The sequence below is a fragment of the Photobacterium sp. GSS17 genome (assembly GCF_028621875.1).
GTDB lineage: Bacteria > Pseudomonadota > Gammaproteobacteria > Enterobacterales > Vibrionaceae > Photobacterium > Photobacterium ganghwense.
In genome coordinates, this window is sequence record NZ_CP117518.1 from 749,455 (window position 1) to 980,140 (window position 230,686).

Annotated in this window: 226 protein-coding genes, 1 pseudogene and 1 riboswitch (2 of these 228 running past the window's edge); of the genes and pseudogenes, 136 read left to right on the top strand and 91 right to left on the bottom strand. The window is 47.5% G+C overall.

All coding sequences use genetic code 11. The annotated features are described in order from the left end of the window. Positions 1–718, bottom strand: the 5' portion of a protein-coding gene (gene rodA, locus PGW97_RS19770) for a rod shape-determining protein RodA (protein WP_047884294.1). 368 nt of this gene lie to the left of the window's left edge; the window shows 718 of its 1,086 coding nt (coding positions 1–718); its start codon is at positions 716–718; the stop codon falls past the left edge of the window. Positions 719–806: 88 nt separating this feature from the next. Beyond that, positions 807–1,283, bottom strand: coding sequence for a hypothetical protein (locus PGW97_RS19775; protein ID WP_273860522.1), 477 nt, complete (start codon positions 1,281–1,283; stop codon positions 807–809). Between the two features lie 408 nt (positions 1,284–1,691). On the opposite strand from PGW97_RS19775, the gene PGW97_RS19780 reads away from it, so the two are divergent. Both PGW97_RS19780 and PGW97_RS19785 read left to right on the top strand, forming a co-directional pair. After that, the gene (locus PGW97_RS19780) at positions 1,692–2,156 is read left to right on the top strand and encodes a glycine zipper 2TM domain-containing protein (RefSeq protein WP_107193922.1); all 465 of its coding nucleotides are present in this window, start codon (positions 1,692–1,694) and stop codon (positions 2,154–2,156) included. Positions 2,157–2,489: 333 nt separating this feature from the next. Next, a complete protein-coding gene (locus tag PGW97_RS19785; RefSeq protein WP_273860523.1) occupies positions 2,490–3,152 on the top strand; it encodes an alpha/beta hydrolase in 663 nt (220 codons plus the stop codon). A gap of 284 nt (positions 3,153–3,436) precedes the next feature. On the opposite strand, the gene PGW97_RS19790 is transcribed toward PGW97_RS19785, so the two are convergent. Together PGW97_RS19790 and PGW97_RS19795 are read right to left on the bottom strand one after the other, a co-directional pair. Next, a complete protein-coding gene (locus PGW97_RS19790; RefSeq protein ID WP_047884290.1) occupies positions 3,437–3,859 on the bottom strand; it encodes an Hsp20/alpha crystallin family protein in 423 nt (140 codons plus the stop codon). Positions 3,860–4,066: 207 nt separating this feature from the next. Next, complete coding sequence (locus PGW97_RS19795; RefSeq protein ID WP_157038308.1) at positions 4,067–4,225, bottom strand: hypothetical protein; 159 nt, start codon at positions 4,223–4,225, stop codon at positions 4,067–4,069. Between the two features lie 79 nt (positions 4,226–4,304). On the opposite strand from PGW97_RS19795, the gene PGW97_RS19800 reads away from it, so the two are divergent. After that, positions 4,305–4,757 (top strand): AraC family transcriptional regulator, encoded by a 453-nt coding sequence (locus PGW97_RS19800; RefSeq protein ID WP_273860524.1) that lies wholly within the window; start codon positions 4,305–4,307, stop codon positions 4,755–4,757. A gap of 318 nt (positions 4,758–5,075) precedes the next feature. Here the strand turns inward: PGW97_RS19800 and PGW97_RS19805 are convergent, their stop codons facing one another. Next, on the bottom strand, positions 5,076–6,461 hold the full coding sequence (locus PGW97_RS19805; RefSeq protein ID WP_273860525.1) for an MATE family efflux transporter: 1,386 nt from the start codon (positions 6,459–6,461) through the stop codon (positions 5,076–5,078). 78 nt (positions 6,462–6,539) lie between these two features. Here PGW97_RS19805 and PGW97_RS19810 point away from each other — a divergent pair, with 78 nt between their 5' ends. The 4 genes from PGW97_RS19810 to PGW97_RS19825 all read left to right on the top strand — a co-directional run bounded on the left by PGW97_RS19810 (position 6,540) and on the right by PGW97_RS19825 (position 9,600). Next, complete coding sequence (locus PGW97_RS19810; RefSeq protein WP_273860526.1) at positions 6,540–7,442, top strand: AraC family transcriptional regulator; 903 nt, start codon at positions 6,540–6,542, stop codon at positions 7,440–7,442. Between the two features lie 152 nt (positions 7,443–7,594). Next, positions 7,595–8,158 (top strand): GNAT family N-acetyltransferase, encoded by a 564-nt coding sequence (locus PGW97_RS19815; protein ID WP_273860527.1) that lies wholly within the window; start codon positions 7,595–7,597, stop codon positions 8,156–8,158. A 106-nt stretch (positions 8,159–8,264) separates the two neighbouring features. Further along, complete coding sequence (locus tag PGW97_RS19820; RefSeq protein WP_273860528.1) at positions 8,265–8,804, top strand: GNAT family N-acetyltransferase; 540 nt, start codon at positions 8,265–8,267, stop codon at positions 8,802–8,804. A 289-nt stretch (positions 8,805–9,093) separates the two neighbouring features. Further along, positions 9,094–9,600: a DinB family protein gene (locus PGW97_RS19825; RefSeq protein WP_273860529.1), complete on the top strand. Its 507-nt coding sequence runs from the start codon at positions 9,094–9,096 to the stop codon at positions 9,598–9,600. Between the two features lie 174 nt (positions 9,601–9,774). On the opposite strand, the gene PGW97_RS19830 is transcribed toward PGW97_RS19825, so the two are convergent. Both PGW97_RS19830 and PGW97_RS19835 read right to left on the bottom strand, forming a co-directional pair. Then, entirely contained in the window at positions 9,775–10,728 is a 954-nt protein-coding gene (locus tag PGW97_RS19830) for a DUF2860 family protein (protein WP_273860530.1), read from the bottom strand. Positions 10,729–10,852: 124 nt separating this feature from the next. Continuing rightward, the gene (locus PGW97_RS19835; RefSeq protein WP_273860531.1) at positions 10,853–11,785 is read right to left on the bottom strand and encodes a LysR family transcriptional regulator; all 933 of its coding nucleotides are present in this window, start codon (positions 11,783–11,785) and stop codon (positions 10,853–10,855) included. 398 nt (positions 11,786–12,183) lie between these two features. On the opposite strand from PGW97_RS19835, the gene PGW97_RS19840 reads away from it, so the two are divergent. Further along, entirely contained in the window at positions 12,184–13,245 is a 1,062-nt protein-coding gene (locus tag PGW97_RS19840) for an alpha/beta hydrolase fold domain-containing protein (RefSeq protein WP_273860532.1), read from the top strand. A gap of 285 nt (positions 13,246–13,530) precedes the next feature. Here the strand turns inward: PGW97_RS19840 and PGW97_RS19845 are convergent, their stop codons facing one another. Continuing rightward, the gene (locus PGW97_RS19845) at positions 13,531–13,881 is read right to left on the bottom strand and encodes a hypothetical protein (RefSeq protein WP_217392376.1); all 351 of its coding nucleotides are present in this window, start codon (positions 13,879–13,881) and stop codon (positions 13,531–13,533) included. 643 nt (positions 13,882–14,524) lie between these two features. Here PGW97_RS19845 and PGW97_RS19850 point away from each other — a divergent pair. The 16 genes from PGW97_RS19850 to PGW97_RS19925 all read left to right on the top strand — a co-directional run bounded on the left by PGW97_RS19850 (position 14,525) and on the right by PGW97_RS19925 (position 30,765). Next, a complete protein-coding gene (locus PGW97_RS19850; protein ID WP_273860626.1) occupies positions 14,525–16,573 on the top strand; it encodes an alpha-amylase family glycosyl hydrolase in 2,049 nt (682 codons plus the stop codon). A gap of 217 nt (positions 16,574–16,790) precedes the next feature. Continuing rightward, positions 16,791–17,120 carry a divalent-cation tolerance protein CutA gene (gene cutA, locus PGW97_RS19855; RefSeq protein WP_273860533.1) on the top strand — a complete coding sequence of 110 codons (330 nt, stop codon included), beginning with the start codon at positions 16,791–16,793 and terminating at the stop codon, positions 17,118–17,120. A 397-nt stretch (positions 17,121–17,517) separates the two neighbouring features. Further along, complete coding sequence (locus tag PGW97_RS19860) at positions 17,518–17,844, top strand: hypothetical protein (RefSeq protein ID WP_273860534.1); 327 nt, start codon at positions 17,518–17,520, stop codon at positions 17,842–17,844. Positions 17,845–18,194: 350 nt separating this feature from the next. Continuing rightward, entirely contained in the window at positions 18,195–18,992 is a 798-nt protein-coding gene (locus PGW97_RS19865) for a hypothetical protein (RefSeq protein WP_273860535.1), read from the top strand. 550 nt (positions 18,993–19,542) lie between these two features. Beyond that, positions 19,543–19,971, top strand: a complete 429-nt coding sequence (locus PGW97_RS19870; RefSeq protein ID WP_273860536.1) for a hypothetical protein — start codon at positions 19,543–19,545, stop codon at positions 19,969–19,971. 701 nt (positions 19,972–20,672) lie between these two features. After that, a complete protein-coding gene (locus PGW97_RS19875; RefSeq protein WP_217392374.1) occupies positions 20,673–21,620 on the top strand; it encodes a YbgA family protein in 948 nt (315 codons plus the stop codon). Positions 21,621–21,654: 34 nt separating this feature from the next. Further along, complete coding sequence (locus PGW97_RS19880) at positions 21,655–22,434, top strand: MerR family transcriptional regulator (protein ID WP_273860537.1); 780 nt, start codon at positions 21,655–21,657, stop codon at positions 22,432–22,434. After that, complete coding sequence (phrB, locus tag PGW97_RS19885) at positions 22,424–23,890, top strand: deoxyribodipyrimidine photo-lyase (RefSeq protein ID WP_273860538.1); 1,467 nt, start codon at positions 22,424–22,426, stop codon at positions 23,888–23,890. The genes PGW97_RS19880 and phrB overlap by 11 nt, the downstream gene beginning before the upstream one ends. A gap of 28 nt (positions 23,891–23,918) precedes the next feature. Then, on the top strand, positions 23,919–24,350 hold the full coding sequence (locus PGW97_RS19890; RefSeq protein ID WP_217392371.1) for a nuclear transport factor 2 family protein: 432 nt from the start codon (positions 23,919–23,921) through the stop codon (positions 24,348–24,350). Between the two features lie 188 nt (positions 24,351–24,538). Further along, on the top strand, positions 24,539–25,294 hold the full coding sequence (locus PGW97_RS19895) for an SDR family NAD(P)-dependent oxidoreductase (protein ID WP_273860627.1): 756 nt from the start codon (positions 24,539–24,541) through the stop codon (positions 25,292–25,294). Beyond that, the gene (locus tag PGW97_RS19900; RefSeq protein ID WP_273860539.1) at positions 25,291–26,706 is read left to right on the top strand and encodes an NAD(P)/FAD-dependent oxidoreductase; all 1,416 of its coding nucleotides are present in this window, start codon (positions 25,291–25,293) and stop codon (positions 26,704–26,706) included. Before PGW97_RS19895 ends, PGW97_RS19900 begins: the two co-directional genes overlap by 4 nt. Before the next feature lie 7 nt (positions 26,707–26,713). Beyond that, entirely contained in the window at positions 26,714–27,628 is a 915-nt protein-coding gene (locus PGW97_RS19905; RefSeq protein ID WP_273860540.1) for a DUF1365 domain-containing protein, read from the top strand. Further along, the gene (locus tag PGW97_RS19910) at positions 27,615–28,850 is read left to right on the top strand and encodes an SAM-dependent methyltransferase (RefSeq protein ID WP_273860541.1); all 1,236 of its coding nucleotides are present in this window, start codon (positions 27,615–27,617) and stop codon (positions 28,848–28,850) included. The genes PGW97_RS19905 and PGW97_RS19910 overlap by 14 nt, the downstream gene beginning before the upstream one ends. Positions 28,851–28,877: 27 nt before the next feature. Beyond that, complete coding sequence (locus PGW97_RS19915) at positions 28,878–29,447, top strand: DUF2878 domain-containing protein (protein ID WP_273860542.1); 570 nt, start codon at positions 28,878–28,880, stop codon at positions 29,445–29,447. After that, positions 29,425–30,006 carry a chalcone isomerase family protein gene (locus PGW97_RS19920; RefSeq protein WP_273860543.1) on the top strand — a complete coding sequence of 194 codons (582 nt, stop codon included), beginning with the start codon at positions 29,425–29,427 and terminating at the stop codon, positions 30,004–30,006. Before PGW97_RS19915 ends, PGW97_RS19920 begins: the two co-directional genes overlap by 23 nt. 96 nt (positions 30,007–30,102) lie before the next feature. After that, on the top strand, positions 30,103–30,765 hold the full coding sequence (locus PGW97_RS19925; RefSeq protein WP_273860544.1) for a DUF3833 domain-containing protein: 663 nt from the start codon (positions 30,103–30,105) through the stop codon (positions 30,763–30,765). A gap of 175 nt (positions 30,766–30,940) precedes the next feature. On the opposite strand, the gene PGW97_RS19930 is transcribed toward PGW97_RS19925, so the two are convergent. The 4 genes from PGW97_RS19930 to PGW97_RS19945 all read right to left on the bottom strand — a co-directional run bounded on the left by PGW97_RS19930 (position 30,941) and on the right by PGW97_RS19945 (position 34,782). Beyond that, positions 30,941–31,408: an ASCH domain-containing protein gene (locus PGW97_RS19930; protein ID WP_273860545.1), complete on the bottom strand. Its 468-nt coding sequence runs from the start codon at positions 31,406–31,408 to the stop codon at positions 30,941–30,943. Between the two features lie 70 nt (positions 31,409–31,478). Continuing rightward, entirely contained in the window at positions 31,479–32,054 is a 576-nt protein-coding gene (locus PGW97_RS19935) for an NADPH-dependent FMN reductase (RefSeq protein ID WP_217392363.1), read from the bottom strand. Between the two features lie 93 nt (positions 32,055–32,147). Next, the gene (locus PGW97_RS19940) at positions 32,148–32,729 is read right to left on the bottom strand and encodes an HD domain-containing protein (protein ID WP_273860546.1); all 582 of its coding nucleotides are present in this window, start codon (positions 32,727–32,729) and stop codon (positions 32,148–32,150) included. 367 nt (positions 32,730–33,096) lie between these two features. Continuing rightward, positions 33,097–34,782, bottom strand: a complete 1,686-nt coding sequence (locus PGW97_RS19945) for a DUF2813 domain-containing protein (RefSeq protein ID WP_217392361.1) — start codon at positions 34,780–34,782, stop codon at positions 33,097–33,099. Positions 34,783–35,045: 263 nt separating this feature from the next. Here PGW97_RS19945 and PGW97_RS19950 point away from each other — a divergent pair, with 263 nt between their 5' ends. After that, on the top strand, positions 35,046–35,438 hold the full coding sequence (locus PGW97_RS19950; RefSeq protein WP_047884268.1) for a VOC family protein: 393 nt from the start codon (positions 35,046–35,048) through the stop codon (positions 35,436–35,438). 511 nt (positions 35,439–35,949) lie between these two features. Next, the gene (locus PGW97_RS19955; protein WP_047884267.1) at positions 35,950–37,719 is read left to right on the top strand and encodes a bifunctional metallophosphatase/5'-nucleotidase; all 1,770 of its coding nucleotides are present in this window, start codon (positions 35,950–35,952) and stop codon (positions 37,717–37,719) included. Between the two features lie 447 nt (positions 37,720–38,166). On the opposite strand, the gene ribB is transcribed toward PGW97_RS19955, so the two are convergent. After that, positions 38,167–38,844 carry a 3,4-dihydroxy-2-butanone-4-phosphate synthase gene (ribB, locus tag PGW97_RS19960; RefSeq protein ID WP_273860547.1) on the bottom strand — a complete coding sequence of 226 codons (678 nt, stop codon included), beginning with the start codon at positions 38,842–38,844 and terminating at the stop codon, positions 38,167–38,169. Positions 38,845–39,014: 170 nt separating this feature from the next. Beyond that, positions 39,015–39,191: riboswitch (FMN riboswitch) on the bottom strand. A 339-nt stretch (positions 39,192–39,530) separates the two neighbouring features. Further along, on the bottom strand, positions 39,531–40,466 hold the full coding sequence (locus PGW97_RS19965) for a hypothetical protein (protein WP_273860548.1): 936 nt from the start codon (positions 40,464–40,466) through the stop codon (positions 39,531–39,533). Between the two features lie 269 nt (positions 40,467–40,735). Between PGW97_RS19965 and PGW97_RS19970 the strand changes: the two genes are divergently transcribed. The 10 genes from PGW97_RS19970 to PGW97_RS20015 all read left to right on the top strand — a co-directional run bounded on the left by PGW97_RS19970 (position 40,736) and on the right by PGW97_RS20015 (position 50,348). Next, entirely contained in the window at positions 40,736–40,927 is a 192-nt protein-coding gene (locus PGW97_RS19970; RefSeq protein ID WP_047884264.1) for a hypothetical protein, read from the top strand. A 230-nt stretch (positions 40,928–41,157) separates the two neighbouring features. Then, positions 41,158–41,439, top strand: coding sequence for an HlyU family transcriptional regulator (locus PGW97_RS19975; protein WP_047884263.1), 282 nt, complete (start codon positions 41,158–41,160; stop codon positions 41,437–41,439). 475 nt (positions 41,440–41,914) lie between these two features. After that, the gene (locus PGW97_RS19980; protein ID WP_273860549.1) at positions 41,915–43,474 is read left to right on the top strand and encodes a Re/Si-specific NAD(P)(+) transhydrogenase subunit alpha; all 1,560 of its coding nucleotides are present in this window, start codon (positions 41,915–41,917) and stop codon (positions 43,472–43,474) included. 10 nt (positions 43,475–43,484) lie between these two features. Then, entirely contained in the window at positions 43,485–44,864 is a 1,380-nt protein-coding gene (pntB, locus tag PGW97_RS19985) for a Re/Si-specific NAD(P)(+) transhydrogenase subunit beta (RefSeq protein WP_047884261.1), read from the top strand. Positions 44,865–45,068: 204 nt separating this feature from the next. Continuing rightward, the gene (gene vxrA / locus PGW97_RS19990) at positions 45,069–46,511 is read left to right on the top strand and encodes a sensor histidine kinase VxrA (protein ID WP_047884260.1); all 1,443 of its coding nucleotides are present in this window, start codon (positions 45,069–45,071) and stop codon (positions 46,509–46,511) included. After that, positions 46,486–47,148, top strand: coding sequence for a response regulator transcription factor (locus tag PGW97_RS19995; protein WP_047884259.1), 663 nt, complete (start codon positions 46,486–46,488; stop codon positions 47,146–47,148). Before vxrA ends, PGW97_RS19995 begins: the two co-directional genes overlap by 26 nt. A gap of 8 nt (positions 47,149–47,156) precedes the next feature. Next, entirely contained in the window at positions 47,157–48,023 is an 867-nt protein-coding gene (locus PGW97_RS20000; RefSeq protein WP_217392358.1) for a DUF2861 family protein, read from the top strand. A gap of 170 nt (positions 48,024–48,193) precedes the next feature. Beyond that, positions 48,194–49,399: an NnrS family protein gene (locus PGW97_RS20005; protein WP_273860550.1), complete on the top strand. Its 1,206-nt coding sequence runs from the start codon at positions 48,194–48,196 to the stop codon at positions 49,397–49,399. Between the two features lie 67 nt (positions 49,400–49,466). Then, positions 49,467–49,643 carry a YoaH family protein gene (locus PGW97_RS20010; protein ID WP_084712488.1) on the top strand — a complete coding sequence of 59 codons (177 nt, stop codon included), beginning with the start codon at positions 49,467–49,469 and terminating at the stop codon, positions 49,641–49,643. A gap of 186 nt (positions 49,644–49,829) precedes the next feature. Next, positions 49,830–50,348, top strand: coding sequence for an HD domain-containing protein (locus tag PGW97_RS20015; RefSeq protein ID WP_217392356.1), 519 nt, complete (start codon positions 49,830–49,832; stop codon positions 50,346–50,348). A 100-nt stretch (positions 50,349–50,448) separates the two neighbouring features. Here the strand turns inward: PGW97_RS20015 and nadE are convergent, their stop codons facing one another. Next, complete coding sequence (gene nadE, locus PGW97_RS20020) at positions 50,449–51,285, bottom strand: ammonia-dependent NAD(+) synthetase (protein WP_217392355.1); 837 nt, start codon at positions 51,283–51,285, stop codon at positions 50,449–50,451. A gap of 183 nt (positions 51,286–51,468) precedes the next feature. On the opposite strand from nadE, the gene PGW97_RS20025 reads away from it, so the two are divergent. Beyond that, the gene (locus tag PGW97_RS20025; RefSeq protein ID WP_273860551.1) at positions 51,469–51,993 is read left to right on the top strand and encodes a nicotinate-nicotinamide nucleotide adenylyltransferase; all 525 of its coding nucleotides are present in this window, start codon (positions 51,469–51,471) and stop codon (positions 51,991–51,993) included. 8 nt (positions 51,994–52,001) lie between these two features. Next, positions 52,002–52,586 carry a hypothetical protein gene (locus PGW97_RS20030; protein WP_273860552.1) on the top strand — a complete coding sequence of 195 codons (585 nt, stop codon included), beginning with the start codon at positions 52,002–52,004 and terminating at the stop codon, positions 52,584–52,586. Between the two features lie 125 nt (positions 52,587–52,711). Here the strand turns inward: PGW97_RS20030 and PGW97_RS20035 are convergent, their stop codons facing one another. Continuing rightward, positions 52,712–53,395, bottom strand: a complete 684-nt coding sequence (locus tag PGW97_RS20035) for a cupin domain-containing protein (protein WP_273860553.1) — start codon at positions 53,393–53,395, stop codon at positions 52,712–52,714. Between the two features lie 274 nt (positions 53,396–53,669). Between PGW97_RS20035 and PGW97_RS20040 the strand changes: the two genes are divergently transcribed. After that, on the top strand, positions 53,670–54,785 hold the full coding sequence (locus tag PGW97_RS20040) for a 1-acyl-sn-glycerol-3-phosphate acyltransferase (protein WP_047884254.1): 1,116 nt from the start codon (positions 53,670–53,672) through the stop codon (positions 54,783–54,785). Positions 54,786–54,985: 200 nt separating this feature from the next. On the opposite strand, the gene PGW97_RS20045 is transcribed toward PGW97_RS20040, so the two are convergent. Together PGW97_RS20045 and PGW97_RS20050 are read right to left on the bottom strand one after the other, a co-directional pair. Next, entirely contained in the window at positions 54,986–55,522 is a 537-nt protein-coding gene (locus PGW97_RS20045; protein WP_053061747.1) for an OmpA family protein, read from the bottom strand. A 177-nt stretch (positions 55,523–55,699) separates the two neighbouring features. Beyond that, entirely contained in the window at positions 55,700–56,635 is a 936-nt protein-coding gene (locus tag PGW97_RS20050) for a LysR family transcriptional regulator (protein WP_047884253.1), read from the bottom strand. A 259-nt stretch (positions 56,636–56,894) separates the two neighbouring features. On the opposite strand from PGW97_RS20050, the gene chrA reads away from it, so the two are divergent. Continuing rightward, complete coding sequence (gene chrA / locus PGW97_RS20055; protein ID WP_047884252.1) at positions 56,895–58,079, top strand: chromate efflux transporter; 1,185 nt, start codon at positions 56,895–56,897, stop codon at positions 58,077–58,079. 220 nt (positions 58,080–58,299) lie between these two features. Next, a complete protein-coding gene (locus PGW97_RS20060) occupies positions 58,300–58,599 on the top strand; it encodes a hypothetical protein (protein ID WP_047884251.1) in 300 nt (99 codons plus the stop codon). Between the two features lie 50 nt (positions 58,600–58,649). Here PGW97_RS20060 and PGW97_RS20065 read toward each other — a convergent pair whose 3' ends face one another. From PGW97_RS20065 to rpoS, 3 genes are all read right to left on the bottom strand, one after another. Then, positions 58,650–59,195 (bottom strand): DUF1439 domain-containing protein, encoded by a 546-nt coding sequence (locus PGW97_RS20065; RefSeq protein WP_242551975.1) that lies wholly within the window; start codon positions 59,193–59,195, stop codon positions 58,650–58,652. 92 nt (positions 59,196–59,287) lie between these two features. After that, positions 59,288–59,518 carry a hypothetical protein gene (locus PGW97_RS20070; protein WP_146149711.1) on the bottom strand — a complete coding sequence of 77 codons (231 nt, stop codon included), beginning with the start codon at positions 59,516–59,518 and terminating at the stop codon, positions 59,288–59,290. A gap of 215 nt (positions 59,519–59,733) precedes the next feature. Then, the gene (gene rpoS / locus PGW97_RS20075; RefSeq protein ID WP_053061746.1) at positions 59,734–60,609 is read right to left on the bottom strand and encodes an RNA polymerase sigma factor RpoS; all 876 of its coding nucleotides are present in this window, start codon (positions 60,607–60,609) and stop codon (positions 59,734–59,736) included. A 310-nt stretch (positions 60,610–60,919) separates the two neighbouring features. On the opposite strand from rpoS, the gene PGW97_RS20080 reads away from it, so the two are divergent. Next, positions 60,920–61,372, top strand: a complete 453-nt coding sequence (locus tag PGW97_RS20080; protein ID WP_047884248.1) for an NUDIX hydrolase — start codon at positions 60,920–60,922, stop codon at positions 61,370–61,372. Positions 61,373–62,743: 1,371 nt separating this feature from the next. Here PGW97_RS20080 and PGW97_RS20085 read toward each other — a convergent pair. Next, a complete protein-coding gene (locus PGW97_RS20085) occupies positions 62,744–63,007 on the bottom strand; it encodes a helix-turn-helix domain-containing protein (RefSeq protein ID WP_217392349.1) in 264 nt (87 codons plus the stop codon). Between the two features lie 145 nt (positions 63,008–63,152). Here PGW97_RS20085 and PGW97_RS20090 point away from each other — a divergent pair, with 145 nt between their 5' ends. The 24 genes from PGW97_RS20090 to PGW97_RS20205 all read left to right on the top strand — a co-directional run bounded on the left by PGW97_RS20090 (position 63,153) and on the right by PGW97_RS20205 (position 76,314). Further along, a complete protein-coding gene (locus PGW97_RS20090) occupies positions 63,153–63,332 on the top strand; it encodes a hypothetical protein (RefSeq protein WP_273860554.1) in 180 nt (59 codons plus the stop codon). Then, positions 63,329–63,607: a hypothetical protein gene (locus PGW97_RS20095; protein WP_273860555.1), complete on the top strand. Its 279-nt coding sequence runs from the start codon at positions 63,329–63,331 to the stop codon at positions 63,605–63,607. Before PGW97_RS20090 ends, PGW97_RS20095 begins: the two co-directional genes overlap by 4 nt. Continuing rightward, complete coding sequence (locus PGW97_RS20100; RefSeq protein WP_157038328.1) at positions 63,607–63,762, top strand: hypothetical protein; 156 nt, start codon at positions 63,607–63,609, stop codon at positions 63,760–63,762. The genes PGW97_RS20095 and PGW97_RS20100 overlap by 1 nt, the downstream gene beginning before the upstream one ends. Next, positions 63,759–63,986: a hypothetical protein gene (locus PGW97_RS20105; protein ID WP_273860556.1), complete on the top strand. Its 228-nt coding sequence runs from the start codon at positions 63,759–63,761 to the stop codon at positions 63,984–63,986. Before PGW97_RS20100 ends, PGW97_RS20105 begins: the two co-directional genes overlap by 4 nt. Further along, positions 63,973–66,042: a hypothetical protein gene (locus PGW97_RS20110; RefSeq protein ID WP_273860557.1), complete on the top strand. Its 2,070-nt coding sequence runs from the start codon at positions 63,973–63,975 to the stop codon at positions 66,040–66,042. Before PGW97_RS20105 ends, PGW97_RS20110 begins: the two co-directional genes overlap by 14 nt. Before the next feature lie 11 nt (positions 66,043–66,053). Further along, positions 66,054–66,221 carry a hypothetical protein gene (locus PGW97_RS20115; RefSeq protein ID WP_169776011.1) on the top strand — a complete coding sequence of 56 codons (168 nt, stop codon included), beginning with the start codon at positions 66,054–66,056 and terminating at the stop codon, positions 66,219–66,221. After that, positions 66,214–66,657 carry a hypothetical protein gene (locus PGW97_RS20120; protein WP_273860558.1) on the top strand — a complete coding sequence of 148 codons (444 nt, stop codon included), beginning with the start codon at positions 66,214–66,216 and terminating at the stop codon, positions 66,655–66,657. The genes PGW97_RS20115 and PGW97_RS20120 overlap by 8 nt, the downstream gene beginning before the upstream one ends. Before the next feature lie 15 nt (positions 66,658–66,672). Then, positions 66,673–67,161 (top strand): hypothetical protein, encoded by a 489-nt coding sequence (locus PGW97_RS20125; protein WP_273860559.1) that lies wholly within the window; start codon positions 66,673–66,675, stop codon positions 67,159–67,161. A gap of 59 nt (positions 67,162–67,220) precedes the next feature. Next, positions 67,221–67,823: an ATP-binding protein gene (locus PGW97_RS20130; protein WP_273860628.1), complete on the top strand. Its 603-nt coding sequence runs from the start codon at positions 67,221–67,223 to the stop codon at positions 67,821–67,823. A 234-nt stretch (positions 67,824–68,057) separates the two neighbouring features. Next, positions 68,058–68,627 carry an SLATT domain-containing protein gene (locus PGW97_RS20135; protein WP_273860560.1) on the top strand — a complete coding sequence of 190 codons (570 nt, stop codon included), beginning with the start codon at positions 68,058–68,060 and terminating at the stop codon, positions 68,625–68,627. After that, positions 68,599–69,987 (top strand): reverse transcriptase/maturase family protein, encoded by a 1,389-nt coding sequence (locus PGW97_RS20140; RefSeq protein WP_273860561.1) that lies wholly within the window; start codon positions 68,599–68,601, stop codon positions 69,985–69,987. Before PGW97_RS20135 ends, PGW97_RS20140 begins: the two co-directional genes overlap by 29 nt. Positions 69,988–70,258: 271 nt before the next feature. Then, positions 70,259–71,092 (top strand): major capsid protein P2, encoded by an 834-nt coding sequence (locus PGW97_RS20145; RefSeq protein ID WP_207104200.1) that lies wholly within the window; start codon positions 70,259–70,261, stop codon positions 71,090–71,092. Positions 71,093–71,101: 9 nt separating this feature from the next. After that, positions 71,102–71,386, top strand: a complete 285-nt coding sequence (locus PGW97_RS20150) for a hypothetical protein (protein ID WP_207104201.1) — start codon at positions 71,102–71,104, stop codon at positions 71,384–71,386. Positions 71,387–71,388: 2 nt separating this feature from the next. Beyond that, positions 71,389–71,610 carry a hypothetical protein gene (locus PGW97_RS20155; protein ID WP_217394164.1) on the top strand — a complete coding sequence of 74 codons (222 nt, stop codon included), beginning with the start codon at positions 71,389–71,391 and terminating at the stop codon, positions 71,608–71,610. A 9-nt stretch (positions 71,611–71,619) separates the two neighbouring features. Then, entirely contained in the window at positions 71,620–71,772 is a 153-nt protein-coding gene (locus PGW97_RS20160; protein WP_207104203.1) for a hypothetical protein, read from the top strand. Continuing rightward, positions 71,769–71,960 (top strand): hypothetical protein, encoded by a 192-nt coding sequence (locus PGW97_RS20165; RefSeq protein WP_273860562.1) that lies wholly within the window; start codon positions 71,769–71,771, stop codon positions 71,958–71,960. Before PGW97_RS20160 ends, PGW97_RS20165 begins: the two co-directional genes overlap by 4 nt. A gap of 4 nt (positions 71,961–71,964) precedes the next feature. Next, complete coding sequence (locus PGW97_RS20170; protein WP_273860563.1) at positions 71,965–72,381, top strand: hypothetical protein; 417 nt, start codon at positions 71,965–71,967, stop codon at positions 72,379–72,381. Beyond that, entirely contained in the window at positions 72,382–72,984 is a 603-nt protein-coding gene (locus tag PGW97_RS20175; protein ID WP_273860564.1) for a chemotaxis protein, read from the top strand. Further along, complete coding sequence (locus PGW97_RS20180; RefSeq protein WP_273860565.1) at positions 72,984–73,757, top strand: hypothetical protein; 774 nt, start codon at positions 72,984–72,986, stop codon at positions 73,755–73,757. The genes PGW97_RS20175 and PGW97_RS20180 overlap by 1 nt, the downstream gene beginning before the upstream one ends. Continuing rightward, positions 73,754–74,905 carry a hypothetical protein gene (locus PGW97_RS20185; protein WP_273860566.1) on the top strand — a complete coding sequence of 384 codons (1,152 nt, stop codon included), beginning with the start codon at positions 73,754–73,756 and terminating at the stop codon, positions 74,903–74,905. Before PGW97_RS20180 ends, PGW97_RS20185 begins: the two co-directional genes overlap by 4 nt. A gap of 8 nt (positions 74,906–74,913) precedes the next feature. Continuing rightward, positions 74,914–75,495: a virion protein gene (locus PGW97_RS20190; RefSeq protein WP_273860567.1), complete on the top strand. Its 582-nt coding sequence runs from the start codon at positions 74,914–74,916 to the stop codon at positions 75,493–75,495. Positions 75,496–75,589: 94 nt separating this feature from the next. Continuing rightward, positions 75,590–75,787: a hypothetical protein gene (locus tag PGW97_RS20195; protein ID WP_047886634.1), complete on the top strand. Its 198-nt coding sequence runs from the start codon at positions 75,590–75,592 to the stop codon at positions 75,785–75,787. A 10-nt stretch (positions 75,788–75,797) separates the two neighbouring features. Next, positions 75,798–75,959 (top strand): hypothetical protein, encoded by a 162-nt coding sequence (locus PGW97_RS20200; RefSeq protein ID WP_273860568.1) that lies wholly within the window; start codon positions 75,798–75,800, stop codon positions 75,957–75,959. A gap of 52 nt (positions 75,960–76,011) precedes the next feature. Beyond that, positions 76,012–76,314 carry a hypothetical protein gene (locus PGW97_RS20205; protein WP_273860569.1) on the top strand — a complete coding sequence of 101 codons (303 nt, stop codon included), beginning with the start codon at positions 76,012–76,014 and terminating at the stop codon, positions 76,312–76,314. A 91-nt stretch (positions 76,315–76,405) separates the two neighbouring features. Here the strand turns inward: PGW97_RS20205 and PGW97_RS20210 are convergent, their stop codons facing one another. Continuing rightward, complete coding sequence (locus PGW97_RS20210; RefSeq protein ID WP_337960373.1) at positions 76,406–76,795, bottom strand: phage protein; 390 nt, start codon at positions 76,793–76,795, stop codon at positions 76,406–76,408. Between the two features lie 593 nt (positions 76,796–77,388). Further along, positions 77,389–77,712, bottom strand: a complete 324-nt coding sequence (yciH, locus tag PGW97_RS20215; RefSeq protein WP_047885744.1) for a stress response translation initiation inhibitor YciH — start codon at positions 77,710–77,712, stop codon at positions 77,389–77,391. Positions 77,713–77,828: 116 nt separating this feature from the next. On the opposite strand from yciH, the gene PGW97_RS20220 reads away from it, so the two are divergent. Continuing rightward, the gene (locus PGW97_RS20220; protein ID WP_047885745.1) at positions 77,829–78,434 is read left to right on the top strand and encodes an HAD family hydrolase; all 606 of its coding nucleotides are present in this window, start codon (positions 77,829–77,831) and stop codon (positions 78,432–78,434) included. A gap of 88 nt (positions 78,435–78,522) precedes the next feature. Continuing rightward, on the top strand, positions 78,523–79,044 hold the full coding sequence (locus PGW97_RS20225; protein WP_053061858.1) for an ATP-dependent zinc protease family protein: 522 nt from the start codon (positions 78,523–78,525) through the stop codon (positions 79,042–79,044). Between the two features lie 63 nt (positions 79,045–79,107). On the opposite strand, the gene PGW97_RS20230 is transcribed toward PGW97_RS20225, so the two are convergent. Then, positions 79,108–79,485 (bottom strand): DUF3319 domain-containing protein, encoded by a 378-nt coding sequence (locus PGW97_RS20230; RefSeq protein WP_047885746.1) that lies wholly within the window; start codon positions 79,483–79,485, stop codon positions 79,108–79,110. Between the two features lie 213 nt (positions 79,486–79,698). Between PGW97_RS20230 and PGW97_RS20235 the strand changes: the two genes are divergently transcribed. Continuing rightward, entirely contained in the window at positions 79,699–80,670 is a 972-nt protein-coding gene (locus PGW97_RS20235) for a tyrosine-type recombinase/integrase (RefSeq protein ID WP_273860571.1), read from the top strand. 111 nt (positions 80,671–80,781) lie between these two features. Here PGW97_RS20235 and PGW97_RS20240 read toward each other — a convergent pair whose 3' ends face one another. From PGW97_RS20240 to PGW97_RS20260, 6 genes are all read right to left on the bottom strand, one after another. Then, positions 80,782–81,423 carry a putative adenosine monophosphate-protein transferase Fic gene (locus PGW97_RS20240; RefSeq protein WP_273860572.1) on the bottom strand — a complete coding sequence of 214 codons (642 nt, stop codon included), beginning with the start codon at positions 81,421–81,423 and terminating at the stop codon, positions 80,782–80,784. Further along, entirely contained in the window at positions 81,413–81,607 is a 195-nt protein-coding gene (locus PGW97_RS25215; protein WP_443147136.1) for a YhfG family protein, read from the bottom strand. The genes PGW97_RS20240 and PGW97_RS25215 overlap by 11 nt, the downstream gene beginning before the upstream one ends. A gap of 140 nt (positions 81,608–81,747) precedes the next feature. After that, on the bottom strand, positions 81,748–82,740 hold the full coding sequence (locus tag PGW97_RS20245) for a D-alanine--D-alanine ligase (RefSeq protein ID WP_273860573.1): 993 nt from the start codon (positions 82,738–82,740) through the stop codon (positions 81,748–81,750). A 392-nt stretch (positions 82,741–83,132) separates the two neighbouring features. Next, positions 83,133–84,146, bottom strand: coding sequence for an ACR3 family arsenite efflux transporter (gene arsB, locus PGW97_RS20250; RefSeq protein WP_217393886.1), 1,014 nt, complete (start codon positions 84,144–84,146; stop codon positions 83,133–83,135). 132 nt (positions 84,147–84,278) lie between these two features. Then, complete coding sequence (locus PGW97_RS20255) at positions 84,279–84,632, bottom strand: ArsR/SmtB family transcription factor (RefSeq protein ID WP_273860574.1); 354 nt, start codon at positions 84,630–84,632, stop codon at positions 84,279–84,281. Positions 84,633–84,839: 207 nt separating this feature from the next. Further along, positions 84,840–85,364, bottom strand: coding sequence for an SPOR domain-containing protein (locus PGW97_RS20260; protein ID WP_217393888.1), 525 nt, complete (start codon positions 85,362–85,364; stop codon positions 84,840–84,842). A gap of 167 nt (positions 85,365–85,531) precedes the next feature. On the opposite strand from PGW97_RS20260, the gene PGW97_RS20265 reads away from it, so the two are divergent. Both PGW97_RS20265 and PGW97_RS20270 read left to right on the top strand, forming a co-directional pair. Further along, positions 85,532–86,041, top strand: a complete 510-nt coding sequence (locus PGW97_RS20265; RefSeq protein ID WP_047885751.1) for a DUF2301 domain-containing membrane protein — start codon at positions 85,532–85,534, stop codon at positions 86,039–86,041. Positions 86,042–86,310: 269 nt separating this feature from the next. Further along, positions 86,311–89,001 carry a bifunctional acetate--CoA ligase family protein/GNAT family N-acetyltransferase gene (locus tag PGW97_RS20270; RefSeq protein ID WP_273860575.1) on the top strand — a complete coding sequence of 897 codons (2,691 nt, stop codon included), beginning with the start codon at positions 86,311–86,313 and terminating at the stop codon, positions 88,999–89,001. 191 nt (positions 89,002–89,192) lie between these two features. Here PGW97_RS20270 and PGW97_RS20275 read toward each other — a convergent pair whose 3' ends face one another. Together PGW97_RS20275 and PGW97_RS20280 are read right to left on the bottom strand one after the other, a co-directional pair. Next, positions 89,193–90,056 (bottom strand): LysR family transcriptional regulator, encoded by an 864-nt coding sequence (locus tag PGW97_RS20275; protein WP_047886304.1) that lies wholly within the window; start codon positions 90,054–90,056, stop codon positions 89,193–89,195. 939 nt (positions 90,057–90,995) lie between these two features. Next, positions 90,996–92,276, bottom strand: a complete 1,281-nt coding sequence (locus PGW97_RS20280) for an NRAMP family divalent metal transporter (protein ID WP_047885753.1) — start codon at positions 92,274–92,276, stop codon at positions 90,996–90,998. 499 nt (positions 92,277–92,775) lie between these two features. Between PGW97_RS20280 and PGW97_RS20285 the strand changes: the two genes are divergently transcribed. The 4 genes from PGW97_RS20285 (at position 92,776) to PGW97_RS20300 (ending at position 98,104) form a co-directional block, all read left to right on the top strand. Continuing rightward, complete coding sequence (locus PGW97_RS20285) at positions 92,776–96,342, top strand: intermembrane phospholipid transport protein YdbH family protein (protein ID WP_273860576.1); 3,567 nt, start codon at positions 92,776–92,778, stop codon at positions 96,340–96,342. Between the two features lie 104 nt (positions 96,343–96,446). Beyond that, positions 96,447–96,662, top strand: a complete 216-nt coding sequence (locus PGW97_RS20290) for a YnbE family lipoprotein (protein ID WP_047885755.1) — start codon at positions 96,447–96,449, stop codon at positions 96,660–96,662. 18 nt (positions 96,663–96,680) lie between these two features. Further along, on the top strand, positions 96,681–97,004 hold the full coding sequence (locus PGW97_RS20295; RefSeq protein ID WP_047885756.1) for a YdbL family protein: 324 nt from the start codon (positions 96,681–96,683) through the stop codon (positions 97,002–97,004). A gap of 149 nt (positions 97,005–97,153) precedes the next feature. Continuing rightward, positions 97,154–98,104, top strand: a complete 951-nt coding sequence (locus PGW97_RS20300) for a YeiH family protein (protein ID WP_047885757.1) — start codon at positions 97,154–97,156, stop codon at positions 98,102–98,104. Positions 98,105–98,910: 806 nt separating this feature from the next. On the opposite strand, the gene PGW97_RS20305 is transcribed toward PGW97_RS20300, so the two are convergent. From PGW97_RS20305 to PGW97_RS20315, 3 genes are all read right to left on the bottom strand, one after another. Continuing rightward, entirely contained in the window at positions 98,911–99,804 is an 894-nt protein-coding gene (locus tag PGW97_RS20305; RefSeq protein WP_273860577.1) for an alpha/beta hydrolase, read from the bottom strand. A 130-nt stretch (positions 99,805–99,934) separates the two neighbouring features. Further along, entirely contained in the window at positions 99,935–101,236 is a 1,302-nt protein-coding gene (locus PGW97_RS20310; protein ID WP_107193873.1) for a Y-family DNA polymerase, read from the bottom strand. Positions 101,237–101,241: 5 nt separating this feature from the next. Continuing rightward, positions 101,242–101,625 (bottom strand): LexA family protein, encoded by a 384-nt coding sequence (locus tag PGW97_RS20315; protein ID WP_047886305.1) that lies wholly within the window; start codon positions 101,623–101,625, stop codon positions 101,242–101,244. Between the two features lie 286 nt (positions 101,626–101,911). On the opposite strand from PGW97_RS20315, the gene PGW97_RS20320 reads away from it, so the two are divergent. Then, positions 101,912–102,322, top strand: a complete 411-nt coding sequence (locus PGW97_RS20320; protein ID WP_047885760.1) for an SPOR domain-containing protein — start codon at positions 101,912–101,914, stop codon at positions 102,320–102,322. A 93-nt stretch (positions 102,323–102,415) separates the two neighbouring features. Here PGW97_RS20320 and PGW97_RS20325 read toward each other — a convergent pair whose 3' ends face one another. The 3 genes from PGW97_RS20325 to PGW97_RS20335 form a co-directional block, all read right to left on the bottom strand. Then, positions 102,416–102,946 (bottom strand): GNAT family N-acetyltransferase, encoded by a 531-nt coding sequence (locus PGW97_RS20325; protein WP_047885761.1) that lies wholly within the window; start codon positions 102,944–102,946, stop codon positions 102,416–102,418. Continuing rightward, on the bottom strand, positions 102,943–103,212 hold the full coding sequence (locus PGW97_RS20330; RefSeq protein ID WP_047885762.1) for a type II toxin-antitoxin system TacA family antitoxin: 270 nt from the start codon (positions 103,210–103,212) through the stop codon (positions 102,943–102,945). Before PGW97_RS20330 ends, PGW97_RS20325 begins: the two co-directional genes overlap by 4 nt. Positions 103,213–103,343: 131 nt before the next feature. Continuing rightward, a complete protein-coding gene (locus PGW97_RS20335) occupies positions 103,344–104,795 on the bottom strand; it encodes an MATE family efflux transporter (protein WP_084712588.1) in 1,452 nt (483 codons plus the stop codon). 175 nt (positions 104,796–104,970) lie between these two features. Between PGW97_RS20335 and PGW97_RS20340 the strand changes: the two genes are divergently transcribed. Beyond that, positions 104,971–105,948: a LysR family transcriptional regulator gene (locus tag PGW97_RS20340; RefSeq protein WP_207103729.1), complete on the top strand. Its 978-nt coding sequence runs from the start codon at positions 104,971–104,973 to the stop codon at positions 105,946–105,948. A gap of 43 nt (positions 105,949–105,991) precedes the next feature. On the opposite strand, the gene PGW97_RS20345 is transcribed toward PGW97_RS20340, so the two are convergent. Beyond that, positions 105,992–106,924 carry an electron transfer flavoprotein subunit alpha/FixB family protein gene (locus PGW97_RS20345; protein WP_273860578.1) on the bottom strand — a complete coding sequence of 311 codons (933 nt, stop codon included), beginning with the start codon at positions 106,922–106,924 and terminating at the stop codon, positions 105,992–105,994. Continuing rightward, positions 106,924–107,673: an electron transfer flavoprotein subunit beta/FixA family protein gene (locus PGW97_RS20350; RefSeq protein WP_047885765.1), complete on the bottom strand. Its 750-nt coding sequence runs from the start codon at positions 107,671–107,673 to the stop codon at positions 106,924–106,926. Before PGW97_RS20350 ends, PGW97_RS20345 begins: the two co-directional genes overlap by 1 nt. 268 nt (positions 107,674–107,941) lie before the next feature. Here PGW97_RS20350 and PGW97_RS20355 point away from each other — a divergent pair, with 268 nt between their 5' ends. Continuing rightward, positions 107,942–109,573, top strand: a complete 1,632-nt coding sequence (locus PGW97_RS20355; protein ID WP_273860629.1) for an electron transfer flavoprotein-ubiquinone oxidoreductase — start codon at positions 107,942–107,944, stop codon at positions 109,571–109,573. Between the two features lie 194 nt (positions 109,574–109,767). On the opposite strand, the gene rlmF is transcribed toward PGW97_RS20355, so the two are convergent. From rlmF to PGW97_RS20370, 3 genes are all read right to left on the bottom strand, one after another. Further along, positions 109,768–110,856, bottom strand: a complete 1,089-nt coding sequence (gene rlmF, locus PGW97_RS20360; RefSeq protein ID WP_273860630.1) for a 23S rRNA (adenine(1618)-N(6))-methyltransferase RlmF — start codon at positions 110,854–110,856, stop codon at positions 109,768–109,770. A 705-nt stretch (positions 110,857–111,561) separates the two neighbouring features. Then, on the bottom strand, positions 111,562–112,380 hold the full coding sequence (locus PGW97_RS20365; protein WP_273860579.1) for a slipin family protein: 819 nt from the start codon (positions 112,378–112,380) through the stop codon (positions 111,562–111,564). Positions 112,381–112,386: 6 nt separating this feature from the next. Continuing rightward, positions 112,387–113,796 (bottom strand): NfeD family protein, encoded by a 1,410-nt coding sequence (locus PGW97_RS20370; protein WP_443147137.1) that lies wholly within the window; start codon positions 113,794–113,796, stop codon positions 112,387–112,389. A gap of 310 nt (positions 113,797–114,106) precedes the next feature. Here PGW97_RS20370 and PGW97_RS20375 point away from each other — a divergent pair, with 310 nt between their 5' ends. Further along, positions 114,107–115,303 carry a transporter substrate-binding domain-containing protein gene (locus PGW97_RS20375; protein ID WP_273860580.1) on the top strand — a complete coding sequence of 399 codons (1,197 nt, stop codon included), beginning with the start codon at positions 114,107–114,109 and terminating at the stop codon, positions 115,301–115,303. A 221-nt stretch (positions 115,304–115,524) separates the two neighbouring features. On the opposite strand, the gene viaA is transcribed toward PGW97_RS20375, so the two are convergent. Both viaA and PGW97_RS20385 read right to left on the bottom strand, forming a co-directional pair. Further along, positions 115,525–116,973, bottom strand: a complete 1,449-nt coding sequence (viaA, locus tag PGW97_RS20380) for an ATPase RavA stimulator ViaA (RefSeq protein ID WP_047885768.1) — start codon at positions 116,971–116,973, stop codon at positions 115,525–115,527. A gap of 14 nt (positions 116,974–116,987) precedes the next feature. Continuing rightward, positions 116,988–118,640 (bottom strand): ATPase RavA domain-containing protein, encoded by a 1,653-nt coding sequence (locus PGW97_RS20385; protein ID WP_047885769.1) that lies wholly within the window; start codon positions 118,638–118,640, stop codon positions 116,988–116,990. A gap of 449 nt (positions 118,641–119,089) precedes the next feature. Here PGW97_RS20385 and PGW97_RS20390 point away from each other — a divergent pair, with 449 nt between their 5' ends. Together PGW97_RS20390 and PGW97_RS20395 are read left to right on the top strand one after the other, a co-directional pair. Then, positions 119,090–119,953: a GGDEF domain-containing protein gene (locus PGW97_RS20390; protein ID WP_273860581.1), complete on the top strand. Its 864-nt coding sequence runs from the start codon at positions 119,090–119,092 to the stop codon at positions 119,951–119,953. 138 nt (positions 119,954–120,091) lie between these two features. Continuing rightward, positions 120,092–120,925, top strand: coding sequence for a phosphate ABC transporter substrate-binding protein (locus tag PGW97_RS20395; RefSeq protein WP_047885771.1), 834 nt, complete (start codon positions 120,092–120,094; stop codon positions 120,923–120,925). A gap of 118 nt (positions 120,926–121,043) precedes the next feature. Here PGW97_RS20395 and PGW97_RS20400 read toward each other — a convergent pair whose 3' ends face one another. The 4 genes from PGW97_RS20400 to PGW97_RS20415 all read right to left on the bottom strand — a co-directional run bounded on the left by PGW97_RS20400 (position 121,044) and on the right by PGW97_RS20415 (position 128,110). Further along, positions 121,044–121,895 carry a sulfurtransferase gene (locus tag PGW97_RS20400; protein WP_273860582.1) on the bottom strand — a complete coding sequence of 284 codons (852 nt, stop codon included), beginning with the start codon at positions 121,893–121,895 and terminating at the stop codon, positions 121,044–121,046. Between the two features lie 439 nt (positions 121,896–122,334). Beyond that, on the bottom strand, positions 122,335–123,444 hold the full coding sequence (locus tag PGW97_RS20405) for a S1 family peptidase (protein ID WP_273860583.1): 1,110 nt from the start codon (positions 123,442–123,444) through the stop codon (positions 122,335–122,337). A gap of 389 nt (positions 123,445–123,833) precedes the next feature. After that, positions 123,834–126,986, bottom strand: a complete 3,153-nt coding sequence (locus PGW97_RS20410; protein WP_273860584.1) for an efflux RND transporter permease subunit — start codon at positions 126,984–126,986, stop codon at positions 123,834–123,836. A gap of 2 nt (positions 126,987–126,988) precedes the next feature. After that, positions 126,989–128,110 carry an efflux RND transporter periplasmic adaptor subunit gene (locus PGW97_RS20415; RefSeq protein WP_273860585.1) on the bottom strand — a complete coding sequence of 374 codons (1,122 nt, stop codon included), beginning with the start codon at positions 128,108–128,110 and terminating at the stop codon, positions 126,989–126,991. A 298-nt stretch (positions 128,111–128,408) separates the two neighbouring features. Between PGW97_RS20415 and PGW97_RS20420 the strand changes: the two genes are divergently transcribed. Further along, the gene (locus tag PGW97_RS20420; protein WP_443147140.1) at positions 128,409–129,344 is read left to right on the top strand and encodes an NAD(P)-dependent oxidoreductase; all 936 of its coding nucleotides are present in this window, start codon (positions 128,409–128,411) and stop codon (positions 129,342–129,344) included. 128 nt (positions 129,345–129,472) lie between these two features. On the opposite strand, the gene PGW97_RS20425 is transcribed toward PGW97_RS20420, so the two are convergent. Beyond that, positions 129,473–129,955: a DUF1097 domain-containing protein gene (locus PGW97_RS20425; RefSeq protein WP_273860587.1), complete on the bottom strand. Its 483-nt coding sequence runs from the start codon at positions 129,953–129,955 to the stop codon at positions 129,473–129,475. Between the two features lie 231 nt (positions 129,956–130,186). Here PGW97_RS20425 and nagZ point away from each other — a divergent pair, with 231 nt between their 5' ends. Continuing rightward, positions 130,187–131,191 (top strand): beta-N-acetylhexosaminidase, encoded by a 1,005-nt coding sequence (nagZ, locus tag PGW97_RS20430; protein ID WP_273860588.1) that lies wholly within the window; start codon positions 130,187–130,189, stop codon positions 131,189–131,191. Positions 131,192–131,367: 176 nt separating this feature from the next. Here the strand turns inward: nagZ and PGW97_RS20435 are convergent, their stop codons facing one another. After that, positions 131,368–132,915 (bottom strand): EAL domain-containing protein, encoded by a 1,548-nt coding sequence (locus PGW97_RS20435; protein WP_273860589.1) that lies wholly within the window; start codon positions 132,913–132,915, stop codon positions 131,368–131,370. A gap of 1,213 nt (positions 132,916–134,128) precedes the next feature. Between PGW97_RS20435 and PGW97_RS20440 the strand changes: the two genes are divergently transcribed. Then, on the top strand, positions 134,129–134,404 hold the full coding sequence (locus PGW97_RS20440) for a nitrogenase-stabilizing/protective protein NifW (protein ID WP_047885778.1): 276 nt from the start codon (positions 134,129–134,131) through the stop codon (positions 134,402–134,404). Between the two features lie 177 nt (positions 134,405–134,581). Here the strand turns inward: PGW97_RS20440 and PGW97_RS20445 are convergent, their stop codons facing one another. From PGW97_RS20445 to PGW97_RS20455, 3 genes are all read right to left on the bottom strand, one after another. Continuing rightward, entirely contained in the window at positions 134,582–135,559 is a 978-nt protein-coding gene (locus PGW97_RS20445) for a cation diffusion facilitator family transporter (protein ID WP_242551900.1), read from the bottom strand. A gap of 71 nt (positions 135,560–135,630) precedes the next feature. Continuing rightward, the gene (gene trxC / locus PGW97_RS20450; protein WP_047885780.1) at positions 135,631–136,065 is read right to left on the bottom strand and encodes a thioredoxin TrxC; all 435 of its coding nucleotides are present in this window, start codon (positions 136,063–136,065) and stop codon (positions 135,631–135,633) included. Between the two features lie 384 nt (positions 136,066–136,449). Next, a complete protein-coding gene (locus PGW97_RS20455; RefSeq protein ID WP_273860590.1) occupies positions 136,450–136,908 on the bottom strand; it encodes a hypothetical protein in 459 nt (152 codons plus the stop codon). Positions 136,909–137,305: 397 nt separating this feature from the next. Here PGW97_RS20455 and pdhA point away from each other — a divergent pair, with 397 nt between their 5' ends. From pdhA to PGW97_RS20470, 3 genes are read left to right on the top strand one after another with little or no spacing between them, the layout of a single operon-like run. Then, positions 137,306–138,394: a pyruvate dehydrogenase (acetyl-transferring) E1 component subunit alpha gene (gene pdhA, locus PGW97_RS20460; protein WP_047885782.1), complete on the top strand. Its 1,089-nt coding sequence runs from the start codon at positions 137,306–137,308 to the stop codon at positions 138,392–138,394. Further along, complete coding sequence (locus PGW97_RS20465; RefSeq protein WP_273860591.1) at positions 138,387–139,370, top strand: alpha-ketoacid dehydrogenase subunit beta; 984 nt, start codon at positions 138,387–138,389, stop codon at positions 139,368–139,370. The genes pdhA and PGW97_RS20465 overlap by 8 nt, the downstream gene beginning before the upstream one ends. Beyond that, entirely contained in the window at positions 139,367–140,539 is a 1,173-nt protein-coding gene (locus tag PGW97_RS20470) for a dihydrolipoamide acetyltransferase family protein (RefSeq protein ID WP_273860592.1), read from the top strand. The genes PGW97_RS20465 and PGW97_RS20470 overlap by 4 nt, the downstream gene beginning before the upstream one ends. A gap of 82 nt (positions 140,540–140,621) precedes the next feature. On the opposite strand, the gene PGW97_RS20475 is transcribed toward PGW97_RS20470, so the two are convergent. Continuing rightward, entirely contained in the window at positions 140,622–141,968 is a 1,347-nt protein-coding gene (locus PGW97_RS20475) for a DEAD/DEAH box helicase (protein ID WP_273860593.1), read from the bottom strand. 474 nt (positions 141,969–142,442) lie between these two features. Here PGW97_RS20475 and PGW97_RS20480 point away from each other — a divergent pair, with 474 nt between their 5' ends. After that, complete coding sequence (locus PGW97_RS20480) at positions 142,443–143,054, top strand: DUF2238 domain-containing protein (RefSeq protein WP_443147138.1); 612 nt, start codon at positions 142,443–142,445, stop codon at positions 143,052–143,054. A 194-nt stretch (positions 143,055–143,248) separates the two neighbouring features. Here the strand turns inward: PGW97_RS20480 and galE are convergent, their stop codons facing one another. After that, a complete protein-coding gene (gene galE, locus PGW97_RS20485) occupies positions 143,249–144,265 on the bottom strand; it encodes a UDP-glucose 4-epimerase GalE (protein ID WP_217393456.1) in 1,017 nt (338 codons plus the stop codon). Positions 144,266–144,467: 202 nt separating this feature from the next. Here galE and PGW97_RS20490 point away from each other — a divergent pair, with 202 nt between their 5' ends. From PGW97_RS20490 to PGW97_RS20500, 3 genes are all read left to right on the top strand, one after another. Then, complete coding sequence (locus PGW97_RS20490) at positions 144,468–145,394, top strand: alpha/beta fold hydrolase (RefSeq protein ID WP_273860594.1); 927 nt, start codon at positions 144,468–144,470, stop codon at positions 145,392–145,394. Between the two features lie 57 nt (positions 145,395–145,451). After that, a complete protein-coding gene (locus PGW97_RS20495) occupies positions 145,452–145,967 on the top strand; it encodes an NUDIX hydrolase (protein ID WP_273860595.1) in 516 nt (171 codons plus the stop codon). A 302-nt stretch (positions 145,968–146,269) separates the two neighbouring features. Next, positions 146,270–146,377, top strand: a complete 108-nt coding sequence (locus PGW97_RS20500; RefSeq protein WP_047885789.1) for a hypothetical protein — start codon at positions 146,270–146,272, stop codon at positions 146,375–146,377. 26 nt (positions 146,378–146,403) lie between these two features. Here the strand turns inward: PGW97_RS20500 and PGW97_RS20505 are convergent, their stop codons facing one another. From PGW97_RS20505 to PGW97_RS20535, 7 genes are all read right to left on the bottom strand, one after another. Beyond that, positions 146,404–147,162: an SDR family oxidoreductase gene (locus PGW97_RS20505; RefSeq protein WP_273860596.1), complete on the bottom strand. Its 759-nt coding sequence runs from the start codon at positions 147,160–147,162 to the stop codon at positions 146,404–146,406. A gap of 32 nt (positions 147,163–147,194) precedes the next feature. Then, the gene (gene mmsB, locus PGW97_RS20510) at positions 147,195–148,097 is read right to left on the bottom strand and encodes a 3-hydroxyisobutyrate dehydrogenase (RefSeq protein WP_047885791.1); all 903 of its coding nucleotides are present in this window, start codon (positions 148,095–148,097) and stop codon (positions 147,195–147,197) included. 11 nt (positions 148,098–148,108) lie between these two features. Continuing rightward, on the bottom strand, positions 148,109–149,407 hold the full coding sequence (locus tag PGW97_RS20515; protein WP_273860597.1) for an enoyl-CoA hydratase/isomerase family protein: 1,299 nt from the start codon (positions 149,405–149,407) through the stop codon (positions 148,109–148,111). A gap of 33 nt (positions 149,408–149,440) precedes the next feature. Then, positions 149,441–150,223 carry an enoyl-CoA hydratase gene (locus PGW97_RS20520; RefSeq protein ID WP_273860598.1) on the bottom strand — a complete coding sequence of 261 codons (783 nt, stop codon included), beginning with the start codon at positions 150,221–150,223 and terminating at the stop codon, positions 149,441–149,443. Positions 150,224–150,373: 150 nt separating this feature from the next. Beyond that, entirely contained in the window at positions 150,374–151,534 is a 1,161-nt protein-coding gene (locus tag PGW97_RS20525; RefSeq protein ID WP_273860599.1) for an acyl-CoA dehydrogenase family protein, read from the bottom strand. A gap of 141 nt (positions 151,535–151,675) precedes the next feature. Beyond that, a complete protein-coding gene (locus PGW97_RS20530) occupies positions 151,676–153,178 on the bottom strand; it encodes a CoA-acylating methylmalonate-semialdehyde dehydrogenase (protein ID WP_273860600.1) in 1,503 nt (500 codons plus the stop codon). Positions 153,179–153,290: 112 nt separating this feature from the next. Next, positions 153,291–154,499 carry a thiolase family protein gene (locus tag PGW97_RS20535; RefSeq protein ID WP_047885796.1) on the bottom strand — a complete coding sequence of 403 codons (1,209 nt, stop codon included), beginning with the start codon at positions 154,497–154,499 and terminating at the stop codon, positions 153,291–153,293. A 272-nt stretch (positions 154,500–154,771) separates the two neighbouring features. Between PGW97_RS20535 and PGW97_RS20540 the strand changes: the two genes are divergently transcribed. From PGW97_RS20540 to PGW97_RS20560, 5 genes are all read left to right on the top strand, one after another. Next, the gene (locus PGW97_RS20540) at positions 154,772–155,158 is read left to right on the top strand and encodes a MerR family transcriptional regulator (protein ID WP_047885797.1); all 387 of its coding nucleotides are present in this window, start codon (positions 154,772–154,774) and stop codon (positions 155,156–155,158) included. Positions 155,159–155,289: 131 nt separating this feature from the next. Beyond that, positions 155,290–156,459: an isovaleryl-CoA dehydrogenase gene (locus PGW97_RS20545; RefSeq protein WP_273860601.1), complete on the top strand. Its 1,170-nt coding sequence runs from the start codon at positions 155,290–155,292 to the stop codon at positions 156,457–156,459. A gap of 72 nt (positions 156,460–156,531) precedes the next feature. Continuing rightward, positions 156,532–158,163 (top strand): carboxyl transferase domain-containing protein, encoded by a 1,632-nt coding sequence (locus PGW97_RS20550; protein WP_373689512.1) that lies wholly within the window; start codon positions 156,532–156,534, stop codon positions 158,161–158,163. 11 nt (positions 158,164–158,174) lie between these two features. Next, the gene (locus PGW97_RS20555; RefSeq protein WP_273860602.1) at positions 158,175–159,026 is read left to right on the top strand and encodes an enoyl-CoA hydratase-related protein; all 852 of its coding nucleotides are present in this window, start codon (positions 158,175–158,177) and stop codon (positions 159,024–159,026) included. A gap of 7 nt (positions 159,027–159,033) precedes the next feature. Continuing rightward, entirely contained in the window at positions 159,034–159,972 is a 939-nt protein-coding gene (locus PGW97_RS20560) for a hydroxymethylglutaryl-CoA lyase (RefSeq protein ID WP_273860633.1), read from the top strand. A gap of 144 nt (positions 159,973–160,116) precedes the next feature. Here the strand turns inward: PGW97_RS20560 and PGW97_RS20565 are convergent, their stop codons facing one another. Further along, positions 160,117–160,395: a hypothetical protein gene (locus tag PGW97_RS20565; protein WP_047885800.1), complete on the bottom strand. Its 279-nt coding sequence runs from the start codon at positions 160,393–160,395 to the stop codon at positions 160,117–160,119. 286 nt (positions 160,396–160,681) lie between these two features. Between PGW97_RS20565 and PGW97_RS20570 the strand changes: the two genes are divergently transcribed. Beyond that, positions 160,682–161,878: a hypothetical protein gene (locus PGW97_RS20570; RefSeq protein WP_273860634.1), complete on the top strand. Its 1,197-nt coding sequence runs from the start codon at positions 160,682–160,684 to the stop codon at positions 161,876–161,878. Positions 161,879–162,215: 337 nt separating this feature from the next. On the opposite strand, the gene PGW97_RS20575 is transcribed toward PGW97_RS20570, so the two are convergent. Both PGW97_RS20575 and PGW97_RS20580 read right to left on the bottom strand, forming a co-directional pair. Continuing rightward, positions 162,216–163,115: a VirK/YbjX family protein gene (locus PGW97_RS20575; protein ID WP_273860604.1), complete on the bottom strand. Its 900-nt coding sequence runs from the start codon at positions 163,113–163,115 to the stop codon at positions 162,216–162,218. 634 nt (positions 163,116–163,749) lie between these two features. Continuing rightward, positions 163,750–164,034 (bottom strand): hypothetical protein, encoded by a 285-nt coding sequence (locus PGW97_RS20580; protein WP_273860605.1) that lies wholly within the window; start codon positions 164,032–164,034, stop codon positions 163,750–163,752. Between the two features lie 346 nt (positions 164,035–164,380). On the opposite strand from PGW97_RS20580, the gene PGW97_RS20585 reads away from it, so the two are divergent. The 8 genes from PGW97_RS20585 (at position 164,381) to PGW97_RS20630 (ending at position 169,413) form a co-directional block, all read left to right on the top strand. Then, entirely contained in the window at positions 164,381–164,878 is a 498-nt protein-coding gene (locus PGW97_RS20585; protein ID WP_273860606.1) for a hypothetical protein, read from the top strand. A 206-nt stretch (positions 164,879–165,084) separates the two neighbouring features. Beyond that, entirely contained in the window at positions 165,085–165,519 is a 435-nt protein-coding gene (locus PGW97_RS20590; RefSeq protein ID WP_273860607.1) for a hypothetical protein, read from the top strand. 388 nt (positions 165,520–165,907) lie between these two features. Continuing rightward, positions 165,908–166,168 carry a hypothetical protein gene (locus PGW97_RS20600; protein ID WP_273860608.1) on the top strand — a complete coding sequence of 87 codons (261 nt, stop codon included), beginning with the start codon at positions 165,908–165,910 and terminating at the stop codon, positions 166,166–166,168. 165 nt (positions 166,169–166,333) lie between these two features. Next, on the top strand, positions 166,334–167,146 hold the full coding sequence (locus PGW97_RS25165) for a hypothetical protein (protein WP_337960374.1): 813 nt from the start codon (positions 166,334–166,336) through the stop codon (positions 167,144–167,146). A 153-nt stretch (positions 167,147–167,299) separates the two neighbouring features. Continuing rightward, entirely contained in the window at positions 167,300–167,530 is a 231-nt protein-coding gene (locus PGW97_RS20615) for a hypothetical protein (RefSeq protein WP_207104245.1), read from the top strand. Between the two features lie 159 nt (positions 167,531–167,689). Continuing rightward, positions 167,690–168,655: a phosphotransferase gene (locus PGW97_RS20620; RefSeq protein ID WP_273860609.1), complete on the top strand. Its 966-nt coding sequence runs from the start codon at positions 167,690–167,692 to the stop codon at positions 168,653–168,655. 60 nt (positions 168,656–168,715) lie between these two features. Continuing rightward, on the top strand, positions 168,716–169,078 hold the full coding sequence (locus PGW97_RS20625) for a MerR family transcriptional regulator (protein WP_047885806.1): 363 nt from the start codon (positions 168,716–168,718) through the stop codon (positions 169,076–169,078). A gap of 44 nt (positions 169,079–169,122) precedes the next feature. After that, complete coding sequence (locus PGW97_RS20630; protein WP_273860610.1) at positions 169,123–169,413, top strand: putative quinol monooxygenase; 291 nt, start codon at positions 169,123–169,125, stop codon at positions 169,411–169,413. Positions 169,414–169,728: 315 nt separating this feature from the next. On the opposite strand, the gene PGW97_RS20635 is transcribed toward PGW97_RS20630, so the two are convergent. Further along, a complete protein-coding gene (locus PGW97_RS20635; protein WP_273860611.1) occupies positions 169,729–170,763 on the bottom strand; it encodes an AbrB family transcriptional regulator in 1,035 nt (344 codons plus the stop codon). 304 nt (positions 170,764–171,067) lie between these two features. On the opposite strand from PGW97_RS20635, the gene PGW97_RS20640 reads away from it, so the two are divergent. Then, on the top strand, positions 171,068–171,994 hold the full coding sequence (locus tag PGW97_RS20640) for a GGDEF domain-containing protein (RefSeq protein WP_273860612.1): 927 nt from the start codon (positions 171,068–171,070) through the stop codon (positions 171,992–171,994). A 375-nt stretch (positions 171,995–172,369) separates the two neighbouring features. Here the strand turns inward: PGW97_RS20640 and PGW97_RS20645 are convergent, their stop codons facing one another. Further along, on the bottom strand, positions 172,370–173,125 hold the full coding sequence (locus PGW97_RS20645) for a metal-dependent hydrolase (RefSeq protein WP_047885808.1): 756 nt from the start codon (positions 173,123–173,125) through the stop codon (positions 172,370–172,372). Positions 173,126–173,355: 230 nt separating this feature from the next. After that, positions 173,356–173,850 carry a GNAT family N-acetyltransferase gene (locus PGW97_RS20650; RefSeq protein WP_273860636.1) on the bottom strand — a complete coding sequence of 165 codons (495 nt, stop codon included), beginning with the start codon at positions 173,848–173,850 and terminating at the stop codon, positions 173,356–173,358. 100 nt (positions 173,851–173,950) lie between these two features. Between PGW97_RS20650 and PGW97_RS20655 the strand changes: the two genes are divergently transcribed. Continuing rightward, positions 173,951–175,831: a DUF294 nucleotidyltransferase-like domain-containing protein gene (locus tag PGW97_RS20655; RefSeq protein WP_047885810.1), complete on the top strand. Its 1,881-nt coding sequence runs from the start codon at positions 173,951–173,953 to the stop codon at positions 175,829–175,831. Next, entirely contained in the window at positions 175,831–176,583 is a 753-nt protein-coding gene (locus PGW97_RS20660; protein WP_047885811.1) for a 3'-5' exonuclease, read from the top strand. Before PGW97_RS20655 ends, PGW97_RS20660 begins: the two co-directional genes overlap by 1 nt. Positions 176,584–176,673: 90 nt before the next feature. Here the strand turns inward: PGW97_RS20660 and PGW97_RS20665 are convergent, their stop codons facing one another. Beyond that, positions 176,674–178,251: a BCCT family transporter gene (locus PGW97_RS20665; protein WP_273860613.1), complete on the bottom strand. Its 1,578-nt coding sequence runs from the start codon at positions 178,249–178,251 to the stop codon at positions 176,674–176,676. Positions 178,252–178,929: 678 nt separating this feature from the next. Here PGW97_RS20665 and PGW97_RS20670 point away from each other — a divergent pair. Next, a complete protein-coding gene (locus tag PGW97_RS20670) occupies positions 178,930–180,801 on the top strand; it encodes a PhoX family protein (RefSeq protein WP_273860614.1) in 1,872 nt (623 codons plus the stop codon). 85 nt (positions 180,802–180,886) lie between these two features. Here PGW97_RS20670 and PGW97_RS20675 read toward each other — a convergent pair whose 3' ends face one another. From PGW97_RS20675 to PGW97_RS20685, 3 genes are all read right to left on the bottom strand, one after another. After that, positions 180,887–181,594, bottom strand: coding sequence for a peptide-methionine (S)-S-oxide reductase (locus tag PGW97_RS20675; RefSeq protein ID WP_047885814.1), 708 nt, complete (start codon positions 181,592–181,594; stop codon positions 180,887–180,889). A 132-nt stretch (positions 181,595–181,726) separates the two neighbouring features. Continuing rightward, a complete protein-coding gene (locus PGW97_RS20680; protein ID WP_047886320.1) occupies positions 181,727–182,575 on the bottom strand; it encodes a patatin-like phospholipase family protein in 849 nt (282 codons plus the stop codon). Positions 182,576–182,696: 121 nt separating this feature from the next. Further along, the gene (locus PGW97_RS20685; RefSeq protein ID WP_242551903.1) at positions 182,697–183,335 is read right to left on the bottom strand and encodes a hypothetical protein; all 639 of its coding nucleotides are present in this window, start codon (positions 183,333–183,335) and stop codon (positions 182,697–182,699) included. A 335-nt stretch (positions 183,336–183,670) separates the two neighbouring features. On the opposite strand from PGW97_RS20685, the gene msrP reads away from it, so the two are divergent. The 7 genes from msrP (at position 183,671) to PGW97_RS20720 (ending at position 190,676) form a co-directional block, all read left to right on the top strand. Beyond that, on the top strand, positions 183,671–184,684 hold the full coding sequence (gene msrP / locus PGW97_RS20690) for a protein-methionine-sulfoxide reductase catalytic subunit MsrP (RefSeq protein ID WP_047885815.1): 1,014 nt from the start codon (positions 183,671–183,673) through the stop codon (positions 184,682–184,684). After that, entirely contained in the window at positions 184,684–185,313 is a 630-nt protein-coding gene (gene msrQ, locus PGW97_RS20695; protein ID WP_273859680.1) for a protein-methionine-sulfoxide reductase heme-binding subunit MsrQ, read from the top strand. The genes msrP and msrQ overlap by 1 nt, the downstream gene beginning before the upstream one ends. 281 nt (positions 185,314–185,594) lie before the next feature. Continuing rightward, a complete protein-coding gene (locus tag PGW97_RS20700; RefSeq protein ID WP_273859681.1) occupies positions 185,595–186,323 on the top strand; it encodes a hypothetical protein in 729 nt (242 codons plus the stop codon). 8 nt (positions 186,324–186,331) lie between these two features. Next, positions 186,332–187,693 (top strand): MATE family efflux transporter, encoded by a 1,362-nt coding sequence (locus PGW97_RS20705; protein ID WP_047885817.1) that lies wholly within the window; start codon positions 186,332–186,334, stop codon positions 187,691–187,693. Positions 187,694–187,891: 198 nt separating this feature from the next. Continuing rightward, entirely contained in the window at positions 187,892–189,298 is a 1,407-nt protein-coding gene (locus PGW97_RS20710) for an amidohydrolase (RefSeq protein ID WP_047885818.1), read from the top strand. A 230-nt stretch (positions 189,299–189,528) separates the two neighbouring features. Continuing rightward, positions 189,529–190,143: a superoxide dismutase gene (locus tag PGW97_RS20715; RefSeq protein WP_047885819.1), complete on the top strand. Its 615-nt coding sequence runs from the start codon at positions 189,529–189,531 to the stop codon at positions 190,141–190,143. An 89-nt stretch (positions 190,144–190,232) separates the two neighbouring features. Then, entirely contained in the window at positions 190,233–190,676 is a 444-nt protein-coding gene (locus tag PGW97_RS20720) for a DUF2753 family protein (protein ID WP_047885820.1), read from the top strand. 236 nt (positions 190,677–190,912) lie between these two features. Here PGW97_RS20720 and PGW97_RS20725 read toward each other — a convergent pair. Together PGW97_RS20725 and PGW97_RS20730 are read right to left on the bottom strand one after the other, a co-directional pair. Continuing rightward, positions 190,913–191,083 (bottom strand): annotated as a pseudogene (locus tag PGW97_RS20725) (alternative ribosome-rescue factor A); the annotation flags it as partial. Between the two features lie 211 nt (positions 191,084–191,294). Then, positions 191,295–192,443, bottom strand: a complete 1,149-nt coding sequence (locus tag PGW97_RS20730; RefSeq protein ID WP_047885822.1) for a serine hydrolase domain-containing protein — start codon at positions 192,441–192,443, stop codon at positions 191,295–191,297. 748 nt (positions 192,444–193,191) lie between these two features. Between PGW97_RS20730 and PGW97_RS20735 the strand changes: the two genes are divergently transcribed. Next, the gene (locus tag PGW97_RS20735; RefSeq protein WP_273859682.1) at positions 193,192–193,941 is read left to right on the top strand and encodes a MaoC family dehydratase; all 750 of its coding nucleotides are present in this window, start codon (positions 193,192–193,194) and stop codon (positions 193,939–193,941) included. Between the two features lie 181 nt (positions 193,942–194,122). Here PGW97_RS20735 and PGW97_RS20740 read toward each other — a convergent pair whose 3' ends face one another. Further along, positions 194,123–195,685 carry a Mur ligase family protein gene (locus PGW97_RS20740; RefSeq protein ID WP_273859683.1) on the bottom strand — a complete coding sequence of 521 codons (1,563 nt, stop codon included), beginning with the start codon at positions 195,683–195,685 and terminating at the stop codon, positions 194,123–194,125. 111 nt (positions 195,686–195,796) lie between these two features. Here PGW97_RS20740 and PGW97_RS20745 point away from each other — a divergent pair, with 111 nt between their 5' ends. The 6 genes from PGW97_RS20745 (at position 195,797) to PGW97_RS20770 (ending at position 201,730) form a co-directional block, all read left to right on the top strand. Then, positions 195,797–196,273 carry a GNAT family N-acetyltransferase gene (locus PGW97_RS20745; RefSeq protein WP_217393843.1) on the top strand — a complete coding sequence of 159 codons (477 nt, stop codon included), beginning with the start codon at positions 195,797–195,799 and terminating at the stop codon, positions 196,271–196,273. A gap of 332 nt (positions 196,274–196,605) precedes the next feature. Continuing rightward, positions 196,606–198,576 carry a DUF3604 domain-containing protein gene (locus tag PGW97_RS20750; protein WP_273859684.1) on the top strand — a complete coding sequence of 657 codons (1,971 nt, stop codon included), beginning with the start codon at positions 196,606–196,608 and terminating at the stop codon, positions 198,574–198,576. Positions 198,577–198,637: 61 nt separating this feature from the next. Then, the gene (locus PGW97_RS20755; RefSeq protein WP_273859685.1) at positions 198,638–199,495 is read left to right on the top strand and encodes a peptidylprolyl isomerase; all 858 of its coding nucleotides are present in this window, start codon (positions 198,638–198,640) and stop codon (positions 199,493–199,495) included. Beyond that, complete coding sequence (locus PGW97_RS20760; protein ID WP_273859686.1) at positions 199,492–200,511, top strand: HupE/UreJ family protein; 1,020 nt, start codon at positions 199,492–199,494, stop codon at positions 200,509–200,511. The genes PGW97_RS20755 and PGW97_RS20760 overlap by 4 nt, the downstream gene beginning before the upstream one ends. Before the next feature lie 53 nt (positions 200,512–200,564). Continuing rightward, the gene (locus tag PGW97_RS20765) at positions 200,565–201,116 is read left to right on the top strand and encodes a HupE/UreJ family protein (protein WP_273859687.1); all 552 of its coding nucleotides are present in this window, start codon (positions 200,565–200,567) and stop codon (positions 201,114–201,116) included. Continuing rightward, a complete protein-coding gene (locus PGW97_RS20770) occupies positions 201,098–201,730 on the top strand; it encodes a HupE/UreJ family protein (protein ID WP_273859688.1) in 633 nt (210 codons plus the stop codon). Before PGW97_RS20765 ends, PGW97_RS20770 begins: the two co-directional genes overlap by 19 nt. 524 nt (positions 201,731–202,254) lie before the next feature. Here PGW97_RS20770 and PGW97_RS20775 read toward each other — a convergent pair. From PGW97_RS20775 to PGW97_RS20790, 4 genes are all read right to left on the bottom strand, one after another. After that, entirely contained in the window at positions 202,255–202,761 is a 507-nt protein-coding gene (locus PGW97_RS20775; protein WP_047885829.1) for a GNAT family N-acetyltransferase, read from the bottom strand. A 285-nt stretch (positions 202,762–203,046) separates the two neighbouring features. After that, positions 203,047–203,328: a peptidylprolyl isomerase PpiC gene (gene ppiC, locus PGW97_RS20780; RefSeq protein ID WP_047885830.1), complete on the bottom strand. Its 282-nt coding sequence runs from the start codon at positions 203,326–203,328 to the stop codon at positions 203,047–203,049. Between the two features lie 208 nt (positions 203,329–203,536). Beyond that, positions 203,537–203,953: an ester cyclase gene (locus PGW97_RS20785; protein ID WP_273859689.1), complete on the bottom strand. Its 417-nt coding sequence runs from the start codon at positions 203,951–203,953 to the stop codon at positions 203,537–203,539. 383 nt (positions 203,954–204,336) lie between these two features. Beyond that, on the bottom strand, positions 204,337–207,000 hold the full coding sequence (locus tag PGW97_RS20790; RefSeq protein ID WP_273859690.1) for a hybrid sensor histidine kinase/response regulator: 2,664 nt from the start codon (positions 206,998–207,000) through the stop codon (positions 204,337–204,339). 101 nt (positions 207,001–207,101) lie between these two features. Between PGW97_RS20790 and PGW97_RS20795 the strand changes: the two genes are divergently transcribed. Both PGW97_RS20795 and PGW97_RS20800 read left to right on the top strand, forming a co-directional pair. After that, complete coding sequence (locus PGW97_RS20795; protein WP_254463277.1) at positions 207,102–207,578, top strand: hypothetical protein; 477 nt, start codon at positions 207,102–207,104, stop codon at positions 207,576–207,578. Between the two features lie 4 nt (positions 207,579–207,582). Further along, on the top strand, positions 207,583–208,635 hold the full coding sequence (locus PGW97_RS20800) for a porin (protein ID WP_273859691.1): 1,053 nt from the start codon (positions 207,583–207,585) through the stop codon (positions 208,633–208,635). A 290-nt stretch (positions 208,636–208,925) separates the two neighbouring features. Here PGW97_RS20800 and PGW97_RS20805 read toward each other — a convergent pair whose 3' ends face one another. Together PGW97_RS20805 and PGW97_RS20810 are read right to left on the bottom strand one after the other, a co-directional pair. Further along, entirely contained in the window at positions 208,926–209,459 is a 534-nt protein-coding gene (locus PGW97_RS20805; protein WP_217393817.1) for a cytochrome P460 family protein, read from the bottom strand. A 212-nt stretch (positions 209,460–209,671) separates the two neighbouring features. Next, positions 209,672–210,586, bottom strand: a complete 915-nt coding sequence (locus PGW97_RS20810; RefSeq protein WP_273859692.1) for an ROK family protein — start codon at positions 210,584–210,586, stop codon at positions 209,672–209,674. A gap of 284 nt (positions 210,587–210,870) precedes the next feature. Here PGW97_RS20810 and PGW97_RS20815 point away from each other — a divergent pair, with 284 nt between their 5' ends. Continuing rightward, a complete protein-coding gene (locus PGW97_RS20815) occupies positions 210,871–211,086 on the top strand; it encodes a hypothetical protein (protein WP_047885837.1) in 216 nt (71 codons plus the stop codon). 345 nt (positions 211,087–211,431) lie between these two features. On the opposite strand, the gene PGW97_RS20820 is transcribed toward PGW97_RS20815, so the two are convergent. The 5 genes from PGW97_RS20820 to phhA all read right to left on the bottom strand — a co-directional run bounded on the left by PGW97_RS20820 (position 211,432) and on the right by phhA (position 216,439). Further along, positions 211,432–212,013: a PqiC family protein gene (locus PGW97_RS20820; RefSeq protein WP_273859694.1), complete on the bottom strand. Its 582-nt coding sequence runs from the start codon at positions 212,011–212,013 to the stop codon at positions 211,432–211,434. Further along, positions 212,013–213,662, bottom strand: a complete 1,650-nt coding sequence (pqiB, locus tag PGW97_RS20825; RefSeq protein WP_047885839.1) for an intermembrane transport protein PqiB — start codon at positions 213,660–213,662, stop codon at positions 212,013–212,015. The genes PGW97_RS20820 and pqiB overlap by 1 nt, the downstream gene beginning before the upstream one ends. Before the next feature lie 13 nt (positions 213,663–213,675). Beyond that, positions 213,676–214,986 carry a paraquat-inducible protein A gene (locus PGW97_RS20830; protein ID WP_273859695.1) on the bottom strand — a complete coding sequence of 437 codons (1,311 nt, stop codon included), beginning with the start codon at positions 214,984–214,986 and terminating at the stop codon, positions 213,676–213,678. 207 nt (positions 214,987–215,193) lie between these two features. Further along, entirely contained in the window at positions 215,194–215,535 is a 342-nt protein-coding gene (locus PGW97_RS20835; protein WP_047885841.1) for a 4a-hydroxytetrahydrobiopterin dehydratase, read from the bottom strand. Then, positions 215,528–216,439 carry a phenylalanine 4-monooxygenase gene (gene phhA, locus PGW97_RS20840; protein WP_273859696.1) on the bottom strand — a complete coding sequence of 304 codons (912 nt, stop codon included), beginning with the start codon at positions 216,437–216,439 and terminating at the stop codon, positions 215,528–215,530. The genes PGW97_RS20835 and phhA overlap by 8 nt, the downstream gene beginning before the upstream one ends. A 436-nt stretch (positions 216,440–216,875) precedes the next feature. On the opposite strand from phhA, the gene PGW97_RS20845 reads away from it, so the two are divergent. The 9 genes from PGW97_RS20845 (at position 216,876) to PGW97_RS20885 (ending at position 227,788) form a co-directional block, all read left to right on the top strand. Beyond that, positions 216,876–218,018: a homogentisate 1,2-dioxygenase gene (locus tag PGW97_RS20845; protein ID WP_217393809.1), complete on the top strand. Its 1,143-nt coding sequence runs from the start codon at positions 216,876–216,878 to the stop codon at positions 218,016–218,018. Positions 218,019–218,086: 68 nt separating this feature from the next. After that, positions 218,087–219,115, top strand: a complete 1,029-nt coding sequence (locus tag PGW97_RS20850) for a fumarylacetoacetate hydrolase family protein (protein ID WP_273859697.1) — start codon at positions 218,087–218,089, stop codon at positions 219,113–219,115. 96 nt (positions 219,116–219,211) lie between these two features. Continuing rightward, the gene (gene maiA / locus PGW97_RS20855; RefSeq protein ID WP_273859698.1) at positions 219,212–219,862 is read left to right on the top strand and encodes a maleylacetoacetate isomerase; all 651 of its coding nucleotides are present in this window, start codon (positions 219,212–219,214) and stop codon (positions 219,860–219,862) included. Between the two features lie 11 nt (positions 219,863–219,873). After that, on the top strand, positions 219,874–221,937 hold the full coding sequence (locus PGW97_RS20860) for an acetoacetate--CoA ligase (protein WP_443147126.1): 2,064 nt from the start codon (positions 219,874–219,876) through the stop codon (positions 221,935–221,937). A gap of 106 nt (positions 221,938–222,043) precedes the next feature. Continuing rightward, positions 222,044–223,027, top strand: a complete 984-nt coding sequence (locus tag PGW97_RS20865; protein ID WP_273859699.1) for a CobW family GTP-binding protein — start codon at positions 222,044–222,046, stop codon at positions 223,025–223,027. A 200-nt stretch (positions 223,028–223,227) separates the two neighbouring features. Then, positions 223,228–224,613, top strand: a complete 1,386-nt coding sequence (locus PGW97_RS20870) for a TldD/PmbA family protein (RefSeq protein WP_273859700.1) — start codon at positions 223,228–223,230, stop codon at positions 224,611–224,613. Then, positions 224,613–225,956, top strand: a complete 1,344-nt coding sequence (locus PGW97_RS20875; RefSeq protein ID WP_273859701.1) for a TldD/PmbA family protein — start codon at positions 224,613–224,615, stop codon at positions 225,954–225,956. The genes PGW97_RS20870 and PGW97_RS20875 overlap by 1 nt, the downstream gene beginning before the upstream one ends. A 213-nt stretch (positions 225,957–226,169) precedes the next feature. Continuing rightward, positions 226,170–227,138: a hypothetical protein gene (locus PGW97_RS20880; protein ID WP_273859702.1), complete on the top strand. Its 969-nt coding sequence runs from the start codon at positions 226,170–226,172 to the stop codon at positions 227,136–227,138. A 386-nt stretch (positions 227,139–227,524) separates the two neighbouring features. Further along, positions 227,525–227,788 carry an Lpp/OprI family alanine-zipper lipoprotein gene (locus PGW97_RS20885; protein ID WP_047885849.1) on the top strand — a complete coding sequence of 88 codons (264 nt, stop codon included), beginning with the start codon at positions 227,525–227,527 and terminating at the stop codon, positions 227,786–227,788. A 239-nt stretch (positions 227,789–228,027) separates the two neighbouring features. Here PGW97_RS20885 and PGW97_RS20890 read toward each other — a convergent pair whose 3' ends face one another. Both PGW97_RS20890 and PGW97_RS20895 read right to left on the bottom strand, forming a co-directional pair. Further along, complete coding sequence (locus PGW97_RS20890) at positions 228,028–228,276, bottom strand: hypothetical protein (RefSeq protein WP_047885850.1); 249 nt, start codon at positions 228,274–228,276, stop codon at positions 228,028–228,030. A gap of 172 nt (positions 228,277–228,448) precedes the next feature. Next, positions 228,449–228,895, bottom strand: coding sequence for an acyl-CoA thioesterase (locus PGW97_RS20895; protein ID WP_217393798.1), 447 nt, complete (start codon positions 228,893–228,895; stop codon positions 228,449–228,451). 353 nt (positions 228,896–229,248) lie between these two features. Here PGW97_RS20895 and PGW97_RS20900 point away from each other — a divergent pair, with 353 nt between their 5' ends. After that, entirely contained in the window at positions 229,249–230,322 is a 1,074-nt protein-coding gene (locus PGW97_RS20900) for a hypothetical protein (RefSeq protein WP_047885852.1), read from the top strand. Between the two features lie 234 nt (positions 230,323–230,556). On the opposite strand, the gene PGW97_RS20905 is transcribed toward PGW97_RS20900, so the two are convergent. Continuing rightward, a protein-coding gene (locus PGW97_RS20905) for a LysR family transcriptional regulator (RefSeq protein WP_047885853.1) crosses the window boundary here: on the bottom strand, positions 230,557–230,686 show its final stretch. The gene runs 764 nt beyond the window's last position; only the last 130 of its 894 coding nucleotides appear in the window; the start codon falls outside the window, past its right edge; its stop codon occupies positions 230,557–230,559.

A 230,686-nucleotide genomic window follows, 5' to 3' on the forward strand; every position in this document is an offset into this window, starting at 1 on the left:
CATGTGTCCACCCTTTACCGCGAACACCACCCGAGCCAATGGCTATCAGGGACTGGATAATCTGGTAACCGGCACCGAGTGGGTCAGATTCCGGGTCCAGAAACTGGGTGACCCGTTTTTTCTGGTAGGCTTCCATAACAAAAAACCACAGCAGCGGGACAGTCGTGGCGATAGCCCCCAGAAAACCACCGATGATTTTCCAGCTCATGCCTGCGAAATAGAGGACAAACAGGGCGTAAATCATGGTGAAAATAGCCCCGTCCAGATCCGGTTGAATGAAAATCAGCCCGGCTGGAATACCCGCAATGAGTAGGCAAGTGAGGATTTTACGGCTGTCCGGGCGACCGGCATCGACCACCAGCATCCAGGCAACCATCATCGGGATCGCAACTTTCACTAACTCGGAGGGCTGAAACCGGATAGGGCCTAGAGCCAGCCAGCGTTGCGAGCCGTTAGTACTGTCACCCATGACAATAACCCCCAGCAAGAGTACAACGGCAACGCCATACAGATAGGGTGCCGCATGCTGGTATTTACGTGGCGGGATTGATGACATCACGACCATGCAAATGATAGCGGTGAGGGCGCGCATTAAATGACGCTCCATCATGGGTTCACTGAAGCCGCTGGCACTCCAGACCGTCAGGCTGCCGAGCAGCATCACCAGTGAAACAGCAAAAAAAAGCGGATAGTCAATTCTTGGTTTATATCGCAACATAATGATTTTCAATAAAAAAGAGAAATAGTGCTGCTCTGTCAATGAAGTCAGCGCAGTGTTAACCGTATTGGTTGAGAAAAATGAATCGTTATGTTGTGGTGAAACGCCAGTCCCGGTGTCGGAACTGGAGGTTAGAGCTCTTCCAGCCGCCCAGGTGATGGTTATCTATCAAATGCGGATGCAGGATTTCAGGGATCAGGACCACTTTGCTTGCCGCCAGGCGCCATTGCATCGTACGAGTGCGTCGACACTCCAGCAGTGGTGCGCTTTCCGAATCAGAGAAAGAGGGGGCACGAAAATCACTGAAGACAGGCTGAGACGGTGGAGTAATTGGCTGAGAAAGCCAGCCAAAGTCTGCGTGCTGTTCAGAAAGCGCAGAAGTATCTTGTTGACGGCGTGACTCTTCCTGTCGGCGAAGTTCAGTCAGCTCTGAATCAATGGTCGGGTGATGGCCGACAAAATCATAACCGGGCAGTGCAAGGTGACTGATATAGGCTGACAGAGAAACCAGTGACAGACAAAACAGCATTGAAAGCCATTGTTGTTTTGAAAATAGTCTGTTCATGGTTTGCGGTCAGATCCCTGTTCCGGCTGATGAAAGTGTTATTGTTGAAACTGAACCTGCGTTCAGCTTGATGATATCGACGACGTAAAGTAACGACTCAACATAAAATTGCAATCATAAAACCGACAAAATCACACTTTTCTGAAAGAACTGGTCACAGACTGACCAATACTAATGAGTAGAAGTCTGGACGGTTTCGGACATGAGCTGAAACTTGCCAGTGTGTACATTAGGGTTCCATGCTGGATTCTTATGTAGGAACCTCATGCTGGATGCGAAGAAGGCAGTATCACCTCCGCTTTACCTGGTTTTGCATAAGTTGACTCAGCTTTACCTGCGTTGCGCCGTCTACCTGATTTCTGCACCTATAATTAAACCATCACAAAAGTTAATGATATGAGAGGCACTATGATGCGACACATTTTGCTTTGCATTTGTATAGCCTTAGTGGGGGTGATCGGTTGTTCAAGTAACCCTTACGGGGACTCATACGGCGTGGCAGATACCCGTACCATTCAGCAGGTACGATATGGCACAATTGTGAAGACAGAACCGGTTTCGATCGAAGGTGAAGGCCAACTGGTCGGTGCCCTGGCAGGTGCAGCAGTGGGTGGTATTCTGGGGTCCAAGATAGGTGGGGGCTCTGGCTCTGATATCGCGGCCATTGGTGGGGGTGTACTGGGTGGTTATGCCGGCTCTAAAGCCGCTGAAGGGGTCAGTCGTCGTAACGGTGTTAACCTGACCATTAAAATGGACGACAACGGTGAGACCATTGCTATCGTTCAGGAAGCAAACCCGAACATGATGTTTCGGGTTGGTCAAAAAGTGCGTGTGAACATTGATGGCCGGAATGCGCGGGTCGTGCCTATGTGATGCCTGCCCATGCCTGAGTCTTTGTACATGTAGTATTTGCTTGGGCTACTTTGTTTTAGGCAACTTTGCTTTGAGTTGCTTTGCTTTGAGTTACTTTGCTCAGATTAACGGGCTTGGATTTCTTTCTTCTGACAACTTTGTTGGATTTTGGCCGCCAGTAACAAGTGGCATTCGTCCATGCTGAGCAGGGATGTTTTAGCCCGGCCGTATCATTGAGTGCGAATCACAGGCTCTGCAATTTGACAGATTTAAATCAGAAATTTGGCCGTTACTGATGGTAACGGCCTTTTTAATTCGTTATGTTTAGCCAAAGGTACTAAGAAAGAAGGACTTATGACGCGATTATCCTCTGTGGTCGTTGAGCCCAAAGTGGCTGCAACCGCTTCTGTGATTTGGTTACACGGACTTGGCTCTAACGGACATGACTTTGAAGCGCTGTTGCCAGAGTTGGGCTTACCGGAATCAGCCCCCGTTCGATTTATTTTCCCGCATTCGCCGTCGATTCCGGTGACTATCAATGCCGGAATGGTGATGCCTGCATGGTACGACATCCTGGAAATGGGAGCAGGCAGAAAGCTGAATCGCGAGCAGTTGGTTCGTTCTGCTCAGGATATCGCTCGTATGGTTGATCATGAAATTGCGTGTGGTATTGCCAGTGAGCGGATCATCTTAGCCGGCTTCTCTCAGGGCGGGGCAGTGGCGTACCATACAGCGTTGACTTATCCTAAAACGTTGGGTGGGTTACTGACGTTATCCACCTATTTCCCGACCGCCGATGACATTGCTCTTAACCCGGCAAATCAGGCTTTGCCAGTAGAAGTGATGCACGGGGAATTTGACCCTGTGGTTTATCCTATGATGGGATACGATGCAGTCAAAGCATTGAAAAAACTCGGCTTAAGTCCAGAATGGCGAGTCTATCCAATGGAACATCAGGTTTGTTATGAACAGATAAAGGACATTGCCGCCTGGCTGCGTAAAAAATTGGATTTGTAAACGAACAAATTCACCGTGTTTCGGAATGATATTGGCGCAAGGATCTTTTCACTGAGACATTTAACACCAAGATCTTGGTGCCTGAATTTGGTTACGGACAGAAAAACAGCCTGCTGATGATGGCAGGCTGTGTGTCGCAGTTATTCTCGCGACGACTGACAGAAAGAGTAGCAGCTGAACAAAACAGATAATCTGGCTCTAATGACGCCTGGCTATCTGATTTTCTCGCTAAAACATTCCGTGTCAGATTTTTCCCTCTCAATTCGACACTAACTGTTTGACGACTATTTAATGTCTATCCGCTTTGAATCAGGCAGTGAAGCTTCCACTTTGGGTACCTGAATGGTCAATACGCCATCGGTAAAGCTGGCGTGAACATCATCTTCCTTAACGTTCTGCCCCAGATAGAAACTCCGCATGAATTTCCCTTCGTATCTCTCCTGACGGATCACTTTGCCATTTTTTTCTTGTTCTTCGTTTCGCTTGCTGGTGGCCTCAATCATTAATGAACCATTCGCGAGCTGAACATTAATATCGTCTTTTTTCACGCCGGGCAGATCCGCCGTAATCTCGAATCCATCCTCTTTTTCAATGAGATTGATTCTTGGTGAGCAGACATCATTGTCAAACCTATGCCTCAGAGTCGGAAAGGCATGATCAAACATTTGAGAAAAGTCGAACCAAGAATCACGTGGGACTAAGCTCATAGACGCCTCCCTCTGTTTGAACCATGACGCGGTATTTACTTGTTGAATGACCACTAAGGTCGGCCAATAAAAGTGTAGAGCCTGAATGAAGGCTGTGACTTTAAAACTCAGGGTCGATTGATGTAAATCAACTTCTGCATCATCAGCCTTTTGCTACTCAGCGGCAACACTGTCTTTAAGGAGTTTAAAAACGATTCGCAAGAGGGACTATTCATCCCCACCGTCGGAATCAGCATCGGCAGGACTGCCTTTCGCATACTTCTCTCCACGTTCACGAAGCTCATCAGGTGTGTCTGACTGTTCGTCGCGAAGAGTATCTGAATCGGAAGGTTTTGGATGGATGAGGTTCTTTAGCCAATCAAACATGGGCTAACCTTAGTGGCAGGGCCACAGTAATCAATGACATTACTTGATGAGTGTAGTTGAACGATTGACAGGTGGTGAGATGAAAACGGAAACGATATCCCGGAAAACGCTGGCCTTTATACGGGTAACAGGCCCTTACGGCGAAAATTATGATCAACCACTGGATCAGCTTTTTCAGTGGGCAGGCGAGCATGGCTTGCAAAATGGACAGTGTCTGTTTTTGTATCACGACGATCCGGACAAGATCCCGGCCGCTGAGTGTCGGACCGATTTGTGCCTGACAGTCCCTGTGGGGACGGAAGGAACCGCTGAAATTGGTATCCAAACTCTGCCGGAAGGGCGATATTGCCTGGTCAGAAAAATCATCAAGCACAAAGACGAATACCCGATAGAGTGGCACCGACTGGGTAAACAGGTAAAAGAGGCTGGCTTTCTTTCTGATGACAGGCCATGCTTCGAGCTTTACCACAGTTATGATCTGGAAACGCAGGTCGCAGATGTCGGTTTTTACTGGCCAGTAAAAGATCGATGAAGATCTGACACTCTGCCATGTTAGCCGTTGTTACGATGCAATGACGGATGAGAGGTAAACGGAGAATAAACGCAGTAAAGCGAGCCAGAATCCGACATTATGCGATGCGATATTCTGCCCCCGCTTTCGACTGGCGCTCTATGTTCGTTGTGGTCACGGTTGCAGATAACATAACCGCAACGATAACCACAATGATGACCAGAACGAGAACCTGGGCAGAGCGAAGTATCAACTCGTTTGTTTTGTTGTAAAACCGCCTGAGGCATTGCAAGACAGAGCTTCAGGCACATGTCGGGCTCAGTAGTCAGGTTTTCCTCGTTACACCGAAGCGGGCTGAGGCTGAACTGTCAGGTTGTTCATCCAGCGCTTTTTCAGATAACGGTTAAAACAGAGCCAGAGCTTAACGACTTCTTCGGATAGCATGGCCAGATACACCCAGCCAAAGTCCCATTGCCCGATAAACGCGCCGTAGGTGGTCACCGGAATACCGACCATCCACATGGCGATAAAATCCATCCGCAGACAAAACATATTTTCACCACCAGCTCGCAAAATGGCGTTGATAATGACCATGTTCATCATTTTGAGGCTGATACCAAGACTAATCACAATCATCGCTGGGGACGAATAGGCCAGCAGTTCGTCGTTGTCCAGGTTAAGCCAGTGAAGCACAAATTCCCGGTTGATAAACAGGCAAAAACCGATACCCATACCGAGGATTAATACGAACTTGATAAAGAATTTTGTCATCGCCTGTGCCTGATCAAATTCATTGCGGCCAAGGGAGTGCCCGATCAATACGGAGCAAGCGACGGATATTCCCATGAAGATGGAGAACAACAGTCCTTCAAATGGCCCCAGCATGCTGAATACCGCCAATTCTGTGGTACCCATATGACCAAAAACGATCTGATACGTCAGGGTTCCCACAGCCCATAACAGGCTGCCCAGAGCCTGAGGAATTGCCAGTTTGCGGTAGGTGTACCAGAGGGTCTGATGGCGAGGAATAGCCCGGCTGACCAATAGCCAGTGACGGCGGTAGGCCAAGACTCCCCAAATCATCAAAACCTGTGCAAATCTTGAAATGGTCGTTGCTAATGCAGCACCGGCAACGCCCATGGCAGGGATTCCCCAGCCACCCTTAATAAACAGAAAGTTCAGGCAAATATTCAGAGCAATCGTCACTGTAGCCAGTAGCAGTGGCATAAAGGCATCACCGCTGGCACGCATACTCGATTCAGCCGTAATAATGATATGCGTCAGAATTAATACTGGAAAGCTGTACCAAAGGTATTGCGCACCCTGAAAAATGACATCAGAATCATTGGTTTGAAGCTGCATGATCTGAAGCGCGAACACGGTGATTATGATCGTAACCGGTACCATGATCGCGCAGCCAAATTTCATGGCCTGCAAGGTCACTGTTTTCGCATGCACTTTGTCATTCTGGCCCCAGTATTGGGAAACCAGTACGCCGTTCGCGCCAGCGAGCCCAGCCATGATCATTATGGCCACAAAATGCCATTTCGAGGCGATGCCGACCGCCGCCGTAGCGGATTGGCCTAAATCACTCACCATCAGGACGTCGGCCAGTGCCAGAATAGCAACAAGGGCACTTTGAATGGCGACAGGGAAAGCCAGCCGGGTGATTTTGCCAAACAAACCCGGCGGCAGTACGGACTGTTTTGAGTCTGTTGTTGTCATTGTTTTTCTCCGGTCAAACAGCAGGGACATTACGGCTGTAAGTGGAGGCAACTATAGCGAATCAGGGGTATAAGCGACATGTTAGAAATGCCTGAAAAGCTGTGTGAATCTGTCACGCAGGGAAAACGTCTGGTAGAACCAAAACATGAGTGGGTAGAAGATGTCTTTCTTGCAGAAGCCTGTAAAGAGCGTTTTCTAACACAGGCAGAAATACCTGAGCTGGGCATTAATGGTTTTTTCATGGCCGGGCTGGCGGAACTGGCAGAGGGCTATCATGTCGAACGATCGGTCAAAACCTGCCATACGTTGTTATGTACACTGGAAGGGAAAGGAAAACTCACCACGACTGATTTTGAGTACGTGCTGGGGCCGCATACTGTCACCATTTTACCGGCTGGATTGCCATTTCGGTTTGAGCTCGATGAGCAGGTCAACCACTGGAAAATGGCGTGGATTCTGCTCGACATCAAGGATAAATGGTTACCGTTAACCGCTCATGGCCAGCGAGTGGAGCAGAGCGGACGGTGCGAACAGATTTGGTCGCTGATGCAATTGCTTCATAGCGAAATTGGCGGACGGGCAGGCTACCGAACATTATACGCCAGTGAATTGTCACGCTTGTTATTGGGGACGGCTACGCTTGCCCCGACCAGTACTGTGCTGCGGGTGCAAAGTGTTTTCAATGAGATTGAGTCTCAGCTTCATCTGAACTGGACGGTGAAAGGGATTGCGGAGCGTTGTTACCTCAGTACCGAACAATTGAACCGCGTCACCAAACAGCTATACGGCTGCTCAACTCAACAGCGCCTTATCGCCCTGAGGATGGAAAAAGCGTTAGCTTTACTGCGTTATAAAGAGTGGCCGATTGGTGTGATTTCTCAGCGTCTTGGCTATCAGGACCCGTTTAATTTCACACACCGCTTTCGGCAGTATCACGGATGCTCGCCGCGAGAATATCGAAAACGTATTTTCCAGCCGTAATATCATCGGCTAACGGAGTTGACCTGCTTCGACTCTTAAATCGCAATAGGTTATTGAGACACAAACAGCAACAAGTACTGTGAATCACGAAGACAAAGACAAAGATAAAGAAAACATCGAAACAAAAATCAGAGTCTACAAGGAAAGAAAATATGGAAATTGTTGAAGCTCAGCATACTGATTTTGAACTGTTTTTCAGTTATCTGAAGGATCAACTATCAGAAAATGGTGTCGGTGATGTACCACTGTTCCAGCCGCTCCCAAAGGGACAGTGTGATGTATCTCAGGATTTAAAGCTGCGATTCCTACAGGGTAATGAAGTTGATCAGAGTGATGCCGCATGGCGCAAACTCTGGCTGGCAAAAGATGAGAGCGGGCGCATTAAAGGCCATATCGATTTACGTCGGCATGGAGACGATAGCTGTTTGCATCGGGTCCTGCTGGGGATGGGCGTTCACCACAGTTGTCGTAAGCAGGGCGTCGGGTCAAAGCTGATTGAAGTCGTCAGCCAATTTTGCACTACAAGCCAGACGATTGACTGGATTGACCTCTGCGTATTGTCAGACAATCTTCCTGCACTGAATTTGTATCTTAAAAATGGATTTGTCGTTATCGGTGAGGTGACCGATCAGTACCGAATTGACGGCGAGTCGATCTCGGAAACCATGATGGCAAAGCCAATACATCAAATACATAAGAGCCAAGCTGTTACCTAATGTTCGTAAACGTCATCACATCAGATGGAAGTTAGAGGGAATGGATTGTTAAAGGCGATTTTGCAGTAGGAACAGTGTGATGAATACTGAGTGATTGGCTAGACGAATGCTGATTAAAGGTGATATTTCTATTTGGCTCAATGCAGACTATGAGTACATGATCATGCCAATACAACCCATAGTGGAAACAACATGGCCAGAAATCCTCAGCCTGCAAGAAAAAGCGTATCTCCTTGTTGAACCTGAAAGTCTGGATGTGCTGAAAGATAAATGGTCAAGGTCCCCGTCAAGCTGTTTTATTTATCGAGATGGTGAGCAATTAATGGGGTATTTGTTAGCGCATGCCTGGAATAAGGATCAGCCACCTAAATTATTTCAGAAACTGCCCGAGGCAACGAAATGCAATATTATGTTTCTTCATGACTTGGCTGTTGCTGATGCTGCACTTGGAAAAGGTATTGGCTCAAAACTAATAAACCATTTGGTCAAAGTCTCAGCGCTTTCAGGCTATAAAAAAATACGGTTAGTTGCGGTTCAGAATTCTCGCTTATTTTGGCAGAAGCATGGCTTTACACCTGTCGATATTAGTGTCTGCGAAAGCTATGGTGCTGATGCCCGGTTGATGCAACGAGAAGTTCTGGTATAACAAACGGCCCATGAGGACTGTCAGCGTATGATGTTGCCATTTTTGATGAGTAGAAATGATTCATGCGTTACTTTGTTTTTTGCTGAGTATCTGCTTATCCGAGTTGCCTTGTGATTGATTGTCGTGTGACTGATTGTCGTGTGCTGGCATTCAGGCTCGTCAGTATCCGATAAGTATCTATAAAATGAGTCTGTAAAATGAAGATTTACCACTAGGGACGATGAGATAGGGGATTATCTGGTGTTTATTTCACACATCGTCTTGAAATAATAAAAATGGAGAAGTAAAGGTGCAATTTTCGAAAGCGTTCCAATATAAAAAATGGGCCAATGATGAGTTATTAATGTTTGGCGAGCGTCAGTTTTCCCAGTTACCTGAAAAGGATGCCACTTTCTTTCTTCGAATTTTGAATCATACCACTGTTGTCGATAGTTTATTCATTAGCCGTATTTCAGGTGAGCCTGAAAAGTATCAATCGGATAATACCGTGGAAACACCTACGCTGGCTGAATTGCGCCAGGTTATCGAAGAAAACGACGCTTGGCTGGTTCAGTTTACGGAGTCAGTAACGCAGGAAGAGTTAAACCGTCTGATTACGTTTCGCTTTATTGACGGTGGTTTTGGTCAACTGACCGTAGAAGAAATCTTATTACATTTGTTGACGCACGGGAGTAACCACCGTGGGATGGCATCACGTGTACTCGCTGAAAACGACCTTGAACGCCCGGGAGACACTTTCACTCGTTACCTACACCAATCTGAACCCACTAGACGACAATTGACCAACGAACAATAAGCGTTTTATTTAATAGACTGGCACATATGATGTTGCCAGTCTTATTAACGAATAACGCTGCTTTTTGGGGAGAGCACGCGTTGTTTTCAGCGTTTCATTTTTCTGTTTTCTGTTTTCTGTTACCGCTTAACGATCTATTTGACTCATCATCGGCAATAGCTTGCGTTACCAAACTCAGAATTTGTAGTTCATACCAAGTGTTACGATGTAACTATCGCTGCTATAAAAATCAATATTGGATGAGGTGATAGTACTTCCAGCGAAAGAAGTTACGCTCCAGTTATCCCATCCAGGAAGGTTTTTATATTCATATGCAAGAAATACCCGGTATATATCATCACTTCGTCGTTTAGAAAAAATGGGGTTTATTGCATTATAATCACGCAGACCGTAACTGCCGGTTAATGACAATGAGTAATTTTGAGCCAAATAAAAGTAACTGAGGTCAGCTTTATACTCGTTAAATGAGGCCGCTTTTCCTTCAGCATTGTGATCTGTATGGCTTATCGCTGAGATGTAACCTGAGTTAGGCGTTAGCATTGAGCGGTACTGGCCTTTGAGGTAATAGGTATCACTCTTACGTAGCAGCGAAGAATCTGAAATCATCTCATTATCAATTTCTGAGGTTGCATACGCCATATCAAATGAGATACCGCTGTTCGCTAGGTTGGATAATTTTAGTCGGTAGACATTCCCACTACGATCTGTTGTCTCACGCTGTTCGCCGATCAGGTAAGGGTTTGACCAAACTTCATCGGATAATACGGTCGGCAAATAGCCAATATCCAATTTTGTCCCATTGCTGAAATCATACTGATAGCCGATTTCAAAGGCGAGTGTACCCACTGCCAAGTCATCACGAGATGTACCTAAATAGACGCGTTGGTTGTTTTGTTCATTCAGTGCGTAGTAGAGGGTGCCTAAAGGCGCAATAAAGGTATCGTTTGTTTGCGAGCCTTTATCCAAGCGAGATAGTGTGTTAGGGCCATTTGTATCGAGGTTGGAATTAGTGCTTGTATAACCGGTATGGAGAGAAACCTCACCTCTAAAGCGCGATAAGTCGACGGCTTGTGCTGTTGCCGTAGAAAGAGAGAGAAGGGTAAATAGGCAAGTCAGATTCTTGTTCATCAGTTTTTCTCATCAATAGGTTATAGCAATTATAAAGCGCCGGATCCTTAAGTTACTGAGAAGTTTATCGTGGATGAGGTGCCTCAACGATGAATTAGAGAAATGCATTATTGCTATATCTGAGTTAACCCTTGGGCTGCGTGACACGATCAAAGTAAGACTGGATAATTTGATGGAGCTTCTGGTTGAGTGGATAGCCCCGTTTAGTCTGCAGAAAGCCGCCGCAGATTCGTATATGTCTCATCTGTTTTGGTAGCTCGGGTAATGGATAGCTAGAAAGGCGTGAATCCATTGAACTCACAAAGTGACTACCAAACATAATCGCATCGGATTGGCAGAGTTTATTTATTAGCACGCGAATACTGTGTGTGGCCAACGTCACTCGCGGCTGATACCCTTTTGCTAAAAACACTTCCTCAACGGGTGAGCGCTTAGAGTTAATCCCATCGATAATTACTCGGGTTAATGGTAGCTGGTGGATGGCGTCCCACGCCGAAGTCTGGCTGAGAATGGGGTGGTTCTTTCTTGCAATAAGGCAAAGTTCAACATCTTCCAATGTATGACAATAGATCTCCTGAGGAAGCGGGTAGCCTTCAAAATGAATCAGGTAGTCGATATCACCATTGAGGACTTCTGCTAATGATCGTTCTTGCCAATAGACCAGCTTAAAATTGGCATTGGGAAATTCGCGACGTAGCACGTTAAAAATGCCATCTCCGTAGACTTCCAGAAAGAAAATATTCATCGCGATTTTTATCTCACCACTAAATTGAGCCGGTTCAAAATTCTGGTAAGACTCAATGACTTTAATCAGAGGGTTTAACATCTGCTCGCTTGCTTCCGCTAATTTTACAGCAAGTTCTGACGGTTCAACTCCGTGAGCCTTGCGAATGAAAAGTTGTTCGCCGAAAACATCCTTCAATTTTGCCAGGCCGCGACTCACGCTGGTTTGAGATATGCCTAACTGATTTGCTGCCGCATGAGTGTTGCGGGTGTCGACCACGGCTTTGAGTAGTTTCAACAGGTTTAAATCGAGGTCTTGGAGTGTATTTTTCATAAGTTTGCTTCTGAGTCCTTCTGAGGCATTAAGATCGGGTAAAAAGTGAGCATTAATAGAGGTTGTTGATAAATTGGGAACTTATATGTTCTGCTTTTTAGCCAGCGTTCGTAATAGCTTTAGGTGTAAAAAAACGTTTGTTGCAAAAACCTGTAGCTACAAAAAACTGTAGTTACAAAAACTGGGTGTAAGCCACTGTTCTAAATCTATAAAGCCTCATAGGTGGCATCTTTTTATCCTAGCAAATAACCCGCGATGTGACTGGGTTTCTCGATTTCAAGTCGCAGGCTTCAGTCAAATATGAATTTCTCTAATTCATATGCCTGGTGATTTGTGATGCGTACATTACGGCTATCCCAGCAAGGTGTGCTTTAACTGCAAACTGTAGAGGTGAAGCTATGAAAACACGTCACATCGTTATTTCTCTTATCACGGCAAGTATTGTCAGCACTGGTGCATTGGCAAAGGTGGACAAAAATAATTTGTCTCTATCTACGTATCCGGTTCCTCTTTCGTCGGCGGTAAGTGATGAGTTCTACGCATTTTCCAGCCGTGTCCCGGCCCCAGATGTAACAGCACTGCAGGAGAATATTCCATCTAATTCTGAGGAGTGGCGCGCATTCATTAAGTCTCGGGATAAAACAGCCATAAAAAGAGCCGAGTCGCTTGCTCAGCAGTTAGGCGTCACAATAGAGAAAGACTCGATTGCGGGCGTGGATGTGTATTGGGTAACCCCAAAAACAGTTGCCCCAGAGCTAAAAGATAAACTGCTGGTTGCCATTCAGGGAGGTGCTTACTTGTTAAATAGTGGCTTGGCTTCAACAATAGAAGCGTCAATGATCGCAACACACATGCAGATCCCTGCAATCGCAATTGACTATAGTAAAGCACCTGATTTTCCAGCTCCTGCTGCGCGCAACGATATCATCAAGGTGTGGAATGAATTGCTGAAAACGCGCTCAGCTGAAAATATGGTCATGGGTGGATCTTCAGCGGGCGGTTCATTGAGCCTGGTGGTGACTCAAGCATTAAATAAGCAGAAAATTCCAACACCCGCGGCATTGTATATTGGGACTCCAGGCATCGATATGACGATGACAGGAGATAGCCGATTCATCAATGAAGGTCTAGACCATATTTTGGGAAGTTGGCGTGGTTTATCTACGGCGATGGTCGATGTCTATGTAGGTGAGTTACATCATAGCGATCCTGTTGTGTCGCCAATCAACGGCAGCTTTGACAATTTCCCGCCCGTTTACCTGATCACGGGTACTCGGGATTTGTTATTGAGCGATACCGTTCGACTCCATCGAGCGCTTAAACGGGCCGGTTCAGTCGCAGAACTCAACGTGTATGAAGGACAGTCACATGCAGATTACGCTATCGCTCATAGCACGCCGGAATCACAAGAGCATTATCAAGCTCTGAGTGAGTTTTTTTACGGCTATCTCGTGAAGTAGATGAGTATGCAATGGGGGAGACCTAATTGGGGATAGCTAATAGGGGATAAGGGATAAGGGATAACTATCGGGACAGCCAACTTGGATATTGAATCATAGAGATGGAACTCCTCATTTCCGTGCTTGATTAACACTGAGGCGCCAGAAAAAACGCTATGGCCTGATATGTATTTACACCGGCCATAGCGTTTCTCGATTGAGACAACTGCCTGCTCCGCAGAGCATCAGATTTTGTTTTGGAAACCTGCGACCATTCCGGATATTGGAATGGCTCGCGGAGTCACATTACTGACGTTTTGGCTGCTGATAAGTGCGGCCGGCAGCCTGGTAAACATCCTTCTGCTTCATGTCGAACATGTCAAAGAAGAACCAGGCAACAAATTTGATCACGTCGTCACCAACGTTCATGATCCACTCAACGTATTCTTCTTCCTGACCTTCATCGTTTTCCTGCATTGACACATGGTAAATACGTTGCTCGCCCTCAATTTCAGCCAGTTTGAACTGACCGGTCAGGGATTGTGCCGCTTCAGCCACGTCTTCGTGCTCACAGTTCTTCAGAATATCCAGGGCTTCAGGCAGTGTGTTTGCTTCGCAAGCCGATTTAACCAACGTCACGAATTGATCGTGTTGCATGTTTCTTTCCTCAGTCGTCCTCAGGGGTAATGGCGCTATTGTAGCAGTGACGATGGGTGACACAGCTATTTTCTTCCAGAAGCGGCCTAGTAATCACTGCAACTGACGAATTGTTGCTCAGTCACGGTTCCCGAGATTAGCCAGAAGCCGATAACCGATTCAACCAACGACGGAAAATGTCAGATTCGTGCGTGTTTTCACAATGTTAGTGACTGATAAATTGAGGAAGGTACAGTTTGTGCAGGTTCTCAGTATGAGATGAGGGAATTTGCTAAACGGGTGCCAAAAAACTGGTCATGTCACGCTTCGTAGCCCTCCCTGTTTGGCTTAATCCGTAGAAAAAGGCAAAAAAGCACATTGCTTTCGAACATCTGAGTGTCGTTTCCACTACGCCCTTTGTCTCCGCCCCCTTTCTATGCCCCAGAAACCGCTTCAGGCTGGGCGGTAAGGAGGGTCACAGCACGCTAAAGGTATGCATAAATTAGGAGATAACAAAAACTGTTCAACACTCATATTCGAGCGCTTGTTAAAGAGTGGCTGAGGGATAGTCAGGGATAACCCGGTTGAGCGATGAGCGATAATGGAGAACACGGTTGTGAAACAAAACATTGTAAATAGAACAAAAGCGCCGACATTGCTCGCAATGACAATTGCTGCGACGTTGAGTACCTGTAGCGTGGCTGAAACGGCACCGTTGCCTGATTCATCTACTCAACAGACACAAACGGTGTCGTCGGCTTACGCCTGTCAGCCGGACATGATGACCCGTGCAGATGATCTTCGCATTTACCAAATCATGGTTGAGAGCTTTGTTGATGGTGACAAAGCGGTTGGTCATGGAACCGGTTACGGTACCAGCCACCATCATGGTGATCTTCAGGGCATTATCAATTCGCTGGACTATATACAGTCTTTAGGAATGAATGCGATCTGGCTGACGCCCGTGTTTGAGTCCATCCCAATGGAGGGGCAAGATCACTGGGCAGATCGTCTGGATGCAACCGGTTATTTTGCCAGTAACTATTTCGCGATTGCTCCCCGATTTGGAACGCTGGAGCAAGCGAAAACCTTAGTGGATCAAGCCCATGCCAAAGGAATGTATGTGTTTTTTGATGGCGTGTTTGGTCATCACAAAGGCAATGTGGTGCCATCACCAATCGGCAAGTTGCCGGTTGGCGAATCAAACCCCGTAAGCTATCCGGAAAGCCTGCCGTTTTATCAGGAAGTGGCTATGTACTGGATTAAAACATTAAAAATTGATGGCTGGCGTCTGGATCAGGCGTATCAGGTGACGCCCGAAGCCTGGCGAGAAATTCGTAAAAGTGTCGATGACGCTTCACAATCCGTGACCTATCAAAACCATGAAGGTAAGCAAGTGCATCCGCTGGGCTATATGGTTGCAGAAATCTGGAATAACGAGAACTATATTACTCAACATGGGTACGGAACGAATATGCAACCGGCACTGTGTTCTGCGTTTGACTTCCCCGTGCGATATCGGTTGGTCGAGACTTTTGCCGTCAATGAAAACGGAAATGGCGGCAAAGGCGGAGAGTGGCTTAACGAAGGGATGGCGCTGCACCGTTTATACCCTGAGCATGCCAAGCCGAATCTGATGTTGGGCAACCATGATCTCGTCCGGTTCGGTGATCTTTTGGAAAGAGGCTATCTAGCGACACCAGCCGATGAGCAGTACTGGGCCCGCCACAAAGCGGCGCTGTCATTTCTGGCCGCTTACACCGGACCGATCACCTTGTATTACGGTGAGGAGATTGGGGATGAAGTGGCCGACTATGCCGCGAAGGTTTATCAGGACTGTGCCGTGCAGGGATTGTGCGATGACCATGTCGCGCGCAGCAGCGCGAAGATTGACGGCCTGACAGCAACGTTGGAACAACGCCAGCAGGATCTGAAAGCGTATGTGTCAGCCCTGATGTCTGTACGGGCTAAACATCCGGCGTTGTCACAGGGTAAACGCACAAACCTGATAGCGACGGCAACAGCATACATCGACCATAAACAGGCCAATAATGATAAAGGTATAAATGAAGCTGTGTTGTACGCCGTTAGCACCACGGATGCGGCTTCTACCGTTGATCTGCCGGTTGTTGGCTCCGGTTCAGAAGGGGTACTGACAGATCTGATGAGCGGAAAGCAGTTTCAACCCAAAGAGGGTTACTACCACATTCCACTGAAAGGGTTTGAAGCGCGTTTTCTTCTCATTGAAAAGCCTGCTGCATCTGGTGTGAAAGTGACAACGCAGGCTGAAACGTCCCTGTCCGGGCAAGGATTTATGGCGCAATGCGATAACCCGACAGTCAGTGATGCCGGACCTATATCGGAAACCTTGTATGTGGTAGGAGACTTTACTGATTCTGGCTGGAAGCATAAAGATCATCGCCAGTATGCTTACAAGGGTAACGGTGTTTATCAGGCAGTGATTGAAGAGCAGGCCGGAGCCTATCGTATGCAGTATGCTGCAAAAGACTGGACACCACAGTTCACGGCTGATGGACTGACATTAAAGGCTGGCGAGGAAGGCACGCTGAAGCGGGGCGGTTACGGTAAAGATACTGCTGTTACGCTGCCGGAAAGCGGAAAATATGTCTGGAGTCTGAAATTTTCGGTAACCGGTGAACCTGAAACGGTCATGGTATCGAAATGCCCTGTGACATCAAATGATCGACACTAAGTGAAACGTTATTTAAATCACAGCTAACACATTGATAAAATAGGAGGGCCTGGTGTCCTCCTTAGTTCATTGGTTTGCCGTGGGCATATACATGCCCCAGTTTGTTTTTTACTGCTAATAGTGATTATCTGGAAGGGACTCAAAAGTGCAATCGGATCCCTAACGCTCTAATGCGCTTTTCAGCTCGTTCTTGTTCAAAATTTAGATGGAGAATGTTATGAGTGATTCCTCCCCATACTGTGTTGTCATGACGACCTTTGCTGATGAAGAAGTGGGTGAGTCCATCATTCACTCGTTGATTGAAAAGCGCCTTGCCGCCTGTGTGCAGGTGCAGTCGATTGAAAGTTACTATCACTGGCAGGGGAAAGTGAACAAAGACAAAGAAAAGTTGGTGATGATTAAAACGACCGAGGCACTGTATCCACAAGTGGAAGCGGATATTCTGGCTAATCACGATTACGATACGCCAGAGATAATACGGCTGCCGATTACCGCGGGATATGCTGATTATCTGGCATGGATACAGGCTGAATGCCGTTCTGCCTAATTGAGTATGTACGGTATGTACAAGCTTAAAAGTAGCGTGAGTTATTAGGGCTGGCAGTAGGCCAGCCATTGGTTACTGTAGTGTGGCTTAATCGTACAATTTGCATTTAATACCACGTATCTCATTTCTGGACAAAAGTGAGTCAATGACTTTTCTAAATTAGTAAAGTACGGATAACTTCACGTATTGTGTAGTGGCACACTAAGTTTGGCCACCTGATTAGAGGTGATATCATCGCCTCAGAAGCCAACAGGTGACAACATGACAAAACGTAGCAGAAGAAGATTTAGCCCCGAGTTTAAACTAGAAGCTGCGCAACTAGTTCTAGTACCAAGTGACCTGACACTGACTGTTTAAGGTTGTTCTAATATAAATTAAGTTGATAAGGATATAAATAATGAAGAAAGTGACTTGCTCTAAAGTTCAAACTTTAAGTGAATCAGATTTAAATCAAGTTGTAGGTGGCTTTGATCCCAGAAATCAAAATGACTATACAAATGAAATAAATCGAATTTTCGGTAGCGCATTAGGTGGTGGTCGGTATGGTGGTTCTGGTACGAATGCCGGAGACATTAAGAAAGGTAACAATATGAATCAAGGCACTCCAATTCAAACCGGAGGCTGTAATACCCGAGCTAGTGGCAGAGGTCGAAGTTCAGGTAGCAGCTCGGGTAGCGGCGCTGGTCTAAATGTAGTACGCGTTTTTGCTGCTAAAGCATCCTAGAAACATAAACACTAACTGCCAGACTTAAATGTAACAGCACCATAAATTTCAATATTTTTGACCAACTAAGATTATTTTATGTTCATTCTTTAGTCGAATTTGGGGCTTTACGTTAATATGTTTCGTTTCGCTAAAAAACATAAATCAAGTTTGGCTTATTAGATAGACGCTGTTTTTAGAATTTTATAAAATTAAAGGCTTATTCTCTGAAGGTTTAAGCTTTATTGCTCTTTAATCGATCAGTATTGAAACTAAAGAGTAGTTTGTTGATTATACGGATTAATTATTAGTTAACGAATAGCTAATGAGATTTAGCTGCGTCAAAGTGACAAATTTAAATGAATTTTAATATGAAAAAAAAATCACTCTTCCTCTTCGGATTTTTTGCTTTATTGTTAGTCTTATCATTGTTATTGTTGTATAACGCAAATACTTCTAGAGATAACGAGTTAGTAGTACATAAATGCAGTAAAAATGATACATTAACCACCACTTTAAGGTTTTTCGTCGATCGCTCAATTGATATGAGCGAAGAAGATATTGTAAGCCGGATTTCCGAATTGGTGTTGACCTCCAATCAAGTTTTACAACGTTCATGTATATCCATTGAACGTCTCTTAACTAGTGTTACTTTTGTTGATAACGCATTCACTCCGCACAGTGCGAAAGAGTTTTCACTTCTATACGATCGTCTGATAAGCAATTTGTCTAACCAAGAAAAACAAGAACATCTAGAGTCGTTAACTGACTTTATAGTTGTTGTTGTCAAGACTCTACCATCAGAATATAAAGGCTATACTTATCCAGAAGTGGTTGCTCGAATGGCTGCGATTACGCTAAATGGCAACCCTTATGTTCTTGAACATGAACTAGGGCACCTTGCAATGGCTGGCCATCAGAGAGGCGGACTCGAATGGTTTCAGGCAGCACAATCCCAAGCGCATGCCTATCATTGCGGGCCTTATCGTACAGTGATGAACGAGAACCTTAAAAATGGTTTCGTGATTGGTTTGTATTCGAACCCTGACATTAGTATTGGTGGTCAGCCATGTGGAGTGCAAAACGAAGCAAACAATAGTGAGGTGCTCAGGCAATGGGCTGCTTTTACTCAGGCTAAGCAGAAATTGTTAGAGAAAGTACGAGGATAAATAATTGGTCGACTTATTTAAAAGGGCGGTCTGCATATTCGATAAATTTATAGATGAAGAGAATTATGATCTAATCAATGAGACTATCTGCAAAGAAAACATAAGTACCATAGATCTTTCTAGCTTCGACATGCATGAGGTACCTAATTATTGCCATTTTATCTGGCTTGGCAAGCTCAACCTAAATAGCTTAGATTATTTAAATATCTGGAAAAAATACTTCATCTGTGACACTTTGGATTGACAGTCAAACTCGATACTCTTCTTTATCTGACACTAGGGCGAATGACGACGATTATTACCGTAGGCTCCAGTACTATCGTTATGATGGAATTAAAAAAGGAGTTGATGAAGAAGTAACTCTTATTTTAACTGGACCATAACTTTTGTTAGAAGTGATGATTGGATGTGCTTATCAATTGTGTAAACTAGACAGTGAAGCAAACCCCAGTGCGATCTCCTATGCGATTAGACTTAGGAAGTTTGGTCTTTCTTATTCGGATCAAACTATGTTCACTCTCAAACACATTAACTCTTCTTGGATGAATCAATGAGATTATTACTAATTTTAATACTTGGCATCTCTAGTTATTCTTATGCTAACGATCCCTCCATTTTAGGCAGCTGGAAGTGCATCAACGACGGACCAGCTGCAACTACTATTGAGAAGACTACCTATAGTCAAGAATCCTTTCAAAGTGATATATTCACACTACTATTGAAAGTTCCCAACGGAGAGGTTTTGCAATACAAAACAACAGTACAGGGGCAATGGGAATTGCTAGATAATATTGTGCATCACCAAATCCAAGAGATCCAAATTACAGCACTCAATGAGCTAGCATCTTCTTATGTTAAAGTACTTAGGAAAAAGGCAGATAATACCACTGGGTATAACTCAAAAATTCACAGTGTTGGCCCTCGCTTTATGAGTTTTTGGATATCTTCACAGAGCCTTAGCTACTGTTTAAAAATATAGTATGCTTTGTTGCGTAATTTAGTTTTTAAGCCAAGTTGTTTTATATTAGGTGCGCATCAATCAATACGTCAAGTTTTAGGCATATCAAGCTCAATCATATTGTTCAGCGTATCGCTAAAGTTTCGCCGACTTGTGCGTTAAAACCTTTTGGACTTACTCTCCTCATGAGCAATTGTTTCACACGACACATCGTTGTTTTGAATACCCACCTCAATTTATTAGTTTCGTTCATTTAGATAAAATACTGACATTATGAAAAGTAAGTCAAATGATACTTAGGTGTAGTTGTGTGTTCATTCGGTCGAAACACGGAATGGGGCAAAAGCGCGTTAGAACAGCCTGTAGGATCTGATTACATCGTTATTTGAATACGGACAGGTTGAGTTCTGACGAGTCGTGTTTTTATTACACATTCTTTTTCTTGCTCCTTTCTTTTCTCCATCTTTCTTCCTTTTGGCTTTTATTACGCGTTCTCTCTACGGAGGGATTTCACGGCGTAAAGTCTGATCATTTTAAATCTTTCATCAATTCATCATCATTCATGGATGGTTAAATTCATTTATTTCATTGGCTTATGTCATTTTTCAGAAGGCAGTGATCGGTACCAGTATAGATTGTACAAAAAAAAAATTTGTACAAGGTGATCGCTTGCGCTACATTGATTGTACAAGAGTTATGTTTTGTACAAGGTGGGATGAACCATGACTATTCAGGTTGGTATCAGTGCGTGCGTGTTTGGTGAACGTGTCCGTTTTGATGGTGGCCACAAGCAAAACCGCTTTGTGGTGGATGAGCTGTCGAAGCATTTCACCTTCAAACCAGTATGTCCGGAAGTCGGTATCGGGATGACGGTACCACGCCCGGTTATTCGCCTTCTGCAGGTAGCCGAAGGGGATGAACGGTTAGTGGAAAGTAAAAATCAGTCCATTGATTACACCGACAAAATGAAAGCCTTCGCAGATAAACAGATTCGCCAGTCAGACAATATGTGCGGATATATCGTGTGTGCCAAATCACCGACATGCGGTATGGAACGAGTGAAACTGCATATTCCGAACAACAACACGGTGCCCGGCGGAACAACAGGGATCTACACCCGTGAGTTGATGGAAAAAATGCCATGGTTGCCGATAGAAGAAGATGGGCGCTTGTGTGATCCGGTTCTACGGGAAAATTTCGTGTTTCGGGTATTTGCCTTGCACGACTTTTATCAGAGCGTACGCAATAACCTGTCGGTAAATGCCTTTGTAAAGTTTCACTCTCGCTACAAGCTGATTTTGATGGCGCATAGCCCGGCGGCTTATAAAACCCTGGGGCAGATGGTTGCAAATATTAAAGAATGGGACATTGACGATTTTTGGTTCGAATACCGTCAGCAGTTTATGGATGCCCTGAAAGAACGCGCAAGCCGGAAAAACAAAACCAATGTGTTGATGCATTTGCAGGGGTATTTCAAACGTAGCTTAACCAAAGACCAGAAACATGAGCTGGCGACATTGATCCACAGCTACCGAGAAGGTAACCAGCCATTGCTGGCTCCGCTTGCGCTGATTAAACACTATTTACGGGAATATCCGGATCCTTATTTGCAAATTCAGATGTTTATTGATCCGTACCCAGAGGAATTGAAATTACGTTATGGACTCTGAAATCGCCCTATACGCTATTAAAGAAGTGTCTGAAATGACAGGAGTAAACTCGGTCACGCTGCGGGCTTGGCAACGACGTTATGGCTTGCTTAATCCGCAGCGGACTGAACAGGGTCATCGCCTTTATTCAGACGTCGATATCGATACGATCCGCCAGATCCTTGGCTGGCTCGATAAAGGTGTCGCGATCAGCAAAGTACGCCCATTACTGGAAGGGAACACTGAGCTGGCAGACAACCCTGATTCGGATGCGTCATCACAAGCTGCCGTTGATCAATTGCTTCAATCGCTGGTGGCACTGGATGCTCAAGCACTTGATCGGCAGGTTTCTCAGTTGATGAAAGAGTACCCTCTGGATCGTTTCAGCGAACACATTGCTACTGTGGTGCAGGCAAACATTCATCGCAGTGAAAATCCTCTGGCCGGGGTGCAGAGTGCTTTGTGGCGCAGTGTCATTCGAGAGCGGTGTCTGTCACTGGTGGCTGGTTTACGAAAGCGTAACCGAAAACCGTGTCTGCTTCTGGGATTTGACTCAGTGCCGGAATACGGCGTATGGCTGACATTGCTGGCGCTGTCTGAACAGGGTTACAACGTCACCTTATTGACCTCCGTTGATGGCAAACTCAGCGCACTGTCTGCGCTACTGAAATCCTGGCAAGAACGGCTGATTGTTGTCGCTGGGGAGTACAAATTAGACCGTGATGTCGCTAAACAGTTAGGTCAACTGGTCACAGAGACGAACAGTGAGTTAAAGCTGGCGGGCAGCATCAGCGCTATCCATCCGGAATTAACGGAGTTGTGCCATGAGTCATAACAAGAGCGGGTTAGTGTGGTTCCGTGCAGACTTACGAACCGTAGACAACACGGCTTTGCTGGCCGCCCGGGAAACCTGCGACTCGCTGGTTGCTTTGTATCTGGCAACGCCGATGCAGTGGCATGAACACCATGTGGCCCCGATCCAGATTGATTTTATCCACCGTCGGTTACAGGTATTACGCGAGCAGTTGCGTGCGTTGAATATCCCCCTTCAGGTGATGGAAGTTGCCGATTTCTCTGAAGTCCCTGCGGCAGTGCTTAGTCTGGTTGACGAACACCAAGTCGGCCATGTCTTTTGTAACAAGCAGTACGAGTGGAATGAACTGCAACGGGATCATCAAACCGGGCACCTGCTCAGTCAGCATCAGATCAAATTCAGTGCGTTCGATGACAGTTGCGTGATTCCACCCGGTGAGGTGCTTACCCAGAAAGGCGATCCGTTTAAGGTGTATACCCCGTTTCGCCGGGAATGGCTCAAACAGTTTAGAATGCAAGGGGCAGCGGTACAACCTGTTCCCGCGGCGGTGGAAGCTTCACATGTTCTCAATCTGCCAAATGGGTCTTCTGTTGGGGCGTCCGGTATTGCTGGCAAAGTAGATGAACCTTTTACGTACCCCCAGACAGACAGCATGGCTTGGCCGGTTGATGAAGAAGCCATCCGGCAACGTTTGCTGACGTTCTGTGAAGAAAAGGCGGAAGATTATCATAAATACCGTGATTTCCCGGCCTTTGACGGAACCAGTTGCTTGTCACCCTATCTGGCGCTCGGTTTGGTATCACCGCGCCAGTGTCTGGCTGTATTACTTCATGAAGCACCGAACTGTCTCGATGAGCCTGAATCCGGTGCGTTCTGCTGGCTGAACGAGCTGGTTTGGCGTGAGTTCTACCGCCATCTGATGGTTGCGTTTCCGCAATTGAGTCGTAATCAGCCCTTTATCGCCTGGACCAGAAATGTTCAGTGGCAGGAATCAGATAAAGCACTGAAAGCATGGCAGCAAGGCTTGACCGGTTTTCCGATAGTCGATGCCGCAATGCGTCAGTTGAAAACCACGGGCTGGATGCATAACCGGCTGAGAATGATCACAGCCAGTTTTCTGACCAAGGACTTACTGATTCACTGGCAAGCCGGAGAACAATGGTTTTTCTCTCATCTGATTGATGGCGATCTGGCTGCCAACAACGGTGGGTGGCAGTGGGCGGCATCGACAGGAACGGATGCGCAGCCATACTTTCGCGTATTCAATCCGACCACACAGAGCGAACGCTTTGATCCAAAAGGGGAGTTTATCCGTAAGTGGGTGCATGAGCTAAAAGACGTACCGGACAAATACATCCATGAGCCGCACAAATGGCCGGGTGCCGTGACGTTGAAATACCCTAAGCCGATTGTTGATCACAAAGCAGCCCGCCTGCGTGCTATCGACAGGTTTAAATTGGCAAAAGGTGACATTTAACGCTTAGCACGAATCAGGAGCAGCTGTCATGACACAAGATGCGGCACATTCGCTGGATACTTTTATACAGGTTTACGAAAAGCTGACGACGCAGAACGTTGTTTCTCTGGCGGAGATATATCACCCGGAAGTGATTTTCGAAGACCCGGCGCACCGAGTGGAAGGCTGGCCAGCGCTGAGTGAGTATTTTTCGCGATTGTTTGCGTCTGTTCCTGATTGCAGGTTTGAGATTCATGAATCGGTGGCGCAGGGCGATATTGCATACGTGCAGTGGACGATGCAGTTTCGCCATCCTCGACTCTCTGGCGGAAAGCCGCGCACCGTCAAAGGCTGCTCTCGGCTACAGTTTGAACAGGGTAAAGTCCGGTATCACCGAGATTACTTCGACATGGGCGAAATGATTTACGAAGGTATTCCGGTTCTCGGCAGGCTGATCAGCCATCTGAAGGCGAGGTTATAAGTATGACCACCAGTGATCCCCGTCATGACTGCATTGCTAGCGACAGTCAAAAGAGTGCGCATCACAACACAGCCAATGTACAGACTAACGTGCATACAACAAGCGATGTTAATAACAAAAGGGACATTCATAAACAAAGCGACATTAGTAACAAAAGCGACGTTAATGAAATTCCATCTACCAGCATCGTGAATGCACAGTCGGTGCTCATTACCGGGGCAAGCTCTGGCATTGGGAAACAGCTGGCCATCGACTATGCCAAAGAAGGCTGGCATGTGTTCGCCTGTGGTCAAAATGAAGAAAAACTCAACCAACTCATCGAGGCTGAAACAACCGACAGGCGACAAGGTCTTATCGAGCCCCTGGTCTTTGATGTCACTAATGCTGACGAAGTGCAGACGGTGCTGGGCACACTCACTTGGTTACCTGAGCTGATTATTCTCAATGCCGGCACCTGTGAATATATCGAAAACGGGTGGGTCGATGCCGCTTTGTTTCGGCGGGTCTTCGACGTCAATGTGTTCGGTATGCTGAACTGTATTGAAGCGATGCAATCGCGGTTTACGGCGAACACCCATCTGGCACTGATGGGGTCAACCGCTTGTTATGTGCCATTGCCCAGAGCCGAAGCCTATGGTGCCTCAAAAGCGGCATGTGCTTACATTGCTCACACGCTGGCGATAGATCTGGCAAATCGTGGGGTGACGGTGTCATTGATTAGCCCCGGTTTCGTCAAAACCCCTCTAACGGATAAGAATGATTTTGCGATGCCACTGTTGGTGTCACCTGAATATGCATCTGAGAAAATTCGTCAGGGTATCGGGAAGAAAAAACGTGAGATTCATTTTCCAAGGCGATTCAGCTTGTTTATGAAAATGTTGGCGTTGTTACCGCTGAATATACAGTTGGCAGCAATAAAAAGAATGACGGGGAAAACAGCATGAAAATAGCGATTATCGGTACAGGTATTTCCGGGCTTACATGCGCGCACTATTTACATGAAGATCATGACCTGACCATCTACGAAGCCAATGATTATATCGGTGGACATACAGCCACCATGGATGTTGAGGTAGACAGCGGTCGCTATGCCATTGATACCGGCTTTATCGTCTATAACGATCGTACGTATCCCCACTTCATTTCGTTGATGTCAGACATTGGTGTTGTCGGGCAGCCAACCGAAATGAGTTTCAGCGTACATAATGCCGAAAACGGACTGGAATTTAACGGCCATAATCTCTGGTCATTGTTTGCACAAAAGCGAAACTTGGTAAACCCGCGCTTTTATCTGTTTATCAACGAAATATTGCGATTTAACCGTCTGGCGATTGCACTTAATCTGCCAGATACTGAAATAAACGCTGGTACACACCGCGATGCAACTAGTGCTAAACAACACACTGTAGATTCACAAAGTCCGGCGCATTTCAGTCTAGGGGCGTTTTTACAGCATCACGGTTTCAGCGATTATTTTTGCGAGAATTATATCCTGCCGATGGGGGCTGCCATCTGGTCATCTAGCTTGTCTGATATGCGTGACTTTCCGCTGGCATTTTTTATTCGCTTCTTTCGCAATCATGGTCTGCTTGAGGTAACCAATCGCCCGCAATGGTATGTCATTCCCGGTGGCTCGCGAGAATACGTAAAAAAACTGACCGCACCGTTTTGTGATCATATTCGTCTCAATACCCCAGTAGATGAGGTACGGCGTACTCATCGGAAGGTGGCTATCACCAGTCAGGGCATTACCGAGATTTATGACCACGTTATCTTCACTTGTCACAGCGATCAGGCATTGCGTTTGCTGGCCGATCCGTCCCCAGAAGAACAGGACGTTCTGGGAGCGATGGAATATCAGATTAATGATGTGGTGCTGCATACCGACCACACTGTTCTGCCCAAAGCCAAAGCGGCCTGGGCGTCATGGAATTACCATTTGCCGTCAAACGAAGATGGTCAGCGCGATAAACGGTTGGCCAGTGTGACTTACAACATGAACATTCTCCAGGGCGTACAGGCACCGGAAACATTCTGTGTGACGTTGAATCAGAGTGATTTGATTAAGCCGGATTTAGTGCTTCGGCGGTTTGAATACGCACACCCTGTATTTACGACCGAGAGCATTGCGGCGCAGAAACAAAGATCGCAGATCAACGGGCACCGTGAAACCTGGTTCTGCGGCGCTTATTGGTACAACGGCTTCCACGAAGATGGGGTGAGAAGTGCGCTGGATGTGGTGGAAGGCATCAAGTCTCAACTAGCCGCTACTGAAGTGAGCGGTAACGACAATATTGTCGGTAATGCTATCGGTGAGGCGCATCAGCCACAATCATTCATTTCCCGGGAGTCTTGAGGCGATCATGATGGATGCACTGAACAGCGGGCTGTACGTCGGGCATGTTCGTCACCGGCGCTTAACTCCGACGTCTCACGCGTTTACCTACCCAATGTTTATGCCGCTGATTGATTTGGATGAGATTGAACAGCTGGAAAATTCCGTGACGGGGTTTGGCACCGCACTGCTACATTTTGCCCGCTGGCGCAGCCGAGATTATCTGCGTGATCGGGGCGATCAGGATCTCAAACAGGCTGTTATCACTAAGCTGGCAGAGCTGACCGGAGAAACAGTCAACGGCCGTGTGCTGATGCTTTGTCAGCTGCGATATGCCGGTATCTACTTTAGCCCGATTAACCTGTATTACCTGTATGACACGCAAGGAGAGTGGAGATGGGTGCTGGCTGAAGTCAGCAATACGCCCTGGAACGAGCGTCATTACTATGCTGTACCGGCCCCTGACACTTGGCAGGATGCGAAATGGTGCCATCAGAAGGGATTTCATGTTTCGCCGTTTAATCCGATGTCTCAGCAATATCGCTGGCGGTTAAGCGCACCAGAACGACAGCTGATGATCCATCTTGATATTCATGATCGTACTGATAATCACAAGATCATGGATGCAACCATGGCCCTCAAGCGACAGCCATTTACCTCGAAAGTGCTGTGGCGCTTGCTGATGAAAACGCCGGTGCAGACCGTAAAAGTGGTTATCGGTATTTACTGGCAGGCGTGGCGGCTGTGGCTGAAGAAAGTGCCGTTTTATGGTCATCCGGAATCGGGAGACTCGACAGTTTCGGTAAGTAACGAGGCATCCAGTGTCCCTGAGCATCAACCTTTATGGAACCAGAGTGACAGCAATGAGGAACGGATGAAAGTCACAGCACATGAAAAGGACTTAACAACAAAAAATTGTGGGGTTAACCATGTTCAAAAGTGAAGTCAGTAACACAGAACGAAGGATAACCGGTTCAGATAATATCGCCAGAACGTTGGTCTTTAAGGTATTTGAACAATTACAGAATGCGGCACTGACTGTTTCTGAATGTAACGGCGAGACCTACCAGTTCGGTGACAAAACGGCGGACTGTCAGGCTCAGTTGATTATTCATCATCCGGCCGTGTATCGGCGACTGTTGTCCGGGGGCAGCATTGCCGCCGGGGAGGCCTATATTGACGGCTGGTGGGATTCACCGGATATCACTCAGGTTGTTCGTGCTCTTGCCCGGAATATGGCACTGCTGGATCGTATTGAAGATAAAGTCGGATGGATAACTCGTCTGAAGGATTTGTGGTTACATCGCAAACGTCGTAACTCCAGACAAGCCGCACGGGAAAATATCCTCGCGCATTATGATCTCGGTAACGAGTTCTACCGTACCTTTCTTGACCCCAATATGTTGTATTCCGCCGCGATTTATGACGATGAAAAGACTACTCTGGCTCAGGCACAGATCGCCAAAATGGATCGGCTGTGTCGTAAATTACACCTCACTCAACAAGATCACTTGTTAGAGATTGGGACAGGCTGGGGAGCCTTGGCTATCTATGCAGCCAGAGAATATGGTTGTCGGGTCACGACTACAACAATTTCAGAGGCTCAATATCAGTGGGCAAAAGAGCGTATACAGGCTGAGGGGCTGGAACACAGAATCACTTTATTGCGGGATGATTACCGGGATCTGACAGGTCAGTACGACAAGATTGTATCGGTAGAGATGATTGAAGCCGTCGGGCAGGAATATCTGACCACCTACCTGCAAAAATGCCAGTCACTGTTGAAACCGAACGGCATGATGGCGATTCAGGCGATTACCATCGCGGATCAACGCTATGACAAATACAGTCAGGGGGTCGACTTTATCCAGAAGCACATTTTCCCGGGTGGTTTTTTGCCGTCGATAACCGCGGTTGCCAATGAATTAACCAGACATACCGATTTTGTGGTGCGGGACATCCGGGATATTGGTCTTGATTATGCCAAAACACTGGCTGACTGGCATCACATGTTCAATCAACAGGTAACGACGTTGAAACAGCAGGGGTTTGATGAACGATTCATTCGTATGTGGCGTTATTACCTGTGTTACTGCGAAGGCGGATTTCTTGAAAGAACTATCAGTACCATTCAGCTGGTTGCGACTCGACGAGACTGGCGTTAGCGGATCGTAGCAAGATGAGTAGGAATCATGGGTACTCAGAAACCAGATAACCAATCGGCGAACAAACTGACCCCAAAAGATCTGTTCATTGCTGGCACCGGATTTAATGTCTTCTGGCTGGTAGCAGTTGTCGGCCAATACCCATGGATGCCGTTACTGATTCTGCTTCTTGCGGTTAGCTGGTGGTACTATTTGGGCGCCTGGCGGTTTTCAATGTTGATGGGGGGATTGGGTATTCTGATGGATTCAGCGCTTGCTTTTGCTGGAATCCTGGTGTTTGACGACCCTATCTTTCTGCATGGATTACCGACGTGGCTGATGCTTTTGTGGATCGCTTTTGGTTGTTTTGTGTGGGTTTGTCGGCAGTACATCATGACATCGCAGGTTACCTTCATGCTTCTGCTCGGCAGTGTTGGGGGAGTGGTGAGCTATTTTGCCGGATATCGGCTTGGAGCGGTTCACTGGCCGTTTGGTATCCCGACTACCTTATTGGGATTACTGATTTGCTGGTTGGTTTTTAGCGGGATCGTTATAGCGCTGTTGAATCTTTTTGCTGCTTATTGCAGGAGGAGCTATGAACAACCTGTTCACCGTTAAATGGTCTGTTTGGGCGATAGTCGCGGCGGCGATACTTCGGCCGGTAAACGCATCTTCGTTTGATAATGCCACCCTATATTCACCCAACAATTCTGTGCCAATCTCGCCGACACGTTCAACGCTCCCTTGGCAACGATGGCCAGTAGTGGGAGATGCCACTCTACGCTGGGGGCCTTGGGTTATTTATGATTCGGAACTTCGAACCCCGAATGGGCGCTATCATCATCAGGACAGTCAGTTAGCACTGGTCATTAAATATCAGCGTAATATTGAAAATGAGGATTTGCTGACGGCTACTGACGAGCAGTGGCAGCATTTGGGGATTCAGGCTGGAAAAAGGGCCAAATGGCTGAGGATGCTGGCCCAGATTTGGCCGGATGTAAAACAAGGGGATCGCCTGATCTTTGTCCTTCAGGATCGCCAGGGTGTTTTTTATCAGGATAACCGACAAATCGGTATTATCAGCGACCCAGAAATGGCGCGTTCTTTTATTAACATCTGGTTATCCCCTCAAACGGCGTATCCTGATATTCGACGGCAGTTAATTGGTCAGTCCTGAGTATGGGGTTACGCCCACGCACCATTCTATTCCGGCATCTTCATTTATTTAGTGAGTCGTTAGCTTATACCAGACGATAACAACGGAGGGTACACAATGAAAGGTTGTCAGAGACACTATGGTCTATCTCCCTTTTATTCCCTTTTTCAACCTTTCAGGCGGTGCCGGGTATCAACCCGGAAAAGTGCTCCGGGATGGTTCATCCAAGGCCATATTGCCTTTCGGCTGTTGCTTATCGGCTTTTGTGCGCTGTTGTCTGGCTGTTCTGCGTCGGTAGGTGACTATCTGGGAACTAAACCAACTTTCGACTTATTTCGCTATTTTGATGGTCAGGTGCAGGCTTGGGGAATGGTGCAGGACAGAAGTGGTAAACAAATCCGTCGGTTCGAAGTGATGATTACCGGCACCGTCCAAGGTCATCAACTGACCCTGAACGAAAACTTTGTGTTTAATGATGGGGAAAAGCAGCAGAGAATTTGGCGAATCACTCGCCATCAAGATGGTAGTTATACGGGTACTGCCGATGACGTGGTTGGGACCGCTAAAGGGCAGGTGGCAGGGAACGCACTGAACTGGCGATATGTGTTACGTGTTCCGGTTGGCGATTCCACCTACGATATTCAGTTTGACGACTGGATGTACCTTCAGGACGAACAGCACATGTTTAATGTGGCAGAAATGAGCAAGTGGGGATGGAAAGTCGGGCAAGTGACGCTGTTTTTTAAAAAGCTGGATTCTGACAAAGCTAACGTCCAATGAAGCATAACAAAAATGCGTTAGAGATTGCTCTAACGCATGTCTTTAATGCCGCATGATTTTAATCCAACTTGTGCGGGCTAAACCACTTCGTTCTGAACGTACAGAGAACACCCCTTGAAAAGGTATTCACACGGCGTTCAGCCAGTGTGGCTCGACCTACTCTCGTATGGGAATGTTAAAGCGGATAGACTTTATCGAACCGTTCAAGTACTAATTCTGACGTTTCGGTGAATTCAGCCCCTATGGTTTTGGCATACTCAGTAAAAAAGTTGATATGGGCTTTGTGCCACCATTCGTAAGTACCGTCACCTTCACCTTCTGATTTCGCAAAATCTTCAGTCACTTCATTGAAAGGGCAGAATGAAACGTGATTCAACTTTACGATGCATACTGGCTCTTCGGCCCAATTTAAAACGACGGTCAATCGGCCTATCTCTGGAAAGGGTTCATTTTCAATGTCGTAGCCCGCTTTTAAACTGCATGAAGCTGTTTTAATGCCTGCATTTATCAAGCGCGCACATTCATTGGCATTGTATTCATCGGCACAATAATATTCAGCGGTGATTTGAGGAATTTGAGAGCGCTCTTCTGCGGTTAATGTGTTCAGGTAGTTATCCAGGTACTGCTGTTGTTCAATATTCATTTCATTCCTTGAAGTAATACAAAATATGTCTGACGGAGACAAATGGAGATAATTGGTTGTAATTGGCCAGCTAAAGTTCCCAGCCAGATTTGTAGGTTCTGGCGCTGAGTAAATGACAAAGCTCTGCCATGACTTTCATTGATTTTTCCAGTCGGGGCATACGTTCTCGTGAAAGTTTGCCATCAACCCAATGACGGTTATGCACATAAAGGTTATAGGGATTAATGATACATTTGAAATCAAGGGACAGGGACGTTGATAGCGCTGAATGCGCCATATAGCTATGAGGTAAACCGGCTGAGTTTACCAATGTGACGACTTTATCGAAAAGTGCTCCCGTCAGGCTTCCATCAGGTGGCGTTGAGCCCACGTATTCTATGTATTTTTTCAATTCGGAGCAGCACCCCCAGTTATAGGTAGGACTGCATAAGACGAGCCCGGAAGCTTCGTCAGTCAACTGATGAAGTTGTTTGTACTGAGTCGTGCCATAAATGGTATCGTTGTCAAAATTTGGCACATCCAGTTCTGCCAAGTCGACGTATTTGGTTTCACAGCCTAACGCACGCAACGCGTTTAAACAGCTCTTGGCTAATTCTCGGCTACGGCTGTTGGGGTCAAGTCCTGAGCTTACAACAAGAATGTACATAAGAATTACCTACAAATAAGAAAAAGGCTGACTCACAAAAAATAGACTTATAAGGAAGTTAGGGAACCAGGGAACAAGTCAGAGGCAAATGCATTATTTCAAGATTCCTTCAGAGATGCCTTGCTGAAGCTTTGCTTCTACCGCAGCCCATATCTCAGGACTTGCCGCAGAGATTCTTTTACCATTGAGGGCTAGTACTTTTTCTTTAGGTATGTTGTGTATTTTCCAACCATGACCGTCATCATTGAGGTTGTGCAGCAGAGGGGGAATTCGGTCAATCGCTTTGGCGAATTTAGCATCGGCAGTGACACCGGCTTCAAACTCTTCCCACAGCACTACATACTGGGCGCCAAGGTTATCAGGAAGCAGATTAAAGATGCGTTTGACGCCATGCCATTCCTTTCCTTTTTGTTCTACGGTTTCACTGGCGTAGATAATTTTATCGCCTGCGTCGATTTCACCTAAATCGTGAATCAGGAGCATTCTGATGACACGGTTTATATCAACGTCTGCTTCAGCGTATTTGTGAAGAAGTAAAGCACTCAGGCAAACATGCCAACTATGCTCGCCTGCGTTTTCATACCGAGATAAACCCACAGGTCTCGATTTGCGCAAAACGCCTTTCAATTTTTCTATTTCAACCATGAAATCTAAAATCTGAGTGATGTCCTTCAATGACTGCGCCTCCCTGTCTGCCTGTCTGTCATTCACTTATTGGTTGATAACGTTGATTAAATAGATGTGCTTTTTTCTAAACCTTGTAGATTCGAACCCATTACCCATTACCGATAACTCATAACCGCTTTACCCATAACGACATTGGCCATAGCAACGTTAGATGGCTAAATGAGTTGCTCGATTATATGTGCAACAAGGTGATTATGGAATGCAAAGTTCAAAATGAAAAATGCGAACGCGATTGGTGATTGATGTGAGAAAGCGAATTGTTCTTGCGATTCTTAGCAGGATAAGCGCTTTTTCATGAAAGCGCTTATCCATCTGTGAGGTTGTTATGAACATACAGTATCAATTACGGAGTCTGTCAGACTTGCCCGCGAGACATCGCCACCATTCGTTTAAGCACCCAGCGTAACAACAGGGGAATATTGTCGACGTTATCTTCATCAATGTAATTAACCATCGCCAGTGCCACATCAGGTTTAGCATGACGTTTAAGGGCTCGTTGGATAATTTTCTTCGGCGTCTGCGGAGAATCGATTGGCGCATGAGCCAATTTACGAAAGAGTGGCTCGAATCCGTGATGAAACAGGAAATGTTCAATATCCAGATTGGGCAGCATAGTCAGGCGATGGCGCTCTGCGTCTGAGCCCAACATCCCCCGAACGGTATCAGCATATTTTTTCCCCGCCATATCACCGTCGGTAATCACATGCCATTCAATGCCCAGACTTCGCGCAATTTTTATTAATGGCCGCAAGCCACTCTGGGCAAACTCGATAATCTGCACACCTTCGGCGGCAAGGTTGTAGCCACAGATACGCGCCAGTTCGTTAAACAGCCATACCTCGGTTTCACCTTCAACTAACAGCCAGGCTCGGGCAAAGAGGGCGCTTGGGCGATGGACGCGTAAGTGAAAAGTGACACGCCGTTCTTCATCCCTGCTCAGGCGATGGTGGTTAATAGTGAAAACTTGAGTCTTATTTGGCTTACGGATCAACTTATTGAGGCTGCTCAGCGGTACGACAGAACACAGATCCGGGCTGTTAGTGGTTAAGATCTTCTGCATCGGCATCTTAACGATAAAGCTCCATGCCTGATGCAAAAATGTCGGATGCAATCGACCTTCCGGATCTTCAAGGATCATAATCGGACGGCTGATCCGTTTTAATTCCACAGGGCCACGGGCACGAATAAACGCGTTTAGCAAACCCATCAGCACTAATCGACTCTGCTTGCTGACATTTGGTTCGGTTAACTGTTCAAGGGGATTGACCGCGTACTGTGCCCGCTCAGGAAAATGCGAACGGTCAAAGCCCATAGATCGGCTGTGCGGCGTAAACGCGAAGTAGCGGTCAACCAAGGCCCGAAGTGCATTGATGCTGCTTTTGATTTCGGCCGGGCTGACATGACCGGGACGAGTGAGTAATCGGCGGCAGGTATTGTCTAACCGACGCTGGATACGTTCATTTTCAATGGCTTTTTTATCAGGAACGCCGGTTGTCTTGTGCCCGTTACCGTTATGGTGACCGGAATGCAGTGGTTCAGCTTCCCTTAAACGACGGGCATCCCGGATTCGGACAATCGGGTGAAGCACCATTAGTTGCTTGGCAATTCGGTCAGTTTCTTTACAGGCGATAGGGACGCCAGTTGGATCAAGGAATTGACGGTGAGTCGTGACTTTATCTTCGTCAATACTGCTGGTGATCTGATAATACAGGTGCTTACGCTCCTGATTGTCCAGAGAAACCCAGACAGGATGAAACCCGCGATAGCGCCGCGATTTGTATTCGCCCGGGTAATCTTCGCCCCAATGCAGGATAATATTCAGGTGCGTCGCTTTGGCGTGGCCAGCGCTGTAATCCACATGAAAATCATCAAAGTGAAACGTGTGAAACTCAGCATCCGGCGCGAGCGCAATTTCCAGCGCATCGAGTAACGAAGACTTACCCCAGGCATTTTCACCAATCAGCACTGTCAGCTCATTAAATGACAGTGATAATCGGTTGATACCTCTGAAGCCTGAAATTTCAATTCGTTGTAACTGCATAGATTCCTCTGAACCAGTACAAAATGCGCAAGCCTTTCAATGACTAAGGCTAAGTTTGAAGACTTACTGGTAGTTTTAAGCCTACAGGACTATAAAAAGATGCGGCTGTGCGTTGGTCACATTATTGAAAACAAATCGCCCTGAGAGCATCGGAATATTAGGTTGTTGCTGTCAGAAGGACTTGATATAGTCCCGTTGCATAAAAACACCCGCTAACTGGTTGAAAATCAAACCGGTTAGAATAAGCATAGTGGAGATGTCAGATGGCTAAAATTATTCACTCAATGGTTCGTGTCGGTAACCTTGATAAATCACTGAAATTTTATAAAGAAGCACTGGACCTGGATATCGCCGAGCGTCTTGACTTTGAGGGCTTCAGCCTGGTTTACCTGCGCAATGATGAAAACGACATGGAAATCGAACTGACCTGGAATGAAGGTACGGAAGAGTACACGCATGGTTCAGGTTATGGTCATATCGCGGTGGCAGTCGAGGAACTGGAAGCGGATCATGCGAAGTTGACTGAACTGGGCTATGCGCCAGCGGACATTAAAGAATTCCACCGTGATGGACAACTTCTGGCGAAATTCTTCTTTGTACTGGATCCTGATGGTTACAAAATTGAATTCCTTCAGCGTCATGGCCGCTACCAGTAATTGTCGCTATCAGGCAATTTTTTCAGAACGCCAGACTTTCAAAACGCTAGCTAACACACAAGCCTGTTATCAGAAGACCACGATTAGCTGAACGCCCGAATACTAGGAGCGGAACACTAGAGCAACGGTTTCAACGTTGAGATAGTTACCATCGTTGAGTTCGCTGATCTGGTTGTGGTAGCTCAGCTAAATGTGAAAGCTGATTAGTCGTATTTTCAAGCCACGCATTTCGCGTGGTTTGTTGTTTCTGGCTGCTGTGTTGAGCGGCAAGTTACCAGTAAACCCAATCTAATTTATTGCTGATGATCGTATGTTATGTCACCAGCTAGCTCGGTGCCTTTGAGCAATTCATCTCAGCGTCATGTTATTGCGGATAATGCCAATAAGAGTATGAGCATTGTCACTCATGGAGTGAAACTGCAATAGAAAAAATCATCAAAAACCTGAGATTCAACGTAATCTGTTATATGATGATGGTTTAGTAGAGATTCATGGAGAGTTTGTTACGGATATGTCAGATCATCGCCCAGTGAAAATGACCATTGCCCACATCAACGACACGCATTCACATTTCGAGCCGTCGTCGATCTCGCTAAAGCTGCCTTACGACGTACTGAATAATGAAATGTCGGTATTTGCGAGCTGTGGTGGTTTTTCCAGGGTTTCTTCAGCCGTTAAGGATGTTAAGCGGCATGCCTACCTGAATGAGCGTGAATTTATGTTTGTTCATGCCGGAGATTGCTTTCAGGGCACATTGTATTTCTCTTTGTACAAAGGGGTGGCTAACGCTCGCCTTTTGAATGCTATCGGTATCGAAGCGATGGCATTAGGTAACCATGAACTGGACATGGGCAATGGGATCGTGGCGGATTTTATGGATATGGTCGATTTTCCGCTGCTGGCGGGAAACTGGGATCTATCACAGGAAAATCCGGACAAACCGAATCCGCTGGCACCTAAGCCTCAGGTTCTGGCTTATGACCATCTTAATCAACACGCCCACTTTCTGGTGAAAGAGGTGGATAGTGAGCCGGTGGCGATTTTTGGCTTGTCGATTGAGAACATGGCCGCGATAGCCAATCCGGATCCCGATACGTTTTTCCTGAATGTTACCGACGTCGCTAAGAACACCGTTGCAGCGATTCGTCGCCAGGGGATCAACAAAATTATTTTGCTGAGTCATCTGGGGTATGAACGTGATCTTGAATTGGCTGCTCAGGTTGAAGGTATCGGGGCGATCATTGGTGGTCACACCCATACGATGCAAGGCAATTTCCAAAATGTTGGTTACGGTGTCACTGATGAATACGCCAGAATGGTCAATGGCACCTGCGTTGTTCAGGCTGGTTGTAATGCGATGGCATTGGGGCAACTGGAACTTGATTTTAATGCTGATGGTACGGTGGCGAAGGCTGGCGGGGTAAACCAGCTGCTGCTCGGGCGTCAGTTCACTTTAGACGCAAGCCGTAGTCAGCACCTGGATGAATCAACTCACGAAGCGGTAAAAGCGTATCTGTACGCACAGCCCAATGTTCGTTTTTGTGCCAAAGATCCGCTGATTGAAAATTTACTCAATGAAGAGTTCCGTCCGGCGGTTAGACTACTTCAGACAGAGCAGATAGCCGTTGTTGCCGAGCCGCTTCGTCATACCCGCATCCCGGATCAACGTGGTGCCAGCCAGATTGCACCGCTGGTGGTTGACAGCTTTGTCTGGCAGTCCCGTCAGATGGGGTTTGAGGTTCACTTTGGAATTCATAACGCGGGTGGCGTGAGAACCTCATTCCATGAAGGCCCGATCACCTCGGCCGATATTGCAGGCCGTCTGTTGCCTTTTGCGATTGGACTGATGGTGTATCCGGTCACCGGAGCCCAGGTTAGGGCGGCGTTGGAAGGTGCCATTGATAACGCTATTGATAATGGCGTAGAAGGTACAGGTTCGGGCAGTTACCCTTATACCTCACACTTGAAGTATCTGTATCGTTGCTGTGCTCCGAAAGGTAAGCGTATTGAAGCGCTACAGGTTTACTTTGAAGGGCAGTGGGTGGATGTTAATGACGAACAGCGATACTTATCAGTGTCGTCTGGTTACACTGCGACAGGTAAAGAAGGCTATAACGCGCTGGTGGACGAAACCTCTGAGCCACAGCCACTGAACATCACGATGGCAGAAGCCTTCGAAGCATACGCTCGTGTAAGACAAAGCCTGACAGCGCCACCGGAGGATATCTCCTTGTTCATTCCTTGTGAATGCCAGGATGATTCAGCTGAAGGCGCTGCCTGATACTGGTTATTACGTCTGGTTGATACCTGTTACTGATATTTTTCATCCGTACTGCATCTCTTTAAGCCTGTCGTTATTTTACATGCCGATCATTCGATTGTTAAAAATGACAACAGGCTTTTTAATTTTTCCTTCCAACCTGTCGGTAAATATACAGTGTGGTCTGTTTAAAAAGACTGGCTGAAAAGCGGGCAAGTCGAAAACCTGACAGGCTCAAACACCATTGAGCAGACGTTCGGGTTAAGACTCAGTTGAAGGTGAAGATAAATTCAGGGATGTATGATGAGAAATGGATGGTTTGATGCCGTGACGGCAGCAACAGCAATCTGGGCTTCAGTGTGGATTGCTCTGGTATATTTTTTGCCGCCTTTATTTGGGTAAATCAGCAGTCCGAAACTAAAAAGCCGGGATCAACCCGGCTTTTTTGAATCTGAATCAGATGACTTATCAGGCCGTCAGCGCTTCAGTTTCTTCAGAGTTGGCCACTTCTTTAGCCAAACGGTAGGCTGCCAGATCTTCAATGGTCAGAACCGGCATGTTGTGCACTTTACCAAACTCAATGACCTCCGGCAGACGAGCCATAGTGCCGTCGGGATTGGTCAGTTCACACAATACACCGTAAGGTTTCAGACCCGCCAGGCGCATTAGGTCGATAGTGGCTTCTGTGTGACCACGGCGAGCCAGCACGCCTTCCGAGTTTGCTTTCAGTGGGAAAACATGGCCTGGACGGCTCAAGTCAGAAGGTTTTGCACCATCAGCAATAGCGGTTTTAATCGTGGTAACACGGTCAGCAGCAGATACACCGGTTGTGACACCCTTGGCGGCTTCAATCGTTACAGTAAAGCCAGTTTGGTTGGCACTGGTGTTGTTGTCGACCATCATTGGCAGAGCCAATTGATCGCAACGTTCTTCAGTCAGACAAAGACAAACGATACCCGAACATTCACGGATCATCAGTGCCATCTGTTCTGCAGTCAGCGTTTCGGCTGCAAAAATGATATCACCTTCGTTTTCACGATCTTCATCGTCAACAACCAGCACGCCTCGTCCTTGACGAATAGCCGTCAGGCCTGCTTCAACGCGCTTAAAAGGGGTGCCGTAAGGGGTAAGTAGAGACTGATTCATGGTAAGAAACTCCAAATATAAACAATTACCAGAATCAGGGCTTGGAAAGTCAGCGAACAGCATAAAACAACGTTGCTTAGCAACAAGAATGTATAGCTATAGCAAATCGACCGACATAACAAAAATCATGTACGGTGCAGTTTAGAACTATTCAGAGCTAAATGCTCCGCTGAAATCCTCTTCCATCCGGACTTTAACCGTCGGCTCTGGAATCATGTATGTCTCAATACACTGCACCAGATCTGCTGACCTTGCATGGCGATGAAGTGTGCTATGCAAGCGCTCGCGGGCTCTCCCTTTTGAGGACTACCGCCGGTGGGGAATTTCACCCCGCCCTGAGAATTCCCCAGCAATATAGGCAAATGTCATATTCAGTGCAAGATAATCAACAGTTTTATTGATAAATGTTTGAGGTGGCTACGGATATGACGTTTAAATGCTCAACTTCCGGGGATGACTCTACAGTGGGTTGGGGCAGACTCGTTTGCGGGGTGAGTACCACCCCGCGCATTTAAGATATGGATTAAAGGTTCGGTCACTAGCAGCTAGGCTGCATTGTCTTTATTGCTGCCGCCTTGATGGGCATCAACGGCTTTGGAAACGCTGTCGGCGGTATGGTTAGCAACATCTTTGGATTGTTCGCCTGCTGACAGTTTTGATTGAGGCTTAGACTCAGACTTTGAATTTTAAGCCGACGATTCTTCCGTTTGTGGCTCGCAAAGCTTTCCATTCAACCAACGAACAAATAAGGGCAGGGTGTAAGTCGGCAACTGCAGTGCGCCCATAATAATCAGAAAATCCGGCCCCAAATAGCTTCCTGCTACTGTATAGGTCAGAAGGACATTCCGGTTAGCTGAAGTGATGGCGGCAATCAGAGCCATGTTTTTGTCTGTACGCCAGTAAACGAGGAAACCGGCAACAAAAAACAGTGCGCATAAAGCCAGGCCGATCAGAAAATAGTTCATGGCGGACAGGAGGGAGTCATCGAAAATGGATCGGAACGGTCCGATGAGTCCGAACGGGAAAGAGAACACCAGAATGATGGTGACCTGAGATAGCTTGCTGTGAATACGGTGCAGAGTATCGTGAGGCACCAGATTGTAGACCAATGCTGAAAACATCATCGGGCCCACAATAAAAATAAGCAATCTTTGAAGATAGCTGACCAGATCCAGGCTGAAGGCATTTTCCTGGAAAAGCATCAGGTTAATATAAAGCACGACGGGCATAAGCAACGTTGTGGCAATCGTCATCGCCATCGCCTCTAGCGGAGCCAGCCCAACTGAGCGAACAATGGCCGGCGTCGCAAACAGAGAGCCGGTTGCTGTTACAGCAGAAATGGCCAGAAGCATACTGCTGCTGGCATCAAGCAGGCTGGCAATGGTACAGCTGATCAGGGTTAACACTGCCGCATGCAGAAAAGCATATCCCCATACCCATGCCTTAGCTAATAGCCCGACCAGTACTTTTTGCTGCATGCCCAGCAGAGTAAAGAGCATAAGGCAAAAAAGAACATACGGCAGGTAGGGAAATAGAGCAGCTGATGCCTGAGGGAAAATAAATCCGGCAACAGCAGCAATGATTAAAAAGATGGATGAATGTTTGGCAAGCAGCGAAAGCATAATGAACATCTTATTTTTGTGTGTTGCGCTATTGTTATACAAAAGTAATCGGTGATGCAAGGGTAATTAAAGTTCTGCATACTTTATAAGAATGGTTAGGGATTTAATCGCTTTGGCTGCATGGTTTTTCATTGGTTTTGTTTTGGCTGAAACCATTCATTAACAGATTAGGAAATCTAATCTTTATGGCGAAATATTGTCATTTTCTTGTGTCAGAGTGGATGGATAAAATACTGGCAGTTAAAAAACAATGACAATGAGAGGCAATCATGGCACAGGCAATGAATTTCGACACCATCGCTACGTCTACTGCAATGGATAAGAAAGCCTATGCGTTAAATGTCAAAGGACTGATTGCACACGCATTGGATATTCTTTTTGGTGGTAAAAAGGCACCTAAGCAGTACTCAGTTTCTGACCTGCCGGTACACCTTCAGAAAGATATCGGTATGTACCGTTAAGCGCAGGATAGCGTGGAACACAAAAACGTCGGCTTAGTCCGGCGTTTTTTTATGCCCTGATTTTATTAATCCGAACGATGTTTTATTTCGTGAGTGAGAAACAGTGCAAAAATCTTGCATATGACTTAGGGTAATATCATGTTTTTAAATAATTTAATCAGAGCTTAACTTTTTTTTATGAGAATATGGCATGATGTCACTGTAACGATATATGCGCGGGAGATAATTTAGTGGGCTTCTTCTCAAAATTGTTTGGGCTAGAGAAATCAACGCCTGTAAAAGCTGATGTTGAGCCAATTGAGTACAAAGGCTATCTCATTTACCCGGAGCCGAAGTCCGAAGGCGGACAATTCCGGATTGCAGGTCGAATCTGCAAACAATTCGATGATGAGCTGAAAACACATGCCTTTATTCGTTCCGATTTGCTGGCCTCAAAACAGGATGCTGAAACCTTTATGGTCAACAAAGCCAAGATGTTTATCGATCAGACAGGAGACAGTATGTTCCGCTGATCTGATTCGGTTTGAGCTCTGGTAAGGCAGTAGCCTTGCCTTACTGGTCTGAGTTTCGGTTAATCCTTCTCTTTTATTGAGAACGGAGAGGCTGGAGGCGTAGGTAAGCTGTTGCCTGTGTCGTAATTCATCAAGGAATGATGAAACTGTCCCTTCTTTAGTTTCAAAATTCTTTTTCTTTGATGTTTTAAACAAGAATCCATCTGAAATGAGATATTATTTTAGATGTTTATAAGGTCATTTGGCTGGTTGTGGTTATTTCTTCATGTTTCAGTGAATAGATAGCTAATTTTATTGGTGGTTTGACCTCTGTCCAGGCGTTGGGGAAGTTATTTTCTTTCGTTCTGGCGGTAACATTTGTTGTTAAAACAAAGCATAGCTATGTTTGTTTGTATTTTTCCTACAAAATGCTTGATCTTGCATCAGTGGTTAGATACAAAATTGTTACTTATTTGCCAAATTTTAGGGAATAATGATGCAAATTGGTGTGCCAAGAGAAACGCTCGCGGGAGAAACGCGAGTTGCTGCGACACCCAAAACGGTAGAGCAGCTGCTAAAGCTGGGTTTCAGTGTAGTGGTCGAACACGATGCTGGTATTCACGCTAGTTTTGATGATGCGGCCTTTGAAGAAGCAGGCGCGACTGTTGTTTCAACCGATGAGGTGTGGGACTCAGATCTGATCCTGAAAGTCAACGCTCCCCTGGTTGATGAAGCCAATGGAATCGATGAAATTGCGTTGATCAAAGAAGGAGCAAGCCTGGTTAGCTTTATTTGGCCAGCGCAAAATCCTGAGTTGCTTGAGAAACTATCGAGCAAAAAAATCAACGTTATGGCGATGGATTCAGTGCCACGTATCTCAAGAGCACAGTCGCTTGACGCGCTGAGCTCAATGGCCAACATCGCCGGTTACCGTGCTGTGGTTGAAGCTGCGCACGAGTTTGGTCGGTTCTTCACCGGCCAGATCACGGCGGCCGGTAAAGTACCACCTGCCAAAGTACTGGTTGCCGGTGCGGGTGTTGCTGGTCTGGCTGCAATTGGTGCGGCTGGTAGCCTGGGTGCGATTGTTCGCGCATTCGACGTTCGTCCTGAAGTAAAAGAGCAGGTCGAGAGTATGGGGGCTGAATTCCTGGAAGTTGACTTCAAACAGGAAGATAACGGCCCGGGTGATGGCTATGCCAAAGAAATGTCAGACGATTTCAACAAAGCGGCTGAACGTCTGTACGCAGAGCAAGCCAAAGACGTTGACATAATCATTACGACTGCACTGATTCCTGGGCGTCCAGCTCCTAAGCTGATTACCCAAGAAATGGTTGATTCTATGAAGCCGGGCAGTGTGATTGTTGACCTGGCTGCGGCCAACGGCGGTAACTGTGCTTATACCCAAGCGGATAAAGTCATCGTTACGGATAACGGCGTAAAAGTGATCGGTTATACCGATATGGTTGGTCGTCTGCCAAACCAGTCTTCTCAGCTATACGGTACAAACCTGGTTAACCTGCTGAAACTTCTTTGCAAAGAAAAAGACGGCATCATTGATATTGATTTCGATGATGAAGTTATTCGTGGTCTGACTGTGATCAAAGAAGGGGAAGTAACCTGGCCAGCGCCACCAATCAAAGTGTCCGCGGCACCAGCTCAAAAACCAACAGAAGTTAAAAAGCCAATTGAGAAGGTCGAACAACCTACCTCGCCGGCTAAAAAATACGGTCTGATGGCTGCTGGTATCGTGCTATTTGGCTGGGTGGCAAACTCTGCGCCTGCCGAATTCCTGTCTCACTTTACTGTTTTTGTTCTTGCCTGTGTGGTTGGTTACTACGTTGTGTGGAACGTTACTCATGCGCTGCATACACCACTGATGTCTGTAACCAATGCTATCTCGGGGATCATCATTGTTGGTGCATTACTGCAAATAGGCCAAGGAATCGGTGTTGTAACCTTCCTGTCCTTTATTGCGGTTTTAATCGCCAGTATCAATATTTTCGGTGGTTTCACCGTGACCAAGCGCATGCTTGAGATGTTCCGTAAAGATAGATAAGGAGTAACAAATGTCTGCAGGAATCGTACAAGCGGCATACATTGTTGCTGCAATTTTATTTATCATGTCTCTGGCAGGGCTTTCCAAGCAAGAAACGGCCCGTGCAGGTAACTATTACGGCATTGCCGGTATGGCTATCGCACTGATTGCAACTATTCTGGGCCCGGATTCTCAGGGCACGGGATGGATTATCCTTGCGATGATCATTGGTGGTGCAATCGGTATCTACTTTGCCAAGAAAGTTGAAATGACTGAGATGCCAGAATTGGTTGCTATTCTTCACAGCTTCGTGGGTATGGCAGCGGTACTGGTTGGTTTCAACACCTTCATTGACCATGGCGATCTGACAGGTGTAATGCTGAACATTCACCTGGTAGAAATCTTCCTTGGCGTGTTCATTGGTGCAGTAACATTCACCGGTTCAATCGTGGCGTTCGGTAAACTGCGTGGCCTGATTTCGTCAAAGCCACTGATGCTGCCTCACCGTCATAAACTGAATCTGGCTGCCGTTGTGGTTTCCGTTCTGCTGTTGTTCTCTTTCGTGAACGCAGAAGGGTCAATGTTTGCGCTGATTTTGGTGACTATCATCGCGTTGGCGTTTGGTTACCACCTGGTGGCTTCAATCGGTGGTGCTGACATGCCGGTTGTGGTTTCAATGCTTAACTCATACTCAGGCTGGGCAGCGGCAGCGGCAGGTTTCATGCTGGCGAACGATCTGTTGATCGTAACCGGTGCGCTGGTAGGTTCATCGGGTGCTATTCTGTCTTACATTATGTGTAAAGCAATGAACCGCTCTTTCATCAGTGTTATTGCCGGTGGCTTTGGTACTGACGGTTCAGTTTCTACTACAGAAGAAGAAATGGGTGAGTACCATGAAGCGTCTGCAGAAGAAGTGGCTGAAATGCTGAAAGACGCCCGTTCTGTGATTATCACTCCAGGATACGGTATGGCTGTCGCGCAGGCACAGTACCCAGTTCACGAAATTACTGACAAACTGCGTAAGCAAGGTGTGGAAGTCCGTTTCGGTATTCACCCTGTTGCTGGCCGTCTGCCGGGTCACATGAACGTACTGCTGGCTGAAGCGAAAGTACCTTACGACATCGTGCTTGAAATGGATGAAATCAACGAAGATTTCCCAGAAACGGATGTTGTACTGGTTATCGGTGCGAATGATACGGTCAACCCGGCTGCAACTGAAGACCCAAGTAGTCCAATTGCCGGTATGCCTGTTCTGGAAGTGTGGAATGCAAAACACGTTATCGTATTTAAGCGTTCAATGAACACAGGTTATGCTGGCGTTCAAAACCCGCTGTTCTTCAAAGACAACTCGCAAATGCTGTTTGGCGATGCGAAAGACAGCTGTCTGAAGATTCTTGAGCATCTGGATTAAGTCCAAGACTGAAATTAATGCTTAGTCGCGCGTGATAAACAGAAGGGAGCCAATCGGCTCCCTTTTTTTGTGCTCGACCATTGTGACAGTTCTGATTGCAAAACTTACGTATGTGCGTATCTTCTTGACTATGCGATGATATTCGCGTCAGACGAATGACAATTTCCTGACATAGTACGTTAATGGAATGATAAACTCTGCGACATGAAAAAATATGTCCTACTACTTTCACTGCTGATATCCGGCGTGCCTAATATGGCCGCGGCAGAAAATTTGCCTGAGCGCTTAAGTGCCGTTCGATCTGAGCTATTGGCCAGTGAACCGGTGGCGACTTATGATTTTCGGCAACTGCAAAGTCAGTTTCCGACACAGCTGCTTGTGCCATCATCGCTGTTACCCCAGTCTTCCCTTTATCCTTTGAAATCGTTACAGCGACTATACCAGAGTGCACAAAGCTGTAAGGGCCCGTGGCCAGTGACGCCGTTACTGACTCAGCCACTGGTGTTTACGCGTGCATTGTGTAATAACACGGTTCTTCCGGTCGGCTGGTTTGCCCGCGCCGGATATATTCATCCGGGCGGGGGCAGTTACGCTGCCCGTTATTTGCAGGCCCATCCTGATATGAAAGAGAAACTTAACAAGTTTCAGCACATTCAGGAGCGGGATCTGGATCCGACGAATACTGCGCTTGGGCGATTGCAGCGGATGAGTAATGATGAAATCATGGTATACATTGCCGGTGCCGAATCGTTTGTTTCCAACGGAGAGCTTTGGATTCGCAATGGCAATGAGTATTATATCTACGACCAGCCGACGTGGTCTGTGGCGATGAACAAGTTTGATGTTCATTTCACCAGATTGAACCAAAGTAGCTTTTGCATACTCAAAAGCGGAAACATCTGCTGGGAAGAAGAAGACCAGTCGCACCTGACTTACTACTTGTTGGTTGGTTTGCTGGTGCTCAACGTTGGCTTGCTGATCGGTTGGGGTGCCTACCGGTTGAGAATTCGACGTCGGGCGATGCAGGAGCGTATGCTGGTACTGCAGATTCTGACCCATGAACTGAGAACACCGATTGCCAGTCTGGGGATGACTGTAGAGGGTTTTCGACGCCATTTTGATGCGTTGCCGGAAACCCTATATGATGAATTCAGACGTCTGACCGAAGACTCCAGACGTCTTAAACAGCTTGCAGAAGCAAGCAAAGATTACTTGCAGGCTAATCAACAGGAACTCAGCGTTCAGCATATTGACTCCTTTAATGAGTGGATTGAATACTTGAGTGAACCTTACGAGGTGACATTGGAGTTAGCTGAAGACAGACCTGTTGATGTCAACATCTACTGGTTGGGGACGTGTATTGATAATTTATTATCTAATGCCCATAAGTACGGTGTGAAGCCAGTGACATTAACGTCATCGTTCAATAACGGAAAGTTGATTGTAAGTGTTTCAGACAATGGACAGCTTGGCTCGAAAGACTGGGCGCGATTAAGAAAGCCCTTCGTCAGTGAAAGAGGGTTAGGGCTTGGGCTTACAATTGTTGAATCGATGATACGAAGAATGGGAGGACGAATGAAACTCGTTGGTCCACCTACAACGTTTATATTGGAGATACCGTGTGAATCAAACTCTGCTTCTGGTTGAAGATGACCGCAACCTTGCTGATGGTTTACTCGAAAGTTTAAAAGAAGCGGGCTATAAATGCCTGTATGCTGATTGTGCATCAAATGTTGCCGATAAATGGGCCGATGCCGATTTAGTTGTTCTTGACCGTCAGCTACCTGAAGGGGATTCCCTGAACTATTTGTCCAAGTGGCTGAAAATTAAACATGTACCTGTGATTCTGCTGACTGCAATGGTATCGGTATCGGATAAAGTGATTGGCCTGGAATCGGGCGCGAAAGACTATTTGACGAAACCCTTTGCGGAAGAAGAACTACTGGCGCGTATCCGCTTGCATTTGCGTGATGGTGCACCTGAACAGGTGTCATCCAACATCGTGAAAGTCGGTGATATCAGCATTGATTTGGATAGTCGTGATGTACAGTACAGTGGTGACAGTGTCACTTTGACCCGTACTGAGTTCGAATTGCTGGTTTTTCTTGCTAAACATGCGGGCCGTGTATTCACGCGTGACGAACTGTTGGATCAAGTTTGGGGCTACAACCATTATCCCACCACTCGTACCGTTGATACCCACATTCTGCAGTTACGTCAGAAATTGCCGGGTATTGAAATTGAAACTCTGCGTGGCGTTGGCTACCGGATGAAATCAGCGTAAGTTAAGGCATGTCCAAACTCACTCTTACCTGTTCTCTGCTTTTGTTACATTCGGCGCTCTGGGCGCCGAATGCCTACGCAAAATGGTTTCTGAGCAAAGATATTTATACTGTCGCTCATCAGAAACTCCTTGAAGGCAATACTCGGGAAAGTTTTGATGCCATGGTGCAAGCCTGGCAGCAGTCGCCAAACCGCGACGAACAAACTAACCTCAACGAATTACTCCAGCTCGCGATCACTGAAGACTGCGGACATAGTTTGAACGCAACAAACCTGCCAGAGTGGATAACCAAGCTGGTAATTCAGCGTGAGATGGTACAGAACCAGACACAGGTTCTTCCGCGCCTTTCTATCAACGGCATAGCCAAAAAGAACGTCACGAAAATCGAATTTACCCGCTGGCCAGATCAGGCTGTCATTGCTGGTATACCCAAAATGGACGAAGGGAATGCCTTTTCGATTGATGCAAAACGGCTTGAGAATGCGACCAGTGAGGGGCTTTATCAGCTGAATATTCAGGTGGAAGGGCATCCGGAAGGGTTCAAGACCTGGGTCATTCTGACACAGCCACAAAGCAAGCAGCGCATCGGTTGGATTAACAGTAAAACCTGGCGTATTGAACGCAATGGCATACCTGATAGGGTGTGTCCCGCACCTATTTTGTCGATGAATGTGTACGACCTCAACGACACGTCCTGGACGCCGCTATGGACCGAAAATGTTGATGGAAAACTCCCAACCACCTTGCCGAAAATTGATTTACCGGAAGGACGCTACTGGTTAAGTGTCGGTATCATCGAAAGCCGCTGGCAAGGGGATATCTCCGTTCTCGATATTCAGAGAATAACCCGTCCGGTCGATTACCCCGGCATATAGACTATTCGAAAACAGTCGACTTTGTGTCGGCTGTTTTTCTTTCTAGTGCTCATCTAGTTTGCTCGTCTTTTCCTCTGTTAGACTCATAACATTTGCTTTAATAGATGTATTTAAATTGCATCTTTAAAGGTGTATTATTTATGCATGTTTAAAGTGGGGATAACCACATCATGATGCAAATACTTGATAATGAAAAAGAACAGAGAATTTTGCCAATTTTCAGGCTTGCCTTTCGTCCTTTTTTCCTGGGTGCCAGCCTGTTCTCTGTGATTGCAATGTTGCTTTGGGCCGCTTTTTGGGCGGGATATTCCAATGTCGCAAACTGGATGTACCATGATCCGATATGGTGGCACAGCCATGAAATGCTATTCGGGTTTACTGGCGCAATCATTATCGGCTTTCTACTCACCGCAGTTCAGAATTGGACGGGGAACCCGGGAATCCGGGGCAGAAAGCTTGCGGTGATTTTTGGTCTGTGGCTAATTGCCAGGGTAGGAATTTTGTTCGGGTCACCTAATCTGGTCTGGATGGTAGCAGACTTGCTCTGGATGCCTTTAGCCGGCTATTTTTTGGCCGTTCCTATACTTCTTCGCCGTCAATGGAATAACCTGTTTTTTGTTCCTTTGATATTGTTGCTGACAGCGTTAAATGCGGCATTCCATGCCATCAGTCTGAATTGGCTGGTTCTGCCACTGCGCTCAGTGTCATTTGTTGCCATACTGGTCATCAGCCTGATTGTGCTCGTAGTCGGAGGTCGAGTTATACCGTTTTTCACCTGGCGGGGAACACAAAGCGAGCCGATCACACGTATTACCTGGCTCGAACGGGGAGCTTTAATTCCGACTTGGTTATTGGTCTTACACAGTTTACTGCCAATCCCGGAAGCTGTTGCAAGCTACAGTTTTTCGTTACTCTTGCTGATGACTGCCACAATGCATCTGCTGCGTTTTTTACGCTGGCGAACGCTAAGTACGCTTAGGGTGCCATTGTTATGGTTACTGCACTTTGCCTACCTTTTTTTGATTCTTGGTTTAACTCTCCTTGCGGTCGTTCAATTGACAGGTTGGGGGGCTTACAGTATTGCGCTGCACTGCCTGACGGTTGGCGGTATTGGCTGCATGATTCTGGCAATGATTGCACGTGTTTCCTTGGGGCATACCGGACGGGAACTCAAAATAGGCGCAATGATGAAAGTGGCGTTTGTGACTCTGGTCATAGCAACGCTGACTCGAACTGTTTTTCTGTTGCTGATGCCTGAACTGGCTGTAAATGCATACTGGCTTTCAGGGTTACTTTGGGCACTGGCATTCAGTATTTTCTGCTGGGTCTATTTCCCGGTACTAACCAGCCCAAGAGTGGATGGTCGCCCTGGTTAATTCTTCGGATGACAAGCAGGGATAAAATCCCTACACTAGCGGTCCGGTTTAATAAGGTAAATGCTCTATGTTTAACGACATTCCTACATTGTCTCATGCCGAGCAGCAAGCTGCGGCAGAAAAAATCCATGCACTAATGGCACAAGGTGTCAGCAGTGGTGAGGCAATCATGCGTGTTGCTAATGAAATTCGCGAAGCCGCGGCAAAAAAAGCGCAGGAACAATCGGAATCAGACGTTGAATGATGTCTTACCGACACTCATCTTTATCTGACAGGCACTTCGGTGCCTGTTTTTTTTACTCAAACCGTGCAACAACTCTCATTTAGAATATCCGGTCTTCGTAAAACGGCAGAGTCTGAAATAGAATTTACAGATCCCTAATATTCCTCGGGGGATACTGTTCGTTCATTCTAACTGTGAGAGAGAAGGATGAATAATCGTTACCTAAAAGCTCGCACTCTGGCTAGGGCCAAACACGAAGGACAAAAATACGGTGACGTTCCTTATTATATCCACCTTGAAGCGGTTTCGCGCTTAGCAAGTCCTTTCGGTACTGATGCCATGATCGTGGCGCAACTCCATGATGTTATTGAAGACACTGAAACCAGCTTAGATGAGTTAGCCGCTGACTTCGGATTCACTGTCGCTGATGCGGTAGGTTATATTACAGACGGTGATGTAACCAGCAGGCAAAAGCGCAAAGCGGAATTACACCGGCGTCTTGAGGCATTAGACACAACGGAAGAGTCGGCGAGAATTGCGTTGATCGTTAAAGCCTGTGACAGGCTTGCTAATGTCAGGGCCAGTCGCCATAACCGTGAACATTATTTTCATCAGTATCAGCAAGAGCATACCGATTTTAAACGAGCGGTCTATCGGGAGGGTTTATGCGAAGCGATATGGTGGGAACTGGATAATTTGCTTTATAACTCTTCAAAGTCTGGCTGAAATTAGGGTTTTGTCTTCGTTCATCAGCACTACCAATAATGATCTTGTTCAAATACAAAAGGGCTCAGCGAGCCCTTTTGTTTATTTAAGCCAGTCAGATTTATTCTTCATCGTAGATGGTTGGAATAGGTCGGCGCTTGTGTTGGGTCGCTTTGTAAATGCCTACAATACGCTCGATGACTTGCTCTGACACCGTTTTGCCTTCCAGAAAATCATCAATATTTTCATACGTCAGTTGAAGTGCTTCCTCGTCAGCCTTTTGTGGCGCGAGTTCTTCAAGGTCAGCGGTTGGGACTTTGTGGACCAGCAGTTCAGGTGCACCAAGATGATCCGCAAGCTGACGGACCTGACGCTTATTGAGGCCAAAGAGCGGGGCAAGGTCACAGGCTCCATCACCGAATTTGGTGTAGAAACCGGTAACATTCTCTGCTGAGTGATCGGTACCCAGTACCAGACCACGTACCAAGCCGGCAATTTCGTATTGTGCAATCATACGGGTACGCGCTTTTACATTCCCCTTCACGAAGTCAACCGTACCGTGACATTCTGGAATCAGGCCTGTTCCTTCGAGCGCGTTCAGAGTGCTGGCATGGGTGCCATCAACACCGTCTTTAATGTTGACGCTGACAGAGTGAGTTGGCTTAATGAATGAAAGTGCGAGCTGCGCTTCATCTTCATCCTGTTGTTCGCCATATGGCAGACGTACAGCGATAAACTGATAATCACCGGTTTGTTCTTCGGCGTTGAGTCTTTCAACGGCTAGCTGAGCCAAGCGCCCACAGGTTGTCGAATCGACGCCGCCACTGATTCCCAGAACCAGTGACTTGCATCCTGATTGCTTGAGTTTCTTTTGAATAAACGCGATGCGTCGGTTAATTTCAAAATCAACATCAATGCTTGGCAATACGCGCATTTCGTCGCGAATTAGCTGTTCCATAGTGATTGAATCCTCAGGGCGTTGCCCGTTTTGTAACCATATAGCGATGGTTCATGCCAAATATAGGTAAAATGCATTAAACCTTTGACAAAACTATGCGATAACTCTGTGTCAGGATCAATCCTCATGTATCAATTAAATGTATTTACACTCCGAACGGAATAAAAAAGGGGCACTCTCATCATGACTGCATCAATTGCCGTCTTCGGTAGCGCATTCAATCCACCGTCACTGGGGCATAAATCGGTTCTCGAACGGTTGGCTCATTTTGATCAAGTGCTGTTGCTTCCCAGTTATCATCACGCTTGGGGAAAGCAAATGCTTGACTATGATGCACGATGCGAAATGGTAGAGGCATTTATCGAGGATCTCGGGTTACCCAATTTGCGGCTCTCTCGTTTAGAGGAAGAGATTGCCTCTGAGAGTACGCCGGTTACAACCTTTGCGGTGTTGGAGGCACTGGAGCTGCGGCATCCCGATGCCAACCTGACCTTTGTTGTTGGGCCTGATAATTTTCTCAACTTTGGTAAGTTTTACAAGTCAGATGAAATTCTTCATCGGTGGCAGATACTTGCTTGCCCTGAAACCGTACCGGTACGCAGCACTAAAATTCGTGAGCATCTTATCAATAGTCGCAATTTCTCACATATGACAACGGAAAAAGTCGCTAAGATGATTGTTAATAAAGGCTGGTACCGTTCGGGTTAGTCGATGGTGTGACAAAAATCGTACGCTCATCAGCCAAAGTGCCTGATTATTCTGTTATACGGTCATTGTTTTCTATGTTGGCTATGTCACTGATTGCTGGAATTACGCTTACGGTTTTGCCGGTTGAGGTTAAAACCTGTTTTGAACTTGATGATCATCAGTTACAGCAACTGGCTGCTGATGAAAGAAAAGCTTACCTTGCTAATTGCGACGTGTTGATTGCAAATCGCTCCTCTACGCTGACCTCTAGCGCCAGTGGTCGCCCGGAATCGGGACGACCGAACCAGACGTTACTGTGGACGGCAGACAGTGGCGATATCACTTTCTGGGATAACTGGTCAGGTGAAACGGCTTCACCAGTGTTATCGTCCAGTTCAAATACCAACTTTTACGGTCTTGGTTTTTGGATGCCAGCGATCTACGAAGAAGAATCGGAAGATTTTGCCGATTGGGTGAAGAATCACGGCGTCCAGATGAGCTTTGGCGTTGGAGGGGAAAACAGCACAGCACCCAGATTTCGCTTTGATTATCGATGGCACGATGACAACAAATGGGATGATGTCTACTTTCAGGTTGAAATCCCATTTCAGTAAGCAAGCCTGTTAAGCAGAGTAATGACAGACAGGCTTGAGTTGCTTAACTGGGCATGATACCGGCGGCTAATATGACATTCGAGCGAGGGGGCTATGTACAGTGTCCCTTGGCTTAAAAGACACTATTAAAGTGACTGACCCAAAATCGGCTGTGCCATTGCAGCGATAATTTCAGCTGGCTGTTTTAATGCCTTTGCAATTTGTTCCAGCTTCCGGCCTGAACGCGATAATTTGAATGCTTCGCGCATTAAAATGCATGATTCAATCTCTTTGACTGAATAACCAGTAAACTCCTGAATTGATGTAGCTGATGCCAAATCCGTAACACTTTGCCCATTCAGAATTTGTGACAGTGCAAGCGTTGAATGCTTATCTAAACCTGGAGCTGTTGTCTTGCTCTGAACACTCAGTTTAGCGGCTTGATCGGCCATCACCCGCAATAAATTCCCGCTTTCGCCTTCAAGTTTTAATGGCTTATCCAATTTCGCTATGACCGTGAGTTCATCGCAGACGGCTTTGATCAAGGCATTAACCCTAAAATAACCTGCTTCTCGGCATAACGGGGTCGTCAGACGGGCTGAATAGGCCATCATGCGATATTGTGTTTCCGGTAGAACTGTTATTGCATGCAGACAGTCAAAAGGGACGTAAAACCCAGCTCCGGCTTTCACGGCATATTCCTCTTTACCTAAGCGCACAAAGGCACAGCCCTGGGTGACCATCAGCATAAACGAATGATGGCTTTTGCGGCGTGAGCCGACTGTCAGAAAGTGGTCGTGATGAAGGCTAAAATCGATGGCTTGTTTCATAGTGGTTCTCTGGCAAAAAAGCAGGCACATATTGTGTTGTTTTGGCGTCAGCGTCAACCGAACAGCGCTGATGTGCGTTTAAATGGCGATTTTTTGCAAAGAAATGCCAGCTATACGATAGAAAAATTAGTCAATAGTCAGTAAAGTGGCTGAAATTAAAACAGAAAAAATCTGGTAAGACCTCCAACCATTGAAGGAGTGGAGGGATGTCATTGGGAAAACGCCTGAATGTGCGTAAAATGTCGCAGTTTTTTTCGATAGACGAAGCAGTATTGTGCAGACCAATAACGATATTTATAAAGAAATTCGTCCTTACAATGACGATGAAGTGAGCGGGGCGATTAAACGCCTGGTTAACGATAAAGAATTTATCTCCGCTATCCTGAATTACCGTTTTCCACAGCTATCCGGCGCATTCGGGTGGCTGCTGACGCCGTTAATCAAATTTTTCCTGATCCGTAAGTGGTCGAATGTAAAAACTGTCGATGATGTTCAGCGTCAGGTTGCGAAATACATGAGAGCAACCATTGATCATTCCTGTGATGGTGTTAGCCATTCAGGGCTGGATAAACTGGATCCAAATCAGTCATACCTGTTTGTTTCAAATCACCGGGACATTGCGATGGATCCAGCGATGGTTAACTGGTGTTTGTATAACAACGGTTTTGACACCGTGCGCATTGCTATCGGTGACAATCTGCTGAAAAAGCCCTGTGCAACGGAAATGATGCGCTTGAACAAAAGCTTTATTGTGAAACGGTCGGCCAAAGCGCCGCGTGAAATGATGAAAGCATTGGGACTGTTGTCGGGCTACATATCACATTCTCTCGAAACGGGTCATTCAATCTGGATTGCGCAAAAAGAAGGGCGAGCCAAAGACGGTAACGATAAGACTGATCCAGCGATTCTGAAAATGTTCTACATGGAAGGCCGCAAACGGAAAATGGAATTTGGTGAGTTCATGTCTCAGCTGAAGATTGTGCCGGTGGCTATTTCTTATGAGAATGATCCGTGTGATATCGCTAAAGCGAAAGAGCTGTACCAAAAGCAGACAGAAGGCAGCTACGAAAAAGGTGAGTTCGAGGATATCGAAAGCATTATTCAGGGCATTGTGGGTGAGAAGCGCCGTATTCATGTTAGCTTTGGTGACGTCATTCAAGGTGGCGTGGACACACCAGACAGTCTGGCGGAAGAAATTGACCGTCAAATCACCGCAAACTACCGATTGTTCCCTGCTAACTTCATTGCTGCTGGCATTGAAGATAAATCAGCAACCGAGGCTGAAAAAGCGCGCTTTGAAGCTAAATTTGCAGATTTGCCTGAAGGTGTCGTCGACATTCTGAAGCAGATGTACGCGCTTCCGGCGAAGAAAAAACACCATATGGCGTAATCGACGTAATCACTGTTACTGGCCTATACCGTGTTTTTCATTAAGAAGATAGTAAAAAACAGCAGCCTTAGCTGCTGTTTTTTTATGTTAATTAGCTCGGCTACAAGGACTCATTGATGAGTCTACTAAGTAAAGGCTTTGTTAAACAATGCCGTATATTTACAAAGTAGTTGCCATACAAAGGGGCACAAAAGCGGGCTTTAAAATTGCGGCTCAGTGTTTGGGCTCAGGGTTCTGACGATCGATTTTGGTGAGACAATTTCGACTCTGGTAGGTCGGCTGTCCATCGTCGCTTCAGTACTGCCAGCGGCGACAACTTGAATTCTTTCTTCCTCAATCCCAAAAACTGACGCTATATAGATTGCCACGCTGAATGCTCGTTCATATGAAATGGCAACGTTCTGATCTTCATCGCTGAATTCATTGCCGTGTCCGACCACAATGACGTAACTGTCAGGGTGCTGACGTAAGCGAACAGCAATTGGGTCGATTTGAAGTTGTTGTTGTACGGACAAATCAAAAACCTGCGGCTCAAAATACAGGGTTTGCCTGAGTTCAGGCAGTTCAGTCAATAACACTTGTGCATCGGGGACGACTGGCCGTTCATCAGCCACGGTCGGAGCCGCATCTTTTGGCGGGGCAATCGCTTTTTCAGGATCGGTGCCACAGGAGGTAATTCCGAGTAGACTGCTCGCAGCAATCAGCAGCACCCAAATAAAGCGTGAATAACAATACATAAGATGATCCCGCTTAGCTATTCAGCAAACATCGCTCAGTAAACATAACATCGGTATCTTAGTATTTAGGTTTAGTTGATTCGCGACAGATCACAACTGCAGGATTGAGAACAGCTGGCCTGACTCGGCTTCAGGTCAGCTGATTGATTGCATGTAAATTGGTTTTCCTGAAGTCGCTTATTGGTTGTCCGTCAGTACAGGATTGGGCGTTCTGTAAGGAGAGGTAGACATACGGTCTGCCATAAAATCAATAAATGCCCTGACCTTAGGTGCAAGATATTTCCGACGAGGATAAACAGCATAGATTGGCAGCTCAAGATCGGCTTTCCACTCTGGCAAAAGATGAATCAGTTCCCCGTTTTCCAGTTCGTTAGTCAGAAGATAGGTGGCCAGGTAGGCAATGCCTAAACCGGATTTGGCCGCATCAAGCACTGCAGGGGCATTGTCAATACGGTAATTTCCGCGCGCTCGTACTGATTGATGCACGCCATCGCGAGTAAACTCCCAGTTGACGTATTTACGCTCCCGGCTCTGGTAAGTGATGCAATTGTGCTGGCGCAAGTCACCCGGTACTTTGGGCGTGCCATGTGCTTCGAGATAGGCCGGTGAAGCCACAACCATGAAATGGCAGTCGGCAAGGCGTCGGGCAACCATGCCTTCCGGTGGGTGCTCATGAATTGCCACCCAGCAGTCAAAACCTTCTTCAAGCAGGTTGGGGCGATGATCAAACAAGCTGACTTCCAATTCGAGTTCTGCATGTAGCTTTTGAAATTCAGCCAGCAGCGAGGTGATGTGCATATTGCCAAACGACTGCGCAATTCCGATACGAAGTACTCCTTTGATTTCATTCCGGTAACCGGCAACCATCGCTTCGGCTTCGTTGACTGTATCGAGAAGTTGTTGGCCATACTCTGAATATTGCAAACCAATATCTGTCAGCGCGACCGTTCTGGTGCTCCGCTGAACTAATTGGCAACCAAGCCGCTCTTCCAGATAGCGGATTTGTTTACTGACTTGAGACTTTGAAATCCCAAGTCGCTCTGCGGCACGGGTAAAGTTTTGTTCATGGCCAACGGTGGCTAGAATCACCATCTGTTGCAGATTTTCAAGCATAGCTTCAACCAACTTCATGTTAATGAAAGAATTATACCACTGAATGATAATGCGGGAAGAGATTAACCCTATGCATAATGCCAAAGGGTGACGGTGTCACGCTTTGGTTATGTGATATTTCCAAACCCATTCGTGTGAGATCTGAACAGGTTGGGGGGATTTGAAACGGTATTAAAGGCATTGATAAGTATCATTAAAACAAACGATTTTATCGCTGGGTACGTGCTCTATATTATTTAGCCTCCATGAAGGAGGAACTATGGTATACGTTTTGTGGCAATTCTTTCTGCTAGGTCTCTACAGCTTTGGTGGTCCTGCTGCACATATTGGGTATTTTCATCGTGAATTTGTACAAAATAAAAAATGGTTGACTGAACAGGATTTCACTCAAGCTGTGGCTTTATGTCAGTTTCTGCCAGGACCAGCTAGCAGCCAGTTAGGGATGTATATTGGCTATCGACGGTCTGGGTATCTGGGGGCAATCGCTGCATTTGTGGGATTTACCACTCCGTCCTTCTTACTACTGACATTTCTGGCGATTGGAAATCAGCATTACCAGAATGTACCTGTTGTTGAAACTGTTATTCAGGCCGCCAAGCTCTTAGCCGTGATAGTGGTAGCAGATGCTTTGTGGGGAATGGTAAAAAAGAATCTGACCACTCGGTTAACGGGAATGATAGCGATACTGTCAGGTTTTGCCGTTATGCTGACAACAGGATTGTTAGGACAGGTGATGCCGATTATTTTAGCGGCCATTTTGGGTTACATCGTATCGGTAAAACGGCAGGCATCTACGTCGCTCAGCCATGCTCCTGAATCTATATACACTGACACACAGAATATTCGTCCTCATTGGGGGATAGCCGCTGTTTTTGCGGCAGGTTTATTACTACTACCTGTACTGGCAGCGTCTTCCGCTTGGCTGAATTTGTTCAATGTGTTTTATCAGGCTGGGAGCTTTGTTTTCGGTGGCGGACATGTTGTTTTGCCGCTACTTGAACCAATGCTGCAAGGGATGGTGACAGCAGACACTTTTCTTAGCGCGTATGCATCAGCCCAGCTCGTTCCTGGCCCTATGTTTACAATGGCTAGTTATTTGGGTGCGTCGGTCATGGACACATCTCCAATAGCTGGAAGTTTGATTGCTACGATCGCTATTTTTCTGCCTGGATCACTGTTGCTGTTTGCATTTCTTCCTGCCTGGAATGCACTTGTTAGCCATCCCAAGCTTAAAGAATCTATCAGTTTTGTTAATGCGGCTGTGGTGGGCTTGCTCGCGAGTGCATTCATCTCACCGGTTATCTCGAGTTCAGTGATTACGGTTTTAGATGTATTTGCTGTTGTTTTCGGGCTTTATTTGCTTAAGTGGCGTCATGTACCTGTATGGGGACTAATTATTCTGCTTTTTGCCTATCAATGGGTGATGAATTACATATTGATGTAGGAAGTGAAAGCCGTGATACGTTTATAGCCATCTTGAGTCATATCAGGATGGCTATAAATAACACACCTAGCGCACTATAACTTTAATTGTGTCTCTAAAAATATATCCACAATTGATACAAACAGTAAGCTATGTAACACGTGAATATAGCCTGATTAAGCTGAAATTAAGCATCCAAACCGTACAGTAGGGTCACCCATCTATCATTCTGCGCAACGCCATGACAATAAAAAGAAAAGTTCGACCAAACCTGACCAACTACGATGTGATTGAAATGGTCCAGCATGAAATCCGAGAGTCAGAAAGACGTATTTTTCGTAAAACCATAATGGCTATTTTTACCGGAGTGCTTTGTATAGTCCTCTTTATCTACGCTTTTTTCACGATTCAAGGCGGTGTTGTGAGGGACTATGCCGCAGAAGCGATGCGAAAAGCTTTTGAAGCCGAAAGAGCCGTTCACATCATTGACGAGGCAGCCGGAACGAATTTCTTAGATCAAGCCCAGGGACATCAAAAATAACCCTTTACTAACTTGCACATAGAAAAAGACCGCGCATTGCGCGGTCTTTTTTAGATTTGGATGACCAGACTATGGTTCTTGATAAGCAGCTCAGGTCTTGCTGTTTTGAGAACAGACTGTTTAAAGTCTTTTTCATCTAAGCGGTAAACAGGTTGAGACAAGAAGAATTGGCCAACGATTTCAACAATCGGGGACAACAGTTGCTTGCTGGGCAAGTTGAGCGTATTAGGCTCAATATCCAATTTTTCGACCTCAAGATCTTTCAGGAATATCGCACCTTCGCTTTTGTCATAGAAAGGGATAGCGCTGAAATTGACATTGAGTTCGATCTCTTGCGGAGCCTGACCATAGATAGAAACTTTGGCAAATGATTTAGCTTCTAAGTTCACTCTGTCATCAGAAATCCGGCCGATGCCGACTTTAACATCTTCAAATTTTACTTTAGCGTGAGCCAGTCCTTTTACACCTACAGAGCGCTCAAACCCTGTTTTTTTATCGAGGTACTGCTGAACTTCCTGCTCAGTGACACTGTAACTTGCACAGGAGGACAGTAAAACCATCGCCATTACTGGAAAGATAAAAGATAAAAACTTCACAACAACAATCTCTAGCTGAAAGGGTTCGCCATAGTATCAGAATAATTTCAGGCAAATGTCATGTTATGTTCGAGACGTATTGATTGCATGTTTTACATACAATGCTTGAATTCTTTTTTGTACAACTCGTTGAGTTGGCGGTGATACTTCTCGCTCTTTTTCAGATCATAACCGGCACGCATCTTTTTCTGAATCTTCTCGATGGACGCTCGGGTTTTCTGACATTGCTTTTCTTTTTTACTTTTCTCTGCATATGCATTACCAGACATCAATAGACACAAACAACAGAGAGCCATAGCAAGAGAACGTTTTGAACCAGACATAGCAATACCTCGACAAGTAATAGAGATATTGCACATCATAATTTCCTGAAACTCTGATGGGAGAGTTTGAGAGCAGAGCTTCGAGTGATTTAACGCTTTTGAACGTCGCGCCTAAGCACGTTTCATGAAAAATGGTTACGATAGAATGAAATAGAGAAAGTACCAGAATGGTACTTTCTCTTCAGATCAGACTCGTTAGCACACCCTAACGTTTATTACGCTGTTTCTGCGAACAACACTTCTAGGTCATAGTTCTCACGACAAAGTGCATTTTTGAGTTTTTTCAATGAACTTACCTGAAGCTGACGAATCCGCTCGCGGGTTAATCCGACTTCATCGGCAACCTCTTGAAGTGTTTGAGCTTCGTATCCCAGTAAACCAAACCGGCGGCACAGTATTTCCCGATCACGAGCATTCAGGCTATCTAACATGGTTGTCGCCAAACGTGTAATGTCATCCTGATCCATCTCGCTGTCGGGTTTACCACCGTCATGATCTGCAATGAATGCAGATATAGTCTGTGAGTTACTGTCCTCTGAGATTTGTTGGTCAATTGACACAACAGGGGCGTCGTAAGCCAGTACACTTGAAATTTCGTCAACAGAACGCTGCAGTTTTGCCGCAACTTCTTCGTGGGTTGGCTCCTGATTGGTCTGCTTCATCAATTGTCTGTATGTACGAAGAATGGTGTTGATTTCTTTTGAGACATGCACAGGCAGGCGAATAGTACGCGCTTGATTGTGTATAGCACGCTCAATAGTTTGTTTGATCCACCAAGTCGCATACGTAGAAAAGCGGAATCCACGCTCTGGGTCAAACTTTTCAACAGCAGTGATCAGGCCAATGTTTCCTTCATCAATCAGATCACTCAATAACATACCGCTGTTACGGTACTTCTTCGCGATACTGACCACCAGGCGCAAATTACTTTCAATCATTGTTGCTTTGGCCGCCAGATCACCAACCAGGCTTTTTCGGCTGTACAGGATTTCTTCGGTCTTGGAAAGGAGCGGTTTGTGCGCAATTTCTTGAAGATACAGATGGATTACGTCAGCATCAAAGCCATTCATATCTTGTGATTTGATATCCATATCTTACCCCCGAATAAAAAGTTGAGAGGTTGCTACTGCTTTCTCTTTGTAGTAACAAGTTCACACTAACATGTTCATTTTTCTTATACCATGAAGGAATGGTTAAAATTTGAATAAAAGCAACTATCTACTGAAACTGATTATTGACTAGGCAGGAAAATTTGATTCATTGTCTAACTTATATTTTTTTGTATTAACATTTAACATATTTAAAGCAGATCTATCCCTAATATTGTCAATTAACAGTACTGAACTGATTTTGGCGTATAGTGTTACTAACTGATACATATTTCTAAATGAGAATAAAAATATGATTCCTATCAATACCTCAGTGGTATCTGGTGTTGTTCTCTCAATGTTTAGTAATAAATACAGAATGTTATTACTAAAGAGGACAGGAGAGGGTTACTGGTGTCATGTCGCAGGAAAAATAGAGAATGGAGAATTGGCCTGGGAAGCTATGGTCAGAGAGCTCCGAGAAGAGACAAATATTGAAGCAAAAGACCTTTATAACGGTGAATATCAGCAACAGTTCTATGATCCATCTCACAATCAAATCATGCTAATTACCTGTTTTGCTATATATTGTGAACCCGAACAGATAGTTCATCTGAACGAGGAGCATACAGATTATAAATGGTGTGATTTAGAAGAGGCCAAAGCCTTGGTACCATTTCCTAATCAAAAGAAATTATATGATCACATTTGGCTTAATTTTGTTGAAAGTAGACCACCAGACCATTTAAAAATAAATGTTTGTTAATTAACATTATTAAATTCAATGCATGCTTTTATTGGTGGTGCTCACCCTCAAACTTTGCATCAGACAACGTTGATATATCACAATCAATATAAACTTTTGATATCGTTGGAATCACTGATGAATACACAGTTATTTCATCAAGTAAATAGTGTGAGGCTCGGTCACAAAAAACAATAGTGATTTTTGGCAGAAAGAAATAGTTGTAATACTCTCCACAACAAGGACAACATGTAGATGTGTTTGATAATGCATCAGAAATAGAAGGGGATGAACGCATTGGATAGCCCTAAAACAGTGCATCTCATGTAAGCATAGTTACACAAACCATTTTGTACAACTTTACAGGCATGTTGTAAGCGCACCAAATTTCATCTTTAAAGCTGCACCATATCGATAGCAGAGTAATGACTTTCATTATCTTTAGCTCACCCAAACCTTGAACATAGCTCTTCTGATGAATTCACTTTAGAAAGGCGATACTGCGTTCCAAATAGGTCTAATCTCTGACATAAAGACGGTTTCATGACATGAAAATGGTAATAATGTAATGGTTCCCTGAGGAACCATTACATTAAAAGGCTATTTATATTTTTAACGTCGTTCTATTCGAGCATTGACCAGCTTGTTTACATTACAATCCAGGAAAATGGTCGAAAAAATTTTTCTTTCGTCTGGTAAATCAGCCACTTCATCCAGTAATGACTGCTGAACGTCATCACAGAACATAACTGTCATTTCAGAGAATAGAAAAAAACTGTAGTACTCGCCACAACAAGGACAGCATGTTGTACAACATGGCGACGCATCGAATGTAGGGTTCGACTGCATAGCGTGTACTCCAAAAGTAAGTTGCTTGATAAGCATAGGTTCCAGAAGTGTTATATACAACATTGTTAATAGCTGGATGGGTATCGTTTTACCAAACTCCAACTCAATGTCTCAAAAAGTGTGAATGTATAAGTATGCTATTCAATGTGATCACGTGTGCCATCGGTAATCGAATGTCGATTCGGTCGCACGTTCATTTGGTGGACAGTGGAATCACCGATGTAAACCAGCATCAGCATACACTACTAGGATCTTAGCCTTCGAGTTAGTCATGGTGGGAATCAGAACCAGTTTACTGAGACAATCGGGCCGGTGGATAAAAGTCAAAGTTTGTAATTTTAACGTCTCATCATGACGATGACTGCCAGGCTGGCCACGTGTTAAAGAAACCTAACTCGACCGAAAAAATTGTCGTGGACTCAGATTAAGTCGACGAGCTCCAAATACAGCAAAGAAAGCGTGTTTTGAAGCTAGAACATCTAACTTAATCTTACTGGCTAAGTGCGCATTATGTACCATAGGGTAAGAAAGAAATAAGCCCCGTTAGGCGGGGCTTATTTCATCTAATGCATTGATAACACGAGGGTTTTCGTATTTATCTTTAAGTAGTCCGTGAACTACAATTTGATCACTTATTTCAAGTAAATCAGCTACTTGGAACGCGGTGTCCCAATCAAGGTTATTCTTACCTTTCATCCAATTACTTACTCGCGCAGAGCTAACCCCTAGCTTTTTCGCTAGTTGGTAGTCTGAGGTCAATTCGTACCTGCCTTTCAGCTCATTCAGTAATTCAATTGTGTAGCTCATTAATACACCATCGTAAGTGCTTCATTTGTTAAATAATAGGCTAACAAAATGTTCATTCCTATACCAATGGTAGGGTTGCTACCAATTTTTAGGTTGCTAATAATTATCCCCGAAAACACACACTTGCTTGTATGGGGATACAGACATGGACAGACTGCAACACCTCGCCAAACTGAAAGAGCAATTCAAACAACTGCGCGTTACGACCGTTCAGCCAAAGAACAAAAACAAGCAGTTGCCAAAAGGCTGCGCTGACTTCCGTTACAGCCGTACTTTCCAGATTCAAGCCCGCCGCGCCGCACTGGTGAAAGGGGGTGCTGTATGAACCCGTTCCCCAAGCGAGTGACCAAAGCCCCTTCGGGGGCGGCGGTTTCTTTCATGCCGCTGCATGAGGTTTCTATTCCGCTGGATAAATCTGTCACCGCTGAATACATGGCAAATCACGCCCGCCAGGAGTTTTTCCGTTCACTGAGCATTGCCAAGGACATGCGCCGCAAAGGTGATCATGAAGGGGCGGCGTTCTTTCTATCGGATGCTGCCGAGTTTCGCCGTATCTTTGCCGCGTTTCGTCAGGCTGTCACTGTGATGGGTGGCCTGTAATGAACATGAACCTTTACCAACTTCTGAAAAATGATATTCGCGCCAGCATCCAACTGGCGCGCAGTTACCGTCTGGCCGGAGAACGTCGCCTGGCGGCTCAATTTCTTAATGATGCAGCGGAAAGCCGTCGAGAACTGTTAGAGGTAACGCAATGATCGTCACATCAGCACCCTGCGCCGCATTCGGTAAGGTCGTATGGCCTGGGAATATCCTTCAAGTATTCGTTGCCCCTCAAAGAGCAGATATTGAAAATATTGAGGGGTTTGAGCTTATCACTCAGCAACAAGCACATGACTTAGTTACAAATCATGGGGCGCACCTCATCATGCTTCCTGGCAGCATTTGCTTTTTGCAAGGTAATGTCGATGCTCACCACTAACGATCTCTTATTCGTGGCGGGTGCCGTTCAACCCGCAAACATCACCCATGACCACCTAGCCAGCTATGATGCTGGTTTTTTAGGATTCGATTTTTGTGGTCCACGGCCTGAACCCATCACGCCGGAGACACTTTGGTACTTGAATCGGGTTAACCGTGACACCGCTTTTTATGCTCGCAAGCAAAAAGAGCATGCCGAATCTTTGCCGTATGTTTCCGCCGAACACCTCCGCGAAGCGGCGGCACGCAGTGCCGAAATCAATAGGCTTGTCCAAGGGCGCAAAAGTCCGACACACCCACAACAGGCCAGTTTAAACCGCCTGATGGCGCAGCAGCGTAGGCTAGAAACGCGTGATGACGAATTGGGAAGCTCCGAGGCTTACTACAACCATGACACGCTGTACGGGCTGACAGAAGCCGGAAACCGTGCCCGCGTGCTGCCGCCAAAAGGCAAATCCAAGGTGGCCGAGCCGACTATCACGCCAAACGTGGTTCGCCTGATGAAACGCGACTGGTCAGGGCAGCGCAAAATCCAGTATTACACCCAGACGCCAAGCAGTGCCGCGCCGGATGCGCAGCAAGGCGAGCGTTTCACCGAAAAACTGACGAAACGCGCCGTTAGCAAAATCTTTGAGGCGGGTGCCTACGTGGCGACCTGTCACGGCGGGTTCTGCACCTTCCTGACCCTAACATTCAGCCAGGCCGAGCGCGCCCGCATTTTCTCCAGCATGGTCGAAGCCGACGACGTGAACGGCGACCACACACCGGTTCTGATTACTCGCAACATGGCCGAGTGTGTCCCGCACATTTCCGGTGCCTATTGCTACATCGACACCACCGCTGACGACCCAGCGGCCACCGTCGATATTCTGGAAGATGGCACGGTCAAAGTGATGAATGCCGACGGCGTTATCGCCGGAGCCTACACGCCGACGTTTCTGAAACCGGAAAAGCTGTTCACCATCACCAAAACCGCCGAAACCACCATCGGCAAAGAGGTGTCCCGTTTCCTTGATGGCGCGAAAAAGATGTACCAGCGCGGCTGGGTAGCCAACCACACACAGGAAATCGACGCCGAATCCGGAGCCAAATATTCCAAGCTGACCGAAAAGCGCATACCTGGCCACAGCAAGCCGAGTGAGTTCGGTCCCACTCGTGAAGCCGCCGATTTCCACTACATCTGGGTGGCGGAATGTCCGGCCAATGACGATGGCGAACCGAACCCGCATGTTCACGTTTTGCTGAATTGGGCGGTACCACAAAACCTGTTTCCAGCCTGGGCGCTGCGCCTCGAAAATCTGTGGGGTAAAGGATTCGCGCACCTGGAGCGCATCAAGAAACCGATGGCTGCCGGCAGTTACATCATCAAAGCCGTGGGCTATGCCGCCAAAGGGGATAACGCCGACCAGGGGCTGATTCGTGGCAACCGCTACAACATTGCCCGCTGCAGCCGCGCTCCGGCGTGGGAATGTATCGCCAGTTTTCAGGCCGACAACATGGCCGCGATCATCAAAGAGTGCGGCTACCGGTTAGAGCAATGGCGCAAGCCCATTAACCGCCGCCTCAAGCGACTGGAAAAACAGCTAGACCAAACCATTAAGGCGAAAGCCATAGCGAAACAAGCCAAACAGGACGAACAGGCCATCAACAAGCTGACCGCCCGCATTATCCGGCTTGAGAACCAAATGCGGGCGACTCGCAAGGCGATAAAAAGCCGCGAGGTGCACGCCAGTACCAAAAACGTGTTTTGCATGGCATTTGACGGCGAGCAGGCCGAGCAAAAAGCCTTTGATTTTCTGCTGTGGGCTGCCGGTGCGCGGGGCTGGGGCATGACCCTGGTTGACGACGAAACCGCGCTGGCCGACAGCGTCACCGAAGCCAGAGCCGTCGCCCAATCGGAATACGCAGGCCAATACCTGCGCCACTTAGACCGAAGGGCGTACTGGCAAAGCGTGTTTAGAGACCCACTTGCTCCACCAAGGGAACCGACTGACCGCGAGATTGCCAGCGCAATGGCAGCCCGCGAGCACTACGAACAATGGCAATTAGCAGCGTAAAAGGAAAGGCAATGGACAAACTGAACCAAATTACTGAACAACTACAGGGCGAAGTCGATAAGGCGGCGCGCAACCCGTTCGCCAGCAAAGTGATGACACCGCTGCGCCTGGTACTGGTCTGGATGAACGGCGTTAACGAAAAACTGAGCGAGTTGGAGCAAGGGGGCAAACATGGCTGATGTGATGCCGGTGCGCACCTCGACCAACCCAGTCGAAGGCATTAACCGTTGTGAGTGCGGCAGCGTCCGCACCATTCATCGCGCCCGCGGCAAGCGGGCGAAATTCCTGTATTCGATTTGCGATAGCTGCGGCACCAACCAGCAGACCGGCCAATACTGGCAGGAAAAATTCAACGTCCATTACGCCACGCTGGCAGACCTGCACCAAGCCGAACAAGCCAGTCAGGCTGTGGTTTGTGACGCGGTCACGGAACCCGAACCAGAGCCACAACCCGAGCCAAAACCGGAACCGATTCAAACCGAATCAGTCTCCGTGCCGGAGCCACAACCACGCAAATCGGAAACCGACACCGAGCCGAAACCAGGCGCATGGAAAGCCATTCTGGCAGGCATCATCTTGGGCGGTCTGACCGGCGGCCTGATTACCCGTATCTAACCACAAGGAAACCCGATGGAAACCGAAAACACACCGGTAAACGATACCGAACTGGAAACCGTACAAGGCCACACCGAGCAGGAAGAAAAAGCCTTCATCAACAGCCTAGATGAAGATTTCGACCCAACCACGGCGACCGAGCAGACCAACACCAAAGCCATGGAAGTCGATGCCGCGGCGGGGATTGTGTTTGTTGGCCTGATGACGCTGGAGCAAACCATGAAAGGCATGGTGCACCCGCGTTTCACTTTTGACCCTGAGCAGTCCGAAAAAGTGGCCTACAAAGTGGCACCGCTGATCGTCAAATACGGCGGCAACCCGCCACCGTGGATGGCGAAATACATGGACGAAATCATGGCCGTGGCAGCCATCGGCATGCTGAGTCTGTCCAGTTACATGCAGGTTCGCCAGCTCAAGGCAGAAGACCTGGCCGCTGCCCGCCGCGAGCAGGCCAAGCGGGCAGCAGAAGCCGCCAACGATGATTACAGTCAGGAGGTGGCGTGAAACTCCAACCCGTAAACCAAAACAACGCACTGAACAACCATCATGCGTATGCGGTCGGGATGTCAGGCTGCGGCAAAACGTCCGCAGCCAAAAAGCTGTTTATCAAGCCGACAGACCAGGTCGCCATTTTTGACCCGCTCAACGACTACGAAGGCGAAATTGCCGGGCGTAAGGTGCGCAGTTACAGCAGCCTGAAAGCCTTTGCTGCGGCGCTCATTGCTGGCCGCAAAACCACGCAGGGATTCAAAATTGCCTATGCCCCTAAACACGAAACCACGGAGGCGGATTTCGACAAGTTCTGCATGGTGGTTTGGGGCATGGGTGACGGCAAGCACAAAAAACCGCTCAAGGTGATTTGCGAAGAAGTGGCTGAGCATTCCAACACCGCAGGCAAGGCAACCGGCTACCACGGCAAGATTCTGAGGCTAGGGCGCAAATTCGGTCTGCACTCCATCAACATGTTCCAACGCGGGCAGGAAGTCTCGAAAACCATTATCGACAACTGCCAGTTCGCCTGCGTAATGATGCAGAAAGCGGAAGATAGTGCGTATTACCTGCAACGCAAGACAGGGATTCCAGCGGAAGTGATCACGGAATTGGAGATACTGGAGTATGTGTTGCAGGATGGGAAAGCGTGGAAGTTAGGGAAAATTGTGTGGTAGTCCACCAATAAAAAGTCAGAGTATTGTCAATAACCTAGTTTACAATGCCTTTTTTTTTGGTCATCATTGTATGGCTTGGCTGATGTCTAGGCCTAATTTTAGGCGTTGGTAATAAATAATGACATTTTGTCATTGGTTGAAAGCTTCGAAACGGTAAGTAAACCCTGACTATTTTTTAATAGTGTGAAACGTATAGAATGAGTTCATCGGCCAAGCATTCATCTAGGAGTAAAAATGCTTTCCGACAATATTTGGTTCACCCGCATTGCTCGTATCGAAGCATCAAAAAGGTTACTTTCATTAGAGCGACAATGCCAAATACTTCTGATATCTTATTCATTATTGAGTGTATGCCTTTCAATAATCTTCCTTGTAAAAGATTCATCCCAATTTGATAATGTAGTCCTATGTTTGTTTAGTACAGTTATTCTTGTTCTATCGCTGTTCATCACAAACAGTGATTATAAGGGGCGTGGGGTTCAGTTAAAAGAAAACTATATTGAACTTCAAAACATTTATTTTTTGGTTAAAGATTTGGAAAGTGAAAACAAAGAAAATGAAGATCCAAAGAGGCTAAAAGAGCTTAGGGATGAGTATATAAAGTTACTACATCAAACAGAAAATCATTCTACTGCTGATGACTTAAGAGCAAGATCTAAGCAGAAAACAACAAGACCTCTCAAGGAAAATGAAAAACAGCAACTTGATGTGATGGACAATTTATCGTTACTAAGAGTTATTTTTTCATGGTTACCGTTTGTAATTGGTACTATTTATGGATTTAAAGCCCTATTTAATATTTAGAAGAACCTTTAATAAAGGACATTTGAAAAATATATATGAGGAGAACATTAAAAACTCTGGAGCAATTGGTCATGATGGAATTAATCATGATATTTTTGAAAATAAAATAGATTCCGAAGTTGATGTGATAATAAGAAAAACCATCAATAAAACCTATTCGTTCACACAATATAAGGAAAAGTTGGTTTTAAAAGGGGCAAATAAAAACCCTAGACAAATTTCAATTCCATCAATTAGAGATAGAATCACTTTAAAATACATCTCAAATTTTTTACAGTCAGTATTCGATGATGTTATTAATCAAGAAATACCACAAGTCAAAATAGAGAAAGTAAAGGCTGAATTATCTAGAAATAGATACGATTCTTTCGTCAAGGTTGATATTAAATCATTTTACCCTTCAATTAATCATGACATTTTAAAAAGAAAATTAAACAAAAGAGTTAGGAAGGCTGAATTCATATATTTAATTGAAAAAGCCATTAAAACTCAGACCTTGCCAAGTCCAAATAAAAATGCTCTAGAAAATGAAACTGGTGTGCCTCAAGGTCTATCAATATCTAACTTTCTTGCTGAGATTTATTTGGCTGATTTTGACAGGGAATCATTTTCTGATGATTTTTTCTTTTGCCGATATGTTGATGATATTTTAATTTTGTGTAAAGAGGGCGAGATTGAAGAAATTTACAACAAAGTAAAACAATCTCTGAGCTTACTTGGTTTAAATACTCATGATTTTGGAGTGGATGATAAATGTGAGTATGGAAAACTTGATAAAGGATTCACATATCTTGGATATACATTTAAATCAAATGATGTCTCAGTGAGAAAAGCAAGCGTTACAAAAATTGAATCATCTATTGCTAAAATTCTAACCACATTCAAGTATAGACAAAAAAAAGCCGACTTAATTAAATCAAAAGTCAAACGAGAAATAGAAACAGAAAAAAATCTAAAAATACTTAAGTGGAGGTTGGATTTAAGAATTACTGGTTGCATTTATAATAACACGAAAAGAGGATGGGTATTTTATTTTTCTCAAATCAATGACTTAATTGTATTTAGAGAGCTTGATTTTACCGTTAATAAGTTACTTAAAAGGTTTAATCTTGATGGTAAAATCACCCCAAAGAAATTTATTAAAACTTATCATGAGAGCAAAATTAAAGAGAAGAACAAATATAAATACATTTGTAACTTTGATAAATTTAGCATTGCTGAAAAAAGAAAATCGTTAGAGTTATATCTTGGGGTTAAATCGGTTGCAAAAATTCCAGATGATAAAGTAGATAAGTTATTTGGTATGAAAATATCATCAATCATTAAAGAACTTGAACTAGATGTTGGTGAAGTATCATAATTTGATTAAGGTCACAAAATTTAAAGCCCGCAAACCTATAGGTTTAGCGGGCTTTTTTTCGTTTGCCTAAAAACCAAATCGCTTGCTTTTCTGTTGGGGCATTTCAACGAATCAGATGATTCATTACCAACAGAGAGCAAACGATATGAGTGCAAAAACCAAAGGCTATGTGATCACCGGTGTGATTGCGTTACTGGTCGCCGCTGGCGTGGTCTGGGCGTCAAACAACGTTGACGCCGTTGAAGACGCAATCGGCTAAGGGGGCGAGAGCATGGAATTACTCGCCACTCCGTTCGCACCGCGTCCGAAAGAGCTAGACCCTGTCGAGGGCGTGGGCTGGGGCAACCGTGCCTCACTGCGCCTGATTTCCGGTCCTACTTATCACAGCATTGAGCTGGTCACAGACATTACCGACCCGAAAGACATTGAACGTGTTGAGGTGTCGCTGAACGGTTCGCCAAAAGTGAACGTGACCGCTGAAACGCTGGTGAAGCTGCAAGCCCACCGCAAAAACTACGCCCAGCCTGGGCGCTATGTGATTTCGTTTGGTGATCCAACACTGCGCACCAAAGTCGGCGTGCGCCAGACTGACCTTGTCACGTTGCAGGGTGAAATCTGGTTCGTCTACATCACCCTGAAAGCCAAACCGGCGGGCACAGCCACGCCGTCCATCCGTGCCCGTGCGCATGTGTTGCCAGCCCAATCAACGCGCTACTACATGCCGCGCATTTACGAGCTGACCTGGTTTGCCTCGGCAACAGGCCGCACGCCGTTCGACTTTGCCGAGCGCAGTCCGGCGCTGAACCTCAAGCGCATTCATTTCCTTGATGACTCGGTGGAGCGTGTCCGTGTTTTGCGCGACACCTTCGAAGAAATGAACATCACCAAAGCGGATAACGCGTTCGACCTGGCGCAATCGAAGAAAGAGCAAAACCAGGGCTGGTTCAGCCTCGACTTCATCCGTTACGGCTTCGGTGCCGACGGCATGCTCAATACCGCCGCCCGCAGCCAGCTGGCGTTCGAGCTGGATAAATCACAGGTCGGCAGCGTGCCGGTCATTGTTGAAGCCGTGGAGCAGGTGAACCCGCTACCAACCAAGGCATAAGGGGACGGCATGAATGATTTACTGGACAACCTGGGGGAATCCCTCGGGGGTATCTGGGATTCAGCCGTGGAAGGTGGCAACAGCTGGGTGAATGCCTGGTTTAACAACGAGGCCGATAAGGTCTCGTCTGCCGCGCCGGAGGAAAACCGGGTGCCTGACCGTCAGCAACCCGCCCAACAGCCTAACGGCCAGCCAATCTGGCCGGGCATGACCAACAACCAGACGTTGATGGTCGCGGGCGGCGGGGTGCTGGTTCTGATGCTGTTTATGTTTCTGATGTTGCGAGGGAAATAAGGATGGGACGACGTTCACGACGCGGCATTCGGTCACTGCCTGCCTTTTCCCATATGCCGAAGGAAGTGCGCTCTGACCCGTTGCGCGTCCAGCATTACCGGCTGCAACAACAGACCAAACAGCTGAAACGCCAACCGGCTTTTCGCGACAACCGCCGCGAAGGCCTGGGGGAAATTCGACAGACTGGCGCAGCGGATTTCGTGCCGCGCATCAGCAAGCGATAAGGGGGAAACATGCCGTTATTGTTTTGGCCGTTGCTGGCCGGAACCGTTGGCTATGTCAGCGGGCTGTTTACCGGTGAGAAGGTGGGGCAAACGCTCCGCATTCTTATCGCTGTGGTCATGGGGCTGTGGCTGTTCGATATCGTCTGGGGGAAAAACAAGTGATTAGTATTCCAGGCTTAACCAACAGCGGCTCGATGCCTATCAATGCCGGAGCGGGACCCAGCTCGGTCGGTGGCAATGAAGAAGTCAATTTTCGCGGTGGCAACGTGTCTTTCGGGGCGGGTATGCCGAGCTGGTTTCTGATGCTGATGGCCGCCGGGCTGGTCTGGCTCTTACTGAAAGGAAAATAGGGCTATGCAATTTCTCGTAATCAGTCCGCAGCATCCCGACTACGCCCACCATATCCGGCGGCTTGCCGCGGCGTTCTCGGCCATTGATACGCCAAAGGACGATTATCAGGACATGTGCCGCCAGTTATCGGCGGGCACATTGAGCCTGTATCACGCTACCGGTGACGGGGCGGATTTGTCGATTGTCGGTGAGATAGACGGGCACAGCTACTACGTGTGGGCGATTGCCGGTAAAGGCTTTCGTCCTGGTGTGGCCGAACTGCTTAAACGCATCAAGCTGGCCGGGCTGAAATCCATCACCTACGCCACGGCCAAATCCGGCATGCGCCGGTTGAGCCGTTTCTTTGGGGAGGTTCGCGAAACCCAGAACGAGTGGCAGGAAAACGGGCGGCTCTGCACCTGGCATGAGTTGGAGGTGTAAATGGGACGTTCAAAATCCAAAAAGAGTTCGAATACCACCAATGTATCGGGCACCAATGGGATTGACGGCGACAACCTTGGCGTCGCCATTTCCGGTGTTAACGGCTCCAACATCAACGTCAACATGACCGACCACGGCGCGATTGCGCGGGCGTCGGAAATGGGCGAGCTGGCGATCACCGCTAACACCCAGATGGCGCGGGATGCGCTCGACAGTAACACCGATGTGTCGAAGGCGGCGCTGCGGATGGGGAGCGAAACCGTTGACCGGGCGCTGGATTTCGGTTCGGAGGCGTTGAGCTTCGGTAACGATGCGATGGACCAGGCGTTTGCCTTCGGCGAATCGGCACTGGATTACAACAGCCAGGTGTCGATGCAGGCCATCAATGATGTGAGCAATGCGCACCATGAAAACCTGCAAATGATCGCGGGGCTGGCCGGAAACCAGGCATCACAGAACAGTGAAAATCTGGCGGCACTGAAAGACCTGGCAGCCATGAACAGCGACGGCGGGCAGGTGGCGACCACCAAGCAGATGACCATCATGGTCGGCCTGGTGTTCTTCTTCCTTGCCATGGTGACCATCTTCAAGAAGGGCAAATAATGTTTCATCAAATCATGCAGCCCCGCCAACGCCAGCAGTTTCAGGCGGTCGGTGAGTTCCTGTATATCGAAGCCTGTCCCGATGCGGTGCAGATTTCCACCGAGCGCGGCGATTACCGCTTAAAGCAGGGCGCACAGATTATCGATCCGCGCCTGACCGGTCGTGTCACGGTGGAGAACATGGGCGAGGCGGGCACCGTCATTATCGTGTGCGGCTATGGGCGCTATATCCCGCCGTCTGACGGCCAGCAGGTCGCCGTCACGCAAATGCCGACCGTGACCCTGTCACCTAACCAGCAGGTCAATATCGGTCTGTTGCCGAAGGTGGCACTGGTTGACGGCCAACCTGTCGTTATCAGCAAGCTGCCGAAGGTACAACTGGACGCAGACCAGGCGGTGACAGTGGCGAAGCTACCGGCCATCGAGTTGGCCGCCGGACAAAAGCTGGCGGTGTCCAGCCTGCCAGAAATCACCCTGGCACCGGGGCAGGCAGTGCGGGTTTCCAGTGACAAGCCATTGGAAACCGCGCCGGTTGTCGCGGCCTCACTGGCGGGCAGCCTGCTGACCATTGCCACCGGTACGGCGCAGCAGGCGGCGAATCCATTACGTTGTCACGTTATGGTCAAAGCCAGTCCGGCTAATACCCAGCCGGTCACACTGGCTGACGGCTGGGAGCTGGCCGCCGGTGAGCAACTGAAACTTGAAACCACCGCCGCGCTGGCGTTTGCCGGTGCCGACGGTGACACCATTCAGATTATCGAGGTACTTCGATGACAGGAAAGACACTGCGCGAGTTGCTGCCCGCAGGCAGCCCCCGCAACAAGATTGAGTTTCTGGCCGATGAACTGCAACACGGCCTTGAACTGCTCGGCCTGCTGGGCAAAGCCCGCATGACCAACTACGTGAAAAATCCGGCGTTTCTCGACAGTGCCAGCAACAAGGCACAGGAAACCAAGTTCACCGGCGTTTACCTGCCAGGCTCACGCGTCGGCAGCCCGAACCAGAATGCGGGCACCTTTGCTGACGGCTGGCACTTCGAGCAGAGCGGCACGCCGTTAGACCAGGCGATAAACACCGCGTTCGGGGTTCACCGCAACCTGCATTTCGCGCCGTTTTTAGCGTCGGTGCCGTTCAAAGCCCATGACATCTGGGTGGCGGCCAAAAACTGCAAGGGCACCATTTACCAGCAGTTGAACCTGCCGAAAACAGACAGCTATTACAAGGCGCACGCCATTTTTGCCGCAGTGGACGGCATGACGGTGACGCTCGGTTTTCGCAGTGCCGATACGTCCACCATGGGCGGTATGCGCAGTGATACCAGCCAGGTCACAACGGGCGGCATGTATGGACCGGCACCAAGCACCGGCTACAACGTGAAAGTGTTGGAGTCCGAGGTTTTCAGGCATCACGGCTCTGACCAGCGCGATACGTTTGTGTGCCTTGAAATCATGTCCAACCCTGGCGAAATGAACAGCCTGATGCTGCTGGGAATGCAGGTGATTGAAGTGGACAAGGACGGCAAGCCGGTCGAAAACGGGATCATCAATATGGACTCGGACGGTTACGGCCATCTGCGTTTTAACGAACTGATTGAATTTGTCTGTAGTGACACCGCCGTGGCCGGAAACCGCTTTACCTTCAAACCGAAAAAGCCCGGTTCGCCATTGCATTGCCCGCTGGGTATCCATCAGCACGCGACATACACCAATTTGTATTTCTGGGGCGGCGTCAATGGCGTGACCAGTGGGGATGTAGACTCAACCGGCAAACTGGATGAGGGTGTGACCGTGACAGATTTCAACGGTGACGCCGTCACAATTGAGCTATCACAGGCCAATGCAGACCTGGTGCGCAACTGCGGCGGGATGCAGGTTTACTTGCGTTACACCCAGACGCCGATGCGGCGGGGACTGTACACATGAAAATCGCCGTGTTTGCAGGAGCAACAGCCACGCTGGGCGCTGCGGCATGGCTGATTTACCGCGGGCTTTCCCAACCGCCCGCCGTTACCAACATTCCCAACCAGGGCACAACCGATTCGGGCGCCATCAACACCGACCCAGATTCGGGCATGTCATGGACAGGCATTATTGAAGGAGCAACAGACGTGATTGATACCAGTCAGCCACGCGGTATCCGCAACAAAAACCCGCTGAACATCGAGTACAGCACCCGCAACAAATGGCGCGGCCAGATCGGCAGCGACGGGCGTTTTTCCATTTTCGAGCATGATAAATGGGGATTCCGAGCCGCCGCCCGTATTCTGCGCAGCTACCAAAAGCGCGGCATCAACACGATTCACAGCATCGTCCACACGTTCGCACCGAGCCACGAAAACAACAGCAACCATTACGCCAACATGGTCGCCAAGTGGACGGGCTATGGCAAAAATGACCGGCTGGACATGAACGACGACCACACGGCCACGGAGATCATCAAAGCGATGGCACGGATGGAAGTCGGTAAAAAGTACAGCTATCACGAAGTCATGGAAGGAGTAGCACTGGCATGACCAAGAAAAGTATCGCCATTCAAATTGGCATCAGCGTTGCGGGCATGGTCGCAGGCGCATACACCATCAAGTTTTTGCGTAAACAGGGATTACTATGATTAATCTGAAAGAAACCAGCACCAAAACCGGCTTGCTACTGCTGGGTAGCGTGGCCGCCGGTCTTATTACCGGCAACAGCGAGTTAGTCCAGGTCACTATCGGTGAGAACGGCGCGCAAATCGGCGGCCTGATTCCGACCATCGCGGCGGCACTGATTGGCCTGTTCGACACGGTTCGCAAAGAGCAAGGCTAGGGGGCTTATTATGGATGTTTACCAGACTGTGCTGGTCGCTGCGGCGACCGGCTTTTTCTCAGCCTTCGGGACGGGTATTGCCATGAAAACTGACATTTCTTGGATTAAGAAGATACTTGATATTCACAATATTCGTATTAATGAATTGGAGACTCTATCAAAAAAACGATAAGTCCAACTTGATATTATAAAAAGATGAGTCAGTATGATATCTGTTGTACATAATGATTGGTGATAAAATGGCAAATGGAACAACTTTAGAAATTAATGGTGTTAAGTTAGCTGAAGTCTTAGGGACGGCTCCCCATAGCGCAACTTCTGGTTGGTACACCACTTATAGCCGCTTAGATAAGCAGATTAAGCGTCAAGTCGCAGTTACAGCAGCGTTAGAGCTTATTCGGGCTGATGTGCAAGCTGCAACTGCTAGAGTAGGAAATTCTACAGCTACACTACAAAGTCATCTTGATAGCTTATCTGAGTATGCGGACATAATTCAGAAAGCGATGGATACTGAAGAGCAAAAATAAGCCCGCAATAGCGGGCTTTTTTATATCTAAATTCTAGGGCGCATGTTTCCGGTTCGCCCGTTTTTCCTGCGCCTTGCGGATCATCTTCTTCTTATCTTTGGTCACGGTCTGCTGTTGAGGCTCGGTGACACGGCGGCCGCCACGAAACGGTAATGGCGTGACCACGCGGCACATAATCCAGTTGATATAGCCGCTTTAACGCGTGGTACTCATCAAAACGTAGCGCCCACGAATCCAGCTCCTTTGGGCTGAACACACGACCTTCGGGGGTGATGATAATGCAGCGCTCCTCATCAACCCGAAATCCCATCCAGCGGGTGTCGTCCGGCAGGTAGCCACGGGCACGGATAATCAGCAGTTTTTCGGCCATTGGGTTTACGTCGATTTCACCATCCAGCCAACGTTTGATGGTGATAGGCCGAACATGAAACCACGCCGCAGCCTGGTTAATTGAGTCGAAGTGGCGCCAAAACAGCTTCACGAACGATTCATGCAGCATGATGAACCTCACAATTTCTAATCTTGATTGTTTGTTTATTCCGATTGATAACGCGGGGTTCAATCGTCGATAGCTATCAAAAAGCGCAAAACAGCAAAATCTGACATCATGACCAAAACATCGTTGTTATCGAGCGCTGGAATCTACTGAGAATCGGGCGCTAAGAAAACCGTGATGATTTGAATTAACTAACTGTTTCCAAAGCTTATTTTTGTGATTTCGTGGGACGTTTCCTTACTGACTCATCAAATGTTAAAATACGTTACGCCAGTGCGCATTATGTACCTTATGTTAAATACAATTCCAAGGATTAGTATCACGCGCTATGTGGCAGCAATGTCCTTCTCAGTTCGCCTCACCTATCTCATTCGTTGACGATGAGTAATTGGTATGGGGCTGGGATTTAACAGTATTGGCTGATTTACCATAAAGTATATAATTTGCAATTAAGCGAACTCGGCTAATCACTTCGTTTACGGTTCGCTCCATTGAACAAATTATCTTAAAAAAGAACCCCAAACTAAACTTGGGGTTCTCAGATGCTTGTTCGTTTGTGCTGATATGCTGAACTAGATTTAACCGCCAGCCAATTTGACCGTGTGGCCTTTTTTCTCTAGCGTTGCTTTGATGACATCACGCTTATCACCTTGGATTTCGATGGTGCCATCTTTTACTGAACCTCCGCAACCACATACTTTTTTTAGTTCCGCAGCCAGAAGCTTGAGTTGGGCGTCTTCCATATCCAAACCTGTGACAATACACACGCCTTTGCCTTTACGTCCTTTTGTTTGACGTTGGATACGAACAATGCCGTCACCTTTAGGACGTTCTGGAGCTTGCTTTTCTTCTTTGATGCGGCCGGTTTCTGTCGAAAACACCAAGCGGCTGTTGTCATTCATGGGGAAAATCTCGTCATTTGTTGGATCTGTGAACCAGGTAATATCTTCAATGATCCCATTTGCGCATTACCCGTTCGCGAATATTATCAGTATTAGGCACTGTAACGGAAACAGTTATGATCAGAAACGTTATTTTCGACTTTGGTGCCGTATTGTTTGAGTGGAATCCGCGCAAAATTGTGGCCACTTTTACGGACGATACGGACGAACAAGAACGTCTGTTAAACCATGTTATCCATCACCCTGACTGGTTAGCGTTAGACCGTGGCACTATGCTCATGGCCGAAGCTCAACATAAGTTTGCTTCACGTTCCGGATTGGATGAGTCAAGAATTGAAGACTTCATTGAACATATACAGACCAGCCTGACCTTGATTGATGAGTCTTATCAGTTGGTCCAGCAAGTGATTACTATGGGTTTTAACGCCTATTTTCTTACCAATATGTGCAGTGCGTTTTTTGAAAAATTGAATGAAAAACATGGCCTGTATGCTCTATTTGATGGTGGTCTCGTATCCGGTAAAGAGCTTTTAATCAAGCCCGAACCTGAGATTTTCGAGTTGCTTGTCCAACGTTTTAATCTTGAACCCTCCGAATCATTGTTTATCGATGATCACCCTGCAAATTTAACGTCCGCTAGTCAATTAGGTTTTCAGGTCTATCAGTTTAAAAATCCATCAGAGAGCTGCGCTGAAATTCGAAATTTGCTGAAAATTAACTAAGATTCCTAGATAGTTGGCCGTTATTCATATAACGTTCATTCTTGTTTTGTAAGAATACTTGTTTTGAACCAAGCGCTTAGGAGTTTTCGTGAAGAAACTGTTTATCCCTGTTGTTTTGTTAGCGTCGCTGGTTGGTGTGGGCAGCAGCCTGTCTGTTGTAGAAGCCAAAAGTGTCAAAGACAAATCTGTTGTGGGGCAAGTAGAAACGATTAAAGTGCACGGATTGGACTTAGATTATCTTGCTCGTATCGATACTGGTGCTGCAACCACTTCCATTCACGCTAAAGACATTAAAGTGATTGGTGAAGAGAGTGAGAGCGACAGAATGCGTGATCACCTAGGCCACACGGTTGAATTCACCTCAATAAACGAAAAAGGTGAAGAAGCAAAGTACCGTGGAAAAATTGTTAAAGTCAGCAAAATCAGAAATGCTCAGGGTGTGGAACGTCGATACGCGGTAAAAATGGATTTGGGCTGGAACGGCCAACACAAAGAGGTTGCGGTTAACCTGCGAGATCGCAGTAAGCTGGAATATAAATTGTTGATTGGTAGAAACTGGTTAAGTGGCGATTACTTGGTAGATGTCGATAAATCAGATAGCGATGATTGACCTTTACTGTACACGCAGACCGTTTGCAAAAAACGCCCCGTCCAGGGCGTTTTTTGTTAACAGTCATTTGTTCTGAGCTTGCAGTTGCTGGCGTTTCTGTATCACGATATCCAAGTGCTGTTTTATTGCAGCCGGGGTGCCTTTTAACAACCGGCTACCAATAATGACGTACCATTGATTATTCTCTCCGGAATCGTTCATTAGCTTGAAGCCCTTGTACTCTTCAACTTTGGTCTGAGTGAGTCGGGCCGGATTATTCTGCCCTGCTACCAGTTTGTTAGGTGGCATAAAGGTCTTTGTTTCACACCACCAATCGATACTCTTCTTTATTAATGTCAGCTTCGAAGAAACTGACTGCCCCCCAATGATGCATTTCCAATCATCCGGATGGCCAGACGCATTTTCAATAGTGTGGCCGCGATGGAATACTCTTTTTTTCATTATTGCCTCATCACTCGGAGCCTAACAAACATTCCGGCATCACAGCGAGTTACTGCACTCATATTCAACCAGAATGAAAACACCAACAAACTACGTGGTGTGTCATTGATAGACGAATAATTGTTATCTGGAATTAATTATATAGTAGATAACGCGAGACATAAATCCGAATGATATACTCTTAAAATTATGGTGCGCTAGCTAAGGTGAAAAATGGCAAAACAGATAACCCCAATTTCTGACGAACTCGCCTCACAACACAGTCAGGCTATATTTCGCCAGCCTCTCGAAAGTGTTGAACCTTTGAACAAACTGACACGAGGCCAATATGCAAAAAATACCCTAGTATCGTTTAAAAATGACTGGAACAGCTTTCTTGCTTTCTGTATTGAGCATAAGGTTCCAGCTTTGCCAGCAAAAGCAGATACAGTCCATCGCTACATCGAGCAAATGGCGAAGACGCGTAAACTCGCCAGTCTCAAACGTTACCTTGTCACACTTTCATTAGTGCACCGTTGTCACACACTACCCGACCCTTGTGCACAAACTGAAATTCGGCTTGAAATGAAAAAGCAGCAGTTAGAGAAACACGATGATTATCAAAACGCATCGGCATTTCGAGATGAGCATTTGCAGTCTCTGTTGTTACGCTTTGAACTATCGACCAAGCCTAAAGATATTCGAGATTTGGCAATTTGGGCTGTGATGTTTGAGGCTATGTTAAAGCGTAGCGAACTGGCGAATCTCTCCGTTGAAAATTTGTCAATTCATCCAAACGGGATGATTGATTTGTGCATCAAAAATGACGTGATTGCGCTGAGTTCTGTCGCGTCAAAAGCTCTGCAACGGTGGTTAGTGACCGGCATGATAGACAATGGTTTTGTTTTTCGCCGGATAGACCGTCATGGAAACATTGGAGATTCCCCTTTGGATCACTCCTCGGTTTATCGTGTTTTTCGTCGAGCCAGTGACGAATTAGGACAACCAGAGTCTTCTCTGTTTTCCGGCCAGTCTCCTCGAGTTGGAGCCTCACAAGATCTCGCTGAATCCGGATGCTCAATAAAAGATATTCAAGAACAAGGCCGCTGGAAAAGCCCGGCAATGCCGGCTCAGTATGTCGGTAACAAAGACAGGCATGACAAAGAAATCGCGAAGTATATTAAGCCCAAGCCCTGGGAACGCTAGTTGTTATTAGCTGGCTTTTTACAATGTGGGGATATATTAGATTCATAAACAGATAAAAAGTTATAGTGCATTAGATATAGTAACTAAACATGGTTCGCAATGTTTTTCCAGTTACTCTTCCTTCGGTGCATCCGTCCAGTGTTCTTGGTAACCAACTTGTCGATCAATAGGCACAGTAATTCGTGCAAAAAGGCCTTTCAACTGAGTAAGGTTACCAAAATAACCGGCTTGGTTAGCATCAACCCATTCCGACAAGTTGATTCCTTCCCAACATAATTCATAGCCGGCATTGATCGATAATATCTCGAAAAATATCCGCTGCACTCGCCCATTCCCTTCCCGGAAAGGATGTATAACGTTGAGTTCACAGTAATAATGGGCAATGCGTTCAATAAACTTATCTAGAGGTAGTCCGCAGAGATAACCTTCTTCAGCCAAAGACAGCAACAACTTGTTGGTTTCTCTTATAATGTTTTGCCAGTGACAGAAACGCGTTTCACCTTTGGTAATGTCGACCTGGCGGGGTTGTCCTGCCCAGCGGTACAAATCCTGAAACAGAATTCGGTGGATTTTTTGGAGGTAATCGAGAGTGAAGTTATTGAATTCAGGCTCAAAGTGTTCCGCCCGAACTCGTGTGAAGTCACGTTCAGCGGCTTCAAGTTCATCTTCATCTTTAATGGATAACAGGTTGATTAAGACGCTGGAGCCAGGATAGCAATCAGGGTCATGATCAACATCATATTTATCTCGCATACCGTAACGTCAAGTCTGCAATCTGTTCCGATTCACTCTTTGATACGCATTCGGGGTCATGGGTTTCCCCTTCCTGATGAATCCCTTCTAAGCGCAAACTGGCCCGGTAATTCTTGTTTTGTAAACGCTTAAAATGCGCCTTTTTTTCTTCTTCTGTTAGCATGGCTTTATAATCCGATAGCATCCATGTACCACTCAGGTTGCTAACCAGTTTAACTGATTATAACCAATGCAATCCGGAGCTGATGCAGCTGTTGCCCGTTTCGCTCACAATTCTCACGATTAAAAATGAGAAAAAGCCGGGAATTTCCCGGCTATGACTGATTATTGCACCGCGTTCTTAATTGCCTGTTCCAGAAATGCCTTAAAGTCATGTCCATAATGCTGAAGCATTTTGGGGAACATTGAGATAGGCGTCATCCCTGGGAATGTGTTGATTTCGTTAAGCAAAATCTCGTTATCTTCACTCAGGAAAAAATCAATACGTGACAAATCTTTCAGCTTCATGTGGATGAACGCTTTACGAGCATACTCACGAATCTGATCCAGCTGTTCATCCTTCAGATTAGCGGCTTCTACTGTCGTACTGGAATGACTGTCTGCGCTGTACTTTTCTTCGTAGCTATAGAACTGATCTTCCGGACAAGTGACTTCACCCGGCTTTGTAATAATCAGTTCGTCGCCGTATTGGTACGCAGCAACTTCCAATTCACGAGGCTTAATTGCTTTTTCAATCAGTACTTGTTTAGAGAAGGTGAAAGCATTATTGATCGCCAGCCCCAATTCATCGCGATTCGTTACACGGTAACAGCCAACTGATGACCCCTGACTCGCGGCTTTGACAAACAGTTTGCCCCACTTATCCAACGCCTGCTCAGCCTGATGGTAAGCATCATCGTTATTCTCACTGAGAAAAATATACGGCGTGTTCGGGATACCCAACGTGTCAAACCACAGTTTGGTGGTAATTTTATTGAAGCAATTCGTGCTCGCTTCCGGACCACAGCCCAGGTATGGCAATTTTGCCATTTCCAGAAAAGACTGGATATCACCCGTTTCCCCTGGGAAGCCATGAATACAAGGAATGACATAATCCACTTTACGGCTGACTTCACCCTCAACCAATGTCTGATCAAGATTCAAACGGCACAATGCGCCTTCAGCGTTGTACCAGCCATCATTTTTCATTTCGACACGGGTGTAGGTAATGGCGTCAATCTGCTGGAGTTGCTGCTCAATGAAGTTAGCAGATACGAGAGAGACTTCATGTTCGGAGCTTCCGCCACCGCACAGGAGTAATACGTGGATTGAACTCATTATCATCCCTTGTTGTTATCGCTGGCCACAGGTGCCAGTTTTAAATCACAAATAGCACTTCTCACTCAGTCGCTGAGTGGTGCATTTTTTCAATTAGTTCTAATAGTAATAAAAAAAAGGCGGCTATTGCACCTTCTATCGGTAACTAGCGCCATATCTTTCACGGAAATGACATTCATCAGCTCAATTTACCAGCAATCATGCTCGGTTTAACCACTCATGGGAAGTTCAACGCTATAATTCCCCTGCTTAAATCGAGCAATGCCCAGAACCCAAAGTCCAAAACCTCATAAAAAAGCATCGCCCTATATGCTCTTCAGTAGCATATAGATGCGATGCTTCTCGCTGTTCAACGGATTGGTGGGTCTGCTGGGTCTGGGTGTTAGCCAGCTTTACACTGCAGCAAACTGGCCTCGGGTCTTGTTTGCATAAGCAACCAGAGATAGCATCACCGGCACTTCAACAAGAACCCCAACAATCGTGGCCAGTGCTGCCCCTGAATGTACCCCAAATAAACTGATAGCGACGGCAACAGCCAGTTCAAAGAAATTTGATGCACCGATCATCGCCCCCGGTGCTGCTACGTCATGCGGTTGTTTCCACTTTCTCATCCAGATATAGGCGATTGCAAATATCAGATACGTCTGCAGCAGCAAAGGAATCGCAATTAAAACAATATCAACCGGGTTCGCCAGAATGGTTTTAGCTTGAAACCCAAAGAGCAGAATCACAGTACCGACCAATCCCGCAATTGAAAACGGTTTCAACCCGGCAGACAGACGATTTAATGTTTCCTGCTGACGTACAACACGACGTGTCAACGCGCCAGCTAACAGCGGGACGACCACAAACAGTGAAACGGATAGAATCAACGTGTCCCACGGCACTGTTATATCTGTCACACCCAGCAAAAGCGCGGCAAGCGGAGCAAAGGCAACCACCATAATCAAGTCATTAATTGCCACCTGAACCAAGGTGTAATTGGCATCGCCTTTAGTCAGCTGACTCCAGACAAACACCATTGCCGTACATGGCGCGACTCCCAACAGAATCATACCGGCAATGTAATCTTCACCGACCTCGGGCGAAATCCAGTCCCCAAAAACATGTCTGATAAAAAACACGGCCAATAGCGCCATAGTGAACGGTTTAATCAACCAGTTCACTGTCAGAGTGATAATCAACCCCTTGGGACGCTGATGCACCTTTTTAACCGCAGAGAAATCGACCTGCATCATCATGGGGTAAATCATTAGCCAGATCAGTACCGCAATAACCAGGTTAATTTGCGCATACTGCATATCACCCAGCAGCGAAAATACGTCAGGAAACAGCATGCCCCCTGCCAGCCCCGCCAGCATACCCAAGCCAACCCACACGCTCAGAAAGCGTTCAAAAATGCCCATTGTCATCCTCTCGTTATATCTTTTTCATTCGGTTGTTAGTTGCCCTTAGGCATTGGCTTCACTTGAACCCACGTTGTAACAAACGTCTTTCTATTCCAAAGACCTAAGATCTTGTTCCCAAGTCAGTGCGCCTCAGTTACGTTTTGAACGATTGTCAGGGCAGCAGGCTGATAGCTTGTCAGGATGACATTCCGTGTCAGTTTTTCCGGCACAACAGTTTTCCGTCAGATACGCAATAAGATCCATCATCACCGGAATATTGGCACGATATCGCTGAAATCGCCCCTGCTGTTCAACGGATACCAGCCCAGCATGTAACATCGCTTTAAGGTGAAACGACAATGCATTCGGAGCGATGTCCATTTCACGGGCCATCTCTCCCGCCACTTTGCCTTCAAAACCAGCTTTAACCAGTAAACGCCAGGCATCAAGGCGTACGCCTGATGACAGAGAATCAAAAAGGGTTGTTGCTTGTTCAGTATTCATAACTTCAACATTACAAGAACTATTGAAACAATAGTCATGAGTATACACCATCGCTTAGGTGACGGAAGCAGACTTTTATAAATAATTGTTTTAATGAATGAGGGCTTATAAATCTGATTTGTTGCGAGACAGTCTAGTGGAGGTGCTTATAGGCTACCAGGCCGCTGAAACAACAAAAAAGCCGCTAAAGCGGCTTTAAAAAATAATTTAATTCAGGCGTGTCATCGTTGATGAAGCAGCGGAATCTTCAATGCTATCAAGCTGGCGAATGAAGGGGCCAAAAGTCTGAAGTGAATCAGGCAAAGAAGATAACGCTTTATGCGCAGCTTCTTTACTTGCGTAACGGCCGTAAAGCAACGTAAACCAAGGAGCACCATCGAGCTGCTTTTGATTTAACCAAACAGGCTGCCCAGATGGCAATTTACTGGCGTAATCAGGTAGTCCATCGTCCTTCCTTAGTGCCAATATTTGAATGGTATATCCTGATAAGGCAGTGCTGCTAGTACGTTCCTGTTCTGCCGCCTGCTCAATGACACCCGCCGCTTTGCTTAATTGAACCGCACGATGAACAACAAGATCCTCTTTTCTAATCGGAGTGGTTTGCTGTGTTTCGGCAGGTAAATCATAACGGGTATCTTCGATAACCGACGATACAACAATCTGGGTGGATTGATTCTCAGATGCACAACCGGTAAGAACAACGGCTGCAGCGAATACGGCGATTTTTTTCATGTTATATGGCCAGAGTCTGTGGAATTTCACTATTCTGCCGCTGTATTTTGCCCCATTCAACCCTAACTTTAAGATAGATCAATAAGTAACGTTAAATTCCACTGCAGCATACGGACTTTTGACTGCACCTGATACGTATCAGGACCACTTTTCTAGGAGCTTTTACCATGGCTGACCCACAAATTCAGTGCCAACTGGATGCGATTGATAAGCTTACCGTTATTTTATATCGTTCGGCGCTGACAGCCGGTAGCGGATTAATGTCAGTTGCCGCCTGGGAAAACGATTTTGCAGCAACCGGCCTGATTATGGCGGCTTTGATAGCAACCACCACCGTCCATATTTATGACAAACGTTTCCGCTGGCTTATCCTCGGCAGTGCCTTGTTTGCCACCTTGTGGCAATTATCTGGCTTGTGGGCTCCGCTGGGCCTAGGTGCGGCCTTGTTTGCCTTCAGCGCCTTAGCGGTCAAAGAGTATTACTGCTTCAAGCTGAAAGTGCTGCTGATCACCCCATTGGTTCTGGCCGGATTCTGGGCCGGCTTAGTACTAAGCATTCCCCAATTGATGATTGCCTGCAGCATGGCTGGAGCTATCTTACTGGCTGTCGCGGCTTTTTCGAAATGGCGTATGCCCCTGCACTACGACATTGGGGACAAATCCCGCTATGAAGTGTAATCCTGCTCTCTTGCGTACCTAAGACGTTTTATCGAGAGGTTTTATTGACAGATATTATTGATAGGTGTTCTCCAGAGAAGCGAGTCAATTTTCAGCTTGGCGACCAAATATACATTAGCAGTTTGACCCTGTTTTATTGTGCATATTCATAGATATGAGAGGCTGACAGTGCCCAGATATCTTGCCGTTGATCACAGCTCCTGCACTTTAGTCAGACACTCCTGACGGCATTCGTTACACTCTTCTGAAATTGTCTGGAGAGTGGTGCCATGGAAGGAATCGATAAGCTTCTCAAACCGAAATCAGTCACCGTTATCGGCGCTTCTGATAATCCCAATCGCGCCGGTAATGTCGTCATCCGAAACTTATTATCAGGCTCATTTCATGGCCCCATCATGCCCGTCACTCCAAAGTACGAAGCGGTTGCTGGTGTTTTGGCCTACCCGACCATAGACAGCCTGCCTCGGGTGCCAGACCTTGCCATTGTTTGTACCAATGCTCATCGTAACGTAGAAATCATCAGACAGCTCGGAGAAAAAGGCGTAAAAGCTGCCATCGTGCTGGCCGCAGGAATGAATCAAATCCTCCATGATGGTGAAACCGATGAAAAACGTATGTACGCGGTTGCTAGACAATACAACATGCGCCTTGTCGGCCCGAACAGCATGGGGCTTATTTTACCCTGGCTGAATCTGAATGCGTCTTTCTCTCCGATCTCTGCCCATAAGGGTAATATTGCGTTTATTTCACAATCGGCGGCGGTTTGTACCACCATTCTCGATTGGGCTAAAAACAAAAATATCGGCTTTTCGACTTTCCTCTCTCTAGGCGACGCTTGCGATGTGAATTTCGCTGAATTGCTGGATTACTTGTGTCGCGACAGCAAAACAGAAGCCATTCTGCTGTATATCGACTCGGTTAAAGATGCCCGCCGTTTTATGTCTGCAGCGCGAGCCGCCGCCCGTAACCGCCGTATTCTGGTCGTAAAAAGCGGTCGTACCCGAGCTGGCAGCGCAGCGGCACAATTACATACCGGCGGGCCAGCGGGATTAGATGCCGTTTACGATGCTGCAATCCGACGCTCCGGTATGCTCCGGGTAAACAACACCCATGAGCTGTTTGCTGCGGTCGAAACCCTTGCCCACTCCGTGCCATTACGTGGTGAGCGTCTGGCCATTCTGACCAATGGTGGTGGCCCTGCCATCCTTGCTGTTGATGCGCTGGCCGACCGCGGCGGTAAACTGGCGCAGCTGAGCGAACAAACCATCGCGAAATTATCTGAAGTCCTGCCCTCAACCTGGTCAAAGGCCAACCCAATAGACATTATTGGTGACGCAGACATTCAGCGCTACGAGAAAGCCATTAACATCCTGCTGGACAGCGATGACTTCGATGCCCTGCTGATCATGCACTCACCATCCGCCATTGCCCGCGGAAACAATACCGCCAAAAGACTGGTTGAGGTGATTAATCAGCACCCAAGAAAACGGAAATTTAATATTCTGACTAACTGGTCTGGTGAAGACGAAGCGATAGAATCTCGCCGGATTTTTACCGACGCCGGTTTTCCTGCTTATCGGACACCGGAAAGTGCCGTTTCAGCCTTCATGCACTTGGTGGAATACCGTCGAAACCAGAAACAACTGATGGAAACCCCGGTTTCCTTCGGTGAAATCCAAGCCAACCCGAAACATGTACGTGATGTTGTTAACCACCTGCTGGCGCAGGGTATCCACCAGCTGGAAACACATGAAATACGACCGGTGCTGGAAAGTTACGGCTTCCAGACACTCCCGACGTGGATTGCCGATGACCCGGCTGAAGCTGCTTACATCGCGGAGCAAATTGGTTATCCGGTCGCGGTAAAACTTCGCTCCCCGGACATTCGTCATAAATCCGAGGTACATGGCGTATTGCTGCATTTGCGTACCGCCGCTGAAGTGGCTAACGGTGCGCAGGCCATACTGGATCGCGTCTCTCTCGAATACCCTAACGCACGTATTGATGGCCTGCTGGTGCAACGTATGGCTCGCCGTGCGGGCGCACAGGAACTGCGAATCTCTGTCTACGATGACCCGATCTTCGGGCCTGTCATTTTACTGGGTGAAGATGCCGCTGAATGGGACATCCACAAGGATGCCGCTGTTGGGATTCCGCCACTCAACATGGCGCTGGCGCGCTATATGGTGATAAATGCCATTAAAACCGGCAAGATTCGTCAACGTAACCTGCCGGAACGTATAGATATACCAGCGTTGTGCAAACTACTGGTGAAAATTTCACAGTTGATTATCGACTGTCCGGAAATTCAGGATCTGGATATTCACCCACTGCTGGCTGCTGGAGAAGAAATGACGGTTATCGACGCATCCATGACCCTGCGTGAATTTGAAGGGGATCGCCAGCGTCGACTCGCCATTAGGCCGTATCCAAAAGAATACGAGGAACAAGTTGCCCTCAAAGATGGCAGCATGATCCTTCTGCGCCCGATTCTGCCTGAAGATGAACCAATGCATGCCGAGTTCATTTCGCGGGTCTCTATGGACGATTTATACAAGCGCTTTTTCTCTGACGTCGGTGAGTTCAATCACGAAGCGCTGGCCAATTTCACCCAGATTGATTACGACCGGGAAATGGCTTTTGTCGCGGTTCGCGAAGAGATCAATAAAAACGGTGAAGCCGTGCCGTCGATCATCGGTGTGACTCGTGCATTATCCGACCCTGACAACATTGAAGCCGAGTTTGCCATTCTGGTTCGTTCAGATCTGAAGGGGATCGGATTGGGAAGCATTTTGATGAATAAGATCATTCGTTACAGCCGTGAGCGAGGCTTGAAGCGAATGACCGGCATTACTATGCCTTCAAACCGGGGAATGATCATGCTGGCACAGAAAGTGGGTTTTGAGATCGACGTGCAAATGGAAGACGGCATTGTTGAGATGCTGTTACCGCTGGAGTAAATCATGCTCTCCTATTGGTGATTTAAGCTTCTTTTGATCATTTGACCTACCTGTCGATACATCAAGATCGTACAGAAACGCAGAAACTCGATACTGCATTGCTCATCCAGGATCGGCATGGTTTTCCCTGCCGATCCGAGCCAGCGGAGCACTGGATATGAGGCAAACCGGAGTTATCACCCCGACAGAAACTAGTGTTGTTGCTTTTTCCACATTGATTCAATGTACTGGATACACCAACTCTTAGCTTTACCCATCCGGCTACGGTTCCAGGCCAGTACAATATCCAGCTCAAACACCGGGTTATCACCTATCACCATTAGCTCGCCTTTATCTATGGCTTCTTGCGCGTAACTATATGTCATGGTGGCAATACCCAGGCCCGCTTTGAGTGCCTGAAGTTTGTCATGCATCGAAGTAACTGTAAGCAGCGGCTGATCATCCAAAATATTGTGGGTCAACGGCGGCAAGTGACGGGCCGTATCTGCAACGGCAATCCCGCGATATTGTTTGCGAACAGCAGGATCCAAAGGATTATCATGTTTATGGATTGGATGATCCGGGTGCGCAACCCACACGGCGTCCATTTTCCCCAATGGCTGAATTTTCACATCATGCGGTGCCACACTCGGGTTAGGTGAGATCAACAGATCTGCACGATCCTGCGCCAATGCCTCCCATGCACCGGCCAGAATTTCTTCACGAAAACGGATCTTTGTTTTACTTCGTTCAGCCAGCGCTTCGACAATGGGAAACAAGGTATCGACTTTAATCACACCATCATATGCGATAGTCAGTTCCAGCTCCCAGCCATGGGCCAGTGCGCTGGCATCAGAAATCATCTCGTCCGCTGCCGTCAGAAGTAAACGCCCTCTTTCAAGCAATAACTTACCGGCTTTGGTAAACACCGCTTTGTGGCCGGAACGGTCAAAGATAACCAAATCCAGATCCTGTTCCAGTTTCTGAACCTGATAACTGAGTGATGAAGGCGCTCTACCCAGCTCTTCCGATGCTGCTGCAAAGCTACCACGTCGATCAATCGCGTCCAGCACCATCAAAGCTTCAAATGATAATAGTTTGTTCACGCATTCTCCCAGTAAATGCTTGATATTCTTCCCTTGATATTAAACCGTTGCTGGCGATGAAAGCTAGCTGTTCCTTGTGTCTGTCTGTTTCTAATATCCGGCTGATTCTTCTATCTGACCGTTCAAGGCTGGCAACCACTTAAACATAACATCATTATTAACCATTCAGTCAAAAGAATATGTATTCAAAATCATATGTTATATCCCCGAAAAATTTCATACCTAAGTGATGCATTAATCAAAATTATGACTAAGCATTTGAATGTCATCCAAATTAAACGCCAAAAATTGATCTGAGCTAATAACACAGTCCAAACAATACACTACATTGCTTCACATTCAGCCAAGCTTATTCATGTCTGAGTTTAATGTCTGATTCAGGTTGATGTTTTTAATCGCTGACTGACAGCTTACGGTATCTGAAACATAGTCCGTCCCCTTGGCCACCAGCCAGAGTAGGTCATCCAGTCAGCGGATGCGGCTATTGACTGGATACAGGAACGGATATCTTTTTATACGATTGCTGTGGATCACGTCAGTAAACCGGTTCAGTCAGTAGCAGGCGTTAGAGAAATTACTAGGCAAGGTACTGCAAGCAATGTTAATTGGGGATATCTGAAGTGCACTGCAATCTCTGGCTTCGGCGATTCATGTAGTGAACCATCAGGCAGCACGCCCAATGCCAAATAAACGCCCTTTATAGGCAGAGGATAAAAAATCTGAACTCAGCAGCCCGACTTTGTTCGGGTAACCCATACGATTTCAAGTACGCAGTTTCACATTAACGGTGATTTGCCGGATACACAGACAGATTTCATCAGTCATCTTGTTGGTATCCGGCCTTTTTCTGTTGCTACTTAATCAAATTGTTTCTTAAATAAATGTCATCAATAAATAACTATCGCAAGCTTACATCAGCCATTTCCACCAGATGAATACCGCCAGGAAGCCAAACAAGTAAGTCAGGCCAATCCAAGACAGTACCTTCATACTACGACTCCATTGCAGTATTTTTGGCAAATCCGTTTTAGACACTAACCGGTAGTTCAGCAGGGCAAAAATCGGTGTGGTCATAAAGGCCAGAATCATGGCGAAGTCCAAAAGCGGCATCAATGCAGAACTGAAGAACAGAATAATCCCCATTGCCGCCACAGCCATAATGACCATCCAGGCATTGTGATATTTACGCTGTCCAACCGGTTTCCCCTGCAACAATAACTGAGCTTCGGCAACAGAGCGCGCATAACCATCAATAACGGTAATAGTACTGCCGTAAATACAGAAGAAAGCGACCAGTGCAATCAGGTAACGAGACCACTCACCAATTGTCGAAGCATACATACTCACCAGCTGATGGGAAAAGCCAATCCCTGAGGTTTTCAGTTCCGTCCCTGTGCCATGCAATACCAGTGCACCAAGTGACAAGAAGACAACAGCCAGAATCGCCGTTCCGATATAGCCAACATTAAAATCGAACAAAGCAGACTGCGCTGTCACCTGCTGCTCTTTGCACTGACTTTTCAGCCACAATGAGGTCAGACAGGAAATCTCAATCGGTGCTGGCATCCAGCCCATCATCACCACAATAAAGCCGATAGAAGCGATGCTCCATGCAGATGGCGCCTGAAAATCTGCTGGTGCGGCACTGCCTTTACCCGCTGCGATAACAACCGCAGACAAGGTGGCAATGACCAGCACACTCATGATAATTTTCGAAAGCCCATCCAACGCCTTATAGTGCCCGGCGGCCAGAATGATCAGGCACGAAGTCACCACGATACCTGATAACACAGGAAGTGACAGCGTCACCGGAAGAAAGTACCCCAGCAGACTGGAGCTGAAAAGTAACAGGGCTGCGGTGTTGACGATACCGGAGATAACACTCAGACCGGTAAACACCCAAAGATATCCCCGCCCCATGGTGTCATAACCCTGAATCAGACTGTTGCCCGTTCCCATTGTGTACTGAACACCTGCACGGAAAAATGGATATTTTAATAAGTTTACCAGCAGGATAAGTCCGGCGAGCTGCCAGCCATAAATGGCGCCGGCTTTGGTTGAGGCAACCAGATGGGATCCCCCCACAGCTGCCGTCGCCATCATGATACCCGGTCCTAAAGATTTGATAAGTTGTGTATAGGATTTTCTGCTGTTTTCAGCCACTGGCTGTACTGGCACGCTATCTGACATAATCACTTCCTGATGATTTTTATGTTTGTTGTGTTTACTGTGGTTGTTTATTCACCTTTCTCTCAGTTTTACGACCAATAATCAATATGGCCTGACAGCATGTTTAGTTGATTCAACCAACCACCTCACACATCAAGGAGGAATGTTCTGTTTCCAACCTCTGCAACTATCCAGATCTGCAGAAAACCAGTAGAAAAAAACAATAAAAAAATCATGCTATTTCATAAACTTCGAGACATCACAAAATTTTACTCTACCAATTAAAGCCTTTTGTGATCAGGAGAAAATTGTGCAATATCGATTTCAGCAAAGTGTTTGATTCAAGCGATAAATTTCCAACTTGCTGAGCACGGATTATGCTTAGTAAAGATAGTTAAAGTCTGGAAGCTGCGCGAATTGGTTAATGGAAAAGATCCCAAAGAAAGCGATGCCTAAGCCTGGAAGGCGACGTAATGGGCGCTATCGCAAGGTACGCCTGTTTGCGTATGGGATTTTTTTAATGCTCTGTATCATAGTGATACCAGCCATTCTTATCCCTCCCTGGCTGGCATCCCGCGGGGTCGAAATAAACGCCATATCCGGTATCTCACTGGGCAAGACCATCGTTATTAAGAAACTGAGTCTGTCCATCAACAAAACATTGCTGACAATAGAAAAGCTGACGCTGGAGCATTTTGTCGATGATGAGAGCCCAATCGCCGATTCGTCATGGCGCCTGTTCTCACCCAACCTCACCATTCGACTTGCACCCGAGATCCAGACGGCACTGGCGCAACAAAATCTGTCTTTTGGTCCAATAACGCTGAAGGATACGGCATTTGTTCTGACCGACCTCACCCAGCCGTATGTGTTCAGTGCTCAGGCCGAAACCGCCGATATGTTGCTGACTATCAATGGGGACAATGAAGTGCCTCAGCATCTGGAGGGCGTGAGCCTGGTTCTCACAACCTCTCCCTATGTTGCTCTGACAGGCATGGTAAACCAGGCAAATCTAACGCTGATTCACCCACAGGATATCCGACACTATCCTTATCCGCTGGTGTTACAACAGGGACATTTTTCGCTCAATTGGCAACCATTTAAAACACCACTGACGGTGCATCTGGCGAAAGTCCTGCCTGGCTGGGAAACCGTTGATGCCGACGTCTTACAATCCGGCAGTGATATTTCGGTAATGATGAACCTGCAGCAGCCCACCACCAGTATTCAGATACTGGCCGATAAGCTCATGCTGGCACCCCCAAAACAATTACCGGAATTTATTAAACCTCCCGAACAGGTTCATGAAGGGTTGCATCTGGGACAACTGATTTCAGGTTTGTCTCAATTGCCTCTGCAGACACTGAAAGTGAACCAGCTTACCTACGGCTCATTGATTCTCGATGCCCGGCTGGACCTTGAAACACCGCGTTATCTGATGAATGAACCCGCGCATAAAGCCACATTCCAGTTAAACGGTAAAGCGCTGGCGCCCGATCCATATGATCTCGGTATTCAGATCAAGCATACCGGCCCCAATGATGCCCATCTGACAGGCGAAATGACGTCGCCAGAGGGCCATCGGCTTTCGTGTCAGGGAGATATTTCATTTATCAGCCCACTACCGAAGTCGCTGTTCTGCGAAGCCAATGTCAAACAGACCGCGGCGTTGACCAAGAAGCTCAAGCTGTTTGATCTTCCTGACGCCACATTGGATCAACCCATCACCCTATCTGCCGTCCAGACGGATCTTCAGCTACGCAAAAAGATCCCCCCAGCATCTGACCAGGATCCGGACAACACACCAGATGAGAACCCTTCAGATCCTATTCAATCGAACAGATCCGGCATTCAACTGTTCCGAGAAGTCGAAAAGGCCAGTTATCGACTCTCTCTGACACTACCGAAAGCCATTCGCGTGAATCTGGGCGCGCTGGCGCTTAAGCATTCTCTCCTGACGAAAGTCAGACAAAAACCGCTACAGTCACTGTTACTCAATACTGATGGCCGACTACTGTTTGATGTCAACTATCAAAGCGATACGCTCTCTCTGAGCCTGGCTCCGCAAAATGAATCTCTGTCCTTCAGCAACACAGAGTTTGGCCATAAACTCGATCTTGTCTTTGATCAGCTAATCTGCGCGGTCACTCTCCGCACACAAGGCGAATCGTCTAAGCCACTTCATACGACAACCTCTTTGGTTTCATCAGCTATCCGGGAGACACCCATTTCGCCAACTCAGCAAAAACAACCACATCAGCCAAGCCAACTCAGTCAACCTGGCACGTTACAATGTCACTCAATCAGCCAGCTAGCGGCTGAAATAAAGGCCTTATATCCGACAGAAGATGTTACGGTAGAAAACGTGACCTTCAAGTCGACACTCGAAAGCCGATGGAGTGACAACGCCCTGACAATGGTGCTGAAACAGCCGACTTTGCAGGCTAAACACATACTGTTGCCGCGTAAGCAAGTCTGGCTGGAAAATCAGCTGGACAATGTGGTGGCACAGGCAGACGCCCTTACACTAAGTCAGCGTTTTCGTGATGATGAAACCCAGCAACTCACACTTTCTTCCGCAGAGACTTCTCCGCTGACAGTATCTGCCCGCTGGATCGGTCAGCAAATCATTGCCGAGGACACGGCCAGTAATGCTTCCGAAGTTTCCGGAAGCGGTACATCCGATAATCTGACCAACGCCACGACTTCCACAATTTTCACCAAGCCTTCTCAACGTCAGCAACGACGTAAACCTGATGACAAAAGCCAGCTACCGGTCCAGAAGTACGACGGTGAGTTTAATGCCGAGTTCAATGCAGTACAGCTTGCCTACCGACCCAAAGGCACACACCCGTCAAAGCCAAAAGGACAGCCCCGCGGATCCAATGCGAAATCGACTCTCCGGGCTGACGATCAAAAACCAGTCAGTTTGACATCCCAGTACAAAGCCGGAATCACGCTGAGCCAAAACGGCCAGCGTCTTCCCATGATTCGCAGTGAAGGAAAGGTATCGTTTGTTCCCGATACAGTGAATATCTCAGCCAATCTCCTCAATGGCAGGCATGCTGAGCTGGCGCGATTTCTCATCCAGCATGACTTTCCGACGCAAAACACAGACATCACGTTACAGCGTCACTCAATCCATTTCAGCCCTAAGCTGACTCTGAAAAAACATTACCTGCCCGGTCTGCCAATCGATTATGACCTGCATACCGGTACGCTGAGTTTTGATGCCCATTTTTCGAATCATGCACACCTGAACAACAGAAGCCGACCGCCCAAACGCGCACAGGCACATCAGTGGCAAGGACGATTTGGTCTTTATGCCAGTGAACTCGGCGGTTACGTCGGTAATACTCATTTTGCCGATCTGAGCGTGTCCCTGCTCGCGGAGCTTACGCCGAACGGATTCCGCTCTTTGCAACCTATTAGCCTGCACGCCAGTTACCTCAACATGGGAGTATTGCTGGAAAACCTCTATGCCGTTTTTGAGCTGGACACTGAAAAGTCTTTCTACCGACTAGACAGAGCCAATGCCAATACACTCGGCGGCTCTGTCAGCACCCACCAGATTACCAGTAACAGCCTGAAAACCATTCCCGCTATCCCTATCCTGATTCATGGTATCAGGCTGAATCAGCTGATAGATGCCGTGGATGGAAAAGATATTGTCATGACAGGCATTCTCGACGGCACTTTGCCCCTCAGTTTTTCAAATGGCAAACCCGTTATCGAGCATGGCAAGTTGCATGCACGATATCCGGGGGGGGTACTGAAATACAAGGAAGGCTCAAATATAGACAGGAATGTAGAAAACGCAGGCGAAAATAGTCTCTTGGTCGTGAGTAAGATTCTCAAAAATTATAACTACCACAATCTCACCATTCTTCTAGACTATTCTAAAGAAGGAAATCTGGATGTAAGTGCGATGTTCAAAGGGCATAATCCGGACGTGCTGTCCGGCCAACCCGTTAATTTGAACCTCAACATTCAGGAAAACATTCCGGCACTACTCAAGACACTCAGTGTCATTAATTCTTCTAAGCTGGAAAGTTTGTTTTTAAAGCAGATTGGTGTGGATAACTAGCGTTTTATGTTGCGCTGTTTTTGTATTCAAATTTGGGCTGCGCTATCACTTAACTCTTTCACTGAATTGAGGAAGTTGTATCGCCCGATTGAAGGTTGTAGCCAATGGACATCCAATTGAAGCTTTCTTACATACCTTTGTTTGTGGTCGTTTTCGGACTCATCCTGCTTATCAGCCTTCCCGGCTGTACCCCAACCGTTCAGGTTGCCGCGTCAGATAAACCTATCGAAGTGAATTTGAATGTTAAAATCGAACACGAAATCCGTATTAAAGTCGATAAGGAAATTGATGAGTTATTCAAAGATGATAAGGTTTTCTGAGTGGGCAGGGATTTGGCCATGAGAAACATACTGATTTTTATCATTTCGATGTTTTTCGCGCTGAGTGCCTACGCGCTTGACCTGCAACAGGCAAAAGATCAGGGACTCATTGGTGAGGCCAATACAGGTTTTGTCGCGCCTGTTACATCACGACCGTCACCCGCCATCAGGGATCTGGTCAATGCGGTTAACCGTGTTCGACAGGAACAATACCAGAAGATCGCCGTCACTCACGGGCTCACGGTGCGTGAGGTCGGCCATTTGGCGCATAAAAAAGCGATGGAAAAAACAGAACCGGGACATTACTATCAGGACCCTTCAGGAATGTGGGTCAAAAAATAAACTTTTGCTCCAGGCAATAACTTTAAGTAAAAAGCAATCAAAAGCCAATGTTCAGATTCTCTTAACCCTGGCATCAGATTTTTATAATTCTTCTTAACACAAAATCTCCTTATACTGTGCGCTTTATTACCCTACGCATTGACTACGCTATGATAACAGTTCGCACTTTTCTCTCGCAGTCGAACAAATCTGACGCCATTTTCTATATTGTTGCCTTACTCTGTCTGCTGCCCATCATCAGTTCCCCCATTGCCCTGGTACTCGGGTTTACACTGGCAACATTTGGATTAGTGCCTCACCGGTTTAATGTTGCTGCTTTTACCAAAAAACTGCTTTCTTACTCCATTATCGGGCTGGGGTTCGGGATTCACCTAAATCAGGCCATCGAAGCCAGTCAGAATGGTTTGGGCCTGATCGTTACTTCGATTTTTGCCACCTTATTACTCGGTTATCTTCTGACCCGTACTATGCGCCTGGAAGCTAAAACCGGCCACTTGATTGCGTCAGGAACAGCCATTTGCGGCGGCAGCGCTATAGCCGCTGTCGCGCCGGCCATCAATGCTAAAGATGATCAAACCTCGCTGGCGCTGGCTACGGTCTTTGTTCTTAATGCGATCGCCCTGTTTTTGTTCCCGGTTATCGGCCATGCGTTGGATATGAGTCAGCAGGCTTTCGGCACCTGGGCCGCCATTGCCATTCATGATACCTCATCCGTGGTTGGAGCAGCTGGCGCCTATGGTGATGAAGCGCTAAAGACCGCGACGACACTGAAGCTAGCCCGAGCCTTGTGGATCATTCCAGTAGCCCTGCTCAGTGCGATGCTGTTCAAAGGTAACCGCAAGAAAATTGGCGTGCCTTATTTCATTCTGTTTTACTGTGCCGCGATTGTGTTCGCGCATTTTGTGCCGAGTCTGCAACCAATTTATGACGGGATATTCTCAGCGTCAAAAAGACTGCTTGTGGTTTGCTTGTTCCTGATTGGCTCTGGTATCACTATTCAGAAATTGCGCGCGGCAGGATTAAAACCGCTTCTTTTAGGTGTATTGCTTTGGGTGGGTATTGGTGTCGGCTCCCTCTGCTACATCCAGTTCGCCGTGTAGTTTCTGATAAATGGGTGGGCTTATCTTCTTAGGCGTGGCTTTTGAAGCATAGATATTGAGACATAATTTTGAAACATAGCATTTGAGACTTACCTTTGAGGCTTACCTTCAAGGACTATATCTTTAGCGGGCCATTTGTCTTCTGATACTTATCCTCTGATAAAACGGGCTATTTTTGATCTTCAGTAGCCCGTTTTTTTGAAGGCAATCTTCTTCGTCCTCTCGCGTTTTTCCTCGCGTTTTTCACTTTCTTACATTAGCCATCAGCCGCTTTACATATTAAGAAAAAGATTCACTTGCCAGTTATTTTTCAGACTATTTTCCTGATGATCTTGCCCTGTCTCCGAGCGCTGCGATCAATATCACGATGAAGAAAGCCAGCATGACACAAACCGCACTGATCACACCTGTCGTCGCCACCGACATAGCCAATAATCCGAAAACAATACTTAACCAAACGTGTATCACGATATTGTGCGCCTTTCTCTGCGTTATCTCTGATGGAAATTATGTGCAAAGACAACGCATTGAGAAATTCGCTTTCACTCTATCAAAGAGGTTTTAGTTATATGAGAAAAAGAAAGACATACATTTTTATATAAGCATCCTTGCCATACAAGTATCCTTGCCGACTCTCGCTTTAATCATGTCCTTGTGGATCCCTGTCCTATCGTCTTTCCTTGGCCTATGGTATCCCTTTATCATCATGCCGACTCTTAAAGCACACTTAATGCCAAGAGAGGCGAGAAGAAACCCAATCCACACGTGGCAAACAGAACGGTTCACATACAAAACAGCGCAAACGATCAATTCACAGTATCCGGTGTATTTTCCCAGCCATGCTTTCTCACAAACTGGGTGTAAGCCGCTAATGCGTCATCCGAGTGCAGCAACGAGTGCTCATCAGTATTTTCAATCACGGCGACTGATTTTTTCCAGGAACGCTGCGCGGCAAAAAATCGTGCAGACAACTCAGCCGGTACCTGCGTATCCTCTCCAGCAATCAGCACCAATAAAGGGCCGTCAAATTCGGCCAGTGTCTGATAGTTATCCAAAGGCGCCAGATCTTCAGCAACCTGCTTTTCTCTCAACCATGTCCATTTATCGCCGTCCGTCGCCAGCTCATTAACCGTCGTCACCGGCGCTTCCACCACCAATGCCTGCTGAACACCCGCTTCTCTATTTTGCTGTGCGGCAATCTCTGCCACCCAGAATGTGCTCATTGCAGCGCCATGCAGGATCAAATATTCATGCTCATATCTCTGTTTAATGCTCTGGTACAACATATCGGTATCAGTTTTTAACTGAGCCAATGTTGGCCAGTAACCATGTTCATCGATACCACGCTGACGAAACGTCACCACATTCAGGCCAAGAAACGCCAACTGTCCCAGAATATCAGCATCATCCTGCTGATCGCGATACGGGGCTCCCCCCAGATAGAACACGGTATTATCACTGTCTTTTACGGACAAACGAACACCGCGGCTGAGATAACCGTCTGGCTGAATAACCCGAATTTCTTCGATTTCATGCTTATCTGGTCGGTACCAGTCGGACTGATAATATTGCTGGAGATTGAGCGGATGGCTGACCTTGTAGGCCAACACATCATCGCGCTCTAAAGAAGAGGTACAACCGCTGGTGAATGCGACCACCGGCAACAACAGCCATTTAAAGCAGGTGGCAATCACGCGCATGACTTATTTCCCTGTCGTATGAGTTTCCTGAGTAGATGGCGCGAACCATATGCCAGTTTATGGCATAACTCACCCGCATTCAGACATATTCTGGAGTGAGTGCAACATCTTTCTGATAGAAAAAGCAACGTCAGCATTTCGCAACTTGAAGCTCGTCAAGCCTTGTCGTCCACCGATTTGATCGAAATGCCTGTCGCATGTGCCAGTTACTGGTACTGATCACCGACGCTGGCTTGATGCCATTTTTAAACCGGGCATTCATCTGATCCGTCAATGCCATCAGATCCCGGCGCTTCATTTCCGCCAGAGCACTGGAATCAAACATATCCAGCTGAAACTGATCATTGTTGGCATCTGTTAATTCATCCAGGATCACGCCAATTTTTTGATATTCGTAACCGGGACGGTATATCTGTTCAAGTTGCTCAAGTGCACTGCTGAGAAACTGGCCGTTATCCTGACTCGGACAAAGCAGCGGTCTTGCACTGCTTCTGTTGTGCTGGGGTAAGTCTTTATAGCGATTCGTGCGTAAGAATACCCCGACTATTGCAGCCTGACTCCCTTGCCGACGCAACTTTTCACCGGCTCGCTGACAGTGGAAAGCCAGCGCAGAACGCAACGATTCCAGATCGCTGATACCGACACCAAAGCTACGACTTGACAAGATCTGCTTACGTTTCTCATCAATATCACCCGGCGCAATGCATGAGACCCCCTGCAGCTCCAACACGGTTCTCGCGAGCCCCACATTCCAGAGTCGACGCATATCCGCAGCACTTTTTTCCGATAATTCCAGCGCATTCTGAATCCCGGTGGTACGCAGCCGGGCCGCCGTTCTGGCTCCTATGCCCCAGATATCCTGAATATCAGTGCGCTCCAGTAACCAGCGTCGACGATGATCAGTATCAATTTGGATCACCCCATTTACCCGCTTCTCATACCGCTTAACAGCCTGATTACCCAGTTTGGCTAAAGTCGGGGTCGCGCCAATACCGACTCTGACAGGTAGCCCAATGTGCCGTTCAATTGTTTTCCGGATGTCATGACCGTAGCGGGTTAAACCGTCCAGCCTGAACCCATCCAGCCGGACAAACGCTTCATCAATGGAATACTGCTCCACGTGGGGTGAAAAACGGTGTAGTTCTTCAATAAACCGCCGACTCATATCGGCATACAGTGTGTAATTCGAACTTCGCACTTCAACGCCTTTGCGTCTGGCCTCACACTCGATTTTGAACCAGGGCGCACCACGCTGAATCCCTAGGGCTTTGGCTTCCTCAGAGATTGCCACGCAGCAACCGTCATTATTGGAAAGCACCACCACGGGTTTATTTGCCAGCTTGGGGTCGAAGAGCTTTTCACAGGAACAATAAAAGCTTTTGGCATCAACCAACGCCCATACCTGATCCCGATAGCCGTCCAATTCCGCCATCACCGTCACCCCATCAGGTTATGAATACTGCGCGTCACGACACCAAAAATCTCTGCATCTTCTGGTAACGGAAACGGTCGGTATGACGGATTTTCTGCCACAAGCCACCAGGCGTCGTCATGCCTGATCAATCGCTTACAGGTAAACTCATCATAAATTCGCGCCACCACGATCCGTCCCGGTACGATAGTTTCAGCCCGATCAACAATCAGCAAATCGCCGTCATAAATACCGGCCCCCATCATGGAATCGCCTGACGCCCGCAGCAGAAATGTCGCATTTGGATGGCGAATCAGATAGCTGTCTAAGTCCAACTCCTCCTGGTGTCCATCCGCCGGAGAAGGAAAGCCGCATTTCACCGATTCGATAAACAGAGGCACTGCACCCATCATTTACACTCTCAAAAGATACTGTATTTATATACAGTATAATCAGAATGGGATAGACTCGTCACCTGTGAAATGCGTTATGACAAGAACAACGTATAAACCTTAATCAAAACAAGGTATTTTATGCTGGTTAATTGTTCGGTAAGTCACGAGATATCACAACACGGTTTATCAGACCGGTAAAAATTGACGCCTAATAATGTCAGATCATGTCATCAACGATGACACCTTTCAGGTATGAAGACAGAACAATAACAACACAGAGACTTTTCAGGAGAAGTTTGTAATGCGAAAGTTTTTTGCGCTTTTGGCGGTTTTAGTGCTGTCAGGCTGTTCCACTTTTGAAACCACTCATACGCAGAGCCAGTGCATTGGCGCAATGACCACTCAGGAAGCCTATGGTCACCTCAACCCGAACCGGTTTACGATCCAGGTTCTCGCGTTAACAGAAGAACGTCAGGGCGATGTGAAAAAATATATCCGCCATATCCCAGGTCAGCAGCCGGTTTGGGTTAACTGGAAACACAGCCAGGGATACCGCTGGTATGCCGTGATTTATGGTGACTTTACCACGAAAGAAGAAGCAAAAGAGATGATTGCCCGTTTACCGGCAGAAGTTCGACAGCATGGCCCGTTCATTCGCAGTTTTGCTGATGTACAAAGAGACAAGCAAACCGATGTGTTTCGTCTGCGTTAACAGCACGTTCTGAATAATTCCACAGTCAGAAGACCGATGGCCATAAAAAGCCGGTACCTCGTGTACCGGCTTTTTTATGTTTGATATCAGCACTCAGCTAAAAAGCTGACCAACGGTTTTCATCGGAATAAACATTCGGGTTCGGCCATTGTGATCACACAACACCTGAAAACCGTACTTAGTGTAAAACGCTTCCGCCGCAGGCGTCAGGCAATCCACCACTATCGCATAAGCCCGCATATGGGCATTCACTTCCCACAGGTATTTCAACGCCCGAATCAGGCTAACTTTACCCAAACCATGGCCGTGATATTCCCGGTGAACCGCCAATTGCGCAAGCAGGAAAACCGGAATGGGATAATTAGGTAGCTTTTTAGCCAATGATACTGGCAAGGTCTCACGCCGAATAGAACTCGGGGCGACACTATAGAAGGCGCAAATTGGCCATTTTTGATTGAGCAACGGCAGGCTGGCAGGTAACACCATGGTACGGCTGATACCTGCCTGCATATGTTTTGATGCCTGAGTCTGAATGAATGTGTTTAACTCAGCTTCACCGCAGTCAAATGAAGCTCGATCGTGAACATGCTTGTCCAGTTCAACAAATGTTTTTGACCAGCTCACTTGAATCCATTCTCTTCCGTGAATGCCGCGGCATCGCGCAGAGCCTGATTAGGCGCTTCTGCTTTATCACAGGCGTCCATAAAGCGATCAAATACATCATTTTGTACCGTCATGCTTTCATGTTGAGCAATAACCTGCGTTGCATCTTCATCCATCAGCCGGACAACATATTCGGTCAGACTCTTCAACCCCAGCAAAGCGGATGCTTTTTCTGCTTTGGCTTTAATCTCTTCGTCTAACCGCAGGTCTAAACGCGCTGTTGCCATGGTTACCTCCGCTATCATGCGTACGGAAGCTCTCCGTACAGAATAAGTATAAAGGGGATCAACCATCATCGCAATCTGTACAGAATATGTCCGTACAACCATTTGGCCACGCAGTGTCAAAAAACAGACCTTTAGCCCAGCAGTACCGACGCTTTTTTCTTTTCGGCTGATTCAGGCAAATCCGACTCCAGCGCATTTTCTACGAGAGAGAGCTCAACATGAGCCACATCTGAATGAGAAAGGTAAGCCGAATGCTTTGAAGTCAGCTTACGTAGCTCACGTAACAGAATAACCATCAGCATCAAGCCAGTGGCCGCCAGTCCAATCCCAAGACCGGCCCAAATTCCGCGAAGTCCCATGAAATTCATTAGTAACCATGCAGAAGGCAGACCAATGAACCAGTATCCGATCGCCGATGAGACGGTGGGTGCCTTCACGACTGCCATTCCACGCAGGATACTGATTGCTGCCAGTTGCCATGCGTCGACCACAAAGCACATGGCAACCATGATCATCACTCCCGGTAGTGCCGCAACCAGTTCAGATGCCATTGAATCCCCTTCGATGCTGAAAATCAGCGTCAGAAATTCCGGCTTCACGCTCACCAACAGGCCAATGACGGCACTGGTCAATGTCACCAGAATCATCCCCTGCTTGGCGTAGTATTTCACCATTGCTGGCTCCTGACGCCCGACATGCTGACTGACCAAAATAGACGCCGCCTGCGAAAGACCGAAGGCAATGTTCCACGACAGGTTCAGACATTGTAGTGCAATCTGGTGAATCGCCAACGATACCGCCCCGAGTGTACCGGCCAGCAACGCCGCACCGGAAAACAGCGCGTGCTCCAGCATGGTAGCGATCATAATAGGAATACCGATTGCTAGCAGCGGCACCATGATCCCAGGCTTGTATTCTTCCAGCAAAGTAAACGGGTTGTAGTGGCGATATTTGTTACGCGTAAATACCCAATAGCCGTAACCCAGCATGACCAGAAATGCCGCCAGCGCCGTGCCGTAACCTAAACCAGCCAGTCCCATATCCAGCGAGAAGGCAAACAGGTAACTGATTGGCACATTCAGGATGACGGTCGCCAACGACATCACCATCACTGAACGGGTATCACCAAATGCACTCACCAAGCTACGCAGTACCAGCAGCATCAGGGTTGGCAACATTGACCATTTCAACGCATCAAGATAATCGACAGCCAGCACAACAGCATCAGGGTCCTGCTTGGCAGCAAGCAACAAATCGTGCATCAGGAAAAAGAGCGGCTGAAGCGCAAGTGTCAGAAGCAGTGAAAGTAAAATTCCGCTTTTAAGTGCGACCCGGATGTCTCTTTCGCCTTTCTCCGACGATTTAAGCTTTTTACCATAGGCAATGGCAATCAGGTTCGCGACACACCCGACAGTACTGCCCGCCACAGTAAAAACAATGGAATACACCGCTGCACCCAAGCCACCACCGGCAATCGCCATGATGCTCAACTGTGCCATCATCCAGACATCGGTAAAAACCAGCAATTGCGCTACCAGCTGCGAGATAATGAGCGGTATCGCCAGGCTGATTAATTTCTTCATTCTATACCTACAAAGGGGAAAACAGGCTGACAAAGCCTCAAAAGTGATAATTAGTCGCTAATGTAGAGTGTTATGAATTGTGTTTCAAACGACATTTATAGTACGTTAGCATTCTAAAAACTCATGCAAGCCGACATTGGCACCCGAGATGCAACCCAATAACAAGAGATTGACGATGAAGCGCCGACACACACTGTTACCTCCTTCGCTGAATGGCCTGAAAGTTTTTGAATCAGCAGCGCGGCATCTGAGTTTTACGCTGGCAGCAGAAGAGCTGAATGTTACCCAGAGCGCGGTCAGCCGTCAGATCAGACAGCTCGAAGAACACATTGGTTTTTCACTCTTTATTCGTCATCACCGGGCATTGGAACTGACAAAAGAAGGCAAGGAAATCGCTCAGGTTCTGACCCGTCAGTACAGCGAACTGAATCGCGTACTGAAGCAACTGAAAATGAAGGAAAGCAGCACACTTCGGGTGAAAGTTGCAATGAGTTTCGCCGTGCGTTGGCTGATACCACGTTTGCATTCCTTTAAAGCACGCTATCCGGATTTAGATATTGTCCTTTCATCCAGCCTGGCACATAGCAGTGAAGAGATGAATCTGGATGAAGATGATTACGATATCGCTATCTTTAACGTGCAAAAAACGCCGAACAGCCAACATTCTTATCATTTTATCCGCAAAGAGTATCTGGCTCCGGTTTATTCCGGGCTGCTGACACACTCAGATACCCCATTAACCGTTAAAGAAATGCTGCGCTATCCCCGCCTCCACCCGACCTCCGATCAGAGTGACTGGAAAATTTGGCTGGCAAGAAATCATCTGAAAAACGCCGTGAACCATGCCGGCATAACATTCAACACCCTTGATATGGCACTGACATCATGTCTGGCCGGACAAGGTGTGGCTATCACGGATTTAATGCTGGTGGTCAACGAACTGCAGCAAGGCTTTCTGAAGCTTCCGCAGTCTGCCGTGATTGTCGCCAATAGCGACTGGGAATATTACTACCAGACCCATGCAATGCAGACCAGCGCAGAAAGTGACGCGGTCACAAACTTCATAAACTGGCTGGTGAGTGAGCAGGAAAAAGAAAAAACCGTACTGTTTTCTATGGCAGAACAGTACGGTTGGCAAGTTTTAACGGATTAGCCTTCCCAGGTGTCCGCTTCAGTTATCCGCAGTCGTTTGGGGATCAGACTGCATCAATCAATTGCGGCAAAATCTCAAACAAATCGCCGACCAATCCATAGTCAGCAATGTCGAAAATTGGCGCTTCAGGATCACTGTTGATGGCCACAATGACTTTTGAGTCTTTCATCCCGGCCAGATGCTGAATAGCGCCAGAGATCCCAACTGCAATATACAGATCCGGCGCAACAATTTTACCGGTCTGTCCAACCTGAAGATCATTCGATACAAAACCGGCATCCACCGCCGCACGGGAGGCACCGATCGCCGCGCCCAGCTTATCCGCCAGTTTCTCGATCAACGCAAAATTCTCTTTATTCCCCAAGCCGCGGCCTCCCGACACCACAATACGGGCTGCAGACAATTCCGGACGTGCACTGTCGGCAGACTCACGGCCGACAAAACGGGACACATCATTGGCAATTTCAATATCCAGACTGGCGATTTCCGCCGTGCCTTCTGTTCGTTCAGAAGCCGTATCAAATGCGGAACCACGCACCGTAAGTATCTTGACGGCATCGTTAGATTTCACTCGAGCCAGCGCATTACCGGCATAAATCGGGCGCACAACGGTGTCATCAGATTCAATGGCAATGACATCTGACAACATGCCGACATCCAGCAACGCTGCGACACGTGGCAACAGATTTTTACCGAAGGTCGTAGCAGCCGCCACGATGTGGGTGTATTTCCCGCCAATTTCAGCCACCAGCGCCGACAGGTTTTCAGCCAACTGATGTTCGTAAACAGTGCTGTCCGCCACTAGCACACGCTGCACCCCCGCAATACGGGAAGCTTGCTCTGCCACTTTCTGACAATGGACACCGGCAACCAGCACATCAATACCACCAGAAAGACTGCCTGCAGCCCCCATCGCTTTCAGTGTGTCATGCCCCAGGACCTGATTATCATGCTCTGCAATTAATAACACTGCCATTAGATCACCTTCGCGCTGTTTTTCAGTTTATCGACCAGTTCTGTTACTGATTGGACTTTCTCGCCCCCCGAACGCTGAGGCGGCGCAAAGACATCCAACACTTCATGGTGCTGTGTAACAGCCACACCCAACTCATCCGGTTTCACGACTTCAAGCGGCTTCTTCTTCGCTTTCATGATATTAGGCAGAGAGGCGTAGCGAGGTTCATTAAGACGTAAGTCAGTGCTGATAATGGCAGGCAGAGACAGATTGAGCGTTTCAAGACCACCATCCACCTCTCGGGTAACTGTTACAGCGTCACCGTCAACAACAACTTTTGAAGCGAATGTCCCCTGCGGGTAATGGGTCAGCGCCGACAGCATTTGCGCGACCTGATTGTTATCAGTATCAATGGATTGTTTACCTAGCAATACAAGCTGTGGTTGCTCTTTTGCGATAACGGCATTGAGTAATTTCGCCACGCATAGCGGTTCCAGATTGGCCGTTGCTTCAATATGGACTGCTCTGTCAGCCCCGAGCGCCAATGCAGTCCGAAGCTGCTCCTGACATACTGCCTCACCGGCAGATACCACTACCACCTCGCTCACATGGCCTGCCTCACGAAGTCTGATCGCTTCCTCAACGGCAATTTCACAGAAAGGATTCATCGCCATTTTGACATTCGCAGTTTCAACCCCTGATCCATCAGATTTCAGCCTTACCTTTACGTAAGGGTCAATCACGCGTTTTATCGCAACAAGTACTTTCACACGTTCTTCCTTTTTCAAAGTGGTAAAACGATACGGAGCTTCTTCTACAACTACTTACACAAGAAAACGGGTTGCCTGTTGTCGGCTATCTATTTCGCTGACCCGACTCCGCTGTCACCAGAGTTACACCAAAAAGTTATTACTCTTTGAGACTAGCTTAGTTTACGTTTACGTCAACTGGACTATATTTTATTCATACCACTAAGACTCAAATACACCGGATACGCAAAGGATGTCGTTTATGAGTTCAGAGAATACTCGTGAAAAAATGGAATTTGATGTTGTCATCGTTGGTGCAGGCCCGGCAGGACTGGCCGCAGCCTGTCGGCTGATGCAACTGGCGAATGAGAATGAGCAGGCTCTTTCCGTCTGTGTCGTAGAGAAAGGGGCAGAGGTCGGCTCCCATATATTGTCCGGTGCCGTCTTTGAGCACAAAGCGCTAGACGAACTGTTTCCGGATTGGGAACGAATGGATGCCCCCTTACATACCGCAGTAACAGACGATAAACTCTGTTATCTAACCAATAAATTCAACCATTTAACAATGGACGAATCATTCATGCCGGATAGCATGAAGAATATTGGCAATTTTGTGATCAGCCTTGGTAATTTCTGTCGCTGGCTGGGACAGCAGGCCGAGCAACTGGGCGTGGAGATTTATCCCGGCTTTCCCGCTAGTGAAATCTTATACAACGAGCAAGGCATGGTTTGTGGTGTGGCCACTCAGGACATGGGACGTGACAAAAACGGTGAGCCCAAAGCCACGTTTGAGCCAGGCATCGAGCTGCACGCCAAATACACGCTGTTCGCTGAGGGCGCGCGTGGTCATCTGGGAAAAGAGCTAATAAAGCAATTTCATCTTGATCACGGGAAACAGCCACAGCACTACGCTTTGGGGATTAAAGAGTTATGGGAAATCCCTGCCGAAAATCATCAGCCCGGGCTGGTCATTCATGGCGTCGGCTGGCCACTCAGTGAAAGTCATTCCCATGGCGGTAGCTTTCTGTATCACATGGAAAACAATCAGGTTGTCGTCGGTCTGATTACAGATTTGAATTATAAAAATCCCTACCTCAGCCCATACGATGAGTTTCAGCGAATGAAACATCATCCGGTATTCAGCCGGTATCTTGTGGGCGGAAACCGGATCGCTTACGGTGCCCGTGCAATTGCCAAAGGCGGCCTTTCATCGCTACCTCGTCAGCAATTCCCCGGCGGTGTGTTACTGGGCTGTGATGCCGGAACGCTGAACATGGCCAAGATAAAAGGCAGCCACACCGCCATGAAATCCGGCATGCTGGCCGCCGAGGCGGTATTTGAAGAACTGAAACAAGGGTTATCCCACACAACACCTGGCTATGATCGCCTGTTTCTGGATTCCTGGCTCTACCAGGAGCTGCATGAATCACGCAACTTTGGCGCTGAAGTCCACAAGTTTGGTACGCTGGTTGGTGGCGCACTGGCAACTATCGAACAAAAGTGGCTGAAAAAACTGTTCAAATGGACCCTGAAAGATAAAAGAGCCGATCATGAATGCCTGGAACCTCTGGCTAAACACACCCCGATCCCCTATCCGAAACCCGACGGCATTCTGAGTTTTGACAAGCCCTCTTCCGTGTATTTATCAGGCACACAGCACGAGGAAAATCAGCCATGTCACCTCAAGCTGGCTGACAGTGACATTCCGATCAACGTTCATCTGGAAACGTTTGGCGAGCCCAGCCAGCGATACTGTCCGGCAGGTGTTTACGAGGTTATTGAATTGGAAGGAAAACCGGCATTCCAGATTAATGCTGCAAACTGTGTGCACTGCAAAACTTGTGACATTAAAGATCCGTCGCAAAACATCACCTGGACCACACCAGAAGGCGGAGGCGGCCCGAGTTACCCGAACATGTAAACAGGCCTGTAAAACTGCATATACAGGTGCTGTTTACCTCTTGGATTTACACCAACTCGCTCCGTAATATAAGACAAAGGCCGGATTCAAATCCGGCCTCATAGTGTTTACACCATAAAAGTGTTTACATCATAAAAGTATTTACGCCATAAATAAGTTGCTTACTCAATCTCACCGAAATTGAGCTATCCCCTTTATTTTGACCAACGGGTCTGACGCCAACTGGCTTGCTGCTCAGGCGTTAGAAACGTCCATGCCACCACACGAGTCACTTTTTGTCCCTGAGACATGTCGATGGTTTTCACTTCAACGGCCCCGACTTTTTTCAACTGCTGATAAATGCTCGGTAAATTGTCTTTTTTCGAAACCAGCGTGGTAAACCAAAAGCATTGAGATGCAACATCTACGCTCTGAGTGATCATTCTACGAATGAATGCTGCTTCTCCCCCCGGACACCACAACTCTGCCTTCTGTCCCCCAAAGTTCAGCACAGGTTGCTGACCGGACGCAGACTGCATCGCAGCTGCTTTAGGTGGCGTCCCTTTTTTACGGGCATTTGCTGACAAGTTTTTAACTTTTCGCGCACTGCCTGCCGTCGCTTCTTCTTGTGACGCATGGAACGGCGGGTTACACATAGTGAAATCAAACCCGTCTTTCTCATTGATCATACCGGTAAAGATATTATCCGGGTTCTTTTGCAGACGACACTGAATGCCCCCCGCCAGAGAACGGTTAGATTCCACGATGAAACGAGCCGATTTCACTGAAAGTGGGTCAATGTCAGCGGCCACGAAATGCCAGCCGTAAACGCGATGCCCGACCATGGGATAGACACAGTTCGCACCGGTTCCAATATCCAAACCACGAACCTGTTTGCCTTTCGGGATTGTTCCATCGTTATATGCAGCCAGCAAATCTGCAATGTAGTGGAGATAATCGGCTCGTCCCGGAATGGGTGGACACAGATACCCCTGAGGGATATCCCAATGCTCGACTTGATAAAAGTGCTTCAACAGTGCTTTATTCAGCACCTTTACGGCTTCCGGATGAGAAAAATCAATCGAGAGATCACCAAACGGATTTTCCGATACGAAGGGAGTAAGTGCCGGACAGACTTGCATCAGCGCCGGAAAATCATAGCGCTCACGATGTGGGTTTCGAGGATGAAGACCTTTTTTGACAGCCTTACCTTTTTCCCCTGCGTGGCCATTTTTCCCTTTACTCCCTTTGCTTTCCGGCGACGAACCTGAGGCAGCCTTGGCGAACTTACGATGACCAGACAGTGGTTTACCCTGACTTTTTGAAGCCGGTTTTACACTGTTTTTGCGTCGCTCTGCCGTTTTGCCGAGTTGCGTGTCGCCCGACTTTACCGCTGAAGTTTTAGGTTTGCTAACCGAAGAGTGACGTGATGCTCGACGTTTCGACGATGAGCCGACGTCATCGTATGTATGGCGTTCATCGCGTTCATGGCGAGTATTGTTACGGCTATTTGCCGATCGAGATCCCGACCCATTGTGACGTGGTAACTTATCCACAGGTGATTCTGAATCAGTCGATGAAGATGGTTTGCCCTGATGCGCCTTGGGGCGACGTGGTTGTTTAAACGTTTTGCGCTGAGTTGTCTGTCCAGGCTTATCCGCCTGACTGTAGAAATTTTTCGTCATATTACTATCAATATTCGGGCTAAATGCCGGTAACTGTCCCAAGGCAAAGGACATTGTCCACTATCATCAGGTCGCTCTTAAAAGAGCGCCCCGAAAAACCAGATATTCTACCTTAAATCAGCCACCAGTATTCATGCTCCTGCAAATTAGTCGTTTTTATTTCATGATTTCTGAACAGTAAAAAGACATTGCGGGAAACTTGCTCATTGCATTATCGGTTTGGGCAATCAAACATCATAAAGAAAATAATCGCTAAGAACATGACACCGGTAGCCCCATTTCTGACATCACGCCCAAAACAGTGACACCGTCACCTAATGAGCATTAATCCATTCGATTGCTGCTATCTAAGTCGGTCTTAGTATCCCCACCACCACTATGGCATTCAGGTGACTTTTTCATCATCCTCGCGGCTTTATCCAGTAAATCAATCGGCATCGGGAAAACAATAGTCGTGGTGCGATCATTGGATATTTCCGTTAACGTCTGCATATAGCGAAGCTGTACGGCATTGGGGGCCTGATTAAGCACTTCTGCCGCTTCTTTCAGCTTGGCAGATGCTTCCAACTCACCGGTCGCATGAATCACTTTGGCACGACGCGAACGTTCTGCTTCTGCCTGACGCGCTAATGCTCTGACCATACTTTCATCCAGATCCACATGTTTAATTTCCACATTGGCCACTTTAATGCCCCAATTGTCAGTATGCTGATCCAAAATTGACTGAAGATCCTTGTTCAGCTCATCACGTGCAGATAACAGCTCATCCAGCTCATGCTGCCCCAGCACAGAACGCAGTGTGGTCTGCGACAGCTGGCTGGTCGCTTCGAGGTAATTTTCAACATTGTTGATCGCCATTTTCGGCTCGACGACGCGAAAATAAACGACGGCATTCACTTTAACTGACACGTTATCGCGGGTAATCAAATCCTGTGTCGGCACATCCAACACAATCGTACGTAAATCAACACGTACCATTTGCTGAATGATTGGAATGATGATGATAAGCCCTGGTCCCTTCACCTGATAAAAGCGCCCCAACAGAAACACGACGGCACGCTCATATTCCCGCAAGACTTTGAACATGCTGATAATCAGAACCAGAATCAGCACTATAACGGTTGCAAACGAGTAAGTAATCATAGCCGTTTATTCCTTCTCAAGATGTTGTTCCGGTGGCAGTCGAGTCACCTCAAGGTACAGCCCATCAATACGTTTTACTGTCACTTTCTGACCTTTCTCTAAATGCTCATCACAGTTTGCCTGCCAGATTTCTCCGTCCACCAGCACCCTGCCGGCACCGGGAAAGCCACTGACCACCACACCTTGCTCACCTATCATGCACTCCACGCCGGTTGTCACCGGTTTTCGTCGGGTTCGGAGTAACAGCGTCAGGACCACAAAGGTCATCAAGGCAGACACAACAGTCAACCCGACAATCAGCGGAACCGCAATCTGGTACCCGGGCGTTTCAGTATCCATCAGCATCACAGAGCCGAGCGCAAACGCGACAATCCCGCCCAATCCCAAAATACCGAAACTGGGGCTGAACGCTTCAGCCACCATTAAGGCGATACCGAGCAACAGAAGCCCGAGACCTGCATAGCTGACCGGCAACATTTGCAGCGAATACATCGCGAGCAACAGGCAGATCCCACCCAGTACACCTGGCAACCCGACTCCGGGGTTGTAGAATTCCAGCAACAGGCCATAGATACCAATCAGCATCAGAATGTAAGCCACATTCGGATTGGTGATGACCGAGAGCAGCTCAAAGCGCCAATCCGGGTGCCGCTCAACATAGGCCACATTTTCGAGTTCAAGTTTGGCGGGCAATCCGTTAACGGTAACGGTACGCCCATTGGCCTGTTTGATCAGGCTATCAAGATCAGCGGCAAGAAAGTCAATCACGTTTTGCTCCAGAGCGCTTTCAGCATCCAGGCTGGCCGCCTCCGAAACGGCTTTTTCCGCCCACTCTTCGTTTCTGCCGTGCAATTTTGCCAAACCACGAATATAGGCTCTGGCATCATTGATCACTTTCTTCTCCATTGCGGTTTTAGCTGAAACCTTGTTGTCTTCCTGGGGTTCAGCCGCCGATTCATCTTTTCCGTCTTCCGGCTTTTTATCTTCTTTTTTCGGCGAGAATGGATTGTTATCAGAATCGTCACCGCCACCGGGGCCAGTCAGTGACACCGGGGTCGCCGCCCCAAGGTTAGTTCCGGGTGCCATCGCGGCAATATGGCTTGCTAACAGAATATATGTACCGGCACTGGCCGCACGGGCCCCTGCCGGGCCAACCCAGGTGGCAATAGGAACCGGAGAAGTGGTTATGGCGCGGATAATGTCGCGCATTGACGTATCCAGCCCGCCGGGAGTATCCATCTTCAGAATGATGAAGGCGGCCTGCTCTTCTCGGGCATGCTCAATTTCCCGGGTGACATAATCACTGGTCGCAGGCCCTATACCGCCTGAGATCTCGATGATCCAGACATTTTGTGCCGTTGCTGCATGGCTCATCAGCCAAAGACACAACGCGGCGCAGAAAGCGATGACTCTCATACACCCTCCCAAACCGGATTCGTACCCAGACTAGTCCCGCTTATGGAGCGAGAGAACTGAACCTCAGGCAAGTTACAGGGTACCGGTACTTATCACAGTCAGATTTCAGATAGTTACCAATTGGCTATAAGCATAGTCCATTGGTAACCAGCACTCAGTGTCAGCTGCGATACCCCGCACCAAAAAGCCGCAATTCACAAAAAGATGACGAATGAGTGAATTTTCAATGATGCTTATACTGATGGTATGTGAGGTGTACATCGCCATCAGTGAGAAGATAAGAAAGTGAAAAAATGAGAAGGGATAGAATATGAATAAGCCCCAACACTCATGGCTCAACCGACTGATTTTGAATGCACTATTGACATTATTGTGTCTGGGAAGCTCACCAGTCACTCTGGCTGCATCGAATCAAGGTGTTTTAGAGCAAGAGGCTTTAGGCCAAGGAAATCTAGATCAACAAGCTTTAGAACAACCTGGTGATTTTAGTCAGATCGTATTGAAAAAAGTGAAAGTGGGAAGCTATGACTGTCCGCCATTTGTGATCATCAATAAAGACAGGACGTTTAGCGGGCTGAGCATACTGCTATGGGAGAAGATTGCGGAAGAACTGAAAATTGACTACGAAATAACTCGTCATAACCTGCCCGATATATTAAAAAGTGTCGCCAGAGGTGAACTGAATGTAGGCGTTTCCTGCATTTCAATTACGCCTGAACGCGAAGAGCTGATCGATTTTTCGCATTCCTTTTATGAAACCCACCTCGCCATCGCGGTCAAAAAACAAGGCTACGCCGCGACCATGAAAAACTTGTTAACGAATACCAAATTGTTAATCGTTCTGGGTTTCTTGTTTGTCGCCGCCTGCATTGTCGGCGGCATCTATTATCTGCTGGAAAACAGAGTCAACGACAAGCTTTATTCAATGAATACCAAACGGGCTAAACTCATCGAAGGTTTTATCCTTGGCCTGTTGTTTATTACAAAAGGCCCGTTCAATTATTTCGAGTTTAGAACCTTACCCGGGCGTGTCCTGACTGTTTTTCTGGCCATTTTCACCACATTCTTTATTGCCAGTATTACCGCCATGCTTGCCAGTACATTTACCCTCGGATTGCTGAGCAGCGATATCAATGGCCCTAACGACTTGGCCAATCTGAAAGTCGGAGCCAAACAGGCATCCACCTCATCGTTTTACCTGACCAACCAAAGCATTGTTCACCGCGCTTACCCCGATATTGAAAGTATGCTGATGGCACTGAACAACAACGAGGTCAATGCCATCGTGGCTGATGCCGCCGTCTTAAAGTATCTGATTAAAAAACATAAAGAAGAAGGCAAATACGAAGAGCTAACCGTTTTACCCTATCAGTTTGAAAAGCAAAACTACGGACTGGTTATTGAAAACAACAGCCCTTACAGAGAACAACTCAACCGAGCACTGCTCAAAATTCGTAAAAGTCAGGAATGGCGACAGGCGTTGAATACCTACTTTGCTGAGCAGTAAAGCGCCCGGAGGATGTAAAAGAACCCAAGGATACCCCATATAACAGGCAAAAAAATGGCGACCAAATGGTCGCCAAAGCCAAGACAACTAGTAAACAACTAAGGAGAGTGTTGGTGATGCCACCTAATCGGGCATGAATCCTGAGAAGGTGACGGTGGAACATGGTTACATGTGGGTGCCTTAATACATGCCTGTATTGAGTACTGATTTACCCAACTGGCTTATCGCCACTTCAGAAGGCGCCCAAGTTTCGACGGATGGTAAGACCAGCAATGGTCAAAAATCGTCATTAATTCCGGGTTGCCGTATTTCGAAAAATTCACGGCATGGAATCGGTTTCGGTTATCTTTCAGTTTCTGGATTCGCTTCATCATCGCTTCAGGTTGCGAAGGGGCAATAAAGTCAGACAGTACAATCAAGTCCGCATTCTGGTATTTTTCAGACAGCATAAGCTCGATTGACTGATCCAGTACCGGCCCTAAATCTGTGCCGCCGTGGAACGAGTAAGATAAAAAGTTAAGCACTTCACTTAGCCCGTCCTGACGGGTCAGTTCATAAGTGATTTGCTGAGTCGAAAACATAATGACATAACAGTCTCGATCCTCTGCCAGTGCAATCTGCATTAGGCCATACGCCAGCGCTTTTGCGCACTGTTCCGGGAAACCGTTCATCGAGCCGGACGCATCAATACAGACAATGAAAGGCCCTTTTTCCTGCTCAACTTGTTTGGTCTGACGCTTGTAAGCCTTCACCCGACGAAGCTTACGTTGCGCCCCTTGCACTCGGTAATTCATCAGACGTTTATCGACCAGATGCTTATAGAAAACAACTTCCAGTTCCGGATAAGCCAGGAACATGGCTTCGTTGGGCAGCAATTTCGAAAGATCATCACTTTCGTGAATACCGACAATGTCATCAGTGACATTGTCACTTCTCTCTTCGACCATTTTCAGGTCTTCTGAACGTACCCGCTCTTTGTTCGGGTCGTCCACTTCACTTGCCATACGCCCCAGCTTTTCAGCGATTTCACGCAGCCCGCTGTTCTTTTTCAGAAACGCAGCCATTGCTTTCAGGGTCGAGACATCCGTTTTAGTGAGTTTGGCTTTAGCCATATCCCACAAACGCCCCGCTTTCTTCTCGTCACCTTCACCCGTCACTTCTTCCATGTGACGCATGGTTTCAATGCGTTGATACAGATCCGCCAGCAACTGCTCTTTGTGCTGCTCAAGTTCAGCCAATTGCGCCTCTGTCAGTGCCTGAGTCAAATGCTGATACCACTGGTTACAGAAATAGCTTTGAAACATCGGGTTGTGTTTCTGATACTCACGTTCCAGCAGTGTTTTCGCTTTGAAATAGAAAGCCGAATGTCCTTCAAGCTTCTTTACTACGTCTTTAACGTGTTCAGTGAAGTACTCGGCATCCCATTTACTGGCCGTCTGATACAGCTCGATTTCCTGATGGAAACGCTCTTCCACACTGACTTTGGTGATTCGTTGATGCACCTGCCCCCGCCACTTCATGATCTGACTTTTCATGGCAGCTTTGATGCCCGGATTCGATTCCGCAGCCATGATCAGCTGAGGGCGCATCATCAATTCATTAACTGCATTATCAATGATGCCGGACTCTGTCAGCATCATCGCAAGATTTAATCCTTCGGTTACCGGCATGGGCACTCCTTACCTTACGCGAAATACTCAGACAGGTGTGTCACCCGAAACGCGCTTTTCTCAATGACCAGTTTGAGTTCATGAACCGATTCTGTCGCCTGAGACAGACTTTGTTCAATCTGTGCAGGTAGCTGCGGGTCAATAAAACTGTGCGGCAGCGCACCATGGAAACTGCTCCGGGAAATTTTCAGGCTGTGCTCGGCATCAATCGCCTTGGCAGATGCCAGCTCAGCTTTGCTCAGCCACAACTGCTGTTGCTGCGAAGAAATCCCCTTCTCACCGGCAATGCCGACCATCACTGCGCGGTTGGCGATGTCTTTGATGACCAGTCGCTGCTGCGCATCTACCTCAAACTGCAGGCGGCAAAGATGGGTATTTTTGTTCACAAACCCGTAGATGTCACACTGACCGGTTTTGATCTTTTTCTCGAATTCATCCCCGTCAACATATACCCAGCGGCTGTCACCGTTTTCCTGCTCAGACACTGAAGGGTTTTGTTGCAGCATCACCAGTTTGATCATGCGCGGGTTGTTATTCACATTGTACCGACGAGCACCGCTAAAATCGTATTTAAACCACTCTTTACGCATCATGGTCTCACGACTGAACGTGACACACAGCTCACGCGCAATCTCATTGTGGACGTCATTAATCAGATTCTGCGCTTCTGTGGCATTGGTTTGGGCCGCTTCCTGATTGAAAGCTTTCTGAGTCGCAAAGTGACGAATCACCTCACGGATCACATGACGGGATTCCGGACTGTGCCACATGCAATCTTGCAACAGCAGCAAATCAAGCGGATTAATGGCATCACGACCATTAAAGAAAGCACTGGCTTTCAATAAGCGCACTGATTTTTTCCAGCGACGATCCGAAATATACAGTTCGCTGTCAGCCGCTTCACCGGCACTCTCTTCAGAGCGCTGTTCAATCATGGATTTCAGCTGGTAAATCTTTTCAAAGATTTCATCTGACAGCTTGATATCGTCGATATGCTGCTGCCAGTCTTCGTATTCCTGATCAGTGATAGCCAGACCTGGTTCCAGTTCCTGAATCGACGGACCTTCTCCCATCAGCATGGCTTTGAAATTTTGCTTTTCCTGAATGCGGTTAACAAACACACGAACCAGCATTCGGTCATATAACGCTTCCAGACCGCTGTCCTCTTCCGGCAGCTCATTGGACGCGGTAATCAACAAACGCATGGGGACAGGAAGAATATCCTGGCCGTTCTTAAAGGTCCGCTCATTCACAACTGTCAGCAAAGTATTCAGAATGGCCGGACCGGCTTTCCAGATTTCATCCAGAAACACCACTTGCGCGGTAGGCAGGTAACCGTCAATCAAGCGAACATACTTGCCATTATCTTTCAGTTCCTGAATCGACAACGGGCCAAATACTTCTTCCGGCGTTGAGAAACGCGTCATCAGATAGTCGAAAAACTTGCTGTTATCGAAAGCCTGGATCAGACGCTTTGCAATCAAGCTTTTCGCAATACCAGGAGGACCCAGCAAAAAGACACTCTCGCCGGCTAAGGCAGCAAGAAGGCAGAGTTTGATCGTTTCTTCACGCTCATAGACCCCATTAGACAGCGCCTTGATTAGCTTCTGAATCCTTTCAGAAACCAGCGCTTTATTTGGTTGAGCACTTCTTGCCATTGTCAGCATATTTCGACCTCTACATCCGACTGTCCATGTGCTTTCACACTCACTGTTAGAATAGACACAAACACCCCGATGTTACAATATTGTTAACTGAAATATTTTGTTACAAGCCTTATATATCAAAGAGATCCTCTCAGCTCCAGACCACAATCTATGATTGCATTAATGAGATTTTGATAACACATTTGTGAAAAAATTAATGAGTAAATAGTGATTAGCAACCAAAAAGCTGCTAAAGGTCTCAAAAATACGCAAAATGCACAGTATTGAAAAATGAGATTTTCTCCTCAAAAATAGCGTTTAATGGGTCAATAACCACTCAAAACAATGATTAAATGAAGCTCATTCATCCAGTTGCATTGAGATTTCGTAGGATAAGTATGTGAATGGCTTGTATCTTCCGAATGGCTTTGTAACTATACCCCGGTCCATCAAAGAGATGTTTTAAACGCATGAGTACACTCTCTCAACTGCCAACCCGCTTAACCATGTATGTCTGTGTCGGAATACTGAGTTCGGCACTGATTCTGGCAAATGCACAGCTGGAAATTGTGATTTCCATTTTGACACTGGTACTCATTATTTTGCTGCTGCGGGAAGATTTCGGCAGTGAAATGCGTCCGTGGATGATGCTGGCGCTGGGTACCTATGCGACAGGTGTAGTGTCTGATCTGCTGGATGAAATACCGGAACTGAAAAGTCACTGGTTTATTGTCTCCACTGACAATGTGTTTATGCATATTGGGACGTTTCTGATCTGTTTCTGCTTCATCAAACTGATCAATCAGAGGAAGGAACTGATTATCAAGCTGAATAAGCAAATTCAGATTGCCCGACAGCTGGAAGGCGAACTCAGCCAACTGGCCTTAGAAGATGATCTGACCGGCCTGATGAACCGACGTGCCCTGTTCCGCTGCTTCGACAGAATGGCGATTGAAAACAGACGCGGTGTTCTGGCTTATATTGATATTGATAATTTCAAGCAGGTCAATGACCGCCTTGGCCACAAGCCAGGGGATGAATTGCTGTGCACCATTTCTCGGGCACTGATACAAACTGCGCCCGCCGGCAGCAAAATTTACCGGATTGGTGGTGATGAGTTTGTGGTTTTACTCCCTGAAGATTCTAAGGACAGTCCGCAAGACTGGCTGAATCACCTTTATGACCACACTCAGGCAACACGCGTAACATTTAACATTGGATTAAGTGTTGGTTTATCGCCGTATTATCCGGGCAACCTTTCCGATCCTGACGCCATTCTGGCGAAGGCTGACAGGGCCATGTATCAGGAAAAGGAACACAAAAAATACTTTTGAAATCAAAAACAAGCCGATTATGTAATCGGCTTGTTTTTTTGTCTTTTTCGCTGACCATCAACGTTTTTCACATAATTGTCATATTTTCGTAATAGCATTGGCGGCCATATTCTTCTGGTGTAAATGTGGAGATCAGAAATGTTAACCAGAACTACCCTTTGTGCGCTCTTCGCCGCCTTAGCATTTGGTGCACAAGCCAAAGAGACTATCACCGTTACCGGCTCAACATCTGTCAGTCATGTCATTGAAGTGCTGGCTGAAACGTATTCTTCTGAGCATACAGATACCTTGATTGCTGTTCAGGGCATCGGCTCATCAGCCGGTATCAACGCAGTAAAGAAAAATGCGGCAGATCTGGGGATGAGTTCGCGTTACCTGCAAACAGAAGAAATCAATCCGGATATTGAAACCGTCACTATTGCCCATGACGGCATTGCGCTGGTAGTGAATAAAGACAATCCGGTGAACAATCTGACCAAAACGCAAATCGAAAAAATTTATCACGGTGAAATTACCAATTGGAAAGATGTGGGTGGTCCCGACCTGAAAATGGCGGTTGTCAGCCGTGAAAATGCCTCGGGTTCTCGTTTTTCCTTTGAAGATTTTATGGGGCTGACTCAGGAGATCGGTGGTCAAACCGTGTCTGATATTAATCCTCAGGTGCTGGTGGTTAACACCAACGGTACCGTGAAAAGCCTGGTATCACGAAACAAACATGCCATTGGTTATGTTTCACTGGGCTCTGTTGACGACTCAGTGAAAGCACTTTCATTTGAAGGTGTACCACCAACACTCGCTAATCTGGAAAACGGGCAATATAAAATCTCTCGCCCGTTTCTTATGCTGTACAAACCAGCAAAAGTGAAAAAATCAGCTAAGGCGTTTGTTGATTACCTGGTTTCAGCACCGGGACAAACGATTCTTGAGCAACGTGGTTACGTACCGGTTACTCACACGTCAGCTGTGAACTGATTTCCTTGCCGTATTGGTTCTCATACCAAACGCAGTCACTGTATAGTCACTGAAAAAAACGGCACAGAGACAATAAAGGCACTCAACGGAGTGCCTTCTTTTTTGATGAAGAAGCGCTTCAGACCTCAACAGGATACTTATTGTTACTCCCCCATTCGCTCCAGGAGCCGTCATAGACCGTCAGCTTTTTCCGGCCACTCAACTCCGCTCCAAGCGCCAAAATACATGCTGTCACCCCTGAGCCACAGCTGAAAATCAGATGCTGCTCTGGCTCACAAAGCGCATCAAACCGCTTCATTAAGTGCTCTTTTGGCAAAAACTGCCCATTTTCAAGGAGCTGCGAAAACGGAAGACTTTTAGCATTTGGCATGTGGCCACTTCTGATCCCTGCCCGTGGTTCAGGCTGTAGCGCATAAAAACGGGCTGCGGGTCTGGCATCGAAAACCTGTGTGCTGGTATCACTCAAACGGGCATGCAAACTGTCGGCATCAATCACCCATTGAGGCTGAAATACAGCCAGGTATTCAGCGGGTTCAGCATACTCCGGTGGACAAGTATGCAACGCATACCCAGCTTGTTCCCAGACCGGTAAACCACCGTCAAGCACCGCCACTGACTGATGCCCCATAGCGCGGAACATCCACCACACTCTTGGCGAGGAAAAAATGCCGTGAGTATCGTAAACAACCACAATGCTGTCTGGCGTAATACCCAGTTTACCGACCTCTTCAGCAAATAATGCAGGTGAAGGCAGCATATGCGGTAAGTGAGAATCCGGATCAGCAATTTGTTTATCAAAATCAAAAAAACGTGCCCCCGGAATCCGTTTCTGCTGCCATTCAGCCATCGCATTTCGCTCTGTTCCCGGCAGAAACCAGCTGGCGTCCAACACTACAACATCGGGGTGGTCCAAATGTTCTGCCAGCCATGATGCGGGGACGACAGGAGAAGTCAAAAGAGGTGCTGACATGTCATTTTCCTTATGATAATCAATGAGAGGCGATTGCTCAGATGAGTAATAAATCTTAATCGATAATTACTTGAAATGAATAGCAGCTTTCAGTTTCACTTCACTGCTGCTTTTTAAGTGTTGTATCAGAGGATCAGAAAAGACACAAATCTAGCCAGTATAATCCGTACTTGCATTGTCTGGATGACGGACTCTTATCCACTACAGACTGTTACCCACTATGAACTGTTACCCACTATAGACTGTTATCCACTGTAAAGAGTCTGCAATCACGCATAAAAAAGCCCCCGAAACCAAGACTTCAGGGGCAGATTATTATCATTGGCACAATAGCTATGAATACCGAGCTATTGTAGACCGTTATGGTTAAGGACTATCACAAAGGCAGTGATAAACCCGTTTACGTATAACAATTTTACTTCAGTGATAAGCGCAGAAGTTAGCGACGCTGACGGCGTAAAAAGCCCAGCAGACCTAAACCAGCCAGCACTGAAAGTGGCATACTACCACCACTTGAACCCGAACTTTTCGGTGTCAGTTTTGATTGCCCTGCACTGATTTTTTCAAATGGGTTCACGGCAAATTCAGGTGTCGGATCCAGATCAAAATCAACGCCGGTCACGGCTTCAATATCCGCATAATATGAGGCCAACTCAGTGTACAAGCCATTCAATTGGGCATCAGGATGACCAGAGTTTTTCAAATCGCAATAGGCACCATTACTGGTGACACCCACAACACGCAACCCGAAATCACTGTCACCGGCACGTTCTGGGTTTTGCCAGATCAACGGGCCACCGGAGTCACCGGCACAGACATCTTTTTTCACCGCAGGATCATTGCTGTCGGCACAGACAAAGTGTGAGTCCGAGCTAAACGGATAAGAGGTATCACACTGTTCAGCCGGAATTCCGCCTAAAGTCACAACCATCAGCTCATCAGGCTGGTTGTAATCGGGTTCTGTCCGTCCCCAACCAGAGGCAATCAAGTTCGCTTCAGACCAACCGGTCGCATTCCAGGTGTTAGCAAATTGCGCATTTGCAACGGCCTGCTCGGCAGGCGTCGCGATTTTTATCGGCTTGGCGACGGATGCCATTGAACGATCAACCTGTAATACCGCCACGTCGTGATCGTAATTAATACTTGGGTCATAAGAAGGATGAACCCAACCACCAATCACAGTGAACTTATATTTTGAATCAATCTGATCAGCAGCACCTACAGAGTTGGGAAGTTGTTCAGTACCAGCAACCACTGTTGTACTCATCATAGGATCAATACAGTGAGCTGCAGTCACTAATAAGCGATCACTGATCACCACTGCACCACAGCCTGATAATACCTGCGATGAGCTACCATCCTCAGAATATAAAGGCACCGTAATCATTGCGGCCTGCCAAGGAAGCAATAATCCTTCAGCCAGTTGGCTGGCAGGTTGACCATTCAAAATTTTAGCTTCTACAGACGCGGTATCAGCTTGGGCTTGAAAAGAGACTGCTGAGGCAACAGCAAGCACAATAGGTAGAAGTGTTGTTTTTATATTATCCATAATGGGTCATCTTCTTTAACAGTATTTAATTTCTGCGGTAAATAACTGGCAAAAGATATTACCAAGTAAATTACTGCTTTATTGTGAAGCCCGCATGATATTTCCGACAAAGATCAACCCGCTGATTATTAATAAAAATATGATTTACAACACTAATAGATACCGCTCAACGCTATTCCGTTTATCATCCATCCCAGATAACATTTCTCCCTTAAACAAAAGGCCAATCAGGTATTCTGATTGGCCTTTTCAGTATATTTCACAAGATAAATATCAGGGACTTGTCAGGCTATAATTCATAGCTCAGGATTTATCGCCTCCGTATTCGGCGTGTATCTCAAACCTTACCTGACCCTTTTCGTCTCAAGCTTTTTTCACCGATTGTTCAATCACTCATCCTCCAGCGGAGCAATGCGCGTTGACCCACCGTGGAATTTTTCACGGCGACGCTGAACCAGCGCGAAGAAACCCGGGATCAGGAACGTACCCGCCAGCAGCACACACAGCAACCCGCCAGTCAATGAGATCCCCAGTGAGTTCTGACTGATATGTCCGGCTCCGGAAGCAAAAATCAGCGGTAAAATCCCCAGAATAAATGACCAGGAAGTCATGTTTACCGCACGGAAACGCAATTTACCGCCGCGAACCGATGCTTGCTCAATATCCAGTTCTTTCTCTTCCCGCTCAATCTTGGCAAATTCTACGATCAAGATGGCGTTTTTCGCCGCCAGAGCGATCAGCAGTACCAGACCAATTTGAGCATACAGATTGAGCGGTGTGCCGGTTAATGCCAACGCCAGGAAAGAGCCTAACGTTGCCACAGGCACAACCAGAATAATTGCCAGCGGAATACTCCAGCTTTCATACTGCGCGACCATAAACAGGTAAATAAATATCAGTGCCAGAGCAAACGCGTAAATCGCCTGATTACCAGCCTGTACTTCCTGATAGGCCATCCCCGTCCACTCATACTGATAGCCCTGAGGCAGTACCTCAGCCGCTACCCGTTCCATTGCCGCAATCGCATCGCCACTTGAGTAACCCGGTGCCGGACTACCCTGAATGACCGCTGCGCGGTACATGTTGTAGCGCCACGCCACATCAGGCTCAAATACCTGTTCAACCGACGTAAGGGTACTGAGTGGAATCATCTCGCCGGATGATGAACGGACATGAAAACGTTCCAAGGTATCCAGACTGTCACGGTAATCGCTGTCAGCCTGTACCGTCACCCGGAAATTCTTCCCGTACAGGGTAAAATCGTTCACATACATTGAACCAAGGTTACCCTGTAATGTTTGGAAAATATCCGTCAATGGAATGCCCAGCTGTTTAGCTTTCACCCGGTCTATGTCAATGTAGAAATGCGGTACATTGGCCCGGAACGTACTGAAGGTGTACTGAATTTCGGGTTGTGCATTGGCCTGCTGAATCAGCTCTCCCATTACTTTTGCCAGATCAGTACGACTGCGACCCAATGTGTCTTCCAGAACAAACTCGAATCCCGATGCAGCGCCCATTCCCGGCACCGCTGGCGCTCCCATAGCAAACACCACCGCTTCAGGAACATCTGATACTGCGCGGCCGTTGATCCGATTTGAAATCGCAAATGATGAGTGATCACCGCTCATCGCCAAGCGCTCTTCCCAGCTTTTCAGTTTAATAAACAGTGAAGCGCCATTTGATGCAGCAGCACCGGTGAGGAACGCATAGCCATTGGCCACGGTGATCCCTTCAATACCCGGTTCCTGATCCAAAATAGCCTGAAGCTTTTCGGTCACCTCTTCGGTACGCGATAGCGAAGCGGCATCCGGCAGCTGTACGTTGACCAGCAGAATGCCTTTATCTTCCGTTGGTACAAACGCTGTTGAGGTGGTGTTGGACAAGTAAGTCACTGCGCCAACCGCCAACACAAAGAACGCCACCAATACCGCCGTTTTCCTGACAAGGAATCCGGCAATAACACCGTATTTATGTGTGATACGATCCAGCCCACGGTTAAACACCGTAAACCAGCGAGCATTATTTTCTCCCCCTTGCTTAAGGACCAACGCACACAAAGCCGGTGACAGAGTCAGGGCATTGATGGAGGAAATAACAACCGAAATACAGATTGTCAGCGCAAACTGGCGATACATGATACCGGTGATCCCCGGTAACATTGCGACCGGCAGGAACACGGCTAACAACACCAACGTGGACGTAATGATCGGCCCGGTCACTTCTTTCATCGCAATCAGCGTTGCTTTGCGTGGTGTCAGGCTTGGATCACGCTTCATATTGGTATCGACGTTCTCGATCACCAGAATGGCATCATCCACAACGATACCAATCGCCAGAATCAGACCAAACAACGTGACAGTATTGATGGTAAAGCCTGTCGCCAGCATGATGGCAAAAGTACCAATAAGCGAAACCGGAATGGCCACGACAGGAATCAGCGTTGAACGCATGCTCCCCAGAAACAGGTAGGTAACCGCAATAACCAGCAGAATCGCTTCAATCAGGGTTTTGACAACCCCTTTGATCGATTCAGATACAAACAAAGTGGTATCGTAGCTGGTCTCATAATCCATTCCTTCCGGAAAATCTGCGCTCATCCGATCCAACAGTTCCATCACCGCTTTGCCACTGTCCAGTGCGTTGGCATCGGATTGCAGATTCAGCGCAACAATAGACGCCGGTTGATTACGGAATTTACCATTGCCGTCGTAGAACTTCTTACCCAGTTCAATACGTGCGATATCTTTGAGATACACCATTGAACCATCATTGTTGGCGCGCAGAACGACGTCCTCAAATTCAGCAACGCTTTCCAGTCGTCCTTTCGTCACCAGGTTGAACTGCACTTCCTGGGCATTATTGTATGGCGGCGCGCCCACTTTACCGGCAGCAACCTGTACGTTCTGCTCGGCCAGCGCAGCATTCACATCCGCAGTCGTGATGCCCAGGTTGGCCATTTTTTCCGGATTCAGCCAGACCCGCATTGAGTATTCGCCACCACCGATGACGTTAACTTCACTGATTCCTTTAACACGAGCCAGCTGATCTTTCACATTCAGGTTGATGTAGTTAATCAGGAACTGGTCATCGTATTTTCCATCAGGCGAATAAAAGTTCAGCACCATCAACAAATCCGGTGACCGTTTTTTTACGGTAACCCCGACCATTCGCACTTCAGCCGGAAGCTTGGATTCAATCTGAGAAACCCGGTTTTGCACGTTCACCTGCGCCATATCGGGATCGGTACCGATATCAAATGTCACGTTCAGGTTGTACGAGCCATCATTGGCACTTTTTGAGGACATGTAGATCATGTTCTCTACGCCGTTCACAGACGCTTCAATCGGGTCGGCAATCGCTTCTTCAACAACCTCTGCACTGGCACCAGAATAGTACGCCGTAACAGACACCGATGGCGGGCTGATTTTCGGGTATTCCGCCACTGGCAGATTCAGCAGTGAAATCAGGCCGGCCAGAGTCAGAATGATGGAGATGACCAACGCAAACTTAGGTCGTTGAATAAAAAATCGACTTAGCATGATTATTCCTGCGCCTCATCGTTTTCCAGTCGAACTGTCATGCCGTTTCTGACACGCTGCAAACCTTTAGTCAGAACCACATCACTGTCCGCAAGGCCGTCGGTAATGATCACACCATGTTCAGTTTGAGGTCCCAGCACAACATTCCGGCGTTCAGCGATATTCCCTTCTGCCAGTACCATGACGAAATCCCCTTCCAGATCGCTTTGCACCGCTCGGCGAGGGATGACCATGCGCTTAACCGGCTCTTTTTCACGCAAAAATACCTGAACATGCTGACCGGGTAACAATTCCTGATCCGGGTTGGCAAAATTGGCGCGCATTGCAATGGTGCCTGTTTTAAGGTCAATACGGTTTCCGATAAAGTCCACCACACCCAGTTCACTGTATGTTTCGCCATTTGTCAGAGTCAGTACCACTTCCACATCGTTCTGTCCCCGACCCGCCCCATCAAGGCTGTCAATCCCCAACTCCAGACGCTGACGCTCACTGACATTAAATGATGCCTGTATCGGATCCAGGCTGACCAACGTAGTTAAAATACCGGAGCCCGGTGAAACCAGATCGCCGATACTCACTTTGCTGTCACTGATTCGGCCGGTAAAAGGCGCAGAAATTCGGGTATAAGACAAGTCCACCTCCGCCGCTTTTACCTGTGCATTGGCCGCTTTCAATTGCGCTTCTGCATGCAGCTTTTCTGCCGTCAGACGATCATACTCCGCTTTGCTGATACTTCCTTTGGGCAACAAGTTCTCTGCTCGCTGCCAATCGAGATTTGCGCGTTTCAATGAGGCTTCCGCCTGAGCGATGGCTGCCTTGGCACTGGCCAGTTTAGCTTCATAGGCTGCCGGTTCAATTTCAAACAGTACCTGACCTTTGTGTACGATCTCCCCTTCTTTAAAAGAGCGTGACTTCAAATAGCCGGATACCTGCGCAGAGATGGCCACATCTTCAATGGCTTCCGTTCTGCCCACAAACTGTTTACCCTGTTGATAGTCAATCACCGTCACCGGCTGTGCCACAACCAGTGGGCTAGCTGCTGGTGATTGACCTGTAGATTGCTCACCACAACCAACAAGCAAGGCTGAGCTGATTAGTGTTGCAATCACTAATTTTTTATTCATATTGCCGACCATATATAATTGATAAAATAAACATAAATCCAGAGAAGTGACCGAGGCTTTGCACTACTCAGGCGAAAATGCCCATATTCAGGGGAGAATAAAAATCGTGCGGAAACACTAACAATTGAGGGTTTAATAGAAGCTGAATGTCTTCAGCTCAGAGACAGGTTTAAGTTTTAATTTGTTTCCAAATGTTTCCGTAAGCCATATTTTCACCCATTTATACTGGCTAACAGAAAAAGCCTCCTTAATAATCAGCAAATTAATAACATCCACCATTCAACGAGGAATCAACTTAATGGACTACTTTCCCATTTTTCTCTCACTTAAAGGAAGAAAAATCAGTGTTATTGGTGGTGGCGAAGTGGCATGCCGGAAAGTCGACTTATTGCTCAAGGCTGACGCCGATATCACGGTGACGTCCCCCGAACTGCACCCGCATCTGGAACGACTGGAACAAGCTGGAAAAATTCACTGGAATAATGACGTATACCAACCTTCAGTACTCGACCACGCCGATCAGGTTTGGGTAACCACCAACAACCGTGCTCTCAACCAATCCATTTATACCGATGCGGAAGCCCGGGGGATCTGGGCCAATGTGGTTGATGACCGCCAGTACTGCCACTTTATTACCCCATCGATCATTGACCGAAGCCCGATCCAAGTTGCGGTATCCAGCGGCGGTGCATCCCCGGTTCTGGTTCGGTTTTTGAGGGAAAAGCTGGAAACACAACTGCCACAGAATCTCAGTCTATTGGCTGACTATGCGGGTAAACAGCGTGACAGAATAAAGGAACACTTCAAGACGGTAGATGAACGGCGGAAATTTTGGGAGATCTTTTTTCGTCACCCCCACGTTGAGCTGGCCAACTGTGAACATGAACTCGACGAGGTATTTACAACCCTGCTATGTGCAACCGCACCTTCTGGCGGCGCGTTGTATCTTATTGAAACCGGGGATGATCCCGAACTTCTGACTCTCAAGGCCCTACGTCTGATGCAGCAATCGGAATTTGTCCTATTTCCCGGAGAAGCAGAAGATATCTTTGTTGATTTATGTCGCCGTGATGCCGACCGCGCCCCTTATGACGAACAAAGCCTGTTTAATCAAGTCGAAAAACATCTCAGCGACGGGTTCAGGGTTTGTGTTCTGGCAAATAAGGTGGACGCTGAAAAAGTATTCAGGCCGCTTAAGACACTCACTGTCGCACAGCATATTCCTTGCCTCTGACATTCCGGCTAACACTTATCCGAATAGTGATTATCCTGAAATCAAAATGCCGCCCATTTCGGGGCGGCATTTTTAAATCGTTTTAACTCTATTTCTTTATTTCTATATTTTTTATTTCTTTGAGAGAGTCAGTTTTGCTCTGCCGTAGCCAGGTTCGTTTTGGGTGCCAACCGCTGCTGCAACCATAGACCAGAGGTTTTCATGGTATAGCCGAATACGGCCCCCAAGATCAGTGAAGGTACTACCAGCTTCCAGTCACCAGAGGCGGCAAATGTGGCGCAAGAACCAATAAACGTCCCCGGAATAAAGCTCAACCACGATTTCTTTGCCTGCACACACATCAAAAACGCGACAACAGCAGTGACAATGTAACCAATAATTTCAAGGCTTGCCAGCTGTGACAGATAGATGATCATCATAGCCCAGAATACGCCGCTCATATTGGTAGCAATGCTCAGGCCAAGCCCTTTGATTCCGTCTTTAGGGGACGCGAAATACGTTGTGCAGCCCAAAAAGCCCGCCCAGCTCAGAAGCCCTAAAGAAACAGCAACCCAGCCCCACACACCAGATAAGATTCCGGTTGTAATTGCAATCGCCACTAGTACAGACATATCCCACTCTCTCAATGTTTGCTAAGGGTGCAGTGTAATGAAATCACCCGCTCCAAACATCAATACAGATCACATTTTCGCTTAATTGTTATCATTGGTTTTCAATAAAAAGTGATCACCATCACTTAAAGTTAATCAAAGCAGCCATCGCCTTTATCATCGCCACTATGTTTACCACGTTCCATTTAAGGCATAATGGGAACCATTAATGGCCTTACCTGAGGAGACCTTATGGGTCCTTTAATGCTTGATATTTCAGGCTATGAACTTGATGCAGAAGATCGTGAAATTATCCAGCACCCGACTGTCGGCGGGATCATTTTCTTTGCACGCAACTACCACAACCGTCAGCAACTCAGAGCGCTGACCAAAGAGATCCGCAAAACAGCAAATCGACCTTTTCTGATTGCTGTCGATCAGGAAGGTGGCCGAGTACAACGCTTCCGTGATGAATTTACCTTGCTTCCTCCTGCCAAAGCATTTGCGTCTCACGCACAGGGGTTGGAATTGGCACAGGACGGTGGCTGGCTGATGGCAGCCGAACTACTGGCTATGGATATTGATCTGAGTCTGGCTCCGGTACTGGATCTTGGTTTTGACTGTAAAGCAATTGGTGATCGCGCATTCTCGGATCAGCCTCAGCAAGTGATTCGCTATGCCAGCCAATTTATCAAAGGAATGAAACAGGCAGGCATGGCAGCCACCGGCAAACACTTCCCGGGCCATGGCGGTGTAATCGCCGATTCTCATCTGGAAACGCCTGTTGATTCTCGCGATTCAATCAAATCTCACGATATGACGGTTTTTAAAGCGCTGATTGAACAAAATCTGCTGGATGCAATGATGCCAGCACATGTCGTTTTCGACCACTTCGATAGCGCGCCAGCCAGCGGTTCTGAATACTGGCTTAAACAAGTACTGCGTCATGACCTGAAGTTCAATGGTGTCATTTTTTCTGATGACCTGAACATGAAGGGTGCAGACGTACTGGGTAGTTATGGTGACCGGGCCATCGCGGCACAGCAAGCAGGCTGCGATATGGTCATGCTTTGCAATAACCGCGAAGGCGCCATCCAGGCTCTGGATGGGCTGCCGCAAACGCAGGTACCGAGCCTAGAGACACTGTGTAAAAAATCGACCGGAGAATACAGCGAACTCACCGCATCGCGCATGTGGCAGGAAACGCAACAACGTATTTCTCGCTTAACAGAAGAATGGCGCGAAAAAAACGCCTGATCAATCTGTGATGAGCGGCGCTCTGGGTGCTGACCATTTCGAAGGGCTTAGTAGGGTTTTATTACAAGACACCGAGCGCTTCAACCATTTGAATGGCCGCATAATGCGGCCATTCACTAACAAAAAAATCTTTAATCAAAACCTATAATGTAGACGACTGTTATTAGTCTATTGGCTTAACCCATTTCCACCGGATCATCCCCAGTCCGTCGATTTGCCGCCATCGACTTACAGAAATACGCGAAATCCTGAAAATTCATTGGCTTACCAAAGTAGAAACCTTGCTGTAAGTTGACTCCCCGCTGAGCCAGATACATTGACTGCTCCAGCGTTTCAACGCCTTCTGCAATCATTTCCATTCCAGCCTCCCGGCCAAAAGCAATGATGGAATCAAGGAGTGACAGTTTGATATCACTGGTCCCAATGGTCTCAACGAACATCTTGTCGATTTTCAGACTCCGGATGTTCAGTTGCTGAATGTAACTAAACCCTCCATACCCTGTCCCCACGTCATCCAGCTTGACGTCTACCCCTTTACTTCTGAGCAAATCAATCACATCTGACGCCATTGCCAAATCCGTAAACTGCTTTCGCTCTGTAACTTCAAATGCGATTTGCCGTGGTGATATCTGAGAACGGTACAAAAGCGCCAGTGACTTTTCCATGATTTCATGGCTTTCCAGATGGTCTGGAATCACATTAATGCTGAGTACCTGCTGTGTTTGCTGCCAGTTCAGTTTACTGATTTCGTTCACCGCTTTGGTAATGAGCTGATCGGTAATAGGGAATATCTGACCACTTTTCTCGACGTAAGGGATAAATTCCATCGGAGAAATCATTTCATTATCAGGGCGTTGCCAACGCGCCAACATTTCACAGCCGTACAGGGTGTTTGATGCCACATCGACAATAGGCTGGTAAAAAGGAATAAATTCCTGCTTCGCCAGACCTTCATCCACCAGTGCATGTAGCGAGAGCTTACGACTTTGAATGAGTCGGTGACCAGCAAGAATCGCTCCCCCCAGAAAAACACCCATTAAAAACAGCGGCAACCAGAAAGCCTGGCGATAGCTATCCATTAAAGCGGACTGAACATAGACTTTTACAGTCAGTCTATCGATCAACGGGAAACTCATCAGTGGCGGGTTCTGTAACAGGCTGATATCGCCCCGCATCAGCACCACAGTCGGATTCAATTCAGCAGACACCGCCACCAGCAAACAACTGGTACAGTACTTATCTCGGAGTGAATCTGAGATCAGCGGTTCCAGGTACACCAACAACTTGCCTTTCTCAACGTGCTTCTCTACGACCAGCAACTGTTCGTTACTGTGGGCTTCGTTCGCCACCCACAGCCCAACGCCCTCTCTGAGCGAAGACACCAAAGGAAGTAGTTGTCTTTCCGGCTCAATACTTTCCATGCTGTTGCAATGACGGCCATCCGGCAACTGTAAACGCATCCGGCGAATCAAATAATCGTGATAGGTTAATTGCTGAAGTTGGCGACGATCCTGCTCAAGGCAATTAAATTCAAAGACGGAGGCTAATTGACTGAGCTTTTCAGGATAGTGAGTAATCTGGCTGGAATAATAACTTAAGGTCTGTTCCACATCAGAAGCAACTAAATATCGAACATATTGCCTTGAGGCATAACCATTAAACAAGGAACAGGCAAACGCGATACTCAGAACAAAAATAAGGGAAACGTAATAGTATTGCGTCATCCACGTTCCAAATCGACGACTGATACCGTCATCAAGATGGCAGAAATCTTTCAATTGCATATTTACCGCAAACTCAAACCAAACAATCCTGACGACAGGGTCAGAATCATCAACTAATCGATTCGCTCGGTATCTGTTTTTTCATCGGATTACATCAGCATTGAACAACCCGGTGACATTTACGAAGCAGGCAAATAACAATATTCATTAAAGAGCATATTAACAAGAGTGCATTTAACAATTTGTCGAGATATAGGTCACAACCGTGAGTGATAACCGATTGATAGAAAAGGTGTAAACTTAAAACTTTTCTTGCTGCCCAGATTTTTTAACGCCAGATGATTTTGCCTGCTTCACCACAATGGCTAATACAAAATCATCTATCGTGTCTAACAGCTTTCAGCTATGTACGGCAAAGACGTAAACCACACATGCTCGTTACAAAGCAATATAAAAACAAAAAGCGCCCTCAGGCGCTTTAACGGTTAACTGCAATGTCGAGCGTGTTCGATTACAGGGAGTCCCGAGAGTAATCCAAATCTTTGGTGCAACGTTTTTCTTTCAAAATGATGAATACTGCACCGACGATGAATGCTACAACTAACAGGGTTTCCATGAGAATACCTTAAACCTTTGAGATTATGCTCTTAATAGAGCTGCCAACACATCAAACCAAAGGTCTAAAAATTGCCTCTCCCACACATCAAAGCCAATTTTTAGACGTGAAATAAGATACCTGAACCGAACAAAAGATCTACTGAATTGTTATCGCACTGTGACACAATGAACAATAATTTTACGTTATTGCACAATTTCCAGAATAGCGATAAAAGCACTTGGTATGCGTACCAAAATAACGTGTCACAAGGCACAAAACAGCATGTAAAAATGGGTAACTGTCAGGCAGATAACTTACCTATATATTCTGTTCTGATTGAGAAAAAATAACCAGATAAGAATGAGTGATTATTCTTACTGTCTCAAATTAGATAATCTAATCGTACGAAAATTTCCGTCATTTCAGCCACCGTTTCCGACCGGCAACAGCAACGGACAGTAAGCAATCAAGAGAAAATTCTCTCACCGTGTTCGAGAGACGCTTTAGCCGCTGAATACATACCCAAGAAAATACACAATATACAGGAACTAAATCAAAGCCGATTCATTCCCCCTATGATAGTTTCTCTGCCTGAACTGACTCTATGCGCCAAATATGAGTAAAACTGACATTCAAAGCGTCGTTGCTAATTTTACGTCTATCGAGCAAGCCCTCGATTACTTTGACATTGGCTACGATAGCAAGTTTATCAATGAGTACCGAATCCAATTGGTGAAGTCATTTAATGGCTATCTGATACTGGAAAAACCTAAAGACTGGTTTGCTGCGCGTCGTGCCCTGAAAAATGCCTACTGCAAAATTCAGCGATCTCGGTTGGACAAACATACACGGCAGGCATGTCGGGGATGTACATCTTGCCAACGACGCTGATTAAGCATTGGGTTTCAACCATCCTTTCATTAGCAGGTGTTTGCTTCATTAAGATGTATTGTCCACTTAACACGTACCGTTAAATCGACATAACGCACATAATGCAAGCGCATTAAAAAAGGGCGTTTCCGCCCTTTTTATCACTACCAATCACTGACTATATGAGACAAGTTAGTTTTAGAGCCAACGAGCCTGTCCCGTAAAGGTCACAGATAACCAGGTGTCTCCGAGTTGATCATGCAGAGCATCCCAAAGCACTTGACGAACCTGATCCTGTCTTGTGGTTGTCCAATATTTTTCATCTTTAACCAAGATATTCACTTCCAGATCGTACTGACGACCTGTCTTGGCAAAGTGATGCGTGTAATCTTCGAAATGGTAGTCTTCCGCCAGTTTTTCGATCACACGGTCAACTTTCTTCTGGACACCGTCTTGCGGGGCAACCAGAAGCACTTCTTTCAGATTACGACGTAAAACAGTAATTGGCAGTACTGCAGCCGCCAGAGACAGCGCAGATACCAGAATGGGGTCCACATAGCGGTTCCATTGAGAATATCCCAACGAATCCAGGGCCATTACAAGTAAGAAGCCGACTAAAATTGCCGCACTGAGAATACCGTCAATCAGCCATTCCTGTGAGTCTACTCGCACCAACTCAGATTGCACTTTTTTGGCAATATGCGTTTCAGCAAAGTAGATACCAAAACAACAGAAAGTCGACATAACCGCATAAATCAACGCATGTTCGAGGACAATATCATGTCCTCCGCTGACAATGGTTTGCACACCATTAATAAACGCGAACAAACAGGTCACTAAGATGAGCAAGCCATTGACGACGTTAATAAGCGGTTCAATATGAGCATAACCAAACTGAAAGTGATGATCGTCAGGCTTTGCAACGAGATAGGCGGTATACAGGCTAAGGCCTGTCATCCCCATACTCATAAGTGAAAACATGCCGTCGAGAAGAATGGCATTGGATCCGACATACAATCCATACCCCACCCCGAGACTGGCTAAAACAACAGTACCAGCCAGGGACATTTTCAGCGCCAGACGCTCCTTACTAAATTTACGGCTAGTAGCCATAATCTCCTCCTCATTTATCTTGATTGGGCCGGATAAGCCCTGGGTTAATGATGAATAATTCATTGAATCTCTTTGATGTAAGTATCCGAAAGGATTGTTACATTAATACTATTAGCACAATGGCTTACATACCATCAAGCAGGGATCGCATCCTTCAGCCAGCGAATAAATTCATTTTTTCGCAACGCGGTGTGTAATGCGGCCTGCTGTTTACCTTTCTTAAATATCAGAATAGTCGGTACACCACGAATTCGGTACTTTTGTGCCAACACTTTGTTTTTATTTAAATTAACACGAACAAAGCGGTAATGATTACGATGTTGAGCCGCGACCTGATCAACAATGGGTTTAAATGTCTGACACGGGGTGCATTGATTCCCCCAGAAAACAACCACAACCGGTTTGGGCGATTGGATTAAACGCGTTAACTGGTTTGCATCAGCCTCAACGGGTTTACCATCAAGAAGTGGTTTCTGACAGCCCTGACAATCAGGTGTGTTTGACAAAGAGTTCGGCATTAATGCCGCAGAGCGCCCGCAATGCGGACAGGTTACCGAGAATGAAGACATAAAAGATGAAACTGACCAAAGACGCCTGATTGTACCAGAAATACCAATAAAGCAACACTGCCTAAGGTTGTTGGCTATGTTTTGCCTTCACCGTCTCGACGGCCTGTCCTAAGCCCTGACTGAACACCCACAATTTTCGCTTTGCGTTTTTGCGCCCGTCTAACGTCATCCCAACGCTTTGTTACGCGGCTTTCTGTAAGAGATTTTCTGAATGCCGTAATTATGTATGCCGTAATTCTATATAGTGCATTTCGTAGCCCGGCTTTACTGTAACCCAGCATTGCTGTAACCCGGCTTTGCCGAGACCAATCGGACCAGAAAGCACGTCGTTAGAGCCAAATCCAGAGACCGATTTACCCGAGAGCGTGACCAGATAACGGTAATTTACGGCACGGCTTTTTCAAGTTGCAGCCTTTCGATGTCATTAAAGAAATTAATCAGCTTCGCTCTGCTGACACTGTATTCAAAATCTGTCCCATCACAAAAATCATTGTCACGCTGTAAATCCGGACTTTTTAGCCAGACAAACTGGCAGGTGGCATGCAGCTCGCAAGCCTGATTACGCTCCTGCTCCAACTGATGCCAATAGTTAACAAAATGTTTCAGCGCATAATCCAGCTGTTCATAATTTTCTGCGCTTAATTCAGGCTGAAGCGATTTCAGCTCACTATTTCGCTCATCCATATACTGATCAAAGGATGCGGTTAATGATTGCATCGCACCGGTATGGTAACACTCTCCGTCAACATATTGTGCTTTCTGATTTGCAACATCACCTATATTATCCTGAGAAGTACAGGCTGCAACCAGGAATAACAACCCAAAACAACTGAACCCTTTCATAGCACACCTAAACGACTGATTTCAGGTAATCAAGGCACACCTGTCACCCTTTTTTATCGACTTTCAACATCCTGTCTTACCCTGTCCGAAATGTGCCCACATTTCACCTAGACTGCCAGTAATTATGCGCCATCCGGACGGATACCGCCGGGTAACAACGCTAAGTCTCAAGAGTCAGACAACTGTCGCATGGCTTATTCAATTCTGCTGCCAAAAAGCAAAGTGTACAGAATTATTTACTCATTTTAATTTAACAACCGAAAGCAGACGTTAACATTTTGATTACAATTACTACTATCGAGTGCGCCATGCAGTGCCCAAACTAATTATTGTCTACCCCGGCGCGCTCTTTGCATTGCTGTCCGCCTCTTTGAGGCAGCTACAGAAGGAGCTAACAATGAATGTCCAGGCTATGCCTATGCATCGCTTTATTGACCATGAGGGTCAACTGGTAAACCCCCTGCCAGCGTGGGCTGATATTGCCACATTGAAAGGATTCTATTGTGATATGGTGCTGGCGCGCACCTATGACAACAAAGCTGTTGCTTTGCAACGCACCGGGAAATTGGGGACTTACCCATCAGGTCTGGGTGCGGAGGCGATCGGTATTGCGGTAGGTCGCGCACTGAAATCCACCGACGTTTTCATTCCTTACTATCGTGACTTGCCTGCTATGTGGGCACGCGGCATTGGTATGGAAAAAAACCTTCAATATTGGGGCGGCGATGAACGCGGCAGCGACTTCTCTCCCAACGATCAACATTGCCGGGATCTGCCTTACTGCGTTCCAATTGCAACCCAATGTACACATGCTGTCGGCGTTGCCGCTGCCCTGAAAATTCAGGGGCAGCATCATGCTGCACTTGTTACCTGTGGTGACGGCGCAACGTCCAAAGGGGATTTTCTGGAATCGTTAAACTGTGCGGGCGCATGGAACATCCCTCTGGTATTTGTCATTAACAACAACCAATGGGCCATTTCCGTTCCCCGTACTATTCAGTGCGGTGCTGAATTCCTGTCTGATAAAGCCAAAGGTGCAGGTATTGAAGGGATCACCGTCGATGGTAACGACATTGTTGCCATGTATGACGTGTTGCTGAAAAAACTGGACAAAGCTCGGAAAGGAAAAGGAGCCACTCTGGTAGAAGCGGTCAGTTACCGCCTCAGTGATCACACCACAGCTGATGATGCCACCCGTTATCGCAGTGAAGATGAACTCCAGCAAGCCTGGCAGTACGAACCTATCTCACGTCTGAGAAAGTACCTGGTTTCTCAATCAGCGTGGTCAGATGAAGAAGACAAACAATGGCAACAGCATTGCAAGGATGTCATCGAAAATGTTGTCGAAAAATACCTGGCGATTATCCCTCAGCCGCCTGAGTCTGCCTTTGATTTCCTTTACGAATCGTTAGACTCAGAACTTCTCAAACAACGGGATCTCATCATCAATAAAGCAATGCGCATGCAGGGAGGCCAGCATGGCTGAAATTACTCTACTGGAAGCGGTCAACCTCGCGCTCCATCATGAAATGACACACGACCCGAATGTTGTTGTGCTTGGGGAAGACGTGGGCGATAACGGTGGGGTATTCCGAGCTACCGTTGGCCTGAAAGATAGGTTTGGCGTGAAACGCGTCATTGATACACCGTTAGCCGAAGCCCTTATTGGCGGCGTAGCTGTCGGTATGGCCACACAAGGGCTACGCCCGGTCGCTGAGTTTCAGTTCCAGGGCTTTGTTTTTCCGGCAATGGAACATCTGATTTGCCATGCGGCGCGAATGCGTAACCGTACCCGTGGTCGTCTGACTTGCCCGGCAGTTTTTCGTGCCCCTTATGGTGGGGGCATTCATGCACCGGAGCATCACTCTGAGAGCGTGGAAACTATATTTGCTCATACTCCCGGCATGAGTGTGGTTATCCCCTCTTCACCTCAGCGTGCTTACGGGTTATTGCTGGCGGCAATTCGCAGTAACGATCCAATCATGTTCTTTGAGCCAAAACGTATCTATCGCACGGTGAAATCCGAAGTGATCGATAACGGTCAGGCTTTACCACTCAATACCTGTTTTACGCTGCGTAAAGGCCGCGATTTGACACTGGTGACCTGGGGGGCCTGCGTAGTGGAATCACTGAAAGCTGCCAGTGCCTTGTCCAAAGTAGGCATTGAAGCTGAAGTGATTGATGTAGCCACAATTAAACCTCTCGATATGGCAACCATTACGGCGTCACTGGCGCGGACAGGCCGCTTGCTGGTTGTGCATGAAGCCTGCCAGACATGCGGTGTCGGCGCTGAGATCCTCGCCCGTATTGCAGAACATGACATGTGCCTGCTGAAAGCCCCACCTAAGCGGGTGACCGGGCCGGATACCATCATGCCTTATTACCGAAACGAAGATTATTTCATGATTCAGGAAGAAGATATTGTTGCAGCGGCGCGCGAGCTGGTGGAGGGTTGGAAATGAAAACATTTATGCTCCCTGACTTAGGGGAAGGTCTGGCAGAGTCTGAAATTGTTGAATGGCACGTCAAAGTCGGTGATATCGTCGAAGTTGATCAAATCGTGCTAACCGTTGAAACCGCTAAAGCCACCGTTGATGTCCCTGCCCCATACAGCGGCAAAATCGTCAGCCGTCACGGGGAAGAAGGTGATGTGATCAATATCGGCAGTCTGTTGCTGGAAATTGATGATGCAACAGCAGCTTCCGCAACTGTGAAACAGAAAGCCAGCCAGGCTGCAACACACGCAACTGCGAAAAAAGCGGATGCCGCTACCGTTGTCGGCAGTGTCGCCAGTCATGCACACGCGGTGAATGTCGATGAGTTCTGGGTTGGCAATGAGCGTGAAACGGCTGCTGTTCACCAGCTTACAGCTATGCCTTCCGCACGTTTACTGGCACAAAAGCTGGGCGTGGATCTGAATGCCATTAAAGGAACAGGCCCTTCGGGTGTGATTATTGATGCTGACGTATATAACGCCTGCGACAAACAATTGCCTGGTACTGAAGTCCTCAAAGGTGCCCGTCGCACGATGGTGGGCGCCATGGCGGAATCGCACAAGCAGATTGCAGCGGTAACCATTACTGAAGATGCCACGCTGGATCAATGGAAGCCGGGAGAAGACATTACAGCTCGTCTGGTATTAGCCATTGTTGATGCCTGTCAGCAAGAGCCGGCACTCAATGCCTGGTTCGATGCTGAAACCATGACCCGTTGTGTACATCAGACCGTCAACATTGGTGTAGCCGTTGACAGCAAACACGGCTTGTATGTACCCGTGCTGAGAAATGCGGATGAGTACAAGGCTAACGCTATTCGTCAGTGGGTGGACGAAACCGTCAAAGGTATTCGTGAGCGCAAGATTGGCCGTGATCAACTTCAACATGCGACAATCACCCTGTCGAATTTTGGCGCTATCGCCGGTATTTATGCCACACCGGTTGTGACGCCACCTCAGGTCGCCATTGTTGGTGCCGGACGCATTATTGAACGCGTCGCATTGAAAAACGGCAAACCGGTCATGGTGAAAGTCTTGCCGCTGTCGATGACCTTCGATCACCGAGCCTGTACCGGCGGTGAAGCAGCGCGCTTTATGAGGGCACTGGCTAAACACCTTGAGCAACCACACGCTTAACCGAGACAGTCAAGCAAAACACAAAAAAATGCCAGTCACTTGACTGGCATTTTTCATTGAGTGGTCTTTGATTGACGCTGAATTACTCTTCGTCAGCAGACGGTGTTTCAGGCCTGCGCTTTTTAGGCACAAACACGTTATCACCCACAGCCATGTTGTCGTAGAAGCGCTTATCCATCTTCTTCTTCGGTTTGTCAGCAGCTGGTTTGTCGCTCTTAGGTGCCTGAACTTTTGGCCCCGGCTTCTTCTTCACAAACTTCTTCTTCGGTGCCGGTTTCAAGCCCTTGAACTTGCCTTCCAGACCTTCCAGTGTTGTGAATTCAATCGATTGCTGCAGGAAAGCTTCTACATTTTTGAAGCTCTTCCAGTCTTTCGGACCAACCAGAGAAATCGCATCACCTTTATTACCGGCGCGGCCCGTACGACCAATTCGGTGAACATACTCTTCAGCATGTTTAGGCATGTCAAAGTTGATAACGTGTGAAACCTTGCTGATGTCCAAGCCACGTGATGCAACATCCGTCGTCACCAGAATTTTATGACAGTCACGTTCAAACTGGCTCATGATGTTGTTACGCTGAGTCTGGTTCATCTCACCACTCAACGCTACCGCTTTAAGTTTGCGCTCGTTCAGCAGTGTTGTCAGACGATCAGTATCTGCTCGTGTCGCCGTGAAGATGATCATCTGATCGTAATCTTCTGTTTCCAGCAACTTATCTAACAGCGCTTGCTTGTGATCAAGGTGATCACACAGCATGAAACGCTGAGCAATGTCGGTATGCGCTTCGGCAGAGTGGCCGACAGAAATGCGTTTTGGTGCATTCAGCATGTCACTCGCGATGCTGACCACATCGGCATGATCCAGTGTCGCGGAGAACATCAGTGTCTGACGGCGACGGTGATTTGCAGCTTCGTGAATACGACGCAACTGCGCTTCAAAACCCAGATCAAGCATACGGTCCGCTTCATCCAGAATCAGCATTTCCAAGCCATCCAGATGTGTGCTGCGGTGCTCAAGGTGGTCAGCCAGACGGCCCGGGGTGGCAATAACAAACATCGGGTCTTTACGCAGGGCTTTAACCTGATCATTGAAGTTTTCCCCCCCAACAATCAAAGCACCGTCATACGGTGTACCAGCGTTTAGCGTTTTCAGCTGAGCAAAAACCTGCTTCGCCAGTTCACGGGTTGGCGTCAGAACCAGCACTCGAGGATCACGACGAGTGAATGGCTTACAGCGGTACATACGCTGCATCGCTGGCAACAAGAATGCCAGGGTTTTACCGGAGCCCGTTTTAGACGAAGCCAGCACGTCCTTGCCGAGGATACCGACAGGAATCGCAGCTTGTTGAATTTCAGTTGGTTTATAGAACGCCAGGTGGTTCAGTTTTGAAATCAGGCGCTGGTCTAATCCAAGATCGTTAAATTGCAAAATGGTGCTCCGGTTAAGATGCTCTCAGATGAACAAAAACAATACAGTGATGCAAGACGTGATAACAATCACGCCAGAGTAAATTTATTAAGCAGGGAATTATACCATAATTCTGATGTGAGACACGAAAAACGTCCATATCTAGCGGGATTTCATGAACATAACCTGACAAGGGCTATTTTATACCCAGAGTCAGTAACAGAGGGCTGTCCGGAGATATCCACTTTCGTTTTGATTGGGTCTGATTTCCTTGACCAGCCCTGCCCTCTGCATCCGATTCTGTCAAATTTTTCTTTGGAATCAGTTTCTGACCATCATTTTCTGACAAAGCAATGCCAGTATATATGCCTTCAACCTCATATTGAGATACATTTAAAAACCCTGAAAGCGCTTATAGTAGAATCAGATTGAGGGTTGAATAACAAATAAAACACTGTATTATTTATTCATCTTACGAAGAACAGGATGTCTTATATGACAACAAAAACAATGACCTCTGAAAGTATCGGATTCCCTTTGCTTCTGGCATTGCTGATTACCTCAACCATTATTTGGTCTGGCATCAATCCAGTCTTTCCGCAAGTATGGATCGCGGAAATTATTCCGGTCTTACTCATTTTTATTCCACTGGTACTGACCTACCGCCTTTTTTCTTTTTCGCATACTGCGTATTGTTTTATGTCGGTCTGGCTCATTATGCATACCATTGGAGCCCACTACACGTTTGCTAACGTGCCATTCGACTGGTTTAACAACCTGGTTGGTTCCGAGCGCAATCATTTCGACCGTATAGCCCACTTTTCTATTGGTTTTTATGCATTTCCTATTGCTGAATTTCTGACCCGTAAAGGACATTGCAAACCCTGGCTGGCCGGTTTGTTTGGCCTGACTGCCATTATGGCTGTTGCTGCAGGATATGAAATCATCGAATGGTGGTACGCCATTCTGGCCGGTGGTGACGCAGGGATTGAATTTCTTGGCAGTCAGGGCGATATCTGGGATGCTCAGCAAGATATGCTGGCTGATACATTAGGCGCCCTTACCAGCCTGATCGCTTTTGCACTTATCAAGCCTTACCAGAAGTGAGCTCAGTGCCTCTCCTTTCGCTTATCGGAAAGAAGAGCATCGTTATAAAGATGCATTAATTCAGGCCACGCTGGTTTATAAAATCTGAGAGCAAAATGAAGCAAAAAAGCCCGCGCAAAACTGCGCGGGCTTTTTCAATGTAAACACTGATACATTTAGCTGTATCAACCCATTTCAGAGCAGAAGAAACGGGGTTACAAATCCGGATAGCCGGTCGGGTTCGCTGACTGCCAGCGCCAGGTATCCGCTGTCATATCATCAATCGTACGGGTCGCTTCCCAGTGCAACTCTGCTTTGGCTTTGGTTGGGTCAGCCCAGCATTCTGCAATGTCGCCCGGGCGACGTGGTGCAATTTTATAGGCGACATCAACGCCAGATGCTTTCGAGAAAGCTTCGACCATCTGCAACACACTGTAACCGTTACCAGTTCCCAGGTTATACACATGCAGCCCAGGTTCACGGCCTTTGTATTTCAGTGCGGCTAAGTGGCCATCGGCCAGATCCAGTACATGAATATAATCACGCACACCTGTACCGTCCACCGTTGGGTAATCATCACCGAAGACAGACAGAAACTCACGACGACCAACAGCAACCTGCGAAATAAATGGCATCAGATTATTAGGAATACCCTGCGGATCTTCGCCCATTTCACCCGACTGATGAGAACCCACCGGGTTGAAATAACGCAGCAGCGTAATGCTCATTTCCGGGTGGGCTGTCTGAATATCAGTCAGGCACTCTTCCACCATCAGCTTACTGCGGCCGTAAGGATTGGTTGCGCTGGTCGGAAAGTTTTCCATGATAGGTACGGACGCCGGATCACCGTAAACCGTGGCAGAAGAACTGAAGATCAGACTGTTCACGCCTGCCGCTCGCATTGCTTCAACCAATACCAGTGTACCGTGAACGTTGTTGTCGTAATATTCCAGTGGTTTTTCCACCGATTCGCCAACCGCTTTCAGACCGGCAAAATGAATCACCGCTTCAATTTGGTTTTCAGCAAAGACGCTATCAAGAAAAGCACGGTCCCGGATATCGCCTTCAAAAAAGGCCGGTGATACGCCTGTCAGCTTTTCGATACGAGCCAGTACTGACTTCTTACTGTTGTAGAGATTATCAACAATAATAGGAGTCAGGCCCGCTTCAATCATTTGTACACAAGTGTGGCTGCCAATGTAGCCCATACCACCCGTTACCAAAACACGCATGTGTCTCTCCCTGTCATCTTTTCATTACTCAAACAAGTGTATAAGTGGGTTTGAGAAAACGTAAACCTATCACATGACAAAGCAAAATACAGGCCTAGTTTGAACATCTGTCTAATTTCAAACCACAACGTCGTATTAAAAGTAAAAAGCTGCAGGATAAAATCGAACGCCGTATAATAGTTAACTCATCGGAGGAGCTATTATGACTACCACGCGACCTTTTCACTTTGTCCTTATCGCTATTTTTCTGTTGTTGAGTCTTACCGGTTGCGAGCTGGTTGACTGGAAAGCACGTCAGGATCACGACACTTTAACGGATGCCGGTTTTGAAGAATATTACCTGACACTGCAGGAAGGCGGACGAATCAAATACTGGGTTGGCGGTAAAGGTAAGCCGCTTCTACTACTGCACGGTTTCGGGGGCACCGCCATCTCCACATGGAAACGTGAGATGCTGGCACTGAATCAGGATTATCAGGTCATTGCTCCGGACTTAGCGTGGTTTGGGGATTCGTTCAGTGAAGGCACTCCAAACCTCACCACGCAGACAAACGCTGTCTGGCAAATTCTGGACGCCATGAAAATTGAGAAAGTCGCTGTTGCCGGTATTTCCTACGGTGGTTTTATTACTTACAACATGATGCTTAACCCCGAACGCATTGATAAAAGCATTATCATCGCCAGCCCCGGGCCCCTGTTCAGTGATGCAGATCTTCAGGCGCTTTGCCTGCGCGCAGGAGTGGAACATCCCGAGCAACTGTTTGTTCCGCAAAACGGGAATGAGGTCAGACGCTTGTTTGATCATGTTTTCTTTGAGCCGAAATCCATGCCGGATTTCGTTGCCACAGACATTTACAACAGCTATTTTTCGCCATATCGACAGGAAAAAGCAGACTTGATTCGCTCGCTGGTGCATGACAGGACGCGTATTGCAAATTTGCCGACGGATAACCTACCACCAAGCCTGTTGATATGGGGCGACAGCGATCAGATCTTCCCGCTACGTAATGGGATTGCCCTCAGCCACTACCTGTCGACGACCCTGGTTGTTCTTCCTAATACCGGTCACGGTGTCACTAATGAGCAACCACAGACTGTCGTTCGCTTACTCAAGAGTTTTCTTGGATAACAGGCTCTGATTGCGGGCATATGTAAAATCACTTAACGCACAACGGGTGAACCACTTATGAACACCAAAACACTCTGCCAATGGAAGTGCTTCTCAGTTGAGCAGTCTCCGCATACATTACCGGATGGGCGTGAAATCGAATTCACCACAGTACGCCACCCCGGCGCTGTTATTATTGTTCCGGTTAATCAGCACGGTGAACTGGTCATGATCCGCCAGTATCGCCCTGCCATTGGAGACTGGATCTTTGAGTTTCCTGCCGGAACACTTGAAGATAAGGAAAACATTCTGGAATGCGCAAAGCGCGAATTGGCTGAGGAGGTACAGTTGTCCGCCGACCATTGGCAGAGCTTAGGTGAATTGTTTCCGGTGCCGGGTTTTTGCGATGAGATCCAGCATCTGTTTTTGGCAAAAGACCTAACGTCTTGTTCCGGGGAGCTGGATGACGATGAAATCATTGATGTTGTAACAATGACACAATCCGAATTCCTGACAAAAGTTGCCAACGACGAAATTAAAGATGCCAAAACACTGGCTTCATTTCTGAAAATTCAGGCGAAAGATCTCTTGTAACTTTGTTTTACGTACTGCTCATCAAGTTATGTCTGCTCCTCACGTCTCTAATCTGCGACAACCGGTTAGCGCAGAGAGTTTCTTGAGCAAATGAAACCAGAGTTGTAAGTAAACGTGAAATAGGCGGGCATCGGGTTCGCCTTTTGACTAAAACTGTGGCATCGTTCCGCTCGATGACTGAAATGGCGATGTGAACATCGTGCCCCGAAATAACATCACCGTTAATACGGGCAAGATGCTGTCTTTGCAGCCCTTTCAGGCCCTCATTATTATTGATTCCAAGAGTAACTCAGATATTAACTATGGATACCTTGTTTACCATTCTCAATAAAATTGCCGCTTTCGTTGCCATGCTGATGTTTGTTATCGGTGGCGGATTGGCTCTGTATGCCATGGTATATGGCCAATAACTCTCAGGTTATTGGCCATCGCCGGGTTACATTCGCATCCCCCCGTCCACTTCCAGTACACGACCGGTAAAGTACTCATTTTCAAAAATGTATTTTACCGCGTGGGCAATTTCTGCAGGTTCTGCAATACGGCCAACCGGAATCATGGTTTTCAGCCGCTCAATGGCTTCCGGCTTAATTTGGCTGGCCATAGCCGTTTCCACCACGCCAGGTGCCACAGCCGCAGCCCGAATACCGTAACGTGACAGTTCTTTAGCCCAGCATACCGCCATGGTCGCAACTGCTGCCTTCGAGGCCGCATAGTTGGTTTGCCCCATATTGCCGGCTCGCGCAACGCTGGAAATATTGATGATGACGCCTTTGCTTCCGGTTTGGATCATGCTCGCGGCGGCCTCTCGGCCACACAAAAACGTGCCGGTCGCATTTACCGTCATGACAGAGCTGAATTGTTCCAGTGACATTTTGCTCATCCCTTCCGAGCCCGGCTTGACCAACAGCCCGTCACGGATAATTCCGGCATTGTTCACCAGCCCATTCAGTTTTCCAAAATCAGCCACAATGGCTGAGAATGTCTCTTCAACCTGAGCTTCATTGGTCACATCAGCCGCATAAATTTGTGCTTTTGCACTGAGCATATGGCACTGGCGCTGGGTCTCTTTAAGAGCATCCACATTCAGGTCAATCAAGGCTAACTCTGCACCGGCTTTGGCCAAAGTGACTGCCATCATCTGACCCAGACCTTGCCCGGCACCGGTAATCGCAATTGTCGCGTTTGTTAAATCCATTTGTTATCTCCTTTGCACTGAGTCATAACGAATTACTGGTTCTTTTTGCGGTAGAACTGGAACAAGCTTGAAAAGTCCTGTTGGTCATGACCAGCAGCGTTATGGAAAGCGTAAAGGTTACGGGCGAGCATCCCCATGGGTATCGCAGACTGGCTCCGGGTTGCCGCTTCCAGCCCCAGTCCAAGGTCTTTGAGCATCAGCTTAGTCATGAAGCCAGGTTTGTAGTCATTGGATGACGGCACAGACGCCATGATACCCGGGCATGGGTTATACAATTCCAACGCCCAGTTGCGACCGGAACTCTGCATCATGATGTCTGACAGTACTTTCGGATCCAGGCCATTATCGATGCCGAGGCTCAGAGCCTCACAAGTACCAGACATTAAAATCCCCAGCATCAGGTTGTTACAGATTTTAGCCATCTGGCCATCACCGGCTTTACCTGCATGGAAAATATTTTTCCCCATGTGCTGAAGCACACTCCGGGCTTTCTCGAATGCGCTGTCTGAACCGCCGACAATGAATGTCAGTGTACCGGCCTGCGCACCGGCAACCCCACCCGATACCGGCGCATCCACAAATTCGAATCCTAGTTTTTCTGCTTCTGCCGCCACGATTCGTGCAGAATCAGGATCAATTGTGGATGAATCAATCAGGAAGGTGCCCGGCGCAATCATTTTTAGCAAACCACTGCCTCCCTGATGATCCCCCAGATACACAGCGCGAACATGCTGACCGGCCGGCAACATAGTCACAACGGTATCCACACCGGAAACCGCTTCTTCTAACGAACGTGCCGCGGTCGCCCCCTGCGATTCCAGCGCTTTGGTATGTGTCGGGTCGATATCAAACACCGTGACTTCACAGCCTGCTTTCAGCAAATTGGCAGCCATGGGTGAGCCCATATTTCCTAAACCGATAAATGCAATTTTCATGACTTTCTCCTTTAGTTGTAATGGGCTGAGGCTGGTTGCCCCTTGCTGATGAGTCCCAGTTGCTGCAAAGGATGCTCGTTATCCGCCCAAAGCGGGGTGAACAATTGCTCGATGACTGCAATATCAACACTGTCAACGTCTTTAAATCGCCAGTTTGGTTGTCCGGTTTTCTCAATCAGGCGCGCTTTCACCCCTTCATAAAACTCGCCAAGCAACCCGCAACGTACCGAAAGGGTCAGCTCCATACGGAAACAGTCCGCCAGAGACTCCTCATGGAACTGCGTGATCTGGCGATAACAAATGTGCGCCGTAATCGGACTCCCGGCAGCGAGCGAGGATTTCGCCTGCTGCAACCATTTATCCGGTTCGGCATGATTGCTGACAATCTCAGGCATTGCCTGAATATTGCGGCAGATTTCACTTAGAGAGCCATACTGACAAGCTGCCTGAATCGCAGGTAAGTGAGGTATCAGCTGACTGTCCGGGTGGGAGGATGTGGCCGCACTCCCCAAAGTATCCAGTACTTCTGTCACGCCGGCATAGACTTCCGACTCATCCCAGTCATAGTGTTGCAAACCGCTCAGTAGCTGAGACTTCTGCTCTGGCAGCAACACATGCTCAGTCATTGACAGTGCCAAAGCATCGGTTGCATTCACCTGTGCGCCAGTCAGCCCAAGGAACAATCCCACGCCTTGCGGCAACCGATTGAGGAACCAGGTCCCTCCGACATCCGGATACAGGCCGATGGTGATTTCCGGCATTGCAAGACGGGTTGATGGTGTCGAAATACGATGGCTGGCACCAATGTAGAGGCCGATACCGCCTCCCATTACAATCCCTTGCCCCCACACAACCACTGGCTTGGGATAGGTATGAATCATGTAATCCGTGGTGTATTCCAGTGCGAAGTAATCGGTTAAAAAACCTGTGGTTCGACAGCCTGGATGCGGTTTGTCGCTGTGCATAGAGTGACGAGTTGCAACATCACCTAAGAATTGGCTGCTCGCACCATTCTGGCCAGATTTTGCTTTACCGCCATCTGTGACACCGTCACTCTGATGTCGAGCTTCATCCATCACCTGATACATGGATCGGACATCGCCACCAGCGCAAAACGCTTTTTCACCCACGCCATGAAGAAATACGCAAACCACATCGTCATCATCCTGCCAATGCAGCAGTGCCTCATGCAGCTGAACCAGCATGTCATAGCTCAGCGCATTCAGTGACGATGGATTATCCAGCTCCGCGATGCCAATTTTACGGCCGTTCTTACAAGGCAACTCTTGAATATTTACTTGTCCCGCCATGCGGTTCGCTCCTTATTCTGCTTGCTGCGCGGCTTACTGGTTTTTCCATTCCGGACGTCGTTTCTCAAGAAACGCCGTGACCCCTTCCGTCTGATCAGCGGTATCGAACAGTTTGACAAACAGCTCACGCTCACGCATCAAACCATGGTTGTGCGGCTCTGAACGGCAGTTTTGAATCAGGATCTTGCACGCTGCTACTGATGACGGAGATTGGTTAGCCACGGACTGCGCTATTGACATTGCCGCTTCCAGGCTTTGTCCGGTCGCCACCACCTCTTCAACCAATCCAATTTCCAATGCACGTGACGCGGTCACGCGCTCACCGCACAGGATCATCCGCTTCGCCCAGCCTTCGCCCACCAACCAGGTCAGGTTCTGGGTACCCCCCGCACAAGGCAGTAGGCCTACTTTTGCTTCGGGCAGTGCCAGTTCGGCATGCGCTTCAGCAATTCGGATATCACATGCCAGTGCAACTTCAAGGCCGCCACCCATGGCGTACCCATTAATTGCCGCAATCGACACCCCACGAAAGGCAGATAAAGTTTCGAACGCTTCGCCAAATGCCTGCGCCATGCTGACCGCCACGCCTTTGTCACCGCTGGCAAACAGATTAAGATCAGCGCCGGCTGAGAAAAATTTCTCACCCTGTCCGGTCAGCACCAACGCATAGATAGAAGGATTTTTGTTCAGCGCTTCCACCGTTTCTTTCAACTGGTGAAGACTTTCCGCAGTCCAGGTGTTGGCTGGCGGGTTATTCATGGTCAGTACGGCAATATGACCTTCAATCGTGAGCAAAATCGCACTTTCATTCGACATGGAATCTCTCCCTCTGCTGCCGGTAAGTTTCACTCACATTCCGACAGCGTTTTTCGAAGCCTTGTGTTTCGTGATTGCTTCGTTGTTTGATTAGTCCAGCCTTACTGCTTGGCTGTAGTGATGTTGATGCTGCAGAGATCACAGAGGTGATCACAGCAATTCAGCCCCTTCAGCCAGAACGCGGCGAGAGATGATCAGACGCATGATCTCGTTGGTGCCTTCCAGGATCTGGTGCACGCGTACGTCACGGAAATGACGTTCCATGGGGTATTCTTTGATGTAGCCGTAGCCGCCATACAGTTGCAGTGCTTCATCACACACTTTGAAGCCCACATCGGTCGCAAAGCGTTTAGCCATGGCACAATACGCCGTTGCATCCGGATCGCCGTTATCCAGTTTAAACGCGGCATAACGCACTAACTGACGCGCAGCCACCAGCTCTGTCACCATATCTGCCAACTTAAACTGCACGGACTGAAACTGAGACAGTGATTGCCCGAACTGACGACGCTCGGCGACATATTGTTTGGCATTGTTGATCGCCTGCTGGGCCGTTCCCAGTGAACAGGACGCAATATTCAGACGTCCGCCATCAAGCCCTTTCATGGCAAATTTGAATCCTTCACCTTCCTCACCCAGCCGGTAATTGACCGGAACCCTGACATCATCAAAGGTGACGGAACGGGTCGGCTGACTGTTCCAGCCCATTTTGGGTTCGCGACGACCATAACTGACGCCGGGCGCATTGGCCGATACCACGAAAGCGCTAACACCCTGTGCCTTATTAGCCGTGGCAGATGTTCGGGCCATCACCACCAGCACATCTGTATCACCGGCACCGGAAATAAAGGCTTTCGCCCCATTGATGACATAGTGATCGCCTTGCAGCACAGCCGACGTCGTCAATGATGCCGCATCAGACCCCGCATTGGGCTCTGTCAGGCAGTAAGACCCCAGCATCTCACCCGTCACCAATGACGGACAAAAAGCCTGCTTCACGTCATCTGTACCGAATGAGGCAATCATCCAGCTCACCATATTGTGAATCGTCATAAAGGCTGTGGTTGAGGTACATCCCATTGACAGCTGCTCGAACACAATTGACGCATCCAGACGTGGTAAACCCAAACCACCCTGCTCTTCCGGTACATACAAGCTGAGAAACCCCATTTCTCCGGCTTCTTTCAGCACGTCTTTCGGGAAAATATGTTTTTCATCCCATTCGGCGGCATTGGGTGCCAGACGCTCTTCGGCAAACTGGCGAGCGGCATCTGCAAACGCCCGCTGATCTTCATTCAGTGAAAAATCCATTCATTACTCCTTCAATTGTTCCGCATCCCTGATGACAAAAGCCGCCTACGTAACCATGACTCGCAGACCGCTTTCGTCTTTCGTCTTTCGTCTTTCGTCTTTCGTTATTGCCCACTTACCACGTTCTATTTCAACTACGTTTTAGCGCAGGTGAATAGTCATGTTCGGGCCATCAGGGATATCGTCGTAGAACCAACGCGAAGTGACTGTCTTCGTTTCGGTATAGAAACGAATGGCTTGTTTCCCGTAAGCATGCAGATCGCCATAGAAGCTGCCACGCCAGCCGGTGAAAGAGAAGAATGGCAGAGGCACAGGAATCGGTACGTTAATACCTACCTGACCCACCTGAATGTGATGCTGGAATTTGCGAGCCGCCGCACCGCAGGCCGTGAAAATAGACGTACCGTTACCGTACGGGTTGTTATTGATCAGTTCGATCGCTTCATCCAGCGTATCCACTTCCAGACAGATCAATACCGGACCAAAAATTTCCTGCTGATAAATCGACATCTCAGTCGTTACGCCGCTAAACAGCGTCGGACCGACCCAGTTCCCTTCCGGATATCCGTCAACGGTGCACTCGGAACCATCCAGTTCACAGCGGGCACCTTCGTCTTTCCCTTCCTGAATCAGCGAAAGAACACGGGCTTTGGCCTGCGGGCTGATCAATGGGCCATAGCCTGCATTGCTGTCATTCCAGATGCCCGGCTTCACTTTGCTCATGGCTTCTTTCAGTTCAGGCAGGATCTCTTTCGCCGAGCCCACCAGCACCGCCACCGAAATAGCCATACAACGCTGACCGGCAGCCCCCACTGATGCCCCGACCAGATTATTGACGACCTGATCTTTATTGGCGTCAGGCATCACCACCATGTGGTTTTTCGCGCCGGCAAACGCCTGAACACGTTTCAGGTTGTGGGTACCGGTCTGGTAGATGTAGCGGGCAACTGGCACAGAGCCGACAAACGAAATCGCGCGGATTTCCGGATGATGCAACAGGAAATCAACCTGTGGCTTACCGCCATGCACTACTTGCAGCACGCCTTTGGGCGCACCAGCTTGCTCAAACAGTTCCACCAAGCGGATCGCTGTCAACGGCACTTGCTCAGAAGGCTTTAGAACAAACGTGTTACCCGCCGCAATCGCCATCGGGAACATCCACAGTGGAATCATGGCCGGGAAGTTAAATGGTGTGATACCGCAACACACGCCGAGCGGTTGCGTCATGGAGTAACAGTCAATGTCCGTGGCGACGTTCTCAACAATTTCGCCCATCATCATGCTGGAAATGTTGGCAGCCTGCTCAACCACTTCGATACCGCGCCAAACGTCGCCTTTGGCATCCGCAAAGTTTTTACCGGTTTCACTCGACAGCAACTCTGCCAGTTCATCATGATGCGCTTTTAGCAGGTGCTGGTATTCCAGCATCAGACGCGCACGCTCCGGCACCGCTACCTCTTTCCAGCGCTGGAAAGTGTCGGCGGCACTGGCAATTGCCGCGGCCATTTCATCATCTGTCGCCATTGGCACGCGGGCGATTGGCTGGTTGGTAGCCGGATTCGTTACATCAATCCACTGTTCAGACGTCGATTTTGTCCATTCACCGTCGATATACAGTGGTACGTGTGGCATTGAATCAATCATTGCTTGCTCCCTGGGATCCTACCCTGATTTGTTGCGGCTTTTCCGTGCACATCCAAACTACTTATCACGGTCCGTGCCGCCCGATTTCATGTATATGTTCTGTGCGCTTCACTCAGTCAGCGGGCTGAGGTGACACTTCCACAGCAATGGCTGTCGCTTCACCGCCGCCGATACAACAGGTGGCAATCCCTTTTACCGTTCTGCCATCGTTTTTGCTCTGCCGCAGAAGACGATGGATCAGAGTAACCAGAATACGTGCACCACTGGCACCAATCGGATGCCCCAGCGCACAGGCACCGCCATCCGGATTAACCCGCTCAGGTGCCAGTGACAGTTCATTCACGGCAATCTGAGTGACGACCGCAAACGCTTCATTGATTTCCCAGCTGTCGACTTCACCAGCAGACCATTTCAAATCAGTCAGAAGCTGCTTCACCGCATCAACCGGTGCAATGGTAAATTCCGCAGGTGAACGCGCCGAGGTACTGTGGCCTTTAATAACCGCCAGCGGCCGGAAACCCTGTTGCTTAGCAGCTTCGCTGTCCATCAGAATCAGTGCTGCAGCGCCGTCAGAAATAGAGCTGGAATTAGCCGCCGTCACTGTACCTTGCGGATCAAACGCTGGCTTAAGCTGAGAAATTTTTTCGACATTGATTTCATTAGGGTGCTCGTCCGTACTGACCTGATGACTGCCCTGACGCGTCTCAATGGTTACCGGCACAATTTCTTCGTCGAACCAGCCCATTTCCTGCGCGACCAACGCGCGCTCCACCGATTTCAGCGCCCACTTATCCATACTGGCGCGACTGTAATGCAGTTCGTCGGCAACACGCTGGGCATAGACACCCATCAGCTTGCCTTCATAAGCATCCTGCAAACCATCCAGAAACATGTGGTCGTGTAACGTCGCATGACCAAGGCGAAGTCCGGTGCGGGCCTTAGTCTGAAGATAAGGTGCATTCGACATGCTCTCCATGCCACCTGCGACGACCGTCTGATTACGGCCCAACAAGATAGAGTCTGCCCCCAGCATGACGGCCTTCATGCCCGAACCGCAGACTTTGTTAATCGTGGTACAACCTACGGACTGAGGAATACCGGCGCCCAGTGAGGCCTGCCTTGCTGGCGCCTGACCACACCCAGCCGTCAGCACATTTCCCATGATCACTTCATTGACACCATCAGCCGTCATTTCGGCCTTGTTCAGCGCGCCGGCAATGGCATCGCTACCTAGTTGAGTTGCTGTTTTTCCCGACAGTACACCCTGAAAACTGCCTATGGGTGTTCGAGTTGCAGCAATCACCCAGACTTCTCTATCCATCAGTTTTGCCCTCAAATCCTATAGCGGTTGGTTTGCTACTGAATCAGCAGCTGTTTTCTTGACGTTTACGTAAGCATAGCACTAACATTTACGTAAACGTTAAGAAACAAATTAGATACGTGCATTGGGTTTTGTCAAAGCTGTACTGATTTCTTTCCTCTGACTTTGATGTTCCAACTATCGAATCAGCACGATGTCACGGCTCGCCATAGCAACTCTAAGGCTTTGATATTCAGGCTGTTCGTCGAAATCTGACGCAGGGAGGTAAGCCAGTGGAGACGTTCAAAATAAGTGAACTTGCCAAAGAGTTTGATATCACGACCCGCAGCATTCGGTTCTATGAGGATGTCGGGCTGCTTCAACCACAGCGGCAAGGCAGTATTCGGGTTTACCAACGAAGAGACAAAACTCGCCTCAAGCTGATTCTTCGGGGAAAACGCCTGGGTTTTTCCCTAGCCGAAATCAAAGAGTTGTTTGAGTTGTATGACACCAAACAGAGTCAGACCCAGCTGAACAAGATGCTGAGTATCATTGATGACAAGGAAGCCGTTCTGAAACGCCAGCTTGAAGACATCAGTGTCGTTATGAATGAACTGCAAACCGCACGTGAGCGCTGTGTTCAGGCCTTAAACGAGCATCGTGAGCGCAAGGCGCTGTAGTGGATTCATTACAAGAGATTAAACAAAACAAAGAATTAAGACCAACACCTTGAAACGCATCGTGTAATTAACCAAACAGTTATCTATCGGCAGAAGTTTGTTGTTGCCGCAATACCTAATCGGGAGTGGCTATGAAAGACAGGTTTACACCGCTGAATTTTGGCTTAGGCGAAACAATTGACATGCTGCGGGAGCAAATAAACGGCTTTGCCGAACAGACGATTGCCCCACTGGCTGAACAAATTGACCGCGACAATCAGTTTCCGAATCACCTGTGGCCAATACTGGGTGAAATGGGTCTGCTTGGTGTCACCGTCAGCGAAGAATACGGTGGTGCCGATATGGGTTATCTGGCCCATGTGATTGCCATGGAAGAGATCAGCCGTGCCTCCGCGTCGGTTGCCCTGAGTTACGGTGCGCATTCCAATCTGTGTGTTAATCAGATTCACCGTCATGGTACAGATGCCCAGAAAGCACGCTATCTGCCAAAACTGGTCAGCGGCGAGCATATTGGTGCGTTGGCCATGAGTGAACCCAATGCAGGATCCGATGTCGTCAGCATGCAGCTTCGAGCAGAACGACGCGGTGATCACTACATTCTGAACGGCAACAAAATGTGGATCACCAACGGGCCTGATGCCGACACCCTAGTGGTGTACGCCAAGACGGAGCCCAGCGCCGGTTCCCGCGGAATCACCGCGTTTATCATAGAGAAAGGCTTTAAGGGGTTCAGCACCGCCCAGAAACTCGACAAGCTTGGCATGCGTGGGTCAAACACCTGTGAACTGGTGTTCGAGCACTGCGAAGTACCGGTTGAAAACGTGCTTGGCCCGCAGAATGAAGGCGTCAAGGTGCTGATGAGTGGTCTGGACTATGAACGCGTCGTGCTGGCCGGTGGGCCTTTGGGCATCATGCGTGCCTGTATGGATTTGGTTCTGCCGTATATTCACGATCGCCATCAATTTGGGAAATCCATCGGTGAATTCCAGCTGGTACAGGCCAAAGTGGCCGACATGTACACCCGCACCAATGCAGCACGGGCGTACGTGTATGCGGTAGCGGCAGCCTGTGATCGCGGTGAAACCACCCGTAAAGATGCTGCCGGGGTCATTCTGTATGCGGCTGAACTTGCTACCCAACTGGCACTCGATGCCATCCAATTGCTGGGCGGTAACGGCTACATCAACGAATTCCCTGCCGGCCGCTTATTGCGTGATGCCAAGCTGTATGAAATTGGTGCAGGAACATCGGAAATCAGACGGATGCTGATTGGCCGTGAGTTGTTTGAAGAATCTAAGTAAGGACAGACCATGGCGACTATTCAAACTGCCATCAATCGCGATGACAAATACTTTACCGATAACTATCGGGATATGGCGGCGTTGATCGATCAGCTTGACACCCATATTGCCACTATTAAACAAGGTGGTGGCCCTGCACTGATTGAGAAACAACGTAAAAAAGGAAAGCTTCCGGTCCGAACCCGTATCGAGATGCTGATCGACCAGGATTCTCGTTTCCTCGAGATCGGCCAGTTTGCGGCCTGGAAAGTGTACGATGACAACATTCCCTGTGCCGGTGTGGTTGCCGGTATCGGGCGCGTACATGGCATAGATTGCATGATCGTCGCCAACGACCCGTCGGTAAAAGGCGGAACCTATTACCCCCTGACGGTGAAGAAACACCTTAGAGCGCAGGAAATTGCTGAGCGCTGTCACCTGCCGTGTATTTATCTGGTGGACTCCGGCGGGGCGAACCTGCCCCATCAGGCAGACGTTTTTCCAGACAGGGATCACTTCGGCCGTATTTTCTTTAATCAAGCTCGTATGTCAGCCAAGGGCATTCCGCAAATCGCGGTCGTGATGGGCTCCTGTACTGCTGGCGGGGCTTATGTACCGGCGATGGCCGATGTATCAATCATTATCAAAGAACAAGGCACCATTTTCCTCGCCGGCCCCCCTTTGGTGAAAGCCGCGACAGGTGAGATTGTTACAGCAGAAGAGCTGGGCGGGGCGTATGTCCACTGTAAAACGTCCGGAGTCGCTGACTATTTTGCTGAAGACGAAAAGCACGCGATCAGCCTGGCTCGTCAGGCTGTGAGTAACTGCGGCATGTCGCCGATTCCGACGATCCCGCCGAAGAGAACATCCATGGCGAACAGTCCATCGGGGTTGCACGATGCTGACTACAAAACGCCGGATTACTCGCACTTTGATTTTCAGCCGCTTGAGTACAAAGAACCGCTGTACCCAATCGATGATCTGCTCGGCATAGTCGGTACCGATCTGCGCAAGCCTATTAAGATTCGGGAAGTGATCGCCCGCCTCGTCGACGATTCGGAATTTGATGAATTCAAAGCAATGTACGGTGCCTCACTGGTCTGTGGCTTTGCCCGGTTGTACGGACAAACCATAGGTATTGTCGCCAATAACGGCATATTGTTTTCTGAATCTGCTCAGAAAGGGGCGCATTTTATTGAGCTATGCTGCAAACGTAAGATCCCGCTTCTGTTTTTGCAGAACATCACCGGATTTATGGTCGGCAAAAAATACGAGTCAGAAGGTATTGCCAAACACGGTGCCAAAATGGTGATGGCTGTGGCCTGTGCCGATGTGCCGAAATTTACCGTCATCATCGGGGGGTCTTACGGCGCCGGTAACTATGGCATGTGTGGTCGCGCCTACAGCCCGACGATGATGTGGATGTGGCCGAATGCCCGTATTTCGGTCATGGGCGGCGAGCAGGCGGCGGGGGTTCTGGCACAGGTGAACCGTGATAATAAGCGTCGTAACGGTGAAACCTGGACGAAGTACGAAGAAGAAGCCTTCAAGCAACCCATCCGTGAGCTCTACGACAATCAGGGGTCACCCTACTATGCCAGTGCCCGACTGTGGGACGACGGCATTCTGGATCCGCGCAAGACCCGGGAAGTGGTGGGTCAGGCGCTGCTGGCCAGTTTACGCGCCCCGATAGAAGAAAGCACCTTCGGTATTTTCAGGATGTAAAGGAGAGTCAAATGACAGTCGAAACACATCCGGCGCCGAGCGCTGAACAGATTTTCCACCATCAAGATGACGATCCTATTCTTTGTACCCTGGCGACCAATGGAGTCGCCACCCTTACGTTGAATCGTCCTCACAAACACAATGCCTTTGACGATCGCTGTATTGCAGATCTGATTCGCTACCTGACTCAGTTACGCGAGTCAGGTGACGTTCGCATGTTGATCCTCACTGCAAACGGGCAACATTTCAGCGCCGGGGCGGATCTGAACTGGATGCAGTCGATGGTTAACCTCAGCCAGGAGGAAAACGAACAGGATGCCGCCAAACTGGCTGAATTACTTCATCAACTTGATACCTTCCCGACGCCAACGCTGGCACTGGTACAGGGCAGCGCATTCGGCGGCGCAGTGGGTCTGGTATGTTGCTGCGATATCGTTATTGCAATGAAGGAGAGCTCGTTCTGCCTGAGCGAAGTCAAGCTGGGGCTGATCCCTGCCACCATTGGTCCGTATGTCTGCCGGACTCTGGGGCAACGTCAGGCCCGGCGTTTTATGCTGACCGCAGAGCGATTCTCCGGCTATCAGGCCCAAACCATGGGACTGGTTCATCAGTTGGTGGTCACAGCAGAAGAACGTGACGAGTTGCTGGCGCAATTAACCGGGCAGATTCTGGCAAACGGCCCGGCTGCACTACAGGCTGCAAAAGCCCTGTGTAAAACCTGCGAACTGATGCCACTTGATGACGAGCTGAGACAACATACCAGTCAGCTGATTGCAGAGATACGCACCTCGTCTGAAGGTCAGGAAGGTCTGCACGCCTTCTTCGAGAAGCGACGGCCAGTATGGAGCATGCCACATGAGTAATTTCATGATGACCGCTGACGCCCTGGCAAAGGATCTACCGAAGCAAGTGAAAATTGTCGAGGTGGGTGCCCGTGATGGCCTTCAAAATGAAAAACAGGTCAGTACAGAAGCCAAAATTGCGTTTATCAATTCACTTTCTGCCTGCGGTGTTCGCCATATTGAAGCGGGGTCGTTTGTTTCAGCTAAACGTGTTCCTCAAATGGCCGATTCCATGTCGGTCATGCAAGGCATTGAACGTCACTCGGGGGTAACCTACTCCGCCCTGACCCCGAACATTCAGGGCTTTGAAATGGCGCTTGCCGCTGAAGCCAGTGAAGTTGCCATCTTTGGTTCGGCTTCAGAAGGCTTCAGTCAGCACAACATCAACTGCTCAATCAGTGAAAGCCTGCAACGCTTTGAATCTGTCATGGCGCTCGCCAAACTTCATGAGATACCGGTTCGGGGCTATCTATCGTGTGTGATTGACTGTCCATATGACGGTGAAACCGATCCCAACAAAGTCGCCCTGATTGCTCAAACGCTGCTGGAAATGGGCTGCCATGAAATTTCGCTGGGAGATACCGTAGGCACAGGCACCCCTTTGCGGGTAGCGCGTATGCTGGAAGCCGTGAGCAGGCTTGTGCCCCCCTCCCTGCTGGCTGTTCATTTCCACAATACCTGGGGTCAGGCACTTCCCAATATCTACCAGGCTCTGCAAATGGGCATCAGCACCATTGACAGCAGTACAGCTGGATTAGGTGGCTGTCCGTATGCTCCGGGTGCCAGCGGCAACGTCGCCACAGAAGATGTTGTTTATCTGTGCCAGCAGATGGGAATCGATACAGGTATCGACCTCAGCAAGTTGGCCGAAGCCGGATGGATGATCTGTCAGTCGCTGGGGATTGCACCACGTTCCAATGTGTCACTGGCGCTTCGCAGTGCTCAGGAGCGTAATCAGTGTATGTAATAATTTTATAGTTTGTCTTTACGAATCAGCTAACTATACCGGAACAAAAATAAACGAAGGGAATCTCACGATTTCCTTCGTTTTTGTCTGTGAGTGTGTACCAGAAAAACACGTGGTCTTCACAAAGCGTATCGGCACTCGTTATCAGCTGTCAGAGCGCAAGCACCTTTGTTCAGCCTCCAGTTCATTTACTGCACGCCAAAGCTTCTGTTCTCTTTCGAGGAATCGTTCATATTTCGCTCCTCCCTGCTCTACGGTCAGTTTATCTAATGGCCCGATATACTGTTCTGCCTGACTATCAAATAAAGCCCTGAATTCTTCCATGGTAGGTAAACGGCTGTTGCTTTCTTCGAAGTTTTCAAAAATCGAGGAAACTTTATCAGAAATATCACGCTTGATTCCGTCAAAATCTACAGTGTCCATAGGCGTACTCCAATTAGCCATACTTGCATGTCACATTTTGCATACAAGTAAAGGATAGTCGAAGAGCCAGTAACGCCCAGTAAATTGGCCTGTCAGAGTGTAATGAAATATGACGGAATTAAACTCTTGTTTAGGCTATATTTATCCAATAATCCTGAGTGATACGCTGGAATGTTGCATAAGTCTCTTTTTAAAAGTTGGAATAAGATCTCATTTTATAACTCCAGATTTGATTAACTATCAGGTGTGGCACAAAAACTATAATTAAACAGATTGTTTGGTTAACGTGAGAATAATAACAGGAGGGAAAATGAACAAACGGTTCCAACCCTTATTTTTGTTCTCGTTTAATTGTTGGCGGTGTGTGATTCCAGCCGTTACGTTAACCTTTTCACTGCCTTCTAACGCGGCTGAAAGTCTTTATACTGAGACTGGCAATAAAGCGTTAAACAAGGCGAAAACCGACACCCACCTAAATCCTTATACAACCTCCGCGAACCCATATACAACCTCCGTCAATCAGGCCAGCCTTACTGCTGTTGCTGAAACGGATGAAGACGCGGAGGACGATTCGGATTTGGAAGACTGGTTAAACGAAACTCAGGACTCCATATCAGATAGTATCCATGACTACAGCACTGCATTCGACCATTACCTTTCGAAAAAGGACGGTGAAGAGCCGATGGAAAACCGTAGCTATCTGAAAATTCGCTTCAAGCCCCGTTACAGCCACCGCGAGTACTTTGATGGTGATGCCAGTGTTCGACTGAAGCTGGATCTCCCCCACACAGAAAAAAACTGGAAACTGATTTTTGACACAGACCCGGATGATTTTGACCGCCTTGAAGACAAACAACGCGGTATCAGTAATGGCGACAGCAGCAATGGGGCGATTGGCGGCTTTCGTGCACAAGGTCGTAATTTGGGAAACTGGAAAACAAATCTTGATTTAGGTCTGAAGATTAAACTTCCCCTTGATCCCTTTACCCGGGCAGAGATTTGGCGCGTTGATCAGGTTAGTGATAACTGGACGACCCGAATCAAGCAGGAACTCTTTTACTACCATTCAAAAGGGCCGGGATCATTAACGTCCTTGAATTTCTATTTCGCCAGTCCCACAGATCCCACCACTATTTTGAAACTGAGCACCAGCGCCCAGTTTCTGGATGACGATGACAATTGGGAGTTTGTTAATCAGGCAGAGATCTTCGACCGAATCAACGAAAGTAACCTGATGCAATATTCGCTTGGCGTCAGTGCAGACTCTCGTCCCAACTACTCTATCACCAACTCCTGGGTTTCCATGTCCTGGAAACATCGGCTGTATAAAGACTGGCTCTATCTGGCAGTAACACCGGAATTAAATTTTCAGGATGAGTTTGATTACAAACTCAATCCCGGCATCATGATGGAATTGGAACTGTTCTTTACCACCATTGGCGGTATTGACCGGTTATCACGCAAAATTCCTACTCCGGATTAAAACGGAACTGGCTTAAAATCATCCTCTCTGGTTGGGTTTATTTTTTATTGCTGGGAGTGGGTAGCGAGTAGTAAATGATTATGGTGGCTATAGCGCTCGCCAATACTGACATTGATAAAATGTCTTAAGCTGAACATCGAGATGAAAGAACACTAGAAAGAGTGAAAGATGAAAGGTAGCAAGAAAGAAAGGTAGAAAGGTAGAAAGGTAGAAAGGTAGAAAGGTAGAAAGAGTGAGAAAAATAAAAAGGAATGAGAACAAACAATCAAAAAAATGGACACTCTGCCGTTAGCGTCCTTGCTAACGAAGAAGTGCTATCTGATGAGTGATAACAGGTTCAGCGAGCCGCCTGCAGAAGCTGTGAAGCAAGGTCATCTCGGCATTGGTCGAGCCATTCATAGCGCTCACGATACATTTTACGCTTCGGTCGTTTAATCTCTTCCAGCTGACGACGCTCAGCCACTACCGGCAGTTCATAGTACCATCGGTTATGTTCTGTACCGCCCAGCTCTGCCCATAATGCATCGTAGTCCATCATAACCGGCTTCTTGCGATAACGCTTAGACGAATAAGCATGAGCGTCATTCTTTACCGCAAACAACTGCTTAATCCCTAACAGCTCTAATACGATGCGCAGGGCTTCAACCACAAACGACTTCGGTCTCTGGCCGTATAACCCTTTGGTAAACATGCGACTGAAATCCTGCATGTCTCTACCACCCTGAAGCCCACCAATATAGGCTTTGTTTCCGACAACAATAAACGTCACCATGTAATATTTGGTGCCTTGTTCATCACAAAGAACAAGTGTCAGTTCCCCTTCGCGATGAAATTTGCTGTCGTGAATTAACCGAAGCTGAAGAGTGGACGCTTCCAGTGGAATGGATTTGAGGACAAAACCGTCCTGATACACGGCACGACGCACTGAGTGTGAAAATGTGGATTCAAACCAGCCATAATGCTGCAAAATCACATCAACTGTCTGCTGTTTTGACAGACCGTCACGCAAGTATGGTCGCATACACTTTAAGATGAATTCAGGCTGCTTCTCCAGCAACATTTGCCTTTCGCCAAATGAAAACTGGTCATACAGGCTTTGTAACTGACGGTAAGCCAGCATACCACGCACAATATATTTGCCGATATACGCCGACTTTTTCTGCCAGGTTGCATTCTTTATATTTTTAACTACGACACGCTTGGCATAGGTGTCTTGGGCTGCCGTCCACAAGTTCATAGATTGCACCAATGATACAGTGTTCAAATTTGGTGCTAGGCTAGTCGTCGTCATACGAGTTAGCAATCTGGACTTTGTACTTTATTGTATGCAATTGTCAGAACAACATTCATCACACTTGCAATTCTCAGAATTGATTAAAAACCTCATTATAAGTGCTCTAATTTCATACCGTTTTGTTATTTTTAGACTCTGGGTTTCCGCAATTCACCTACACGCCACTATCTGCTTAAGTGAGACGCCGCTCTTTCATTACTCAGATGCACATAATGCGCATTAGATTGATGAGTATTTCATCACATAATCAAACAATATTGTGATGCGGTACATTCATCGGAATTGGGACCAAGGTTAACATTGGCAATGATGAAATCGTTATCGTGACCAGATTAAAATACTGAGTATATACAGGTTAACGGTATAGTCAGTTTTGGGAAGACTATCGGGCAAAAATCCGGAATATATGCAGTTGAGCGAAGTATCCCTGCCCTGTCACATTGATTTGTCATGGATTGAACGTCAGTCGTTCTGGAACTAAACGGCAGCCTAGAAACGGACTAAACAGGCGCAGAGCCTTCTAATAAATTGTTATGTGATAGTGAGCTTTACCCATGAGTACCTTAATGCAAACTTACTATCCTTTGGCTATTGCGATAATTGCGGCTAATAAGCCAACGCACGCTACGGCAATACCAATTCTCTCTTTGGCAGACTCCCATAAAGCGTTATTGTAGTTCTCAGCTCTGTTATATAGCTCATTTGGATCTACGCATACCTTGATCCACTCGATAGAGTTCGTATCAAAAAATACTGAACATTCTTCTATCTCTGCCCATTGTTTTGGATCTGCAATGTTAAAATAGTAGTAAGCTAAGTTCCCAACGCACCATAACACAAAAACGAAAATGATATTCGGCATGCCAAAGCTCCTAGGGGATCAGTTGTAACAACAAATAGTTTAGTTCCGAAATCAAATGCTTGCTTATTTTGTGTGTGTTTTAGTAGGTAGTCGCTTATAACCAGCAAAACAATAGTTAAAGCTGTGCTTACTAAGGGGTCTTATGGAACAGACATTGGGAAATGTGTAATAATTGCAGAGTATGAGACTCCTCAGGCATACACATAACAAAGCATTTAAGAGGGATTCTCAACGCTTGGCAGTTTCGGTTCAAAGTTTAGCTTTTGTGTTTATGGCACAATGGTTTAAGTTGAGTGGCTTGCGTTGTTCACCCCTTAATGCGGCGTTATACGATTAAGAGGAAAATATGGAACAACATTACTTAAATTCTTCCTTTCGAGAGAAGCTAATCGAGCACTCATTGATTAGCGAATTGCTTAAAATGTCATGGAAAAATGGCAGTTGTTCCATCGAAATTTCCAAACCAGAGGTAGACAGTCAAGGCTATGATCTAATCATGGAAGACCTTGGCGCTTTTCGTCATGTACAGCTCAAAACCTCTCATATTGGTTCGAGCACAGCACGTCAAAAAATCCATGTCGCTTTAGCTAATAAACCATCAGGTTGTGTCGTTTGGGTTTACTTTAACGAGATAACGATGGAACTCGGTCCATTCTTGTACTTTGGTGGGGAGCCAAACAAAAAGTTGCCTGATATCAGTGAATTTCCTATTGCGAAGCATACAAAAGGAAATGCAGAAGGTATTAAAAATGAAAGGCCATCAATAAGGGTTGTGTCAAAGTCAAAGTTCGCAGTTTTGAACACAATAGAAGAATTGTATGAGACGTTGTTCAAAATCGTATAACAAAGCGTTTAAGACAGATTCGCAACGCTCGACATTTTTGGTTTGCTTTGAACTTTAGTGTTTACGGCACAATGGTTTAAGTTCGGTGGCCAGCGTCGCTCACTACTTAACGCGGCGTTATGTGCTTTGGAAAAAGTCTTAAACTTTAGATGACCTTGTCTGTTAATCTTGGTATCAGTGATAATCAACTATCAAGGACGGATTTAATGTTTGATTGGACAAATCCTAAGCAAATCGATCTCACTCAGCCATATCTGTATTTCATTAAGATCTCAGCTGAACAAAAGGAGTTTCGCTATATTGGCAAAGCTTCGAAGAAAGCGAGGCTGAATGAGTACAAGTCTAACGTGGCAAAGATTCTTGAAGGAAAGTCTCGACGACCAGTGTTAAAAAGAGATGGCTCTCTTCAATCACAAGGTAACTTGAAATACCGTTACGTTCACCTTGTGTTAGCTAATGCTCAAAAACGGGGTTGGGAAATAGAGCATTACCCAATTGAAAACGTAGCTAAGCAAGACCTAAATTCCCGAGAGTTAGCACTTATAAATGAGCTTGAGTGCAATATGAATGATGGTTCAACTTGGTTCATTGAACAATTTTCTGAACTATCAGAGCAATTGCTACAAACAGTACGCACATAACAAACTGTTTAAGAGTGATTCGCAACGCGTGGCATTTTCACTATGCGTTGGTTTAAGTGATTAAGGTCGTATGCGGCAGAATTGGTATTGCGTTGCTCACACCTTAACAGGGCGTTATGTAAAGCGGGTGAAACCTGTCATTTCTGCCGCAATTTTTTGCCCAATTGGTCGTAAATCATGACAAAAGTTCCTGAGTTGCTTTATTCGATTTTAAGACTAGTACTTGGCTAGTTTATCTGGCTTGATTTGTGAACACTGTTGAGTTCTTTTATTTAGTCAGTTTCTTCGATGGCACAGACTTGGTTTTTTGTAGTAAATTTGACTATGAACTTGAATTTAAAAAATAAAGTGCTTGCTCACCTGAGCGCTAAAGTGAATGGGGAAAGAGATGACAATTTCTAGAGATGAACTAATTAGCCAACTGCAAGAAGCATTAGATGCAGTGGAATCCGCAGAGGAAAATGACACAATTGAGATAACAATTGGAGACACTGACATTACGATGGTAGTGGAAGAGTCGGTTTCTGACGGGGATGAAGACGAAGAAGAAGAGCTCGTCCCTAACAAGTATGGAGAGTTGTTTGACTCCAATGGTGATTTTGTCGGCCACCACCCTGACTGGATTGGAGGTCCAGAAGATAACGAATAGTTAAGTGAACACACTGGTACTTATTATCCATACAATCTGTTTAAGAGTGATTCGCAACGCTTGGCATTTTTGCTATGCGTTGCGTTTTGTGTTTAAGGTGGTATGCGGCGGCATCTGTATTGCGTTGCTCACACCTTAACAGGGCGTTAGCAATTAGGAGATACGATGGCAATTTGTATATATTGCAGTCAAAATAAAACTTTAACGCGAGAGCATATCATGCCCGCTTTTGTCTATGCGTACCAAGACAGTATAAGTGATAGTAAATCAATTGGTTGGAGAGAAAAAGCGCAAAAAGTATTACAAGGTGAAGCTGTAATCAAAGACGTATGTGATCACTGTAATAATGTAGTTCTCGGTACGCTTGATGCTCACGCTAAGTCTGCGCTTGAAAAGGCTGGAGCATTTACTCCGAATTTTAATAAAAGCACCGTAGATTTTGAGTATGATTTTAATCAGTATGCACGTTGGTTGCTTAAAGTAGCATTCAATTCATCTAGGGCTAGTGGAAAACATCTAGGAGTTTTCGATCAATATAAAGATTTAATTCTCGATAAAAATAAAAATTGCTCCAGTTTTATAATTACTGGTGGATTACTGAAACCCTATAAATTAACCAAACAACAAAAAATTGACCATGGTCAATCATTATTTGCTGATTCTTCTGGTTATGTTAACCCATTTTTCTCAAGGGTCTCTTGGGCTCAAAATCTACCAAATGATATTTCAGTTAAACAAATCGTTATTGGTGCTCTTGTGTTTCACGTTGTTAGTTTTAGCCCCAATATTTCAAGAGTTCGAAAACGAGAACTTCAAAAAGAATACCTTAAAATGTGTAAAGGTATGGCAATTTTGAACAAAGGCAGCAGTAGAACTAAGTTATCTCAATTACCACTCACTTTTGTAGATTCAATGGGGCCACATATGCTGAGGGAGGAAGTTAAGCCTCACATGGACAAATTGCTAACAAGTTGTTAAAGAGGGATTCGCAACGCATGGCATTTTTACTATGCGTTAGTTTCAGCGATTAAGTTGGTATGCGGTGACATTTGTATTGCGTTGCTCACCCCTTAACAAGGCGTTAGTTGCTTGGGGAAAATTAGCTTACAGGGAGTAATCAGATTGGTAAAAATGTACGGTTCTGAAGAGACAAGGGCGTTTTGTTGTAATTGTAAAGAAGTTACGCTGCATAGGTACGTAAGTTTCTCTAAGCCAAAGGAAGTAACTGAGAAAAAAGCTAAAGGTTTCTTCTCAGGTCTATTTGCTGCAATAGTTGGTGCATTAATGGAAGGTGAAGCAACTGGTGATTACAAATGTACAGTATGTGGTACCAATCTTCATACACCAGATAATTTAGATTGAGGCTCAGTATCTCTATTACTCTGCTAGTGGCAAGCTTATTATCCATACAAGCTGTTTAAGAGTGATGACTTTAAACGCTCGATAGAAAATTTGGACATAATGCACCATACCATTGGAATAGCGCATATTGACAAGCGCATAGTTAAAGGCAAACTTTGAATGAGTACTCAACCCTGTTCTAAACACCTTTCCGATTGGAAGCTTGATGCCAAATACTGGATCGAGAATACACTTAAACAACTAAATTACGAGAAAGTTGATGAATTAATCATTGTCGAAGATTGGTTTTTAGGTGATGTGTGGCGCATTCCAACAGAAAAAGGAAATGTATATTTTAAAGCAACAGCATCATTGCCACTGTTCTCTAATGAAGCGGGTGTCTGTAACCTTCTTGCTCATATTTTCAAGGATAAAGTGCCGGATGTTTTAGCTATTAATAAAGATCGACGTTGGCAACTAACTAGTGATTTTGGGGAACCGCTGGGTGAAGATGTAGATTTGACGGTGTGGAATGACGCATACCAGATATGGGGGGAGGTACAGAGTTTATCTGTTGAGCATATTAATAAGTTACGACAATCAGGGTGCCAATCACGAAGTATCGAAAATTTAGCAACACAACTCATTTGGCATTTTAACCAACCCAAGATTGCAGCGATTTTAAACGATAAAAATATTGTTTTTGATAATAACCTTTTGTCGAAATTAGAAATAGCAGTTCACAAGCTTAAAGAATATTCTTTGCCAGATTGTCTTGTTCATGGCGATTTACATGAAGGTAACATGGCAAGAACTGCCGAATCTTATTTGTTTTTTGATTGGAGTGATGCTTGCATTACTCATCCATTTATGGACGGTAATTTCATTTATCAGTTTTCAGAAACGAGTTTGAAGCAGAAGCTAATCAAGAATTATTTGTCAAATTGGCGCCATTATTTACCTGAATCAGAATTGCAAAGAGATTGGGAAACTGCAGAACCAGTTTGCTATGCACATCATACTTTAAGTTATGCATCTATTGTTCTGAATGCTATAGACGGTAATGAAGATGACGTAGGTGATTTTACAGAATCATTTACAAGATATTTGTCATGTTTAACCAATTCAATTCGACACAAGAAATAGAACTTAATTATTCACAAAAACTCTAAAGTGCACATACAAAGCGTTTAATAGGGAGTTAATATGAAAATTTCTGAAGTATCAGAAAAAACAAATATTTCAATTCATACGCTACGGTACTATGAAAAAGAAGGACTATTACTGAATATTCGTAGAAATGTTTCTGGACAACGCATATTTGATCAAACAGATATCGAATGGTTGACTTGGATTAAGCGATTAAAATCTACAGGCATGCCACTAGCGGAAATCAAAACGTTTGCGAAACTACGCTTAGCAGGCACTAATACATTACATGATAGAAAATTATTACTTTTAACTCATAAGGTCAATTTAGAACGCGAGATAGAACGACTGAATGATGAGTTAGAAATAGTACGCTACAAAATAAACGCGTATGACGAAAAAATACTTGACCTAGAGTGAACTCTAGGAGTTAGTGTACTGACTTCACTAAAAAGGAGTCATTCATGTTTAACAAAGGTTATTACATTACAGCAGAGTTAAAAGTCAAAGAATCTGTGGACATCAATATAGCATTTCAACACCTTAAGAAACTTTGCGATGAGACATTAAAAGAGCCAGGATGCTCAATTTTTACACTTCATCAATGCATCAATGATAAGAGTCGCTTTTTATTGTGGGAAAGGTTTGATAGTGAGGAAGATTTCAAATTTCATTTCGTTCAACCTCACACATTAGAATATTTGAAGCATGATTTGACTGAGGTGGTACAGTATTTTGCCAGTGATGTAGCTTAAAACGCTTAACAAGAGCCTATGGCGTCAATAGTGTTAATGTTTGGCGCTCATCACACATCACACATCACACCATCTTGGGGCATGGAATTTAGTATCACGCCCCCCATTTACGGCCAAGGCAACCTACACCAAGAGCAACTGACACCAAGGGCAACGCTTCGCCACCCTTTCGGTGTATGCACCCTACTTTGATCGTACAAAGAACGACATTGCGCGGAACCAAGATTCTTCACTACTTCTTATAATTTTCAACGAATGAGCCAGATGCCATACCCAAAGTCATGTCAGACGTCGTCTCTGAATCGATGTCAGCCTTCAGACCCTGTTGGCCGCCCACTTGTTTTTACACATCCAAATGACCGGCAATATGTGCAAGACCAATAAACGAATCACATGACTCAGCATCACAAAAGCCGGTTCCAACCCCAACATCAGCGCGGTTGCCGTCATGGCTTCGACACTTCCCGGCACCCAGGACATCACCAGCACAAGAAACGATTTTTCAGTCAGCGAGCTGAACACCAATGCCACCAACAGGGTCACCAACAGTCCCAGTGACATTACCGCCACGCCTGCAGCCATATAGCTAAGCATCTGCCGAAATGTGACCGTCTGAATTCGCACAGCAACCAGCCCCCCGAGCAGTACCATGGCTATCATCCCGGTTGCCTCCGGCAGCCTTACATTTGCGTCCGGCCACCAGTAACGAGCACCAGCTGTGACAACCAGGCTGGTGACCATATAAGCTGCGGGCAACCCCCATTTTCCCAGTCCGAATCCAGCCACGTAGGACACCAGCATTACTGCGCCCAATATCGCCATGTCCACAGGTGGCTCGACATCAACAACCTCCGCCGCCTGAGCGGCTTGCGTGACCTCGGGTAAACCGTACATAGCAATGGCCGTGGCCAACAACATCAGGGTAACGAGCCGGACAGTATGGGTGAAAACTACACGCTGTGACGGCGCTTTCTGGCTGTCGGCAATGGCCAGTACCGCGCCCATTGCACCGGGAAAACAGCCGAGCAAACTTTCGTCTTTGCCCCAATTAGCCATTTTTCTCAACCACCAATACCCTGTCAGCATTTGTAATGACAAGCAAAACACTAGCCCGACACCTAACTCAAAAGTGAACGTTTCCTGCCACTGCTTCACTTCAAGCAGGCTGCCGACACTAACACCCAGTACAATCTGGATAATTATTAATGTTACATTTGGCAATATCATTGGCCGATGTAGTTTGCCGCCCATTAATACAGCAATCATTGCACCAAACATCCCGCCCATAGGGACCCCGCTCAAGGTGCCTAGCCATGCGCCACCAAACATATAGCCAAATGTCATTAACATCTTGTTGTCCTGAGTATTTTTGTTGAAAACATTGGAACACAACAATTTCATAACAACAAGTTTTCATCAGACAAATAACGTCTAACTTTCTTTACACTCATGTGCATTCTTTACGAACCGTATGCATGATTTAAAAAGATGACAGAGGTCTGATTCTTAAAAGTAATTAACGTTTAAAATACGATTACCCTTGAATTTTTGGAATCAACATCACATATTAATGATATTGATATCTGTGTTATTAATGATGCCGTAGAGGCATAAAAAACGATTCTCAGACAGGCCACGAAAAGTAGTACAATTGATGGCGAAATACCCACGATTACAACAAGATCAGGATAATGCGTTTGCGTCGACATTCGGGATTTTGATTCATGACCATTTCAACATTGAGTATGTTGACGACAACTTATGCCGAATTTTTGGTGCCGAAAATCCAGACACCCTGCTTAACTTACCCGACCTGCTCAGCGTTTTGTGTGATTGTGACCCTCAAGCCGAACGGGCATTTTACGCTGAACTGATGAGTGGCCAGGCATCACCACGTATTCTGACCTTCCGCCTGACCAAACCTTCTGGTGAAGTCGTTCATGTTCTGATTGCCGAGTCTATCATTCACTGGAAAGACAAGATGGCGGTCCAACTTTCGGTCATCGACATTACCGAAAAATACAACGACTTTAGTTCATTAGAGAAAAAAGCCTACATTGATTCATTGTCAGGGCTGACAAACCGGCATGGATTTGAGCGCATTCTGGAATGTGAAATCAGCCGTGCCCGCAAGTATGGTTATCCGATTTCCTGTCTGTTTATTGACGTCGACAATTTTAAAACCATCAATGACACCTATGGCCATCATGTCGGCGATGATGTCATTACGTTGTTTGCCCAAAGCTGTAAAAACAGTTTCCGACAGACAGATTTCATCGGGCGCTGGGGCGGCGAGGAATTTCTGATCCTGTTACCCAATACGCCGCAACAATACTGCCACATGCTGGCTGAGCGCTTGCGTCAGGATGTGGCGCATCAGTCTGTCACGGTTCAGGATGACAAATGCCTGTCCTTTACCATCAGTATCGGCACACAAACGCAGCAGGACGGCAATTACCATGCTCAGCAATTAGTCCGTCAGGCAGATATTGCGCTGAATCACGCCAAAAAACATGGTAAGAACCAAGTCGTCGCTTTTCACGACATTTGCAGGCAAAAGGCCGATAAGCAACTCCCCTAACCTAAATAAAAGCCAATAATTAAAAAGCCCCCTGACCTGTTATGCACATCCCGCTGTTACGATCATTAATGAACACAGTGACTTTAGTGCCATGATTCTCTGGTGTTTTTCTGCAAGGCTTCAGGGCTTTATCCTTATAACTCCCCGACCTTTAAACGACTTAGATTTCCTCACTGTTTTACTGTCATAACGACAACAACCGTTCAATCACAAAAGGGAGCCAAAGCTCCCTTTTGAATGAACACCCTGCAATGATGTTTAGTGGTTAATCATCACAGAGCACCTGTTTTTCACGGATTGAATCTTGTGTTCGGGCAGCCAGCATGCGCACTTCGTCAGCAACAACTGCAAATCCCCCGCCACGACATGGACTCGTTACTGACCATGATGAATACTGTCACGTGTCGAAGCCAACAAACTATCAAAAAATCCGACAACATCTTTCCTGTTCAGCCAATCTGGCTTAAACCGAAAGTCACTCCAATGAGAAAGTGTCTGCCAGGTTTTCTCCAGCGGTGGACTATGAACATACAGTGCCGCAATTAACAGGCACTGTAAGGCACTCAGGAACGGATTTCGTGGCGAAAAAATCTTCAACGCAGATCCGAATGACATTTTTAGCCGCCGGTTGGCTAAATCTACGCTGTAGATTTCATCCAATAGCAGGTGAACGGCTCCGCCACTGAAAATAAACAGTCCGGATAACCACGCCGTTACCTCCTGATAGCCCAGCAAGTGCAGTAGCCAGACGACAAACAGTCCGGCCAGCATGATAAAAGCGACCGAATGACAGCAACCACGGTGCACGGTCAGCTTCTCAAGAGTTGCTTTAAAGTTGTAACGAATGGTGAAGTAACAGAAGGTGCCGTAAATAATCAGCTCAAGCATCGACACCATTTGATAGATGTGACCGACCACACTGAATGTGATTAACCCTCCAAACAACCGAAACAGGGTCGCCATGGATGTGGAGTTGTCAGAATCAATATCGGGCAGTAATCCGCCGATGGTGCCGAGCAACATCAGCCAAAGTGCGGTGATCGGCACAACATGCCCTGCAGAAAGCAGAGCGGTGGCCGCCAAACTACTGGTTAGCGCGGCCGTTCCAAGGTGTGTTTTGAAATTAGCCACTGTAATCACATACCAGGCTGTACCAGTTACCGGCGTACACGCAGATGGAATTTGTACCTTCCGCGTATGACCAGACCGGACAGCCTCGTCTCATAAACTGGATATATGAACAGTATTATGTATCAATTAACCAGGACTTCAATAAAAAACAGGGTTTTAGTGTTTATCGTCGCATAATTGATCAGATTTTCGTCATAATTGACCATCACCTGACGTTAACAGACAAGAGATCACTCCGTTAACAACAACTGGTAAAAGGCCAGATCAAGCCAGCGATCAAACTTATAACCAGACTGCGTGATTAGCCCTGCGGCGTTAAATCCCAGTTTTTCATGCAGACGAATGCTGGCGCTATTCTCGGCATCAATGGCGCCAATCATCACGTGATAGCCCTGCTCTTTAGCCTGTCTGATAATCTCTTCCATCAGTAGCGCAGCAATACCCTGCCCGAAATAGTCAGGGTGAAGGTATACGCTGTGCTCTACCGTGTACTGAAAAGCGGGCTGAGGACGGAATCGACCATAGGTAGCGAACCCCATCAGGGTGCCATCTGGGGTAAACGCGCCGATCACCGGGTAATTTTGCTCTGTTTTTCCCTCGAACCAGGCTTTGATAACCGCATCCGTTCTGGGCTCGTATTCATATAATGCCGTTGTATGTTCAATGGCATAGTTGAAAATCGTAAGGATTTCATCGCCATGTTCGCAATAGGTGCAGTTCTTCATCAAAGTCACTGTCATTTCCTTCTAACAGGTTGAATTTAAAGCAGGTTGATGCGGTTTCATGTATACTGGTTAGCAACACTCAAGCAACACAGGCCATACCATGGAAGCCGAACAAATCGAAATACTGAATTTCATCAGTCAGTATCCGCCATTTAACCAGCTCCCAGAGGAGAGCCTTCGGGACGTTGCCCTGAACGTCGAGGTCGCATACTACCGTGCAGATACTATGATCGTGAATTTTGGCGATGACATTCACGACTTATATATGATCCGCAGCGGTGCCGTAGAGATTTATCGTCGAAAAGGTGAGCTTTACAACCGCATTGATGAGGGGGCCCTGTTTGGACAAATGGGCCTTCTGATGAATAACCGTGTCCGCATGCCCGCCCGCGCTATTGAAGATACACTGGTTTATTGCATTCCAGAAGCTGTATTTAATTCGCTGTGCGAATCGTATGATTCCTTTGCTGACTTTGTCGAAGTGGAAGACAGTGCCCGCCTGCGGAATGCCATTTCCAACCAGTCTGAGGAAAACGATCTCACCACCTCGAAAGTCCGCACACTCCTCGCCCGTGAACCCGTGAAGGTTGGTGCCGATACCACTATCCAGGCAGCCGCCATGACCATGGCAGAAGAAAATGTCTCTGCCATTCTGGTCGTTAACCCCATGCCTGCCGGTGAGGACGATGACATTGAGCCGCTGGTTGGCATACTGACTGACCGCGACTTATGCTCACGTGTGCTGGCAAAGGGACTTGATCCAACCAGCCCGATTGAAGATGTGATGAGCACCGATGTGATCACTCTTGATCACAACGCTTATGTGTTCGAAGCCATGCTGACCATGCTGCGCTACAACGTGCACCATCTGCCAGTGATTCGCAAAGGCGATCCCATTGGTATTATTGGCATGACAGACATTGTCCGCTACGAATCCCAGAACAGCCTGCTCTTAGTCAGCTCGATTTATCAGCAGAAAACCGTTCATGACCTGCGGGTGTTATCTGAGCAGGTCAAAGATTGCTTTGTGCGTATGGTTAACGAAGACGCCAACGCTCACATGGTCGGCAGCGCCATGTCAGTAATAGGTCGCAGTTTCAAACAGCGCCTAGCTGAACTGGCTGAAGAGGAGTTTGGTCCGCCACCAGTGCCCTACTGCCTGTTGGCTCTGGGGTCGATGGCCCGTGACGAACAACTGATTGTGACCGATCAGGACAACGCACTGATCCTTGATGATCGTTATGACGAAGCCAAACACGGTGCTTACTTCGAAAAACTGGCTACCTTCATTTGTGACGGTCTGGCCGCCTGTGGTTACAGCTACTGTGACGGCGATATCATGGCAACCAATGCTGAATGGCGTAAAACCCGCTCGCAGTGGGAAGCCTGTTTTGCAGAATGGATTGATAACCCTAAACCCCAAGCTTTGCTGAACAGCTCCATTTTCTTTGATCTGGACGGTATATACGGCCGGGTCAAATGGGCAGAGCAACTCAATAGCTTCATTGTTCGTCGGGCACGAAAAAATAACCGTTTTCTGGCCTGTCTGGCACGAAATGCCATCAGCCGTACCCCGCCACTGGGTTTCTTTAAAGATTTTGTGATGGAAAAAGATGGCCGACACAACAATTCCATCAACCTTAAACGGCGTGGGACTGCTCCGCTGGCGGATTTGATTCGGGTGCATGCGCTGGCCGTTGGTTCACGTTCGCAAAACTCGTTTGAACGTCTTGATGACATCATTGACGCCGGCATTTTACCTAAAGGCCGGGGACAGGATTTACGTGATGCGATGGAGTTCATCTACATGGTCCGAATCCGCCATCAGGCGCTGGACATTGAAGCCGGCATTGAGGCGGATAACAGCATTGAGCCGGAAAACATGTCTGATTTCGAACGTCGAAACCTGAAAGACGCGTTTCAGATTCTGAGCAACGCCCAGAACTTTATTAAATTCCGTTATCAGGGTAATCGTCGCTAATGAGCATTTTTACCTTCACCCGCGAACAAATGCGTCGCCCGCTGCTCAACACCCGAGCCACCCCTGACTGGCCGACCTTTTTCAGAACCCTGCAAGAAAATGCGCAGGATGAACGACTGAAAGCGTATTACGCTGCGCCGATGGTGAGTGGCGATACTCCACTCTGTGATGTTCCTTTTGTCGCGCTGGATTTTGAAACTACCGGCTTAGATCCGAAGAAACATGAAATCATCAGTATCGGGCTGGTGCCATTCACGTTACAGCGTATTCGCTGTCGGGAATCGGCAGAATGGTTTGTTAACCCGAAGCGCCCGCTCAACGAAGAATCTGTGGTCATTCATGGCATCACCCACTCCACTCTGGAAAATGCACCGGATTTATTGAAAATACTGGAAGAAGTGCTCAACGCGTTGGCCGGAAAAGTGGTCGTGGTCCACTACCATAAGATTGAACGCGAATTCATGGCTGCAGCATTGCAATCCCGGCTGGGCGAACGCATTCATTTTCCGGTGGTCGATACCATGGCGATTGAGTCCGCGATTCAACAACGGGATCACGGCGGTTTCCTGAAACGTATGCGGGGCATCCGCCCCAACTCGGTTCGTTTGGGACGAAGCCGAACGCGTTATGGGTTGCCTGCCTATCATCCCCATCACGCACTGACCGATGCACTGGCCACTGCGGAGTTGCTGCAAGCGCAGATTGCCTATCACTTTTCGCCGGATACACCGTTGTCAGAAATCTGGCTATAGTCACAATTCATCCATATCCATATAAAAACAAGCCATAAAAAAACGCCGTCATAACTGACGGCGTTTTTGTTGAAAAGCTTGTCGAATGAATCAGTCGCGGAAGCGCTCAGTGCGGAAGCCCATAACCAGACTGACGCACATCAGCAGCAGGATGAAGACAAATGGTAAGGCAGTGGATATTGCACCGGCCTGCAGTGCTTCAATCGCTTCGGTACCACCGACATACAACAGTACAGCAGCAACAGCCCCTTCCATACTTGCCCAGAAAATACGCTGCGGCATAGGAGAGTCCATCTTACCGCCCGCGGTAATGTTATCAATAACCAACGAGCCGGAATCTGAAGAGGTAATAAAGAACACCATCACCAGAATAATAGCGATAACCGACAGCAGCGTGCTCATTGGCAATGACTCAAACATCTCAAACATCGCCAGCGGTACCGCTGTCAAACCTTTCTCACCCAGAACACCAATTCCATTCATGACCTGATCAATCGCCTGACCGCCAAAAACGGACATCCACAGTGTTGTTACCAGTGTAGGAACAATCAGCACCGCGATCATGAACTCGCGAATAGTACGGCCTTTCGACACTCGTGCGATAAACATCCCCACAAATGGTGACCATGACACCCACCAAGCCCAGTAGAACACCGTCCAGCCGTGCATCCAGGCCTGGTCTTCACGGCCATGAGGGTTACTCAACGCCACAAAGTTCTTCACATAACCGGCAACCGTCGTCGGCACTGTGCTCATCGAAACAGAAAAGCCCACCAGCGCAACAAACATCAGCAGTGCCAGCGCAACCAGCATATTGATGTTACTCAGCAGTTTCACACCACCATCGATCCCGCGAGCAACGGAAAAGATAGCCAGCAAGGTCACAACCGTAATCACTGCCACCTGAAGACCAATGCCGCCATCAATACCGAACACATGTTCGATACCGCTTGCCGCCTGTTGAGCCCCCAGACCGAGCGATGTAGCCAGACCAAACATCGTGGCAAGCACCGCGAAGATATCAATGATATGACCCGGCCAGCCCCAAACGCGATCCCCCAGCATCGGGTAAAAAATCGAGCGAATAGAAAGTGGTAAGCCTTTATTGAAAGCAAAAAATGCCAGGGATAATGCCACCACGCCATAAATTGCCCACGGGTGCAGACCCCAGTGGTACATGGTTGCCCCCATTGCCACTTCAAATGCTTCAGGCGTGTTCGGCGTGACATTTAATGGTGTTTCATACCAGCCGGTGTAGTACGCAACCGGCTCAGCCACACTCCAGAACATCAAACCGATACCCATACCGGCCGCAAACAACATTGCCAGCCATGAAGTACGGGAATAATCCGCTTCGGCATCTTTACCACCGATACGAATCTTACCGTATGGCGACACAATCAAGGCCAGGCAAAAGAGCACAAAAATGTTACCAGCCCAGATAAACAATGCGTCGAACCCATTGATAATGCTGTTTTTAACACCATTCAGTACCGACTTAGCTGCTGCCGGGTCACTGACCAGCACTGCAACCAGGAACAGCAGGATCAGACCAGCACTGGTTCCAAACACAGGGTTATGGACATCAAATCCCCATTTCTGGATGTTGTCCTGCCCCACGGTGTAATCGGTATTGTCGATACTGTATTTGTCTATACGTTTACTCATACTGTCATCCAACTTACAGAAGGGATGTTCTACAGAAGCATTATTTGACCAGTGAGCGAGTTTTTCCACCCGTTAAAAAGTCAGATGATGATCCTGACAAACACTCTCAGCAAGAATATTTAGCCCTGTAATAATTAACACAATGAAAATATATAACCATTTTTAGACAATAAAAGTCAAGATCAATGTAATTTAGGCCAAAAATGATCATTTAATCTTAAGTTAATCCTACAACATCAAGATTCAATGAAATTAAGCCACACAAAAAATGGTTTGTACGCTAATCAATATCGAGTTTATCTTCAAATGAATGCTTTGAGTCGTTGCATTAATATCCACGTTTAACCGCCATTAATAAGCATACGTTGAAATCCGCAGTCGTGATCTCTCAGCAGTGATTAAGCGGGCTTGTATTAATTATTATTGGTCATTCAGCGCGTTGATGGCCGAGTCTTAGAGCAAATCTCTAAGTCACATTGGCGATGAGTCACATTCGCTTTGAGTCACAGGCGCCTTGGGTCAGATTCGAAAAAAATGCCTTTAATGTCTGTTTTATCGGCACATTTGTAAGATTTCTGTCACACACCAGTCACTTAAGTGCCATAGTTGGCATATAGCATGTGGCCGCATCAAATAAACATAACAATCTTCAAATCAGATTTTCGAAAGGAAGACAGTATGAGCAGTGTTGAGCGCCACGATGAACCAGGATTTAATAAGATTATCAGCAAGGGGCTGAACCGGAGGCAGTTCCTGCAGGCGACGACGGCCGCCGGTACTGTGGCATTTTTTGCAGCGACACCGGTTGCAACGGCTGTTGCTGCTGAAAGCAACAGTAAGCTTCTGGGTTTTAAAGGCATTCCAGCCTCAACATCAGATACGATTATCGTTCCGGAAGGCTATCAGGCTGACGTACTCATCTCATGGGGCGACCCACTATTTAAAGGTGCTCCGGCCTTTAGTCAGGGGGCAGACAGTCAGGCGCAGGAACAACAGTTTGGCGATAACAATGACGGCATGACCTTCTTCCAGATCAGTGACGATCGTGCAGTCATGGCGATTAACAACGAATACACCAATCACGAATACCTGTTTGCTCATCAGGGCAAAAACATGTCTGCTGATGACGTGAAAAAATCTCAGGCTGCACACGGAATCTCGGTGATCGAACTGATGAAAAAAGACGGTCAGTGGGTGTTCAATCAATCAGGCCGCCTAAACCGCCGTATCACCGCCAACACAGAGATGATGATGACAGGCCCTGCAGCCGGTCACGACCTGTTGAAAACAGAGGCAGATCCAACAGGCAAAAAAGCACTGGGGACATTCAATAACTGCGCAAACGGCCAGACGCCATGGGGAACTTACCTGACCTGTGAAGAAAACTTCAACAGCGTTTTTGGTGCCAACTCGTCTGTTGCCCTGAGCAGTACCTATGCCCGTTACGGCCTGTCTGAGCAGGATGCCGGCTACGAATGGTACAAGCATGATCCACGCTTTGATTTAGCAAAGACGCCAAACGAACCACATCGCCATGGCTGGGTTGTTGAAATTGACCCGATGAATCCGAACGCCACGCCTAAAAAACGCACTGCTCTGGGTCGTTTCAAACATGAAAATGCGGCACTGACAATCAATAACGACGGTCATGTCGTGGTTTACATGGGTGATGATGAACGAGGCGAGCACCTGTACCGTTTTGTGTCTAAGAACAAATACAACGCTTCCAATCCAGCCGCTAACCGTGATCTGCTGGATGAAGGTACACTGTTCGTTGCTAAGTTCGATGCGAAAGACGGTGAGCTGAAAGGCGATGGTGAGTGGGTTGAGCTGACATTCGGTAAAAATGGTCTGACACCTGAGAACGGTTTTGCCAGCCAAGCAGACATACTGATTTTTGCCCGTCAGGCAGCAACTCAGGTTGGCGCGACAACAATGGACCGTCCTGAATGGGTCGCGGTTAATCCAAAGAGCCAGCACGTATTCTGTACCCTGACCAACAACAAAAACCGTGGTGTGAAGGACAATCAGCCGGTTGACGGTGTTAACCCGCGCGCCAAAAACCCCTATGGCCACATCGTTCGCTGGGCACCTTCTGGCAAAGATCATACGGCAAAACGCTTCAGCTGGGATCTGTACCTGATTGCCGGTAACCCGACTGTCCATACAGGACTGATGGGCGGTAGCGACAACATCAATAAAGACAATATGTTTAACAGCCCTGACGGTATCGGCTTCGACAATGCTGGTCGCCTTTGGATCCAAACCGACGGTAAATACACCAACGAAGGGGATTTCTCTGGCATGGGCAACAACCAGATGCTGTGTGGCGATCCGGAAAGCGGTGAAGTGCGACGCTTCCTGACTGGCCCTGTCGCCTGTGAGATCACTGGCCTGACATTCAGTCCGGATCAGAAAACCATGTTCATCGGGGTTCAGCATCCGGGCGAAGAACTGGCACCGTCACACTTCCCTGACGGCGGCAACACCATTCCTCGCTCATCCGTTATCCGCATTACCCGTAAAGACGGCGGTATTATCGGCGCCTAACGTGGCCGATATCTGAACCTTAACGCTCCTTGCACTCTTTTGACGGGCCATTTGGCCCGTCTTTTTTCATGCCTTTTCAATTCATTTATTTTTTGGGGTTTTTAATGGCTTGCTGTGCAGCAATCACAGTTTGCTTATCATCGGGCACCAACTCCCGATAGTGCGTTAGTAACCGGGAAAGTTTGGGTGTGATGTAAGCATTGCAAAAGGGGCGATCCGGGTTGGCATAATAATAATCGTGCATACCCGGGTCACTGGAGGTGAATCGACGAATCATCAAGATTTGTGTCATCGAAAGCATTCGAGCTGGAGAAGCCATTCGAGTTGGAGAAACCATTCGAGTCGAAGAAGCTATCTGCGGTGAATGCGTGACTGGCGCTGAAATAGCCGTAGGCTGGGATAGCGAGGCCTGTCGATGTTGCAAAGCCTGAACGTGATTACGATTATCGTTCTGCAACGCTAACTCATTCAGCGCCTTCTCAACCGCACAGTATTGTTCTCCGTGATAGACATACACTGCTGATGGATAACGGGAACGCCGGACATGGGAGGAAGAGCTGTTATGTGTAAGCTGGTGAATGGCAACCAGACTTTCAATCGGAATCACATCGGGGTCAAACCAGACCAACACACTCTCGGTCAAAACACCATTAACCAAGACACTATCAACCATTACACGGTCACGTGGCGTAATCCAGCCCGGTAAGACTTTCATCACACCCCGTAATGACCGAAATACTGCCTCCATACACCAGTAACAGCCACCTGAAAAGCCCAGAATTTCAGTTCGCATTGTGGCTATCCTCACATCGCGCAACAGAATATGTTAAAGTCAGCACCCCGACCCCACTATCAAGCCACATTTTCAAACCACATTTTCAAACATGATGCGGTACTTTCAAACATGATGCGGTCAGGCTCAATACTAGATGCCTGCGGCTACCAGACCTTGCTGATAGCCCGTCTCCAACTTTTTCTTGTCTGTTGTCAGGCGACCAACGAGAAAATCCGCAGGCGGTGCAATCACTGTCATGTTACAGTCTTCGGGTGGATTATCGATAAAATCAATGGCCTGATTATAGCTCTCTGCCCTGTTCAATATGGCATCCGCTAATTTAGGAGTCTGAGCCAGCGTATGGCGCACCAGCCAGGGGCTGCGTGACGGCGTTTTGCGGTATCCACGGGGACGTGACAGGATCACGGTAATATCTCTGGCACCCATTTCATACGCCTTTTTCACCGGGATAGAATCCGCTACGCCACCATCGGTCATCGCAATGCCGTTAATTTCAGGATAGTCGCGGTACGCAATCGGCACAGAACAGGAGGCTTTGAGCAATTGATTAAGGTTTTCCGCCGTTGCCTTAATATAGGCAGCTTCACCCGTTTCAATCACTGTCGTCACAATATAGAAAGGAATATGCTGGCTAAACAACGTTTCGGTATCGAGCGCAATTTCTCTCAATGTAATGTCCCACAGCCAATCCAAATCCAGCCAGTGGCCACCTTTCACAAACCGCAGTAAGTCAATGAACTCAGGCCGACAGGAGTAATCGGTAATCACCCGATAGGAACGTCCGGACTGATTGGCCAGCCAGGCCGCAATATTGGTTGAACCGGCAGAAACGCCCAGACAAAAATCAAACGGGCGGTAGTTGGCCGCCAGATACTGATCCAGTACACCTGCAGCAAAAATTCCCCGCATGGCACCGCCTTCCACAATCAATGCCGACTTTCTTTCCTGCTGCGTGCTATCCTGTGTTGTCTTTTCCATGTTGGTCATCCTGTGAGTCCTGTTTTGTCAGTATGTTAGGAAATAAAGGTAAGACCATCCTGAACATTTCCTGAACAGACAAGGAATACTCCCATCAGCACATCCATTGACGGAGCCAGACTCAACTAAAGCTAATTGCTGCTCGCTGGAATCGGCTGTCTGCATCCTGATAGCACTGCGCATCCGGGCGATAATAATCAGCAGGCATCGCCGTCAGCAGCCCCTTGTCTTTTAATCGCTTCCATTCTTCTCGGGTGATACGTACATAAGCTAACTCTTGCTCCAATAAATGCTGAATGGCCGCGACGGACAATTCATCATCCCTGACCAGCGTTTTCAGCTTCCCGACCATGACTTCCAGCGGCAATTTTAACTCGCTGACACACAGCTTTAGATAGCCTGTTGCTCTGGCGGCTTTTGAAGGCATCGCATGAGGTAAAATCTGCGCCCAGTCAGGTTTATTCTGTCGGGTAACCAGACCGTGCCGGTAGCAGTAATACGCTTCAAAATACTGCCGCAGTGAGTGATACCGCTCGGCATACACTTCCAGATAGATATGCTGAAGCTCAATGCCTGCGTAGTAATCCAGTAACTCACGGTGTTGACTCTGGATGTCATGCGTACAACCAGTCGTTTCCTCACTCATGACTGGTCGACGATCTGAAATGTCATGTTGGTAGGCTCCAATACCTTGGCTGTTACAACTGGAACCTTGGCGATTAATACTGATGTTTGGGGAGGCTGGCTTAGGCTTTTTCATGTTGTTCTTATGGATACGACGGATGCCCGCAACAGTATCGCCTTTCCTGTTAATTTCAAGTCCATATTCTGACAAGTTCTGCTTCAACGATAGGTTGTCTGGAAACGCTCTGCAATGTTACGGCTTAATCGCCACGATTTATTTGAAATTTTTTCTGCGCTGCTCAGGTCTTATCAATCAGACTGATGGAACCGTATTTTTCATTGCCCATTACCCAATGCTACTGAGCAGAGCACTTCTTGTTCTTTTGGCAGTGGAGATCTGGTTCGTCACCTCACTTATCAGCCACGGAGATGAGCCTGCATGGCTCAACGTAACGACGGGAAAAGGACACTATGTTAATCAAAAAATCCAACCGCTGGTCACTCAGTGAAAATGAAGCTACACCGGAAACCGTCTACCGGCAACGCCGCGATATCCTGAAAAAGCTGGGGATCACTATGGTTGGTCTTCCATTAGCGAGTCAGGCTCAAGCCGGTCTGTTCGACCTGTTCGAAGGCGATAAAAAACCCGCGCCGGATAACCGCAGGGCTCTGGCCACCCGCTCGTCTTCATATTCTAACCGGCAGCTGGCACTGACGCCCGAAGATAAGATTCTGAAGTACAACAATTTCTACGAATTCGGCACAGACAAATCTGACCCGGCAGCCAATTCACAGCAATTTCGCACCAATCCGTGGAATATTCAGGTTGGAGGCATGGTTCGGAACCCAACGACACTGGGTTATGAAGACCTTTATAAGCACTTCCCTCTTGAAGAGCGTATCTACCGCCTGCGTTGTGTTGAGGCATGGTCGATGAACGTTCCCTGGATAGGCTTTCCACTGGCTTCACTGCTGAAAAAAGCCTCACCAACCAGTGGCGCCAAATACGTTGCCTTTCAGACCCTCTATGACCCGAAACAAATGCCGGGCCAAGCCTCACGCCGCCTCGGCGGTGGAATTGACTACCCGTATGTGGAAGGACTTCGTCTTGACGAAGCCATGCACCCGCTGACGCTGCTCGCAGTTGGCCTGTATGGCAAAACGCTGGCACCCCAGAATGGCGCCCCAATCCGCCTTGTTGTGCCTTGGAAATACGGGTTTAAAAGTATCAAGTCTGTCGTCAATATTACCCTGACAGACAAACAGCCGCCGACCACCTGGAACCTGCTGGCACCTAATGAATACGGTTTCTACGCCAATGTTAATCCTAAGGTGGATCACCCTCGATGGAGCCAGGCCAGCGAGCGCTTTATCGGCGAAGGCAGCTTATTCAGCAGCCGTCGCCAGCCAACGCAAATGTTTAATGGTTACGCCAGTGAGGTGGCCGGATTGTATAAAGGTATGGATTTGAAAAGGAACTACTGATGCCGATGCCGCACCGTCTCAAATTGTCTCCCCGACATATTACCGTGCTGAAAACGCTGATTCATGTTGTGTCTCTGCTCTTTGTGGCGCAATTGGTTTTACTGACGCTAACCGGTGGATTCGGGGCCGACCCGGTTCAAGGCATCAGCCATTTTACCGGCAAAGCCGCGCTCAATACCCTGCTTTTAACCCTGTGTGTATCGCCGGTTGCCCGTTGGCTGAAGCAAGGGTTATTAGTACGGGTACGGCGACTGCTCGGGTTATACAGTTTTTCGTGGGCGGTTCTGCATCTGACCGCTTACCTTGTTCTCGATTTGGGGTTGGACTGGTCACTGCTGCTCTCTGAAATCACAGAACGTCCATACCTGACTGTAGGCGCGGCGTGCTGGCTGATTCTGTGCGCACTTGCTGCAACGTCACCCCAACGTATGCAGCGACGCTTGGGGACTCGCTGGCAAAAACTGCACAACTGGGTGTATCTTGCTGTTGTACTGGCTCCGGTGCACTATTACTGGTCAGTCAAATCTGGTGTCGTCGAGCCCCTGCTCTACCTGCTGTTTGCTTTCGTACTTCTGGCTTGCCGTTATCGCACTTTTAAGCGCTGGCTACCCGCCGGAGCGACACCGTAAAACGAGAAGCCTCTGGTCGACAGCAATGGTTATCGCCTGATCATTAAGCTCTGTTTCCGATTTTTCCGTCGTACGCCCCGGAACTAAAAATGCGAAGGCTGTTCCTCAGGTTGTGTAAGCGTAGAGAAGATAGTGATTCTGCAACATTCATCCCGTCTAACCACCTGAAATAACATAGAAGATACGATTTTTTCTGATACGATAAACTGAAGATTCAGAGCCGGCTCCTCATCCCGGAGCCGGTTCTCTTTGTACCATGGTTTTTATCGGCGGAATTTCATTTGGTTTCTGACTACCTTTCAACCAGCATTCAACGCTTTCAGTCTGATTGTCTGCAGTTGTGTGAACAGCACTATCCCACTGTTCACAACCGCGGTATGCGTGAAAATCACCTCGGAAAAGCGCTGTGTCGTCGAATCATCGCTACCCTGAAAGAAGCCGGATTCTCTGCCGAGTTGATTCAGCGGCAAAATGAAGAGCAATTATCGCAGCCGGTATTCTGCATTCAGTCTGATGAATTTGCGGTTTGGGTAATTGCACACCGTCTGCTCAGTGCAAACCTTGCCCGTCGTCAGGCGCTCATCAAAGCGATTGTGCAGACAAGAGACATTTCTCAGGCCAATGCAGATTCAGAAACACACTCAGCATCTGAGCAACACACAGAAGCACAGGCAGGCAGCAGTACGGCTGCCACAACAGCCAATCTCGGCACACAACCGGATACCCATCTGCCACAACATCTGGTATTAGTAGCAGACCACTGGTTTGATCGCAGTAAAGCCAGTAAGGAAATCCCTGCCTGGTGGCTGGGGCAACTGCCAGAAAACACAGAAGCATATTTGAAAGATGGTGTTCGACTATTGGTACCTGAAACGTCCTTACCGGCGCAATTGCAGCAACTGGGCCTTCAGCCCGGTCAGCATACCATCCATCATCCCCTCACAAGGGATCACGGTTCACGCACTGTCTACAAATACCTGCTTCTGACGGCTCATTACACATTGACGTGAAAGACCCTATGGAAAAGGATTCCCCGAGCGCATATTTGCCGCTCAAGCACGATTCAGTTTATCGCCTGTTTATCCGCTACACGTTGCCGACCATTGCCGCCATGCTGGTCACCGGTGTTTATGTGGCAATTGACGGCATGTTTGTCGGCCATTTCATCGGTGAAAACGGCCTTGCCGGTATTATGCTTGGCTACCCGATAGGATCCATTTTGTATGCGCTGGGTGCCATGATAGGCATGGGAGCCTCTGCACTGGTCTCCATCAAGCTGGGTCAGGAACAAAAAGCACAAGCCCGACAAATTGTTGGCAATGCCTTCACGCTGTGTCTTATTGTATCTGTCCTGACCTGTAGCCTTGGCATGATGTTCAGCAAACCGATACTCATCTGGCTGGGTGCCGAAGGGGAAATTCTGCAAATGGCGCAGGATTACCTGTTCTGGTATTTCGCCATGGGAGCCTTTGCCATTCTGTCGATGGCCTTCTCCGCACTATTACGAAACGACGGCCAGCCAAACCGGGTTACGCTGATCATGATTTTCGGCGGGGTACTGAATGTCATACTCGACTGGTTGTTCATTGTCGTGATCCCCTGGGCGCTGACCGGTGCTGCCATCGCGACCATGCTCTCGCAGTTGGCTACTGCCTGGTTGTGCTTACAACATTTCTTTTCTGAAAAAAGCGAACTGCGAATTGGCTGGGATACCCTGCGTTTGCGCTGGCAACATTGTACGCAGATTGTACGACTGGGTTTTTCCAGCCTTCTGATGTACCTCTATCTGTCCGTGGTCCTGACCCTTCATAACAAAGCACTGCTCTGGGTTGGGAAACCCATCCATGTGGCCGCTTACGGGGTGATCAGTTACACCGAAGCATTCTTTTACCTGATTTTTGAAGGGATTGCGCTCGGCACTCAGCCAATTACCAGCTACAACACCGGGGCCGGACTGCATGATCGCGTCACAAAAACCCGTAATCTGGCTTTTGGTACGACCATCACTTTTGCTTTGCTGGGAGTCATCTTCCTGTACAGCATGCCGGAATGGGTGGTTTACCTGTTTGCCGGTGATAACGCTGCCCTGCAACCAGTCGCTATCGAAGGCATGCAACTCTATTTCTGGGGGTTACCAATGGAAGGCATGTTGCTGGTCGGCGCGACTTACTTCCAGTCAATCAATCAGGCTAAAACGGCCACAATGTTGACTGGCGGAAAACTCATCCTGATCACTTTGTTTATTTTCGCATTGGCCGGAGTCTGGGGAGTCAATGGTGTCTGGATAGCCCTGCCACTGTGCAGTACCACACTGGCTGTCTGGATGCTTTTTCAGCTAAGGCAACAGGCTCGCCCTCAACCGGCTTTGTCGATGGGTTAAAAGCAATTATTGACGGCTTAACCACAGGTAAACGTTTGCCATGTTGAAAATGGTGGTCTGTAGTTTAACTATTGACCACCTTCTTAATATCCAGTGACCTCAATCACAGAATGACTTGCCTTTACTGAATACTGATTTTCAAGTTAGTGACATCAGGTATCATGCTGCGCAAGCTAATCAATGTCTGGAAAGTCATTCATGTTCAAGAAAACCCTGCTTGCTGTTTCTCTCGCCGCGACATCCCTGTCTAGTGCCTCTGCTTTCGCCGTCGAACAAGTCGATCTTCTGATTAAAAACGCCACGGTACTTACCATGGATCAGAAGAAGAACGTCTTTGAACATGGTCTGGTTGCCGTAAAAGACAATAAGATCGTAGCCGTTACCGACGGTAGTGATCTCAAAGAGTATGAAGCCAGCCAAACGATTGATGCCGATGGCGATATTGTCATGCCCGGCCTGATCAATACTCACACCCATGTATCAATGACCGTTTTCCGTTCAATGGCGGATGATGTGCCAGATCGCCTGCACCGTTATATTTTCCCGCTGGAAAGCAAACTGGTGTCACGTGATATGGTGCGAATCGGTGCTCAATTAGGCAACGTGGAAATGGTCAAAGGTGGTGTCACCACTTACGCCGACATGTACTATTTCGAGGATGAGGTTGCCAAGACTGTCGACAAGATTGGCATGCGGGCAGTTCTCGGTGAAACGGTGATTAAATTCCCGGTTGCTGATGCCGCCAATGCAGATGAAGGCATTCAGTACGCGGTCAATTTTATTGAGTCCTACAAAGATCACCCGCGTATTACACCGGCGTTTGCTCCTCACGCACCCTACACTAACACCACAGAAACGCTGAAGAAAATCACTGAGCTGTCGAAAAAATATGACGTGCCAGTGCTGATCCACCTGGCAGAGTCTGAGCGTGAAAATCAGGTGATTGCAGAGCGCAGCGGCGGCAAATCACCGGTTGAGTACATGGCTGACATTGGCGCACTGACACCTAACCTGGTGGGTGCGCATGTTATCAACGTCAGCGACAGCGATATTGCTCTGCTTAAACAGCATGATGTTGGCGTGGCTCACAATATGAGTGCCAATATTAAATCTGCCAAAGGTGTTTCACCAGCACTGAAGATGTTTGATGATGGACTGCGTATTGGTCTGGGGACGGATGGGCCAATGTCCGGAAATACAATCAGCACCATTGACGAATTTAACCAAGTGGCAAAAGTCCACAAGCTGGTAAACAAAGATCGGGCAGCCATGCCGCCGGTAAAAGTCATTGAGATGGCAACCATAGGCGCAGCACGTGCACTGCACATGGAAGACAAGATTGGCTCTCTGGAGCCAGGCAAACTGGCTGACATCATTGTGGTGGACACCAAAGCACCGAACATGGTGCCGGTTTACAACCCGTATTCTGCACTGGTGTATTCCGCCTACGCGACGAATGTTAAACACACCATCGTTGACGGGAAAGTACTGATGCAGGATCGCCAGTTGCTGACAGCAGATGAAAAAGCGATTCGCGATGAAGCACTTAAGTTTGCAGATACCGTACGTAAAACTGTGATTGAAAGCGGCGAAGTCGTTCAGTAATTCGCAGCCCTCAGGCTAGCCGTCTGTCTATATAGGTAAAAAATATAAAAAGACAGGTAAAAATCATAAAAAGCAGCAATCTGATTGCTGCTTTTTTTGTTTTTCATTCCTCTCCTTTTCATTGGAGTTGGCTTCTAGTCTCATCATCGAATTATCGTACAAAAAACATGGTTGATAATGATATTAATTCTCATTAACATGTGGGAATAATAAACCAAGAGAGTACGATCATGACATATCAATTTACCCCGCTACCTTATCGCTATGATGCTCTGGAACCGTACATCGATGCAAAGACCATGGAAATCCACTATGACCGTCATCACCGTACCTATTTCACGAAATTCATGGAGGCGATCGCCGGTACAGAACTGGAAGATATGACACTGGAATCCATGTTTGCCAATGTGTCTTCCCTTGCACCAGCCATCCGGAATCACGGCGGGGGTTACTATAACCACAACCTGTATTGGGCCTGTATGTCTCCCCATGGTGGTGGCCAGCCGGGCGGTTTGCTGGCAGAAGCCCTACATTGTCATTTTGGCAGTTTCGAGGATTTCAAAGAGGCGTTTTCCACACTGGCTGCCACACACTTTGGTTCCGGCTTTATCTGGTTGTCCGTAGTGGGCGGTCGTCTGGAAATTTCTTCCACCAGCAACCAGGATAACCCGTTGATGAACATTGCCGAGGTACAGGGAACCCCTATCCTTGCACTGGATGTCTGGGAACACGCCTACTACCTGAACTACCAGAACAAACGCCCTGACTACATTGACGCCTGGTGGCAGGTTGTTGACTGGGATCAGGTACAACAACATTACCTTGACGCGCTGCAATCTGTTTAGTTTGAAATACCCAAGGTCGAGAGGCACTAAAGAGAAACTCTTGGGTTAAGAGGCTCTTGGGCTAAAAGGTTTATTGAGGAAAGGACATCATGGACGTATCACGCTGGGAACAACTGACACTACGCGCACTTCATTCTGAGCGGGAAGACAATCCTTCTATCGCGGTCGTCCATTATCAGCTTGCGCTGGCGGAGTCTCAACAGCTTACGCCGATGAAAGGCACCCGGGATGAACTGGAAGAATTGCTCACCATTAAAGTGATGTCCTGCCATAATCTGGCTAACTTCTGGCGCAATCAGGGCGATGATGAATTTGAGCTGAAGTATCTTCAGCTTGCCTCAGAGCAGGTCATGGCAATGGTTCCGCAATGTCCACGACGCAACTGTGAAAGTTTTATCGCCTCGTTGGGCTGTTGTAAAAGCGCGCTGATTGAATTTCTGAAACGCCATCCGAACCCAATTGTCGCCAGACAGGTTGAGAACATCAATGTCAGCAATCAGTGTGAATTAATCGCACGGTTCCGGCTGCACTAGCAGACACTCAATTTTTCATAGCAAGCAGTAGACTGTCGCTTGGCGTCATCACTACCCGCCAGATACACCAGATACAAATAAGGCTCAGACTGATGTCTGAGCCTTATTTACCTGAGGGCTTTGTTTACCAGAGCCATCGGCTTAACCGGTAAAGAAACGCCACCACACAAATTGAGACAACGGAAATAGCCTTTCCAAGAGCCCTATTCAATCACCGCGAATTACGCAGCCATTGGATAGGACTCTCGTCCCGCATGTTTTGCTTTGCGGTTGAAGCTGCCTTTTCCTTTTTTCGCTTTTTCAACGCGAGAGCGGAACAGCTGGCTGGTAACCACTGCCTTCAACGCGTTATCACGGATGGTACCACGGCCGAATTCAGTGTCATTGACACGAAGTTCATGACCAATCTCGGTGTCTTTTACCGATGATTTTGCTTTACGATGTTTCGCCATATTTCACCTCAATGGGATGGAATAGTTAAATAACCAGTCATGTGTCTATACAAGCAAGAAACACAAGGAAGTAACGGTTCAGTTTCACGCCAGCTCCCCTGTTTTTCGTGAGTGAGCATAGCGCTGCTGACACAGGAATACAAGCGGTGAACCGGGTAAAAGTACACTATTTTTTTGTGTCCGCACCAGCCAATTGTACGCCGTATCTTTCTTGGTAAAGTTGCAGGAAAAACAATACGATATCTCTCGCCACCCGGTTGTTTTCACAATTTGCCAGAAACACCATTCCGGTCTGGGTATTGCGGTTAAAAACCATTTCCGTACGAAACCCTTTCACCCATCCTCCATGGTGCACAAAACCAGTCAGCCCACGGTAATCAAACAGTCGCCATCCTAACCCGTAGGTCACATTGCTCATTCTGGCGCGATAACGGTATTGATTCGCCCTGACATGTGGCTTATGCATAATCTCCAGCAGAGACGGCTCTAATACTGTCGGCTGCTGCCCCATCTGAGCCAGCATCCATTTCGCGAGATCCTGCGCACTTGCATTAATTCCGGCAGCGGCAGGCACCCGATAGTAGAACGGAGTGGGCTGCACAGCCCCACAGCCCGACTTCACCTTAACATGTGGCGAAGCCCGATTATCGGCCTGTTTGTAGCCCTCCATGCCAAAGGAGGCATTGTCCATCCTGAGCGGAATAAAGACCTGCTCTTTAACAAACGTCGGGTAATCCACTCCGGCGGCCAAGGCCAGCATGTCTGCCGATAAGTTATAAACTACATTCTGATAGCTGTAACAGTTACCCGGTTCGCAGACGAATTTTACCCTGTTAAGAATCTGAAGAATTTTAGGATAAGACACATTGTCTTCCAGCAAATCAGAATAGGCCTGCGCGACCAACCCTGTCGATTGTGACAAGACATGGCGTAGAGTCACTTCTTTACCCAGATCAGCGTCACTGAAGGTAATGTTTTCGAGGTATGGCACGACATGGGTATCCCATTCCAGCAAACCACGTTCGACCAGAATCGACACCGCCGCTGAAGCGAATGTCTTAGATATAGAAGCCAGCGGGAATACAGTGGCTGAGTTAACCTTTTTATTCGAACCGTTTTTGACGACGCCATAGCCCCGTAACAATCTGATGTCACCGTTAATCACGACAGCCAGAGCGGCACCCGGAAGACCTTGCTTTACTTCTTTTTTTACATATTGATCGAGCTTAACGGCAATGTCGTCAAACTGGGCAGAGAACACAGAGCCGGAGGCCACCAGACAAGTGGCAAGTACCAGCGTCCTACAACTGTTCATAAATGTATGTACCTAGCCTAAAGCTCACTTATCGTATTAGTCAGACACCCAGATGGAGTCAGATTTTAAGCGTAGCTCTGGTGGCAGTACTTCCTACTTCTCTGTATTGAGATTTTGAGAACAAAGTGCTGTCCTAGTACGCCTGCCGTTTGGAGCAGGCGATCGCACAGTGGCTAGAAGGAAGGGTGCGACAGACAGGAAGAAACAAGCTGGATCAAACCGAATCGAAGAGACGGAAAACAAGAAGCGAGCTGAACTCTGTTGCTGTGTATGCCAGCCAGAAAGTCAGGACGATGTAAAGTCGTACCCCACAAACAAAAATATTTGGTGTTGAGCCAAGAAAAATACCATTTTATCCACTATTATATTTTTGTTCGTGCCAAAAAAATTTTAAATACTGTTCATTTGTAATTTTATAAATTCAATCCATTTATATACACGAACAAGTGTTAGCTGAAAAATAAAATACAAGTGTACGCTCAAAGTAACAAACACAGAGTACAACTGTTCGCTTAAATTTGTTTTTTGATTAATTTTGGTGCAAACACTCAGTGAGAAAAATTCGCAATTAGATTTTTTGCACTATTCTTACATGCAGTGTAACTAATTGTTTTAATTTAAGTTAAACTCATCTGACCAGAACCAAACTGAGACCTGGAACACATTTTAACTTCCCATCTTCTAATTTAACGTTACAATACATCGCCTTGTTCTTGTGGCGAACAGAAGTATTAAAAGGTTTCGAATCATGAAAGTTGCCGATTTTATCAAGCAGAAGCGTGAAAGCATTTTTCCTCATTCATTTGAGTTGAAAGATTTGCTGTCACCCTCACTTCGTGAGCACTGGCTTGATTTTGTGAATAAAACAAATAAATCACAGCTTGGCGCGTTAATTTCCGGAAAAACGTCTGCGTCAAATGACGACAATGTTGTTCATGCTGTCGAAACCCTTGAGAAGCCGGTTTTTGAAAAGCCATCTTTTGAAAAGACTGAAGCTGAAAAACCTGCGCCGGCTCCTGTTGTCATGAAACCGGAAGCGGAGCTGTTGTACAAAGAACTGACGGCATCTCTGGGGGAAGTACTTCACACGGGTGAATGGCTAATGGTGGATCAAGACCGCATCAACAAATTTGCGGACGTTACAGAAGATCACCAGTGGATTCACACCGACCCTGAACGTGCTGCTCAGGAGTCACCATTCAAAACCACAATTGCACACGGTTTTCTGACTTTGTCATTACTTTCTGCCCTGACTGACAGTGTGGACCCGAACAAACAGAAGTTTCCGACCGCTAAAATGACCGTTAACCTGGGCTTTAACAAGGTACGCTTCCCTTACCCCGTCAAGTCCGGCAACCGCGTGCGTGCAACAACCCGTATTCAGTCAGTTACGCCAATCAAACGTGGCCTGGAAATTGTTCAGGAGCTGACAGTCGAAATTGAAGGCGTTCGTCGTCCGGGCTGTGTGGCTGAATCGGTTATTCAGCTGCACTTCTGATAGCGGCCTTGCCGCTATTCGATACAGGTTAAACACCGTCCTCTCATAAAAATAAAGCGCCACTGGCGCTTTATTTTTTCTGACGCCGCTTTTATTTCAGAAATGCGGACTCTCTGAGTTTTGGCTCGCTGCAATCGCTGTAACTGTTTTCCGCTTTTCCTGCTGAACCGAAATAAACCCCTCAGTTTTTAATGGCGAGATGAACCAAAGTGTCTTTCGCTTCCAGATCATCCACGCTCCATCCCCTTCCTATTGCCGCACGTCGTAACGCAGCCAGATCCCCCATATAAGGTTCAGCATCATGCTTATTCAGGCTGATGTACTGATACTCTTCATGGCCTTTCCCGCACAGCAACAGCACGTCATTAGGCATCAGCTGGTTCACGGCCTGCTCAATGGCCAGTGCCCGATCAGGCACTATTACAGCTTTCGCCATCAGCGATGCGTCCAGATCGCGGGTCAACGCACTAAACATATCCGACTGATCCACGCCCAGAGGATTATCGGTCGTAAAGACGACATGATCCGATTTTCCGGCACACAACCGCCCTATCTCAGGCGCATCTTCCAGCCGCTCTCCTGTCACACCAATGACGGTCAGCACTCTGCCAGCGCCATTTTCCTGCGACATGAGGGCTGACGAACCGGTGACTTGCAACTCAGGGACTGGCGAATCACCCCGAACGTTCTGATATAAGTTCAGCAAACTGTCGTAGTTATGGGCATAGTCGAGAATGACGGTTGCGCCATTGGCTAAGGTATACACTTCACTGCGACCCGGTGCCGGTTGCAGTGCGCCCAGTCGGTTGACCGCGTCTGACATATTCAGCCCGGAAGCAACCAGTAACGCCAGCATCACCAGTGTGTTTTCAATGTTGAAATCGAATGGCAAAACCGTCGCCACAGGATACGTTTCCCCACCATAATGCAGAACAAACGTTGCGCCTTTTCTCGTGGCCGTAATGTTCTGTGCGTACAAGTCAGCATCCGGGTCATAACGGCTGAACGTTAGCATGGCGTATTTGCTTCGGCACCGATCAAGCACCGACACCACTTGCTCATCATCCAGATTCACGACCGCCGTACCTCCCGGCTTTAATCGGTCAATCAAGCGCAACTTGGCCTGAATGTAATCTTCTCGGTTACGGTGATAATCCAGATGATCCGAACCGATATTGGTGATAACAACGGCATCAAAATCAATATGTGTTACACGATCCTGCGATAGCGCATGGCTACTGACTTCCATCACATGGTGTGTAACCCCAGCTTGCTGCATCGCATGAAACAGGTTCAGCAACGTAATCGCATCGGGCGTGGTGTTATCCAGTGGGTAAAAAACATTGGCAAAGGCACTGCCCAACGTACCTGTGTACGCTGACATACCATCAATGTTCAGTAGCTGGCTCAAACAATACGCCACCGTTGTTTTTCCATTGGTGCCTGTTACGCCGATATGTTTCAGCTTATCCTGCGGGTACTGATAATACTGGTTGATCAAACTGATACTAGTACTGTGGCTCGGGCTTACAAGGCAGGGTACCGAAATGTCCAGCTGACGATTTGCAATAACGGCAATCGCCCCACGGTTTACAGCGTCAGTTGCAGACAAATGACTGTCCCAGGTCAGCCCCTGACGACAGACAAACACATCTCCGGGCTGGATTTTCTGACTGTGAGTTTTGAACGCTTTCACATCGAGCGTATTGAGTGTGGCAAGTAAGGAATGATGACTGGAATTCATTGGTGGTTCTCAAACTACACGAACAAGCACCACGAAAAATCGAAACGTGATGAAAATACTGGTATTTTACTGCTTTTAAGGACATTCGCGAAACAATAGAAGGGATTTATCGTGATTCATATTGAACCTTACGCCCCGCACCATACCAGCCAGATCATTTCTCTAAAGATAGCAGATGGTCAGGAGCGATTTACCCTCCTGCCGGAAGGTTTCATTAGCGAGTCTCCCCCTCACCTTCACCGGCATGTCATTCTGCTTGAGGAGACAGTCATTGGCTACTTCCGAATTGATACCGCCTACCCGGAAAACTATCCGTTTTGCCCTCAGGCCTCACTCGGATTACGGGCGCTTCTGATCGATTCCCGTCAGCAGGGTAAAGGCTATGGTCAGGCTGCCATGGCGGCACTCCCGACGTATCTTCGGGACATATACCCAGATCATCACGCGGTTTACTTAACAGTCAACTGCCAGAACCCGGTTGCCCACCGCTGTTACATCAAAGCAGGCTTTGACGATACCAAAGAACTTTACCTGGGCGGCCCCGCCGGACCACAGCACATTATGCGTATGGAGCTCATCAACCGTTAAGTGTCGACACAATATACTGAGGAAACAGCAGAGCATGGCAGGTCGCGATCAACCCTCTGACCAATCGTACCTGCCCTCTCATCCTAACACCAGCTCACCCCCATGTGTTGTCATTGAGTTTAATACAATCAAGACCATACCATTAAGCCCAACCCATAAAGCCCCTATAAAAAGATAGATACGAACGACATCCACTGACTTCGGCCCAAATGGCTTTTCCACATATTACGTATACACTTTTTACTTGGGCATATTTGCATCGCAACTAGTCTTCATCGTCTGAATCGAGTGAAGGTTCTCACCTGATACCGCCAGTTTCCAGGAGTCTAGGCATGACACACCATTACGCCACAGCTACCTCTTTCCCCATTCCGAAACTCAATATGTTAAGTGCAGTCGTCGCCGCCTGTTGTACTGTCATGGCGCTTCCTTCTTATGCTGAAAGTGTCACTACCGATGCGGGCTCGATTGATTCGAAACAAGTTGCACGTTTTTTCCAACAAAAAGGTTATTCACCTTACGCCGGACGAGCCTATTCGACTCGTCCTCTCTGGGGGGAGTTACATCTGCATACTTCCTGGTCTGCTGATGCGATTGCAGCGGGTACGCGTGTCGGACCAGATGAAGCACTTCGTTACGCGGAAGGCAAAGAAATCACATCCAGTACCGGCCAGGCCGTCAGGCTGTCGAGACCGTATGACTGGATGATGGTTGCCGACCATTCCGATGCAATGGGCGTAATGAGCGCGGTATTGGAGGGCAAAAGCTCACTCATGACTGATCCAACCCTGAAACGCTGGCATGAAGGTATGCAGGCCGGAGGGGAGGATGCCAGTAAAGTGGTGATGGAAATCATTACTTTACAAGGACAAGGCAAATTACCTGAAGCCATGACAGATACAAAAGTACAAATGGACACATGGAAAGACATGACGGAAATTGTGGAAAGCCACAATAAACCAGGTACTTTTACCGCTTTGATTGGTTACGAGTGGACATCCAATTATGGTGGCGGGAATAACTTGCACCGTAATATCGTATACAGAGATGGAAAGGCACTAGCGGACCAAGTGCGACCGCTTACGACGTTTGATACGGAGATCCCAAACCAGTTATGGGATTGGATGCAAGGGTACGAAGAGAAAACCGGTGGGCAGGTTTTAGCCGTGCCACACAATGGTAACTTGTCGAACGGCCTGATGTTTTCCACCGAAACGCCAGACGGTAAGCCAATTGATGCAAAATGGGCCGAAGCGCGTGCACGATGGGAACCGTTGTACGAAGTCACGCAAAGCAAAGGGACATCAGAGCAACACCCTTCTCTCGCACCCGCCGATGAATTTGCCAATTTCGAAATCTGGGATAAAGGAAACTTAAATGTCGTGCCAAAAGAGCCAGGCATGATTGAGCGGGAATACGCACGTGAAGCGTTAAAAAATGGTCTAAAACTTGAGGAAGAATTTGGCACCAACCCGTTTAAATTTGGCTTGGTTGGTTCAACCGATGACCACACAGGCATTTCTTCAGCGGAAGAAAACAATTTCTTTGGCAAGTTCCCAGCGAGCGAACCAAGCGCTGAACGTTCGACTGGCAACGCATTCGATTTTGAAGGTCGTACGGTGAAAGACTGGCAGTTAGGCGCATCCGGCCTGACTGCGGTATGGGCTGAAGAAAATACCCGCGCGTCAATTTGGGATGCGATGAAACGGAAAGAGGTCTACGCCACCACCGGTACGCGTATATTGGTACGATTCTTTGGCGGTTGGGACTTCAAGCCAGAAGATGTCCTCAGTCGCAACCCCGGCGCGGTCGGTTACGGTAAAGGCGTACCGATGGGCGGTGACCTCACCACACCGGACAATGGCGCTAAAGCACCGAGCTTCCTTGTCGCGGCACTGAAAGACTCATTCTCCGGCAACCTAGACCGTATTCAAATCATTAAAGGCTGGCTTGATAAAGAGGGAAAACCACAAGAAAAAGTTTACAACGTTGTGTGGTCTGGTGACCGTAAGTTAGATAAAGACGGTAACTTGCCATCGATTGGCAATACCGTGGATGTGGCTAACGCGACGTGGACAAACACCATCGGCTCATCAGAACTAATAACCGTATGGCAAGATCCCGACTTTGACCCGAGCTTAAAAGCGTTCTATTACGCTCGTGTTATCGAAATACCCACCCCACGCTGGACAGCTTACGACAAAGCATATTTTGCTGATGCGAAGTTTTCAGACGAGGTACCGATGACAGTAACCGAGCGCGCGTATACCTCTCCAATTTGGTATACCCCGTCTAAACAATAACCTTTACCCCTTCATTTCTTACCGTAATGAAGGGGTAATTTCATCTGACTTTTGGCGGTTTATGGAAAAACTCACTCGGGAACCTCTGATTCATTTTTTACTGATAGGTGCCTTGTTGTTTGTCGCTTTCGATTATATAAACGACGAACCTGAACAAGGACAGCTGAAGATCATCAATGTCACCCGGGCCGACATTGAAAATATCATCAACAACTTTCACAACACTTGGCAGCGTCCCCCCAGTGAACAAGAACTCACTCAGTTAATTGAAGAAAAGATAAGAGACGATATTACTTACCAAGAAGCCTTGTCTTTAGGGCTGCAAAACGAGGATCTCTATATTAAACGCAGATTGCGCATGAAGTTAGAGTCGCTCTATATCGATCTTTCTGCCGGAAAAGCCCCCACTCAAAGCGAGTTAGAAAGCTACCTGAAGCGCCATGCGGATGACTTTGTGATTGACAGTCAACTCGCCTTCTCACAAATTTATTTTTCCCCTCAACATACTCAAGAAGAACTTGATACACAGATTCAGTCGCTAAAAAAGCAGCTTAACCAGCACCATTCACAAGCGAATATCGAGCAGTTAGGCGACTCAACGTTACTGGCAAACCATTATCCATTGATGTCTATCAGAACGATTCATAACCAATTCGGAAAAGCTTTTGCAGACTCAATAGATACTTTGGAGCAGGGAAAATGGGCAGGCCCTATTCGCTCACAATATGGCTATCACCTAGTCAAAGTTGAGCATCGCATCCCGAGTTACATACCAGAGTTAAGAGAAGTAAAAGTCACCGTGGAGCGAGGTGTACTTTCAGAGCGTCGCCAGCAATTTCTGGATATCCATTATCAGCGTTTGCGCCAGCAATACACAGTAAAGATTGATAACAGCGGCAGCCAAAAGGCGACGCCATGAAGAAGCCATATTGCCGTTCATCAACATGGCTTGGCCTAATATTGCAGCTAATCACCATCAGCAACATCGCCAATGCCCATGAAAGCCAGCCCGGTGTTGTGGATATCACCCAGCTGGATGAACAGCGTTATCAGGTCGTCTGGAAAGCCCCGATTTATTACGGCAAACCTCATCCTGCTCAACTGGAGTTGCCAGATGCATGGGAGGAAATAGCACCCGCCTCAACCTTCGCCAGCAAAGATGCACACATCACCACAAAAATTGTCGCCGTCGATAAAACACAATTTAACGGCGCGACCTTACGCTTTCCCAGACTAGAAAAAACCATCACCGATGTTTTGGTACGAACTGTATTCACTGACGGCAGTGAGTTTACCTATATCGCCAGCCCCACTCGCCCATCGGTCACCTTGAGAGGCGAGCGAAGCTGGCATCAGGCTGGCGCGGAATATGTGGCGCTGGGATTGCACCACATATTGCTGGGAATAGATCATTTGTTGTTTGTCCTTGGCTTAATGCTGATCGTCAAAACAAAACTAGCATTACTTAAAACCATCACCTCATTTACGCTGGCTCACTCCATCACGCTTGGGCTGGCAACACTAGGACTTGCGTCCGTACCACTGCCACCGTTGAACGCCACGATTGCTCTGTCCATTCTGTTTTTAGGCCCGGAAATCATAAAAGCACGCCGAGGACAACCAAGCTGGACAATTCACTATCCATGGATAGTGGCATTCGGATTTGGACTACTACACGGATTTGGTTTTGCCAGCGGATTGACCACCACTGGCATGCCGAAAGCAGAGCTTCCGCTGGCACTCCTGTCATTCAATATTGGCGTCGAACTCGGTCAAATCGGTTTTGTCGGCTTGGCGCTTGCCATGCTCTGGGCATTTAACACGCTCAACGTTCGCTGGCCTGAATGGGTTTCGTGGATTCCCGGCTATCTCGTCGGAAGCCTGGGCGCTTACTGGACGATTCAAAGAACAGTCATGCTGGCTGGAGGATTATAAACATGAGGCAGGCGTATCACCGTCAACTACTGCTATCAGGCATCGCATTAAGTGTGTTGATATCACCGATTGCCCAAGCCCACGTTCAAGGAAACCCCGCAGCCGGATTCGTCACTGGTTTTGGGCATCCTTGGTCTGGCCTTGATCATATCTTAGTCATGATTGCGGTGGGTATCTGGGGGGCTCAGTTAGGTCGACCAGCCGTTTGGCTTTTACCCGTTGCGTTTCCTATGATGATGGCATTTGGCGGTTTTATCGGCTTACTCGGATTACCTTTTCCCAGCGTCGAAGTTGGTATCTCCCTTTCGGCTATCGTGCTGGGTTTCATGGTACTGATGGAAGCCAAAGCAAACATGAAATTTATCGTTGCCTTAGTTGGATTTTTCGCCCTTTTTCATGGCTATGCACACGGCACAGAATTACCTGAGGGACAAAATGGACTGCTGTATTCGATAGGTTTTGTGGTTGGCACTGGCACACTTCACTGTGTGGGTATCAGTTTAGGTCTGTTACATCGCTTTGATTCAGGAAAACTGATTTTGCGGGGTGCTGGTTCCGTTGTCATGGTGATGGGAGGCGTCTTTTTGTGGCAGGCTCTGCTGTAACTCTCAAACGCTTCACTCGCTTGAAAAGATGGAATGCCGGCGTCGCAATGATACTTGCGCTTCTGCCTTGCTTTGCACACGCTCACCTTGTGAACACGGGTTTGGGCCCTGTTTATGATGGCATTACGCATTTATTCATCACGCCTGAAGACCTACTCACTGTCATCACATTAGCACTCTACTGCGGGCTATCAGGAGCATCGGCCAGCCGTTTAGGTATGTTTGCATTCCCCGTTGCTTGGTGTATTGGCGGTCTCATTGGCCTGACTACGACCATCGACTCATCCTCCCTTCCCATTGCCGCCATTTCTTTTGTACTGCTGGGCGTATTAGTCGCAGCGGATGTCGTCATACACAAACGCCATTTGGTTATAGTCATTGCTTTTGTCGGGTTTGTACATGGTGTTTTTAACGGTCAGGCCCTTCAAGCGGGTCCGGCAGCAGCAGGACTAATTGGCACCATCGGCGCTTTATTTGTACTTATGACATTAGTCAGCGCGAGTGTGGTTGCCCTGAAATCTGCATGGACACGGATTGCAGTGCGCGTGTTAGGTAGCTGGGTATCAGCCAGCGGAATATTGATCTTTGGTTGGTATCTGAAGACGGCTATTTGATAATCTTATGTGACGGTCAGAGGTGTTTGAAGCAGTTTCAAAATAAGGCTGAAAGCTAACAAGGATACTAGGGGCAGGTCACGGTGGTTAGTCGATGAAGAATGCTTTTGGAAGGTGTTTCGCCTGACCCAATTCACCCGACGTTCAAAAAATAAAACATTGATTTGTTGTTCAACCAATATATTACCTTGCTATGAAGTTTAGACGTTCTCTCTATTTATGCATGAGGTAATAGCTGAGTTATAACGATATTAACTTGAGCCTTCTGATTGAATAGCTTCGGTGTTTTTTACAGAAACCTTAGATTACTTGATATAAGAGGAAGTATAAAAAATTGACTAATGAGAACCGCGACTAAGCTAATATGTTAACGCGGTTGGGAAAAACGAGTCAGAGAAAATCACCCTGACTCATTATTGTATTAGGATAACAACAGTAATTAAACGTAAAATGCCGCCTTGCTTCTTAAGACTGACATTTCGGCGTAACGACTAGAGGGACAAAATACCATATTAACAACATCTTTATAGAAGGCGTTGACGAGGATGAGTTAATGTAGCCATTACGGATTCACCATCCAGAGAATTTTCCAGAACCAGATAGTACCAGTCGAAATTCTTCCCGGTCTTTTTCACATTGGTAAATAAACCAAAATGTTGAAAACCAAATTTAATAAGGTTTTGTGTCGATGCTACGTTACCTTCTTTAATCACCGCATAAAGTAACGCCAAACCATGTTTCAGCGCATATTCGATGCGTAAATGGGTAAGTTGTTTCGCAATACCTTGCCTTAAATAAGTGGGAAGAACGTAAAGGTGACCAATTTCACCAATATCTGCCTGCTTAAGTGCTTTGATAGTAGCAACCCCCACCACTTTTTCGCCATCAATGGCAACCACCACACAAAAATCGTTAGCCAAATTTATAGGAGTCACTAAATGCTTCGCATTAGGCTGTGTAGCGAGAATTGCGGTGGCATCTTGTAACTGATCCTTAGTTGGATGAATCTGATAACGAATCACATCCGACATGAAAAAGACTCCAAAGGGTTTTTATAGACAATAATGACATCAGAAAAGTGTTTGGCAACGTTAATATGCACTCGCGCTCAACGTAGCTGAAGTTAGTTTCGCATGCTGCATATTTGAAAGGATTAGATTTGAATGTGTCCGACTTTAGTGTGTCCTGCTTGAATGAGCCTAGATTGAATGGGATAAGGATATGTTAGTGATGGCAGGCATACAGGGGAACCGTTCGAATATACCCTGCCATCTTGTCGGACACTGTCTCGAACAGTGCCAATACAGGTTTTACCCTTATGTACGGTAAAGCACCTTAATAATATGGTATCCGAATTTTGTTTTTACCGGACCAATTGGCTCCAGCACCTTGCCGCTGAATACCGCTTTATCAAACGCCGGCACCATCGCTCCGCGGCGAAATTCACCGAGGTCACCGCCACGCTTACCTGACGGACACGTTGAATATTTTTTTGCAAGCGTCTGAAACTTAGCGCCTTTTTTGAGTTGCATCAAAATATCGTCGGCCTGTTCTTTGTGTTTAACCAGAATATGCAGAGCTGCTGCAGTGGATGCCATAATAAAAACCTATTGTCACAGTAAAAAACGCCCGAAGTGTGCGATAAATCACTCAAAGTAGCAAGAGTCAGAACGGGTTACGCGTAAAATTCCGTTCAAAAATCAGATTCAACAGCTTATACGACAGCATCCTAACAACAGTATCCGACAACGACATCCACAGGCATTTGCAGGCTTCCCTGCCTAACGCCCTACCTCGTTTCACCGGTTATCCCCAGCTTAACTGTCTGAGGCTGATAGTATCGTTCCAGATTTTGGTCATGTGCCGAATTCGATTGTTCTCAAACTGCATCACATACACGTAATCTGCCGCGATAGTTTTTCCGGTAGGAACCTCCGGGCCACCCAAACCGGTGTTTGTGCCATGAAACACGGCGTAAGCTGCTACAGCGTCTCGCGATTCGTCTTCGGCAAAGAAACGTAATTCATAGTGCCCATCAGGTATAGGCGTTAATATTCCTTTGGTCCATTCGGTGTATTGTTGCAGCGTATCTATCTCAGTCAAAGCATCGGCCTGGGCTGAGAAGGTGGCATCGGGATGGCAATAAGCACTGCATATCTCCCACCCCTGACCAGTTTCACAGGCTTCAAAAAATAGTTTTGCTTGCTCAAGTAAAATACTCATAGATGGTTACCTCGCAATAACGGGCCCCATTTACGTAACCATTCAATCGTGGACTTAAAATCGCTGACTTGAACGCGCATACCGCCGTTGAAAAAGCAGTGCCAGATGCCAAATTGGCAGCGTCGACAGGCCGCCCTTCAAGTGTGGACTATTTAAAATAAAGCGAATAGTTAAAAGCGAATAATTGACTAAAAGCCGCAAAGACAACAGCAAAGAAGAAACACCCTAAAGCCCTTCCGTTCAGGGCGATTCTTAATCAGCCAATGGTTAACCAGTTAATGTTAAGCCGAAAGTGCCAAAAACCGGGCAGAGATAATATTTGGTTCAGAGATAATATTGGTTCAGAGAGTCGGCTATCCGGCTGTCAGTGCCCCGACCCACGCTTAAACCAGAGAACTCAACCCTTTTAGCTTTTCCAGCAAAACCTCTTTTTTGAACGGCTTCGCAACATAGTCATCCATGCCGGCATCAAAGCATTTGGTAATGTCTTCGTCCAGCACACTGGCTGTCAGCGCAATGATTGGGGTACGGGTAATGCTGTCGGACTGATCGTTTTCCCAGCGGCGGATCTCTCGGGTCGCTGAAAAGCCATCCATTATCGGCATCATGCAGTCCATCAACACCGCATAGTAAGGTGATCCCAGCTTAAACGCTTCGACGGCTTCTTGCCCGTTACTGGCAATGTCGTATTGGTATCCTGCTTTTTTCAGCAAAACAGATGCCACTCGCTGGTTGACGATGTTATCTTCCACGATCAGGACTTTTTCGGTTTCCTCGGTATGTACGGTGTCACTTCCCAGCGTACTGGCTTCTGTTTTACCCGAGCTAATCGCTGACTTCAATGTTCTGACGAAACGTCGCCCAAGCAATGGCAAGGTAATGACCCCATCAACGCTGTTGCCAAAATCGTACTTATCATCCAGATGACGGCAACTCAGCACCACCGGCAATCCCGGTAACAACTGACGTATCTCAGACAGGTGAAGTTTTGATTCTGTCAGCGAGTTCTGGCAGTAAATGACTAAGTCATAGCTGTCCGTTTCAACGCGCTGCGCTTTGCCGAGAAAATGCTCCACAGTCAGGGCTTCAGCATGCACGCCGTTTTTGCGGCATTCATGGTGAATCCATTCCCGGTGATCAGAGCTATCACCGACGATCAGCACATGATTACCTCGCAGAGGCTCAATATCAGAAGGGAATTGCTGATAAACAGGTGCTTCGATACTGAACGTGAAACGGCTGCCGATTCCCTTCTCTGACTGCAACTGAATTTCGCCATCCATTAACTCCACCAGCTGGCGGCAGATTGCCAGTCCCAGCCCGGTGCCACCAAACTGGCGGGTGATTGACCCGTCTTCCTGAGTAAAAGGAGCGAAAATCTGCTGTTGCTTATCTTTTTCGATACCTATCCCTGTATCCGTGACCGAGAACGACAGCCTGACATGTTTCTCATTCACACGCTCATTCGTTATTTCAAGGGTAATGGAACCACTGTGAGTAAACTTCACCGCATTAGAGAGTAAATTGATCAGTACCTGACGCAGCCGGTATTCATCCAGCATGACCAGAGCCGGTAAAGCCGGGTCAAGTTTAATTTGCAGCTCAAGTCCGTGTGTCGCGGCGCGCGCAAGAATGATCGTGATAGTGTCATAGGCGACCTCCTGAACGTCACACTCCGTGGGTGCCAGCACGAGATTCCCTGACTCAATCTTCGAGAGATCCAGAATGTCATTTATCAGCAGCAACAAGGTCTGTGAGGAGGTTTCAATGGTTTGCAGATACTCCACCTGCGATGGAGTCAGTTCTGTATCAGCCAGAATCCCCGACATACCAATGATACCATTCAGCGGCGTACGGATTTCATGAGACATATTCGCGAGGAAGGAGCTTTTCGCCTTGTTGGCTTTTTCCGCCTCTTCTTTAGCTCGGATAAGGTTGATCCGGTTCTGGATTCTCTCATCAATCAGGCGGTTCAGTTTATGGCTAAACTGCGTCAGCTCATCATTGCCATCGGCCTCGACTTTGGCTTCGTGACCACCGGTTTTTTCCAGACTGGCCATTGATTTCAGTATCCGGTTTAAATACGAACCAAAACGATGGAACAGATTCATGCCCAGAATCAGGGTCACGACCAATGAAAACACAATACCGGCAATATAAAACCAGATCAGGGTGCGGGCTGACTGAATGGAGTCATCAATATTTCGGTGCAACTCACTGCTGAGTGTGTGAACAACATACTGAATCAGGGCATAACGCTCGTTCAGCGTTTTCACCATTTCTGTCATTCCGACGGTGACCTGATTGTCATCAAAAATCTGGTTACGATAACTGTGGCTGGTCGCAAACACCGGATTGGCAAAGGTATTGCTGAGCAATTCAATTTGCGCAGGCGTGGCATTGATCGTCAGGTAGCGCTCGATGATCAACTGCTGTCGTTCAATCAGGGTATCAAGTTGTTCTTTATAAACGGGAGCGTTTTGCGGTATTTGATGAATCAGCTGGATATACCAGTTTTCCTGCTGTGCCCAAAGTTGAAGCCATTGTAACTGGAAGAGAATATCGACCTTTTGTTCAATCGCCGCTTCACCGATGGCCAGTTTGTTTTTTTCCAGCAGCACCAGGTTTTGCGTCACCAGATCAATACCCCAGTCTGACCAGTCATTCACTTCTTCTGGTGAAACTCGCTCATACTCTTCCAACAGCTCTTTCATTTCTAACGTTTGAGTCTGTACCTGCGGTAAGGTAGTGAGTGAAAATGCACTGGCCAGTTGCGACTCGAAACGAGAAAGCGATTCATAGGCAGGGATGGATAAATGCGGGTTGCCGATATTGGCCAGTTTGTCTGTTTTCAGGGTATGTACAGCCTGTGAAAAATCGGAATTAGCATCAAGCAGTTCGATTCGGGACTGCAACATTCCCAGTGATTTCACCTTATCCAACAATTTTGTGACTTCTTCTCCGGTAAATACCCCCGCGAATGCCATCGGCAGGATAACCAGCGTTAATATACGCAGTTTGATTGAAAGCCTGTTAAGAAGGCCCATATTTGCTCCTTGCTTTGCATTCCTGAAATGTCTATTTGTAGTCACATCAATGTCTACTAGTATTTATAGCAGGATATAAGCAGTACGATGGAACTTTATCGATGTTCAAAGGATTGAGTTTTACACATTTTTTCCTCGCTACGCTGATCGTATTTTCACTACTCACCACCAGCAAAATGACGCTCGCAAGGGAAGGAAACGACGTTGAATTTGCTGTCTTTACGCTCAATAGCGATCTTCCCCCGCTAAGTAAGAGTAAAGCCCGCATGCTTTACAAAGGGAAAACCAAGAAACTGAACGGCAGCATTAAGATCGTCCTGGTTGATTTACCTGAAAACTCCATTCACCGTGAAGAGTTTTACAACATGTTACTTGGCAAGTCGGTATCTCAAATGAATGGCTACTGGGCCAGTTTGTCATTTTCCGGCAAAGGGACACCGCCGGAAGAACTGTCTAGTGACGACATTAAAGACATTCTGGAGTGGCTGAACAACAATCCGAACGGCATCGCGTATGCGCCCATTCGCGATGTGCCCGAAAATGCCAATATTCTGATCACGGTGTTACAAGGAGAGTAACGGAATGACCAAATACATTACCTTATTACTTCCACTGTTTGTCGCCGCCCCTTTCAGTGAGGCCGCCATTCCTCTTTCTGACTCATTATCCGTCAGCGGGTTCGGGTCAACATCGGTGACTCGTACCGATAACGCCGCACCGCTGTTTGTACATCGTGAAATTGTCGATGACACCTGTTTTGACTGTGATACGACATTTGGCTTGCAGGCTGACTGGCAGTTATCTGATGCTTTCAGGGCATCGTTACAGGTTGTTAAACGCCCTCAGGATCACTGGTCTGATCCTGAAATGGAATGGGGTTATCTCAGCTATCAGTTCGGCGGGCTCAACCTGAAAGGCGGACGTCTGCGCATCCCCTTATTTCTGATGTCGGAGTACTACTACGTCGGCCAGACCTACCCATGGGCACGTCCCCCTCAGGAGGTTTATGACAGTATTTTAGGGTTTACCTATTTTGACGGTATCTCTGCCCTGTGGCTGAAAGAGCTGAATGATGAAGCCATTGTGACACTGTCACCCTATTATGGCTTTGAACGCAATAATACTACGCGCCTCGGCGATGAAACCCTGACATTCGATACCAATCATATGGCGGGTTTATCTGTCGAACTCAGCGGTTTTAATTACCGCATTCACTTCGGCTATATGAATACTCAGTACACCTTGACCCCGGATCCGAATCCATATCAGGAAACGCTGAATATCTATACTCTGGGTGCTGAATATTCCTGGGAAGGCTGGCAGCTGATTGCTGAAGCTCAGACGGATAAATTGCAAAGTAACTGGTATTTGTCCGGTGCTTATACCATAGATAAATTCACACCATATCTGGTATACGGCGAAAGTCATCATCGCAGAAAATCTCAGAGTCTGACGGCGGGTGTTCGATACGATTTAACGTACACAATTTCACTGAATGCTGAATGGCAAGGCGTTTACATGGCACGCTCGGATTATGATGCATTAAACCCCGGCCAGTTTACGGTGCCAAGCAAACGTCTCGGGGAAGATAAAGATGCCCAGTTATTTACTCTGATGCTGAGCTTTATTTTCTGAGGCTTTATCGGAACGGTGTTAAGTCTCAGAGGGGTTTTGGCGACCAATTGGCCTGTCTTCAATTTACCAAGTACCTATCTATATGTTCTAAATGGTCTATATGGCGCCTGTTTATCAGGAGTTAGGTGCCTGATTCCGTTACAAGGTGCACGCTACTGGATGCAAGCTACAAGGTGCCTACACCGGAAACCTAAGCACCTTGTCGTATTGGGGTTGATTGGGTTTATCTACCAACAGGGTTTATCTGCCAATAGGTTTTGTCACAACGTCACGAAAACATCCGTTACCCGTTATTTAAACTGTGGAAAGAAAGGCACATCGGTAAATACCCAGTCACGATCTTTAACTGGCGTGTGACATGCCACGCACACGCCAGCGCCTTCATTAAAAGGCTTTTGTTCAGGCCCAACCCAACGCGCCCAGCCCCAGCCATACGTTTCTGTAAAACGCTTAGAGTCTTTGAACATAAACTCAGCATGGACAAACTCACCCGGCACAGTAGCTGCTTTCCAATTTTCCAGCTCGGTATCTTTCCACACGACTTTGGCTAATATCGCCCCGTCCGGCCAGGGATTGGTTTGGCCTTCCCGCGCGGCCTTCACCGCCAATTCATTGCCTAAGATTAAGCGGATTGTGTTGTTATCCGTACGGTGCGAAACAGCGACTGCAGACCATTGATCCCATCCTGCCGGATAATCTATTCCGTGCGAGGGTTGCGGCAGGTCCGTGGCAGCAATACTGCCAGAAGACCCAAGCGTGAATAGCAACACTAAAGGCAGTTTTACCAGAGGACGCTTTACCTGAGACAAGTCAGCTTTCATCATTACTCTCCTATCAGGGAATGTGGGCATGGAATTTGGGCATGAAATCTGAGTCTGGCTGGCAGTTACCTGCCCGCTTAACCGTTATCGCATTGCCAGAAGTATAGCTTCCTCAGGAGAATCTCTTTTCCGCAGACACAGTTAGTCCATTGACACACTCAGGCGGGTCAACAGCCAACAGACTAGCTGGGTTTACATTCACTCACAGCTGCCACTTAATTCGGTTTAACCAACATTGCTGCACCGAAAACCCCGGCGCTGTCACCCAGCTTGGGTTTGACAATTCGGGTATTGAGCACCGGATTAAACAAATGCGGTAAAATAGCCTGCTCAGCGTGCTCGTAAAGGCTGTCAATATTGCCCACTCCGCCGCCAACCACAATGACATCCGGATCCAGAATATTGATCACCTGAGCAACCGCCTTTCCAAAGTACGAGTAAAGCCGCTCCAATGTTTTCTGCGCTGCCGGTTCTCCCTGCACTGACATGGCAACAATTTGCTGAAGTGGCACCGGCACACTGACCTTTGCCTGTTGCTGAAAATATTGTTCAAGTCCTTTTCCGGAAATCACGGTTTCCACACATCCGGCTTTTCCGCAGTAACAGGCTACCCCACCAGCTTCAATAACGTTATGTCCCCACTCACCGGCGATACCATGACAGCCGTACAGAGCCTGGTTGTGCACCACAATGCCACTGCCGACACCGGTTCCCATAATGATGCCGAAAACAACCTGTGCATTGGGGCAAATATCTTTTACTACACCTAAACGGGTTTCTGCCAAAGCAAAGCAATTTGCATCATTGGCCAGCACCACAGGCACACCCAATTCAGCTTCCAGATCACGATCAAGCGTTCGTCCGTTTAAAAACGTGGAGTTGCAGTTTTTCATCACCCCCGTTGCCGGGTCCAGCGTACCCGGCGTACCGAAACCCACTCGCTCCGGAAATACACCAAGTTCGTTGGCACAAGTGTTAACCAGCAGACCAATCCGGCCAATAACGTGCTCGTATCCCTGCTCACCTTCAGTATCAATTCGGTGTCGCAGGACGCACTGATCTTCCGTATTCATCACCGCACACTCAATTTTGGTGCCGCCAAGGTCCACACCCCAATAAAACTGACTCATTTAATATCCTTGTTGATGCGTATAGCTGCGTAGCTGAAGCTTATCTGGTGGTTAGGTTGGCGCGCGGGTCGTTTGAACATAACGGTCGCTAGAATCACACTATCCACCGAATACCATACGCTGCACACGCTTTACAGCAGGCTGATCGACACCAAAAGCAAAGCGCGCAAAATCAGCCATAATTAAACCAAAACGATAACCAACAGTGATCGATGTTTGCTTGGCTAACTTTAGCCAAGATTCGGTTTGTATTCTCAGTCACATAGCAAACTATGGAGAGAGAAATGTTTTTGAAAGAGTCCCGTACCGGCGATCTGGTGGATGTCATCGACATGGCATCCCTGATCAACCCATTCTCCAATGAAGTTACTGTGCAGTATCAGTCTGGTGAGGATCTGGCTGACCCGGTCAGTGTTGATAAACAATATCTTGCGTTCCCCTCTGGCGAATCCTTACCAGAGTGCTGGGTCAACGGATATTACCGAAAATGCCATCGCTGAGCGGCAGTAAGAGAACGGTACCAAAGTGCATGTAGCCGTAACGAAGATACAGGTAACCCACTTGAGGACCATGTATCAGAGTTCCTATGTCAGGATCCCTATATTCAACATGAGCACAGCGCGGTACATTCAGGCAAGCGATACCCTAACTGGCTACTGGCTACTGGCTACTAAGCTAACTGACGGTAAAGGTATTCTGGCCGCGACCATTTCCTTGTAGCGACATCAGAGGATCGGTCAGCGCCGAGTTGGCCGCGACAAAAAAAGAGAGCCTTCGGGCTCTCTTTTTTGGCTATTTTTCACTGGTCTGTTAATGAGTTGGCAGACCAGGGTGTTCTGTTCACGTTACAGCGTCAGCTGACTAATACTCTGACTAATCTGTGTAGTCAGGCGAGAGACCCCTTCTGACAATGCCAGAACCTGAGCATCGTATCCACCGGATTCAAGCGGTACCTGAATCGAAAATGGTTGCCTGGAGACCGCTCTGCCTTCCGCATCGGTCAAAATCCACTGTCCGCTCAGTTGTGCCAGTCCCGTGAAATGCCCGTTAAAACGGTCAAACTTCACCTGCAGTTTCGGCACATTCGCATTACTGATGACCGGTGAGAGCTCGTCAAACCAATAGCGAGACTGTTTCTGACGCAGTTCCTGCGTAATGATGCGGGTCAGCTGTTTAGACAAACTCTCTGCCCACAGATTCTGGCGCGCCTGAACAACTTCCGTTTCACTGGTCTGATAAACCAGACCTGTGCCGGACAAGTGCTCCGCAACCTGAACCGGCCTTACTACAACAACCGGCTGATGTTTATTGGCGAACGAGGTCGCCAAATTCGTTTCGGTGGTTGGCAGCAAATACGTTTTGCTGGTGGTCGGTTCCGATGAACTGCACCCGGCCAGAAGCAGTGCCAGTAAGACGACTCTTTTCATTATTGTTTTCCTCCAACCGGAATCGGATCAGCCGGTGCTTCATCTGAGAAGATTAGTGAATTAGGTTTATCATTCAACTGGCGTAAAACAGGCTGCAGGTCAGCCATTACCTGCTCAAACTGCTGCAGTGCAGATTCCAGATTCTGATATGGCACGCCATCTGGCCCGTAACCATTCAGGGTATTCTGAATCTGCTGCAGGCTCTTACGAATCTCGCCCGGCAGCGCCTGTGTCTCTTGCTGCGCTAACAGATTGTTAAGCTGACTAGCCACTTTTTCAGTTGCACGCAATGTCTGCTGCGACGTTTCCATGGTTCGTGTCAGAGTTGTCAGCGTATCTTCAATCGGCAGATTGTTGACTTTCTTCAATACAGCCATCACTTCACGCTGAATTTGAGCAAAGCCACCCGCCTTGGTCGGGAAGATCGTATATTCACCATATTGCCGCGGTACAAACGGCTTCTCATCTTTATAGATTTCCAGATCAACCAACAACGCACCAGTCAGCAGACTGCCTGTTTTCAGGGTCCCGCGAAGTCCGTTACCAAATTCCTTCTCCAGATTGACCTTTAACGATTCCAGCGTCTCGTTGCTGACATGCTCAGCGACACGTCCCAGCTCGATACGTACCAACACCGGAATTGGACGGTTGCTAAAGCCTTCACGTACACCAATCGCCATATTCAACGGCACTTTTTGAACCGTACCGATGCGAATACCACGGTATTCCACTGGCGCCCCCGCTTTCAGGCCGCGAACGGACTCATCAAACAACATGACATATTCCAGATATTCATCGAAGAAACGTTCACGTACATCTTTGATACTGTCATACAAGCGGAACACAGATTTGTCTTTCGTGATCAGCTCACCCGGATCGTAACCATTAGGCACGCGGAAGCTTACCCCGCCAGTCAACAAGGATTCAATTGAGCCGATTTTCAGGTTAAAGCCCTCTGCCGAAATCTGCATATCAACACCAGACGTCAGCCAGAAACGGGTACGCTTACGAATTAGTCCGTTGTAAGGCTCGAAAATAAACAGCTGGTAGTGTGCTTTCTTGGTGTTGGTGTCAAACATGACTTTCTCAACACGGCCAACCGTAAAGCCCTCATACAAAACAGGATCGCCCACCCCCAGTTTACCGGCTTCATTGTGGGTCAGAATCAAACGCAGCCCTTTTGCATCAGGTGGCGCGACCGGTGGAATATCGAGCACATCGAAATGACGTTTTTCTTTGTCTGCATGGCCCGGCTGCAACTGGATATACGCACCAGAGAGCAACGTATCCAGCCCCGAGACACCCGACTTACCAATGCGCGGTTTCACGACCCAGAATAAGGTATCTTCCATCAGCATACGCTCGGCGTCTTTATCCATCTGGGCAGTGACTTCAATCGCACTGTAATCATCGTTCAGGACCACATCGGTCACGACACCCACTTTTACATTCAGAGCGCGGATCTCGGTTTTACCGACTTCGATCCCCTCTGCGGTATCAAGACGCAGTGTAATAACCGGGCCCTGACTGGTAATGTACTGAACAAGCATCCAGATACCGATACCAACGGCAATCAGGGGTACCAGCCAGATGGACGATACCTGCTTAATCACATGGGTTTTAGCCCTTGATGAGGGTTGTTCACTCATAGATTTCTTTCTCTTAATGGTTCACAGCGTTTTGTGAGGAATTCGTGTCACTTTCTTGTTTGGTCCAGAACACGCGCGGATCGAATGACATCGCAGACAGCATGGTCAGTAATACCACGCCTGCAAATGACAGTGCCGCCGGGCCCGGGTAGATCGCCATCAGGTTTTGCAGTTGCACCAGCGCAACCAGAATCGCCACGACAAAAATGTCGATCATTGACCAGCGACCAATAAATTCGGTAATTCGATAGAGCTTCAGCTTCTTAATAGCTTTCATATCATCCATCGACGTGGCCTTCTGGGCATGTGAATACAGCCAGATAAGGGCAAAAATTTTCGCCAACGGAATCAGAATACTGGCAAAGAAAATCACCGCCGCAATCGGATAAGACTTCAGTTGCCATAGCAGCACCACCCCTTCCAGAATGGTGGAGCCTTCACTATTACCCAGGCTCACGGTGTACATCATCGGGTACAGGTTTGCCGGAATAAAAAAGATGGTGGCAGCAATAAGCAGCGCCCAGGAACGTTGCAGCATCGCTTGCGGATGATAACCATGCAATTTACCGTGGCAGCGCACACAACGCTTTCCGTCCTGATCAATGGCATTCAGCTGACCGCAATAATGGCAACTGATGTGATTGTCAGACAGGTGGGAGTCACCGGCTTTGACCTGCGGCAGTCGTTCCATCGGCAAGAACTGCATCCATAACCAGGTAGGGTCAACCATCGACACGCATTTCACCACCAGCACGGTGTAAATACAGAACGCCCAGAATGACATACCCAACCCGATATCAGCCAATGAAGCGATCTTGATCAGGCTAACCAGCACCCCAATCAGAAATACATCCACCATCAACCAGGGTTCAATACGCAGCATCAACCGGCACAAACGTTTTTCCGTTGCACTGATCGCATTACTGCTTCTGCCCATCACCAGTGTCCAGGCCCGAAAATAAAAATAAAGTAAAGAAATAAGGTAGGTTGCCGGCAGAATCAGCACCGTCAGCAGAAGCAAAAGCGCCAGTAAACTGTTCTGAAACACACTCAGCATTTCTGCTGCGTGCATAAGCGTGATTTCCTGTTTGATCCCCTTCACACTGAATGACATGAAAGGAAAGCTGATGCTTGCCACCAGCATAACCAGACTGGCAACGCCATAAGACAGCGGACGCTGAAAGGGCAAAGCTATTCTTTTCGCCAAAGTGTGATCGCAACGGGGACACGTTGCTTTTTCACCATCTTTTAATGTCGGCAGTTCAACCACCAACCCACACTCTTCACAGCCAACCAGCGTGTCAGGCTCTTGTGGTTTGCCCATATGTAACCTCTAAATCCCTTATCTATTATCAGTATAGATAAGGCTCACGTATGATTTTTCGCAATCATAACGCAAATATATTTCATTCCATAAGCAATAAAATACTGTTTTTACCTTAACGTAACATGAAAAAACCCTAAGTTTATTAAACTTAGGGTTTTATGAAAGCTCGGCTAACCGTAAAGATTGCCGCGATTTTTTATGTCATTATTCTGCCAGCAACTGATCGGTTTTTGCTGCGCAGATGAAATCATTTTTATGTAGCCCTTTGATGGAGTGGCTCCACCAGCAAACCGTTACTTTGCCCCATTCCAGAGTAATCGTCGGATGGTGGAACTCTTCTTCCGCCATTTCGGCCACTTTGTCGGCAAAGGCCCATGCCTGCTTAAAGTTCTTAAAGCTGAATACACGCTCTAGTTGCTTAATGCCATCACGATCCAATACGTCCCATTCCGGAATATCTTTCACCAGCTCTGTTGTTTCCAGTTCCGTCACCATTGGCGCATCGATCTGGCAAGCTTCACATTTCAGTTCATGTAATTCAGACATAGTTCCCCACTTTTTTGTCTTCGTCCTTGTTTTTCGGTGGAAACAGCGGTTCATGAAGGCCCATTGCCTTCGCCTGCTCCACCATACTCATAATATCCTGCTGAGCCAGCTCAAAAAGCTGTTGAATGTCATCCAGGATGAAATAGACAGGTTGCATGATATCAATGCGATATGGTGTTCGCATGATATCAATCGGGTCAAATGGCCGGTAAATCGGTTTGACCTCACGTTGTGATAATTCAATCTGTTCGGTGTTCTGTTGGTTTAAGCCCGATTCAGGATCGTTGACCCAATCATTGGCACTTTCGAAATCACCTGTCAGCGCAAATCGCGTTTCACCCGGCGATGACAAAATACCGCCCCCGTAAATTCGGATGCCGTTGGTTTCCTGCAGCAAACCGAACTCTACGGTAAACCAGTACAAACGTGCCAGATATACCCGATCTTTCGGTGAAGCACTGAATCCCAGCTTCCCGTAGGTATGCGTAAATTCAGCAAACGCCGGATTCGTCAGCATGGCGCAGTGACCGAAGATTTCATGGAAAAAATCCGGCTCTTGCAGATAATCAAACTCTTCGCGGCTGCGCAGGAAGGTGGCAACCGGAAATTGCTTGTTTGCCAGCAATTCGAAGAACCTGTCAAAGTTAATCAGGGCGGGTACTGCGACACACTCCCAGCCTGTTTGTGCTTTCAGCACCCGGTTGACATCCCCCAGTTGCGGCGCTTTGTCGATTGGTAAATTCAACATTTTCAGGCCGTCAATGTAGGCCTGGCAGGCACGTCCGCTCACGCAACTAAGCTGACGAGTCACCAAATCATGCCAAATCTGATTTTCAGACTGATCCCAGTCCACAAAGCCTCGTTCATCGGGCTTTTTCGATACATATTTAGTCGCACTACCCATAATCGTCCTACTTCATCTGTTTCTGCCTCACCTTGGCAAATTTGGTTGGTCCTAATCATTCAGTTCAGCTTTCGGATTCACTTCCCCGGAATGGGAAAGTGATTGTCCTCGCTGGTTATTAATTAGATTAGGAGGGTTCAGGTGGACAAAGGAAGCCCTTCTCAAGAATCAGAAAAACCCCACCTGTAACATTTCATTTACACACCCTTTTCAACCCTGAAAAACCCCTCCCGAGCCCTTGTAAACACTGGGGGTTGCCATTACTCATTGAATTTACTTGGATATGTAAAGCAAACCGAACATCTGACAAAAAGCTAAATTTCGGCAACAGTTGCCTGTTAGCACGCTCTGGGCCAGAGTTAAGCTATGAATTAACAAAACGTTAACCACGGATTTAACGTCAAATTTTACCCACCGATAACCAGAGGGACAGGCAATGCGTCAATGGTTTCAGTTTCCTATTTCTGAAGGGAAAGTCTCCCGGCAGGCACACTGTGATCTACCGGAAGGCACGTATGAGCGCGAGTGTGGCAAGGAAGGTTTTTTTGGTCCGGCCAGTCATATGTACCACAGCCACCCGCCAACAGGCTGGACGGAATGGGAAGGGCCTCTGCGTCCGCGAGCGATTGATACCAACCTGATTGAAACTCAAGGCAATTCGCCCTGGGATGCCGCCCTGTTATTGTTCAACAACAATGTCCGTCTGCGTTCATGGCGCTGCGACAAAGCGATGGACCACCTGGCCCGCAATGGTGATGGAGATGAAGTTCTGTTTATCCATAACGGCAGCGGTGAATTGTTCTGTGACTACGGCCACCTGAGTTTCCGTGACGGTGATTACATTGTGTTGCCACGCGCCACCAGCTGGCGTATTGAGCCGCACGAGCCGGTTGAAATGTTGCTGATCGAAGCCACCAACAGCGGCTACAAAATGGCAGAACGCGGTATTGTCGGTAAACATGCGGTGTTTGACCCGGGCGTGCTGGAATATGCACGAATCAACGACACCTTCCTGGCGCAGCAAAGTGACAACCAGACCTGGAAAGTGAAGCTGAAAGCACGCAGCCAGTTAAACACTATCACTTACCCGTACAACCCGCTGGATGCACAGGGCTGGAAGGGGGATCTGACCGTATTCAAACTGAACTGGCGTGATATCCGCCCGCTGATGAGCCACCGCTATCACCTGCCGCCATCGGCACACACTACCTTTGTGGCAGATGGTTTTGTGATATGCACGTTTGTACCACGCCCAATTGAAAGTGACCCGAATGCACTGAAAGTGCCGTTCTATCACAACAATGATGATTATGACGAAGTGCTGTTCTACCACCGCGGTAATTTCTTCAGCCGTGACAACATCGAAGCTGGCATGATCACGCACCACCCATGCGGCTTTTCACACGGCCCGCATCCGAAAGCGCTGGCAGCCAGTATGTCATCACCGAAGAAAGAAACCGACGAGGTCGCTGTCATGATTGATACCCGCTGGCCACTCGAAGTGAGTGAACAAGCGGAAAGTGCTGAAAATAAAGACTATGTTTATTCTTGGAAAAGTCGACCTAACACCAACGAATAACGCAGCAGGCCGCACTTATTTCACGTTGCGGCCCACCCAAGGATTAACATTGAAACAAGGAGTATTACGTGAAACTAGCTTCTCTTAACCATGGTCGTGACGGCCAGCTGATTGTTGTTTCCCGCGACCTGAAAACGGCCGTTCATGCCCATGACATCGCCCCCACTCTCCAGTTTGCACTGGATAACTGGGATCAGGTCGAGGCCGATCTGCAGCATTTGTACCGTAACCTTAATGACGGTATTGCACAGGATACCTTTCCGTTCAATCCGGCGTTGTGTGCCTCTCCTCTGCCACGCGCATACCAGTGGGCAGACGGCAGTGCTTACGTTAACCATGTTGAACTGGTTCGCAAAGCCCGCGGTGCCGAAATGCCGGAAAGCTTCTGGACCGATCCACTGATGTATCAGGGAATGTCTGACGGTTTCCTTGGCCCGATGGACGACATCCTGGCGATAGACGAAAACTGGGGCATCGACTTCGAAGGGGAAATCGCAGTCATTACTGATGATATCGACATGGGTACCCGCACCGAAGAAGTTCACGGCCATATTAAACTGCTGATGCTGGTAAATGATGTTTCGCTGCGTAACCTGATTCCTGGCGAGCTGGCCAAGGGTTTTGGTTTCTTCCAGTCCAAGCCTGCTTCTGCTTTTTCTCCGGTCGCCGTGACCCCGGACGAACTGGGTGATAACTGGCATGACTACAAAGTTCACCACCCTCTGACGGTGCATCTCAATGGCGAGCTGTTTGGTAATCCGCATGCAGGTACAGACATGACGTTCAACTTTGCGGAACTGGTGCAGCATGTTGCGAAAAGCCGTGCTATCTCTGCCGGTACCATCATAGGTTCAGGTACAGTTTCAAACAAAGATCGCAGTAGTGGCTCATGCTGTCTGGCAGAACGCCGCATGCTAGAAATTATCGACCAGGGTGAAGCGAAAACACCGTTCATGCGCTTTGGTGACAAAGTCCGTATCGAAATGTTTGATGACAACGGGCACTCCATTTTTGGCGCCATCGATCAGACGGTTGTGTGTTACGAGCACAAATATCACGATGAAGATCTGAACCACCACGATCCGCATCACGTGTAAAAACGGTACTTATTGCGCTTTGATTCAGTGCTGACACCCAGGTGTCAGCACTGTGTTTAGAGCGAAACAGGTTTAGCGCATAAAAGGATTGTTATCATGAAACTGTACGATTATTACCGTTCTTCCGCGTCTTATCGGGTCAGAATCGCCCTTAACCTCAAAGGGCTGGAGTATGCACAACAGCCAGTATCACTACTGGACAACGAACAAAACAGCACAGCATATACCGCGCTTAATCCAAGCGGACTGGTGCCGGGCTTCATTCCCGATCCGGCGGCAGGATCCGAAAATGACGGCGAACTTCTCAGTCAGTCACTGGCCATTATTGAGTATCTGGATGAACGTTATCCGGAGCCACCACTGCTGCCTTCCGATCCATGGCAAAAAGCCAAATGCCGAGAAATCGCGTTCGCTATTGCCTGCGATATTCATCCCCTGAACAACTTACGGGTGCTGAAATACCTGACCGGTCCACTGGCCATTGACGAGAGCGAAAAAATGGCCTGGTATCACCACTGGCTGAAGCAAGGCCTGCAAAGCCTGGAAGTCATGGTAAGTCGCCATTCTCACCCGTTTTGCTGCGGAGGTGAACCCTCACTGGCCGATATTTGCCTGATTCCTCAACTCTATAACGCGAAACGTTTTGGTTTCGATCTCAGCCATTACCCTCGCCTACTGGATATTGAAGCACGCTGCCAGGCGCTACCGGCATTTCTTGCCGCCCACCCTGACAACCAGCAACCTTGAGGTAACAGATTATGACCACAACTGCCTCAACAACGGCAACCCCATCAGGCGCACAATCAGCCCTGCTTTGGATGCCGGAAAAAGACCGGATACATGACAGCCTGATGTACCAGTTCATGGTTGCAGTCAGCGCAAAAAAAGACACCCTATTTCACGACTACAACCAGCTACATCAGTGGAGTGTCAACCACAGTGAAGAATTCTGGGATTTGCTCTGGGACTTTTGCGGCGTTGAAGGCGCGAAAAAACCGCCAGTCAGCTACTGCCCGCCAGCAAGCCAAGCCCCAGCCAAAGACACCCAGTGGTTCCCGCACGCAAAACTGAACTATGCAGAAAACCTGCTCAAGAACTGGCACCAGCGAGCAAAAGAAGACGCGCTCGTCTTCCACAGTGAAGGCGACAGCTCACGGATTCAACGACTGAGCTGGGAACAGCTCTATCACCAAACCGCTCAGGTTGCCGGATTCCTGCACCAGGCTGGTGTCGCGAAAGGCGACGTGGTGGCGGGCTATTTACCAAACCTGCCGCAGACCATTGTTGCCATGCTGGCCACCACCGCACTAGGCGCAACCTGGACTTCAACCTCTCCGGATTTTGGTGCCGACAGCGTCATTGAGCGCTTCGGTCAGACTAAACCTAAAGTCCTGTTTTTTGCCGATGGCTATTTTTATAACGGTAAAACGCACACCTACCGCCAGAAAGTAGCCGATATTGCCGCTGAACTGGAAGGCCTGACCCACTTGGTCACAATCCCATACGTTGGCCTCTCCGCCAATAGTGACAATGTCACCAATGTAACAGATACATCAAACGCAATAACCATTCCGGGTGTCAGCGAACATCACTGGACGCAGATTCTGTCATCGACGGAACCCTGCGAACTCGGTTTTACCCCAGTGAGTTTTGATCACCCGCTATATATCCTTTACTCCTCCGGCACAACCGGCAAACCCAAGTGCATTGTTCACAGTGTGGGCGGCACGCTGCTTAATCACCTGAAAGAGCATCAGTTGCATAGTGATGTAAAACCGGGCGACCGGCTGTTTTACTTCACTACCTGCGGCTGGATGATGTGGAACTGGATGGTCACCGGACTGGCATCAGGAGCTACGCTGATCCTGTATGATGGCTCGCCTTTCTACCCCAACGGAAATGTACTGTGGGACATGGCTGAACAAGAAAACGTCACTTTGTTCGGCACCTCGGCCAAGTATCTTGAAGCACTGGAGAAACAGGTAATCCAGCCGATTCAAACTCACAAGCTGGATAAGCTGCGTACCTTGTGCTCGACCGGTTCGGTGCTTTCTCCTGAGCAGTTTGACTACGTCTACCAGTCCATTCATCAGGATGTTCAACTCGCGTCTATTGCCGGCGGTACGGATATATGCGGCTGCTTTGCGATCGGCAACCCCATCAGCCCGGTATATCGTGGCGAATGCCAGGGACGTGGATTGGGGATGGATGTTCAGGTGTTTGATGGCGAAGGACATCCGTTGTATGAACGTCAGGGCGAACTGGTGTGCTGCAACAGCTTCCCCAACCAGCCTTGCGGTTTCTGGAATGACACAGACGGCAGCCGTTATCACAGTGCCTACTGGGACACTTTCCCCGGTGTCTGGCATCACGGTGACTACGTCTCACTAACCAAACACGGTGGTCTGATTTTCTATGGCCGTTCCGACGCAGTTCTGAATCCAGGTGGCGTACGTATCGGTACAGCGGAAATTTACCGCCAGGTTAACCGCCTGGATGAGATAAAAGATTCGCTGGTTATCGGTCAGAACAAGGCCAATGATGTTCGGGTGGTACTGTTTGTTCAACTCAATGAGGGCGTCTCTCTTAGTGAGGAACTGGAAAAAACCATTCGGGATCGGATTCGTACCCATTGCTCACCCCGGCATGTCCCGGAAGTGATTCTGAGTGTCAGTGATATTCCTCGAACCAAATCCGGGAAGCTGGTTGAACTGGCAGTCCGAAACGTGGTTCACAACGAGCCCGTCAAAAATCTGGGTGCGCTGGCCAACCCTGAAGCTCTGGAAGAGTTTAAAAATCGTCCGGAGCTGAAGCTTCCCTGAGACTTTTGAGGGTTAGACGGCTACAAGCGCCTGAAAACCCTCTTTTCGCTTCCGGCTGGGATGTTATGATGATGCCATTATCAAGCATGATGAGCGGCCAAAATTTATGAAGCGCATCCCAACCAATATCATTACCGGCTTCCTTGGAGCCGGTAAAACCACTGCAATTCTCTCTTTGCTTGCCCGTAAACCGGAAAATGAAAAATGGGCCATTCTGATCAATGAATTTGGCAATGTCGGCGTAGACGGCGCGATTCTGGATCAGCAAGGTGCCATCGTAAAAGAAGTTCCGGGTGGCTGCATGTGCTGTGTCGCAGGTTTACCGATGTCTGTCGGTATCAATGCCCTGCTGGCACAAAAGCCAGATCGCCTGCTTCTGGAGCCGACCGGCCTTGGGCATCCGAAAGAGATCATCAATAAACTAACGTCTGATACTTACCGCGACTACATCGACCTGAAAGCAACCATCACGCTGGTAGATCCGCGTCAGTTTTCCGATCCAATCTACACTGACAATCAAAATTTCCAGGATCAAATCGCGCTGGCAGATATTCTGGTCGCCAACAAAGTTGATCAGAGCCAGCCGGATGACCTGCGCGCTTTTGAACAGTATGCCGATACCTTAACACCGGCCAAAGCCGTATTAGGTCATGTTGAGCAAGGTGAACTTGCGCTTGAATGGCTGGAAGTTGAACGTCTTGAGCGTCAGGCAAGCCACAGCCATCACCATCACGGCCATGAGGAAGACGCTGCGCCACTCCCGGGGCTGGAACTGGCACCGGGACAACAGTTTATCCGCCGTGAAAATAGCGGTCAGGGTTATCGCAGTTGCGGCTGGTTTTTTGCGACAGATCTGGTGTTTGACTTTTCTAAGCTGTTTACCCTGTTTTCAAACCTGAATGCCCAGCGAGTCAAGGCCGTCGTGAATACCGAACGTGGCTGTTTTGCCTTCAACGTTGTTAATCGGGTGGTTTCGGTCAACGAACTGTCCCTGGAAAACTTCGAATCCCGCATCGAGGTTATTGATAAAGAAAGACTTCCTTACGATGAACTGGAAACTATCCTGTGTTCATTAACGAGTGAAAAGTGACCCAAACCTTGTAACTGAACTGTTAAAAATCATTTTGACTGCTAATAATGAAACTGACATCACCCATCGGTGAAGCGGGATTGTTATAAAAACAGTTCAGGACTTCACCACAGCCCGCATCGACTCATTCGCTGGTGTGGGCTGAGTGTCTATTACCCAATCCGGGCACTGCTCGGATGGCGATTAAGCAAGGAGCAACCATGCTAAACCCTTCAACTGCACAAGCGGTGATTGACCATGCCCTGTTTCTGGGTGCGGACTTTGCTGAATTGTTCGTTGAACACCATCAGTCAAGTGCCGTAGAACTGATTTCCGGTGACATCGATCAAATCAGCTCAGGCATTGATTTCGGCATCGGCATACGCTTGTTCTTCGGCAATAAAATTCTGTATGGCTACACCAACAGCACAGACGAAGAAGAACTGAAGCGCGTCACCAGCCTGCTGGCCGCAAAAGACAAGCGTGATAAGATCGCTCAAGCCGGTTCACTGAATCTCAGCAGACACAATAACCTTCATACCTGCCAACAGCCTCTCAGCCAGAACGGCTACCTGGAAGCGAAAATTGCGTTCCTTCGCCAGTGCAACGACGCAGCGCGTGCCGAGCATGAAAAAATCAATCAGTTCATTGGTCGCATCATGCAACGTGAGCAACAGGTTGAAATTTTTAACTCTACGGGTCTCCAAATTGGCGATACCCGTCACTATACCCGTATTGCCGCAACCGCTATTGCTAAAAACGGCAGTGAGCAGTCTACAGGGTTTGAATCCCCAGGCGCACTGACTGGTTGGGAGTTCAGCAACAGCTTGAACGCGCAGGCTCTGGGACAAACGGTCGCACAGCAGGCGATGGTGAAGCTGTTCGCAGAAACCTGCCCGACCGGCGAAATGCCAGTCATTATCGGTAACGGTTTCGGTGGCGTCATTTTCCACGAAGCATGTGGCCATTTGCTGGAAACAACCTCCGTGGCGAAAAAAGCCTCCGTTTTCCACGACAAAATGGGTGAACTGATTGCAAACCCGGTCGTGAATGCGGTCGATGACGGTACCCTCACCAATGAATGGGGTTCCATCAACATTGATGATGAAGGGATGGAAACCCAGCGAACCCAGTTGATCAAAGACGGGAAGCTAACCAGCTTTATGGTCGATCACATGGGCTCTCTGAAAACCGGTTATGCCCGTACCGGCTCGGGCCGTCGTGAATCCTATAAATTTGCCCCGGCTTCCCGGATGCGTAACACCTTTATTGAACCGGGCAGTAGCTCGCTTGATGACATGGTTAGCAGTGTAGAACGCGGCATTTATGCCAAGAAAATGGGGGGCGGTTCCGTTCAACCGGGGACCGGCGAATTCAACTTCGCCGTGCAGGAAGCCTACCTGATTGAGGGCGGGAAAATCACGCGTCCACTCAAAACTGCCACCCTGATCAGCACCGGCCCGAAAGTATTGAAAGAAATTTCAATGGTCGGCGAAGACTTTGCCATGGCGGCAGGAATGTGTGGGTCGGTCAGTGGGTCGGTTCCGACAACGGTCGGCCAACCCGCACTGAAGGTCGACAACATTCTGGTAGGAGGAGGGAACTAATGGCCGATCAACAACAACTCCAGCAAGCCATTGACCAAGTGCTGGACCGCGTGCGTACCGCTGGCGCAGAGGCTGATGTTATTGCCAGTACCGGTCACCATTTTTCGCTAAAAGCCGACAAAGGTGAGCTTGATGAGTACAAAGTGACGTCCGGACAAGTTATCGGTGTGCGCATTATCAAAGATCAGCGTATTGCCACCAGCTACTCCGAGTCACTCGAGCCAAACAGCCTTGATCTGATGGTCGAACAGGCGCTGACCAATGCCCGTTACACAAAACAGGATGAGCATCAGACAATCAGCTGTGCTGATAGCCAACTAACAACCGACTGTCCTGAAATCTATCAGGCTGACACCGCAACTGTCGATGACAAAATTGCCCTGGCGCTGACACTGGAAAGCGGTGTAGTTGCTAAACCCCACGCCAGCTCAGCGCCGTACAACGGCTATAGTGAATCAGATAGTCAGATCATTCTGGCGAACACGCTGGGCACCCGCTGTTTCCACCAGGAGCGTTCAGCCTACTGCTACGCCTACACCCTGTATGAGAAAGACGGTAAGCAGTCTATGCATGGCGGCATGTCTTCCGGTCGGCGTTTTGACGAACTGGATAGCGAGTACGCAATCAACCATGGTTTCGATATAGCTCAAGCTCTGCTTGAAGGGGCGCCGGTAAATACCGGCAGCTACAGCGTGATTTTTGACCTGAGTTGCCTGAGCAACCTGTTCAGTGCGTTCAGTCTGTGCTTTTCAGGCCCGTCGGCCATGAAAGGCATCAATCCATGGCGCGACTCACTGAATCAACAGGTCGCCAGCCCGCTATTAACCATGACTGATACGGCTTACGTGCAGGGCGGCTCGTCCATAAAGGCATTCGACAGTGAAGGCTTTGCAACCCGAGATACCGTATTGCTCGGTGAGGGACAACTGCATAGCCTGCTTCACAACAGCCATACCGCCAACTACTTCGGTATTGAAAACACCGCGAATGCCGCCCGGTCGGCAAAAGGTGGGCTGGGAATTTCGCCACGCCACACGGTTATCGCAACCGGTAAGAGTTCTGAGGCTGAGCTAACCGCCGGTGAATACCTGGAACTGGTTGAGCTTCAGGGCGTCCATTCCGGCGCCGATGCCGTCAGTGGTGATTTCTCATTTGGTGCCAGCGGCTTCCTGTGCCGTGACGGTCAGCGTATTCAACCGGTCCGCGGGATTACCGTCGCAGGCAATTTCTATCAAATGTTAAAAGAAATTGATGCGGTAGGTAGTGATCTGATTACTGACTATGCACGTCAATTCTACGCGCCGAAAATGCGATTCAGCCGTCTGAGTATTGGCGGAAAATAAACGTCTATTTTTCATCCAGACTCATCCGAACAGCGGGTACGTCCCGCTGTTTTTTCACCATCGCCTAATTTCCCCCATCCTTTTATTTTCTTTCGAGCCTTTCTTCTTCCGTCAATCTTTCTTGTATACGGCAACATTCCACACTATTTTCAATTAGGAGGATCCCCTCTCACCATTCTGGTCAGCCGTATTTATTGGTCACAAGGAAGCGTCATGCAAATACCTCAATACATGCAAGCCAATTTGGAAAAAGTCATCAATCAACCTGAGTCGGATACAAATCTTCCAGGGATGTTCAGTGATAAAGACCGCTTGTTAAAGCGGCTCGGTAATGCCAATTGGCGCGCCTTTCAGGCGCTGAACATGCAGTTTGATACTCACCTTCACTGGGAAACTTTACTTAAGGCCGCTGACGACTGGAAAGCAGCCTTAGACGGGGTCGAGTTCCCTTGGTTAGTCTGGAGTGTTGATGAAGACTGGGCCTATGTGCAGCAGAAAATGGTATCCGATGCAGGCTGGACACCTGTTGTCGGTTTTGACCCTAGAGCCGGGGCTCCCAAAAAACTGACTCCGGATGCCATTCTCATCGATTTTAATAAGCATCTTCAGCTCCCGATTGTATACATGCACCTTCCCATCGATTTCATTTTTCATTTCGCACCTCGAATGGCATTTTTCCATTCAGATTTGATTATTCGACCAGACAAAATGCGCTGGTTATCAGAACTGTTTAAAGATCTTCCTGATGGCGAAATAGCCATGACCAACCTGACAAAAATCAAAAATCCTTTCCTGCAAAAACTGCTTGTCAGGCCTTTTAAATTGTTTGAACTTGCCGGCTGTATTACTCGTGGGGCCAGCCAGGATATTTTCGAAAAAGGCTGCAGTATGTGGCAAGGCTGGGCTTTTCATCCCAACTGCCCTGATGAAGCAGAATTTAACAAACGATTAAAGAAACATTGGGATCATGGTGCCGGTTTGCTCTACTGGCAAAAACGTTATGGTGGAAAAGTCACCATTATTCAGGAGCACTTTTTGGACGAGGGGCATTTCAGCCGAACAAGCAAGGATAACTTTAAAGTCATTTCCGATAACAATGAGAACCGCAATACCGGGTTAGATCTTCGTTCCAATTACAACGTGTACGAACTTGCACAGGCGTTTGGTATTAAGAGTGACTAACCTCCTATTGAGATTTATTCTGTAGTTACTGCTTAGCAAACTTGGGGGACATTCCCCCATCCTCTTTCGCTGAATTTTTTATTAATGATTTAAAAAACGCACTCTTTCTCACAGAAATCTGACATAACTGTTCAGTTTTTATCAAGCCTCTGATAATACTCTGAAAAAGCGTCACTATACTTAGCAATCGCAGTGACATTGAAACAAGTGACAATAAGAGGTGACGATCAGTAACCTGATCGTGTTGATGGTTGTCAGGGGAAGCAAAGATCCAAATGAGACGGATCTTCACTTTTAATCTGACAGAGCCACTCATGCATTCAAAAAAATGACATCATGCTAGTTGTTCTTGTCAACGAAAAAAAACCAACACAATGGAGAAACACATGAAACGTTCACTAACTATGATCTCTGGCCTTATCCTAAGTGCAACTCTGATGGGCTGTTCAAGCACTGATGAAGTAGATCAAATGACTCAACTGACTAACAAAGTTGACGCGCTGTCTGAGCAAGTATCTTCTCTGCAATCTCAGCAAGACTCTATGGCTGGCGCAATCAACGAAACTCGTGCTGCTTCTGACGCTGCATACCAGGAAGCAATGCGTGCTAACCAGCGCATCGACAACATCGCTGGTTCTTACAAGAAGTAAGCATTTTGAAGTGGCGCTCCGGCGCCACTTTTTCATTGAATAACGTTTAATGAGTGGTTTTACCGGCAGTCGGTAACAGGCGTATCATCTCAAAGCCAACTCAGCCGAATTCCCTCCATAGCACCCAACCCGACATTCATTTCGCTCAATGCTTCCGCTGTAGAACCTTACTCCAGAAAGCCAAAAACTACCTAGCTACTGAATGAAAATTGCTGAACCCAGCAACCTGACAGTATGTATCAACCAATTGCCCTGTCCGGATCCACCAATCCATAAGTCATGACACTGGCTTCGCCTAATTCAGGTTCCAAAAAGTCTCTGACCACGTCAATAGATTCAGCTTCCCACATGCACTGACAAAGCTTGTTCCTTTCAACAACCATAGTGCTGTGCAACCTCATTCCCACCGGCGGATGTGTCAGCGTTCCACTCGCCTTCTGCCAGAACAGTTCCGGATCGGTTATCTCATGCTGAGTCACAATGTACATACGGCTTTACTCCTGCCTGTAAGATGAAAATGGTGAAAAAAGATTGGGTTACTAGGAGTATAGAAGGAATTAAAGGTCGTTTGTGCATCGGAGCCGCAACAACATTGCCGCAATGGCATACAGCTCTGATTATCCAGTAATACGATGATAAAGTGACAATTTATACTATCAGTTACGGCTCGTCTTTAGTCAGTTCCGGCTGAAGTGTAAAAATATGTGAGGCAAGTGACGGAGTGATTTCCGCTTTGCCATTTTTAGCGAAATCAAACATCACGACTTCGGCTTTGCCAAGGGTCGTCACTTTCCCCAATCGCTTGCTGACAATTTGGTATTCCATCGTGAATCGGTCTTGCTTCACTACAGACACTCGACTACCAACAAGCAGAGTATCAGGATAAGTAACCGGTAATTTATAGCGACTGGATGTTTCGCTTAGTACCGGCCCGATATTGGTTTTCTTCATCTCTTCCATGATATTGATTTTGGAAAAGTAGTCCAATCGGGCTGTTTCAAAATATCTGAAATACACCACATTATTTACGTGATTCAGGGCATCCATCTCCCCCCATGCGACTGGAATTTCGGTAATGACGGGGTAATCCTTCAACAATGCTTCCATGACCAAATCCTTATTAAGCAAAAAATAAACGATTAATTTAAACAGACGTTAGAATCATTAAAGTAATTTCTTACCAACATTTTTGCAACAACCGTCGAAGAGTTATGCTTTTGGCATCACTTTATCTGGCACATTTTTAACCAGCCACAATTATGCTTGGACAAGATTTCTTCAGTTATGAAAGGTGAGTGTAAAAAATGGCCGAGAAAACAGCAGAGACCTGAATTTATAAAGGATTAGCGAAGTATTTACGGTATCCTAAGCCACCATTTTTAGAGCCTGTCGGTATGCAGTTAACATTTTATTGGCAGGTTCCGTCAGACAACTCAGTTTTGTCCAACAGTTAGACGCTTATGCTTTACAACGATAACCTCCCAGTTCGATACCCTAAGGGTAATTTTGCAATGGTCACGGTATACAGTTTTACCGGAGCCTCGATTCTTGCATCAATCATTTTTTCTCTTCTTCTGTTTTTATCGATTGATGAAGATCCCGTCATGCAGCTGTTGTTTGGTGGACTAGCGGTCATTTTTGAGCTGGGTAAATTCTTTGCCTGGTACGAATTTGGCGAGCGCCGTTCACGTCGCAACTATGCAGGCGCCTTCTCTGCTTTCGCTTTCTACTCAGTACTGGCAGCCATTTCTATTGGTGGTTCTATTGGTGGTATCAACAGTGCGACCAACAAGGCCCAAAGCCATATCAACGTCCAGCAAAGTAAGGTTAATAGCTACAATATGCAGATTGAGGCGATCGAAAAACAGATCGAACTCAATAATATCGCTGCAGAAAAATATATTCAGATGGAGCGTATCGCTACCGGTGTAGCGCGTATCCAGGAACAAAATGACAAGCTTCGTGAGCAACAAATGCAGCTCGCGGCAGAACGTGACAGTCTGCCTGTTGTAACGCAGGGATCTGTGATCGGCCTTATCGACAGCTTGGCCAAATCATTGGGAATCGAAACCCAGACCGCACAGCTAGGTCTGGTTGTTTTCTTGTCTGTGCTGCTCGATTTCTTCGCGGCCTTCTTCGTTGGCCTGATCGGCGAAGAGCTGCGTTTCAGAAATCAATTCCGTCAGGGAGGTGGTTTTACCATTGACAGTTTTGCCTGCTCACCGGCGGAGCCTGAATTGCTGAGCCATCAGCCATCAGTTCAAACCGCACAAGGCGATTCAGACGATCCGGCATCACAGGCAGACACTGATGCCTCACCGCCTAAGGAGCCAGCGAAGCCGAAAACGCTTTACGAACAAGCGATAGAAGCCCTGAGTACGAACAAGGTTAACTGTACCAAGCGTGCTGTCACACGTCACCTGAAAGTGAGTACCGAAGAAGTTGATGAGCTGTTCAAACGCTTTATGGAAGAAGGGATTGTCAGCAAAAAACCTAACAACCACTATCAGTGGCATGGTGTAACCGAAAGCTAATCGCCGTTGGCTCGCTATCGACTAAGGCTAAGACGAATATTAAGGCTTAGGCCTAGCATTAACTGCCACTGTAGCAACATGAAAGAAACGGCATAAAATCAGCGACAATTTGATACAAATGAAAAACCGGCAAGGTCAGCTAACCTGCCGGTTTTTTTATTGTTTGTGATTCTAATAAATAGCACCGATGAGCAGAAATTCACTGCAATACCCCACCATGAGATACCACAGCCGTCAGTCGACACACTGCTGCTTAAGCCACCGACCTAAGGTGATTATCTCTGGCTGGCGAGCTCGGGATTGTTTGTACACAAAATACATGTTGTCACCCGTCGGTAACTCATGCATTGGTATTCGTACCAGA

What these genes read in the sequence shown, in the direction of transcription:
- PGW97_RS19775 (WP_273860522.1), bottom strand. Translation starts at nt 1,283, where the DNA reads ATGAACAGACTATTTTCAAAACAACAATGGCTTTCAATGCTGTTTTGT.
- PGW97_RS19780 (WP_107193922.1), top strand. Translation starts at nt 1,692, where the DNA reads ATGATGCGACACATTTTGCTTTGCATTTGTATAGCCTTAGTGGGGGTG.
- PGW97_RS19785 (WP_273860523.1), top strand. Translation starts at nt 2,490, where the DNA reads ATGACGCGATTATCCTCTGTGGTCGTTGAGCCCAAAGTGGCTGCAACC.
- PGW97_RS19790 (WP_047884290.1), bottom strand. Translation starts at nt 3,859, where the DNA reads ATGAGCTTAGTCCCACGTGATTCTTGGTTCGACTTTTCTCAAATGTTT.
- PGW97_RS19795 (WP_157038308.1), bottom strand. Translation starts at nt 4,225, where the DNA reads ATGTTTGATTGGCTAAAGAACCTCATCCATCCAAAACCTTCCGATTCA.
- PGW97_RS19800 (WP_273860524.1), top strand. Translation starts at nt 4,305, where the DNA reads ATGAAAACGGAAACGATATCCCGGAAAACGCTGGCCTTTATACGGGTA.
- PGW97_RS19805 (WP_273860525.1), bottom strand. Translation starts at nt 6,461, where the DNA reads ATGACAACAACAGACTCAAAACAGTCCGTACTGCCGCCGGGTTTGTTT.
- PGW97_RS19810 (WP_273860526.1), top strand. Translation starts at nt 6,540, where the DNA reads ATGTTAGAAATGCCTGAAAAGCTGTGTGAATCTGTCACGCAGGGAAAA.
- PGW97_RS19815 (WP_273860527.1), top strand. Translation starts at nt 7,595, where the DNA reads ATGGAAATTGTTGAAGCTCAGCATACTGATTTTGAACTGTTTTTCAGT.
- PGW97_RS19820 (WP_273860528.1), top strand. Translation starts at nt 8,265, where the DNA reads ATGCTGATTAAAGGTGATATTTCTATTTGGCTCAATGCAGACTATGAG.
- PGW97_RS19830 (WP_273860530.1), bottom strand. Translation starts at nt 10,728, where the DNA reads ATGAACAAGAATCTGACTTGCCTATTTACCCTTCTCTCTCTTTCTACG.
- PGW97_RS19835 (WP_273860531.1), bottom strand. Translation starts at nt 11,785, where the DNA reads ATGAAAAATACACTCCAAGACCTCGATTTAAACCTGTTGAAACTACTC.
- PGW97_RS19840 (WP_273860532.1), top strand. Translation starts at nt 12,184, where the DNA reads ATGAAAACACGTCACATCGTTATTTCTCTTATCACGGCAAGTATTGTC.
- PGW97_RS19845 (WP_217392376.1), bottom strand. Translation starts at nt 13,881, where the DNA reads ATGCAACACGATCAATTCGTGACGTTGGTTAAATCGGCTTGCGAAGCA.
- PGW97_RS19850 (WP_273860626.1), top strand. Translation starts at nt 14,525, where the DNA reads ATGACAATTGCTGCGACGTTGAGTACCTGTAGCGTGGCTGAAACGGCA.
- cutA (WP_273860533.1), top strand. Translation starts at nt 16,791, where the DNA reads ATGAGTGATTCCTCCCCATACTGTGTTGTCATGACGACCTTTGCTGAT.
- PGW97_RS19860 (WP_273860534.1), top strand. Translation starts at nt 17,518, where the DNA reads ATGAAGAAAGTGACTTGCTCTAAAGTTCAAACTTTAAGTGAATCAGAT.
- PGW97_RS19865 (WP_273860535.1), top strand. Translation starts at nt 18,195, where the DNA reads ATGAAAAAAAAATCACTCTTCCTCTTCGGATTTTTTGCTTTATTGTTA.
- PGW97_RS19870 (WP_273860536.1), top strand. Translation starts at nt 19,543, where the DNA reads ATGAGATTATTACTAATTTTAATACTTGGCATCTCTAGTTATTCTTAT.
- PGW97_RS19875 (WP_217392374.1), top strand. Translation starts at nt 20,673, where the DNA reads ATGACTATTCAGGTTGGTATCAGTGCGTGCGTGTTTGGTGAACGTGTC.
- PGW97_RS19880 (WP_273860537.1), top strand. Translation starts at nt 21,655, where the DNA reads ATGACAGGAGTAAACTCGGTCACGCTGCGGGCTTGGCAACGACGTTAT.
- phrB (WP_273860538.1), top strand. Translation starts at nt 22,424, where the DNA reads ATGAGTCATAACAAGAGCGGGTTAGTGTGGTTCCGTGCAGACTTACGA.
- PGW97_RS19890 (WP_217392371.1), top strand. Translation starts at nt 23,919, where the DNA reads ATGACACAAGATGCGGCACATTCGCTGGATACTTTTATACAGGTTTAC.
- PGW97_RS19900 (WP_273860539.1), top strand. Translation starts at nt 25,291, where the DNA reads ATGAAAATAGCGATTATCGGTACAGGTATTTCCGGGCTTACATGCGCG.
- PGW97_RS19905 (WP_273860540.1), top strand. Translation starts at nt 26,714, where the DNA reads ATGATGGATGCACTGAACAGCGGGCTGTACGTCGGGCATGTTCGTCAC.
- PGW97_RS19910 (WP_273860541.1), top strand. Translation starts at nt 27,615, where the DNA reads ATGTTCAAAAGTGAAGTCAGTAACACAGAACGAAGGATAACCGGTTCA.
- PGW97_RS19915 (WP_273860542.1), top strand. Translation starts at nt 28,878, where the DNA reads ATGGGTACTCAGAAACCAGATAACCAATCGGCGAACAAACTGACCCCA.
- PGW97_RS19920 (WP_273860543.1), top strand. Translation starts at nt 29,425, where the DNA reads ATGAACAACCTGTTCACCGTTAAATGGTCTGTTTGGGCGATAGTCGCG.
- PGW97_RS19925 (WP_273860544.1), top strand. Translation starts at nt 30,103, where the DNA reads ATGAAAGGTTGTCAGAGACACTATGGTCTATCTCCCTTTTATTCCCTT.
- PGW97_RS19930 (WP_273860545.1), bottom strand. Translation starts at nt 31,408, where the DNA reads ATGAATATTGAACAACAGCAGTACCTGGATAACTACCTGAACACATTA.
- PGW97_RS19935 (WP_217392363.1), bottom strand. Translation starts at nt 32,054, where the DNA reads ATGTACATTCTTGTTGTAAGCTCAGGACTTGACCCCAACAGCCGTAGC.
- PGW97_RS19945 (WP_217392361.1), bottom strand. Translation starts at nt 34,782, where the DNA reads ATGCAGTTACAACGAATTGAAATTTCAGGCTTCAGAGGTATCAACCGA.
- PGW97_RS19950 (WP_047884268.1), top strand. Translation starts at nt 35,046, where the DNA reads ATGGCTAAAATTATTCACTCAATGGTTCGTGTCGGTAACCTTGATAAA.
- PGW97_RS19955 (WP_047884267.1), top strand. Translation starts at nt 35,950, where the DNA reads ATGTCAGATCATCGCCCAGTGAAAATGACCATTGCCCACATCAACGAC.
- ribB (WP_273860547.1), bottom strand. Translation starts at nt 38,844, where the DNA reads ATGAATCAGTCTCTACTTACCCCTTACGGCACCCCTTTTAAGCGCGTT.
- PGW97_RS19965 (WP_273860548.1), bottom strand. Translation starts at nt 40,466, where the DNA reads ATGCTTTCGCTGCTTGCCAAACATTCATCCATCTTTTTAATCATTGCT.
- PGW97_RS19970 (WP_047884264.1), top strand. Translation starts at nt 40,736, where the DNA reads ATGGCACAGGCAATGAATTTCGACACCATCGCTACGTCTACTGCAATG.
- PGW97_RS19980 (WP_273860549.1), top strand. Translation starts at nt 41,915, where the DNA reads ATGCAAATTGGTGTGCCAAGAGAAACGCTCGCGGGAGAAACGCGAGTT.
- pntB (WP_047884261.1), top strand. Translation starts at nt 43,485, where the DNA reads ATGTCTGCAGGAATCGTACAAGCGGCATACATTGTTGCTGCAATTTTA.
- vxrA (WP_047884260.1), top strand. Translation starts at nt 45,069, where the DNA reads ATGAAAAAATATGTCCTACTACTTTCACTGCTGATATCCGGCGTGCCT.
- PGW97_RS20000 (WP_217392358.1), top strand. Translation starts at nt 47,157, where the DNA reads ATGTCCAAACTCACTCTTACCTGTTCTCTGCTTTTGTTACATTCGGCG.
- PGW97_RS20005 (WP_273860550.1), top strand. Translation starts at nt 48,194, where the DNA reads ATGATGCAAATACTTGATAATGAAAAAGAACAGAGAATTTTGCCAATT.
- PGW97_RS20010 (WP_084712488.1), top strand. Translation starts at nt 49,467, where the DNA reads ATGTTTAACGACATTCCTACATTGTCTCATGCCGAGCAGCAAGCTGCG.
- PGW97_RS20015 (WP_217392356.1), top strand. Translation starts at nt 49,830, where the DNA reads ATGAATAATCGTTACCTAAAAGCTCGCACTCTGGCTAGGGCCAAACAC.
- nadE (WP_217392355.1), bottom strand. Translation starts at nt 51,285, where the DNA reads ATGGAACAGCTAATTCGCGACGAAATGCGCGTATTGCCAAGCATTGAT.
- PGW97_RS20025 (WP_273860551.1), top strand. Translation starts at nt 51,469, where the DNA reads ATGACTGCATCAATTGCCGTCTTCGGTAGCGCATTCAATCCACCGTCA.
- PGW97_RS20035 (WP_273860553.1), bottom strand. Translation starts at nt 53,395, where the DNA reads ATGAAACAAGCCATCGATTTTAGCCTTCATCACGACCACTTTCTGACA.
- PGW97_RS20045 (WP_053061747.1), bottom strand. Translation starts at nt 55,522, where the DNA reads ATGTATTGTTATTCACGCTTTATTTGGGTGCTGCTGATTGCTGCGAGC.
- PGW97_RS20050 (WP_047884253.1), bottom strand. Translation starts at nt 56,635, where the DNA reads ATGCTTGAAAATCTGCAACAGATGGTGATTCTAGCCACCGTTGGCCAT.
- chrA (WP_047884252.1), top strand. Translation starts at nt 56,895, where the DNA reads ATGGTATACGTTTTGTGGCAATTCTTTCTGCTAGGTCTCTACAGCTTT.
- PGW97_RS20060 (WP_047884251.1), top strand. Translation starts at nt 58,300, where the DNA reads ATGACAATAAAAAGAAAAGTTCGACCAAACCTGACCAACTACGATGTG.
- PGW97_RS20070 (WP_146149711.1), bottom strand. Translation starts at nt 59,518, where the DNA reads ATGTCTGGTTCAAAACGTTCTCTTGCTATGGCTCTCTGTTGTTTGTGT.
- rpoS (WP_053061746.1), bottom strand. Translation starts at nt 60,609, where the DNA reads ATGGATATCAAATCACAAGATATGAATGGCTTTGATGCTGACGTAATC.
- PGW97_RS20080 (WP_047884248.1), top strand. Translation starts at nt 60,920, where the DNA reads ATGATTCCTATCAATACCTCAGTGGTATCTGGTGTTGTTCTCTCAATG.
- PGW97_RS20085 (WP_217392349.1), bottom strand. Translation starts at nt 63,007, where the DNA reads ATGAGCTACACAATTGAATTACTGAATGAGCTGAAAGGCAGGTACGAA.
- PGW97_RS20090 (WP_273860554.1), top strand. Translation starts at nt 63,153, where the DNA reads ATGGACAGACTGCAACACCTCGCCAAACTGAAAGAGCAATTCAAACAA.
- PGW97_RS20095 (WP_273860555.1), top strand. Translation starts at nt 63,329, where the DNA reads ATGAACCCGTTCCCCAAGCGAGTGACCAAAGCCCCTTCGGGGGCGGCG.
- PGW97_RS20100 (WP_157038328.1), top strand. Translation starts at nt 63,607, where the DNA reads ATGAACATGAACCTTTACCAACTTCTGAAAAATGATATTCGCGCCAGC.
- PGW97_RS20105 (WP_273860556.1), top strand. Translation starts at nt 63,759, where the DNA reads ATGATCGTCACATCAGCACCCTGCGCCGCATTCGGTAAGGTCGTATGG.
- PGW97_RS20110 (WP_273860557.1), top strand. Translation starts at nt 63,973, where the DNA reads ATGCTCACCACTAACGATCTCTTATTCGTGGCGGGTGCCGTTCAACCC.
- PGW97_RS20115 (WP_169776011.1), top strand. Translation starts at nt 66,054, where the DNA reads ATGGACAAACTGAACCAAATTACTGAACAACTACAGGGCGAAGTCGAT.
- PGW97_RS20120 (WP_273860558.1), top strand. Translation starts at nt 66,214, where the DNA reads ATGGCTGATGTGATGCCGGTGCGCACCTCGACCAACCCAGTCGAAGGC.
- PGW97_RS20125 (WP_273860559.1), top strand. Translation starts at nt 66,673, where the DNA reads ATGGAAACCGAAAACACACCGGTAAACGATACCGAACTGGAAACCGTA.
- PGW97_RS20130 (WP_273860628.1), top strand. Translation starts at nt 67,221, where the DNA reads ATGTCAGGCTGCGGCAAAACGTCCGCAGCCAAAAAGCTGTTTATCAAG.
- PGW97_RS20135 (WP_273860560.1), top strand. Translation starts at nt 68,058, where the DNA reads ATGCTTTCCGACAATATTTGGTTCACCCGCATTGCTCGTATCGAAGCA.
- PGW97_RS20140 (WP_273860561.1), top strand. Translation starts at nt 68,599, where the DNA reads ATGGATTTAAAGCCCTATTTAATATTTAGAAGAACCTTTAATAAAGGA.
- PGW97_RS20145 (WP_207104200.1), top strand. Translation starts at nt 70,259, where the DNA reads ATGGAATTACTCGCCACTCCGTTCGCACCGCGTCCGAAAGAGCTAGAC.
- PGW97_RS20150 (WP_207104201.1), top strand. Translation starts at nt 71,102, where the DNA reads ATGAATGATTTACTGGACAACCTGGGGGAATCCCTCGGGGGTATCTGG.
- PGW97_RS20155 (WP_217394164.1), top strand. Translation starts at nt 71,389, where the DNA reads ATGGGACGACGTTCACGACGCGGCATTCGGTCACTGCCTGCCTTTTCC.
- PGW97_RS20160 (WP_207104203.1), top strand. Translation starts at nt 71,620, where the DNA reads ATGCCGTTATTGTTTTGGCCGTTGCTGGCCGGAACCGTTGGCTATGTC.
- PGW97_RS20170 (WP_273860563.1), top strand. Translation starts at nt 71,965, where the DNA reads ATGCAATTTCTCGTAATCAGTCCGCAGCATCCCGACTACGCCCACCAT.
- PGW97_RS20175 (WP_273860564.1), top strand. Translation starts at nt 72,382, where the DNA reads ATGGGACGTTCAAAATCCAAAAAGAGTTCGAATACCACCAATGTATCG.
- PGW97_RS20180 (WP_273860565.1), top strand. Translation starts at nt 72,984, where the DNA reads ATGTTTCATCAAATCATGCAGCCCCGCCAACGCCAGCAGTTTCAGGCG.
- PGW97_RS20185 (WP_273860566.1), top strand. Translation starts at nt 73,754, where the DNA reads ATGACAGGAAAGACACTGCGCGAGTTGCTGCCCGCAGGCAGCCCCCGC.
- PGW97_RS20195 (WP_047886634.1), top strand. Translation starts at nt 75,590, where the DNA reads ATGATTAATCTGAAAGAAACCAGCACCAAAACCGGCTTGCTACTGCTG.
- PGW97_RS20200 (WP_273860568.1), top strand. Translation starts at nt 75,798, where the DNA reads ATGGATGTTTACCAGACTGTGCTGGTCGCTGCGGCGACCGGCTTTTTC.
- PGW97_RS20205 (WP_273860569.1), top strand. Translation starts at nt 76,012, where the DNA reads ATGATTGGTGATAAAATGGCAAATGGAACAACTTTAGAAATTAATGGT.
- yciH (WP_047885744.1), bottom strand. Translation starts at nt 77,712, where the DNA reads ATGAATGACAACAGCCGCTTGGTGTTTTCGACAGAAACCGGCCGCATC.
- PGW97_RS20220 (WP_047885745.1), top strand. Translation starts at nt 77,829, where the DNA reads ATGATCAGAAACGTTATTTTCGACTTTGGTGCCGTATTGTTTGAGTGG.
- PGW97_RS20230 (WP_047885746.1), bottom strand. Translation starts at nt 79,485, where the DNA reads ATGAAAAAAAGAGTATTCCATCGCGGCCACACTATTGAAAATGCGTCT.
- PGW97_RS20235 (WP_273860571.1), top strand. Translation starts at nt 79,699, where the DNA reads ATGGCAAAACAGATAACCCCAATTTCTGACGAACTCGCCTCACAACAC.
- PGW97_RS20240 (WP_273860572.1), bottom strand. Translation starts at nt 81,423, where the DNA reads ATGCGAGATAAATATGATGTTGATCATGACCCTGATTGCTATCCTGGC.
- PGW97_RS25215 (WP_443147136.1), bottom strand. Translation starts at nt 81,607, where the DNA reads ATGCTATCGGATTATAAAGCCATGCTAACAGAAGAAGAAAAAAAGGCG.
- PGW97_RS20245 (WP_273860573.1), bottom strand. Translation starts at nt 82,740, where the DNA reads ATGAGTTCAATCCACGTATTACTCCTGTGCGGTGGCGGAAGCTCCGAA.
- arsB (WP_217393886.1), bottom strand. Translation starts at nt 84,146, where the DNA reads ATGGGCATTTTTGAACGCTTTCTGAGCGTGTGGGTTGGCTTGGGTATG.
- PGW97_RS20255 (WP_273860574.1), bottom strand. Translation starts at nt 84,632, where the DNA reads ATGAATACTGAACAAGCAACAACCCTTTTTGATTCTCTGTCATCAGGC.
- PGW97_RS20260 (WP_217393888.1), bottom strand. Translation starts at nt 85,364, where the DNA reads ATGAAAAAAATCGCCGTATTCGCTGCAGCCGTTGTTCTTACCGGTTGT.
- PGW97_RS20265 (WP_047885751.1), top strand. Translation starts at nt 85,532, where the DNA reads ATGGCTGACCCACAAATTCAGTGCCAACTGGATGCGATTGATAAGCTT.
- PGW97_RS20270 (WP_273860575.1), top strand. Translation starts at nt 86,311, where the DNA reads ATGGAAGGAATCGATAAGCTTCTCAAACCGAAATCAGTCACCGTTATC.
- PGW97_RS20275 (WP_047886304.1), bottom strand. Translation starts at nt 90,056, where the DNA reads ATGGTGCTGGACGCGATTGATCGACGTGGTAGCTTTGCAGCAGCATCG.
- PGW97_RS20280 (WP_047885753.1), bottom strand. Translation starts at nt 92,276, where the DNA reads ATGTCAGATAGCGTGCCAGTACAGCCAGTGGCTGAAAACAGCAGAAAA.
- PGW97_RS20285 (WP_273860576.1), top strand. Translation starts at nt 92,776, where the DNA reads ATGCTCTGTATCATAGTGATACCAGCCATTCTTATCCCTCCCTGGCTG.
- PGW97_RS20290 (WP_047885755.1), top strand. Translation starts at nt 96,447, where the DNA reads ATGGACATCCAATTGAAGCTTTCTTACATACCTTTGTTTGTGGTCGTT.
- PGW97_RS20295 (WP_047885756.1), top strand. Translation starts at nt 96,681, where the DNA reads ATGAGAAACATACTGATTTTTATCATTTCGATGTTTTTCGCGCTGAGT.
- PGW97_RS20300 (WP_047885757.1), top strand. Translation starts at nt 97,154, where the DNA reads ATGATAACAGTTCGCACTTTTCTCTCGCAGTCGAACAAATCTGACGCC.
- PGW97_RS20305 (WP_273860577.1), bottom strand. Translation starts at nt 99,804, where the DNA reads ATGCGCGTGATTGCCACCTGCTTTAAATGGCTGTTGTTGCCGGTGGTC.
- PGW97_RS20310 (WP_107193873.1), bottom strand. Translation starts at nt 101,236, where the DNA reads ATGGCGGAATTGGACGGCTATCGGGATCAGGTATGGGCGTTGGTTGAT.
- PGW97_RS20315 (WP_047886305.1), bottom strand. Translation starts at nt 101,625, where the DNA reads ATGGGTGCAGTGCCTCTGTTTATCGAATCGGTGAAATGCGGCTTTCCT.
- PGW97_RS20320 (WP_047885760.1), top strand. Translation starts at nt 101,912, where the DNA reads ATGCGAAAGTTTTTTGCGCTTTTGGCGGTTTTAGTGCTGTCAGGCTGT.
- PGW97_RS20330 (WP_047885762.1), bottom strand. Translation starts at nt 103,212, where the DNA reads ATGGCAACAGCGCGTTTAGACCTGCGGTTAGACGAAGAGATTAAAGCC.
- PGW97_RS20335 (WP_084712588.1), bottom strand. Translation starts at nt 104,795, where the DNA reads ATGAAGAAATTAATCAGCCTGGCGATACCGCTCATTATCTCGCAGCTG.
- PGW97_RS20340 (WP_207103729.1), top strand. Translation starts at nt 104,971, where the DNA reads ATGAAGCGCCGACACACACTGTTACCTCCTTCGCTGAATGGCCTGAAA.
- PGW97_RS20345 (WP_273860578.1), bottom strand. Translation starts at nt 106,924, where the DNA reads ATGGCAGTGTTATTAATTGCAGAGCATGATAATCAGGTCCTGGGGCAT.
- PGW97_RS20355 (WP_273860629.1), top strand. Translation starts at nt 107,942, where the DNA reads ATGGAATTTGATGTTGTCATCGTTGGTGCAGGCCCGGCAGGACTGGCC.
- PGW97_RS20365 (WP_273860579.1), bottom strand. Translation starts at nt 112,380, where the DNA reads ATGATTACTTACTCGTTTGCAACCGTTATAGTGCTGATTCTGGTTCTG.
- PGW97_RS20370 (WP_443147137.1), bottom strand. Translation starts at nt 113,796, where the DNA reads ATGAGAGTCATCGCTTTCTGCGCCGCGTTGTGTCTTTGGCTGATGAGC.
- PGW97_RS20375 (WP_273860580.1), top strand. Translation starts at nt 114,107, where the DNA reads ATGAATAAGCCCCAACACTCATGGCTCAACCGACTGATTTTGAATGCA.
- viaA (WP_047885768.1), bottom strand. Translation starts at nt 116,973, where the DNA reads ATGCCGGTAACCGAAGGATTAAATCTTGCGATGATGCTGACAGAGTCC.
- PGW97_RS20385 (WP_047885769.1), bottom strand. Translation starts at nt 118,640, where the DNA reads ATGCTGACAATGGCAAGAAGTGCTCAACCAAATAAAGCGCTGGTTTCT.
- PGW97_RS20390 (WP_273860581.1), top strand. Translation starts at nt 119,090, where the DNA reads ATGAGTACACTCTCTCAACTGCCAACCCGCTTAACCATGTATGTCTGT.
- PGW97_RS20395 (WP_047885771.1), top strand. Translation starts at nt 120,092, where the DNA reads ATGTTAACCAGAACTACCCTTTGTGCGCTCTTCGCCGCCTTAGCATTT.
- PGW97_RS20400 (WP_273860582.1), bottom strand. Translation starts at nt 121,895, where the DNA reads ATGTCAGCACCTCTTTTGACTTCTCCTGTCGTCCCCGCATCATGGCTG.
- PGW97_RS20405 (WP_273860583.1), bottom strand. Translation starts at nt 123,444, where the DNA reads ATGGATAATATAAAAACAACACTTCTACCTATTGTGCTTGCTGTTGCC.
- PGW97_RS20410 (WP_273860584.1), bottom strand. Translation starts at nt 126,986, where the DNA reads ATGCTAAGTCGATTTTTTATTCAACGACCTAAGTTTGCGTTGGTCATC.
- PGW97_RS20415 (WP_273860585.1), bottom strand. Translation starts at nt 128,110, where the DNA reads ATGAATAAAAAATTAGTGATTGCAACACTAATCAGCTCAGCCTTGCTT.
- PGW97_RS20420 (WP_443147140.1), top strand. Translation starts at nt 128,409, where the DNA reads ATGGACTACTTTCCCATTTTTCTCTCACTTAAAGGAAGAAAAATCAGT.
- PGW97_RS20425 (WP_273860587.1), bottom strand. Translation starts at nt 129,955, where the DNA reads ATGTCTGTACTAGTGGCGATTGCAATTACAACCGGAATCTTATCTGGT.
- nagZ (WP_273860588.1), top strand. Translation starts at nt 130,187, where the DNA reads ATGGGTCCTTTAATGCTTGATATTTCAGGCTATGAACTTGATGCAGAA.
- PGW97_RS20435 (WP_273860589.1), bottom strand. Translation starts at nt 132,915, where the DNA reads ATGACGCAATACTATTACGTTTCCCTTATTTTTGTTCTGAGTATCGCG.
- PGW97_RS20440 (WP_047885778.1), top strand. Translation starts at nt 134,129, where the DNA reads ATGAGTAAAACTGACATTCAAAGCGTCGTTGCTAATTTTACGTCTATC.
- PGW97_RS20445 (WP_242551900.1), bottom strand. Translation starts at nt 135,559, where the DNA reads ATGAATTATTCATCATTAACCCAGGGCTTATCCGGCCCAATCAAGATA.
- trxC (WP_047885780.1), bottom strand. Translation starts at nt 136,065, where the DNA reads ATGTCTTCATTCTCGGTAACCTGTCCGCATTGCGGGCGCTCTGCGGCA.
- PGW97_RS20455 (WP_273860590.1), bottom strand. Translation starts at nt 136,908, where the DNA reads ATGAAAGGGTTCAGTTGTTTTGGGTTGTTATTCCTGGTTGCAGCCTGT.
- pdhA (WP_047885782.1), top strand. Translation starts at nt 137,306, where the DNA reads ATGAATGTCCAGGCTATGCCTATGCATCGCTTTATTGACCATGAGGGT.
- PGW97_RS20465 (WP_273860591.1), top strand. Translation starts at nt 138,387, where the DNA reads ATGGCTGAAATTACTCTACTGGAAGCGGTCAACCTCGCGCTCCATCAT.
- PGW97_RS20470 (WP_273860592.1), top strand. Translation starts at nt 139,367, where the DNA reads ATGAAAACATTTATGCTCCCTGACTTAGGGGAAGGTCTGGCAGAGTCT.
- PGW97_RS20480 (WP_443147138.1), top strand. Translation starts at nt 142,443, where the DNA reads ATGACAACAAAAACAATGACCTCTGAAAGTATCGGATTCCCTTTGCTT.
- galE (WP_217393456.1), bottom strand. Translation starts at nt 144,265, where the DNA reads ATGCGTGTTTTGGTAACGGGTGGTATGGGCTACATTGGCAGCCACACT.
- PGW97_RS20490 (WP_273860594.1), top strand. Translation starts at nt 144,468, where the DNA reads ATGACTACCACGCGACCTTTTCACTTTGTCCTTATCGCTATTTTTCTG.
- PGW97_RS20495 (WP_273860595.1), top strand. Translation starts at nt 145,452, where the DNA reads ATGAACACCAAAACACTCTGCCAATGGAAGTGCTTCTCAGTTGAGCAG.
- PGW97_RS20500 (WP_047885789.1), top strand. Translation starts at nt 146,270, where the DNA reads ATGGATACCTTGTTTACCATTCTCAATAAAATTGCCGCTTTCGTTGCC.
- PGW97_RS20505 (WP_273860596.1), bottom strand. Translation starts at nt 147,162, where the DNA reads ATGGATTTAACAAACGCGACAATTGCGATTACCGGTGCCGGGCAAGGT.
- mmsB (WP_047885791.1), bottom strand. Translation starts at nt 148,097, where the DNA reads ATGAAAATTGCATTTATCGGTTTAGGAAATATGGGCTCACCCATGGCT.
- PGW97_RS20515 (WP_273860597.1), bottom strand. Translation starts at nt 149,407, where the DNA reads ATGGCGGGACAAGTAAATATTCAAGAGTTGCCTTGTAAGAACGGCCGT.
- PGW97_RS20520 (WP_273860598.1), bottom strand. Translation starts at nt 150,223, where the DNA reads ATGTCGAATGAAAGTGCGATTTTGCTCACGATTGAAGGTCATATTGCC.
- PGW97_RS20525 (WP_273860599.1), bottom strand. Translation starts at nt 151,534, where the DNA reads ATGGATTTTTCACTGAATGAAGATCAGCGGGCGTTTGCAGATGCCGCT.
- PGW97_RS20530 (WP_273860600.1), bottom strand. Translation starts at nt 153,178, where the DNA reads ATGATTGATTCAATGCCACACGTACCACTGTATATCGACGGTGAATGG.
- PGW97_RS20535 (WP_047885796.1), bottom strand. Translation starts at nt 154,499, where the DNA reads ATGGATAGAGAAGTCTGGGTGATTGCTGCAACTCGAACACCCATAGGC.
- PGW97_RS20545 (WP_273860601.1), top strand. Translation starts at nt 155,290, where the DNA reads ATGAAAGACAGGTTTACACCGCTGAATTTTGGCTTAGGCGAAACAATT.
- PGW97_RS20550 (WP_373689512.1), top strand. Translation starts at nt 156,532, where the DNA reads ATGGCGGCGTTGATCGATCAGCTTGACACCCATATTGCCACTATTAAA.
- PGW97_RS20555 (WP_273860602.1), top strand. Translation starts at nt 158,175, where the DNA reads ATGACAGTCGAAACACATCCGGCGCCGAGCGCTGAACAGATTTTCCAC.
- PGW97_RS20560 (WP_273860633.1), top strand. Translation starts at nt 159,034, where the DNA reads ATGACCGCTGACGCCCTGGCAAAGGATCTACCGAAGCAAGTGAAAATT.
- PGW97_RS20565 (WP_047885800.1), bottom strand. Translation starts at nt 160,395, where the DNA reads ATGGACACTGTAGATTTTGACGGAATCAAGCGTGATATTTCTGATAAA.
- PGW97_RS20575 (WP_273860604.1), bottom strand. Translation starts at nt 163,115, where the DNA reads ATGAACTTGTGGACGGCAGCCCAAGACACCTATGCCAAGCGTGTCGTA.
- PGW97_RS20580 (WP_273860605.1), bottom strand. Translation starts at nt 164,034, where the DNA reads ATGCCGAATATCATTTTCGTTTTTGTGTTATGGTGCGTTGGGAACTTA.
- PGW97_RS20585 (WP_273860606.1), top strand. Translation starts at nt 164,381, where the DNA reads ATGGAACAACATTACTTAAATTCTTCCTTTCGAGAGAAGCTAATCGAG.
- PGW97_RS20590 (WP_273860607.1), top strand. Translation starts at nt 165,085, where the DNA reads ATGTTTGATTGGACAAATCCTAAGCAAATCGATCTCACTCAGCCATAT.
- PGW97_RS20600 (WP_273860608.1), top strand. Translation starts at nt 165,908, where the DNA reads ATGACAATTTCTAGAGATGAACTAATTAGCCAACTGCAAGAAGCATTA.
- PGW97_RS25165 (WP_337960374.1), top strand. Translation starts at nt 166,334, where the DNA reads ATGGCAATTTGTATATATTGCAGTCAAAATAAAACTTTAACGCGAGAG.
- PGW97_RS20615 (WP_207104245.1), top strand. Translation starts at nt 167,300, where the DNA reads ATGTACGGTTCTGAAGAGACAAGGGCGTTTTGTTGTAATTGTAAAGAA.
- PGW97_RS20620 (WP_273860609.1), top strand. Translation starts at nt 167,690, where the DNA reads ATGAGTACTCAACCCTGTTCTAAACACCTTTCCGATTGGAAGCTTGAT.
- PGW97_RS20625 (WP_047885806.1), top strand. Translation starts at nt 168,716, where the DNA reads ATGAAAATTTCTGAAGTATCAGAAAAAACAAATATTTCAATTCATACG.
- PGW97_RS20630 (WP_273860610.1), top strand. Translation starts at nt 169,123, where the DNA reads ATGTTTAACAAAGGTTATTACATTACAGCAGAGTTAAAAGTCAAAGAA.
- PGW97_RS20635 (WP_273860611.1), bottom strand. Translation starts at nt 170,763, where the DNA reads ATGTTAATGACATTTGGCTATATGTTTGGTGGCGCATGGCTAGGCACC.
- PGW97_RS20640 (WP_273860612.1), top strand. Translation starts at nt 171,068, where the DNA reads ATGGCGAAATACCCACGATTACAACAAGATCAGGATAATGCGTTTGCG.
- PGW97_RS20650 (WP_273860636.1), bottom strand. Translation starts at nt 173,850, where the DNA reads ATGAAGAACTGCACCTATTGCGAACATGGCGATGAAATCCTTACGATT.
- PGW97_RS20655 (WP_047885810.1), top strand. Translation starts at nt 173,951, where the DNA reads ATGGAAGCCGAACAAATCGAAATACTGAATTTCATCAGTCAGTATCCG.
- PGW97_RS20660 (WP_047885811.1), top strand. Translation starts at nt 175,831, where the DNA reads ATGAGCATTTTTACCTTCACCCGCGAACAAATGCGTCGCCCGCTGCTC.
- PGW97_RS20665 (WP_273860613.1), bottom strand. Translation starts at nt 178,251, where the DNA reads ATGAGTAAACGTATAGACAAATACAGTATCGACAATACCGATTACACC.
- PGW97_RS20670 (WP_273860614.1), top strand. Translation starts at nt 178,930, where the DNA reads ATGAGCAGTGTTGAGCGCCACGATGAACCAGGATTTAATAAGATTATC.
- PGW97_RS20675 (WP_047885814.1), bottom strand. Translation starts at nt 181,594, where the DNA reads ATGCGAACTGAAATTCTGGGCTTTTCAGGTGGCTGTTACTGGTGTATG.
- PGW97_RS20680 (WP_047886320.1), bottom strand. Translation starts at nt 182,575, where the DNA reads ATGGAAAAGACAACACAGGATAGCACGCAGCAGGAAAGAAAGTCGGCA.
- PGW97_RS20685 (WP_242551903.1), bottom strand. Translation starts at nt 183,335, where the DNA reads ATGAAAAAGCCTAAGCCAGCCTCCCCAAACATCAGTATTAATCGCCAA.
- msrP (WP_047885815.1), top strand. Translation starts at nt 183,671, where the DNA reads ATGTTAATCAAAAAATCCAACCGCTGGTCACTCAGTGAAAATGAAGCT.
- msrQ (WP_273859680.1), top strand. Translation starts at nt 184,684, where the DNA reads ATGCCGATGCCGCACCGTCTCAAATTGTCTCCCCGACATATTACCGTG.
- PGW97_RS20705 (WP_047885817.1), top strand. Translation starts at nt 186,332, where the DNA reads ATGGAAAAGGATTCCCCGAGCGCATATTTGCCGCTCAAGCACGATTCA.
- PGW97_RS20710 (WP_047885818.1), top strand. Translation starts at nt 187,892, where the DNA reads ATGTTCAAGAAAACCCTGCTTGCTGTTTCTCTCGCCGCGACATCCCTG.
- PGW97_RS20715 (WP_047885819.1), top strand. Translation starts at nt 189,529, where the DNA reads ATGACATATCAATTTACCCCGCTACCTTATCGCTATGATGCTCTGGAA.
- PGW97_RS20720 (WP_047885820.1), top strand. Translation starts at nt 190,233, where the DNA reads ATGGACGTATCACGCTGGGAACAACTGACACTACGCGCACTTCATTCT.
- PGW97_RS20730 (WP_047885822.1), bottom strand. Translation starts at nt 192,443, where the DNA reads ATGAACAGTTGTAGGACGCTGGTACTTGCCACTTGTCTGGTGGCCTCC.
- PGW97_RS20735 (WP_273859682.1), top strand. Translation starts at nt 193,192, where the DNA reads ATGAAAGTTGCCGATTTTATCAAGCAGAAGCGTGAAAGCATTTTTCCT.
- PGW97_RS20740 (WP_273859683.1), bottom strand. Translation starts at nt 195,685, where the DNA reads ATGAATTCCAGTCATCATTCCTTACTTGCCACACTCAATACGCTCGAT.
- PGW97_RS20750 (WP_273859684.1), top strand. Translation starts at nt 196,606, where the DNA reads ATGACACACCATTACGCCACAGCTACCTCTTTCCCCATTCCGAAACTC.
- PGW97_RS20755 (WP_273859685.1), top strand. Translation starts at nt 198,638, where the DNA reads ATGGAAAAACTCACTCGGGAACCTCTGATTCATTTTTTACTGATAGGT.
- PGW97_RS20760 (WP_273859686.1), top strand. Translation starts at nt 199,492, where the DNA reads ATGAAGAAGCCATATTGCCGTTCATCAACATGGCTTGGCCTAATATTG.
- PGW97_RS20775 (WP_047885829.1), bottom strand. Translation starts at nt 202,761, where the DNA reads ATGTCGGATGTGATTCGTTATCAGATTCATCCAACTAAGGATCAGTTA.
- ppiC (WP_047885830.1), bottom strand. Translation starts at nt 203,328, where the DNA reads ATGGCATCCACTGCAGCAGCTCTGCATATTCTGGTTAAACACAAAGAA.
- PGW97_RS20785 (WP_273859689.1), bottom strand. Translation starts at nt 203,953, where the DNA reads ATGAGTATTTTACTTGAGCAAGCAAAACTATTTTTTGAAGCCTGTGAA.
- PGW97_RS20790 (WP_273859690.1), bottom strand. Translation starts at nt 207,000, where the DNA reads ATGGGCCTTCTTAACAGGCTTTCAATCAAACTGCGTATATTAACGCTG.
- PGW97_RS20795 (WP_254463277.1), top strand. Translation starts at nt 207,102, where the DNA reads ATGTTCAAAGGATTGAGTTTTACACATTTTTTCCTCGCTACGCTGATC.
- PGW97_RS20800 (WP_273859691.1), top strand. Translation starts at nt 207,583, where the DNA reads ATGACCAAATACATTACCTTATTACTTCCACTGTTTGTCGCCGCCCCT.
- PGW97_RS20805 (WP_217393817.1), bottom strand. Translation starts at nt 209,459, where the DNA reads ATGATGAAAGCTGACTTGTCTCAGGTAAAGCGTCCTCTGGTAAAACTG.
- PGW97_RS20810 (WP_273859692.1), bottom strand. Translation starts at nt 210,586, where the DNA reads ATGAGTCAGTTTTATTGGGGTGTGGACCTTGGCGGCACCAAAATTGAG.
- PGW97_RS20815 (WP_047885837.1), top strand. Translation starts at nt 210,871, where the DNA reads ATGTTTTTGAAAGAGTCCCGTACCGGCGATCTGGTGGATGTCATCGAC.
- PGW97_RS20820 (WP_273859694.1), bottom strand. Translation starts at nt 212,013, where the DNA reads ATGAAAAGAGTCGTCTTACTGGCACTGCTTCTGGCCGGGTGCAGTTCA.
- pqiB (WP_047885839.1), bottom strand. Translation starts at nt 213,662, where the DNA reads ATGAGTGAACAACCCTCATCAAGGGCTAAAACCCATGTGATTAAGCAG.
- PGW97_RS20830 (WP_273859695.1), bottom strand. Translation starts at nt 214,986, where the DNA reads ATGGGCAAACCACAAGAGCCTGACACGCTGGTTGGCTGTGAAGAGTGT.
- PGW97_RS20835 (WP_047885841.1), bottom strand. Translation starts at nt 215,535, where the DNA reads ATGTCTGAATTACATGAACTGAAATGTGAAGCTTGCCAGATCGATGCG.
- phhA (WP_273859696.1), bottom strand. Translation starts at nt 216,439, where the DNA reads ATGGGTAGTGCGACTAAATATGTATCGAAAAAGCCCGATGAACGAGGC.
- PGW97_RS20845 (WP_217393809.1), top strand. Translation starts at nt 216,876, where the DNA reads ATGCGTCAATGGTTTCAGTTTCCTATTTCTGAAGGGAAAGTCTCCCGG.
- maiA (WP_273859698.1), top strand. Translation starts at nt 219,212, where the DNA reads ATGAAACTGTACGATTATTACCGTTCTTCCGCGTCTTATCGGGTCAGA.
- PGW97_RS20860 (WP_443147126.1), top strand. Translation starts at nt 219,874, where the DNA reads ATGACCACAACTGCCTCAACAACGGCAACCCCATCAGGCGCACAATCA.
- PGW97_RS20865 (WP_273859699.1), top strand. Translation starts at nt 222,044, where the DNA reads ATGAAGCGCATCCCAACCAATATCATTACCGGCTTCCTTGGAGCCGGT.
- PGW97_RS20870 (WP_273859700.1), top strand. Translation starts at nt 223,228, where the DNA reads ATGCTAAACCCTTCAACTGCACAAGCGGTGATTGACCATGCCCTGTTT.
- PGW97_RS20875 (WP_273859701.1), top strand. Translation starts at nt 224,613, where the DNA reads ATGGCCGATCAACAACAACTCCAGCAAGCCATTGACCAAGTGCTGGAC.
- PGW97_RS20880 (WP_273859702.1), top strand. Translation starts at nt 226,170, where the DNA reads ATGCAAATACCTCAATACATGCAAGCCAATTTGGAAAAAGTCATCAAT.
- PGW97_RS20885 (WP_047885849.1), top strand. Translation starts at nt 227,525, where the DNA reads ATGAAACGTTCACTAACTATGATCTCTGGCCTTATCCTAAGTGCAACT.
- PGW97_RS20890 (WP_047885850.1), bottom strand. Translation starts at nt 228,276, where the DNA reads ATGTACATTGTGACTCAGCATGAGATAACCGATCCGGAACTGTTCTGG.
- PGW97_RS20895 (WP_217393798.1), bottom strand. Translation starts at nt 228,895, where the DNA reads ATGGAAGCATTGTTGAAGGATTACCCCGTCATTACCGAAATTCCAGTC.
- PGW97_RS20900 (WP_047885852.1), top strand. Translation starts at nt 229,249, where the DNA reads ATGCTTTACAACGATAACCTCCCAGTTCGATACCCTAAGGGTAATTTT.